Raw genomic sequence first — 212,933 nt, forward strand, 5'->3', positions numbered from 1 at the left:
ACCATGAGGAACAGACGAATAATGAGTAAAAACCCAGCAATTTTAGAAATTGTTCCAAGAAAAGCAGTAACGGGTGTAGCTGCCCCTTCATACACATCAGGCGCCCACATATGAAACGGCACTGTCGCAATTTTGAATGAGAGGCCAACGAGTAATAGTAGAAATGCGAGAGCTAGCAATAACTGAATACCACCAGCCAGTTCCCCGGCAAATACTTTTTGCATATCCACGATATTAGTTGACCCTGTAATGCCGTATAAGTAACTCATTCCAAAGAGTGTAATTGCCGTTCCAATTCCTCCATTAATGACATATTTCATGGCCGCCTCATTTGATGCACGGTTCTGTTTTCGTATTCCTACTAAAATGTAGGAAGAAAGTGAAAGCAATTCTAAACCGACGAAAAGTGTAACGAAATCAACGCTAGAAGCCATAAACATCGCCCCAAGAAGCGCCATTAAAAATAAGTAATAATACTCTCCCTTATCTTCAATTGGATTTTTCTTATCATCGCTCATTGCGGTGCACAAAATGAGGGCCGCCCCGCCTAACAACAACGTTTTAAATCCTTTTGAAAATCCATCTAACACAAAAGATCCATTTAAAATATCTCCCGCTGGTTCACCGTATAGCGTAATTAATGATACGATCGCTAATACGATAGCTGCGATTGCACCAAGCGCTACATACCTATGGTTCAGCTTAAAAAACAAATCACATATGGAAAGAAGGATGGCAGCTCCGAGAATGATGAATTCTGGCACCATGAGATGCCATGATAAGCTAAGTAACGTATTCATATCCACCCTACTTCACCCCCAATGTTTTCAATGTATTTTGAAGCGGATCCCCTAGTATTTCTGGCATTACTCCAATTGCAATAATGCAGAAGATAAGTAGTAAAATCGGGACATACTCCCATCCGTGTATATCAGCTTTCGCTTCCCACTCTTTCTTACCAAATGTTACTTGAAGGGTTGCTCTTAATACGTATACAGCAGTTAAAATGATGCCAAGTACTCCGGCCGTAGCAATAACTGGCTCCCCTTGGAATAAACCGAGAAAGGCAAGAAACTCGCTAACAAATCCAGACATTCCCGGCAATCCAAGCGATGCCATTCCTCCCGCTAAGAAGAAACCGCTAAGTACTGGTACACTTTTTGTAAGTCCGCCAAGCGCTGTAATATTTGATGTTCCAAAACGCTGTTCTATAACACCAAGTAAGAAAAAGAGTAAGGCTGCAATTAAACCGTGCGAAACAACTTGGAATAAAGCGCCTTGTGTACCTGGTGCATTTAACGCCGCAAGGCCCATTAATACAATACCCATATGCGAAATACTAGAGTAAGCAAGCACCTTCCGGAAGTCCGTTTGAATGAGCGCTAAGAAGGCTCCGTACAATAAATTGATAACTCCTAAAATCGCAATGAGCGTTGCAAACTCGCGAAAGTATTCTGGGAATAGCCCCTGTCCGAAGCGGATTATACCGTATGCTCCAATCTTCAATAAAACACCTGCATGAAGCATAACGACAGCCGGATGTGCTTCAATATGTACATTGACCATCCAGCGATGTAACGGGAAAACGGGTAGTTTAATCGCAAAAGCGATCATTATGCTAAGAAACAAGCCGAACTGTAAGCTATTTGGGACAGCCATTCCTCCACCAGCACCTACACTCGTTAATATTTCTTTAAGCTCTGTAATATTTGTTGTACCTGTTTTCGCAAATAAAACCGAGAAAACGATAAGCAAAATAGCGGAGCCAATACCGTTATATATTAAATAACTATAAGCAGCCTTTTCACTCGACAATTTCCCCCACTTCCCAATTAATAAAAACATCGGTGGCAATGTAATTTCAAAGAAGATAAAGAACAACATTAAATTTTGAGCAGCGAAGACACCGAGCATCCCTATTTCTAACATGAGTAACAGCATATAAAATGCTTTCAAATTCCTTTTAATCGTAAATGCCGCAATTGCTGCAAGCATCGCTAGAAGAGCCGTCAGTACCATCATAACGAGCGATAAACCATCAATACCAAGCTCGTAATAAATGGAAAACCACCTTTTATCCACCGCTGCAAAATCCCCAAATGTAATCCATTTCACTTTTTCATCAAATAGAGACAAACTCTTTCCGGAAGCATATGTACAAGCGAGGACGATAGCCATTCCGAATGGAAGCACCGTTCCAAATAAACCGAGCGCTCGCACTGTACGTGATTCTTTTTTCGGTGTTAATGTAAGTAAGAGAATTCCTAAAAGCGGGGAAAAAATGAAGAACGTTAATAACAAATCATTCATCGTAAATCCCCTCCCGTATAGAGCAAAATAATGAAGAGTACTGCAAGTGAAACAGCTGTTACAGTCCCGTACACTTGTACATTTCCGTTTTGAAGTCTAGAGCCAATTGCACTTATCCCTTTCACTAAACTCCCTATTAAAACGGCAATTCCTTCGACTACATACACTTCAAATAGGCGAAGCACATGAGCGATTCCTTTCGTAATAAGGAGCACCGTCATATTGTATAGTTCATCCACATAATATTTTTCTTTCAAAAGTTTATAAAGAGGCGAGTCCTCGCCACCAGCCCAATCTCTAGCAATAGATTTCTTGCCATATATGACATATGCAAGAGCAATCCCTGTCAAAGAAACGAGCGTCGCAACAATCATAATCCAAACTGGTCCGTGTGCCTCTCGCACTTTAAATGCTACATCTTTCGTAAGCCAATCCCCGAGAAACGTTCCAAACCACGGTGTATTTATATAGCCTGCCACGACTGCAAGAACGCCAAGGACAATCATCGGATACGTCATGATGCGGGGCGATTCATGCACATCTTCCTTCGTCTTCGCTTCCCCAGTAAAGACAAGAAAGTATAGGCGGAACATGTAGAACGCTGTTAGGAATGCTGCAATTATCGCTAAGACGAATAAAACATAATTGCCGTTCATCCAAGCTGCCGCTAAAATTTCATCTTTACTAAAGAAACCGGAAAGGAGTGGCACACCACTAATTGCAAGAGTACCGATTAAAAATAAGGCACCTGTTACTTTCATCTTCTTCTGTAAACCGCCCATTTTATTAATGTTTTGCGTATGCACGGCATGAATGACACTTCCTGCCGCCAAAAATAGCAACGCTTTAAAAAAAGCGTGTGTCGTTAAATGGAACACACCAGCTACATAACCGGCAGATCCTAATGCAAGCATCATATACCCGAGCTGGCTAACTGTAGAATAAGCAAGTACTCTCTTTATATCCGTTTGTACAAGACCGATGGAAGCTGCAAAGATTGCAGTAAAGGCGCCAACAATTGCTACCGTCTGCATCGCCACCGCACTTGCTGAAAATAGCGGAAACATCGTTGCCACTAAATATACGCCAGCTGCGACCATTGTCGCCGCATGAATAAGTGCCGAAACAGGCGTCGGCCCTTCCATCGCATCCGGTAACCACGTATGAAGCGGGAACTGACCTGATTTCCCCATCGCCCCGATAAAAATTAATATCGCCGTTATTGTAATCATTGTCGGAGTCAGATCACCCGTATGAATCGCTCTAAAAATTGCGTCATATTCAAAACTACCTGCATGCCAGAAAATTAAGATCATCCCAATAAATAAACCGACATCGCCAATACGTGTCATAATAAAAGCCTTCTTCGCAGCAGCCTTCGCTTCTTCTTTAAAGAAATAAAAACCGATGAGTAAGAACGAACCGAGGCCGACTAACTCCCAAAATATATAAAGCTGTAATAAATTCGGTGATATAACAAGCCCGAGCATCGCAAATGTAAAGAGTCCTAAATAGGCATAAAAGGTTGGTAATCTTTCCTCACCTTTCATATAACCTTTCGAATACACGTGTACAAGTAAACTCACAAGTGTAACGATAAACAACATTAAAGCCCCTAATGCTGTCACTTCAAAGCCAAATGATATATCAATATCTCCAGCTCTAAGCCATACCCACTTATGCTTCACTGGTACTGTCGAAAATCTTTCTATTAATACAAGTACCGCAAATATAAAGGAGAGAAAGACGAAGAAAATACTAAGTACACTGCTTCCTTCTCTAATTTTCTTCCCGAATATAATTAATAACAAAAACGAAACAAGCGGGAAAAGCGGTATGAGCCATGCATAATCGATCATTGTTTCCTTCCCCCTTTTCGGTCACAATGTTATCCTTTAAGCGTATCCATTTCATCTATATGAACTGTCGTACGATTACGATATAAAGCAATTAAAATGGCGAGTCCTACCGCCGCCTCCGCTGCTGCTACAGCCATCGTAAACAGAGAGAAAATTTGCCCTGTTACATTTGGGAACAAACCTAATTTACTAAACGCTACTAAGTTTAAATTGGCTGCGTTCAGCATTAATTCAATACAAACTAATACAATCACTGTATTGCGCTTCGTTAAAGCTCCAAACAAACCGATGCAAAACAAAATAATCGCAAGCGTTAAATACGCAGAAGCAGGCACGCTACTCATTGGAATCCTCCTCTTTCTCATCCTTCTTCGCAAGAATAATTGCACCGACAAGTGCTACAAGTAAAATAACTGAGGTTAGCTCAAATGGAATAATATATTTTGAATAGAGAAGTGTACCGATTTGAAGTGTGTTTTTTTCATGGAGAGGTAAACTTCCTTGTGTGCTTTCATTTGCAAAATCAATATTGTTAACAGCGAAATACATAACGGCCCCAAATGCTACAACCGCAAAGAAGATAATCCATTTTCGAAGAGTAAGACGCGATTCATTTTCTGCGTTATGTTTCGTTAACATAATGCCAAAAATCATAATAATTGTGATCGCACCCGAGTAAAGTAAAATTTGTGCAACCCCGATAAATTCAGCTGATAAAAGAAAGTACAAACCTGCAATGCTGAGAAATGTTAGAACGAGAGCTAGCATCATATGCATGACCTTCGTTAAATTCAACATAAGAACGCCGCCGATAATTGCAGACAAGGATAGTATAAAGAATGCTATAAACTCGCCATTCATGCTTTATTCTCCTTCCTGACGTTTTCGTCGTTTTCATCAAGCCACTGCAAATTTTTAAATAAGTCATCCCGTGAATATTCCGCGAGTTCAAAGTTATTTGTCATAACAATCGCTTCTGTCGGACAAACTTCTGTACATAAATCACAAAGAATACAAATTTCAAAATTAATATCGTACGTGTCAATAATTTTTCCTTTTTTCGTAGGATCCGGATGTTTTTTCCCCGTTAACTGAATACAGTCTGTCGGACAAATGTTGGAGCACTGGTTACAAACGATACACTTTTCTGGATAAAACTTTTGAATTCCTCGAAAACGATCTGGCAATGGCAACGGTTGATTCGGATAATCATACGTCACCTTCTTCTTACTCAAATTGCTTAATGTATATTTTAATCCTTTAAATAGCCCTTTCATCTCTTACTGGCACCCCCTTCATAGATTAGAAGAATAACTCCTTAATCAATGCCGTTAAGAAAATATTTGCAAGTGCAATTGGCAATAATACTTTCCAGCCAAACTCCATTAACTGATCACCTCTTATACGCGGAAACGTAACGCGGAACCAAATTAATAGAAAAACTACACTGCTAAACTTTAAAGCAAACCATACGGCACCTGGGATAAATCCAAGGAACATAACTGGATTCCATCCGCCTAAAAAGAGCACTGTAATTAAAGATGCCATCCCGAAGAAATATACGTACTCTGAAAGCATAAAGAACGCCCAGCGAAACCCTGAGTATTCCGTATGATATCCAGAAACAAGCTCCGACTCAGCTTCTGGTAAATCAAACGGCGTCCTATTTAACTCTGCTACTGCTGCGATTAAAAATACGATGAAACCGATTGGTTGCACGAAAATGTACCAAACATTTTCCTGTGCTGCTACGATTTCATTTAAATTTAAGCTACCAGCTAACAAAACGATCCCAATTACACTCATTACGAGCGGAATTTCATAAGAAATCATTTGCGCCGCTGCACGCATCCCTCCTAAAAGGGAATATTTATTATTCGATGCCCATCCTCCGGTTACGACACCAATCGTCGTAATACCAGAAACAGCAATGTAATACAGTAAGCCTACGCCAATATCCGCGAACTGAAATTTATCAGTAAATGGGATGACTGCAAGCACCATAAATGCTGGTGCGAACGCAATGACAGGTGCTAATATAAACAACGGTTTATCTGCCGCCTTCGGAATACTATCTTCTTTCAATAATAGTTTTAAAACATCGGCTACCGTTTGCAACAGACCAAACCGGCCCCCGACTTGGTTTGGCCCAATCCGCCCTTGCATAAAACCCATCACTTTCCGTTCTGCCAAAATACCATATGTAACGAAGCCAAGGACTGCAAATAATAGGAGCACCGCTAATCCGAAAAAAATGAAGAAATTCGTCCAGCTAGAAGGTGATTGTAAGAGCGTTTCAATCATTAGCCATCAACCTCCCCAAGTACTATATCCACTCCACCTAAAATCGTAATTAAATTGGCGATGTTTTCGCCTTTCAATAACTTCGGTAAAATTTGCAAATTGTAAAAAGACGGCCTGCGAAACTTCAAGCGGTACGGCTCTTTCTTTCCGTCACTAGCAATATAGCAACCAATCTCTCCTCGCGGCGACTCTATACGGACGAATGCTTCCCCTTTAGGAGCCTTAATAATTTTCGGTACTTTCGCAAGTACTGCTCCTTCTTTCGGGAACTGCTGGACTGCTTGCTCGACAATTTTTAACGACTCCTCAATTTCCTTCATGCGGCAAACGTAGCGATCCCAAGCATCCCCCACGCTCCCAACAGGAATATCGAAATCAAAACGGTCGTAAATGGAGTACGGTTCATCCTTGCGAAGATCCCAGTTTACTCCGGTGCACCGCAAATTCGCTCCGCTTAAAGAATACGAAATCGCTTCCTCCGCGCTATATATACCAACGCCTTTTACACGATTTAAGAAAATCTCATTGCCGCTAACAAGATCATGATACCCTGCCAATTGTTCTCTCATATACGGAACAAATTCTTCCACTTTTTCAATCCAACCATCCGGTGCATCCCACTTTACACCGCCGACTCTCATATAGTTAAAAGTAAGCCGGGCACCGCATAATTCGTTTAATAAATTTATAATCATCTCTCGTTCACGAAACGCGTACAAAAACGGGCTAACCGCTCCTATATCAAGAAGATTTGTCCCCCACCAAACGAGGTGGCTCGCAATCCTTCCAAGCTCCATTGCAAGTACTCGCAAGTATTCGGCACGCTCCGGGATTTCAAGCCCCATCATCGTCTCTACAGCATGGCAAATGACGTAATTATTCGTCATAGCCGATAAATAATCCATCCGATCTGTATAAGGGATAATTTGCGTATACTGTAAGCTCTCTGCAATCTTTTCGGTCCCGCGATGCAAATATCCAATAACCGGTGTAGCTTCTTTAATAATTTCCCCGTCAATTTTAATAACGAGCCTGAACACACCGTGCGTACTCGGATGCTGAGGACCTACATTCAAAAGCATTTCTTCCGTACGGATCATTTAGCTACACCTCCACATCATACGGTTCATAATCTTTCCTAAGCGGGTGCCCTACCCAATCATCAGGCATTAAAATACGTGATAAATTCGGATGCCCCTTAAATACGATACCAAGCAAATCATACGCTTCCCGCTCTGGCCAATCTGCCCCTTTCCAAAGCGCTGTCACCGATTCCACTTGCGGTGCTTCCTTATCCAACTTCACCTTCACCGCTACTGACTGCTTCTTTCCATATGAAAATAAATGAACATACACTTCCATATGTGTCATAAAATCCGTCGCATGTAGCTCTGACATATAATCAAATGCAAGTCCCTCATGGAATCGCAGTAACTCCATTACTTCATAATATTTTGAGGGCTCCACTACAAGAGTTGGTACATCTTTGGAAAGTTTATTAATGTAGCAATCTACTAAAGCACCCTCTCCTACTTTTCCCTTAATAACTTCAACATACTGATTTAAATACGGTTGATTCACAGATGGCTCTTCCTGCTTCGCTTCCTCTTCCTTCTTACCTTCAGCACCCTTCATCTTCGCCCTTGCAGCCGCTGCCGCTTTTGCCTTCGCTGCTGCAATTGCCTTCGCCTTTTCATCCCCCGAATCCCCATCACCTTGCGATGCTTTCTGCTTCGCTAGCGCCGCTGCTTTTGCCTTTGCGGCCGCCACAGCCTTCGCTTTCGCCTTGGCCTTTTCTTCTTCCGTCACCTCTTCTGTCCCTTCCCTTTTCTGCTTCGCTAACGCCGCTGCTTTTGCTTTTGCGGCGGCTGCTGCTTTCGCCTTGGCCTTTTCTTCTTCTGTTCCTTCTCTTTTTTGTTTCGCTAACGCCACCGCTTTCGCTTTTGCAGCCGCTGCTGCCTTCGTCTTCGCTTTGGCCTTTTCTTCTTCTGTTCCTTCTTCTGTTCCTTCTCTTTTTTGTTTCGCTAACGCCGCCGCTTTTGCTTTGGCCTTTTCTTCTTCCGTCACTTCTTCTGTTCCTTCTCTTTTTTGTTTCGCTAACGCCGCTGCTTTTGCTTTTGCAGCCGCTGCTGCCTTCGCCTTTGCTTTGGCCTTTTCCTCTTCCGTCACTTCTTCTGTTCCTTCTCTTTTTTGCTTCGCTAACGCCGCTGCTTTCGCTTTTGCGGCTGCTGCCTTCGCCTTTGCTTTGGCCTTTTCTTCTTCCGTTACCTCTTCTGTTCCTTCTCTTTTTTGCTTTGCTAACGCCGCTGCTTTCGCTTTTGCCGCGGCTGCCGCCTTCGTCTTCGCTTTGGCCTTTTCCTCTTCCGTTACTTCTTCTATTCCTTCTCTTTTCTGTTTCGCTAACGCCGCTGCTTTTACTTTTGCCGCCGCGGCTGCACGTCGTTTTGCTTCTTCTATAGTCATATCGTCATTTTTTGGTAGCGCTTTCTCTTTTTCGCGATTTTCTTCCTCAAGTTTACTTATTTCCACACCATGTTTCGCAACAAGGCGCTTTCTCGCCTCTTCTTTCGCACGCCTAGCCGCTTCTCTTTTTAAATCCTCTAAGTCTTTGTTAGGATCACTCATTTATTCGTCACCTGCTTTCCAGTCTTTGCTTCGTAACGAATTTTTTCTTTTAATTTATTAATTCCATAAATTAAAGCTGCAGGATTTGGTGGGCAACCAGGGATATACACGTCAACTGGCACAATTTGATCTACACCTTTCACAACAGCGTACGAATTTACATATGGACCACCTGCTGTCGCACAAGATCCCATTGCAATAACCCATTTCGGTTCAGGCATTTGGTCATATAAGCGCCGAACAATAGGAGCCATCTTCTTCGTTACCGTTCCCGACACAATCATAACGTCCGATTGCCTTGGTGAAGTCCGAAAAAATGACCCAAATCGATCTAAATCATAATGTGATGAACCTACTCCCATCATTTCAATTGCACAGCATGCCAGTCCGAATGTCATCGGCCATAAAGAATTACTTCTCGCCCATCCTTTCAACTGTTCCAATGTAGAAAAAAAGATATTTCGTTCTAATTCCGCTCGCTCATTTGGATGTAATTCCTCAAAATTTATAACCATTGTAACACCTTCTTTTTCCAAGCATACGCTAATCCAACTAGCAACATTACAACAAAGATGAGCATTTCAATCAGTGCAAATAAACCGAGGTTGTCATATGCAACAGCCCATGGATATAAAAATAAAGTTTCTACATCAAAGATGACAAACAATAAAGCAAAAATATAATAACGAGCATGAAACCGAATATTCGCATCATGAAAAGGCTCAATCCCGCTCTCATACGTCGTCGCTTTCGCTGCACTTGGTTTATTTGGGCGCAGCATCCTTCCTAATGTAAGAGCCACTACCGGCAGCAATATGCCTAATAGCAAGAAAATCAAAACGATCATATAACTATTTTCATATACACTTGCCATTGTGAAACCCTCCCCCCTAAATTAAGAACAAGTTCACTTAGTAAACAATATGTCCTAGTTGCAGTAATTATTATTTTTAAATTTTTCTAAATAATGCAACTATTTTAATCATTATAGCAAACTTCAAATTCCTATGTCGATATGTTGGGGACAGAAACGAGAATTATTAAAATCTGTTTTTATAACTTGCTATACTTGCGCAAAATAAGTATATAGGTTATATATGTTTTTTAAGAAACTATAAAAAATACAAAAGAGGAATTTATATGTATATACCGTGGGTGAGATAGATGAAAAAACAAACACATGTAAGTATTCTTATAAGCATTACATTGCTATCTATAGTAATTCATTACGTGGCAATGCCTTTTCTATATGAATACTCATTTCCCTTTCAAATATTAATTGGAATGAGTACTTTATTCATTGATATTATCGCTTGTAGTTATATACTTTATTTTTCAAATATGAAAGAAGGGTTACCTCGTTTATTTTGGACGATATTATGCGTTGGAACTCTCTCTTATTTCATCGGGGATATCGTCGTTGCCTATCAACGTTTAATTTTAAAGGACTACTATACATTCGTTGATCCGTCCGACTTTTTTTATTTACTTTTTTTAATTAGCTTTGCATTCGCCTTTCTATATGAAATCATTTATAACCGAGATTTATTAGAAAAGCTTTTTATGATATGTGATATTTGTATTATTGTTACAGCACAATTCACTTTAAGTTACTACTTACTTATTGAAAGAACCATTCACATTTCTTCAACATCCTATATCGACATATTTGTTCAACTTACTTATCCAATGACCGATTTACTCTTTTTCCTCATAGGAATTAATCTGTTATTCAAGCCTTTATCTTTATTATCCAAAAAGGTTGGCGCACTTCTTGGCAGTGCTTTACTTTTATATGCTACTACAGATGCGATTTATGCTTATATCAAATACTTCATACCCGAGTATTCTATGTTTACAGTTACTCCTCTTTATCAAGTAACTTTAGTACTAGTAGCAATCGCATGTATTATCCATACAAAAGAACCTGAAAAACAAGAACAAGTGCTATTAACACCTAAATTTGGGGAAGCGATCAGATTATCATTACCTTATATTTCTGTCGTAATGCTTATTGTTTTCATATTAGTCGAATATGTTTTCGCGCCTATTGTAGTAATTGGGCTTATGATAACTTTCTCCTTCGTTCTCATACGCCATAGTTTAGTTCGAAAACAAAATAAAATATTATTATTAGCCCAAATGCAATTCAACTCAGAACTCGAAAAACAAATTGAACTGCGTACAGAAGATTTAGTAGAACAAAAAAATGAACTGTATCATAACCAACAAATGTTTAAATCTTTATACGAGCATCATCCAGATCCAATCTTCACATTAGATTTATACGGTAATTTTCTTAACGTGAATAACGCTGGTACGACTTTACTCGGTTATCAAACGAATGAATTATTAAATCAGCCCTACTATTCACTTACGTATGAAGAAGATTTGGAAGAAATCATTAATGCCTTTCATCGCGTAAAAAAGGGGAAATCTATTTCTTTAGAAATACGGGCATATCATCAAAATAGAGATATTTACTACTTGCATGTGACAGCTGTTCCTATCTTTTTAAAGGATCATATTTCCGGAGTTTATTTAATGATTAAAGATATTACGGAAAGCAAACAACAACAAGAACAAATTAATTTTTTAGCATATCATGATACACTAACAGAGCTTGCAAATCGACGTGCATTTCATCAATATGTAGAACAAGCAATTGCGCGATCCAAAATATCAAAAATGCCTTTTGCTGTTATGTTTCTTGACCTAGATCGCTTTAAAGTTATTAACGATACCCTCGGTCATAGGGTAGGAGACCTTCTATTAATTGCAGTAGCAAAAAGACTCGAAAGTATAGCGACACCAAATATGAAGCTTGCCCGATTAGCTGGAGATGAGTTCACAATCCTTATCGAAAATTATAAAAAGAGGCCAGACGTAAAAAAAATAGCTGATACAATTGTAGCAGCCATGTACGAACCATTCGAAATTGAAAATCAACATTTACAAATCTCACCGAGCATCGGGATTGCAATATATCCTGAAGCAGGTGAAGATCCGTTATCAATTTTACAACATGCTGATATGGCCATGTACGAAGCAAAAAATAAAGGAAAAAATGGTAGCTCTCTGTACACGAAAGAATTGTATAAAAAAACGGAACGAAAAGCCCGAATTGAAAAAGATTTACCACTCGCTTTAGTAAACGAAGAATTTTATCTCGTCTATCAACCACAAATTGATATTACGACGAAAAAGATTATTGGTGCTGAAGCATTACTACGCTGGAAACACCCACTCCTAGGTGACATTCCGCCATGTGAGTTCATTCCAATTGTAGAGGAGACTCCTCAAGTCATTCCACTTGGTCATTGGGTATTAAATGAATCTTGTCGTCAGCTAAAAATATGGCATACTTTTGGCTACAAAGATTTAAAAATAAGTGTTAACTTATCAGCTAAAGAGTTCCAGCAAAATAATTTAATCGAGAACATTTTACAAATAATAACAAACGTTAAAGTCGATCCAAAAGATGTAACACTTGAATTAACAGAACGAATTGCAATGATCGATGAAAAGGAAACGTTATCCAAGCTAAAACAATTAAAGGAATATGGTATTCAAACGTCCATTGATGACTTCGGCACCGGCTATTCTTCTCTCGCTTATTTATCTATTTTCCCTATCGATACATTAAAAGTACCGAGAGAATTTACACAACTAGCTGATCATCGACCTGAAGAGAGAGCCATCGTGTCCACTATCCTTTCCCTTGCAAATACGTTAAACCTATCTGTCGTTGCTGAAGGAATTGAAACAGAAAAACAACTTAAGTTTCTACAAAAGAACAACTGTAAATATATGCAAGGTTACTATTTCAGTAAACCACTTACTAGTCATCAATTTATAAAATTTCTACAAAAAACACCTAGTATGAACCAATAACTCATACTAGGTGTTTTTATCATGCTATTTGCGGACTACACAGCTATTCATCGACGCAGAGTGTCCGACTCACTTTATAATGTCGGAATTTTTTTTTCGTAATATTCCTCTGCAATCTCTTCATAAAAAGCTGCTGACGTCGTATAAAAATATGGAATTAGCCATAAGAATCCAATCCCGAGTGTAATACAACTTAATATAAACCAACCAATAAAACTCAAACATAAAATGAAATACTCCATCTTATGTCCATCCATCATACGACGGCTTTCTGTAATCGCTTGATTTATAGAATACTCCGGGTGATCATTTATAATAAAGTACGTCATCGCATAAGAAAATGATTTAATAATGCCTGGGATAATGAACAGTAACGTCCATAAGAAAAGATAAAAATTTACTAATAAATATAATAAAAATGACTTTAAAAATCTCTTTCCCTCTGAAAACCAAATGAACACATTACCGATACTAGCTTGCTTTTCACGAAGGATATTTAAAGCAAGATAATATCCACCTAAAGTTAAAGGCCCAGTAACAAAAAATGTAATGATATTTATTGAAATTGAATTTTTCGTTTCTTTCCAATCAAAAATTGAAGAAAATCCCCACTCAATACTAAAACTAAAAATCATGATTAGAATTGAAATAAGTAATGTCGCCCCGACAGCTAATCCCCATTTCCCTTCTAATGAATCTAATGCTTCTCCTTTTAAATCACCAATCATACGTAACCTCCTATACACAATAACTCTATTAGTATAGCATGTTCCTACTACAATTCATCTTTTGAAATATAGCGGTAAAAATGCGCTGTCGTTGTACTCACGTACGGACTAAGCCATAGAAAACCTATTCCAAGTGTAAAAATCGCTAAAATAGCCCACCCTATAAAGCTTAGCCATAAAAGAAATAGATCTAATTTATGCCCCTTCATCAGATTCTTACTTTCTTTCATTGCTTGCGAAACACTGTATTCCGGTTTTTCAACCATCACATAATATGTCATCGAATATGAAAAATACAAAATAGCCATTACAATAAACGAAATAGCTAATAAAATAAAGAAAACAATTATAAATGATGGATTTGCATTCTCATCAAGAAAACCTAATAGCCCAAATACAATCGTTCCTAACATCGGAACCCATATACCTGTATATAACAAAATTGCAAGCATAGCCCACATTGTTTTCATCATTCTTTTAAAGCCACGAAATCCTTCAAATAAATAATCCACTCTAGCATCTTCTCGTTTGCTTATTTGTAGAAACAAATTCGTATGACCATATGTGGTAATGCCATAAGCCGCATAACTTAAAATTATCATAAGGCAGTAAAAAACCCCAAACGTAATAGCAGCTCCAATTGCCATTGTTTCTTCTTCAATTGAACCAGTTAAAATAGATGCTAAAATAAATATTATAACTCCTGGAATTAATACTATAAGCATTACAGCCATTGAAACGACGTAACTTACAATATGATATAAAATCGTTGATCCAACACCTAGTCCCCATTTTCCTTTTAAAGAGTGCAATGCTTCTCGCTTCATTTCACCGATCATTTATTCATCCCCTTTATAAATTGTTGTACATTCTCTACTTATACGAGCACCAATATAATTATACCATTTTTGTAAAATTATCCATTAACTACATAAAAAAATCCGTAAAGGCTTTGCCTTTACGGATTTTTTTATTTCATATCGGAAACGTTTAAACGGTTCACAGCGCGTTGTAATGCCATTTCTGCACGTTTAAAGTCAACATGTGCTTGTTTATCTTGCAGACGTTGCTCAGCACGACGCTTCGCTTCATTTGCACGATGGATATCGATATGGTTTGCTTCTTCAGCAGATGATGATAATACAGTTACTTTATCTGGACGAACTTCGATAAAGCCACCACTTACCGCTACATAATCAGTGTGTCCACCATTTTTCAGACGAACTGCACTAATTTTTAATGGTGCAACAGTTGGAATGTGACCTGGTAAAATCCCCATTTCCCCACTCTCTGCTTTTACACTTACCATTTCTACTTCTTTTTCGTAAACCGGTCCATCAGGAGTTACAATACTGACTGGAAATGTCTTCATACTTCGTCCCTCCTAAGGCCTTACGCCATCATTTTCTTCGCGTTTTCAATAACTTCTTCAATGCCACCAACTAAGCGGAATGCATCTTCTGGAAGGTCATCATATTTTCCTTCTAGAATTTCTTTGAAACCACGAACTGTGTCTTTTACAGGTACGTAAGAACCTTTTTGACCTGTAAACTGCTCCGCTACGTGGAAGTTTTGAGATAAGAAGAATTGAATACGACGAGCACGATGTACAACTAACTTATCTTCTTCAGATAACTCATCCATACCTAAGATAGCAATGATATCTTGAAGCTCTTTGTAACGTTGTAAAGTTTGCTGTACTTGACGAGCCACTTCATAATGCTCTTCTCCTACGATTTCTGGAGAAAGTGCACGAGATGTAGATGCTAATGGATCTACGGCTGGGTAAATACCCATTTGTGTTAAACGACGCTCTAAGTTTGTTGTTGCATCTAAGTGAGCGAACGTTGTAGCTGGTGCTGGGTCAGTATAGTCATCGGCTGGTACATATACCGCTTGGATAGACGTGATAGACCCTTTATTTGTAGATGTAATACGCTCTTGTAATTGACCCATTTCTGTTGCAAGTGTTGGTTGGTAACCTACCGCAGATGGCATACGGCCAAGAAGGGCAGATACTTCAGAACCTGCTTGCGTGAAACGGAAGATATTATCGATGAACAGAAGTACGTCTTGTCCTTGCTCATCACGGAAATATTCAGCCATTGTTAAGCCTGTTAATGCAACACGTTGACGTGCTCCAGGTGGCTCGTTCATTTGTCCGAATACCATCGCAGTTTTCTTAATTACGCCAGAATCGCTCATTTCGTGGTATAAGTCATTACCCTCACGAGTACGCTCACCTACACCAGCGAATACAGAGATACCACCGTGCTCTTGTGCGATGTTGTTGATTAACTCCTGAATTAATACTGTTTTACCTACACCGGCACCACCGAATAGACCGATCTTACCACCCTTAATGTAAGGAGCAAGTAAGTCTACTACTTTAATACCAGTTTCAAGAATTTCTACTTTAGTAGATAATTCTTCGAATGCAGGTGCTTGACGGTGAATTGGATCACGGCGTACATCCGAAGGAACCTCACCATCTAAGTCAATAGCATCACCTAATACGTTAAATACGCGACCAAGTGTTGCATCACCAACTGGTACAGAGATTGCTTTACCAGTATCTTCTACTTCTGTGCCACGAACAAGTCCATCTGTGGAAGACATCGCAACTGTACGAACTGTATCATCACCTAAATGAAGTGCAACTTCAAATGTTAAGTTAAGTTCACCGTTTTCGTTGCTCTGTTTTACCGTAAGGGCGTTGTAGATTTCTGGTAGCTTTCCGCCATCAAACTTAACGTCTACAACCGGACCCATGATTTGCGTAACGCGCCCTTTATTCATCGGGTTCCCTCCTAGCTTTCTTTTAATTAGCTAACTTTCTACGAGCAGCTAGCTTTTCATTTTTTATTAGTTTATAGCTTACGCGACTCTTTTGACAGAGCCGCCTACGCTTTTTATTGAATCTAGCTCCAGCGGTTAGAATGTTCGGTGGCTTCGCTTTTTCCTGCGAGGCACAAATCGCCTCTACGTCAAAAGCTCCATCCCCCTCTCATTCTGAACGAACCGCCTACGCTTTTTATTACTATTCTAACGCTGCTGCTCCACCAACGATTTCCGTAATTTCTTGCGTAATCGCTGCCTGACGCGCACGGTTGAATGAAAGTGTAAGTGAATCGATAACTTCCATTGCGTTGTCTGTAGCACTCTTCATTGCTGTCATACGCGCTGCGTGCTCACTTGCTTTACCGTCTAGTAATGCACCGTACACTAAGCTTTCTGCGTATTGTGGCAATAGTACTTTTAAAATTTCTTCTTCAGAAGGTTCGAATTCATAAGCTGTCGTCGGTTTATCAGACGCCACATCAGTAAGCGGTAAAATTTTATTTTCCGTTACTTCTTGTGAAATTTTACTTACGTAATGGTTGTAGTAAATATACAGCTCATCATAAGCACCATCTGCGAACATCGCAATTGCTCGAGAAGCAAGGTCTTTAATATCAGTAAATGATGGGTGGTCAGATAATCCAACTACTTCATCAATGATGTTAAAGCCGCGACGTTTTAAATAATCACGTCCTAGTCGTCCAAGCACAATAATTGAATATTGGTTTGAATCCATATTATGACGTTCACGAATTACGTTACTTACTGTACGTAATACGTTACTGTTATAACCACCTGCTAGTCCGCGATCAGATGTAATAACGATGTATCCTGTACGCTTTACAGGACGCGCATTTAGCATTGGATGATTAATTCCTTTACTTCCTTGCGCAATGCTCGCTACTACTTCTTGAATCTTTTCCATATACGGAACGAAAGATTTAGCATTTTGCTCTGCACGGTTTAACTTAGATGCAGATACCATCTCCATCGCTTTCGTAATTTGACTCGTTTTCTTTGTCGAGTTAATCTTCGCTTTTATATCGCGTAAAGATGCCACAGGTTTTCACCACCTTTTTTCCGGAAGTTGGCACGATTAGTAAGAATCCTCTTCCTAATCTACGTTGCAAGATATTCTTGCTCATGATTGAAGGAAAAGAATAGGTGCACCTACTCTTTTCCTTTACATAACCGTCAGCAATCTCAGAAATTGAGATGCCTTTATATATTATCTAGCTCCGCCTCTTAGCCGATGGGGCTAAACAGTCGGCTTCACTTTTTATTATTCAGAAGCTACGAATACTTTTTTAAATCCGTTAATTGCTGCTGCAAATTTGTCGTCATCCGCAAGTTTCTTAGTTGTGCGGATTTCTTCTAATAAGTCAGTCGCATTAGAATCTAACCAAGCATGGAATTCTTCTTCGAAACGAGTGATATCTACTACTGGGATATCATCTAGGAATCCACGTGTTAAAGCGTAAAGAATGATAACTTGTTTCTCTACACGTAACGGTTTGTGTAATCCTTGTTTTAATACCTCAACAGTACGAGCACCACGGTTTAGTTTCGCTTGAGTTGCTTTATCTAGGTCAGAACCGAACTGAGCGAACGCTTCTAACTCACGGTAAGATGCAAGGTCAAGACGAAGTGTACCTGATACTTTACTCATTGCTTTAATCTGAGCAGATCCACCTACACGAGATACAGAAGTACCCGCATCGATCGCTGGACGTACGCCAGAGAAGAATAGGTCAGATTGTAAGAAGATTTGTCCATCCGTAATTGAGATTACGTTTGTTGGGATGTAAGCTGATACGTCCCCTGCTTGTGTTTCGATGAAAGGTAGTGCAGTTAAAGAACCGCCGCCTTTTGCATCACTTAATTTTGCTGCACGCTCTAATAAGCGAGAATGTAAGTAGAATACATCCCCTGGGTAAGCTTCACGACCTGGAGGACGACGTAATAGTAATGACAGCTCACGGTAAGCTGCTGCTTGTTTTGATAAGTCATCATATACTACTAGTACGTGTTTACCATTGTACATGAACTCTTCACCCATTGTTACACCAGCGTAAGGAGCTAGGTATAATAATGGAGCTGGTTGAGAAGCAGATGCAGTTACAACGATTGTGTACTCTAATGCACCATGCTTACGTAGTGTTTCTACTACGTTACGTACAGTTGATTCTTTTTGTCCGATAGCTACGTAAATACAAATCATATCTTCATCTTTTTGGTTAATGATTGTATCTAGTGCAACTGCTGTTTTACCTGTTTGACGGTCACCGATGATTAACTCACGTTGACCACGGCCAATTGGTACAAGAGCGTCAATCGCTTTAATACCTGTTTGAAGTGGCTCATGAACAGATTTACGATCCATTACACCTGGTGCTGGACTTTCGATTGGACGAGTGTTTGTTGTATTGATTGGGCCTAAACCATCAACTGGTTGACCTAATGGGTTTACAACACGACCAATTAGTTCTTTTCCTACTGGTACTTGCATGATGCGACCAGTACGACGAACTTCGTCACCTTCACGGATTTCTGTGTAAGGTCCTAAAATGATAATACCTACGTTGTTTTCCTCTAAATTTTGTGCTAGTCCCATAACGCCGTTAGAGAACTCTACAAGTTCACCAGCCATAACGTTATCAAGACCATGAGCACGCGCGATACCGTCACCAACTTGGATAACTGTACCAACATCACTAACTTCGATTTCAGACTGATAGTTCTCGATTTGTTGCTTTATCAGTGCGCTAATTTCTTCAGCTCTGATGCTCATGTGCTTCACCCCTATCTATTCTTCATTAATTCACGCTGAATACGTGCTAATTTTCCTTGTAAACTTCCGTCATAAATGCGATTTCCAATACGTACTTTAATGCCGCCTAGTAAATCTTCATCTACAACATTTTTTACGCGAATTGCATCTTTTCCTGTTCTCTTTGCAAATGCTTCTGCAATGTTAAGCTTCTCTTCTTCCGATAGAAGACGAGTAGAATATACAGTTGCGTCCGCTACGTTACGTTCTTCATTAGCAAGAACAACATATTCATCTGCAATTTCAGGTAAGATATCAATGCGCTTGTTATCAATTAAAATATATAACGTATTTAAAATAGATTCAGAAACAGACCCGAATACGTTTGCAAGAAACGTTTTCTTTTGTTCCTTTGAAATGTTCGGTTGCGTTAAAAAGCTATGTAGTTCTCCGTTCTTTATATAAACGTTTTGTACAAGGCGTAATTCCTCTTCAAACATTTCTAATACGTGTTTTTCTTTAGCAATTTTAAAAAGAGCGACAGCATAACGTTTTGCTACAATCCCATTGCTCATCGCGCTTCTCCTACTTCTTTAATATAATCGCGAATTAACTTCACTTGATCTTCTTCTTTTAATTCTTTTTCAATTACTTTAGAAGCAATTTGAACAGATAAAGAAGCAACTTGTTCTTGTAAAGCAGCAATCGCTTGCTCTTTTTCGCGTTGAATTTCTTGTACAGCAGATGCTTTAATTGATTCTGCTTCTTCTTTCGCAGCAGCAACAATAGCATCTTTTTGATCTACAGCTTGTTTTTTCGCTCTTTCGATTAACTCTTGTGCTTCAACACGTGATTGTTTTAACATTTCACGTTGTTCTTCTACTAACTTCTTCGCTTCAGCGTTACTTCTTTCTGCAGCGTCGATTTCATTAGTAACATGCTCTTCACGTTCTTTCATAATCCCCATTAAAGGACCCCACGCGAATTTGCGTAGCATTACTAATAGAAGTAAGAAAATGAACAATGTATAAGCAATCGTTCCAAATGGAATGGCAGCCCCTAATAATAAAGTTGGCACAAGGATTCACTCCCTTCAAAATATCTAAATTGATCATATGAAAAAAAAAGACATACGTTTCGTTCATAAAGCAATGGCGAAGAAAGTTCGGAAAAACACTCTTCGCCATCTATGTAAGGGGAGTCTCCCTTATTTGTTCATTACGATGAATGCAATAACTACACCGATGATTGGAAGTGCCTCAACTAAAGCAACCCCGATGAACATAATTGTTTGAAGTGCGCCTTTTAATTCTGGTTGACGAGCAACACCTTCGATTGTACGTGATACGATAAGACCGTTACCAATACCTGCACCTAATGCTGATAAACCAATTGCAATTGCAGCTGCGATTACACCTAAACTCATTTAATTTGTCCTCCTTTGTATTATAAAAAAATAAATTTTTTCTTACTTAAATTATATTAATGGTCATGACTTACTTTATGAGCCATATAAACCATCGTTAACATAACGAAAATAAATGCTTGGATTGATCCAACGAATACACTGAATCCCATCCATGCTAACATCGGCACAAGTGCACCTAATGCTCCAAGGAATGATGCTCCGCCCAGTTTAGCAAGTAATCCTAATAAGATCTCACCTGCATAAATGTTACCAAATAAACGAAGACCTAACGTTAATGTGTTAGCAAACTCCTCAATAACCTTTAATGGGAATAAGAATTTCATAGGTTGGAAATAACCTTTTACGTATTCTTTCGTACCCTTCATCTTAATTCCATAATAATGGGTGAGGGTAACTACCATCACGGCTAATGTTAATGTAACTGCTGGATCAGACGTTGGTGATCTCCACCATGCAATATGTTCGCCAGCTTCAGTTGCTGAATACATGAATGGTAAACCAAGGAAGTTCGATACGATGATAAACATGATAAGCGTAACGCCAAGCGTTAAGAAACGTCCACCTGTTTTCCAGTCCATCGTACTATTGATAATCCCTTTCACGAAGTCAAACACCCATTCCATGAAGTTTTGCATTCCTGTTGGGCGAAGAGCTAAGCTGCGAGTTCCGATAACAGCGATTAAGAAAACAATAACTGCTGCTACAGTAACCATCATAACTGATGACAAATCGAACGTTAAACCTAGAAATTCAACTAATTTACCGTGTTCCACTAGTAATTCACCTCTCTTCCCTGCTCTTATACTCTAAATAAAGAAAATCTATGATCATGACAAGGTATCCTGTCAGCAATCCTACACCTAAGCCCCACATCGCAATTAACTCTTGATATTTGGCTGCAAATAAAATTAATAACCCAATCGTGGCGAATCTTGAATATGTACTTACCGCTGTCGCCTTAAACTTCACGTTTTCTCCATTTGTCACGCGATCCAACAGCTTGTCTGTCCTACGTGCAATGATGCGCAAACTAAGAAAACTGAAAATCGTTCCGATAATCAGTCCAAGAAATACATCCTTGTAAGAGGTGAATCCCCATCCTAGCACTAGAAGCGCAAGCAAGTAGTACATATATTTCTTTTGTCTTTGGACAAGTCCATGTACGTCTATCATCATTGCTCTCCCGAATAGTAATGTCGAATGAGTCGAATCATTGCGTATACCCCTGTTCCTAATCCGAGTAATAACCCTATAATAAGAAACAATGGAAACGTTCCAACCTTATTATCAATCCACTGCCCACCAAAGATCCCAACAAGAATAGAACCGACTAACTGAGCAAGAATACCTGACATTAAAGCATAAGCTTTTATATGGCTGCGATCGTTTTTTTGCAAGGATTCATCCCTCCAATATGTAGCCCTCATTCACGATGTGTTAATAATAACTCATTTTTTTGCATAAATCCTATACAAAATAAAAAGTTTACATTTTCGTCACGGAATAGATGTATTTTTGTCACTGAAAGCCCTACCATCTATCCCCGTTGTTAGCATACAATAGGGTATTAACAGTGTCAACGAGAAATCGTAAAAAATCAAAAAATTTGAGTATTAGTCATTTCCTCCCAAAAATGAAAACGTTCCCCTTCTAAATACTGGTTAGAGATATGAAATTTCTAACAGTTTTCTCTTTATAATAGAAGGAAATGTTCACAAGTTTGTCACTATTATATTTTTACGATATAACGCTTTCCTTCCATAATATAGTGCTCTTTAGACGTAAGACTTCTATATTATATGTGATGTGTATGCAACTTATGTTGTATATACTATGTATATTTATCCTCTCCCCTCCCCTACTTGCTTACATCAAAAAAAGACGAGCTGAGGAATCCCCCTGCTCGTCAGTTGTCTTACTTCGTTCCGAATAAACGGTCACCAGCATCACCAAGACCTGGTACTACATATCCGTGGTCATTTAATTTCTCATCTAATGCTGCTACATAAATATCAACATCAGGATGTTCTTCTTGTACTACTCTTACTCCTTCTGGAGCTGCAACGATACACATTAATTTAATTTGTTTTGCGCCGCGCTTTTTCAGAGAGTTAATTGCTTCAGCTGCAGAACCACCTGTTGCTAGCATCGGATCTAGTACGATAAAGTCACGCTCTTCTACATCCGTTGGAAGTTTCACATAGTATTCTACCGGTTGCAATGTTTTAGGGTCGCGGTATAAGCCAACGTGTCCTACTTTTGCTGCTGGAATTAATTTCAGAATTCCATCAACCATTCCTAAACCTGCACGTAAAATCGGAATTAAACCAAGTTTTTTACCAGCGATCACTTTTGTTGTCGCTTTGCTTACAGGAGTCTCAATTTCAATGTCTTTAAGTGGAAGGTCGCGAGTAATTTCAAAAGCCATTAAGCTTGCTACTTCGTCCACTAATTCACGAAAATCTTTCGTACCTGTATTCTTGTCGCGAATATATGTAATCTTATGTTGAATTAACGGGTGATCAAATACATACAGTTTTCCCATGTGAATCTCTCCTTTAGATGATATTCATGCGTTTGCACGCTTTTTTACACTATTTACGATTGTAAAGAAAACGCTACTAATATTCAAGGGCAAATTTGGAAAAGTCATGATTTCCGATGAATCTATCTAGTATCTTTACCAATTATGGGAGCTGTATCCTTCATTATATCGCCAAAATTTATTCATCATTTGTATACATACTTAAAGAACAATATATGTCCACAAAAAAACTGCCAAAACAATTATGTCTCAGCAGTCTTCTTCAATCTATTATAGATTTGGATACATTGGGAATTTGCTCGTTAACGCTTCTACACGCTTACGCGCTTCTTCTAATGCAGCTTCATTTTCATGATTTTTTAATGTGTAAGCAATAAGTGACGCAATTTCATCCATTTCTTCTAAACCGAAACCACGAGATGTTACAGCTGCTGTACCGATACGTACACCACTTGTTACAAATGGGCTTGCTGTTTCAAATGGAATTGTATTTTTGTTCACTGTAATACCAACTTCGTCTAATACGTGCTCTGCTACTTTACCTGTGATTTCTAGGTTACGAACATCAATTAGGATTAAGTGATTGTCTGTTCCACCAGAAACAAGTGTAAGTCCTTCTTTTTGAAGACCTTCAGCTAAGCGGTTCGCATTGTTAATGATATTTTGTGCATATGTTTTGAAATCATCTTGAAGTGCCTCACCAAACGCAACAGCTTTTGCAGCGATTACGTGCATAAGTGGACCACCTTGAATACCAGGGAAGATTGATTTATCAATTTGTTTTGCAAATTGCTCTTCACATAAAATCATACCACCACGTGGACCACGTAATGTTTTATGTGTTGTTGTTGTAACGAAATGTGCATGTGGCACTGGATTTGGATGTAAACCAGCCGCTACTAAACCAGCGATGTGTGCCATATCAACCATTAAGTATGCGCCCACTTCATCTGCAATCTCACGGAATCGTTTGAAATCGATAACACGAGGGTACGCACTTGCACCTGCAACGATTAATTTTGGTTTATGTTCTTTCGCTTTTGCTAATACATCATCGTAATTAATACGGTGAGATTCAGCATCCACGCCATATTCTACGAAATTATATTGTACTCCACTGAAGTTAACAGGGCTTCCGTGTGTTAAGTGACCACCATGAGATAAATTCATACCAAGTACTGTATCGCCTTGCTCTAAAATCGTGAAGTATACTGCCATGTTCGCTTGTGCACCAGAATGCGGTTGAACATTTACGTGCTCTGCGCCGAAAATTTCTTTTACGCGATCACGTGCGATATCTTCTACTACGTCTACATGTTCACAACCACCATAGTAACGTTTCCCAGGATATCCTTCAGCATACTTATTCGTTAAAACAGAACCTTGCGCCTCCATTACTGCTTCACTTACGAAGTTTTCCGAAGCAATTAACTCAATCTTCGAACGCTGTCTTCCTAGTTCTGCCTCAATTGCAGCAAATACCTTTTCATCTTGACGTTTTAAATGATCCACCAAAATCCCCCTTTTCTGAACGAATTACATCGATTCCCAACAGTTTTTTCTTATTTATTCAGAAAAAACGAAAATTCAGGTTGTAATTCTTTCGAACCTTCATGTTTTCAACTACATTCTAACATGACTTTCTATATCATAAAAGAAAAAAAAGACCGAAAATCGGTCTTTTCTTTCTTCTATAATAAAGTCAGACAACATACCTTATTCATAACTTTAACGGCAAGTGATAGTCTCTTCCTTCGCCGCATAAACAGCACGTGCTCCACCAATTAGCTTTCCACGTGTTGTTGCCATCGTTACATGTGCACTTCCAATTTCCTTCACACTAGTACGAACCGGAACAGCTACGTGCTTTAAATGCATACCGATAAATGTATCACCAATATCCATTCCCGCATCTGCTTTAATAAACTCAATTACTACCGGATCTTTCAAATTGTGATAAGCATATGTTGCTAATGCACCACCTGCTGATCTAACAGGCGTAACTGTTACAATTTCAAATTGATATTTCATCGCCAACTCTTTCTCAACTACTAAAGCACGGTTTAAATGCTCACAACATTGAAACGCCAACTCAATACCTGTTTGTTCTTGAAATTGTTTTAACTCAGAAAAAATCGCCTCTGCTACTTCCATTGTTCCTGATGTCCCAATTCTTTCTCCTAGCACTTCGCTCGTACTACACCCCACTACAAAAATTTGACCACTTTGTAATGAAGCTTGTTCTTGGAAATCAGAAAGCGAAATTTGTAGCTGTTCTCTTACCTTTACGATTTCTGTCATTACGCCTCTTCCTTTCACAGGTTGGTTCACCAAATTATATTTCCTACTGCTTCTAGTTAGAATCTATTACTTTGCTTCGTATGTTTTAATTTTTCCTACGCGGTTTTCGTGACGGCCGCCTTCAAATTCAGTTGTTAACCAAATTTTTGCGATGTCGCGTGCTAGACCAGCACCAATTACACGCTCGCCCATTGCTAACATGTTTGTATCGTTATGCTCTCTCGTTGCTCTCGCACTGAAAGTATCATGAACTAACGCACAACGAATACCATTTACTTTGTTTGCAGCAATTGACATACCGATGCCTGTCCCACAAACTAAGATACCACGATCTACTTCGCCATTTGCTACCATTTCCGCTGCTGGAAACGCAAAATCAGGGTAATCAACAGAACCAGCTTCACATTCACAACCTAAATCAATATATTCAATATTTAACTCTTCTAATAAACTTACAAGTTCTTTACGGATATTCATACCGCCGTGATCAGATGCTACTACTACTTTCATTTTTACCCCTCCAAAGTTTCAATCCATTATCTTCATTCTCACTTAATCCTTTAATGGGACGAAGTGATCTCCAATATCGTATTATACACGAAACATCAACCTTCTGAATGTTTTTTCAGTAAAGTTTGTACAAGTTTTTCCATCTCTTCTAATGTTTCTTTATAAATAGAGAGAGATCCGCCGAACGGATCTGAAATATCCTTACTCATCCCCTCAGTTACTCCATATAATGTATCTACTTTCCCTTCAACACTCGGATAATGCCCAAGGATAAGTTCCTTATGGTTTTCCGTCATTGTTACTACAATATCTGCCCAATCAATTAAGGCTTCGTTTACCTGCTGCGAAGCATGATCGATTGCAATTCCCTTTTCAGCTAAAGCTTCCTTTGCATGTACCGACGCATCACTTCCAGGATAGGCGAAAACACCAGCAGATTGCACTTCAAACTTACCTTCTCCATAATGGCGCAGTAACGCCTCAGCCATCGGACTACGGCATGTATTTCCAGTGCAAACAAATAATACTCGTTTCATCTAAACCCACCCCTTTTCTCTATTTCCTTCCTTTTATCATAGCGTACATTACAATAGAACAAAAGAAATGTGAATATACGAAAGGCGCATTTCTCTTATATTTTTTCTAAGAAAAATGCGCCTTATCCACATATATGTGAAACCCTATTTCCAAGTGCCCAAAGTATTTTACCATATATAAGGAACAGACTACAAAACAAAATAAGGAATCCATTTCATACGAAACGGATTCCTTTCATGTGATAATTATTTCATTGTAACTTTCATTACTTCTGTTGAACCTTTTGTAGCAGTTACACCTACAGTTGTCTTAATAGACTCAGCTGCATCTGTGTTTGTAATAACGATTGGAGTAATTGTGCTTTTCGCTTTTTCACGAATTAATTCTAAGTCGAATGAGATTAATTTATCTCCAGCTTTTACAGCTTGTCCTTCAGAAACGTGAGCTTCAAAACCTTCGCCTTCCATTTTTACAGTTTCTAATCCAACGTGGATTAAAATTTCTGTACCGTTTTTCGCTTTAATTCCAATTGCATGTTTCGTGTGGAATAATTGTACGATTTCGCCATCAACTGGAGATACAACTACACCTTCAGTAGGATCGATTGCAACACCGTCACCCATCATACGACCAGCGAATACTGGATCTGGTACTTCTTCAATATTTTTCACCGCTCCAGTTAATGGAGCTACAATTGTTTCTTCATTTGTTTTTGAACCAAGACCGAATAATTTTTTAAACATAGGATAGTCCTCCTTATAATTTACCTAAAAGTTTATAGGGCAATCTCTATTAAAGATCAGAATAAACGTAAGACTTCATACTTCGAATATTATACTGTAAAAACGCTTTCGAAATAAATTACGTCATTACTACTAGACTCTTATTGTAGCGTCTCACAAAATTCCAGTCAATTCTGATTGTCTGAATAACAATAAGAAGTTAACTTCTACTTATATTTTCTCTTTTTTTACCTAACTTGTCTAGAGGTCTTTACTACATTTTATTTTTTGTTGTTAATTTGTAAAATTTTTTTCAAACTTTTTTCGAAATCCACTTTACTAAAGTAAGTAACTATTTTATTATTACTTACGTAAGGTAAGTTAATAACTTTTAGGAGGTTTTCAAAAATGATGGATTTCGGTCTTCTTATTATTCGTCTTATTATAGGTATTACATTCATGGGTCATGGTGCTCAAAAATTATTTGGTTGGTTCGGCGGTTACGGTTTAAAAGGAACAGGTGGCTGGATGGAATCAATCGGTTTACGCCCTGGTGTATTTATGGCATTTATGGCTGGTGCAACTGAACTATTAGGTGGTTTCTTATTCGCATCAGGTATTTTCACTGCAATCGGTTCATTATTTATTGTTGGAACAATGTTAATGGCGATCTTCACTGTTCATGGAAAAAACGGTTACTGGGTAACTCAAAATGGATATGAATATAACTTAATGTTAATCGCTGTTGCTATCGGTGTAGCTTTAATCGGTCCTGGCGCATACGTTTTACTATAATTTTTATCTTGAATCCGAGATTATTTAGGTGGAACTTACTTCATTGTGGTTGAAGTAAGTTCTTTTTATGTAATAAAAATATTATTTTCAGCAGGAGTTTTCCACTAACATCTTGTAAACAAACAATAAGTCGTCATATTTAGAAAGGGGATTTCAATCATGTTATCCATTAATCCAAATGAACAATCGGAAAAAGAGAATTACAAATTACTTACAGGAAGTATTATTCCACGCCCTGTCGCATTCGTTACTTCTGTAACAAAAGACGGCGTATTAAATGGAGCACCATATAGTTATTTCAATATTGTTGCTGCTAATCCGCCACTTATCTCAGTTTCTGTACAACGAAAAGCTGGAGAAAGAAAAGACACTTCTCGAAACGCAATTGAAAAAGGAGAATTTGTTGTACATATCTCTGATGAATCATATGTAGCGGCAATTAACGAAACAGCAGCAAATCTCCCTCCAAATGAAAGTGAAATTGAATTAGCAAAATTAACACCAATTGAAAGTGATGTCATCTCCGTTCCAGGTGTAAAAGAAGCAAATATTCGAATGGAATGCGTACTAGAACGCGCAATTCCCCTTGGCGGAACAGAAGACTCACCAGCTTGCGATTTACTAATCGGACGCGTCGTTCGCTTCCACGTCGCAGAACACCTATACGAAAAAGGACGCATTCATGCCGAAGGACTAAAACCAGTAAGCCGCCTAGCAGGACACAACTACGCAAAACTAGGAGAACAATTTGAATTAGTGAGGCCAATCTAAAAGCGGAAGCGGCTCGCTCAGAATGGGAGGAGGATGGAGCTTCTGACGTAGAGGCGCTTTTTGCCTCGCAGGAAGACGCGAAGCCACCGACCATTCTAGCCGCTGGAGCTGGATAACAACTAAAAGCGAAAACGGCTCGTTCAGAATAGAAGTAACAATAATATAAAAGGGTGTACCAAATTAATTTGGTACACCCTTTTCATAGAAGAAGAAAAATAATTTTTCATTATTGGTCATCGACCTCTTTTCCCATTATTGGTCATCGGTAAAAAGTAACAGTGTGATTGGTTATTGGATGATTGGTTGTCCTTTGGCCATCACAAATCTCATTTTTACAAAAGTGGTCTTCTTCTATGCCTTGAAGCGGAGTCTCACCACTTCAAGGTTTAAAAGTATTTTTCACCATCAAAGTCTAGTTCAATGGCGTAGTTTTTCGCATTAATTAAGTTAGATAACCTATTAGCTTGTCTCTCTAACTCTAAACCTTTTACACGATATACTTCAGGATCAAACATAGCTACTTTTACAAGCGACGATGTTTCACCGTACGAATATACATGTTCTTCTTTCTTACTCACGCCAAACTCTTTACACTTTCGAGCTTTTGCACGTAACTGCGTTGCAAGTTCTATCGCTTCAACAATCGTTATATTCTCTCCGTTGAAATTCACTTCATTTCGGATATTTGCTTCATACATTAATTTATCTAAAAGACGAAAATCAGCGCGAACTTCATCTAGCTCCTGTTCAACTTGTACCAATGTACGCGTCTGTTTTGGAAGTGTATCACCTTTTTCAATTTCAACAAATCCAATTTGGTTCATCTCTTCTTCTAATTCATGTATTCTTTTCGATAATACACTTTTTAATTTTACAGCTTCTGCCAAAGAAATGTTAGACATAGTATCCCCCTTATATCTCTTCTTTCTGCTCCTCTAAAGTAGGTACTTTCTCTTTTTTCGGTTTCCCAAGCTTAATGACTAAGAAATATAGGGAAAGCAATGTAATAAGAAAAACAATTATAAATGGATACGGAGAATAAAAGGCACGCGCTGCCTCCGTTTTCCCTGCAACAAACTTCAATGACTCAATATCTAAAAACTCAGCAAACATTTGTACACCGAGCATACTAAACCAAAAAACAAAAAAACTAATAATAATACCAAAAACTTGCTTCAATCTCGTCATCCATCTCATCCTTTCTATATGTTTAATTTTTTAGCGCAATCAGTATAGTACAAACAAAACTATGCACAGAAAGGAACTATCTTACCATTCGCGAATTAATTTAATCCAACCTAAAATTGAAATTTGTAAAATAACGCCCTCCCCCTAAAATTATATAGGAAAAAGGAGATATAATCCAAATCCAACCAAAATGATACCACCTACTATCTCACCATATGTACCGAGCATACCTTTCGCATGCCTACCAATGAATAGACCAGTCCACGCTAATAACATACTAATAAATCCAAAGAGTAATATCGTAATAACTGTCTGTGCTCCGTAAATACCAAGACTAAGCCCTACTGAAAAACTATCTATACTAACACCAAATGCAAATACGAATAAACTAATTCCAATAGGGGCTGTTCTAGTCTCTTCATTCTCTAAAATAGAGGAATACACAATATAAAATCCTAGTCCTATTAATAAAATAGCACCTGCAAAATGTGCAATGTCTCCATACTGCTCTGATAAAAAACGACCTAATACCATCCCAATAAATGGCATGATAATATGAAATATCCCTATCGTCACACCGATATACAGGATCTGTCTTATCTTTAAGGCCATCATTCCCATACCAAGACTCACCGAAAATGCATCCATCCCTAAGGCGAATGCCATAATTATTAAAGGTATTAGCTGTTCAAACGTCATTCATGTCCCTCCTCGGACGTGCTACTTCACAATATGCTTATCCGAGGAGAAATATTCTGTTTGCTAATCGTACCTTATCATTCAGTAATAATTTGATGTCCTGCCGCTTTTGTTAAACGATTCATAATGGCATTCCCTATTCCTTCATTCGGGAATGATTCACTAAAAATAACATCCACTTCACTTGCATCAAATGTTCTAAGTACATCATATAATTTAGTCGCAACGCTAGCTAAATCACTTCGAACACCACAAGATAATACAACATCCGCGCTATATACATGCTGATACTCTTCTGTCGTTAATACACCGACTTTGAATCCTTCTTCCTTTTTCTTATCCACAATAAGCTGAATAAATTCACGTGAACCTTCAACAATACTTAGCGGCGCTTTCGGTGCATAATGTGTATATTTCATTCCAGGTGATTTAGGTTTTTCCTTCTCATCCTTTAGAGCCGGATCTAAAGAAACCGTGCCAATCACCGCTTCCAATTGTTCTTTCGTAATTCCACCTGGGCGTAATATCGTTGGAACAGCGCTCGTACAATCAATTACAGTCGATTCAACACCGACCCCTGTTGCACCACCATCTACAATACCTGCGATTTTCTCATTTAAATCTTCATATACGTGAGATGCTAACGTCGGACTTGGACGACCTGAACGATTTGCACTAGGTGCTGCAACAGGTACATTTGCCTCTTCAATAAGAGCAAGAGCTACCGGATGATCAGGCATTCTTACTCCAACCGTATTAAGTCCTGCCGTTACCTTCTCTGAAATCCCTTCTTTTCTAGGTAAAATAATTGTTAAAGGGCCCGGCCAAAAATGCTCCATTAACTGTTCTGCAACTGGCGGAATTTCCTTCACAATACCATCTAACTGCGATTTTGTACCGATGTGGACAATAAGTGGATTATCACTCGGTCTTCCTTTCGCTTCAAAAATTTTCGCAATCGCTTCATCATTCATCGCGTTTGCACCTAGTCCATATACCGTTTCTGTAGGGAAGGCAATCGCCTCATTTTCCCTTAATAATTTTGCTGCTTCTTGTAACTGTGGATAATATTTTTTTCTTTCCACAACATTATCCACAACCCACATATTTGTATGCATTTTTTCCCACGTCCTTTTCTACCCTGAAATACTTGTCTATTTTTAGTTTACTATGAGATTTATCCAAAAGACAAACAAGGTTTATCCACAAAATGTGGATAAACCTAATTAATCCGTGGATAACTTTGTGAATAGCTGACAATTTAGTATTATTGCATTTGGCTCTTTTATATTTTTACAAAAGTGTTCTAACTGTCGAATTCCCTCTGGTACGTTCTCTTTCTCTATCGTAACAAAGTCAAAAAACTGAAAGATCGTTATAGATTGTGGATGATTTGTTAGTAAGTACAATTGTCGAATATTTTTTTCTTTCATATACTGCAAAAACATTTCAAAAAAATATAAGAAAGTCTGTTTATCCACATTAGGTGTGAATAAACAAGAACGAATAAGTGCGTTTTCTTCACTTTGTTCATATCCAATGACTGCCCGTATTTCTTCCGCCTCTTCCAAAATCATAAACTGTGCGTACAACTCATTTATTTTATCATCTTTTTTATTAGCTTGTCCGAAAAAAGAATGCAATCTTTCCACATCTGCCTTTGTCGCAAAATATACCTTCTTCATAATAAATCCCTCCTCTTTTTTATATATGAGAAGGGATTTACGAATAGTACTATTTAGAGAATAAAGATGTAAAAGCTTCTACAATAAATAACTTAACTTCCGGCTTTTCTTCTTCCTCTTCTACTTTTACATACTCATTTCGCTTTTCTTGTTTTTGTTCCACAGGTTTCTCCACTTTTTCCACAGTTTTTGTTTCCTCTTTACTTGCAGGTTGTTCTTCTACTTTCGTTTCATTTTTTACTACTTTTTTTTCAGAAGCTGTTACTTTTTTTGCGACTTCCTGCTTTACAACTTTCTTTTCTTTCACCTCATCCCCTTTTTTCTCTTCTGCATTTACTACTTCTTCATCATCTATTTGTTTCACTTGCTCCTCTTCAGGAGATTCAGCCTTCACAACATGTTCTTCTTTCCTTACAGCTGTACCACTTGAAAAATCTAAGAAACACATTGGTGGAAATAGTACACACCACCAGTTTGCCCCTTCCCCTTCCCCAATTGTAATTAAGACTGCTTCATATTCCCCTGCCGGATAAATAAAATTCCCATATACCTTTGTAGGAAACTTTACATTTTTACTGAATTTCACTTGAAATGAATCTTTACTTCCTTCTTTTTTCAACGTATTTGCTACTGTTTTTTCGATTTCTGGAATATGACTTTGAATGACCTTGCGTGCCTCTTCAAATGAAGTTAAATCAGCTACCCATCCATCAATTTGTGCTTTTACTTCATCACGCACTTTGCGCTTTAACGCCTGGTCTTTATCTGAATCACTATTTGCTAAAATCCGTAATCGAACGGCCTCTTTCGGAATAACTGAAGGCCCTTTCGCATCAGCTTTCATATATCCAAACTGCACAAGTAACTGTGCACCAATTAATAATAGAAGAAGATAAGCAATAACTTGTTTTTTCATTTCCTCCACCGTCCCTTCTACAAACAGTGTGGACAGACTTTCATCTTTCTAAACTATTAAATTCAAAATCTATATGAATTTTTCCACAAAAAAAATAGAGTAAGGTGTAAACCTTACTCCATCTCCGCAAATACCATACGATCTTTTCCATTAATATCAAAAACAACCTCAACATGAGCATGTGGAAATGCTTGTTGTAACAGCCCTTTCACGTCCTCACCTTGCCCTACTCCAATTTCAAATGCGACAATTGCTTTCTTCTGCAACACATTCGGCAACTCTTCCATAAAGCGGCGATAGAAATCTAATCCGTCTTCACCACCAACAAGCGCTCTCTTTGGCTCATGCTCTTTCACCACTGGAGAAAGACCACGCCAATCTTCTTCCGGTATATATGGAGGATTTGAAACAACAACATCTAACTTTTGACCCGTTTCATAAAATGGTGATAATAAATCACCATGATAGAACGTTACTTCTGCGCCCAAAGTTTTCGCATTTTCTTTTGCAACTTCAATCGACTCCTGCGCAATATCTACCGTATACACATGAAGATTTTTATTTTCTAAAGCAAGTGTAATCGAAATTGCTCCGCTACCTGTACCAATATCTGCTACATGTATTTTCTCATCACCAAAATGACGCTCGATTCTTTCTAACACTCCTACTATAAGCTCTTCTGTTTCTGGTCTTGGTATTAATACTTCTTCATTCACAAAGAACGATCTTCCATAAAACATTTCATGACCAATCATATATTGAATAGGAATACCTTCTACATGCTTGTGGATAAACTCTGTAAAACTTTTTTCTTGTTCCGCAGTTATTTCTTCACGCATGTTCATCAATAATCCTGTTCTATTCGTCTTTAATACATGACAAAGGACAATTTCTCCCGCATTTTCATCTCGTCCATTCTCCTGTAAAAAAGAAGAAGCCCATTTCAGGGCTTCATAGACACGCATTACTCAGCTGCCTCCATCCTTTGAGCCTGATCTTCCATTACTAAGGCATTGATGAAATCATCTAACTTACCTTGTAAGATTTGATCTAACTTTTGAATCGTTAAACCGATTCGATGGTCTGTAACACGGTTTTGCGGGAAGTTATACGTACGAATACGCTCTGAACGATCACCCGTACCAACAGCTTGTTTACGGTTTTGATCATACTCAGCTTGTGCTTCTTGTCTAAACTTATCATAAACACGTGCGCGTAATACTTTCATCGCTTTTTCTTTATTCTTAATTTGTGATTTCTCATCCTGACATGATACAACTACACCAGTCGGTAAATGCGTTAAACGTACCGCTGACATCGTTGTATTAACGCTCTGTCCACCAGGTCCACTAGAAGCGAATGTATCAACACGAACATCTTTCTCATGAATATCAATTTCTACTTCTTCTGCCTCTGGTAATACAGCTACAGTTGCTGTAGATGTATGGATACGTCCACCAGATTCCGTTTCAGGAACACGTTGTACACGGTGAGCGCCATTCTCGAATTTCAGCTTCGCGAAAGCACCTTTACCGTTAATCATAAAGATAATCTCTTTATATCCACCTAACTCTGTATAGCTAGCCTCGATAATCTCCGTTTTCCAACCTTGCACCTCAGCATAACGGCTATACATACGATATAAGTCACCAGCAAATAAAGCGGCCTCGTCGCCACCAGCAGCTCCACGAACCTCAACGATAACGTTCTTATCATCGTTAGGGTCTTTTGGTACAAGTAAAATTTTCAGACGCTCTGATAATGTTTTTTCTTGTGATTCTAACTCAGAAACCTCTTCTTTTACCATTTCACGCATTTCTGCGTCTAACTTATCTTCTAACATTGCTTTCGCATCTTTTAATTGCTCACGAACATCCTTATACTCACGATACACCTCTACCGTTTCCTGTATATCAGACTGTTCCTTTGAATATTCACGAAGCTTATTTGAATCACTAATAATTGCTGGGTCGCTTAGCAATTCATTTAACTTCTCATAACGATTTTCTACAGCTTGCAAACGATCTAACACATCATTCACCTCTACATCCTAGTATCTAATACAAATAGTATATGGTACTTACTCAAAAAAACGCAAATTATATTTAAAAGCGTAAGCGGCTTGCTCAGAATCGCAGGCCATTGGAACTCTCGACCTTGAAGTGCTTTTTGCTTCAAGCGAGAGAGTGAAATGGCCGGAGATTCTAGCCGCTGGAGCTAGATATCACAACTTAAAGCGCAAGTGGCTCACACCACTCACACTCTCTATTCTGAAAAAAACCCGCCTTGCGCAGCGAGTTTTACTTATCTTTGTTTGTAGGAACTGCATGACAATGACGACAGCGTGGTTCATACGATTCTGAAGCACCAACTAAAATAATCGGATCATCAAATGCCGCTGGTTCTCCATCAATTAATCGTTGTGTACGACTTGCCGGAGATCCACATGCAGAACATACTGCTTGTAGTTTTGTTACATGTTCAGCAATCGCCATCAGCTGAGGAACTTGTCCAAATGGTAGACCACGGAAATCTTGGTCTAAACCAGCTACAATGACACGATAGCCACGATTTGCCAATACTTGCACCACTTCCACAATGTCCCCATCAAAGAATTGCACCTCATCGATTGCAATTACATCCATTTCTTCAGTGATATGTTCAAATATATCTTTTGAAGCTGAAACAGGAACTGCTTTTACCTTTAATCCGTTATGTGATACAACGTCTTCTTCACTATAGCGATTATCAATACATGGTTTAAATACAATTGCATGTTGTTTCGCAAATTGCGTACGACGCACACGGCGGATAAGCTCTTCTGATTTACCAGAAAACATACTACCGCAAATCACTTCAATCCAACCGTTCTGATTTATTAAGTACATGAAGCTCTCCTTTCATCTACTTTTTAATTAAAAGTAGGGTAAAGGTATAATATTTTCGCAAAAAAAACAGACAAGCGAATAGATACACTTGCCTGTTTTATGTTTTTATTACTTAAGACCGTATTTCTTATTGAAGCGGTCAACGCGTCCGTCTGCAGTAGCAAACTTCTGACGTCCAGTGTAGAATGGGTGAGAATCAGAACTGATCTCAACTTTTAGTAATGGATAAGTGTTACCATCTTCCCACTCAACAGTTTCGTTAGATCCTCTAGTAGATCCGCTTAAGAATTTGAAGCCTGTGTTTGTGTCCATGAATACAACTTTCTTGTAATCTGGGTGAATTCCTGCTTTCATTCTTTTCATCTCCTTCCGCCCTGAATCATTTTCGAAACAGAGTTTTTCATCTTCAGCTGCATACACAACTATATTGATGAAACACATATGATGAAATTATAACAAGGCTAACTTCATTTTGCAACTACCTGTTTTTGTCTTTTTAATTTTAAAAGCAGAAGCGGCTCGTTCAGAATGGGAGGGGGATGGAGCTTCTGACGTAGAGGCGCTTTTTGCCTCGTAGGAAGACGCGAAGCCACCGACCATTCTAGCCGCTGAAGCTGGATATTATCTTAAAATGGAGGCCGCTCATCCAACTAGAACCAACTAATGCCCTTCCACTCATCTCTCTTTAAGATCACCTAAAAAACATAAAAAACTCGCTTACCATAAAATAAGCGAGTCCCAATCTTTTCCCCTTACTTCGTTGTTACATATCTTTTCGAATCTGCAACAATGTTTTGTAAAAATTCTTCATTTGTCTTTGTTTGACGAAGTTTACGTAAGAAACCTTCAACAAAGTCTGGTGTATCACGCATTGTTTTACGAATACCCCATAGTTTGTCTAAATGTTCTTTCGGAATTAATAGATCCTCTTTACGTGTACCAGAACGGCGAATATCAATTGCCGGGAAGATACGACGCTCAGCTAATGAACGATCTAAATGAAGTTCCATATTTCCAGTTCCTTTAAATTCTTCGTAAATTACATCGTCCATACGAGATCCTGTATCAACAAGAGCTGTTGCTAAAATTGTTAAGCTACCGCCTTCTTCGATATTACGTGCAGCTCCAAAGAAACGCTTCGGTCTATGGAAGGCAGCTGGGTCGATACCACCCGATAATGTTCTACCACTTGGCGGAATAACAAGGTTGTAAGCTCGCGCTAAACGGGTAATACTATCCATTAAAATGATAACATCTTTTTTGTGCTCTACAAGACGCATTGCACGTTCTAACACAAGTTCTGCTACTTTAATATGATTTTCTGGTACTTCATCAAAAGTAGAGCTTACAACATCTCCTTTAACAGAACGTTCAATATCTGTTACTTCCTCTGGACGCTCATCAATTAAAAGGACAATTAATTCAGCTTCCGGATGATTTGTTGTAACACTGTGTGCGATTTCTTTTAATAGACTAGTTTTACCAGCCTTTGGAGGCGCGACAATTAAACCACGTTGTCCAAATCCAACTGGTGCAATTAAATCCATGATGCGTGTCGGTAACTTTTTCGGTTCCGTTTCCAATTTCATTTGGCGATCTGGGTATAATGGTGTTAATGCAGGGAAATGCACACGCTCTTTTGCTGACTCTGGATCATCTCCGTTTACAGCTTCAACTTGTAATAATCCAAAGTAGCGTTCATTTTCTTTCGGAGGTCGTACTTTACCAGAAACCTTATCTCCATTACGTAAATCGAAACGACGAATTTGCGAAGCTGAGATATAAATATCTTCTGAGCTTGGAGAGTAGTTGATAGGACGTAGGAATCCAAATCCTTCTGATTGAATAATTTCTAATACGCCTTCCATGAAGAAGAAACCTTCTTTTTCTGCTCGAGCTTTTAAAATGGCGAAGATTAACTCTTTTTTCGTTAATTTGCTATAATACGAAATTTTAAATTCTTTCGCAAGCTCGTATAACTCTTTTAATTTCATGTTTTCTAATGCTGCAATTGACAAATTCATTCAGACACCACACTTTAACGTTATTCTCTTTTCACATGGGTAAAGGGAAAAAATACGGAAGGCAAATAATTAATAATGAAAGGCAATAAGTTCAAGTAGGGTAATATTCACTATTGTAACCCTTTTATCTAGTTTTAATCAATACGTTGAAACACAAATACAAGAAGCGAAGACAAGAAAATTTGTCTTCGCTTTTTATTTAATCCAGCTTCAGCAGCTAGAATGGTCGGTGGCTTCACTTCTTCCTACGAGGCACAAAACGCCTCTTCGTCAGGAGTTCCAATGCCTTCCCCTTCTGAGCAAGCCACCTCCGCTTTTTACTTAATAACCAAGTTCGGTTTTTTATTTAAGCTGTGACGTCCGTCTACGAAGCGTACTGTGCCTGATTTTGCGCGCATAACAAGGGATTGTGTTGTTCCTACGCTGCCTTTAAATTGAACGCCGCGTAGTAGTTCTCCGTCTGTTACGCCTGTTGCTGCGAAGATTGCATCGTCACCTTTTACTAAGTCCTCCATGCGAAGGATGCGGTTGATGTCTTCTATGCCCATCTTTTTGCAACGCGCCAATTCAGCTTCGTTTTGTGGTAATAATTTCCCGTGAATTTCTCCACCTAAACATTTTAATGCAACTGCTGCTAACACACCCTCAGGCGCGCCACCAGAGCCGAATAAAATATCTACACCTGTACGATCAAATGCGGTGTTGATTGCACCAGCTACGTCTCCATCATTAATCAATTTAATGCGAGCACCAGCTTTACGAATTTCTTCAATAATTGCTTGATGACGTGGACGGTTTAAAACTGTCGCTACAACATCTTCAATATCTTTGTTTTTCGCTTTCGCAACTGCACGTAAGTTATCGATAATAGGCGCATCAATATCGACCGCCCCAACTGCTTCTGGGCCAACCGCGATTTTATCCATGTACATGTCAGGAGCATGTAACAAATTACCATGATCTGCAATTGCAATAACAGCAAGAGCATTCCATCCACCAGCTGCTACAATGTTTGTCCCTTCTAAAGGATCAACTGCAACGTCTACACGCGGACCATATCCTGTACCTAATTTTTCTCCGATATATAGCATTGGTGCTTCATCCATTTCACCTTCACCAATTACAACTGTACCTTTCATCGGAATTGTATCAAATACATCACGCATAGCTGATGTTGCTGCACCGTCTGCCTCATCCTTTTTCCCGCGTCCCATCCAACGCGCTGATGATAAAGCTGCAGCCTCTGTTACACGTACTAACTCCATAGATAAACTTCTTTCCACGATAATCCCTCTCCTTTAAGTCTTTATATTTCTGCCGTATTTTGTGAACCGTGTTTTTCTATAAAGTGTACTTCCGCAAGTAGTGATGCTTCGCTTCCCCCTCGCGGAAGTATCACTTATGCGTTCTTCATTTCTTCAATTTCTTGCTTTGTCATTTGTTCTCGCCAAATGTTTGCACCAAGCCCTTTAAGCTTGTCTACTATATTTTCATAGCCACGATCAATATGCTCAAGTCCGGTTACTTCTGTAATTCCATCCGCCATCAATCCTGCAATAACAAGAGCTGCTCCAGCTCGCAAATCACTCGCTTTCACTTTTGCACCTTGTAATAAAACAGGACCAGTTACGATAGCTGACCGACCTTCTACTTTAATTTGCGCATTCATGCGACGTAATTCATCAATATGTTTAAAACGTGCGCCATAAATCGTATCCGTTACAACACCCGTTCCATGCGCCTTTGTTAAAAGTGTTGTAAATGGCTGTTGTAAATCTGTTGGGAAACCTGGATATACAAGCGTTTTTATATCAACTACTTTTAATCTTCTATCACCGTTCACTGTAATCTGGTCATCATTCGTTTCAACTTGGACACCAGCTTCTCTTAATTTTGCAGTAACTGACTCCAAATGCTGAGGAATAACATTATCAACTGTTACTTCTCCTCCTGACGCAGCACCTAAAATCATATACGTACCCGCTTCAATACGATCTGGAATGATCGTATGATGACAACCGTGCAATGAATCCACACCATCAATTCGGATTACATCTGTACCAGCACCTTTAATGCGTGCTCCCATGCTAGTTAACAATGTAGCTACATCAATAATCTCTGGTTCTTTCGCTGCGTTTTCAATAACAGTTCTACCTTTCGCTCGTACAGCTGCTAGCATAATATTAATCGTAGCTCCTACACTAACAACATCTAAATAAATACGTGCCCCTCGTAGTTCATCTGCTCTTAAATAGATAGCACCTTGTTCATTCGTAACATGTGCACCTAACGCTTCAAATCCTTTAATGTGCTGATCAATCGGCCTCGGTCCTAAGTGACATCCACCTGGAAGCCCAATAACAGCTTTTTTAAAACGGCCAAGCATCGCACCCATTAAATAATAAGAAGCACGCAATTTTTTCACTTTTCCATTTGGTAAAGGCATTGCAACCATGTTAGAAGGATCGACTACCATCTCTTCCTCCTGTCCATACGTTACTCTTCCTCCAATTTCCTCTAGTAAGTCTCCTAACATTTTCACGTCCGAAATATTAGGGACACCACCAATAGTTACTGGAGTATCTGCTAAAATTGTCGCTGGAATTAGTGCAACGGCGCTGTTCTTTGCACCACTCACACGAATTGTTCCATTTAAAGCTCTTCCGCCTTCAATTAGCAATTTTTCCATATTGAGCTCCCTTCTTGTGAATGTATTTACTTTCTATATTTTTATAGAAAGCTCCCCCTTAAGAATCTCAATCACTCTTTCCACCCTAACACTCAATAAATAGGAAACCATCATCTTCATTTCTCCTGTAATACAAAAAGATAAAGATTAACTATTTATCGAATTTACTTTATCAATTTAGATACATTATCACATTCATTAATAGGACTATGCACATTATTTTCTATTTCAAAAACAAAATGATAAAATCTTTAGACTTGTTCACGCTTTCATTATACAACGAAAGGAAACCGTCTAAAAGAGTAGACGGTTTCCAAAACGGAATTTTATTCTTACGCTTTACCGTTAGAACCGAATTCGCGAATTTTACCAATAACAGTTGCTTTGATAGCGTCGCGGCCAGGTCCGATAAATTTACGAGGATCGTAAACTTCTTGGTCTTTGTTTAATACTTCACGAACAGCTTTTGTAAACTCAATTTGGTTCTCAGTGTTTACGTTGATTTTTGAAGTACCTAAAGAGATAGCTTTTTCGATATCAGCAGTTGGGATACCAGTACCACCGTGTAATACTAAAGGTACGCCAGTGAAGTCACGAACTTGTTCCATTTCAGCGAATCCTAAGTTAGGCTCACCTTTGTAAGGACCGTGTACAGAACCTAAAGCTGGAGCTAGGCAATCGATACCTGTTGCTTCAACAAGGTGCTTACACTCAGCTGGGTCAGCGTAAATTACGCCTTCAGCGATTACGTCGTCTTCTTGTCCGCCAACTGTTCCAAGCTCAGCTTCAACAGATACGTTACGAGCGTGTGCGTATTCTACTACTTTTTTAGTAGTTTCTACGTTTTCTTCGAATGGGTGGTGAGAAGCGTCGATCATTACAGATGTGAAACCTGCATCGATTGCTTCTTTACATTTTTCGAAGCTTGAACCATGGTCAAGGTGAATCGCTACAGGAACAGTGATGTTCATTTCTTCGATTAAAGCTTTAACCATAGCTACAACTGTTTTGAAACCAGTCATATGACGAGCTGCACCCTCAGATACACCTAGGATTACAGGAGATTTTTCTTCTTCCGCAGCAGCTAAGATAGCTTGAGTCCACTCTAAGTTGTTCATGTTGAATTGACCAACTGCGTATTTTCCTTCTAGTGCTTTGTTTAGCATTTCTTTCATAGAAACTAAAGGCATGGTGAATCCTCCTAAAAAACGTTTTTTGTATCCGATAAGTTCTTATCGCTGGTAGTATGACCAGAATAAGGTAAAATATGTATATCTACATACCGGACTTTTTTCTACACTCAATAGGATAACAACTTGTACTCAAAAACTCAACCGTATTCACCTGCACAATAGTCCATGTAAACGCTTTTTTCCATATTTTTTATAAAAAATTCATTTTTAAGCCTCTACAGCGAGTTCATTTCTCACCGCTTGACGAATTTCATCAATATCAAATGGTTTAGCAAAATGCATTAAAGCACCTAAATCTTTTGCTTCTTGGATCATATCAAGCTCTCCATAAGCAGTCATTAAAATCACTTTAATACTCTCATCAATTTCTTTTACATGCTTTAAAATCTCTATACCATCCATACCTGGAATTTTCATATCTAACACAACTAAATCTGGATTATCTTTTTTCACGATATCTAAAGCTTGAAATCCATTCGCTGCTTGGAATGTCTGATAACCTTCTTTTTGGAACACTTCATGTAATAACACACGAATGCCATATTGATCATCAACGATTAAAATTTTCCCTTCCATAACTCCCAACCTTTCTGTGTAAGTACAAGATTTAAAGCTTCTTATATCTTAACGATTAATTTTCGCTATTCTTTACCAAATTCCTTCCTATTTCTTTCTTATTTTACCGTTTCCTATTTTGTTATGCCACCTTCGATTTCACCTTTCTAAAAAAATAAACTATAATGAAAGCCGGTAAACACGTACGAAGGGAGTAACATTATGTTAAAAATTTTTTCAACCCAATTAAGCGGTTATTTCTCCAGAGTTTCTCAAAAAGAGGAAATGAATATAGAAGATAGCGCCCGTCTACTTGCTCAAGCATTAGTTGGCGAAGGTTTCATTTATTTACATGGTACAAATGAAATGGAGGGCGTTGTTGCTGAAGCACTATTCGGTGCTGAACCAATGAAGCAAGCAAAACGATTTTTTGAAAATGGTAAAGAAGTAGAAGTAACTTCTGCAGATCGTGTGCTTCTTATTAGCCGTTTTTCAACAGATGAAGAAGTTGTAGCAATAGCAAAAAAACTGCAAGCAGATGGACACTCTATTGTCGGCATCTCTGCTATTCAAGAAGGCAATGAATCACTAGAACAATATACAGATGTACATATTGATACAAAACTGTTAAAAGGGCTTATTCCAGACGATGAAGGTAATCGCTACGGATTCCCAAGCTTAATGATAGCTTTATTTGCATATCACGGAATCAAATTTACAATCGATGAAATGTTAAATGAATATTAAAAAAAGCGCCCTATTTCAGGCGCTTTTTTATTACTTGCTCTCTTTATTCGTAATAGAAGCTTTTACGAAGTCATGGAACAATGGCTGTGGACGGTTTGGACGAGAAACAAGTTCTGGGTGGAACTGTGCTGCCACGAACCAAGGGTGATCTTTTAATTCAATGATTTCAACTAGACGGCCATCTGGGCTTGTACCAGAGAATACAAATCCTTCTTTTTCCATATCCGGACGGAATTGATTGTTGAACTCATAACGATGACGATGACGCTCATATACAACCGGCTCATTGTAAGCGTTGTAAGCATTTGTTTCTTCAGCAAGCTTACATGGATATAGACCAAGACGAAGTGTACCACCTAAGTCTTCTACATCTTTTTGTTCTGGTAATAAGTCGATGATTGCGTAAGGTGTGTCAGGATTGATTTCAGAAGAGTTAGCTCCTTCTAATCCTAATACGTTACGTGCGAATTCGATTGATGCAAGTTGCATACCTAAGCAAATTCCTAGGAATGGAACTTTGTTTTCACGAGCATATTGAATTGCAACGATTTTACCTTCTACACCACGATCACCGAAGCCACCTGGTACAAGGATACCATCTGTGTCTCCTACTAATTCTTGTACGTTCTCTGCTGTTACGTGCTCAGCATTTACCCATTTCACTTCTACATCTGTGTCGAAAGAGTAACCCGCATGACGAAGTGCTTCTACAACAGAAATGTATGCATCTTGAAGCTCTACGTATTTACCAACAAGAGCGATTTTTGTTTTCTTAGAAAGGTTACGTACTTTTTCAACTAGCGCAGTCCACTCTGTCATATCTGCAGCTGGATTGTCTAATTTTAAGTGATCGCAAACGATTTGGTCCATATTTTGCTCTTGAAGAGATAATGGAACTGCATATAAAGTATCTGCATCGCGTGCTTCAATAACTGCTTTTGTATCAATGTCACAGAATAATGCAAGCTTGTCTTTCATATCTTGAGAAACAGGCATTTCTGTACGAACAACGATAATATTTGGTTGAATACCTAAACTGCGAAGCTCTTTAACGCTATGTTGCGTTGGTTTTGTTTTCATTTCACCCGCTGCTTTTAAGTACGGGATTAACGTACAGTGAATGTACATTACATTGTCACGACCGATGTCGCTCTTAATTTGACGGATTGCTTCTAAGAATGGTAGAGACTCGATGTCACCAACAGTTCCACCGATTTCTGTAATAACAACGTCCGCGTTTGTTTCGCGACCAGAACGGTATACGCGCTCTTTAATTTCGTTAGTAATGTGAGGAATAACTTGAACTGTTCCTCCTAGGTATTCACCACGACGCTCTTTTTGAAGAACTGAAGAGTAAATTTTACCTGTTGTTACGTTGCTGTATTTGTTTAAGTTGATGTCGATGAAACGCTCATAGTGACCAAGGTCTAAGTCAGTTTCTGCACCATCATCTGTTACGAATACCTCACCGTGTTGGTATGGGCTCATAGTCCCTGGGTCTACGTTAATGTATGGATCAAACTTTTGAATTGTTACGTTTAAACCACGATTTTTTAAAAGTCTTCCAAGAGATGCTGCTGTAATACCTTTACCTAAAGACGATACTACACCGCCTGTTACAAAAATATACTTAGTCATGAAAAAGCTCCCTTCTATTTTGCTGTTATATAATCACCGTTGCAAAGCGCAACGTATGTAGATAACACTGTATCCATCTTATTGTTAGACTCTTTTTATTTTCTAAACAAAAAACAAAAAAGAAAATTGCTCCCCTCATCACATAAAGTAATAAGTAGGGAGCAATTTTCTTTTATATTTACACTTTAAAAGTATTATCGTCCTTTTTTAAAGAGCCCAAAAATGATTCTACATGGACGATAATGAAAAGTCAAGAACTACAGTTCTTCCTCTTCTTCTTCTTCAGTTTCATCATACTCAAGTTCTTCTTCAGCGAAGTCATCTTCATCGTCCTCTAAATCATCAAGATCATCGTCGTCTCCGTCTTCGTCTTCAAGAACCTTGTCCAAATCTTCTACATCATCATCTTCGTCTTCATTTCCGTCTACATCATCAAAGTCATCTTCATCTTCTTCAATGTAGTCGTCAAAACCGTCTTCTTCAACTTTACGTTTCTTCTTCGGTTTTGGTTGAGGCAAGATTTCTTCATCAATTTGCTCATATGGGTACCAGCTACGTAATCCCCAACGATTTTCTCCTAAATTAATGAAACGTCCATCAATGTTTAAGTCTGTATAAAATTGTGCGATCTTCGCATTAACTTGCTCTTGAGATAGTCCCAGCACTTGAGCGATTTCTTGAACCAACTCGTTGAATGTCGTTGCTTGTTTTTTATCCCCTAAAACGCTATGTACAACTTCAATCATTGAACATTCTTTTAGCTCTTCTGGTGAATATTGCTTAAAATCCACTTATGCGGCACTTCCTTTCATCAAATATAACCTTATATATAACGGCCTGCTTAAAAAAATCCATACTATTCATTATAAACAAAAGTCGCACAAATATGCTACAAAAAAAACGGGAAACTTTTATAGGGTAGTAAAATTATAATTTGTGCATTCCTTATTTCGGAAGCATATGGGCCCCTTGTAATACATACCTAATTTGCATGTCTGTATATTCCTCGAGCGTATATAGCTTTTGCAACGCCCAACGTCGAAATCCCCACATCTGTCCTTGTATAAAAATATTATGCGCAAGAAGCTGTATTTCTTTTTTATTTAATGTAAATGTTCCGTTTTCCGTACACTGTTCTAAAATATTCTCAAACATTCCTACCATTTGAAACTCCTTTTCTAATACGTACGGGAGTGATTCTTTCGGTAAAAAGCGTACCTCTTGATACATTATTAATACTTCTTCCTGCAATTCGTCCATCACTTTAAAATAATTCGTTATTGCTATCTTTAAACTTTCTACACTTCCTTTTTCCGTACAAACTACTTCCTCTAATCTTTCTTTTACATGTTCATAAATACTATCACAAACTAAATACAAAACATCATCTTTTGTACGAATGTATTCATAAAGCGTTCCAATACTAAATCCAGCTGCCTTTGCAATCTCTCTCGTTGTTGTACGCGGAAATCCTTTTTGTTTAAACAGTTGTACTGCACCTTTAATCATTTGTTCACGCCTTAACGCAACTAATTTTTCATCTTTCACTGATGCATGCACATTATGTTTAACCATCCCCTTCACCTCTCTATTATTTTTTGGAAGGAAAAAGCGTAGGAAAATACCTACGCCTTTGATCCTACTTCGTTAACATACGAGAAATTACGAGCCTTTGAATCTCTTGTGTTCCTTCATATATCTGTGTAATCTTTGCATCTCGCATGTATCGCTCTACTGGATAATCTTTCGTATAACCGTAACCACCAAATACTTGTACCGCTTCCGTCGTCACCTTCATCGCTGCATCACCTGCAAATACTTTTGACATCGCTGACTCTTTCCCATACGGAAGCCCTTCCGATTCCAGCCAAGCTGCTTGATATGTTAGAAGACGCGCCGCCTCCACATCCGTTGCCATATCTGCAAGTTTAAAACCAATCCCTTGTTGCGCCGCAATCGGCTTCCCAAACTGATGACGCTCTCTTGCATATTCTACGGAAGCATCTAAAGCCCCTTGTGCAATACCGACCGCTTGCGCCGCAATACCGTTACGGCCACCATCTAATGTTTGCATCGCTATCTTAAACCCTTGTCCTTCTTCACCAAGTAAATTCTCTACAGGAATACGGCAATCTTCGAACATAATTTCAGTTGTTGGTGAAGAGCGAATCCCTAATTTACTCTCCTTCTTCCCAACTGAAAATCCTGGTGTATCACTTTCCACTATAAATGCACTCGTGCCACGCTGCTTCGATTCAGGATCAGTTAATGCGAAAACAACATAAATATCAGCAATACCACCATTAGTGATAAATATTTTTGATCCATTTAATACATAATGGTCTCCATCTCTTTTGGCGATCGTCTTCATTCCACCAGCATCCGATCCAGACCCTGGCTCCGTTAAGCCGTACGCACCAATTTTCTTTCCTTCAGCCAGCGGTCGTAAAAATGTTTGCTTTTGCTCTTCTGTTCCAAATTTAAAAATTGGCCAACCAGCAAGCGAAGTATGTGCAGACAATGTTACACCTGTAGAAGCACATACACGCGATAATTCTTCAATAGCAATTACATATGCTAAGTAATCGCTTCCAATTCCGCCGTATTCTTCAGGCCACGGAATACCAGTTAAACCAAGCTCGGCCATTTGATCAAATATTGCACGATCAAATCTCTCTTCTTCATCACGCTCAGCTGCCGTCGGTGCTACTTCATTCTTAGCAAAGTCTCGAACCATTTTTCTTATCATTTCATGTTCTTCTGATAGTTTAAAATGCATGCCCGTCTCCCCCTTGTGCTTTTATAAAGCTCGGCTAATAACAAGTTTCTGTATTTCGCTCGTTCCTTCATATATTTGCGTGATTTTCGCATCACGGAAAAATCTTTCTACTGGATAGTCCTTCGTATAACCGTATCCCCCAAATACTTGCACCGCTTCAATCGCAACTTCAACAGCTGTTTTAGAAGCGAATAATTTCGCAATAGATGCTTCCTTACCACATGGTAATCCTTGCGCTCTTAGCGATGCCGCCCTATATACGAGTAATCGCGCCGCTTCTACACTAGTTGCCATATCTGCAAGTTTGAAGCCAATCCCTTGCTGCGCCGCAATTGGCTTTCCGAATTGCTCACGTTCTTTCGCATAATCAATCGCACATGCAAGCGCCGCTTCAGCAATCCCTAATGCTTGCGCCCCAATCCCAATTCTTCCAACATCTAAATTCGCCATTGCTACCTTAAATCCTTGTCCTTCTTCACCAAGTAAATTCTCAGCCGGTACCTTCATATCCTCGAACGTAAGTTGTACAGTGCGAGAACCGAGCAGTCCCATTTTATGCTCATCTTTACCGATAATTAAGCCTGGTGTATCTTTCTCTACTATGAATGCAGAAATCCCACTCTTTCCTGCCTCTGGATTTGTAGAAGCGAATACAATATATGTACTTGCTTCACCACCATTTGTAATGAACACCTTCGATCCATTAATAATGTAATGATCGCCTTTCTTCACAGCTCTTGATTTCAAACTTCCTGCATCCGATCCTGCATTTGGTTCTGTTAATGCAAATGCACCTAAATATTCACCAGTCGCAAGTTTAGAAACGTATTTCTCTTTCTGTTCTTCTGTTCCGAAATATAAAATCGGGTTCATTCCAACTGACGTATGTACAGCTAAAATTACACCAACCGTTGCGCTTACCTTTGAAATTTCTTCAATTGCTAAAATGTAAGAAATAAAATCCATTTCTGCCCCGCCGTATTTTGCAGGCGCTGGAATTCCCATTAATCCAAGCTCACCCATCTTCTGCAAAATCTCTTTTGGAAACACCCCTTGTTCCATACTAGGAACAAAGGGAGCAATTTCCTTCTGTGCAAAATCTCGAACCATTTTTCTCATCATTTGTTGCTCTTCATTAAAACGAAAGTTCATATACTCCGCCTCCATTTGCTATAAATCCTTTTAATAATTTGGTAAGACCACTATTTTGTAACAAAGGGGGATTTATTCGTAAACGTAGAAACCACGACCTGTTTTACGTCCTAACCATCCTGCATTTACGTACTTACGCAGTAATGGACATGGGCGGTATTTACTATCACCTAAACCTTCATGCAACACTTCCATAATATATAAACACGTGTCTAAACCGATAAAATCAGCGAGCGTTAAAGGACCCATCGGGTGATTCATACCAAGTTTCATTACTTCATCAATCGCTTCTTTCGTCGCTACACCTTCATATAACGTATAAATTGCTTCGTTAATCATCGGCAATAAAATACGATTCGATACAAATCCTGGGAAATCATTTACTTCAACTGGTACTTTGCCAATTTTCTTCGTAATATCTTCAATTGTTTTGTATACCGCATCATCTGTAGCCAAACCACGAATAATTTCAACAAGTTTCATAACCGGAACCGGATTCATAAAGTGCATACCGATTACTTTTTCCGGACGTTTCGTTACCGCGGCAATTTCTGTAATTGGCAAAGATGACGTATTTGTCGCTAAAATTGCGTGTTCTGGAGCAATTTCATCTAAATTCGCAAAGATTTTCTTTTTAATATCCATTTTCTCGACAGCTGCTTCGATAATAAGATCCGCTTCCTTCACACAATCTAAATCAAGCGTTACTGCAAGACGGTTTAATGTCGCTTCCTTTTCTTCTTCCTTCATGCGCCCCTTTTCTACTTGGCGTGCTAAGTTTTTCGTAATAATAGCCAATCCTCTATCTAATTGCTCCTGTTTTAAATCTTGTACCTTCACATCGTATCCTGCCATTGCACATACTTGCGCAATTCCTGATCCCATTTGTCCTGCACCAATTACAACAATTTTTTGTACACCCATTTCTTCTTCCCCCTTAATTTTTAATAAACTATATATCTTCTAATCTTAATTAGTGAACTTCAATCATCACTGCATCGCCTTGACCGCCACCACTACAAATCGAAGCAATTCCAATTCCACCGCCGCGTTGCTTAAGTGCATGGATTAGTGTAACGATAATGCGCGCTCCGCTTGCTCCAATCGGATGTCCCATCGCTACTGCGCCGCCATTTACATTCAATTTTTCTGGGTCAATTCCTGCGATTTCTGTACTTGCAATTGCTACTGCTGCAAATGCTTCATTAATCTCGAATAAATCGATGTCTTCAATTGTCTTGCCTGTTTTTTCAAGCAATGCGTTAATTGCATAACCTGGCGTTCTCGGGAAATCTTTAGACTCCACTGCAATTGCTGTATGTGCCAAAATTGTCGCTAACGGCTTTCTTCCTTCTTGCTTCGCTCTGTCTTCGCTCATTAATACAAGTGCAGCACCACCATCGTTTAAGCCTGGTGCATTACCAGCTGTCACTGTCGCTGTTTTATCAAATACAGGTTTTAATTTTGCTAACTTTTCAATTGTTGTATCCGCGCGTGGCGCCTCATCCTTTGCAACGACAATAGGATCGCCTTTTCTTTGCGGAATCGTTACTGGCACGATTTCCTCTTCAAAACGTCCTTCATTATGTGCTGAAACCGCACGCTGGTGGCTACGATATGCCCATTCATCTTGCGCTTCGCGAGAAATTCCATCTTCCTTCGCAACTTCTCCGCCATAAACACCCATGTGTATACCTGAAAATGCGCATGTTAAACCGTCAGCAACGTTTAAATCAACGACTTCGTTGTTGCCCATTCTATATCCCCATCTTGCTCCTCGTAAAATGTAAGGACTGTTACTCATCGACTCCATACCACCAGCTACAATCAATGATTGATCGCCAGTACGAATAATTTGATCCGCTAACGTAACCGCACGAAGCCCCGATGCACAAACTTTATTCACTGTTTCCGTCTGCACTTCCCAAGGGATTCCAGCAGCCCTCGCCGCTTGGCGCGATGGAATTTGCCCCTGCCCACCTTGAATAACCGTTCCGAATATAACTTCCTCAACATCACTAGCAGAAACATTTGCTCTTTCAAGCGCCGCTTTAATTGCAATCCCTCCAAGTTCTGTTGCTTTTACATCTTTTAAAGATCCTCCAAATTTTCCAACTGGTGTTCTTGCAGCACTTAAAATAACTGTTTTACTCATGTTTCTTTCCCCCATTTCATTTTTTAACACTGAGCGCTCGCTCGGTATCCCTACGTTGAGAAGAGGTGCAATCATTGCACCTCTTTCTAAAGTTGTATGCATTCCTACAAACTAGATTGCTTCTTTCTTCTGTCCAATCACTGAGCGTTCTAAAATCTCTGTTACATCGAGAGTTTGAACTTTCTCTTCAACTTCTTTCGCTTTCGTCCCATCACTAATCATCGTTAAGCAATACGGACATCCTGTACCGATAATGGATGGCTGTACAGCTAATGCTTGTTCTGTACGAGCAACGTTAATGCGTGAACCTGTTGTTTCCTCCATCCACATTAAGCCACCACCTGCTCCACAGCACATTCCCGTTTCACGGTTACGTGCCATTTCTACAAGATTCACACCAGGAATCGCTTTCAAAATGTCACGCGGGGCTTCGTATACTTCGTTGTATCTTCCTAAGTAGCAGGAATCATGGTACGTAACTGTTTCCTCAATAGCGTGAACCGGTTTTAAGCGTCCTTCTTTCACCCACTGAGCTAACAGTTCTGTATGATGATAGACTTCTGCTTGCAAGCCAAAGTCCGGATACTCATTTTTAAATGTGTTATAAGCATGAGGGTCAATCGTAACGATTTTCTTCACTCCTGCTTTTTCAAATTCCTCGATATTTTTTGTCGCCATCTCTTGGAAGACAAATTCATTTCCAAGGCGGCGCGGTGTATCTCCAGAGTTCTTTTCCTTATTACCGAGTATCGCAAATGAAATGCCTGCTTCGTTCATCAACTTCGCAAACGATATCGCAATCTTCTGACTACGATTATCATATGATCCCATTGAACCAACCCAGAATAAATATTCGAACTCCTCACCAGCTTTCGATTTTTCTTTTACAGTTGGAACCGTTACTTCATCATCACCTTGGCGCCAAGTTTCACGCTCTTTACGGTTTAGACCCCACGGATTCCCCTGACGCTCGATATTTGTCATCGCACGCTGTGCTTCCGCATCCATCTTTCCTTCTGTTAAAACGAGATAGCGGCGTAAATCAATAATTTTATCAACGTGCTCATTCATAACCGGACACTGATCCTCACAGTTACGACACGTTGTACAAGCCCAAATCTCTTCTTCTGTAATAACATCTCCGATTAAACTCGGATCGTAAGCGAGTGTTGCAGCCGCTGATTCTTGTTGCCCTTTTCCAGCTGCCATCATCGCTAACTGATTTCCTTGTGTATTATTAAAAGCAACTACTGGAACCCACGGTGCTTTTGATGTCACTGCAGCTCCTTTATCAGTTAAATGATCGCGAAGTTTTAAAATTAAATCCATCGGCGATAACATTTTACCTGTTCCTGTTGCCGGACACATATTTGTACAACGACCACACTCTACGCAAGCGTATAAGTCAATAAGCTGATTTTGTCTAAAATCTTCGATTTTACCAACACCAAATGTTTCTTGTGTTTCATCTTCAAAGTCAATCTTTTCAAGTTTCCCTGGATTTGAAAGACGGCCGAAGAAAACGTTAGCTGGTCCCGCAATTAAATGCGCGTGTTTCGATTGTGGAACATAAACTAAAAATGTTAACAAAATTAGTAAATGCACCCACCAAGAGAAATAGAACACAGAAATGGCTACGGTTTCATTTATCCCTGAGAAAACGTAAGCGATTGCAGAAGCGATTGGCTCACTCCATGAAAGCTCCTCGCCATGCCATATAATTCCCATCCCATTACCGAGTAGCACAGAAATCATTAAGCCACCGATAAAGATAAGAACAAGGCCTGATTTGAAATTACGTTTTAAACGAACTAGCTTCTCAACATAACGTCGATGAAAAGCCCAAAAGACTGCAATTAAAATAACAAGTGTGACAATTTCCTGGAAGAATGTAAATGCAGGGTATAGTGGTCCAAGTGGAAGATGTGATCCTGGTGCGAGTCCTTTCCAAACGAAGTCAATTGCTCCAAATTGGACAAGAATAAATCCGTAAAAGAACATAACGTGAATAATGCCGCTCTTTTTATCTTTCAGCAGCTTTTTCTGACCGAAAACATTGACCTTAAGGAGATCCCAACGCTCTTTAAAACGACGGTCAAATTCAATCTTTTTTCCTAACTGTATGTAGGCCATCCTCGTTCGTATAAGATACACAAACAAATATCCCGCATAAGCAATAACAGCAATGGCAGCCAGCCAATTCATGATCAGTAAGCTATTCATTTTTATGCTACCCCTCTCTTTGTAAGCCCTCTTTCTTTTTTAGAATCTTCAAAAACATATAATTTTCTGAATTTTATCCCCTACCTTCATTATATAATGAGTGAGCATTCAGTCAACAGTTTTTTGTTATACAACAACATATTTTTTAATAAAGCTGTTTATTTCGGTGAAACTATAAAGTGAAACTTTAATCATTAGAAGTTATTTACTCCCTACTAATTATTAGCCCACAAATAACCGAATAAAATGAATGTTTGATTTATAAAAAACAAATGGTGAAAAGACCGTGAAGGAGGGAATTTACTCATGTTCTTCTTATCTCTCTTATTAATAGGTATTGCTCTCTGGATTGTAATTGATCTTTCTTATGGGAGAATTGTTCATTTAAGGCGTGTACGTTCTCGTTCTTTCCCTTTACGTCAAAGTGATTTTCACCTTTATACATACGGAAAAGATTTGTATGACGCTCTATTTACTGATATAAAACAGGCGAAACACCATGTGCACGTTTTGTTTTTCATTGTAAAAAACGATACAATCAGCCGGGAATTTTTAAAGTTACTTATTGATAAGGCAAAGGAAGGAATTGAAGTAAGACTTCTACTCGATCGATTGGGGGGCCATCATTTATCAAACGAGGCCGTTCGCTCCCTACAAAAACATGGTGTCTCTTTTTCATTTTGTCACAAAGTAAAGTTTCCTTTTCCTTTCTTTTCTGCAAATCAAAGAAACCATAGAAAAATTACAGTTATCGACGGGAAAATTGGTTACATTGGGGGATTTAATATTGGTGAAGAGTATTTGGGACATAATGAGCGGTTAGGATTATGGAGGGACTATCATTTACGTCTTACAGGCGAAGGAGTACAAGATTTACAAAAGCAATTTTTACATGACTGGTTTGATGATACAAACCAAAATTTATTGGACGCTTCTCTTTATTTTCCGAAACAGCAACCCGGTACTATCGAACATCAATTTATTCCAACTGATGGTGCCTATTTACAACATACTTTTTTACATTTAATTGAAGGTGCAAAAAAGGAACTCTTTATCGGTACACCCTATTTCATTCCTGGAAGAAAAATTATGAACGCATTATTAGAAGCACGAAAACGCGGGGTTCAAATCACGATTCTCGTTCCAGAAAAAGCGGATCACCCCCTTGTTCGAGAAGCAAAATTCCCATATTGCCGAAAGTTAATACAAGCTGGCTGTAATATTTACGCATTTCAACAAGGTTTTTTTCACGCTAAAGTTATTATAGTTGATGACTATATCTGTGATATCGGAACTGCAAACTTTGATATGAGAAGTTTATATATTAACCATGAAATCAACTGCCTTTTATATGATGAACATTTTATACAAACAGTAAAAAATAAATTCCACGAAGATCTAGAAAATGCGTCATTACTTTCCTTGAAAGATGTTAGTCCGAATTCTCTCATTAATAGAGGCAAAGAATGGATAGGAACAATACTTGCTTTCTTCCTATAGGAAAGATAATGCATAAAGGAGATGTATTCATTATGATTATGCGTTTCGGATATGTCTCACATGCAATGGCACTCTGGGACTGTTCTCCGGCTAAAACGATGACATTTACAAGCTTTCAAAAGCTTAGTAAACAAGAACGAGAAGATAAATTATACGATGTTACGCGGCAGAATCTTGAGCATACAATACGTATTCTTCATTACAATATAGCGCATGAAATTCCATTATATCGCTTATCTTCTTCCATCGTCCCACTTGCAACACATCCCGAAGTCGAGTTTGATTACATCGGATTGTTCACACCGCTTTGGCGTACAATTGGGGCATTAATTAAAGAACATAATTTACGAGTAAGTTTTCATCCGAATCAATTTACACTATTTACAAGCGACAAACCACACATTACGACTAACGCTATTACAGATATGACCTATCATTATAAAGTATTAGATGCAATAGGCATTGCAGATTCTTCTTATATTAACATCCATGTAGGTGGTGCCTACGGAAATAAAGAAAAAGCGGTTGAACGTTTCCATGACAACATAAAAAAACTTCCTGCACATATAAAGAGGCAAATGACACTTGAAAATGATGATAAAACATATACAACTGCTGAAACTTTATCTATTTGCCAAAAAGAAAAGATCCCATTCGTATTTGATTATCACCATCACATGGCAAATCTTTGCGAAGAACCGTTAGAAGAGTTACTTCCTGCAATTTTTGAAACTTGGTCACATACAAATATCGTTCCTAAAGTTCACATTTCCTCTCCTAAATCAAAAAAAGAATTTAGGGCTCACGCGGAATATATTGATTTAGAGTTTATTAAACCTTTCTTACACGTTGCAAAAAAAATCAATCATAATTTCGATATTATGATTGAAAGTAAACAGAAAGATTTAGCGATGCTGCAATTCATACATGAATTATCCTCTATAAGAGGGGTAAAAAGAATAAGTAGCTCAACATTACAATGGTAAATTGTAATGTTGAGCTATTTTTTTCAAAAAAAGTAATTTTTTTAATAAAAAACACCCTATTTTATATGCTATGATTGGAATTAGCATTTTCCACCTGTGATTCAACTTTATTGAAACGGAGTCATAATATGATTAATCAAAAAAAATACGTACACTTTGTCACGATGTACATAATTATATTTTCTCTTTGGATATTTCTTATCCCTAAGGACTTAAATATAAAAGAAATTGGAATTCTCTTCTTATTTTTTTTCGCTACACTCTTTTCTTGCTATTGCCTATATAAAGCAATTAAGAAAATGAAGCGCGGTGACAAATTATTTTGGGTTTTAGTACTATGCACTTGCCTATGTGGATTGACAATGGAGATAACTCTATTTCTTCATTCACTTTCTATATATGACCAAGTCATATTCTCGTATAAGGCATTGCCCTTTTTTATCGTACAATATATTTTGCTCTTTTCTGGCTTTGCTATAAAGTTCATAAAACATTATTCTATTAGAGGACTAGCTCAATTTTCATTCGATAGCATCTTTATCGTTATTATGAATATTTATTTTACCTTAACTTTTATTTTGGACATTTCAAGCTTTCGTATGTTAACAACAGATACCTGGGTTTTAATTGGATATTTTATTGCACAATCATTAGTAATCTACGCCGTAATTAGTCTATATAGAAGAGAAGAATATTCTTCTAGCAGAATTTCATTAATTATTGGCTTTACTATTATACTCGTGTACGGATATATACACCTGTTTCAATTAAACGCAGGGATAAAACCTTCTTCTGAAGTCTCTTACTTAATACATACTGCTTCGATTTTATTAATTGGTTTGTCATCCATACTATATATTTTAGATAAACCAATACAGCATGAAACGAAAACAAAATATTATCGGTTTGATTATGTGCGCTTTATATTACCTTATTTTAGTATAATCATTACTTTTTCTTTTATTATCTTTCAACCTTGGGATGATAAGTTCATGTTGATCGGTCTAGTATTATCTCTTATCTTATTATTCTTACGACAACTTTATATGTGGAAAGATAATCAGGCACTAATCGATACATACGAGCAGTTGACTACACAACTAGAAGATAAAGTAGAAGAAGGTGCATCTGCTTTATCAAAAAGTGAACAACGTTATAAATCTTTATTCGAAGATCACCCGGATGCTGTTTTCTCTTTAAATATGTATGGTATTTTCCAGCAGTCTAATACAGCTTGCGAAAGCTTATTTACTGCCTACTATTGTGAAGTAGAAAGCTATTCCCTTTTACACTTTATTGACTCAAAAGACCATGATTTACTAAAGAAAGCTTTACAACTAACGAAAGAAGGTAGACCACAAACTTTAGAAGTTCGCACAAAGGAAAAAGAAGGTTACTACTATTACCTTCACATTACACTCATCCCTACTTTCATAAACAAGGAAGTTGTCGGGATGTTTGGCATAGCACGTGATATTACAACTTTATATGAAAAACAAAAACAAGTAGAACATTTAGCCTTTCATGATGCACTTACCGGATTACCAAATCGCCGTAAGTTTGAAAAAGATTTAAAAAACATTTTAAATACCGCTCAGGCTAGCGCAAATGATGTTGCCGTCATATTTCTTGATTTAGATCGATTCAAAAAAATTAACGATAGACTCGGTCATGACGTCGGAGACTTGTTATTAATTGAAGTAGCAAAACGATTACGCAGTTGCCTACGTTCAAAAGATGTCGTTGCTCGCCAAGGCGGAGATGAGTTTACAATTCTATTACCAGATATGTACTCAGAAAAAAGTGCGGCCTTTATAGCTGAACAGATTTTAAATATTTTAAACAAGCCATTCTTCATTAAAGATGAAGAACTGTCTATTACACCAAGTATCGGAATTGCAATGTACCCTGATTGTGGAACTGATGTAACAGCATTAATGAAAAATGCTGATATGGCTATGTATCGCGCGAAAGCAAATGGAAAAAACCGATTTGTTTTCTTCTCAAAAGAAATGAGTATCGCTCAAAATGAGAGTAACTTCTTAGAAGGAGAACTTTCAAAAGCATTACAACAAAATGAATTTTTCCTTGAATACCAGCCACAAGTAAGCACAAAAACAAAACAAGTTATTGGTTTTGAAGCATTAATTCGTTGGAAACATCCAAAGCTCGGTATCGTATCCCCAGCCCAATTTATCCCTCTAGCAGAGGAAACTGGATTCATTATTGAACTTGGAAATTGGATTTTACGTACTGCTTGCTTAGAAGCGAAAAGATGGCATAATCAAGGTTTCTCTCACTTAAAAGTCGGTGTAAATTTATCTGTAGTTCAATTTAATCATGCAGATTTAATCCCAACTATTTCAAAAGTTTTAGAAGAAACAGAGTTACAACCAGAAGCACTAGATATCGAAATTACAGAAAGTATCGCCATTAACCAAAATCAATCTGTAGTTGCAAAACTAGAACAACTTCAAAATCTCGGTATTCAAATTTCAATTGATGACTTTGGAACTGGTTATAGTTCTTTAGCTTATTTAACAAAATATCCAATTAACACATTAAAAATTGCTCGAGAATTTATTTGCGGAATTACAACTAGTCCTTTAGAGGAAGCGATTATTTCTTCCATTATTACACTATCAAAAGAACTAAATTTAGAAGTTATCGCAGAAGGTGTAGAAACCGAAGAACAATGGAAGTTTTTATATGAGCAAAACTGTGACCACATTCAAGGATTCTTTATTAGCAAGCCCGTTTCTAGTAAAGACGTTTGGAGGTTACTCCACAAAAAAACAACCGTCTAAGTAAGACGGTTGTTTTTTTAATATTCAAAAGGTAGGTCCGAAGCTAATTGTACCTCTTGATCATTATGAGAAATTACTTGGCTTTTCTCTAAAGCTGTATCTGTTAATGAAATACCCCATGCCATTGCTAACGTTAATAAACTACCAATAAGTAATTTTTTCATATTCCATCACCCACATTTTTTCTTTTAATATATCATGAAAGTTTATCCATGCCGTATGCAATTATGCATATCCATTTTTTAGGGTTATTCATTCATTGATTTTATTTACGATTGCCTCTTTATATGCATGCATTTCTAATATATCAAAAAAGAAACTTGCTTTCTTATATGTATCTTCAATCTCTGCCTCATCATACTCCAACCTTTCTAGACATTCACCTCTTTGATAGTACAGCTGCCCAATTAATGCCATACTATTAATTCGGCAAGATATTTCAATCGCCTTATTCACTTGATATAAGGCTTGTTCATATTGATTATCTAAGTATAGTGCTTTTGCATGATTATATCTTACCTTCACGTCGAATTCTTCATTATCATGCAATGACTCTAATTGTTTCAATATACCTTCAAATAACTCAATACTCTTCTTAAAATAGCCATTTTCAGCATAAATATTTGCGATTGCATTTTCTATATAGAGGTTTTGGTATACATCTATTCCAGCTAGTTGTTGGTTTAACAATTTTTTCAATTCTAAAATACAATATTCGTAATCAATTTTCTTCAACATGTAAGCTGCTACATGATATTGCCATTGAAGAAACTGCTGGAATTCGGGATGATATTCTTCCTTTTTCAGCTCATTCCATACTCTATTATAAATCTCTTTATATTTTTTTTGCTTACATAGCGTAATGACTTGATCTTTAAACTGCTTTTTTCTCTCAATATCTGAATAAATGAGTACCTCATAAAAATGAATAATGGGAACTTGTAACTTTGCTGCAATACCTTGCAATATATCCATACTTGGGTATACTGCGCCTGATTCAATTCGGCTCACTTCCGATTGATGACATATGTTCTCGGATAACTGTTTTTGTGTTAATCCCCGCATTACCCTAATTTTCTTAATTTCACTTCCTAATTTTTCTGCGTGCATACTTACTCACCATCCCATTATAACAATATAATTTGTTAAGTTGTCATACCACTACAATAATGTGAGTTCGACAATTTTTGACATGAAATAATGCATAATATATATAAAATTCGGCAAATTCTTCATACAATTCGTCTCACATATAATAATAGATTAGTAGTTTTATAAATAAATTATAGAAGATTCGTCCGTGCCTTCGTTACATTCGGTCTTCTTTTTCCTTTATTAGCAGTAGCAGAAGTTATTCACACCCAAGAATTAGACAGAAATGAAGTAAAATTTGAAATTACTTAGCCTAATTTAACGCTTAAAAAATTACACAACCTCAAAATGATACGAAAAAAACATACTGAAAAAGTATTTAAAAGGTGAGATAAATGAGGCAGAAGCTCAACAAAAGTGAATGACAACTGAAATGAATATCGATTCCCAACCTACAAATAAAGCAACAAAAGAAAATCAAACCGAAGCTCGCCTTGCACAAACATATAAAAACTATAAAGTATATGGCCAAGATCTCATTGTAAAAGTAGATAAAAATGGAGTAATCACAACTATTAGTGGTAAAGTTGTCCAAAACTTAGATCAACAACCTAATCTTACTATAACAAATTTTTTGTCGAAAAATGAAGTAAAATCTAAATTACACGATATACTTCAAATCCTGAGCGATGCGACTGTGACGAAACTCTCTATTGAAATACTTGTTTATAAGAAAAAAGAAGTTTACCATTCATAGGTAAACTTCTTTTCATATCCATCCCTTTTCTTCCGCAATTGTAATTGCCTCAATTCTATTTTTCGCATCAAGCTTCGTTAATACTTCAGAAATATAATTACGTACTGTACCTGGCGAAAGATAAAGTGCCTTTGCGATTTCATTTGCCGTCTTTCCCTCTTTCGCAAGTAGCAATACTTCTTTTTCACGATCTGATAACGGATTTTGCTCCTGCCATAAGCCGAACATTAAATCTTGAGAAATCTCTCGTTTACCTTTCATTACGTTGCGAATCGATGCAGCTAAATCCTCGCTTGGGCTATCTTTTAATAAATATCCGTGCACACCAGCTTTCATTGCTCGTTCAAAATATCCAGGACGCGCAAATGTCGTTAAAATCATTACCTTGCACGCTGAATTTTCTTTCTTTAACGTTTCCGCAACATCTAATCCACTTTGAATTGGCATTTCAATATCCATAATGCTTACATCAGGCTTTAACGATTCAATTAGTTTTAGCGCCTCTTCCCCGTTTGCAGCCTGCCCAATTACTTCAATATCATCTTCTAGATCGAGTAGGGCTCCTAACGCACCACGAAGCATTCGCTGATCTTCTGCAATAATAATTCGAATCATGCCTTCACCTCATCTTTTCCTGTTCTAATAACAACTGGAACTTTTACTGTTAATAGTGTTCCTGGATTAATCGTACCCAGTTCAACAAATCCATCAATAAGAGCGATTCGCTCCTTCATACCACGAATACCATTCCCATCGTGATTTTGATCCGCTAAACCAATTCCGTTATCTTCTACTGTCAAAATCAATTCACCTTGTAATTCTCGTACAGAAACTATGCACCGCGTCGCCTTACTATGCTTTACAACATTCGTAACAGCTTCACGTAAACACATTCCTAAAATATTTTGTTCAATGGGTGATAGCGAACTTGCACTCGTTTCTTGTTTGATCTCTAATTCAATATTAGCAGCTTGTAAGATCGCTTTTATTTGCTCAAGCTCTTCTTCTACCGTAATCATGCGCATATCAGAAATTAATTCCCTTAGCTGTTTTAAAGCAGTTCGAGATGTTTGTGTAATCTCCTTCGCTTCCGTACTTGCGCGCTCTGGATTTTTGACGATTAGCTTTTCAACAAGCTGACTTTTCAACGTAATAAGAGATAGCGTATGCCCGAGCGTGTCATGAAGATCCCTTGCAATACGCTGCCTCTCTTCACGTTTTACTAAGTCCTTAATTTGCTCATTCGCTTCGTTTAATTGATTTCTTAACATCTTTTTCTGGTTAAAATTGCGCATACCAAATGGTGTAAGAAGCATTAAAATAAACATCGGAACGATATTTACTAAACTTGTCAGTGTTAGTTGATTCATATTTATAAATACAAATACTCCAAGCATTACAACTAACAAACATAGTAATATCCGAAATACTTTCTTACTTGGTGCAAACCCCATTGCACTTGCTGTGAAAAAGCCAAAGAATATCATGAAGGGATTATAAAATAAAGCAAATAAAAGCGTAAGTATCATTTGAATACAAGCCCACAAAATGAACGTCTTCTGAACAAAATAAAGTTGACGGTATGTGATCATGAAAACTATCAACATACCGCTTCCTATTACAAGCTTCCATCCCGATACTTGTGTTAAATTATAAATTGGAAATAACAAATAAACGAGCCACATATACGGAAAGAATCCCATATGTTTCGGAAAAATCTCAATCCTCTTCTTCTCTGTCATTTATACCGCTTCCTGTCTTTTTCTTATATATATTGATACTACAACAAATATAAGGAAATAACCTCCTAGTACCGCGATATTTTCCCATCCAATTGATTTTCCAGCTACAATGTCCCACGCACCACTTCCGAAATGATATGTCGGTGTCCATTCACCAATTGTTCTCAATATTTTTGGAAATACTTCAATCGGCATCCATAGCCCACCAATTACAGCTAAGCTCATATTTAAAATATTCGCTAAGCCAGCAGCTGCATCAGCCTTCTTAATAGAACCTATTACTGTTCCTAATGCTAAAAATGGTGTTACCCCTAACAATAACCATAATCCAGCACCAATCCACTGCCCTACCGTTAACTCCACATGATTAATTAATATCCCTGCAATAAAGATAACTAATATTGAAAAAGCATTTACTACTGTTTGAGCAATGATCTTTGCTGTTAAATATGCACCTTCTGGAAGTGGCGTAATTTTTAAAAGGTGTGTCCATCCCTGCCCTTTTTCTTGAGAAATTCTTACACCGAAACTAAACAACGCAGTCCCTACAATACTGAAAGTTGCCATTGAAATTAAATAATGCGCCTTCCATGCATCACCGTTTTGCGGTACTTGAATAACGTTTGTGAAAATGTAATAAAACATAACTGGCATTAATAATGAGAAAAAGATAAATAATTTATTACGGAATGTACGTAAAATTTCTATTTTGCATTGCATCCATAGTGCTTTCATGCTATTTCTCCCTTCTGATTTGCGACAAACTGTTCAAATGCTTCATCAAGCCTTCCACGTTCAACGGAAACGTCTGTTACAGGTAAATTCTTTTTATAAATTGCTTGTAAAGTTGCATCGGTATCCTCAGTTGTTAAGATGAAACGCCCTTCATTTGACTGTACTTCTGTTACATTCGGCAACTCCTTTAGTACACTCTTAGGAATTTTTTCTTTCGAATAAAACGAAATCGTTTTTCGAGAAATCGTTGCTTTCATCTCATCTGTTGTACCGTCTGCGATAATCTTTCCATTCGCAAACAGTAAAATACGATTTGCCAATACATCTGCTTCTTCTAAATAGTGCGTCGTTAAAATAATTGTTTTCCCTTCACTTGCTAACTTTCGAATCGTTTCCCAAAACGTTCTTCGAGACGTAATATCCATTCCAACTGTCGGCTCATCTAAAAATAACAAGTCTGGATTTCCTGCAAGTGCGAGTGCAAAGTTTAACCTTCTCTTTTGACCTCCTGATAATTTCTCACATCTTTGCTTTCGCTCCGATTCTAAATTTGATAACTGTAGTAACGTTTCTTTCGCTACCGGATTCGTATAATAGCTACGGAATAACTCAATTGCTTCTTCCACTGTAATGCTATCAATGACACTTACTTCTTGTAACATCGCACCGAGGCTATTACGAACATCTCTATGCTTTGGACTCTTTCCGAATATAGAAACCGTTCCTTCCGTTGGATCCTTTAATCCAAGCATCATCGACATCGTCGTCGTTTTCCCTGCACCATTCGGTCCAAGCAATGCTACGATTTCTCCTTTATTCACATGAAATGAAACGTTATTTACTGCTTTTTTATGTTTAAATGTTTTAGAAACACTATTTACTTCAATAATCTTTTCCATCTCTCCACCCCCGCTGTTTCTTATATTTACATTGTATTCCTTGGAAAACTTAGGAAACAGTATGATGCGTCATGACATCGATATGACAATTGTCATGTATTCTTTATGAGAGGAATCAATCCACCATACTGCAAGCGAGTAGCAGGACGAAAATAAACATGATACAATCGGGTAAGATATATATTCGAGGAAGGACAGTGGTTTTCATGATTATTCGTAATGAACAAGATTTAGAAGGCTTACGAAAAATCGGCCGCATCGTTGCGCTTGCACGTGAAGAAATGAAAAAAGAAGCGAAGCCAGGTATGACAACGAAAGAGCTTGATTTGATTGGCAAAAAAGTATTAGATGAGCATGGTGCTATTTCTGCGCCTGAAAAAGAATATGATTTCCCTGGCGTAACTTGCATCAGTGTAAATGAAGAAGTTGCTCACGGTATTCCAGGTGATCGTGTATTAAAAGAAGGCGACCTTGTAAATGTCGACGTATCTGCAGCACTTGATGGTTATTATGCAGATACAGGTATTTCATTTGTACTTGGAGAAGATGAAGCAAAAGAAAAGCTTTGCCAAGCAGCTGTTGATGCCTTTTGGGCAGCAATGAAAAAGGTGAAAGCTGGTTCAAAACAAAACCAAATTGGTCGTGCCGTTTCAAACTTTGCACATAAAAATGGATACAATGTTATTCAAAATTTAACTGGTCACGGTATTGGTCTTAGCTTACATGAAGCACCAAACCACATTTTAAGCTATTTTGATCCAATGGATAATGCGCTTCTAAAAGACGGTCTTGTTATCGCTGTAGAGCCATTCATTTCTATGAAAGCTGATCACATTATCGAACGTGGCGATGATGGTTGGACATTCGTTACACCTGATAAAAGCCTTGTTGCACAATGTGAACATACAGTTGTCGTAACACGTGGCGAACCGATTATTTTAACAGAAGTATAAAAAAGAACCGCTTCTTACTAAGAAGCGGTTCTTTTTACATACTTTTTTGAAAAGAAGCAATACGGTTGAACTCTTTTTCATTTACGTATATAATTTTTAACGAAGGTTTGATGATTATCTCTTATAGAAGATAATCAAGGGAGTACCTTCTTTTTTTATTTAACAGCATCGATTAAAGTAATGCGTTCTATTTATTATAAGACGCTGTCTTCACTTTAATCTACGAATTGTATACTCCTTTAGATAGTACATATTTTCTTCATTCTGACCAAATTCAAGCTACATGTTATCACTACCTCAATACGAAAGAACTTTTTACAATGAGATACATTATTTTGGTTAGTATGTATCGTAAAACTCACCTTTATAACGATTCTTTACACATTGCAAGAATACAAATCCTTATAAAATAGTTTAAGCATTTCACTGCATATTTTTTGTATGTACCTATTTTATAAAGAACCACATAACAACTCGCATTCTATAAAGGTCTGATATCATTCCTTATCAGCACTTCATTCGACATTTTTTGTCGAAATTTGTATATTAACTCCCTATATTATTAAAATATACATTTGTTTTACGTTACAAGACATCAATATGAACACTTTTTCTATAAGGGTATACGTAGTAAAGGAGGCATCACATAAAGCACATTGATCTATGACAAATAATCTCTTCATAAAGCATTGTTATGCAATAGAAAGATTCATAAAGGAGGCACAATGAATAAACTTTTCAATATATGTTTAATTGTATTCGTACTATTTTCGCAACTTGCTAGTTTTCCAGACAATCAAGTAAAAGCGGAAACCTTAGCAGGGAATTCATTATTTGACACTGTTGAAATGAAAGATGCAACAAATCATATTATTGACGAAGCATTAAATCCTAAAAACTTAATAAAAGTAGGATCAACCATTCACCTAGAATATGCTTGGTCAATAAAAGATCAACAAACAGACTCAGCAGTGCTCCAAATACCTAACGCATTAAAAGTAAAAAGTGACCAACAGGGAAATCTGATGGCAGAGCAACAAATTATTGGTCAATATTTTGTTAAAGCAAACGATAACAAAATGAAACTAGTATTTAACGACCAAGTAAAAGATTCCAAAGGTGCTAACGGAAAAATCAGTATTGATGCAGTATTCAATCCAGATTTAAAATCTGGTGCAAAATCTGTTCAACTCTCTTTCCCTTTAGGTGCAACAGCTAAGCCTATTTCAGTTCCTGTTCAAGTAGATAACCCGGCTTCACCTACTACGGATAAGGATACTGCTCAACAACCTGCAAAAGAGCAAAAGAATGGCGATACTCAACAACCTGCGGAAGAGCAAAAGAACGGCGATGCTCAGCAACCTACGGAAAAGCAAAAGAACAGTGATGCTCAGCAACCTACGGAAGAGCAAAAGAACAGTGATGCTCAGCAACCTACGGAAGAGCAAAAAAACAGTGATGCTCAACAACCTACGGAAGAGCAAAAAAACAGTGATGCTCAACAACCTACGGAAGAGCAAAAAAACGATGATGCTCAGCAACCTACAGAAGAGCAAAAAAATGGTGATAATACAACAGAACAGCCTGTTGATAATCCAGACCCATCACCTAAGCAAATTACAGAAAATATTTTAACAGGTGTCACACTAACGGACAAAGACGGTAAGCCATTCAATGATACGGATAATCGTCCAAGTCCAGATTCTATTACTAAAATTGATTTTACATGGGAAATTTTAGAGTCCCTAAACGTCAAAAAAGGTGATTACTACACTTTCCAACTCCCAGAATACTTTATTGTCCACAATACCATTACAGAAGATTTAATAGATGGTGAAGGACATACGATTGGATCATTCGTTGTTACGCCTGATGGCAAAGTAACGATGACTTTTAACGAATATGTTGAAGATCATCCTAATATAGCTGGAGATTTAAATATTCGTACGGAGTTTAATGAAGTAAAAATTACAGGGACTACCGAAAAACAAATTCCATTCCCTATTAAAGAAAAAGACGTTATTATTGAGCTTGATTTCAAGCCTAAAGTAACAAAATCTATAGATAAAAAAGGTGTACCTGATAGACCAATTAATACGAATCAAATTAATTGGAAAGTAGAAATGAACAAGACAAAAGATAAGCTTACAAATGCCGTCTTTGAAGATGACATTCCAAATGGGGCTAGTCTCAACGAAGATTCTATTAAGGTCTACTATTTGGAAGTAGATATTAACGGGAAAACAACTCGTGGTGCAGAAGTTCCTAAAGAAGAATATGAACTTACTTCATCCTCTAATAAATTAAATATCGCTTTCAAAAAAGAAACGAATAAAGCATATGAAATTGAATATGCAACAAAGATTACAGATGAAAGTGTTACTAGTTTCAAAAACAACGCAAAAGTATCCAGTGATAATCAAGGTAGTGTAGCTGCGAATGCCACTGTAACTGTTTCACGCGGTACACATCTTGAGAAAACTAGTAAGTACAATCCAAAAACACAAACAATCGAATGGACAATCACTTATAACGGTGATCAGAGAGATATTAAAAAAGCTGATGCGCTTTTAAAAGATGTTTTGGATAAATCTCATAAAGTTGATAAAAATTCTATCGTGGTAAAAAATGCTTCTTATGATGATGCAGGAAAACTTGTTACAGGTGACAACGCCACAAACTTTACTGTAAAAGAAACTGATGAGGGATTTGATTTACAGTTTAATGAAGATATTAATAGTGCCTATGTGATTACTTATACATCGAAAGCTACGAATGATGTCATAAAAGATGGCGAAATCGAAAATAAAATTATTGCAGATGGTAAATGGAATCAAACAAACAAAGTTACGTTAAAACAACAAAATATCATAAAGAAACATAATAAAAAAGATACAGATTACAATAAGAAAACAACAACATGGACAATTATTGTAAATGATAACAACTACGTGTTAAACAATGCTGTTATCAAGGATACGTTTGACTATGGTGGCTTAATGTTACAAAAAGATAGTTTCAAAATTACAGACGGCTCGAGAACGCTTGATCCAAATTTTGATTACACACTTGATGTAACAGATAAGGGATTTGAAGTGAAACTAACTGGTGATTATAAGTCTAATATGGATAAAACTTTAACTATCACATACACAACAGACTTTAATTATGAAAATTTATCCAAAGAGAATGATAATAAATCATTCAAAAATACAGCAAATTTATCATGGATAGACATAAATAATAAAAAGAACAACAGTTCATCTGATGATACATTTGATCCTGATTACTACACAAAAGGAAACGGATTTAAATACGGTTCTTACAATGCCCAAACGAAAGAAATTAAATGGGACATAGGGTTTAACTATAATAATAGACCGATTAAGGATCCTTCTATCGTTGATATATTAAGAGATAACCAAAAATTAATACCGGAATCTATTGAAGTTCGACATATGAAATTAACTGGTGGTGCACATGGATTTGAAGTAGGCGATCCTGTTCCTCCTAGCGAATATACGATAGAAAATCCAACAAAAGATAACAACAATACATTAACGGTTCATTTTAAAAACGAAATTAATTCTGCATATTATATTAGCTTTAAAACTTCACTTGCAGGTGAACAAATTAATAAGCGCTACGATAATTATGCCGATTTAAAAGATGGATCGAAAACTGTTACTACTATCCATGGTGCATTTGAGATCAAAAACGGTGGTAGCGGTGTTACGAAAACAGCAAAACAAAATGACAAGTATATTGATTGGAGTGTTTCCATTAATCCGAGTCAATCAACTATTGAAAATGCTGTCGTAACAGATAACCCAACAGACAATCAAATTCTTGATGAAAAGTCCTTCCACCTATATCCAACAACAGTAGCCGTGGATGGCACTTTAACAAAAGATACAGCAAATGAATTAAAAGAAGGAACAGACTATAAACTCAAAGTAACAACAGACAACGATACAGGAAAACAACAGTTTAAAGTTGAATTTCTTCATACCATTAATCGAGCTTATATTTTAGAATATCGCTCACTCATTAATGCAGACAATAATGAGACAGTGAGTAATAAAGTGAAGATTACTGGTAATCGTTTAACATTAACTCAGGTTGAAACAACAGAAGAAAAGGTAGTTAAAGTATCTTCTGGATCTGGGGGTGGTTCTGCTAATAAAGGACGCGGAAGTCTTCAAATTATAAAGGTTGATGACAAAGATAGAAAAGTACCATTAGCCGGAGCAGAATTTACTTTATATGATCAGACAGGCACAACCGCTATTCGTTCAATTACAACAGGTGATGACGGCGTCGCCAAGTTTAACAACTTACGACGTGATAAATATTTAATTAAAGAAACAAAAGCACCTCAAGGTTATGTAATTAGTAAAGAATTAAAAGAAGGTATACTTGTCGAGCTAGGTTCTGAAGAAATTACAAAATATACTCTTACAAATAAAAAGTTTGTTGGGAAAGTAGTACTTACAAAAACTGATGCTACGAGTAGAGAGAGACTTGAACATGCTGTTTTCTCTTTACTGGATCAAAACAAACAGGTTATTCCTGAACATAAAGAATTAATAACAAATGATAAAGGACAAATTACTGTAGATCATTTAAAACCAGGAACTTACTACTTACAAGAAACAAAGGCTCCTGAGCATTATAAATTAGATGATCGACTGATTGAGGTTAAAATCGCGGAAGATCAAACAACAGTAATAAACCGCACTGCAACAAACAGCTTGATTCCAGGTTCGGCCATTTTAACAAAAGTCGATAAAGATGGAAAAACTTTAGCAGGTGCGGAGTTCAGTGTACGGGACCGAAAAAACAAAATAATCCCCGGCTATGGAAAATTAACGACAAATGATCAGGGACAAATCGAAGCAACAAATTTACGTCCTGGAGACTATCAATTTGTTGAAGAAAAGGCTCCTAAAGATTACGACATAGATAAAACACCAATTGAGTTTACAATTGTAAAAAGTCAACAGAAGGCAGTTACTGTTACTGCGACAAATCACCTCATTAAAGGTGGCGTCACTTTAACAAAAACTGATGATATCGATGGTACAGCTCTTGCAGGTGCTATATTTAAAATTGTCGATGCTAATGATGAAAAGAAAGTCATTCGCGAAAATGTAACAACTGGTGCGGATGGTAAAGTAACTGTTAAAGACTTAGAGCCTGGTACGTATAAATTTATTGAAACAGAAGCTCCTAAGGATTATGTGTTAAATACAAATCCTATCGAGTTTACAATCGATAAAAGCCAACAGTCTTTTGCTACTGTTACGGCAACTAACAGTTTAAAAACAGGAGAAGTTGAATTATTAAAAGTTGATGAATTCGGTGATAAAAAACCTCTTGCAGGTGCCGTATTTAAAATTGTTGATGTAAATAATAATGATGTTCGTACTGACTTAACTACAGATGCTGATGGAAAAACAAAAGCTGATAAGCTACGTCCTGGTACGTATAAATTTATTGAAACAGCTGCTCCTGAACACTACGTTTTACGAGCAGAACCTATTGAATTTACAATCGATAGAAGTCAGAAAGAAACTCTACTTGTGAAAGCTGAAAATGCTTTAAAACCAGGAGATGTTGAATTAACAAAAGTTGATGATATCGATGGTACAGCTCTTGCAGGTGCTGTATTTAAAATTGTCGATGCTAATGATGAAAAGAAAGTCATTCGCGAAAATATAAAAACTGGTGCGGATGGTAAAGCTATCGCTACTGGCTTACGCCCTGGCGATTATAAATTTATCGAAGTAACAGCACCGAAGTATTACGATAAAAATACAAATCCGATTAAATTTACAATCACAGAAAGTCAAACGACGTCGGCTACTGTTACTGCTAAAAACAGCTTAACAAAAGGCGGTATTGAATTAACAAAAGTGAATGCTGCAGATGAAAAGGAAACACTTGAAGGTGCGGTATTTAAAATTGTTAATAGAGATACAAATGAAGATGTTCGTGCGGAACTTGTTACGAATAGTGAAGGAAAGTTAGTTGTAGACGACTTACGTCCTGGTAACTATAAACTTATCGAAACAAAGGCCCCAACTTATTACGATGTAAATGTAGAACCAATTGAATTTACAATCGAAAAAGGACAACAAAAACTTCTTCCACTTACATTTAAAAATAGTTTAACGAAAGGAAAAGTTAAACTTATTAAAGAAGATGATGTGGAAAGTAGTATCGCTCTTGCTGGAGCAGTGTTCACATTACAAGACGCAACTGGCAAAGAAATTGCGAAAGATTTAAAAACAGATGATTACGGAGTACTAGTTATTCCTGATTTAGCACCAGGAGATTATCAATTTATTGAAACATCAGCTCCTGAACATTATAAATTAGATCAAACACCTATTAAGTTCACAATTAAAAAAGGTAGCAAGGATGATCTTCCAGTCCCTGTCACTGTAACAAATAGTTTACTTACAGGTGGCGTTACTTTAACAAAAGTTGATGACATTGATGGCGTTACTCTTGAAGGCGCAGAATTTATCATTGTTGATGCTCATGATACGAAAAAGGTAGTTCGTAAAGGATTAACTACCGATGAACATGGTAAAGTTTCTGCTTCTGATTTACGTCCAGGTGACTATCAATTTATTGAAGTAAAAGCTCCAAAAGACTATGACTTAAGACAAGATCCTATTCCATTCACTATTGGAAAAAGTCAAAAAGAAAATATTAGCGTTACCGCTACTAACAGCTTAACGAAGGGTGGCGTCATTTTAACCAAAATCGATGACATCGATCGTACAATGCTGAAAGGTGCAATCTTTAAAATTGTTGATATGAATGGTAACGACGTTCGCACAAACCTTGGTACAGATAAAAATGGAAAAATTTCCGTTTCTGATTTACGTCCTGGAGACTATCAGTTCATTGAAACAAAGGCTCCTGAGCACTATGTATTAGACGAAACACCGATTCCATTTACAATTGAAAGAAGTCAAACGAAAAAAATTACTGTTACGGGTAAAAACACGTTGAAAAAAGGTAGCGTGGAATTAACAAAGATTGATGATATCGATACAAACACTAAACTTGCTAATGCTGTATTTGATTTATTAGATGCAGACGGACAGCTAGTTGAAAAAGGTTTAAAAACAAATAATGAAGGGAAAATTGTTGTTGAAAACCTACGTCCTGGCACGTATCAATTCGTTGAGACAATCGCTCCTGAACATTACGATTTAAATAAAAAACCGATCAAATTTACAATTAAGAAAAGCCAAACTGAAACGCTTCATGTTACGGCTAAAAACGCTCTAACAAAAGGTGGCGTTGAACTTTCTAAAGTAGATGACATCGATGATACTAAACTTGAAGGTGCTGTATTTAACATTGTTGATATGAACGGTACTGTAATTCATAAAGATCTTGTTACAAATAATAAAGGAAAAATCGAAATCGATGACCTACGTCCGGGTGATTATCAATTCATCGAAACGAAAGCACCTAAGCATTACGTTTTAGATGAAACGCCAATCCATTTCACTATTGAAAAAGGACAGAAGAAAGCTATTTCTTTAACTGCTAAAAATAGCTTACAACAAGGTAGTATTGAACTACTTAAAGTAGATGATCTAAACGATCAAATGAAACTTTCTGATGCGGTATTTAATTTACTAGACCAAAACGGAAAAGTGCTTAAAACAGATTTAAAAACAAATAATGAAGGAAAGATCGTTGTTGAAAATTTACGTCCTGGTACGTATCAATTTGTCGAAACAACCGCTCCGAAACATTATGATTTAGACAAAAAGCCAATTGTAGTTACAGTTGAAAAAAGCCAAAAAGATATTGCTACTGTTACTATGAAAAATAGTTTAACTAAAGGTGGCGTTGAACTTTCTAAAGTCGATGACGTCGATGGTACTACTCTTGAGGGTGCTGTATTTAACATTGTTGATATGAAGGGTACTGTAATTCGCAAGAGTCTTACTACCAATTCACAAGGTAAAATTAGCGTTCCTGACCTACGTCCGGGTGATTATCAATTCATCGAGACAAAGGCTCCGAAACATTACGATTTAAATAAAGAACCAATTCCTTTCACTATCGAGAAAGGACAAGCCGAACCGATTTCTGTTACTGCTAAAAATAGTTTAACTAAAGGTGCGGTAGAACTTTCTAAAATGGATGATATCGACGGTACGGCTCTTGAAGGTGCGGTATTTAAAATTGTTGATATGAACGGCAATGACGTTCGTACTGGCATTACGACAGATGCGAAAGGGAAAGTTTCTATTCCTGATTTACATCCTGGAGACTATCAATTTATTGAAACAAAAGCTCCTAAGCACTATAAACTAGATGCTACACCAATTAAATTTACAATTGAGAAAAGCCAAGCAGAGAAGTTACAAGTCACTGCTAAGAACAGCTTAATTGAAGGTGCGGTAGAGTTAATTAAAGTGGATGATATAAATCCAGATACAAAACTTTCTGATGCAGTATTTAACATCATTGATGCGAAAGGTAAAATTGTTCGCACAAATTTAACTACTGATAAAGACGGGAAAGTTTCTGCTTCTAATTTAAGACCAGGAGATTATCAATTCGTGGAAACGAAAGCTCCGAAACATTATGATTTAAATAAAACACCTATTCCTTTCACTATCGAGAAAAACCAAACAACTCACGTTTCTGTTACTGCTAAAAATGGCTTAACTAAGGGTGGCGTTGAATTAACGAAAGTTGACTCTTTAGATGCGAAAGAAACGCTAGAAGGTGCGGTATTTAAAATTACTGATATGAACGGTAATGATATTCGTACGAATTTAGTTACCAATAAAGACGGAAAAATCATCGCTAAAGACTTACAACCTGGAGACTATCAATTTATTGAAACGAAAGCTTCTGAAGGCTATCAATTAGATGCATCACCAATAAGCTTTACAATTGAAAAAGCCCAAGCTGCACCACTACAAATTACAGTTTCAAATAAAAAGATTGAATCTTCATCAGGTGGAGATAATGAATCAATTACTCCTCCGAATAAAGAAGAGAAACCAGGTAAGGAAACTTCCGAAGAACTAGAAAAAGAAAATCCTGAAACACCTGGTACAGAAACTTCTGAAGAACTAGAAAAGGGAAATCCTGAAGCACACGGTAAAGGAACTTCCGAAGAACTAGAAAAAGGTAACTCTGAAACACAAATAAACAAACAGCAAGATGACCAAAATAAGCGGAAAGAACTTCCAAATACAGGTCACAAAAAAGCTTCTACTCAAACAGTAGGTATCTTACTTCTACTAGCTGGTTTGTTAAGTATTTTAGCTACAAAACGCAAAAAATATTATTAATAGTTTTTCACACCCAATCAAGTGAACATTTGATTGGGTGTTTTTTTATACAAAAAAGGACGATACATAGAGTATCGTCCTTTTAACGGGGTGAGGCTGTCCAAAAGTACGGAAAACCTTTGAACAGCCTCGTATTTTCATATGGGTGCCTTACATATATCACTGATGATAATTATGAAATGCGGAAACATATTTATCATCACATGATTCAAACACGAGAAAAGAAACCCTACAGTGGATTCTTTTCTCTACATAATCTAAAGTTTGGGTACACTAGATTCATGCAATGTAGGAGCTTTCCAAATAGAAAGCGAACCTTCGTTTAAAATGATAGCATACATATCTCCGTCAAAAATATGCAAATGTGCATATAGCGTTTTTTATTTCTCAATGTCAGAATATTGAAAAATAATAAAGGTAAGGGTAAAATGAAGTCGTTATCCGTCTTCTTTTGTCAGTCAGAGAGAATAGAAGAATAGGAGAGGAAAAAATGAAAAAATCTTTGAAACAAAAAATAGTAAGCTCTTTGCTTGCTGTATCACTCGCTGTTAGCTTAGCTCCGATTGGACAAGCCAAAGCTGATTCCACTTCAGAAATCACACAGACTTCATCTATTACAAAACAAGTTGATGCAAGCCGCGCTATCGAACACATCCGTTTCTTATCCGAAACAATTGGCCCTCGCCCCGGTGGAACAAAATCAGAGGAATGGGCTTCTCGCTACGTTGGTATGCAGCTTAAATCAATGGGCTATGAAGTAGAATATCAACCATTCCAAGTGCCGGATCAATACGTTGGATTTATTGAATCACCATTATCCACAAAGCGTAATTGGCAAGCTGGTGCTGCCCCTAACGCACTAATTTCTACAGAGGCTGTTACAGCTCCTCTTATCTTTGTTCAAGGTGGGACAAAATTAGAGGATATCCCAAATGAAGTAAACGGAAAAATTGTTCTATTTGAAAGAGGAACAACAGTAGCAGACTACAATAAACAAGTTGAAAATGCTGTTAGCAAAGGTGCAAAAGGTGTTCTTTTATACAGTTTAATTGGCGGTCGCGGGAACTACGGCCAAACTTTCAATCCTCGTCTAACGAAAAAGCAATCTATCCCTGTCTTCGGTCTTGCTTATGCGCAAGGAAATGCATTTAAAGAAGAAATCGCTAAAAAAGGGGCGACAATTCTTTCCCTAAAAGCAAGACATGAATCTAATTTAACATCCTTAAACGTCATCGCTAAAAAGAAACCAAAAAATAGTACAGGTAATGAAAAAGCTGTCGTTGTAAGTTCACACTACGATAGTGTCGTTGGGGCACCTGGAGCAAACGATAATGCTTCTGGTACAGGATTAGTATTAGAGTTAGCTCGTGCTTTTCAAAATGTAGAAACTGATAAAGAAATTCGCTTTATTGCTTTTGGTTCTGAGGAAACTGGCTTACTTGGCTCCGATTATTATGTTAATAGTCTGTCCCAAAAAGAACGCGATCGAATTTTAGGTGTCTTTAACGCAGACATGGTTGCAACAAATTACGATAAAGCAAAGAATTTATATGCTATGACGCCTAACGGTTCTCCAAACCTTGTAACAGATGCAGCCTTGCAAGCAGGTAAACAGTTAAATAATGACCTTGTACTGCAAGGAAAATTCGGCTCTAGTGATCACGTACCATTTGCTGAAGTTGGTATTCCTGCCGCTCTATTTATTTGGATGGGTGTCGATAGCTGGAATCCATTAATCTATCATATCGAGAAGGTATATCACACACCTCAAGATAACGTATTTGAGAACATTTCACCTGAACGTATGAAAATGGCATTAGAGGTTATTGGAACAGGAGTTTATAATACACTTCAAAAACCTGTCGCTCAAACTGAACAAAAAGCTGCTTAGTCATTTAAAAGACCACCGATTTTTATCAGTGGTCTTTTATTGAGAAAAAATATATATGCATAAAAGCATATTTTCTCCTACTCATTATCGTATACAATATTAACTGTAACGAAAATGATTACAACAATTAAGGAGGCTTTTCTACTATGAAAAAAATGATTTTAGCCGGTGCATTAACTTTAGCAGGAATTACTGGTGCTACCGCGTTTATTCCTGAAACAAAGGCCGCTGCCGCTACTCAAGAACAAAGCTTTACAAAATTTTATTCTTTGCAAACTGGAAGTAGTTCTGAACAAGAACCTGTTTTCCTTCAAAAGGGACAAGAGTTAACAATTCAACCTAACAGCAAAACCCCTAGTTATAGTGTTTATGACTCAAATCATAACCTTATTGGACGTTATTCTGATGGCTACGGTCGAATTTTCACTGCAAAAGCAGATGGGAATATGTACGTTCAATTTCATGCACCTTATGTTTACTATAGTCCTGTTAGCTTTTCGGTTACGTATACAATCCGATAAAATAAAGGGCCCTTCCCAAGGGCCTTTATTTTGTTTCCCAATTCACTTTTACAAAACCATCTTTCACCATTAAACCACTTATACTAAATACATACTTTTCATTCGCTTTCAATGTAGCTTTAAAAGTACCTTTTTTTGATTCACAGATTTCTTTTAACTCCCTTATACCTTCTCCTTTCCTTTCATACAAGCTAAAGCATAAATTCCCACGTTTTGCATCCGTCTCATAAGAAAATGTTACTTCTGTGTCTTTGGCATACTTAAGTTCAATACCTTTCCCAGCAATATCCCATGATGAGAATTTTGCCTCATAGCTTGTCTCTCCTTGTTGCTCACTCTCTAAATATATATCACCAGCTCTCCACATATCATCTAACGTTTGAAGAAAAGCAAAACCGCTCAGTAATACAAACATTGTACTTGCCAATATCGCAACTAATGTTACCTTCTGTTTTTTAACAAAATTCATCTTATATTCTCCTTCAACTTTCTTTTTACTTCTTCTTACCATATATAATAAAAATCCAATAAAGAATGGCAATATAACCGCTAAAACACTCCACCCTTTACTCATTTGGTGTGCTTTCGCATCTGTATATACCCATGATGCAACACATATTAACAGTGCTATAAAAGCTAAAAGCATTGTCACTCCAGCTACTTCAAATATTACAAACGGGTTAGCGAACTCTATCATGTAATTTATACTCCTTCTTTAAAAACGAATGTATTACAACATATATCGGAATGTATAGGTGCATCATAATAACTATCGTTATAATGACAGATATTTTATGCTCCAAATGACTAACAAACTGCTCTAGGGTGACTGTTAATACAATCATCCAAATAGCATGAATGAAAACAACCCATCTCTTCTCTAATTTCCGAGCATTTCGCATGCCCTGCTTCGTATTATTTATTAGCTCTTCGCTAGGAATCATCTCTTCCGCTAAACTACTTTTTATCTTTTGATCAAATTTGTCTTCCTTCATAAACGAACCCCTCCAAATGTTCTCGCATTTGCTTCTTCGCATAATTAAGGCGGTATTTCACCGTACCAATTGGTATATTTAATATTTCACTCATTTCTTTGTAAGAATATTGTTCATAGTAGTAGAGTACGAGCACTGTTTTATATTTTTCGTTTAATAACTGTATAACTTCTCGTATCATTTCTGCTTCGACTTTTTGAATAAATTCTTCTGATATATTCACATCATCTGCATGCTCAATTTCTCCGCCATCTTCTTTATGAAATAAATCCAATACACGATCTTTCCATCTTTTCTTTTTACGATAAAAATCATAAAACGTACGAATACAAATCGTAGTAATCCACTTTTTATAATTTTCCACGTAAGAAAGTTGGTGCCGCGATGAAAAAACTTTTATCCATGTCTCTTGAAAAATATCTTCCGCATCTTCTTTCGTTTTCGCTAACTTATAGCATAAGGAATATATTTGCTGCTTATATATGTCAATCAATTCTTCTACCTTTTCTTCCATCATAAACCTCCTGTCATTTATATAAGACGACGCAAATTCTCCTTTTGTTTGATAAAATTTTATTTTTTTATTATTTCCATACAAAAAGGCAATCACAACATCTTGTGATTGCCTTTTACTGAAAGCTAAAAATCGGCTCCGCTTTTCTCTATTGTCCAGCTCCAGCGGCTAGAATACTCGGTGGCTTCGCGCCTTCCTCCGAGGCAAAGTACGCCTCTCTGTCAGGAGCTCCATCCCCCTCCTATTCTGAACGAGCCGCTTCCGCTTTTCTTTATGTCTAGCTCTGCCTCCTAGCCCCTTCCGTCTAAGAACCTTCCCCACGAGAAGATAAAATGCATCTTCTGTGGGAAAGAACCTTAGCCTTCGGGACTAAACAGTCGGCTCCGCTTTTCTTAATTACATTTTTTCTGGCGCAGATACTCCTACGATTGCTAATGCGTTTTGAAGTGTAGTGCGTACTGCTTTCATTAACTCGTAGCGAGCTTTACTTAATTCTAAGTTATCTTGGTTTAATACTTTTTCTGCATTGTAGAAGCTGTGTAATGTTGCTGCTAATTCAAATGCATAGTTTGTAATACGGTGTGGTAAACGTTTTTGTGCTGCATCCGCAACTACTGCCGGGAATTCACCAAGTTTTTTCAGTAACTCTACTTCTTTCTCAGAAGTAACAAGTTTGTAGTTCACGTCTCCGCCTGTAGCTAATCCTAATTCTTCACCTTGACGAAGGATACTGCATACGCGAGCGTGAGCGTATTGTGCATAGTATACTGGGTTTTCGTTAGATTTTGATACAGCTAAGTCCATATCGAAGTCTAAATGAGAATCACCGCTACGCATTGCGAAGAAGTAACGCATTGCGTCCACGCCTACTTCTTCCATAAGCTCACGAAGTGTAACTGCTTTACCTGTACGTTTACTCATCTTCATTTTTTCACCGTTTTGGTACAGTTGTACCATTTGGATGATTTCTACTTCAAGTGTTTCTTTATCGTAACCTAGCGCTTGAATAGCAGCTTTCATACGTGGAATGTAACCGTGGTGGTCAGCACCCCAAATGTTGATTAACTTATCGAAACCACGCTCTAATTTATCACGGTGATACGCGATATCTGGCGTTAAGTACGTGTAAGAACCGTCGTTTTTAATTAATACACGGTTTTTATCATCACCGTAAGTCATTGAGCGGAACCAAGTTGCTCCATCTTCTTCAAAAATCTCGTCACGCTCTTTTAATACAGCAAGAGCTTGATCGATTTTTCCGTTTTTGTATAATGATGTTTCTGAGAACCATACATCAAATTTAACACGGAAACTTTCTAAGTCTTTTTGAAGTTTTGCTAACTCATATTTTAAACCGTACTCACGGTAGAACTCATAGCTTTCTTTTTCATCAGCTTTCGCATAACGATCGCCAAACTCTTCTGCTAAACGTTTACCAATTGCAATGATGTCCGCACCATGGTATCCGTCTTCTGGCATTTCTTTCTCTAAACCTAAAGCTTGCATGTAACGAGCTTCAACAGAAAGAGCTAAGTTATGAATTTGGTTACCAGCATCATTAATGTAGTACTCACGAGATACATCATATCCTGCTTTTGCTAATAAGTTACATAACGTGTCACCTACTGCTGCACCACGTGCATGTCCTAAGTGAAGGTCACCTGTTGGATTCGCAGATACGAACTCAACTTGTACTTTTTCACCTTTACCAGTATTCGTTTCACCGTAAGCTTCACCAGCATTAACGATCGTTGGGATTAAGTCTGTTAAGTAGCTATTATCCATGTAGAAGTTAATGAAACCAGGACCTGCGATTTCAATCTTTTCAATAGAAGCTTTTGCTTTATCGAAGTTTGCAACTAATTCTTCTGCAATCATACGAGGTGCTTTTTTCGCAACACGTGCAAGTTGCATTGCCATATTTGTAGAGAAGTCACCATTTGTTTTATCTTTTGGAGATTCTAATACTACATTTGGAATCTGTTCTTCTGTCGCTAATTCTGCCTTTAATACAGCAGCTTGAATTTCTTCTTTAATTAATCCTTTTACTTGTTCTAAAGAATTCATTATTTTGCCTCCTTCAAATTAATCGTAATTGTATATCTGCCAGCTTCTTGTTCACTTAGAAGCAATGCGTACGTTAAGAAGAGTTGTCCTTTTTTCTTTTCATCCGACCATTTAAAAAGAACGTTATCAGTCTTTGTTTGCAATGCAAACGTACCAAGTTCACTCGTGTACGTACCAGTTGTCCATTCACCTTTCACATGCGTTTGACGCATCGAAACAGCACCTGAACGCATAATGAGAACTTGTTCATCTTGAATTTTAATAATTGTTTTCACTTCGCCTTGTTCGTTCGGCTCTTGGAATGTTACATATGTACCTTGACCTTTTACATAGTATTGACCATTTGCTTCAAAAGCAACGGTTTCCTTCCTCGCCGCTTCACGGATTTCTGTTACGAAATGAACGTGTACCGGCAAGCCTGCAAGTTGTTTCTCCACGTCTTGCACACCTTTCAAATGTTATAGATATTAAATACTACTTATAATAAATCACTTTTCCTATCATATCAAAAAAAACCTCTGTCTGTCTGCTGAAAAATCAGGAAAACTCCATTTCAAAACATAATTCACTTTCACTTTATTTCATATGATAAAATATTTCTTAAATCTAAATATTCTTTCTTTTGAAGAGGTGAATGAAGTGCTACCAACAAAATTGAAAAAAGGTGATGAAATTAGAGTGATTTCACCATCTTGTAGTTTAAGTATTGTCTCAACTGAAAACAGGAAGCTTGCTGTAAAAAGGTTAACCGAAATGGGCTTTCACGTTACATTTTCAACATATGCTGATGAGATAGACAGATTTGCTTCCTCTTCTATTTCTTCACGCGTTCAAGACCTTCACGAAGCATTTAGAGACCCGAATGTAAAAGCCATTTTGACGACACTTGGCGGATACAATTCTAATGGCTTATTAAAACATCTCGATTACGATTTAATTCGAGAAAACCCGAAATTTTTCTGTGGCTATTCGGATATCACTGCACTAAATAATGCAATTTACACTAAAACAGGACTTGTTACATATTCAGGCCCCCATTTCTCTTCATTTGGAATGGAGAAAGGGCTCGAGTATACAACAGATTACTTTTTAAAATGCGTAACTTCTAATGAGCCGATTGAAGTCCTACCATCTGAAACATGGAGTGATGATTCTTGGTACATTGATCAGGAAAATCGAGAGTTTATTAAGAATGAAGGATACGTTTCGATTCACGAAGGAGAAGCTACGGGAGATATTATCGGTGGTAATATGAGCACATTGAACTTACTGCAAGGTACACCATATATGCCAGACTTAAAGGATAAAATTTTATTTCTTGAAGAGGATAGTTTAACTGGAAGAGCTACTCTTAAAACTTTTGATCGATATTTACATTCTCTTATGCAGCAGCAAGATTTTGAACATGTAAAAGGCATCGTTATAGGAAAGATGCAAAAAGGCGCAGAATGCACGATAGAAGACATTCAAGAAATGATTGCTTCAAAGCCTGAACTTGCACATATCCCTATCATTGCAAATGCAAGTTTCGGTCATACAACCCCGATTTTCACTTTCCCAATTGGCGGACGTGCAACAATCATTTCTAGCAAAGAAAAGACATCTATCACTATTTTAACGCACTAAAAAAGGAGCGAATGAGTCGCTCCTTTTATCGTTTTTCTATTTTTTCCAACGCTTTTTGTGGAATTGATTCTTTCGGGATTTCAGCCCACCCTTTTCCTTGCATACCTTTTGCATAAATTTTTATAAATGCCCCCGTATGCAATTCACGGTTCATCATTCTTTTAATAACCTGTAACTTTCCGTCTTCTGTATACCCTTTAAAAGTATACAAGTATTCTCCGTCTTTTTTCTCACCTTTATCTATAACCGCATAATAATCTTGTATTTCTTTATTTGAAAAGAAGTTGTCTACAAAAGCATGTACACCTTCTGTTTTTGTGTTCAAATAATACGCTGTTCCACCTAGAATGATGGCGAATACAACTAAAACTTTAATTACCAATTTCATACATGCGCCTCCTGTTTGCACTTCTTTTTCCCTAGTCATATATCTATACTTGTATTATACGAAAAATGGCATACTATACTCTATCTAAAAGTCTTACACTTTCCTTACATTATTGTAAGGCATTTTCACCTTATAGCAATTTCCCAAGAAAAAATTTTTCCGTTTCATACACTTTTATATTATTATTGAATGATACAAATTTTTATTACAAAAATCAAAGGAGACAGTTTTCAAATGGCTATCTTGCAAGGTTTAGCACTATTACTTGTTGTACTTTGTCTATTTACACTTTTTAGTTACCGTGCTCCTTACGGCATGAAAGCAATGGGTGCTTTAGCTAATGCAGCAATCGCAAGTTTTCTTATTGAAGCATTTCATCGTTATATAGGTGGAGAAATGTTTCATAATGACTTTTTACAATCAGTAGGAGAAGCTTCCGGTAGTATGAGCGGTGTCGCAGCAGCGATTTTAGTCGCATTAGCAATCGGTGTTTCCCCCGTATATGCTGTTTTAATCGGTATCGCTACTAGTGGATTTGGTATTTTACCAGGATTTTTCGCTGGATACGTTTGTGCCTTCGTCGTGAAATTTCTCGAAAAGAAATTACCGGCTGGTGTAGAGTTTTTAGCAATTTTATTTATCGCTGCACCAATCTCACGCGGAATGGCAATGCTTATGGATCCGCTCGTTAACGCAACACTTGGTAAAATTGGTTCTATGATTTCAGTTGCAACTACAGAAAGCCCTATTATCATGGGTATTATGCTTGGTGGATTAATAACAGTTATTTCTACCTCTCCACTGAGTTCTATGGCACTCACTGCAATGCTTGGATTAACAGGTTTACCAATGGCAATTGGTAGTCTTGCCGTAGCAGCCTCAGCCCCAATGAACTTTATTTTCTTTAAACGACTAAAGATTTGTTCAAAGAAAGACACAATTGCTGTAGCAATCGAGCCTTTAACACAAGCCGATGTTGTTTCAGCAAATCCAATTCCAATTTATGCGACAAACTTCGTTGGCGGTGCACTTGCTGGTATTATTACATCTCTGTTCCAGCTCGTTAATAATGCACCAGGAACAGCATCACCAATCCCAGGACTTCTTGTTTTATTCGGATTTAATGACGTTGTAAAAGTAACAATTGCTGCTATATTATGTGGAATCGTTACCACGATTGTTGGATACATCGGATCAATTGTGTTCCGTAAATATCCAATTCGCTCTGCTGATGACATTCGCGGCATTACTTCGGAAGAGAAGGTTGCATAAGAAAAAGAGCTATTCCCGTTGTTTGGGAATAGCTCTTTTTTGTGTGTTGCGTGATAGTAAATACAATTATATCAGCGGTTTTTCAATTATATCGGCGCAACTCGAATTATATCGGCGATTTTTTAAATATATCAGCGTAACTCGAATTATATCAGCGGTTTTTTAAATATATCGACTTACCGACACATAACGACAAAATAAGAGCCCCCTAATCATATAGAGGGCTCTTATTTTATCCAGCTACAGCGGATTCCGCTTTTATTTCACCCAACCGAGCAGCATTTCCCGCACGAATTTGCTTGCTGCGACTGGTGTTTGATCACTATGGTCGTAGACAGGAGCTACTTCTACTAAGTCTGCTCCAACTACATTTATATTTGAATTTGCAATTGCTACGATGGAATCTAATAATTCTTTAGATGTGATACCACCAGCTTCTAACGTTCCTGTTCCTGGAGCGTGAGCTGGGTCTAATACATCAATGTCGATTGTGACATAGACTGGGCGTCCTGCAAGTTTCGGTAATACTTCTTTTAACGGTTCTAATACGTCAAATTTATATAAGTTCATACCTACTTCTTTCGCCCATTCAAATTCTTCCTTCATTCCAGAACGAATTCCGAAAGAATATACGTTTTCCGGACCAATTAAATCACACACTTTACGAATTGGTGTAGAGTGGGATAAAGGCTCCCCTTCATACGATTCACGTAAATCAGTATGAGCATCCATATGGATGATTGCTAAATCCGGATATTTTTTTGCCATTGCCTTAAAAATTGGCCAAGACACTAAGTGCTCACCGCCGAGACCTAGTGGAAACTTATCGGCATCTAAAAGTTTTGATACATATTCTTCAATCATGTCTAAGCTGCGCTGTGCATTTCCGAATGGTAATGGGATATCACCCGCATCAAAATATTTTACCTCTTCTAGTTCACGATCTAAATACGGACTATATTCTTCAAGACCGATTGATACTTCACGAATACGTGCAGGGCCAAAACGAGATCCCGGACGGTAACTTACTGTCCAATCCATAGGCATCCCATAAATAACTACCTTCGACTCTTCAAAACTTGGATGACTTTTAATAAATACTTTACCTGAATAAGCTTCATCAAAACGCATATTCTTTTCCTCCTTATGTGGAACTTAAGGTATCCCAACCTTTCATTATTTCTCAAATTTGGAGCGAGTTGCTCCTCTTTCTCGATTTACCGGGTCTTCTATTTCATACAAAGAAGACAATTTTCTTTACAGAAGTGTAAATAGCTAGCATGTTCAAGTCTTCTGGACAAACACCTTAAATGAGCTATTTACACTTTATTTGTTCCGTGCGATTCTCTTACTTAATTAAATCGCCAACAAATTTCGGTAATGCGAATGCTGCATTGTGTAATTCTTTTGTGTAGTATTTCGTTTCGATTTCGTGGAAACGCTCTTCACTTACTTCTAATGGATCATGTTTTTTAGATCCGATTGTGAACGTCCAAAGACCGCTTGGGTAAGTTGGAATGTTCGCTGTGTATAAACGAGTAATTGGGAAAATCTCTTTTACATCTTTAAACACAGTTGTAATTAGTTCTGGCGTAAACCAAGGGTTGTCCGTTTGTGCAACGAAAATACCATCTTCTTTTAACGCTTTTGAAATTCCAGCGTAGAAGCCTTTTGTAAATAGGTTTACTGCTGGTCCTACTGGCTCAGTAGAATCTACCATAATTACGTCATATTCATTTTCGCTTTCTGCGATATGTAGGAAACCGTCTCCTACTTTTACTTCTACACGCTCATTATCTAATGCACCTGCAATTGATGGTAAGTACTGTTTAGAGTACTCAATTACTTTTCCATCGATTTCAACAAGAGTTGCTTTCTTTACGCTTGGGTGTTTTAACACTTCACGAATAACACCGCCATCGCCGCCACCTACAACTAATACGTTTTCAGGGTTTGGATGTGTAAATAAAGGTACGTGCGCTACCATTTCATGATAAACGAACTCATCTTTTTCTGTTGTCATAACCATGCCATCTAAAATAAGCATGTTTCCGAACTCTTCCGTTTCGACCATATCAAGTTTTTGGAATTCTGTTTGCTCCGTATGTAATGTGCGGTTAATACGCGCCGTAATCCCAAAATGTTTTGTTTGTTTTTCAGTGAACCATAGTTCCATCGTACAATCACGCCTTTCAATGCAAATTTATAATAGGGACATCATTAATGTCCCCTAACAAAAATAAAACAAAACATCCAAAATGTATAGTTAAAAGTACAAAAATACCGAAAATATATTTTAGTCAGAGCGTTCTAACATATACATATAAAGAAAACCCTTTCTTAAGAAAGGGCTTTTCTCTCTACTTCTACCTGTTTTCGAATCGGAATTAAAATCATTACACAACCAACTAATACAACAATCCCACCTACTAAAAATGGACTTTGCGGTGAAACAGCGTGGCCGATAATCCCTGATAAAATGGGAGCAATTGCGCCACCTAACCAACGAACGAAGTTATAAACACCAGATGTAACAGATCTTTCATAAGGTGAAATATCCATTACATAACTTGTAAATAATGCATTATTTAATCCTGATGCTAATCCTGATAGAACAATTAATACAATTTGTAACCACATAATTTTCACGAAGAATAGTGCAATTAAGAATAGCGCAAATACGAGTAAACTGCCTTTCAACAATGTTTTCGGCTCATATTTCCCTTCTAGCTTATGTGCTAAAATTGCAGAACCGTAAGCTAACGCGAGTCCCCATCCACAAAATACAAAACCTAATTGAATAGCAGATAAATGCATAATAAGTGGTGAATATGCTAACACAACGAAAAATCCGTAGTAGTATAACATTCCTGAAATGGCGCCTTGCATAAACGGCTTATACTTCACCAGGTTAAGTAATTCTCCTACGCCTGCCGCTTTACGCTTCACTTTTCGCTCTGGTTCTTTCACAAAGAAGAAAACTAAAATAAATGCTAAGAAAATTAAAATACTCGTCGCAAAAAATGGGTAACGCCAAGAATGTCCACCTAATATCCCGCCTAATAATGGTCCACCTGCCATTCCTAAACCGATAGCTGCTTCATATAACCCTACTGCTTCATGAACTTCTTTACTTAATGCAATCAATAAAGTCATCGCCGTTGCGAAGAACATCGCATTCCCTAATCCCCATCCAGCGCGGAAAAGAGATAACTGAGCAATCGTTTGCGATATACCGCATATAAACGCAAATACAGTCACGATGGCAAGACCGATTGTCATCATTCGTTTATCACCAAATCTCGATGCAAATATTCCAGCTGGTAACATCATAATTGCCATCGTTAAAATATATGCTGTAAATAACATCTCTACTTGCCAATGCGATGCACCAATCTTTTCAGCAATAATTGGCAAAATTGGATCGACTACCCCTATACCTGAAAAGGCAAGGAAAGTAGCCAACACTGTAATCAATCTCCCTAGTTTTTGTTTGCTCTCCATTTTGATTACTCTCCTTTTGTATTCTCTAAAAATGTCACTGCACGATGTAAGCTGTCTTCAAGTTCTCCCTTTACACGCTGCATTTGCTCCATTTTCTCGTCTAGCGTTTGCACTTGTTTTTCAAGCATCTCTTTAATTTCTTGAATCACTTCACGATCACGGGGATTCTCACTATTTCTTCTTTGCTCCATTCTTTCTTTTAACGATAAAAAATGTTGCATTTCTTGAAGCGTAATCCCTAACACTTCTTTCGCTTCCACAATTCTTTTAATTCTAGCGATATCTTCGTCTGTATACAGGCGAATGTTCCCCTCACTACGTTCTGGGGGATGAATTAAACCAATTTCCTCATAATAACGAAGTGTACGTTTTGTTAAACCAACTTGCTTTGTAACTTCATCAATCTTATACATGTTTATTCCTCCCTTCACTCGATTATTACATTTTACGTTAACGTTAACTTTTGTGCAACTGTTAGACTTTTGTAAATGTTTGTCATATTAAATTGTATTTTTTCAAAAGCAGTTTCATAATGAAAGAAAAGAAATGATAAGGAGAATTTCACATGAGTAAACCACTTATTTTCGCTCATCGCGGCGTAAAAGGAACACATCCAGAAAATACGATGATTGCCTTCCAAGAAGCTGAACGCATCGGCGCCCATGGAATTGAGCTTGATGTCCACCTATCAAAAGATGGTGAACTTGTCGTAATTCACGATGAAACAGTCGATCGTACAACGAATGATGTAGGTCTTGTCTCTGAAAAAACGGTAAAAGAGTTACAAGCTTTAGATGCCGGCAGCCATAAAGATCCTTCTTTCCATGAAGCAAAAATCCCAACGTTACGCGAAGTATTCATTTGGTTATCTACAACAAAGTTACAGCTCAACATTGAGTTAAAGACAGATGTCATTCACTATCCAAACATTGAAGAAAAAGTTGTTGCTCTCGTTCGAGAATATCATCTTTCTAATCAAATTGTATTCTCTTCATTTAATCACGACTCTGTTTCATTATTAGCAGAAATAGCTCCTGAAATCCCAAGAGCAATTTTATATGACACACCTCTTGCTGATCCTATCGCTGAAGCGAAAACTAGAGAAGCAACTGGTTTACATCCAAACTTTCAACTACTAACAAAGGAATTTGTTCAACTAGCGCAAAAACAAGGGTACGTTTTCCGCCCTTATACAATTAACGAATACAAAGATTTGCAAACTATGATTGATTATGGCGTAGATGTCATTATTACCGATTGGCCAGCACGTGCATTTGAGCTCCTTTCTTAATTGAAGGAGCTCTTTATTTTCGAAATTTCATTGTTTAAAATAATCGAAAACCCTCAATACTAATACAATAATGTTTGTATGAATGAGGGGCTGAAAAAGATGGATCAAACTATGAATCCAAAACTTAAAAAATATAAACGTCTTTTCTTCACCGTAATGTTTTCTTCTGTTCTTTTTTTCGTTTTCTCCTTTTTTGTTATTATTATAGTTGCAAAAATTATGGGACCTCCTCCTGTTGCTGTCCCGCAAACAAGTGTCTTTTACGCTAATGATGACACTGTTATAGGACAAAGTAATCAGGTACAAAAACGCTACAATGTATCTCTCAATGAAATTTCTCCTTATGTAAAAGAGGCAACACTATCTATCGAAGATCAACGATTCTACAAACATCATGGCTTTGATATGAAGCGTATTGCTGGTGCCATTGTTGCTGATTTAAAAGCGATGGCAAAAGTCCAAGGTGCTAGTACGATTACACAACAGTATGCCCGTAACCTATACTTAGATCATGATAAAACGTGGAAACGTAAACTATTAGAAGCAATGTACACAATCCGTCTTGAAGTGAATTATAATAAAAATCATATTTTAGAAGGATATTTAAATACAATTTATTACGGGCATGGTGCTTATGGAATCGAAGCTGCGTCCCGTCTATATTTTGATAAAACAGCAAAAGAATTAACATTAGCGGAAGCTAGTATGCTCGCGGGTATACCAAAAGGACCTAGTGTCTACTCTCCCTTTTTAAAAAAAGATCGTGCGAAAGAACGACAATCTCTTATATTAGATGAAATGGTAGAACAAGGCTATATTACGAAGAAACAAGCAGCTTCAGCAAAGAAAGAATCACTAACTTTCGCTTCATTAGATACGAAAAAAGTCGCAGAGGTTGCGCCTTATTTCCAAGATGCTGTACAAGCTTCTCTTCTTCGCGATGTCGGATTAGATGAGCAAGCCTTACAAAAAGGCGGCTTGCGTATTTATACAACGCTAGACCCAAAATTACAATCAGTTGCAGAACAAGCTGTAAAAGACCACATACCTGACACGACAAACATACAAACTGCGCTCGTCTCTATGAATCCAAAAACAGGTGAAGTAGCTGCCCTTGTTGGTGGAACTGATTATAATACAAGTCAATTTAACAGGGCTACACAGGCCGCTCGCCAGCCTGGATCTACATTTAAGCCATTTCTATATTATGCGGCATTAGAACGAGGATTCACCCCTGCTACGCGCTTAAAAAGCGAATACACCGTGTTCACTTTAGGTGACGGTGTTTCAAAGTATAAACCGAAAAACTATAAAGACTATTATGCAGACGATTTTGTAACAATGGCGCAAGCTCTTGCGGTCTCTGATAACGTATATGCCGTGAAGACTAATTTATTTTTAGGCGAAGACATTCTTACAAAGACAGCGAAGCAATTCGGCATTAAAAGTGCATTAAAAGATGTCCCTTCCCTCGCGCTCGGTACATCTCCTGTAAAACCAATTGAAATGGTTAACGCTTATAGCATGTTCGCAAACGGGGGAAAAGAAGTAAAACCTATTTTCATTCGCCGCATTATGGATCATGAAGGAAATATTTTATACGATGCTCATTTGGAGAGTAAACAAGTTCTTGATAAGAGCAAAGCATTTGTGATGGAAGAAATGATGACAGGCATGTTTAATAAAAAACTAAGCAGTTATGCTGCTGTAACTGGTCAATCAATGTTATCTAAACTATCAAGAACCTATGCCGGAAAATCTGGTTCTACCGAAACAGATAGTTGGATGATTGGGTTTACCCCGCAACTCGTAACTGGCGTATGGGTTGGATATGATCAACCTAAATCAATTTCAAACGTAGCAGAACAAGGCTATGCGAAAAGAATATGGACTGATACGATGGAGAAAGGCTTAGATGGACAGCCTAAAAAAGAGTTTAAACAACCAAGTGACGTCGTTGCAGTCGATATTAACCCTGAAAACGGGAAAATCGCTACAAAAAATTGTCCAATTTCAGTGAAAATGTATTTTGCAAAAGGTACAGAACCAACTGAATATTGTATGGATCACGTTGATGATAAAGAGGAATTTGAAAAGACAACTGAAGAAAAGAAAAAAACAAGTTGGTGGAAAAAATATCTTCCTTGGTAAAAAAAAATAGCTGACGGACATCCGTCAGCTATTTTTTATTCACTTAATAAAGCACGGCGCAATTCTTCGCTAGACTCGTTCCAAATCGCTTCATTATGTTCTTTTAAGAATGTACCAAGTACTTTTTTAGATGATTCGTCCATATGTTCAACCATAATGTGACGCTTCAATGATTTATCCATTTTGTTTACGTGCTCTGGAAGTGACTTATATCCGCGGCGAATTTCACGGTCAACTGTCATTTCACAAGCTGTTACACCTGCGTAATACGCACCTGTTGCTGTTCTTTCAATCGTTACCCATACAAGCCAGTATGGTTTTCCGTTTGGAACTTCATCTTTATTTGTTAAAAACTTAATACCTTTTTCTACTGTACTACGTGCATGCATCGCACCGATATCAACAAATGCTGTTTTCTCTAGTACATCGACAAATACAGGTGAAATGTTTTCTAGACTTAATGCCCCAACGCCAAAACCACCATGTCCATCTGTTGAATCATTTTTCACGATATTAAAACCGATTTTTTTCTTTTTCTCTGTCATATGTAAATTCCTCCTCACTTAATGATTATAAAAGGCCAAAGATAGGCGCAATAATACTGTTTAAAAATGCAAATACGTATGGAATGACAACATTAAAAATAGGTTGGATTGTGTAATTGCTAAGCGGTGTAATAACTAGAATTAATAAAGCAATTGCCCCGTATTTTTCATACTGTGTCATTTTCGCACGAATATTTGTTGGTGCTAAATCCTCCACTACGCGATATCCATCAAGTGGCGGGATTGGTAATAAGTTAAAGACAAGTAAAACGATATTCAACATAATAAAAATCTGGAAAAATTGAGCTAGCGTATCTGCTACTGCAAATGGAATTGAGTCTAATACACCAAATGTTAATAAGCTATACCAAATAATTAAACCGATTGCGCTTAAAATTAAGTTACTAATCGGTCCTGCAATTGAAACTAATATACCTGCAAGACGAGGTCTTTTAAAGTTATATGGGTTAACAGGAACTGGTCTCGCCCAACCAAAACCAAGAATTAATACAGCAATCATCCCGATAGGATCTAAATGTGCCATCGGTGATAAAGTTAAGCGCCCTTGTCTCTTTGCTGTATCGTCTCCAAATTTATATGCTACATATGCATGCGCAAATTCATGCACTGATAATGCGATAATAATGGCCATTGCTACCAAAGGAATTTGGTGCAACGGGTATCTAAATAACTGATCCATACTTCATCTCCTCTTCCATATGTCAAAAAAGAAATTATTTGTTTTTTGATTGTTCTTCCACATAATCCGCTATAATAAGAGTGTAACTTACATAAAAGGAGCGATTATATATGCCATACGTAACAGTGAAAATGCTAGAAGGACGCACAGAGGAACAAAAGAAAGCTCTTGCTGAGAAAGTAACAGCAGCAGTAAGCGAAACAACTGGTGCTCCTGAAGAAAACATCGTTGTTTTCATCGAAGAAATGTCTAAAAACCATTATGCAGTTGGCGGAAAACGCTTAAGCGACAAATAATTTCAAGTTCTTTCATAAGAAGCAGCTTTTAGCTGCTTCTTATTTTTTGCCTTCGAGTAACTCGATGATTCTCTCTTTATATTTTCCTTTTCTTCCATCTTCATAGATTAAATCATGCGGGTAGAATAGCTTTTGATCCCTTCTCTTCTTACCAGTAATCGCCTCAACAATATCCGATTCACGTGAAAGCTCTCTAAGTTCTCCATTTGGCATAAGAAGTAAGATTGGTAGACGTTCTTCTTCTTCACCAGCACGGTAAAAGTCGTACGGTAAGTCTGATGTTGAATCAACTACTAAATAGTATTCTGGATCGAGTCCAATCTTTTTAAATAAGCTACTTAATTCCATCCAATTATCTAAACCGTGCTTATCTGTAAACTCTACATATTTAAATAGGTTTCGATTCATAAAACGACGGCATAGATCACTTAAAATTGGATCCTCTTCGTCTTGCCATACTTGGAAGTAATAATACATAACGTTCTCGTCTAACTTTAAATAATCCTCTACTGTTACTTCTTCTTCAAATAAAGAATAGAAATGAACCGGATGATTCTTAAATGTATAGTACTTCTCGTGCAATGATTTTGCACGGTGTAAAATCTTCGTTAAAATAACTTCAGCACTGCGTGTTACTGGATGGAAATATACTTGCCAGTACATTTGATAACGACTCATAATATAATGTTCAACAGCATGCATACCACTATTTTTAATAACTACTTGATTTCCGTACGGACGCATAACGCGCAGTATACGTTCCATATCAAAGTTTCCATACTTTACGCCAGTGAAATACGCATCTCTTAATAAATAGTCCATGCGATCTGCATCAATTTGACTGGAAATCATGCTAATCGCTAATTTATTAGTAGATGTTTTCGCAATTACATCGGCTACCTTTTGTGGGAAATCTTTATCCACACGACTTAATACACGATTAATTTCTGTATCTCCAACGATAATCTTTTGCGTAAATTTCTCATGGTCTAATGAAAATACTTTTTCAAACGAATGAGAAAACGGACCGTGACCGACATCATGAAGCAATGCCGCACATAAGCATAACAATCTATCTTCAGCATTCCAATTCGGTCTGCCATCAAACACATCATCAATCATACGACGAATAATTTCATATACACCTAACGAATGAGTAAAGCGACTATGCTCTGCACCGTGAAATGTAAAAAATGTCGTTCCAAGCTGCTTAATACGGCGCAAGCGTTGAAATTCTTTCGTTCCGATTAAATCCCAAATAACACGATCGCGCACGTGCACATATTTATGTACCGGGTCTTTAAACACTTTTGTTTCGCTGAGTTTGTCGTTTAAATATACCACTTTCCGACATCCCCCTTTCTTTACTGCATTCTTACTATATATTATAAACGAAATAGGAAACAGAAAGAAATGAAAGACTATATTAATTGCCCTTATATAAAGAAAAAATCACTTTTACCGGGGTAAAAGTGATCTCTTTTTATATATTATTTCCCTAAAACGAACTCAGCAACTTCATCTAAGATCATTTCTTTACCTAGTGGGAAGTAACCTTTGTTTAATTCTTCGTTTTTAATTGTAAATACGTGGTTGTTTTTAACAGCGTTCATATTTTTCCAAATTGATTCTTCTTGGAATTCTTTTAGGCGCTGAGAACCGTCACCAGTCGTAAATATGAATAAGTAATCTGGGTTGTAATCGATTAAAGCTTCTTTTTGTACTTGTACTAACGGTTTATCAGTTGGTGTACCTTTAACTGCTGGTAATTTTAAATCATTAAAGATTACACTACCGTAACCGTAGTCACCGTATACACGGAAAGCATTTGGATATGCAGCCATTTTCATGAATTTAGCATCGCCAGTTTTCGCAACGATTTTGTCATGTAATTTGCTTGCTTTTTCGTCATACTGTTTGAACCATTCTTTTGTTTCTTTCTCTTTACCGAAGATTTGACCTACTTCTTCGAATTTTGGACGCCATTGGTCTAATGGAGTTTTTAACATAACTGTTGGTGCAATTTTAGATAATTGATCATAAATCTTTTCTTGACGATTATTTACAAGAATTAAGTCTGGTTTTGCAGCAGCTACTGCTTCGATGTTAATTTTATCTCCCCAAGCAGAACCAACTGGTTTTACGTCTTTTAATTTCTTTTCAATATGTGCATCAATTTTTTCTTGAGATGTATTAGCAGTAATAATTGGTTTCATACCAAAGATTAATAATTCTTCTGTTGAACCACTAAGGTCAGCAATTTTCTTGGGATTTGCAGGGATTTTAATTTCCCCTTTTGCATGTTGTACAGTGCGCTCTTCAGTCTTCGCATCCTTCGCATCTGCTTTCTTCTCTTCTTTGTTAGAACAAGCTGCAAATAGTACAGAAGTAACGACTAGTACCATTGCTAATAACGCCATTTTAAAATTCTTCATGTTCCCACTCCTTCTAGCTGTATTTCTCTTATAAGTTACAGTGAACTATAAGAAACAAGGTTAACAATTAATAAATATATATTGATTAATTGTTGCTTATGCCCCCGTTCTAACGGGTGTTCAACTTCCTATTTACTAATAAGAAGCTCAACGTCCATTAGAAGCCCCCCCTCTTTACGAGGGGGATTCTACTTATGCTTTTTTACGCAATTGATTACTAATCATCGCTAAATCATACGTTAAACAAATTGGCTTACAGTTTACTGGACATGGAACAATTTGAGCTTCAATCTCAAATACATTACGAAGTGTTTCACTCGTCATCACTTCATCTGGCGTTCCTTGTTTCATTAACTTACCAGCTTTTAATGCAATCATATGATCTGAGAAACGAGAAGCATGGTTTAAGTCATGGATAACCATAACAATCGTTCTACCTTCTTCTTCATTTAACTTTTTCAATAAGTTTAATACTTCTAATTGATGGGCCATATCTAAGTACGTTGTCGGTTCATCTAATACGAGTAATTCTGTCCCTTGTGCAAGAGCCATCGCAATCCATACGCGTTGACGTTGCCCACCTGATAATGCCTCTGCTGGACGATTTGCGAATTCTGTCATTCCCGTCACTTCAAGTGCCCAATGAATGTAGCGATAATCCTCTTCTTTCAACGTTCCAAATCCTTTTTGATGAGGAAAGCGTCCATATGAAACGAGTTCAAATACAGTAAGGCCAGTTGGTACTTCTGCAGTCTGTGGTAAAATTGCCATTTTCTTTGCGATTTCTTTCGTTGGTTGTTTCTCGATTGCTTTTCCGTCAAGATAAACAGTACCTTTTTTTGCTTTCAAAATACGAGAAGCCGTTTTTAATAATGTGGACTTTCCACAACCATTTGGTCCAATAATTGTTGTAATTTTCCCTTCCGGAATTTCAACTGTTAATCCATCAATAATTAACCCTTCATTATAGCCAACAGATACCGCATCAACTGCTAAAGTTGCCATACAAAAAGCCTCCCTTTACTTTGTCCTCATAAGTAAGTATATAAAATACGGTGCACCAATTACAGAAATAACAAGACCGACCGGTATTTCTGAAGTTGGTAACACACTTCTTGAAATTACGTCTGCGAATAAAAGTAAAAACGTTCCTATTAGTGCAGCTGTAGGCAGCATAATTTGATGTTTCCCACCAACAAGGCGCCTCGCTAAATGGGGAGCCATTAAACCGATAAAACCAATTCCTCCGGCAACAGCGACAGATGCACCTGCTAAACAAACTGCAATAAATAATAATTTACGTCTTTCCTTTTCTACGTTTACACCAAGACCAACTGCTGTAGAGTCGCCTAGGTTCATTACATTTAGTATGTGTGCTTTACTAATAGCTAGTGGCAAGAAAATAACCATCCATGGAAGGACACTTAGCACGAACTTCCAATCTGTGCCCCAAAGACTTCCTGCTAACCAAATCGTAGCAAAGCGGAAATCGTTAGATGTCATCTTCATAGAAAAAATTAAACTAACAGCACCAAACCCGGCTGCAACAGCGATACCCACAAGTATCAATCGAGTAGATGAAACGCCGTCTTTCCATGCTAGTAAATAAATAATAACAGCTGCTAATATCGCTCCAACTAGTGCGAAGAACGGAAGAATGAATACAGATAAAAATGTACCAGTTCCTACTTTCCCGAAGAAAAAGTAGACAAAGATAACAACTGTTAATCCCGCTCCAGCGTTAATACCGATAATACCTGGATCAGCAAGTGGATTTCGTGATAACCCTTGCAAGATCGCACCTGACATAGCTAAAGCAGATCCAACTAATATAGCAATGACCATACGCGGCATACGGAATTCAAATAAAATAACAGACTGATCTTCAGCCCCGAGTCCAACCAATGACTTTAATACGTCCATTGGCGGTATTTTAAATGTCCCTGTATTTAAACTCACTAAAAATACAGTAACGATTAATCCTACTAAAATTGTTAAAACCGAAACGTTCTTTTTTGTTAAGACACTTGTCCTCACATTTTTCCTCTCCCTTCGTTACGTGCTAAGTAGAGGAAGAATGGAACCCCAATTAGCGCTGTAATTGCTCCAATTGGCGTTTCAAACGGCGGATTAATAACGCGAGATAACATATCTGCACATTCAATTAACAGCCCGCCTAAGACCGCAGAACATGGAATAACCCATCTATAGTCTGAGCCTACAAGGAAACGAGTCATATGTGGGATGACAAGACCAACAAATCCAACCGATCCTGCCATAGAAACTGCCGAACCTGTTAACACAAGAACAAGTACTGTCCCGATAAATTTAATTAATGTCGTATTTTGACCAAGTCCAATCGCAATTTCTTCACCGAAGCTTAAAATTGTAATATACCTCGACATCATAATTGCAATGAAGAGACAAACTAGACCAATCGGTACTAACATATTAATACTTTCCCATTTCACTCCAGCAACTCCGCCTGCATTCCACATACTTACCTCTTGGGCAAGATTGAAATATAGCGCAATTCCAGATGAAATGGCCCCTAATAAAGCACTAATCGCGGCACCCGCTAAAGCTAATTTCACAGGCGTTAATCCACCTGGTGAAGAAGATCCAATTCCATATACAATGCTCGCTCCAAACGCAGCACCAATAAAAGATGCGATAACGAACATTAAATAAGGTGAATTAGGGAAGAATGCATACATAATTGCAATTCCAAATACAGCCCCATCTGTAATCCCCATTAACGATGGGGATGCAAGTGGATTTCGCGTCATACCTTGCATAATTGCTCCTGATACCGCTAAAAAGGCACCTGCTACTACGCCCCCTATTGCTCTAGGCATGCGAAGTTCTTGAATTACATTATGATGCGTAATAGAACCGTCAAACTGAAATACAGCTTGCCATACAGTCTTTAAACTAATATCTGCAGCACCAAACGAAATAGACAGTGCCATGCTTAAAGCTAACAAAATTGTACCTGCTACTAAAATAATAGAGGCAATGAGCGGCCTGCTCTTAATCTCTTTAACATTCACATCTTGCTGTTCTATACTCCTTGCGCTCGCTTCCATCCCTCAACCATCCTAACCAACAACATATGTTTAATTTAATGAAATGAAATTTATTCTCAAATAGCAATAAAAAAATTAAATAAATCGGCCCTTTTCTGATAATGATTCTCAGAATCAGACACCTTCTATTCTACCTATCGCTTCAAAAGACTGTCAACCATTATTTTGAAATACAAATTCATATAGGCCGAGACCTTAATAAATAGATAATGCCTATCTATCATGAACTATTATCATCACCAGTTAAGCTTTCTCAGAATAGATTCTTCCTCTTATGGGCATAAAAAAAGAAGAGTAATCTGTTCACTCTTCTTTTCCTTACTTATTTAACTTTGCTTCAATTTTTACAATTAATTCGTCTTCTGTTGGCGCTGCAACTGGACGATTATTTACAAATGCGAATGATTTTTTACGGCCAGGGCCACAGTAAGACTGACATCCAACTTCAATCGTTGCACATGAATCTACTTTTTTTAGCTTTGGAATCAGCGTTTTAACGTTCGTTGCCTGACAATCATCACACACACGAAATTCGTTTCCCATTATATAACACTTCCTCTATTTTAAACTTTTCTCAAGTACATTTAAAAATAAACACTAAATGGTATTTTACCGCTCTTTGAAGCTCGTTGCAAGTTTCCTTTCGACGCTCTTTCCACATATAATGCTACATATGTATATGTTTTCCTACAGCAGCTTCCGTCATTCTTGGCAAAATTTATCCCGCTTTAATGGGCAGTAAGATCCCCACCTTAAAATTCAGCGAAAGCAAAGAAGTTAGGTAGGGGATGAAGAACCTCCCACTGATGAAAGTTTCACTTTATACCTCTCATCGAAATCTACCATATTTTTAAAAGCTTTGTATAAAAGCTCATTTTTTTGCCCATTATAAAAATAGGAAGTTCATAAAAAGAAAGGGAGTTGAATCTATGAAAGTAAGACAAGATGCTTGGACGGATGAGGATGATTTATTACTTGCTGAAACTGTACTTCGTCACGTTCGAGAAGGAAGTACCCAATTAAATGCATTTGAAGAAGTAGGAGACAGATTAAATCGTACATCGGCTGCCTGTGGTTTCCGTTGGAATGCTGTTGTTCGCTATAGCTATGAACAAGCTCTTCAACTAGCAAAAAAACATCGTAAAGATAAAATGCGTGCTGCAAGTGGTGAACAAGCGAAAAAACGTTTACTTTATACACCACCAGCTTCAGATTCGATAACTAATTATGAAGAGTTCGTACAAGAGGAATCAATTGTACAATATAAAGAAGCTACTCCATATCAAGAAACTACCGTTCCTACTGCAAAAGGCCCTATGACAATGCAAGATGTTATTTATTTTTTACAAACAGTCGGATCTTCAAATATAAAAGTGACAGCTCTTGAAAACGAGAATACGAGATTGAAACAAGAAATTAAATCACAAATCCTTCGAAATGAAGAACTAGAAAAGAAACTGGAAAAATTAGAAAAACAATCTCATACTGTACAAGAAGATTACGAAACACTTATGAACATTATGAACCGCGCTCGTAAGTTGGCAGTCATGGATGAAGAAGAACGTTCTCAAACATCTTTCCGAATGGATCGAAACGGTAATTTAGAAAAAATTGCAGAGTAAAAAGGATGCATTACATGCATCCTTTTTGTTATTTCACTTCAACCATATGTGCTTCTTCTACTTTAGAATCCCTCTTTATATCTGGAAAAATCTTTTCCTTTGGATTCTCTTTAAAGGATGCTAAACCAATTGTTTTTACCGGTTCACTTATTTTTGCATATTCTGCATCACTAACAACTGCATACATATCTGTATATTTACGCGCATCACCAATTACTACATTGCCTTCGTACTTCATTTTCTTTCCATCAATTACTACATCTTTTTGTTCCTCTTTAGCAAATACAATTCCAGCTTCATCAGAAATAGCCGGCAATGCTTTAATAGGTTCTACATCTTCTTTCACTACTTTTTTCAGCATGTTTTCCTTTACCATCTTCTCAGCCGTTGTTTTATTCATGATTAAAACCTTTTTCTCATTAACAGTACCTAGTTTAGCTTCAAATTTATTTTGAGATTCAATTTTATCTTTATATTGATCCATTGTTTGTTGAACGCCTGTTTCATCTCCGTACATAACAACACCCGTTGCTTGTGGTGCAATCATATCCATAATAGAACAGCCACTAAATACAGCAGCTGACATAATCGCTACGATTCCTAATTTAACATTTTTCATTTGTATGCCTCCTAAAATCAATAATTACATCTCTTAGTTTAGCCATCTTAGATCATTTAACCAATTCACTTTCCTTACAACAACCTTACAATTCAGTAAGGTTTTCTCTTAAAAACTACTTTCATTATTTTTTGCTATAATAGAGATTGTCATTTTAAAGATAAGGGGTTAGTTATATGAGCAATTCCCGTTCCATTTTATCTCAGCCAGAGTGGCGTATTGTAGATCAGTCTAGTTTAGGACCAACATTCCATGCACTTCAATCATTCGCAATGGATGATACATTATGCACAAGCATTGGAAAGGGCGAATCAGCTGCAACAATGCGCTCTTGGGTTCATCACAATACAATTGTTCTTGGCATTCAAGATTCACGCCTACCACACTTAGAAGAAGGTATTTCCTTTTTAAAAGAAAACGACTTCAATGTTATCGTTCGTAATTCTGGCGGGCTTGCAGTCGTACTTGATGAAGGTGTGTTAAACGTATCACTTTTATTCCAAGAGACGGAAAAAGGTATCGATATTGATCTTGGATACGATACAATGTGGCATTTAATTCAGGAAATGTTAAAGGATTACGATGTTACAATTGAGGCAAAAGAAATCGTTGGTTCTTACTGCCCTGGTAGCTACGATTTAAGTATTCGCGACCAAAAATTTGCTGGTATTTCACAGCGCCGTATTCGCGGTGGTGTCGCTGTCCAAATTTATCTCTGTGCTACAGGAAGTGGCTCTGAACGTGCCGCACTTGTTCGTGATTTCTACAACCTAGCCATTCAAGGAGAAGAAACACGCTTTACTTATCCTGAAATTGTACCGAGTACGATGGCTTCACTTTCAGAATTACTTGGCGAAACCATTACAGTACAAGATTTAATGATGCGCCTTTTAAAAACATTGCAGCAATTCGCTCCAAAGTTAACACCATCTCAATTAACAATAGATGAAATACCTTTATATGAGACGAATTTACAACGTATTATTGATCGTAACAATAAAGCACTTGGCTTAGAAAAATAAAGACCGTCGCTATTTTAGCGACGGTCTTTATTTCAATTCGTTATAGAATTAAAGTGCTTGAGCTGCTGTAATTAAAGCTAACTTGTACACTTCTTCTTCGTTACATCCACGAGATAGGTCGTTTACAGGCATGTTTAAACCTTGTAAGATTGGTCCTACTGCTTCGAAGTTACCTAAACGTTGAGCGATTTTGTAGCCGATATTACCAGCTTCTAAGCTTGGGAATACGAATACGTTAGCATCACCTTTAATTGTAGAACCTGGAGCTTTTTTCTCAGCTACAGATGGTACGAATGCAGCATCGAATTGGAATTCTCCATCTAGAGCTAATTCTGGAGCCATTTCTTTTGCAATGCGAGTTGCTTCTACAACTTTTTCTGTTTCTGGAGATTTCGCAGAACCTTTTGTAGAGAAGCTTAACATAGCAACGCGTGGATCAATGCCGAATAGTTCAGCAGTTTTCGCACTTTCGATACCAATTTCAGCTAAATCTTGGCTATTTGGTGCAATGTTAATTGCACAATCAGCGAATACATATTTCTCTTCTTCACGTACCATGATGAATACGCCAGAAGTTTTTGTAACGCCTGGTTTTGTTTTAATGATTTGAAGTGCTGGACGAACTGTATCAGCTGTAGAGTGAGCTGCACCACTTACTAAACCGTGTGCTTTGCCCATGTATACAAGCATTGTACCGAAGTAGTTTTCGTCTTTAAGGATTTTGCGAGCGTCTTCTTCAGTTGCTTTACCTTTACGGCGTTCAACGAAAGATGCTACCATTGCATCCATTTCTTCGTATGTAGCTGGATCGTAAATATCAACGCCTGCTAATGTTAAATTCATGCTAGCAGCTTTTGCGCTAATTTCTTCTTTATTACCAACTAAGATTGGTTTTACTAACTCTTCTTTTGCTAAACGCTCTGCAGCGCCTAAAATTCTTTCATCAGTTCCTTCAGGAAGTACGATAGAAATGCCTTTTCCTTGAACTTTTTCTTTTACTGTTGTAAATAAGTTGCTCACGAATAAACCCTCCTACATATGTTAAAAAACTCTATCTTTAAGAATACTTCTTTTCCTCTATATTTTAAACTTATAGCTCCCAAAAAATAGATAAAATAAAAATGATTATATTTTCATAAAATTCAGCCGTTAAATTCACCTTGCTTAAACACTTAAATGTGACAATTTTATGCGCCAAGGTTTTATATAGATGATTTTAAAACTATATATGCTATAGTTAACGTGTAAAACTATCATTAACTGAGGTGAATAGAATGAGTGAAGCAACAACAACGTTAGATGGCTGGTATTGTTTACATGATTTACGTTCTATTGATTGGGCTGCATGGAAAACATTATCTAGCGACGAACGCGGACAAGCTGTGTCTGAATTTTTAAATGTCGTTGAAAAATGGAACGACGTAGCTGCTGCGAAAAAGGGCAGTCACGCAATGTATACAGTTGTTGGCCAAAAAGCTGATATTATGCTTATGATTTTACGTCCAACAATGGAAGAGTTAAATGAAATTGAAACAGAATTGAATAAAACAACTTTAGCTGAATATATGGTTCCTGCATACTCTTACGTATCTGTTGTTGAACTAAGCAACTACCTTCCAGCTGATGAAGATCCATACCAAAATCCACAAATCTTAGCTCGCTTATATCCTGAGTTACCGAAAGCAAATCATATTTGCTTCTATCCAATGGACAAGCGTCGCCAATGTGATGACAACTGGTACATGCTTCCAATGGAGGAACGTAAGAAAATGATGTACAGTCATAGTAAAATTGGTCGCCAGTATGCAGGTAAAGTACGCCAAGTTATTTCAGGATCTGTTGGATTCGACGATTTTGAGTGGGGCGTAACATTATTCGCTGACGATGTTCTTCAATTTAAAAAGCTTATATATGAAATGCGCTTCGATGAAGTAAGTGCTCGTTATGGTGAATTCGGAACATTTTTCGTCGGAAACATTTTACCAGACGAAAAGGTAGAGAAATTTTTACACATATAAATCGTGAAAAAGGAACGAAATTCGTTCCTTTTTTTATTCCCCTCTATATTTCTCCTCAAAAAACTTCTTTTTTCCGCAAATTTGAACAAAAATCGACAAATCCTTTTAAATACCTTACAAAATTGTAACCTTTCTATATCCAAATTTATGCTAAAATGGTACGAGCTATATGCTAATAACGATGCGAAGGTGATAATGTATATGAAGAAAATCTTTTCTATTTTACTAGTGTTTCTATTGTCAATTTCTTCCTTAGGAGTAACAACATCCCATGCGGAAGAAAAAATACACATTGAGGCATCTGCTGCACTTCTATTTGATGCAGATACAGGAAAAATACTGCATGAACAAAATCCAGATGAATTACTAGCTATCGCTAGTATGTCAAAATTAATTGTTGTTTATGCCGTGTTAGAAGCAATTAAAGAAGGAAAAATCACTTGGGATACAAAGGTAAATATTTCTGATTACGCTTATGAAGTTTCACGTAATAATGAATTCTCTAACGTGCCGTTCGAAAAAGGACGTCAATATACTGTAAGAGAACTATATCATTCTATCGTTATCTTCTCTGCAAACGGATCTAGTATTGCCTTAGCAGAACTTCTTGCAGGAAGTGAGAAAAACTTCTTAAATCTTGCAAATGAACATGCAAAAAAACTAGGGTTAAAGAAATATAAATTTGTAAACGCTACTGGTTTAAATAACGCTGACTTAAAAGGAAAACATCCTGAGGGTACTGATCCAAATGCAGAAAACTCTATGTCAGCTCGCGATATGGGTATACTTTCAAAAGCAATGATTACAAAGTATCCAGAAATGCTAGAGGATACAAAACAAAGATTTAGAAACTTCCCAGATAATCATCCGAAACCAATTCGTATGGAAAACTGGAACTGGATGTTACCAGGAGCTGCTTTCGCTTATGAAGGTGCTGATGGTTTAAAAACCGGAAGTTCTGATACAGCTGGATACGGATTTACTATTACTGCTAAACGCGGTGATGTACGTCTTATTTCGGTTATTATTAAAACAAAATCAATGGACGAGCGCTTCACAGAATCTCGTGAGTTAATCGAATACGGGTTTAATAACTTCGAAAAACAAAAACTAAAGGTCGATAAAAACAATACACTCTCTGTAGTACAAGGGAAAGAGGATCAAGTAACTGTTGCACCGGAAAAAGAAATAACCGTAATTGCAAAAAAAGGTAGCAAAGACCCTTATAAAATTGGAACTGAAGTAGATAAATCTCTTGCTGAAGATGGTCATTTAATTGCTCCTATTAAGAAAGATGCAAAAGTAGGATCGATTACTTTAGAATCAACCGATAAATATGGTTTCTTAGACGGTAGTAAAAGTATGAAAGTTACTGCAAAAACGACAGAAGAAGTTGAAAAAGCAAATTGGTTTGTATTAACAATGCGCTCTATCGGTGATTTCTTCTCAAACTTATGGTCTAAAGTTTTTTAATAAAAAAGCTGGCTCACGCTAGCTTTTTTTATTTTCCACTCTCCATGTAAAACTTTGTTTGGTTGTCATATCTGAGTCCTTTTTCTCATACGTATGAACTAGTAATTGTTACACACTTCATCTAGACATAAACCTCTTTCCACAAGGTATTCCAAAAAGAGAGGTGACACATAATGGGCGTTATCGCGTATAACGAAGAAGATGTAAAGTTATTAGCTAGACTGATGCGTGCTGAAGCTGAAGGTGAAGGACAACAGGGGATGTTAATGGTCGGAAACGTTGGAGTAAATCGTGTCCGCGGGAATTGTTTAGACTTTAAAAATATTCGTAATTTACGTCAAATGGTGTATCAAAATCCTGGTGGTTTTGAGGCAACTCAAAAAGGTTATTTTTATCAACGTGCAAGGGAACAAGATATCGCATTAGCAAGGCGAACGATTCAAGGACAACGTTTTTGGCCTGCAAATTTTGCCTTATGGTTTTTTAGGCCTGAAGGTGCATGTCCACCAACTTGGTATAATCAGCAAAACTCTGGTCGCTTCAAAAAGCACTGCTTCTTCCAGCCAAATGCTGGGGATTGCCCTAGCATATATTAAGGAATGAAAACAAGGAGGGATTTTTGAATGGCACAGCAACAAAATCCGTATTACGGAACAGGTTTCTATCAACCATCTGGAACTTACGTACAACCGCAACAAATGACCCCACAGCAACAGCAACAGCAGCAAGCAATGCAACAACAAGTTGCGCAAGCTCAATATGCTGTTTCTCAAGGCATGTTACCTCTAGAACAGTCATATATTGAAAATATTCTTCGCTTGAACAAGGGCAAGCAAGCCACAGTTGTAATGACTTATGAGCGTGGTAGTTCACTCGGTACACAATCCTATACGGGTATTATCGAAGCGGCTGGTCGTGATCACATCGTAATTAGTGAGCCACAATCAGGGAAACGTTATTTATTATTAATGATTTACTTAGATTATGTAGAATTCCCAGAAGAAATTACGTATTTGCCTAGTCAACAAGCAACTTATGCTCCAAGACCATAAAAAAAGCTGGCGTATGCCAGCTTTTGTTTTTTATAATCCTTTTACAACTGCAGTTCCAACTAAGATCCATGCCACAATAAACGCTACACCACCAAGAGGTGTAATTGGACCAAAGAACTTAATACCTGTTGTACTTAATGCATACAGACTACCCGAGAACATAATGATCCCAGCTACCATAAGCCAACCAGCAGTAGTTAAGAGTGATGATTGAATTTTATCCATCAATAAAGCAACTACAAATAGTCCACCTGCATGAAACATTTGATATGTAACACCTGTTTTCCAAACCTCTAACATTTTTGCAGAAACTTTATTTTCTAAACCGTGTGCTCCGAAAGCCCCTAACGCAACAGATAGCCCCGCTGCAATACAACCTAGTAAAAAGAAAATTTTCATCTTAATTCCCCTTTTTTACTTTTATCATAAGCAATTTTTTCATATAAGCCAAACGATTTATCCTCTAAAAATCAAATAAAGAATTACCGTTTGCATCACTTTCTTTTATATATACTGGCTCATTAGAAACCGGTGCAATTGGTTGCATCGTGATTGGTTGTGATCCAATTATTTGTGATTGAACTTGTGGCTCTCTATACGTAGAAGATTCAACTTGCTCATCTAATAATAAATCACATAAAGCACGCACAACTAATACATGTTCTTTTGATTTTTGTCCTTCACTACTTTTTGCCTTTGCAATTTCATTCGCCATTTTATTTAAAATCTTATCGCTTGATATTTGCATCCCTTATCACCTCGTACTTTGTAGTTCTTTCTCAAATTGTCCCAGCTTCTCTACTGAACCAAATACTATTATCATATCATGTTCTTGCAACTTTTCCTGCCCCGTTGGATTATGTATAACATTCCCATTTCTCAAAATCGCTAAAATTGTTACATCAAATTGATTTCTAACATCACTCTCTAATAATGATTTATTAGCTAAAATAGAGCCCTTACCTACTGCAATTTCTTCAATTACAAATGACTGCTCCACGCCATACAGTACTGTATCAATATAATGAACTGTTAACGGATTCGCAATACCTTTTGCAATATGAATCCCTGCCATACTAGATGGATTAATCACCTTATTTGCACCAGCCCTCTTTAATTTGTCTTCGGTTTCTGGTTTTTCTGCTCTTGCCACAATTTTAATTGCATCGTTTAATCCTCTTGCAGTTAACGTAATAAATACATTTTCAGCGTCATTTGCTACGATAGCAACTAAACCAGCTGCCTTTGAAATCCCAGCATGTTGTAACACTTTGTCTTCTGTTGCATCTCCATGTACATATAAAAGCTTTTCCTTCTCTAATATGCTTTCATCTTTATCCACGACGACAAATGGGATCTTCTTTTCTTGCAATTCATGTACAACTTGTAGCCCTACTCTACCGCAACCACATACGATAATATGATTTTGTAACTGTGCTATTTGTTTATCCATCTTCTTCCTCCGTACTGCATGAAATAAATTCCCTTCAATAATCATAGCTGCCACTACACCAATTGCATACGTAACAATACCGACTCCAACCGGTATGATAAGGAGCGCAAAAACTTTTCCTGCATGTGTTACAGGAATGGCGTCTCCGTATCCCACCGTTAATACGGTAATCATCGTCATCCAAAATGCTTGAAATAAGCTAATCTCTTCAATTGTCATAAATCCTAATGTTCCTAGAATTACAACAAAAGTCATACATATAACTGCTATCCATAATTGCTTACGTGCATTCATATCATGTTTCAACTCTTTTCTCTATCTACAATCTTTGCCAGTGGAAATGAAATACATATATACTAGATACGGAATCTATGAAAGAGGTTGATATAATGAAAACATTTCTTTCCGCCTTACAATGGGCACTATTTATTTTAGCTGGGAGTCTTATTGTACCAATTAGCGTCGCAACTAGTTATGGTCTTGATGGCGCTGAAGCTATCGCATTCGTACAAAGAACATTATTTGTTCTAGGCTTTGCTGGTCTCTTACAAGCTATATTTGGGCATAAACTTCCTATTCAAGAAGGTCCTGCTGGCCTTTGGTGGGGAATTTTCTCCCTATATGCAAGTTTAGGTGTCGTATTATTTGGATCAAACAATGAGACACTTAAAGTTCTTCAATATGCTTTCTTATTAAGCGGTATCATTTGTATTATTCTTAGCGTTTTTGGACTTATTGATAAACTCGTTCGCTATTTTACACCGACAGTCATTGGAACGTACTTATTTCTTCTTGTTGCACAACTTAGTGGTTCCTTCTTAAAAGGAATGTTTGGCCTGGATGGAAAACATACAGAAGTACAACCTAATGTATTTATTCTTTCACTCATTGTTATTTTACTATCCTTTTTCATCATGAAGCTACCTATTATCGGACAATATTCTGTTCTTTTCAGTATCGTTTGCGGCTGGATATTATTCGCATGCTTTGGATTATCCAATCCAATAACACCAGTGACAGACATAATCCGTTTTCCATCCTTATTTGTTTTCGGAATGCCTCGTGTTGAATGGAACATGGTAATTACGGTCATTTTCGTTACACTCTTACTTCTAACAAATATGTTAGCAAGTATTCGCGTTGTACAAAAGGTTGTCTCTAAATATGAAGAAAATGCTGCATCAGATCGTTTTAAACAGGCCGGTATTATAACAGGAATCAATCAATTACTAGGCGGCCTGTTTTCGGCTATCGGACCTGTCGCTATTTCTGGATCAGCAGGTTTTATTGCAACGACTAATATTTATAAACGCCTCCCATTTATATTAGGGTCAAGCTTTATTATTGTCGTTAGTATATTCCCAAAGATCACTTCATTCTTTGCGGCAATCCCAGTTGCAGTTGGTTATGCTGCCATTTATCCTGTATTTGCAAGCATGATCGGTCTCGCCTTTCGAGAATACGAAACAGTACAGGATAAAGAACGATTATTTAAAGTAGCAGGTCTGTCAATCTTCACAGGAATTGGGGTTATGTTCGTTCCAGCAGGAGCATATTCCACGCTTCCACCATTTCTAGCTTCATTCCTAAGTAATGGTCTCGTTCTTGGGGCTGTAATGGCAATCTTACTAGAAATACTATTTTCTCGTTCGACAATAAAACAAGTATCGTAAATTGGAAAACTTCCATTATTGCACTCTACCTTTAGAGTTGTTACGATAAAATAAACATTTAATCATTGGGGTTTTGTCCATCCCCAATGATTATTAATTAATATGATGAGAAAAACACTCATAAAAATGAATCTACTTCTTTTTAAAGAGGTTCGATGTCTTACTATTATTTCTTACATCTCCATGAACATATATTTGATTTAAATAAAGAAGGGAATTTTCAATATGACTTATAAAATGATTGTTTTAGATTTAGATGATACTTTATTACGTGACGACCATACTATTTCACCTCGTACGAAAGAAGCTCTAATGACTGCACAAGAACAAGGTGTAAAAGTTGTACTTGCTTCTGGACGTCCAACGTTTGGTATGCGCAATGTAGCGAAAGAACTTCGTTTAGAAGAATACGGCAGTTTCATTCTATCTTTTAATGGCGCAAAAATTATTAACTGTAAAACAAACGAAGAAATCTTTAGTAGTACGCTTTCTCCTGAAATCGTTCACAACTTATTTGAAATTAGTAAAACTGAAGATGTATGGATTCATACTTATATTGGCGATGATATCGTAACGGAAGAAAATAATCCTTATACTGAAATTGAGGGCGATATTACTGGTATGCCTATCGTTGTAGTAGATGACTTTAAAGCTGCTGTTAAAGAGCCTGTAGTAAAAGTATTAATGAATAAAGAAGCTGAACGCCTTGTTGAAGTAGAAAAGAAATTACAAAAACAACTAGAAGGACAATTAAGCGTTATGCGTTCTAAACCATTCTTCTTAGAATTTACTGAAGCCGGTGTTACAAAAGGAACGAGCTTAAACCAATTAATCCAAAAACTTGGCATTAAGCGCGAAGAAGTTATCGCAATGGGCGATAGCTATAACGATCAGGCGATGATTGAATTCGCCGGTCTTGGTGTCGCAATGGGCAATGCACCTGATGATATTAAGGAAATTGCAAACTATGTAACAGATACAAATATGAATGACGGTGTAGCAAAGGTTGTAGAGAAGTTCGTACTAAAAAAAGAAGCACTTGTTTAATATTTCCACTCATAAAACCTATTTGAAGTCAAACACTTCAAATAGGTTTTTATTTAAATTACCATGCTTTTGTGACTATATTTTGAACTTTGCACTATTCTCGTAGTGTAAACTTTCTTTTTGTATATAATGAAACAAAATAGACTATTTTATTTTAAAAAAGAATACAAATTTACTATAAACAAGCATACGTTAAGGGAGGCTATTTTACATGTTATCTACACCAATCGGACGATTAAGAGCAATTGGACTTATTGAGGGGATTTCTTTCCTACTACTATTATTTGTAGCAATGCCATTAAAATATTTCGCAGGATTTGCAACAGCTGTTAAAATTACAGGCATGGCTCACGGTGTTTTATTTATTTTATTTATCTTCGCAGTAATTCAAGTAACAATCGTACACCGTAAATCAATTTTATGGGCACTTGGGGCATTCGTTTCATCAGTTATCCCATTTGGCACGTTTGTACTAGATGCAAAATTAAAGAACGAGCAACAATAATGAAAAGGTAGTTAACGACTGTTAACTACCTTTTCTATTTATAAATTTGGAATTTCCCAATCAATTTCTCTCTCGCCCATATTAGCTAAAATCGTATTTACTTTAGAGTATGGCTTACTCCCAAAGAAACCTCGTCTTGCTGATAGTGGGCTTGGATGTACAGATTCGATAATATGATGATTTGAATTTGTAATTAACTTCTTCTTCGCCTGTGCATGGCGTCCCCACAATATGAAAATAACTGGCTTTTCACGTTCATTCAACAGCTCAATTACACGATCAGTGAAATGCTCCCATCCTTTTCCCTTATGAGAATTTGCTTCGCCTTGTCGAACTGTTAATACAGTATTTAGTAGTAATACTCCTTGCTCTGCCCATTTCACTAAATAACCGTTATTCGGAATGTCATACCCATATTCATCTCGAAGCTCTTTATACATATTTAACAATGACGGTGGCGTTTTAACACCAGGTTGTACAGAAAAGCTTAAACCATGCGCTTGATTCGGCCCATGATATGGGTCTTGTCCTAAAATAACGACCTTTGTATTTTCATAACTTGTATACTCTAGAGCGTTAAAAATATCTTCTTTCTTTGGGTAAACAACATGTGTACTGTACTCTTCTTTCAAAAAATCAGCTAGCTTACGATAATATTCTTTCTCGAATTCTGGTGCCAATAGTGGTTCCCAATCATTCTTTAAAACATTTTCCATACTGTCACTTCCCGTCCAATTAATTCACCATATCCTGCTTTGTAAATACTACAAATGAAATGATAAGAGACACAACTCCCCAAACAGTTAAGTTCATCAAAGAAAACCCCATCGATAAACCTTGTAATGCAGGTAGTTTCCCTGATAGATAATCTGTTAATGATAAATTCACACTAAAAATATATTTCGCACCTTCCCAAGATGTTGCGAACGAGCTTAAAATACCGCCTGCAATTAATGCAGCTAGCATAACGCCCATACCAGCTGGTGTATTACGAATTAAAACAGAGACCATAAATGATATAGTTCCGACAACGATAGCAACAAACCAAGCTAATCCATACGCCATCAAGATATATTGCCATTGCGGAATAAGATGTACAAAATTCGTATTTAACGTTTCCTTATCAATAACAAATCCAGTTAACACAGGTAAATTCCATCCCGAGTATCCAAATACAAGCCCTGATAATATGTATGCAAACATACCTACAAGGAGCAGTATGAGCGAAATGAAAAATAACATCGTTACGTATTTACTAAGGAGTATTTTCCAGCGCCTAATCGGCCGCGTAAGTAACATCTTCATCGTTCCATCACTTCGTTCTCCTGAAACAATATCAATGGCGACAATCATTACGAGAAGTGGAATAAATAATGTAATTCCTTGCTCAATAAACGCCCTTACAAAAGTTGGTGCGCCCGGTGCCATCGGGTTAATATCATGATCTAAATAATATTGTTGCTGCTCAACTCTTACCTTTAACCAATCACGCCATTCTTCTGGCAACCTAGAATTGTTCAACCGGTTCTGGGAATCAACAATTTGCTGTTGCAATGAAACCTTCCAATCAGTTGTACCGAGTCTTTTTTGTGTCGTTTCTATCTCACGATACTGCGCATACACAAAAAGCGGGATCAAGATTGCTAAAATAAGCATAACAACAAAAATACGCTTCTTACGATAAATCTTCTCCGATTCGTTTAAAACTAGATTCGCAAATTCACGCATGCTGCTCACCCCTTGTGAGTTCAATAAATAAATCTTCTAGCGTAAATACAAGTTCCTTAACACTATGTACATCTATCCCGTTTTCTACAAAATGTTTATTCCAATTACTTATAGATGCGATATTCATGCGGCATAGTAATCGATCACCTTCTATACTCACTTCTCTTACTTCCTCAGCATCTTCTAGCATATCTTTTGCCTTCCCAATCGGCGTAACAATCCATTCTACACGATCACTTGCTGTTTTAATTAACTCTTCAACCTTGGCAACTGTTATCATCTTTCCTTTATGAATAATGGCAACGCGATCGCATATCATTTGCACTTCACTTAGCAAATGACTTGAAATAAACACACTCATATTTTCTTCTTTTACAAGCTTATGTATAAATTCCCTAAGTTCTCTAATCCCTGCTGGATCTAAACCATTCGTTGGCTCATCTAATATGAGCAATTTTGGATTCCCGAGGAGCGCCTGCGCAATTCCAAGTCGTTGTTTCATACCAAGTGAGTACGTTTTTACCTTGTCATGAATTCTTTCATCTAAATGAACCATTTCAGCAATTTCAATAATACGTTCATCTGATATACCACCTAACATACGGGCAAATTGTTTTAAATTTTCCCATCCTGTTAAATATGTATACAACTCTGGGTTTTCAACGATACTCCCAATTTGACGCATCGCTTCTCTAAAATTTTCCTTAATCGAATAACCACCGATAGAAATCGTACCTTCTGTCGCCTTAATCAATCCAACTAACATTCGAATGGTAGTCGTCTTTCCAGCACCATTTGGTCCTAAGAACCCGAACACTTCTCCTTGCTTTACATCAAAGGAAATATTCTCTACAAGAGTCTTCTTTCCAATTACCTTCTTCAAGTCTCGTACGGAAAGTATCGTCGTCATTTTACCCCTCCTTGTTCTAGTTTTAATTTACTTACAACATTTTGAACTAAACGTTCTGCCATATACGTATAACCTACTTCGTTCGGATGAAAATGATCAGAGTATAATAAATCTTTCCCACGGTTTTGGAATAAATCAAATGTCGGTGTAATATACACATTTTTATCGTTTAGCGCTAACTTCTCTAAAGATGCATTCCAGTCCACAACAATGTTTGAAGACCCTTTTAAATCTTCTACATCTTCAAAAGGATTGTATAAGCCAAGCCAAAAAATCGGACTATCTGTATTTAATTTACGAATTTCTTCTATAATTTTCTTTGCTTCATTTTGAAATGTTTCTGTGTCAGGACGATACGTCTCTAAATCTATTTTCCCAAGCGATTCCCAGCCTGGGAACAAATCATTCCCACCAATGGTTAACACGATTACATCTGCTTGTTTAATTGAATATTGAGCGCCATTACTTTCAATTTGTTTTAATAAATCGGGCATTTTTGCACCACTAACTGCTAAATTTGTTAATGCAATTTTTTGCTTATAATCTTTTTGTAAATCCTCTTTCATTCGCCCAACATAGCCAATTCCTTCTTTATCACCAACGCCACGCGTTAATGAATCACCTAAACTGACGATTTGTAACGTTCCCGTTTTCTTTTTCTCTTTTGCCACTACATCGGTCTTTTTAATTAAATTTGAAGCTTTCGGATTTAATACATCATTTACACCTGAAACAAAGCCATATGCAAATAAACAGAAAGATGCAATTGTAATGAGTAGAATTACTTTTACCACTTTTGATCTCATATCAAAACCCCTTTTAGCCCTCATAGATTGTCCATAATTATACCAAACGCAATTTTGAAAAGCGATTTTCATACCTTATCTATTATGTTGTTTCCCTTTGTACGAATTCTGGCAATAACTCTACGTGCTTTACATCTATTTGCTCATCATTAATCTTTTCATATAATAATTCAAATGCCTTCACACCAACATTTTTACTAGAATATGAAATCGTCGTAATGCCTAAAATGTCTGCTACATCTTGATCATCACAACCGATAATCGTAATATCTTCTGGAATACGAATTCTTTGTTTTTTCGCCTCCGTTACCATTCCCGCTGCAATATGGTTACAAGATACAAGAAACGCAGTTGGCTTTACTGACATAGAGGCCCACTCCCTAATTACATTACGCCCATCTTCCACCGTAAAACAGCCTTCAAACTTCCAAGTTCCTATCGGTTTTTCAGCAATCTGTTGAAGTGAATCCGCATATGCTTGTTTTCTTCTCTGGCTATTAATGCTATTACTTCTTCCAATGCAATACCCAATACGTGTATGACCAGCATCTATTAAGTTTTTCATCCCTTGTGAAAACACTTTATAGTAATCAACATGTACACTTGAAATGCATTTTGAATCTATTTCTTCACACATAACAATCGGGCCGAATTTCGTATATTCTTCGAGCTTCTCCTTACTATTTGCCCGAGAACATATAATAACCCCATCAAGCTTTTTCATTTTTAACATATTCAAAATTTCTAATTCTCTTTCCTCGCTATAATTCGTCTGACAAAGCATCATATTATAATTATTTTTTGCTGTTTCCTTTGATATTCCCTCAATAATGGCACTATAATATTGATCATTAACGTGCGGTAATAAAACGCCAATTACATTCGTTTTTCCTTTCACTAAATGAATTGCATTCACATTTTGCGTATAATTTAACTCTTCTATAATTGCTAAAATTTCTTTTCGCTTCTGTTCATTCACATATGGATGATTATTTAGTACACGTGAAACAGTTGAAACAGATACCCCAGCAAGTTCAGCAATCTTTCTTATATTCGTCATCTCATTTTCCCCTTCCCTGCAAAAATTCTCCCTTGACCTGGTAAGCTTTCCACAATATATCCTTTCCTAGCAAATACATTTTGAAAGGATATACAACTATGCTTCGATTCAAATTAGAATATATATTTTTCATTGGTGGTCTACTCATTCTCGCCATCGGTATTAATATGATGACGACCATTACTTCCTTTGGACTTAGCCCTTATGATTCCTTCTTTATTGCACTATATCAAAATTTCGGGATAAGTATCGGTTTTTGGATTTTCATGATTAATTTTGCCTTTACCCTTATCGTCCTCTTTTGGAATAAAAGACAAATTACAATCGGTACAATCGGTACAATGGTTCTTATCTCTCTTTTTGTTGATTGGATTGGTTCCATTACAACTATTATGGACACTGTCCGTTCTCTTCCAAAATATATAACACTTATTTGCGGAAATCTATTCGTTGGAGCCGGAATTGGTCTTTATGTCTCTACAAACCTTTGTTCAGCACCGCAAGAAGCTTTCGTTTTAACAGTTGCTGAGAAAAAGAAATGGACATTTAGAAGAACAGAAATTTCGTTAGCGTTTTTATTTTTAACATTAAGCTTTTTATTAGATGGACCTATCTATTTTGGAACAATCATCTTATCTTTTACAACAGGCTGGATTATCCAAGCATTTATTCAAGTTGGTACGAAGATTTTAAATAGAAAAAAACCTATTAAGCAAGCCGCTTAATAGGTTTTTTCTTAGAGGAGATACTACTTTGCATCCCCTTCAATTCGATAGTTTGCTTTCAAACAATCTATTTCTTCATACCCTTGCAACGTATGTAGAATATAATCATAATCAGCAAGAGAAGCACGATGCGTTACAATTACAATTTCAGCTTTTCCTTTCTCTTCAAGTGGCATTTGAATAATTTTTTCAAAGCTAACGCCACGCTCAGAGAATAACGAAGTAATTTTTGCAAATACACCAATTTCATCTTTCACATGAAGTCTTAAAAATTTCTTCACAACAATTTCGTCCGGCTCTTTTAATACTTTTTGATATTGCGGGACTACAGCACTATTTCCTGTTACCCCTAATCTAATATTTTGCATTACAGCTACTAAATCGGAAACAACAGCTGTTGCTGTCGGTAAACTTCCTGCACCTGGTCCATAAAACATCGTTTCTCCAACTGCTTCACCATACACATATACAGCGTTATATTCATTTTGCACGGCCGCAAGAGGATGTGTATTTGGAAGTAAAGTCGGTTCAACTGTAACCTCTAATTTTTCACCATCTCGCTTCGCAAGACCGATTAGTTTAATCGTGTAACCTAAACTCTTACTGTATTCGATATCTTCCTCTGTAATAGAAGTAATCCCTTTTACCTTCACATCTCCAAGCTCTACATTTGTAGAGAAACCAAGGGTAGCCAAAATTGTCATTTTTCTTGCTGCATCTAAACCTTCTACATCTGATGTTGGATCCGCTTCTGCAAATCCAAGTTGCTGGGCTTCTTTTAACACGTCGTTATATGCTCTCCCTTCATCTGACATTTTCGTCAAAATAAAATTTGTCGTTCCATTTACAATTCCCATTACTTTCGTAATAAGATCTGAAGAAAGTCCCTCTACAATACTTCGTAAAATCGGAATCCCTCCGGCTACACTTGCTTCATAAAACAAATCTGCTTTATTATCTTTTGCTACCGCTAATAGTTCCGCCCCATGTAACGCCATTAAATCTTTATTGGCAGTCACAACATGCTTCCCGCTTTGTAAAGCTTGCAAAATATATGCTTTTGCATCATCAATGCCACCCATTACTTCGATGACAACGTCGATGTTTGGATTGTCTAAAATTTCATGTGCATCTTGTGTTAATAGAGTAGAAGGTACCTCTACTTCTCTCTCTTTTTCAATATTTTGTACTAGTACTTTCGTTACTTTTACAGGACAACCTACTTGGTGTATAAGTCGCTCTTGGTGATCTGTAATGATACGAACTACTCCGCTACCAACTGTCCCAAGACCTAATAAGCCAACTTGAATTTCTTTCATAATACTGTCCACCCCTCAAAAATTGTGTTTAGATGAAATTATATGAATAAAAAATCTGAAAAACAATGTTTTTTGAACATTCGGAAAAATATAGATTAATCTTTACAAAGAAAACGTTGCCACGTGTGACACAATCTTTTTTTATAATACATAAGGGGTTTCTTGATACACGTAATAATTCAGCCAATTAGAGAATAATAGGTTCCCATGGCTTCTCCACCTTACAAGCGGCTTCTCATTTGGATTATTATGCTTAAAATAGTTTTTCGGCACATCAATATTTAACCCTTTTTGGCGGTCCCGTTCGTATTCTTGCTTTAACGTATCACAACTATATTCACTATGCCCGAGCGCAAACACTTGTCTTCCTTCTTGCCCAATAACAAGGTGAACACCTGCTTCCTCAGAGTTTGCTAATAATGTTAATTCTTTCACCTCTCTAATATCACTCTCTCGTACTTCTGTATGACGCGAATGCGGGGCGAAAAACAATTCATCAAAACCTTGTAACAGTTTCACATGTTGCTCACGGACTTCATGTTCAAATACACCAAACATTTTTTCCTTAAGAGGATACTTTGGAACGCCATAATGATGATACAAACCAGCCTGTGCCCCCCAGCAAATATGAAGCGTAGATGTTACATTCGTTTTTGAATACTCCATAATACGTTTAAGCTCTTCCCAATAATCTACCTCTTCAAAAGAAAGGGTTTCAACTGGTGCTCCTGTAATAATGAGTCCATCAAATTTCTCATTCTCAATATCACGGAATGTTTTATAGAAACTCGTTAAATGTTCCTGTGCAACATTACGAGACAAATGCGATTCCATATGAAGTAAATGAACATCTAATTGCAACGGTGTATTTCCAATTAAACGAAGTAATTGCGCTTCTGTTTCTTGCTTTGTAGGCATTAAATTTAATATAGCAATTTTCAATGCCCGAATATCTTGTGTTTCTGCTCGCTCTTTTGTCATTACAAAAATATTTTCCTCCTGCAACACTTTGCGAGCTGGCAAATCTTTATCAATTATGATCGGCATGTTGTTTGCCTCCGACTAGCGCTGCTTCTAAATCTGCAATAATATCCGAAACATCTTCTATACCAACTGATAAACGAATTAAATCTGATGTGACGCCAGCTAAGCGCTGATCTTCGGCACTTAATTGTCTATGCGTTGTACTAGCAGGATGTATAACGCAAGTTCGTGCATCAGCTACATGCGTTACGAGAGTTGCTAGTTTTACATTTGCGATAAATTCTTTTGCTGCTTCTAATCCTCCCTTAATGCCGAATGTTAAAACACCACTCGCACCTTTTTTCAAATACTTTTGTGCTAACGAATAATTTTCATTACTATTTAATCCCGGATAATTCACCCATTCAATACGTTCATGATCAGCAAGCCATTTAGCAACTGCAAGAGCATTTTCACTATGACGCTCCATTCGTAAATGCAATGTTTCTAAGCCAATATTGCTAATATACGCATTAAATGGGCTCATACAGTTTCCGTAGTCTCTTAATAATTGAACACGTGCCTTCACAATATAAGCTGCTGCACCAAAATTTTGAACGTAACTTACGCCGTGATAACTTGGATCCGGTTCAACTAGTTCAGGATATTTCCCGTTTGTCCAATCGAAGTTCCCTCCGTCAATTACAATGCCACCTAACGAACTTGCATGACCATCAATATATTTCGTCGTAGAATGAACGATAATATTTGCTCCATGTTCAAATGCTTGGCATAAATAAGGAGTTGCCAATGTATTATCCACGATAAAAGGTACTTCCAACTCTTTCGCTGCATCTGAAAGTTCTTTGAAATTTAAAACGTTCATCGCCGGATTTCCTAGCGATTCTGCATAAACAAGTTTCGTCTTATCATTAGCAAGGGCCACAATTTCATCAGCAGTTAAATTCGGATTAAAGAATGTAACATCGATACCAAGTTTACGCAAACTCACTCCAAATAAATTAAACGTCCCGCCATAAACTGTGGAAGAACAAAGCAAGTGGTCTCCGCTACTACAAATATTTAAAACAGCAAGCATAATAGCAGCTTGCCCAGAAGCCGTTGCAACAGCACCTACACCACCCTCTAAATCCGCTAACTTTTGCTCAAATGCAGCTAAAGTAGGATTTCCAATACGCGTGTAGATATATCCTTCTGCCTCTAAATTAAATAGCGCTGCTAAATCATCTGAAGTATCGTATTTATACGTTGTACTTTGATAAAGCGGTAAAACACGCGGTTCACCATTCTTTGGCGTATAGCCACCTTGCACACAAATCGTTCCTTTCCCCCATGATTCTCCCATTTCTTATTCTCCTTTCTTTTATACAAAATAAAAAACTGCCCCTTTCCTGAAAACAAGAAAGGAGCAGTTTGAAAACACGCTCTAAAGGCTCTTTCTTATCTCTCAGGATTATTACCTGCAGGATTTGGCACAATTCCGTTATACGGCTGTTGCCAAGGTTTCATCGGGCCTGTCCCTCCACCTTTTCTTGATAAGACTATGCAATTACCGTTGATTTTATAGCAATAATTTCCTCATGTCAATTAGTTTTTCTGAATGTTCTAAATTAAATACAAAGAACTTAATGTACATAACAAAAGAAATATATTCTATATCCATTTGAAAAAGACCTTTTAAAACCTCCGCTTAATTTACTATTACCAATGCTTGGGGCAGCTACTATCGGAAATGCATTTCCACTTCCAAAACATAACGAAACTACAAATAAAAAAATAGGCAGTGTGGACAAAAGTTCCACTGCCTATTCTCATTACACATGTTGCTTCAATAATGCATATAACTCCTCAAAATTATGCACTTCATATGTCGGTATAATCCCACTATCATTTAATTTCCTTTCTGGATTAAACCAACAAGTATCAATTCCCGCTACATATCCACCTTTCATATCAGCGCTTAACGAATCCCCAATAATGAGCCCTTCTTCAGGCACAAAGTTAGGAATCCTTTCAAAAACATAATCAAAATACTCTTTCATCGGCTTTTGATAACCTGTATCTTCAGAAACGAAAATATCTTGAAACAAGGCATGTAACCCTGCATTACGTAATCGTTTATCTTGCGTCTTAGAAATACCGTTTGTCACTATATATAAATCGTACTCACTTTGAATTTGATTTATAAATTGTAAGGCACCTTCCATGAGCTGATTTCCTTCTTCTAAGTAACTGCGATAATTATTTTCGAATAATATCCCATCTACTTCTTCCCCGTATTCTTTAAACAAAATTGAAAATCGTGTATTTACAACTTCATCACGATTTATTTCACCTTCTTCAAAAGCAGTCCAAAGACTTTTATTAATTTTTTTATATTGCGCTTCAATCTCGCTAGTGAGAGACATCCCTTTCTCTTCAAAAAGCATACGTAATGCCGATTTTTCTGCCTTTTGAAAATCCAACAATGTATCATCTACATCGAATAATAATGTTTTATATTTTTTCATAAGCCCTTCACACTCTCTTTTCTACAAAAACAAATTTACGTAAATCGTATCATTCTTTCTTGTAAAAATAATAGGAGATATCTCATACTAAACATGAGGTGAAAACATGAAAGTCAGCAGAAATAGCGAAGAAATCTCTCATTACATACAAACTTACAATTTCCATACTCTTTTTTCTTTTGATATCTTACCGTATGCTGAACTACATTCCTTTCAGAAGAGAGAAAAGATATGTAATGAAGGGGTCGATGTTCCTTATCTTTATTACTTAATTTCTGGGAAAGCAAAAATATATATGAGTCACAAAAACGGAAAGGTCTCCTTGATTAACTTTATTCAGGCACCTTCGTTCATTGGGGAATTAGGATTAATTGGCGTAGAATCTGTTACGAAAACGGTGGAAGTAATGGAAGATTGTATATGCTTAGCGCTTCCTCTTAAAGATTGTCAGCATCTTTTGTTACAAGATGCTACCTTTCTACAGAAACTATGCAAATTTATCGGTGAGAAAACCATTACCCGAACAGAAAGTTATGCTAAAAATAATAGTTATCCGTTCGAAAATCGATTAGCGGCGTTTATTCTATTAACAGAACAAAATAACAGTTATATAGAAAAACATACTGAGGTTTCGGAATACTTAAATGTTAGCTACCGTCACCTTTTATATGTATTAAACCAATTTTGCCAACAAAATTACTTAAAGAAAGATGGAAGAACCTATTACATACAAGATCGAATTCAGTTAGAAAAACTAGCTGACGAACTTAAAATATAAAAAAGTAGCATTAACGTTTATCTGTTAATGCTACTTTTTTGAGTGACGATTCTATTTTCAATTAAAATTTACTTGCTACTTTAGCTGCTTCTTCAAGACCAGCTGTAATGATTTCTTCTGCTTTATCTGGGAATTGGTTATGTCCTTCAATAACTACTGTTTCCATGTTTGTTGCGCCGAAGAAGCCCATCATGCTTGCTACATATTTAACAGCCATTTCTACTTCTGCTGCGGGACCTTCAGAGTATACACCGCCGCGCGCGTTTAATAATGCAATCTTCTTATCTCCAATTAGACCAACTGGACCTTCTGGCGTATATTTAAACGTTTTACCAGCACGGTTTAAATAATCAATATATGTGTGTAACACTGCTGGAATCGTTAAGTTCCATAATGGGAAACCGAAAACGACTTTATCAGCTTCTAGGAATTGATTTAAATACTTATCAGCAACTGCTACTGCTTTTGCTTCCTCTTCAGTTAAATCAAACCCTTTACCAGCTTTGAATGTACCATTAATCATATCTACGCCTACATATGGTAATTCTTCTTTATATAAATCAAGTTCTACTACTGTATCGTTTGGATGCGCTTCTTTGTAACTTGCTAAAAACGCTTCATATAATTTTACACTAACTGCTTGTTCCGCTGGACGGTTGTTTGCTTTTACGAATAAAACTTTTGTCATTATGTTTTCCTCCTAGTACTAACTCTTCTGTTGTTATATGCTTTCAAAAAAGGTATCCCTTGTAATTGTTGTTTTGTTGCTTACAAACATATTTTATCTTTATATCAAGACAATTTCGTCCTCACATAGACGTATTTTTCCATAAAAAAAGTCCACCTTCTAAAGGCGAACTAGGTCTTACGACTTTCGTCTTATACAATTCCATTTTTTACTGCATATAATGCTGCTTGCGTACGATCAGATAAATTCAACTTACTCAAAATACTACTTACATGAGCTTTTACCGTTTTTTCCGTAATAACTAAAACAGAAGCGATTTCTTTATTACTCATCCCTTTCGCTAATAGCTGCAATACTTCATTTTCTCTCGCTGTTAACACATCCACTTGAATAGAAGGCTCTTCTTCCTTTTCTTCTACAGGTAATGTTTGAGAGAGAAGAGCATTTGCTATATCAGGATGTAATTGAATATTACCTTTATATGCACTTCGAATAGCCTCAACAAGCTGATCCGGTTCTACATCTTTTAAAATATACCCGCTTGCTCCAGCCCTTAATGCTGGTAACACATGCGCCTGATCAGAAAAGCTAGTTAATACAATTACTTTCACATCCGGATATTCTTTTTTAATACACGCTGTCGCCTCAACACCATCCATTTCGGGCATATATAAATCCATTAGTACAACATCAGGATTCGTCTCCCCTACTTTCATTAGTGCCTCTTTCCCATTACTTGCTTCTCCAACTAACTCTATATCTTCCTGTGTACTTAAGAAAAATGCTAATCCTTTTAAAACGACTGTATGATCATCAACTAACAATACTTTTATTTTCACAAACTTCCCTCATTTTCACATCATAATGGTACGTTTATTTTTACACTTGTCCTTTTCTTATCACTTACAATTTTAATTGTTCCACCGACTAATTCTACTCTTTCTCGCATCGTAGTCATGCCAAGTGATTTCTTCTCTTTTATATCCTTTTCTACGAAGCCGGTTCCTTGATCGACTATTTCTAATGATACATTCTTCTCCGTCACTTTGAAATAAATCGTCGCTTCTCTAACATTTGCATGCTTACTTACATTATTTAAAGCTTCTTGTCCAATTCTCCATAGCGCTTCCTCTACTACGCGTGGCAAATCACGGACACCTGTAACTTGTTCTCGAATTTTCAATCCCAAACTTTCACCATATTGCTTTAAAGCTGGTAATAATCCTTTCTCCAAACCCGCTGGACGTAATTGCCAAATTAACGTCCTCATTTCTTTTAAAGCTCCTTGCGCTAGTTCACGCATATCATGCAAAGATCGATCCACTTTTTCGTTTTGACCTTTTAAAACCGCCTCAGCGCCTTTTGTCATAAAGGTTAACGAAAATAGCTTTTGTGAAACAGAGTCATGTAAGTCCCTTGCTAATCGATTTCTTTCTTCCATTCGTACGAGTTCACGTCGTTGCTCATTTAACCTTAAATTTTCTATCACGAAAGAAATATGAGTTGTTATTGCTTGAAGTACATCTAACGTATTTACATCAAATTCACCATTATTTGAACTAACACATAAAACACCAAATATGTGAGTTTGAATCTGTATTGGGGTGGCGATAACCGTCCTCTTAGAGGCAATCTTATGACTGATTTGATCGTTTAATAAAATAGGTTCACCTTTTTCTAACGCTTCTTTCGCTGCTTCTTTTATATCCTCCTGCCATTCTTCCTGGCAATAAGATGCCCGCAAGGATAATTCTTTCTCTTCCCTAATAAAGAATGCGACTTGATTCCACTGAAACACTTCACCTAATTGACCTACAACTTTTTCAGGCAATATATTAAATTGATGAATCGTTCTTAAAACTTGAATGAACCGTTCTAATTTCACATAATAATGTGCTCTTCGCTTTTCATTTTCATATAACTTTGCTCGTTTTAAAGCCGTTCCAATTTGGAAAGCAACTGATTGAAGCAATACTAATTCTTCTTCTGAAAAATGTGTTTTACCTGGGCTTGCCACATTTAACAAACCAAATTTTTCTCCTCCAGCCTTTAAAGGAACCGTAGCATGATGAAGAATTCCTTCTGTATCTCCCCAATTATATTCAATTGCATTATTAATTCTTTTACATTCAATAATATTAACAGCTCGTTCTAATTTTCCATCCACAAAGCCACGTAAACACCAACATTCTCCTTCACACATCGGACGTTTGTTTTCATATGTAAGTGCCTCTGGTAATTGATAATCAATTAATTTTGTATACCTACCATTTTCATCCGCAAGAAATATCCATCCTGTCGTTAAACCTGTTACACTCAGCAATTTTTCTAGTACTGCTTGCAATACATGATATGTATCATTTGATGTATTTAGTGTTTCTGCAATCTCTTTTAATATAACTAATTCATTTGTACGATTCTCTTGAAACATAATTCGTCTCCTACATACAAGATTTTACATAGTTCCTAACATAAATCATCTACTTTTCACTTTGTACTTATTCGTAACATTGATATAATGGTGAAAACATAGTTTTCATTATATCACCTGAGGGGGCTTTTCATAATGACATTAAATAAAGCACTTACTATCGCTGGTTCTGACACAAGTGGCGGTGCTGGTATACAAGCAGATTTAAAAACATTCCAAGAACTTGGTGTGTACGGAATGACATCTCTTACGACAATCGTAACGATGGATCCACATAACGGTTGGGCACATAACGTATTCCCAATCCCAGCTTCTACATTAAAACCACAATTAGAAACGACAATTGAGGGCGTTGGCGTAGATGCTTTAAAAACAGGTATGCTTGGATCGGTAGAAATTATTGAAATGGTTGCTGAAACAATCGAAAAACATAATTTCAAAAATGTAGTAGTTGACCCTGTTATGGTATGTAAAGGTGCTGATGAAGCATTACATCCTGAAACGAATGATTGCTTACGTGACGTTCTTGTTCCAAAGGCATTAGTTGTCACACCAAACTTATTTGAAGCTTACCAATTAAGTGGCGTAAAGATTAATTCTCTTGAAGACATGAAAGAAGCAGCGAAAAAAATCCATGCTTTAGGTGCGAAATATGTCCTAATTAAAGGCGGTAGCAAGCTTGGTACCGAAACTGCAATCGACGTCCTATATGATGGAGAGACATTCGACATTCTAGAATCAGAAAAAATTGATACGACAAATACACACGGCGCAGGTTGCACATATTCTGCTGCAATTACAGCAGAACTTGCAAAAGGAAAACCTGTGAAAGAAGCAGTAAAAACTGCTAAAGAATTTATCACAGCTGCTATCCGTTATTCATTCAAGATCAACGAATACGTAGGCCCAACACATCACGGTGCATATCGTAAATTCGTTGTATCAAAAGAGCTTGTCTAACCTATAAATAAAAACACCCACAGAGTGTGTATTTTCCCTCTCTGTGGGTGTTTTTATTTATAAGCTCTTCTGGTCATCTTATCTTTAAGATGCAGAACTGACCTGATTTCTACCATTTCTTTTGGAGTAATATAATGCATCATCAGCAGCTTGAATAAATTGCTCTGGTGATTGTTCATATACTGAAATTCCTACTGAAACTGTAATTTTTATTTTTGTTCCATCTAACAATTGGAATGAATGTTTTTCAACAGCTGCGCGAACTTGTTCCCCCTTACGCATTCCGTAAGCTAATCCCTTCTGTGGTATAAGAAGCGCGAACTCCTCTCCGCCCTTTCGAAAAACCAAATCTGGAAACGTTGAAACTTCTCGTAAAATACGCCCTATTTGTTTTAATACTTCATCTCCTGCAGGATGCCCGTACGTATCGTTTACAGACTTAAAATGATCAATATCTATAAGTAGTAAACAAAGTGAATCATTTTTCATGCGCTTATTACCAATATGATGATTCATTTCTAAATCAAACTGCCTTACGTTTCCTAACCCTGTCAATGCATCTATCGTTGCATATTGCTTCATCTTTTGAAATAACTCATTGGATTGCAATACATAATTCGCGCTTATAAATGTGATATATGCTGCAACACTACTACAAGCTAAATATAATGCTACTATAGACATATCCTTAAACAGCATAGAAAGTGGCACCGCTAAAATAAATAAACTATATACATTAAACCAGATCCATCTTGTAAACATAGAAACTTTCATCCGCCAAATGAAAGTAACCCCAATACCTATCAATACAATAGTATAACAAGCCAATTCAGAGGCTAAAGAGTACTCGGTTAAAAATAATCGGGTAATTAAAATAATCGTAACTGTTATACTACTAGCTATCGGACCTCCAATTATAATTGCCAAAATAACAGCTAAATAGCGTAGATCTAACATAATATCCCCAATATGTACGCCAAAGTACATCAACAGTACACTTAATATTCCAGTAAAAATACCTACTACACATTTCTGCCAAAAAGAGAACTCTTCTTTTAACGGTTTATCTCTTAAAAGCTGACCTCCAATAAAAATAAAGGAAAGAATAATGGTTGTGTTTACAAATAAGTCCCTTAACATAAAATAATCTCCCTACTTTTCTATCTATCCCTTTCCTTATTTTATTGTATACGAAATCCCTATAATTCCCAAAGATTTTTATTTATTTTTTGCTGTTCCACGTGAAACAGCAAAAAATAAAAAGGACGAAAATTCGTCCTTTTCACTAACAACAGCGCGAGATTTTTCCGCCCTTTGCATTAAATCTTGCTTCTTGCACTTCTGCAAAAAATTGTTTTTGACATACAACTTCTTTTTCTGGATGATGCTTTTTCATATGCTCTACATATGTTTCATAGCTTGGTACCCCAACAAGTAAGCTAATAAAGTGTTTCCTTTGTCCCCATACTTGCCGTAGTCTTTTAAGCATAGTTCCTCGACTCACTTTCATCTTTAGGGATATATGGTGCCTCTTTTAGCGGCATCGGCTTATTTCTTAATACTTGAATCCAAATTCGAATTGCAGAAATTAATACAGCGATTACAACTATCATAAAAATTCCACAAAGTGCCGCATCAATATAATCATTGAAAATAATTTGCTTCATTTGAGCCACATTTTTAGCTGGCGCTAACACTTTCCCCTCATCTAATGCTCCTTGAAACACCTTTGCGTGGGATAGAAATCCTATTTTAGGGTTTTCATGAAATAGCTTTTGATAACCCGCCGTCATCGTTACAATAAGCAATCCGACAGTTGGAATAAGCGTCACCCAAACATATGCCTTTTTTCCCATTTTGAACAAAATTGTCGTTCCAAGTAATAACGCAATACCTGCTAACATTTGATTTGCAATACCGAAAAGTGGCCATAATGTATTAATTCCACCAAGTGGATCAACTACCCCTTGATATAAGAAATAGCCCCATCCTAACACACATAACGTTGTAGCTATTACATTCGCTAATGTAGAATCCGTTTTCCCAAATGGCTTATATACATGCCCTAAAATATCTTGAATCATAAATCGACCTACGCGCGTTCCAGCATCAATCGTTGTTAAAATGAATAACGCTTCAAAGAGAATCGCAAAATGATACCAAAATGCCATCATGGCCGTTCCACCTATTACTTTTGAGAAAATATATGCCATACCTATCGCTAACGTTGGTGCACCACCTGTACGTGATAAAATCGTTTGCTCTCCAACGTTTACAGCGAGATCTTTTAGTTCATTTGGTGTAATAGCAAATCCCCATGAGGAAATAACTTGAGCTGCCTGCGAGACATCTGTACCGATAAGTGCTGCAGGACTATTAATTGCAAAGTACGTTCCCGGTGTTAATACACAAGCTGCAATCATCGCCATGGCTGCTACAAACGACTCCATTAACATTGCTCCATAACCGATTGGCTGTGCGTGTCCCTCTTGCTCAATCATCTTCGGCGTCGTACCTGATGAAACAAGAGCATGGAATCCAGACACTGCACCACAGGCAATAGTAATAAATAAGAACGGGAATAAATTTCCAGAGAACACAGGACCAGTTCCATCAATAAATTTCGAAACTGCTGGCATTTGTAAATCTGGTGCTACAATTAAAATACCGATTGCTAATCCTACAATTGTTCCGACTTTTAAAAATGTACTTAAATAATCACGTGGTGCTAAAAGCATCCAAACTGGTAATGCCGATGCGATAAATCCATATACAATAAGCATTATAGCAATTGTTTCTCCGCTAAACGTGAACATGCTTGCAAGCGCTGGATTTTCCGCTACATACTGCCCTCCAATAAGAGAAAGTATAAGTAGGATAATTCCAATTACTGACCCTTCACCAACCCGTCCAGGCCTAATGTAGCGCATATATACTCCCATTAAAATAGCAATAGGAATCGTTGCTGCTATCGTAAACATTCCCCAAGGGCTTCCGACAAGCGCCTTTACTACTACTAATGCTAATACTGCTAATAAAATAATCATAATGCCTAAAATACCAATCATTGCAATAAGTCCTGTAACAGGACCAATCTCATCTTTAATCATTTCACCGAGAGATTTACCATTACGTCTCATCGAAGCAAATAAAATGACAAAATCCTGCACAGCTCCAGCGACAACTACCCCTACAATAATCCATATTGTCCCTGGCAAATATCCCATTTGTGCTGCCAAAATCGGTCCTACTAAAGGACCAGCCCCAGCGATTGCTGCAAAATGATGCCCAAATAATACCCATTTATTTGTCGGAACATAATCTTTTCCATCATTTAATGTATGAGCTGGCGTTTGTCGATTATTATCTAAACCGAATACCTTTCTCGCTATAAATCTACTATAAAAGCGATAAGCAACTGCATACACACATACCGCAGCTACTAAGAGCCATACAGCATTAATAGTTTCACCTTGTGATAAAGCTATTACACCAAAAGCCCCGGCTCCTACTGCTGCAATAACTCCCCAAAGTAAAATCGACTTCAATGTTCTCACATACAATCCCCCCAATACTATTTCTTAGTGGGATTGTACTAAATTTTCTGAATATTTAACTTGAATCCTCCCTATCATGAAGGATTTTTAGTTTATCATGTTAAAAAATTCGCATTATCTGCTATAATTCAATTTTATTTCGAAGTCGTTTCACATAATTACGACTTACTGGAATCGGTTGCTCATCATATTTATCTAAATACAGATTATATGTGCCATTATAGTAAGGCTTTAACTCTTGTACATATGACATATTAATTAAATAACTTTTATGCACACGTAAAAAATCATATGCATTTAGCTTATTTTCTAGCTCCTGGAGTGTATATGTTGAAATATACTGATTATTTGTTGTATAAATTGAAACTGTTTTGTTTTCCTTATTTTTGCTTACATATACAATATCTTCAGGGAAAATATACCGAATCCCCTCTTGACCTTCTATCGGTAGTTTACGCAAATAGCTCTTTGCTTTCTCACCTTGCTCTTTAGCCATTCTATATAAAAGGAATTGCAAATCTTCCTCGCGAAATGGGCGTAGTAAATAATAAACTGCTTGAAAACGAAATGCTGTAATGGACTCTTCTATATCTTCACCCATAAAAATAAATTTCGTATAACAATTTACTTCCCGTAATAAACTTGCATATTCAAAACCCGTTCCATCTAGTAATTTTGAATTTAAAAAAACAAAATCTGGTGTATGCTTCTTCATCATAAATAATGATTCTGTTCCTGTATTTGCTTCAAAACATTCTACATTCCTTATATTTTCAGTAAATTTTTCAACTAAACTTCTTCGCTCTTCTGCATCTTCCATGATCAGTAAAATTTTCATTTCTTCAACCACCTAATTCTTTTGTCCGTATGTCCTGTTGTATACATTCGCTTTTATAAGGAACATTCCCTTTTTCTTACTATACCATTATTTATCTAAAAAAACAGAAAAAAGGGAACCATCATGGTTCCCCCTGCCCTTTTTTCCGTTATTTGTAGGCAGTAAAACCCACTGAATGAGAAAACATGGGCTCTTAGTTTTACTACTCTAAAACATAATTGGTACGGACTAATAATTGAGATCACTTACCGATTAAAGTTTTACCTTATACTAATTCTCGTTGTTTCGTTTCTTGCCCAAGTATAATTACAGCAAATACGCCTATTAAAATTGATCCACAGAAAATCGTAAATATTAGTGATAGTGAAGCCTGTAAAGCAACTAAATATCCTACTAATAACGGTCCAAGAATACCACCAATACGACCGAATGCTGCCGCCATCCCTGCACCTGTACCACGAATAACTGTTGGGTATTGTTCAGGTGTATAAGCATATAATGCACCCCAAGCACCTAAATTAAAGAATGATAGTAACATGCCTGCTACGATTAATACCGTTAATGACTCTGCCACTCCAAATAAGTAAGCACTGCAAGCTGTACCAATTAAATACGTAACTAAAACAAACTTACGACCAAGACGTTCAATAAACCAAGCAGCTGTGAAATAACCTGGTAATTGAGCTAACGTCATAATAAGTACGTATTGGAAACTTTTTATTAAACTAAATCCTTTTAATACCATTACACTAGGTAACCAAAGGAACATGCCATAATAGGAGAAGACAACAGAAAACCATAAAATCCATAACATAATTGTTGCCTTACGATATTCTCCAGACCAAACTGACTTTATATTTTCGATAACGGATGGCCTTTTTTCAACCTTTTGGAATCTTGGAGAATCCGGTAAATTCCACCTTAAATATAAAGCATATAGTGCCGGAACCGCACTCAATATCATCGCAACTTCCCAACCATATTTCGGTATAACAAAATACGAGATAAGAGCTGCGATTAGCCATCCACCTGCCCAAAAACTTTCTAATAGCACAACTATTTTGCCACGTTCATGTGCTTCAACACTCTCCGATACTAATGTAGAAGCAACTGGAAGTTCTCCACCAAGCCCCATACCAATTAAAAATCGTAAAACAAGGAACATAGCAAGTGTCGTCGTTAAAGCCGTTAAACCACTACCGATAGAAAATAATAATAATGTAATAATAAAGACTGATTTCCGCCCTATTTTATCTGATAGTATTCCAAAAACGAGCGCCCCGACCGCCATACCAATTGAATTAATACTGCCTATCCAGCCCATTTCTTGGGTACTTAATCCCCAATCTTTTTGCAGCGCTACCATTACAAATGAAAGCATTCCAACATCCATTGCATCAAATAACCATCCAAGCCCCGCTATACCAAGTAGCTTTCGCTTCGAAATTTCTTTCACCTTGCCCACAAGAAGTCCTCCTTACACAGCTGTCTTTACACATCATTTTACATGTGTGAATTGTATAAGTAAAATACTTTCGGTAAAAAATTCTCCTTCATCATTCCCAAAAAGTAAAATACTTATCCGACTATTTGAGGGCAGTAAGACCCCTCACCTCAAAATTCAGCTGAAGCAAAGAGAGATAGATAAAAAAACCATGGCCATTAAACACCCGATTAGTGAGTGTCCGCAATCGGTAGTAGATGAATAAAAACGCACTTTATTAAAAATGGACAAATAAAAAAGTAGCGATAGAACGCTACTTTTTTGAACGCATGACTTCTTTTAAAAATTCCACTAATACTAACTGACGACGCCAACGCGTTGGATTGCTACACAATCTATAAAACCACTCTAAATGGATCGCTTGAATCCATTTTGGTGCACGTTTTACCTCTCCAGCCCATACATCTAAACTTCCGCCTACTCCAACGGCCATTTTCGTTTCTAAACGATGTTTATTCGTTTGGATAAAGTTCTCTTGTCTCGGGAAGCCAAGTGCAACAAGCAATAAGTCTGGTTTTGCCTTTTGAATACGAGAAACAATATTCTCTTCTTCTTCTTGTTTAAAATACCCATCTTGTATACCCACAATAGATACAGCTGAATACGTCTTCGTTAAATGATCTGCTGCAGCTTGTACAACATGCGGTTTTGCACCTAATAAGAAAACTGATACTGGTTTATTGTCTTCTGATAACGCCGCAAGTAAATTACACATTAAATCAAAACCTGCTACACGTTCCTTTACAGGTGTACCTAACATACCACTTGCTTTTACGACTCCAATACCATCAGGTGTAATTAAATCTGCATTTAATAATGTTTGATGGAATGCTTCATCCTTTTTTGCACACATAACAATTTCAGGATTTGCTGTTACTACCTGAAAAGTATGTGTTCGCTCCACTTCTAGTTGTTCTTTTAAATATTGGATCGTTTCATCCATTGTCATTGTAGAAAAAGGAACGCCTAGAATATCAACTGTTTGTACTGCCATAGTTAACTATCCTCTCTATCATTACAAGTTTTTCGCTATTAATTGCTTATATGTTTCCTTTGTATCTTCATATAGTTTTTGAAGTGAGAAGTTCATAATAGCATGCTCATAAATATGTTTCCCCATTGCTGCTAATTCTTCAGTTTTCCACTTATCATACGCTTCTTCTAAAGCTAATGCTAATGCCCTTCCATCATCTGTTGGCACAATCCATCCATACGTTTCATCTACAATTAATGGTTCAATTTCTCCAGCCCTAGTCACAATTGATGGTACGCGTTGATTTGCCGCTTCTAATAAAACTAGTGGAAATCCTTCACTATGGGAGGTTAATAAATTCACATGTGACGACGCAAATAATTGTTTTACATCTTGACGATGCCCTAAAAACTCGACTTTATTATTAATCCCTTTTTCAGTAGCCAATGACTTTAGATTTTCTTCTAACGGGCCATCGCCAACTAACAATACTTTAATTTTCTCTAATTTTGTTCGTTGTAACGCATCGAATAGAACTTCATGTCCTTTCACAGGATGCAATCGTGCTACTTGGATTGCCGTAAATACATCTTCATCAATATTGAACATTTCTTTTTTATTATAACCTTCTGCTTTTTCCTTATCGTATTCAATTCCATTATAAATAACATGCATCTTTTCATTAGAAATACCTAAAGCAGCTAAACTTTTCTTTAATCTATTTGTTACAACAAAAAATAAATCTATATTTTTTAAGGCTTTCAAATTCAATTTCGTAAAAATCCAACCTTTTAAGCCTTGTTTAGTAAAGTCTTCAAATGGATCACTATGAATAGTCGTTACCCATTTTGCCGTTATTCTCTTTTTCATTAAAGAAACATAGAAATTAGCCCTAGGACCATGCGTATGAACTATATCAAATTTTTCATTATTAATGAATTCGCTTATATTCTTTAAAATAGATAAATCATAGCGGGATTTTTGTGAAAACACATGGACTTTTATCCCTAACTCTCTTGCTTCTTTCGCAACAATTCCATCTTCAAATACCGCTAATTCTACTTCACCAGTTGGAAACTGATCGAGAAGTGAAATAATATGTGTTTTCCCTCCCCCATCTTCTGCTCCTGCATTCATATGCAATATTCTCATATTTTTTCCTCCTTTAAATCCTCGCCACATTTCCATCTATCTTTATTTTACTGTACTAAAAAATAAAAGCTAACAAAAGTTAGCTTTTATTTTAATCATTCAATTTCTAAGTCTACAATTAGATAAGCTAACACCACTACAAAGTAGATCCCAACTCCTGGTGCTGTTAAAATATGTCCTGCAATATAAGCAATACCTAATGCTAACAATAAGCTTGCTGCAATCATTCCATATTTTATATTAAATATCTCTTTAAACCTTGTAATAAATACTAGTAGGATTCTTAAGCCGTAATAAATAAATGGAATCATTAGTAATGCAAAACCAATAATCCCAAAGTCATAAAACCAATCATGGAAGTCCATTTCAATTAGCTTTGGATCTGGCTGCTTTTGTTCATTATATTTAAAATTACCTGCATAACCCATTCCTAATAACTTTTGTGACGTTGGCGCTTCTTTAAAGAACTGCTTATGTCTTTCTTCATATACTTGACGTCCGCTGAAAATAAGATTTTCTTGATTTTCTTTCTTTTGCTCTTTCTCAAGCTCTTTCTTAACTTCCTCTTCTATCTTTGCCTTTTCTTCTGGCTTTTCAACTTTATGATGGTTTTCTTCTTTTGCTTTAAGTTCTTGCTCTTTTTTCAGCTTCTCTTTAATTTCTTTTTCTTTTTGACCTTGCTGTGCCACATTTTGCTCTGATAAATAGTTATTGTGAATGCCCATATTTTGTGCTAATGGCGTTTGTTTAAACGTTCCAACTACACCAGCTAATAGGACAATAGCAATTACTGCATTAAACGCAAGGGATTTTTTGTTCGGATTTTTTCTATCAAATAATAATTGTAGTACAATGATCCCGATTGCTGCCGCTAACGTAGCACCAATTGAGCCCATTCCTACTTTCGTACCGACCTGAATTAATGAGTAAATCATTAAAAGCGATGGAATCCAATATAAAACGTGTTTCCAGCTCTTTGTTTTTTGAATAGAATATAGTACCACAATAGGGAAAATAATAGCTAAGATTGAACCTAGTTCATTCCCTGCATAGAACCAACCTCGAGAACCTACCTTCATCCATTCATAACTACCAAAGTCAGTAGATGTTGAAATAGAAATAACCATAATTGCGTTAATGATTAATGTAGAATATACAATACTATTTCGAACCTTATCACTAATATTAACTTTCTTTTTCAATGATTTTAAAGCTAAAATGTATGACCCCAGCATGATATATATATATAATGCTTTCGCAACGAATTTAACTTCTTCACCAAGTACAATAGGATCCTTAACTAGTTTGTTATTAATAAATCCTACCCCTAAAACTCCGGCTAATAATATCAGATAAATTAAAAACTTTCTATTTCCCTTCTCTTTTGCCTGAATTAAAATATAAATGCTACCAACAGCCATAATAAGGAATCTTACTAAAATTCCAACGGTAGCACTTGACTTTAATAAAGTGATGCTAAGAGACGTTAATAAATCTAAAACAGGCTGTAAAATAATAAAAAAGAGCAAAAAACGCTCAAATCTAACCCTAGCTTGATTTGCTAACATTCCAAGACCTCCATACAAAATCTTAACATTATCTTTTAATCATAATTTTTTATCATTCAAACACACCTAGCAATTATAACATAACTCATATTCAAATCGAGAACTATTTTTCCAGCTAAAACTAGCCAGGACAAGTATTAATCAGTAATAGAAATTACTGTTCTTTCGCTATACTCCTTATTTTTACAAAAGCTATCTAACAACCATCCCCTTATTTTTGTCAGTATATACATATTTTCTTATCATTTTATACAGATGTAAACAACATACCTACCATTGTAACATTTTACCAAGTAGGTAACACCAAAAAATGTAAAATTAATCTTTTCATATCTTTTTCAAATTACTTTATAGCTATTTTCCAAACATTTTCAAACGCTTTCTTTATGTATTTTATCCATTTTTCTACATGTAGCGAAAAGTAATTGTTATTTCCAATACTTTAGTGTATATTTTTTCTCTGGAACATCTTTAAGAGGAAGGGATTAAGGCCATGTTATTAATCGATATATTTACGTTTCTTGGCATTATCGCCGCTGCCATTTCTGGTACATTAGTTGGTTTAAAAAAAGATTTAGATTTATTCGGTGTCCTTTGTTTAGCTGTAGCTACTGCGCTCGGCGGCGGTATTATTCGTGATATTATGATCGGTAACCTGCCTCCCGTCGCATTTGTTAAACCCATTTACTTTTTCGTAAGCGTATTATCAGCATTATTTACTTGTATGTTTTTTGAGCGTATCAATAAACTTCAAGTTGTTATTATGCTTTCTGACGCTGTTGGCTTAGGCGTTTTTACAGCTATTGGTGCAAATGCGGCAATGTCACATCATGTTGACGCCTCATTTTTAGTTGTTTCAATGGGAGTTATTACAGGTATTGGAGGCGGTATTTTGCGTGACATTTGCGCTCAAGATATCCCCTACGTCTTCCGAAAAGAAATTTACGCCATCGCTTCTATTTTAGGGGCAATTAGTTTCCTAATCACATATGCAATGGGGGCACACGTATTGGCTTTCTATGTTTGTTTATTAGTAACATTCATTATTCGTGTTGTCACTGTCATATATAATGTACATTTCCCAGTTTTCTTTAAAACACATGCTAAAATTAATAAAGGTCATTAAGAGAATTCTATATGGAATTCTCTTAATTTATATACTATTCTACACACTAATATAGAGTAATTGTATATAAAAATATATAATTATATTAGAACCAAAAATGAAAACGCTTTACAAACAGGGGGAAGAACGATGCTTGGGGTTTTTAAAAAACATAACAATAAAACAAACGTAAGTATACTTGAATTAAGTAAGAATCAACAAATCACTTTTAACGTTCCTACTAATTCTGAACTGAAAATTCAGATGGATATGCTACATATTTCAAAAGAAGATTTACAAATCGTAAAGGTACTACAGCCTTTTATTTATGAAGAAATTGATTGGATTACTGAAAAATTCTATTCCAATATTACAAAACAGCCTAATTTAATTACGATTATCGAACGTTATAGCTCTATTCCAAAACTAAAGCAAACTTTAAAAACACATATAAAAGAATTATTTAGTGGAGATATGCATGAAGACTTTATTGAACAACGTGTTAGAATTGCAAAAAGACATGTACAAATTGGGTTACATAGAAAATGGTATACTGCCGCTTATCAAGAATTATTCCGCTCTATCATGAAGATTTTAAAAACGAAAATTACAACAATTGACGATTTTTCTTATTCTATAAACGTAATAAACAAATTACTTACTCTTGAACAAGAACTCGTTATTGCGTCTTATGAATCTGAATATGAAAGAATGCAAAAAGAACTTGAAAAAGAAAAAGAAATAACAGCTATGACCATTACGCACATTGCAACAGAACTAGCATCTGTATCTGAAAAAACAAGCGCTTCTATTCAGCAGTTAACCGCTAAATCTGAAACGATTGTAGAAATTGCTAAAACAGGTACGTCATTAGCTACAACATCAGAAGAAAAAGCAAATAAAGGTAAAGAACAATTAAATGAGCAAAATAAACGAATGGAATACATTCAAACGAACATGGAAACGATTATTACAGATACACATGAACTTCTCGATATTTCTAACAAAATTAACGAAATTATAGATATTGTAAAATCAATTGCCGAGCAAACAAATTTACTCGCACTAAACGCTGCAATTGAATCTGCGCGTGCTGGGGAATTTGGCAAAGGCTTTTCTGTTGTAGCTGGAGAAATTAGAAAGTTATCAGAGCAAACGAAAGAATCTATATTTAATGTTACAAAGCTCGTTGAAAAAACAAATGAACAGATTGTTCGTGTCTCTTCTTCCGTGAAACAAATTAGCTCTCTCGTATCTGAAGGAACTGATAGTATGTCTGCAACGGATCAATACTTCCAAGAAATCGTAAAAGACATGTCTAACTCGAAAGAACAGAATAAAAAAATTGAGAATGAGTTAGAAACCATTTCACAAGTAATGAAAGGAATTCAAGACGATTCCTCAAAAATGGCTCTAACAGCCGATAGTTTACAACTGGAATTAAATCGATAGAGTGAAGTTTATGTCAGTAGAGATATTTTATCCCTGCTGACTCTTAGCTTTCATCTTCTATCCATAAAAAAAGAATCCAAACTGGATTCTTTTTATTTTCTGAAAAATATTTTTTGACAATACACATAACTCATATAAACACCAAAGCTTTGCAAAATAAACAATGCTGGCACAATAAGATTATAATATGCCATATCGACTTGGAAGAGCTTTAACAATACGTATCCGCTAATTAACAATAAGAACAACATATATCCCTCATTTTGTTGTTTCTTAATAAGAAAGTGTAATAGAGCTATAGTCATAAACAATGTTACCGCTATATATATCAGTTTTTCACATTTGAAAAGAGTAGAATTTATCCCCTCATCTGAAAACTGATTTATCACCGGTTCTAAAAGTTTAAATCTTTCTCCCTCAATCTCTTTTAACTTCTGATCAATATGCTCTGTTACACTTTGATTTTTCGATACTTTTTCCTCACGTTGCGCTTTTCCAATTAAGACAGATTGAACATACGTCTCATTCGAAATCGTATATTGTGACAGTCCCATTGTCTTAATTCCATAATTCACACTAAAATGAGCACTATAAAACAGAATAAGTATCCCTATCGTCTTTAGTAACACTTTTTGTTTCGTTGCTGATTGAAGCGCTTCAATTAATAATACATATATCGTGATAAAAATAGGAAGAAATAATCCCATTGGGAAAATCATATTACTACATGCAAATAAAATCGCTGAAAACACCCACATATAAGGATGATCTAATCCTTTATATAAAAGTATGTAACAAGCAAAATAAAATAAAAATATTGCAAGTGACTCAGGAGTTAATACGGAACTCATGAATATATTTGGAATATACAGAGCATAAAATGTGGAAGCAATACGACCGCATTCTTCTCCAAAAACCATTGCCGCAATACGATAAATAAAAAATGCAGTTCCTGCGCAAAATAACACATTAAATAGTTGTAAAGCAAATAATGTATCACCAAATATACGAATAATTACTGACTCATATATAATAAACGGCAAATGAGTTATAGTCCCTATATTATTACCAATTGCAATCTCCTTTGCAGACTCATACATCATTTTCATATCACCAATTATTGGAGCGTCTACAAATAACAGCATACTAAGCCTCACAACTATAGATATACTTATAAGAAAAATAAGAAATTGTTTGTCTGTAAAACGATATTGTAGAATTGTTGCCACTAACAAAATGAGTATGACGAAAATTGCCAATATGATTGTTACACTTGTTGTACTTCCTCCAAAAAATTGCTTACTTGTCTCAAATGCTGTCCAACAACTATAAACAAAAAATGCGAGCATCGCACCAATCGTAATTTTATTGAAGAAAGATGAAAAATTTGTTTGTATATGATTCATATGTCCATTGCACCTCTATTTCCATTCATAACAAAACGATTCTATCATGAATGGGTACACGGCTGATAGGGAATTTCTACGACAAATACATAGTCATTACTTTTTACTTGCAATGTAAGCGAATCCTCTTTTACACTACATTTTAGATAAAATAAATTTTCTTTCAGTTACATGAATACAAATACAGAAGTTTAAATAATCCTCTTTTGGAATACGCTTTACTTTATTAAATATCTAATATGAGTAATCCACTTACACATATTATTCTGATTGAAAACAGACTATAGGGGCTGAATATATGGAAAAGAAATTCATGCGAGAATCAAAAGCAATTAAAACAACACGTGTTTTTCCTAACGATTTAAATAATCACCAAACACTTTTTGGAGGGAAATTATTAGCAGAAATTGATAGTATTGCTTCAATTGCGGCTGCAAGACATAGTCGTAAACATTGCGTAACAGCATCTATTGATTCAGTTGATTTTTTAACTCCAATTCACCAAGCTGATTCTGTTTGTTATGAAGCATTTGTATGTTATACAGGGAAATCTTCAATGGAAGTTTTCGTAAAGGTAATCGCAGAAAATTTATTAGCAGGCGAGCGTAGAATTGCTGCCACTTGCTTCATTACATTTGTGGCAATAAAAGATGGAAAACCTTCGTCCGTACCACAAGTACTTCCTGAAACTGAAGAAGAACATTGGTTACACACAACCGGTTCAGAACGCGCGGAAAATAGAAAAAAAGGACGTTTAAAAAGTAAAGAAATGGCTGAGGTTTTAACTTTAAATAAACCTTGGAATATTTAATACGATACTCTTCCATATACATGCATAGGTTCTTTCTTCCTTGCATGTATTTTTTATGCAAAATATTCCCCCTTATCCTTTTATTCTCAATCTGTCCTCTTAAATCATGCACCAGCTTTTCCTTTATTTTGTTATACTGTTAATGGTATATTAAAGAAAGTTCGTTTAAAAATAACCATAATATGATTAAGTATATAAGGGATGGTGCGGTAATGACTATTGAAGTACCAATTTCAATACCAAAAACGTTAATTATTATTCCAGCGTATAACGAGGAAGAGGCAATTGCAGATACATTAACAAGATTATTAAAACTAAAACAGCATTTTACTGGATTAAGCATTTGCGTTATTAATGATGGATCACACGATAAAACAGCTCAAATCGTAAAAGAATTTCCTGTTCACCTTGTGAATTTACCATATAATCTAGGTATTGGCTCAGCTGTACAAACTGGATATAAATACGCATATGAGAATGGATATGATATTGCGATTCAGTTCGATGCTGATGGACAACATAACCCAGATGATTTATATAAAATTATAAAGCCTATCGCTGAAGATGAATGCGATATGGTACTAGGGTCACGTTTTACAGAAAAAACAGCATATAAAGGTAGTATTTCCAGAAGAATCGGTATTTTTTATTTTACTGCCCTATTGAAAGTACTAACAAAACAAACATTTATGGATCCAACTTCTGGATATCGTGCTATCAATCGAGAAGTAATTACAATTTTTGCACACAATTATCCAAAAGATTATCCAGAACCAGAAGTTCTTATTCATTTAAAAAAGAAAAAACTTCGCATTAATGAAATATCTGTAAATATGCAAGAGCGACAAGGTGGACAATCTTCTATCACACCTTTTAAATCTGCATATTACATGATTAAGGTAAGTCTTGCTATATTGATGCAAAAAATCGTGAAAGGTTGATAATAAATGCCTATAATTACCTTTTCATTCATCTTTATTTTATTATTATTATTATTAATTATTAATTCTATTCGTCGCGGAACTTTAGAAACGAAATATGCTGTTTTGTGGATTTTTGTTTGTATTGCAATGGCTATTTTAAGTTCTACCGATAAAATTATAAACTGGATTGGAAAACTACTAAAAGTAGAATATCCCCCTTCCATTTTATTTTTATTTGGATTATTATTCTGTTTCATCTTAATTTTTGATCTAACAAGAAAAATTTCTAAACAACATCATCAACTTGTAACATTAACGCAAGATTATGCGTTACTAAAGCAAAAACTACATGCAACTGAGCCAGACAAAGATTAACCTATCATTTCAATTCTTAATACAAAAGCCTCTTACTTTCATATTAAGAGTTGAAGGGCACTCCACTTGTTAGACATATTCTAACAAGTGGAGTGCATTTTTTATGGCTCAATTTTCTTCAACAGAAAAAATCCAAGTAGTGAAACAATATTTGGATGATACAGAAAGCGAAAAAATAATTGTTAAATCTATAGGAGTTACTCCATATAGCGATATAAATAATCAATAATTATATTTCTTAATCAAAACCTCCCATAATAGACTACCTATTATTCCAAGTATACAGCTCCAAACAGAATAACTATCTTTTATACACATTATAAATAATATAAAAAGTTGATTTACAAAGTTTATATGCGGTAAACTTATACAGATGTTCTTGTTCTTACTTTTAAAATTTTAGAATAAATATTTTGGTGCATTACAAAATTAAAAATATATTTAGAAGGGTTCTATTATGCAAAAATCAATTGCTAAAAATATTATATACAAAATTTTATTAAACATTTTCAATGTCATACTTCCAATTCTTGTTGGCCCCTATGCTTATCGTACACTAGGTGCCTCTTCGATGGGGAAAGTGAACTTCTCTGAAACAATTTTTACTTACTTCTTCATTTTTGCTGTATTTGGCATCCATCAATATGGATTAAGAGAAATTAGTGCCATTAAGGATAATAAAAAGAAATCTGAACAATTATTTACTAGTTTATTTATATTAAGTATCTTCACGAATTTATTAACATTTGGAGCATATTTACTATTTAGTTACTTCGGATATGCGGAAAAAGGTTTATTTTATATCCTCCTCATATTTGGATTTAACTTTATTGCAAATATTTTTTATGTAGAGTGGCTAAATGAAGCCTACGAAAATTTCGACTTTATTACATTAAAGACCATCATTGTAAAATTAATTTATGTCGTAATGCTTTTTATCTTTGTACAAACTGCTCAAGATTTTTATCAATTTACAGGACTATTAGTACTTTCTAATTTCTTAAATAATATTATTAGTTATATATATATAAGACGCACTGTAAAATTCGATTTTTCAAATATTACTATCAAAAAACATTTAAAACCATTATTATTAATCGCCATCTTCTCAAATGCGCATATACTTTATACTCACTTGGATCGCTTCTTCCTTGGAGAATACGTAGGCGAAAAATATGTTTCTTTCTATGTAATGGCTTTTCAAATTATGTCTATTATTAACTTACTCATGTTAAGCGTTATACAAGTAACCTTACCAAGGCTTTCTTACTTATCCGAAGGTGATGATGAAACAGCATATGATAAATTATTAAATACAATATCTCAACTTTATTTCATCACCTTATTCCCAGCAGCTATAGGAATTATCATTGTCTCGAATTTAATTGTTGTAATCTATGGCGGCGCACAATATGCTGCTGCTGGACCTACATTGGCTATTTTTTCTGTTTACATGGTTATATTAGGTATCCAATCCATTCTTGGAAATCAAATTATGTACATTAAACGTAAAGAACATATATTGGTACGTGCGCTATTAGTATTTGGGGTTATAAATATTATACTTAAAGTAATACTGCTAAAGATCAATTTATTTACACCAACGACAGCAACTTTGACAACAACAATTGCAACGCTATTACTTGTTGTGTATATATATTTTTATATCAAAAAATCTTTAAAGGTAAACTATCACCTATTTACGATGGCCAACTTTAAATATTTATTCTATTCCCTTACATTCTTTCCAATTTCTTATGTAGTTCAACTATACGTGTCAGGAACAATTCCTTTATTTCTAGCATTAGTTGTCACAAATGGACTTGCATATACTCTATTGCTATTCCTGACAAAAGATGAAATCTTATTCATGGCTCTTTCTAAGTTAACATCTAAATTTAAAAAATCTTAAAGACGTAATAAAAAGAGACGTACCATTCACTTTTGAATAGCACGTCTCTTTTCTTATTTTTAAACTTATAAAAACTGTTCTCATTATAATATTTCAACATTGAGTTGATTCCAATTACTTCTTCAGTAAACTCTTCGCAATTATACGTGTCAGGAGACCTTTATCCATCAATAAAATAGAACAAAATTTAGGGGAAAATAACATTTTTATATTCCATAAACCATGCTTCGTTCCTTTAAGAATCATATCAAGCCATAGAAATTGGAATATTTGCTTAATATTTTCATCCTCTTTGTTAGCCTTATGATATTGTTCTTCTAATTGGCGTTTTACTTCTAATAATTCTTCTTTCGTTAATGTACCCCTTGCAAATGGTACGCGATTAAATTCAATTCCAATACGAGATAAAGCCTCTGTAGAAATCTTTGCGGCCATAACCTCTTGATCGGAGGCATTAAGACTACTTACACTTGTTTCTGACCAACGATAATTCAATAGTGGCTCCTCTAAGTTAATTACTTTATACTTCTCACTTAATCTCTGGAACAACTCATAATCTTCAGCATGTAAGTAATTCAAATCATAATAAATATTGTGTTCTTTTAAAAATTCCGTGCGCATCATCACAGATGGATGAATCATACAGCTTCGAACATATAAACAATTTCTAATTAATTCCGAAGAACCTGAAATTTGCCACGGTTTTCGATTCTGACCTATAACTTTAACACCCGTTCCACAAACTGCAACATCAGGATGCTTCTCCATATACTGCAATTGAATTTCTAAACGTTTTGGATCTGCTATATCATCACAATCCATCCTAGCAATATATTCCCCTGTTGCTAAATCAATTCCCTTATTTAATGTCTTAATCAACCTTAAATTCACTTCATTTGTCACTATTCTTATTCGTGAATCACTATAGGAATTCAAAATCTCCATACTACTATCTGTTGATCCATCGTTTATAATTAATAATTCAAAATCTGTAAAAGTTTGGTTCAAAATACTATCAACAGACTCTCTTAAATATTTTTCACCATTATATACAGGCATTAGTACCGTAATTTTTGGCATTGTTGACCTCCATAAAAAAGAATTTAAAATTGTTTCATATTATATAATATATACTTTAGACTCACCTTTCCATTTAAACCAGATATGTCTATTTTCCACATATATAACGATATCCGGTAAAGCACTAATATAATTTTTTATTTTTTCTAGTGTATATTTCATATTTCTCTTCACTTAGTATAGCAGGTTCCCCTATTAAATATAGTACCTCTACAAATTATACAGTAACCTAATTAACTTCAACATATTTATACCTTAATTATCATTTGTTCATTTAAATTAAAAAATACCCAATAATATACATATAAAAACATAATAATCCATCCGATTTTCTGTATTTCATCTATAAAAATCCGGAAAATGAATAATGTACCTTTTTGAAATAATAGCATTATATCACAGAATTTAGTATCATGATTCAAGGTACTATTTCAAGTTGGACGGAGGATACTATGAGCTTATTAACAGTTGAAAAATTAGGACATACATTTGGCGATCGTACATTATTTAAAGATGTATCTATGCGATTACTAGCAGGTGAGCACGTTGGATTAGTTGGTGCAAACGGTGTTGGTAAATCAACATTCATGAATATCATTACTGGTCAGCTTATTCATGACCAAGGTCGTGTAGAATGGACACCGGGCACACATTACGGTTACTTAGATCAGCATACTGTTTTAACGCCTGGACGTACAATTCGTGACGTACTAGCGGATGCATTTTTACCGTTATTCGAAAAGGAAAAAGCTTTAAATGAAGTTACAGAAAAAATGGGAACTGCTACACCAGAAGAGCTAGAAGAACTTCTTGAGCAAATGGCAGAAATACAAGATGCACTTGAAGCAGGTGGTTTCTATTTACTAGATATGAAAATTGAAGAGGCTGCACGTGGTCTTGGAATTGATGCAATTGGTTTAGATCGTGATGTTTCAGCACTAAGCGGTGGACAACGTACAAAAGTATTGCTTGCAAAGCTATTACTTGAACAACCAGAAGTGTTATTACTTGATGAACCTACTAACTATTTAGACGTTGAACATATTCATTGGTTAACAAATTATTTAAAAGAATACCCACATGCATTCTTATTAATTTCTCATGATACGGAATTTATGAACAAATGTGTTGATGTTATTTTCCATCTAGAATTCACAAAAATGACACGCTATACAGCGACATATGAAAAATTCCTAGAACTAGCAGAAATCAATAAAAATCAACATATAAACGCTTATGAAAAACAGCGCGAGTTTATCAAAAAGCAAGAAGATTTCATTGCAAAGAACAAAGCCCGTTATTCAACAACAGGTCGTGCAAAGAGTCGTCAAAAACAACTTGATCGCATGGAACTTATTGATCGCCCAGAAACAGCAATTAAACCTGAATTCTCATTTAAAGAAAGTCGTGCAAGTAGTCGCTTCGTCTTTGAAGGTGAAAATGTAGAAATTGGATATACACATCCACTACTACCAAAGCTATCAATGACAATTGAACGCGGTGAAAAAATTGCTATCGTTGGATGTAATGGTGTTGGTAAATCAACGTTACTAAAAACAATCTTAGGTAAAATTAAACCTCTAAGCGGTAAAACAAGCCTTGGGGACTTCTTAGAGCCTGCATACTTTGAGCAAGAGGTTAAAGCTGACAATATAACACCAATTGATGATGTATGGAATACATTCCCTGGCTTAGACCAGCATCAAATTCGTGCGATGTTAGCAAAATGCGGATTAAAAAATGAACATATTTCTCGCCCGTTAAGTCAATTAAGTGGTGGAGAACAAGCAAAAGTTCGTTTATGTAAACTAATGGGTGAAGAAAGTAACTGGCTACTATTTGATGAGCCGACAAACCATCTTGATGTGACAGCAAAAGCAGAACTTAAGAAGGCTATGAAAGCATATAAAGGAACAATCCTCCTTGTATGTCACGAACCAGACTTCTATGAAGATTGGATTACAAAAGTTTGGAATGTAGAAGAATGGTCTCAAAATAAAAATTAATAGATATAAGATTTTCATCCATATTTTATGCTATACTATACTTTGCGTGACAACATCTTGCTCTGTTGTCACGTTTTTTATAGAGTAAGATTTTATTAATGCTGGGGGCTATATTATGCTTTTTAATTCTTTTGAATTTATGCTTTTATTCTTGCCTATAGCAGTAATTGGATATTTCCTATTGCAAAAAGTTAACAAAAATTTCGCGAAACTTTTTTTAGTAGGTATGTCCCTTTACTTTTATGCATATTTTGAGGTGAAATACCTATTGCTAATAGGAGTTTCATTATTTACAAACGCATTTATAGGCCAACAAATTATACAAAAAATCAATCAAAAAACCCGAAAAGTATTTTTAATAGTTGGTTTAGTATTTAACATCTCATTACTGGGATACTTTAAATACTCTGATTTCTTCTTAGATAATATAAATACCCTATTTGGAACTGATGTACCTTTATTAAAGTTATTACTGCCTTTAGGCATTAGTTTTATTACCTTCCAAAAGATAGGTTTTTTAGTAGATTGTTATAAGAGGGAATTAACAAAGTTTAATTTTATTGATTTTTGCTTGTTCGTAACGTTTTTCCCGCAACTTATTGCAGGACCCATTGTCCATCATAGTAAGGTCCTCCCTCAATTTCAAGATGAATCTAAAAGAAGGCCGAATATTGAAAACATTACAAAAGGACTTTACATATTCGGAATTGGTCTTACTAAAAAAGTAGTAATTGCTGATTCACTAGCACAATGGGCTGATTTTGGCTTTAGCAATGTAAATCAACTATCTACGACCGATGCATGGGTTTCATCACTTGCGTATACATTACAACTGTATTTTGATTTTAGTGGATATTGTGATATGGCAATAGGTGCAGCGTTGTTATTCAACATTATACTACCAATTAACTTCTTCTCTCCTTATAAATCTTTAAGTATTCAAGATTTTTGGAGACGTTGGCATATGACATTAGGACGATTTTTCACCCAATATGTATATATTCCATTGGGTGGGAGTCGAAAAGGGCAAATTCGTACTTATTTAAATTTATTTACAATTTTTCTTATAAGTGGAATTTGGCATGGCGCTGGATGGACGTTTGTCATTTGGGGCGTTTTACACGGATTAGCTATTGTAATACATCGATTATTTAAAAACTTAGGTGGAAAAATGCCTAAATTTATTGCTTGGATTTTAACAATGGGATTTGTACATGTAACATGGGTGTTCTTCAGAGCTACTTCTGTAGAAGATGCATTAACTATGTTAAATCGCATGTTCAACGTAAATTACTTACACATCCAAACAGCACTTATTCAATTCCGTCCAGAAACATTAACTGGTGTGTCTATAATGGATAATTTAATTTATTCAATTTGTAATTTATTCCCGTTCCAAGTGACTGGTGATCATTTTAACTTCCAAACTATTTTATACCTAGCAATTGGAATCGCTATTGTATTATTTACAAAAAATTCTATAGAAAAATTAGAATCTTTCCGTCCAAAACCGATTTATGCTCTTGCATTAGCTAGCATGTTTATACTTTCTTTGATGTATTTAAATCGTGTAAGTTCATTCTTATACTTTAATTTCTAATAACCGTAGGTGAAAAATATGTATAAACGTTTTATATGTTGGTTTATTATATTCCTTTTCATTTTATCTGGAATAGTTTGCTCTATTGTTTATAAGCTTGACCCATTGTATGTATATAAATTTAAGAAGAACGATTATTTTTATGCTACTGAACGCTATCAAATGCCTGGACTTATTAAACATATGGATTATGATACCTTATTTGTAGGAACTTCTATGGGAAGAAACTTCCTTGAACCTGACGCTAATAAATTACTTCATACTACCAGCTTTAATGGCTCTCTTCCAGGTTCAACAGCTAGGGAACAAAATATGACAGCCCAGTTAGCTACGCATTCAAAAACTGTTAAAAATATTATTTGGGAGCTTAATTTATATTCATTCTCTGGAAAACCTGAATGGGTATCAGAAGGTGCTTCACCATTTCCAACTTACATGTATGATACAAATAAGTTGAATGATATCCAATATTTAATTAGCCCGTATTCTCGAAAAATAGCATTGCAGAATATGAAGTTAAAACTAGATCCAACAAAGTCTCCACAGGATCCCCACTGGCTATACAAATTTGGAGATGACGAGCCAAATTTCTCAGTAGATATAGCTAAAAGGGTTGTTGACGGAACACCTCATCAATCAATCAGCGATGGTTGGTATCATGAACAAATGCTTAAATCTTTTGATTCTAATATTATTGAATTTGTAAAACAAAACCCGGAAGTACAGTTTACATTTTTCTATGCGCCATATCCAGTAACATATCACGTAGTTATGGATAAAAACGACTCAAAGCATACAAAGGAAAATATGTTATTTAAAAAAGAAGTATACACTAAATTAGCACAACTAAAAAATGTAAAACTCTATGATTTCCAAGATCAAAAAGAAGTTACGTATAATCTTTCTAATTATATGTCTGACCAAACGCATTATTACAGATATATAAATGATTGGATTGTAAAACAATTAGCTACAACTGAACCGATTACTAATAAACGAGATTACGAACAAAGATTAACTAACTTCTCTAATGAAATACGGAATTTCGATACTTCTAAGCTAGTGAATTCAGATGAAAGACCTAAATAATAAAAAGGTAACAATGAAAACTATCATTGTTACCTTTTTATATTGTAATAGCCCATAAGCCTCAAACGGAATTCTTTTAAAGTTGGATATGCCTCTAAATTGAACAACATCCCTTGGATAACCGGAATTCTTGGATTTTGCATCCTCATTTCTGCCTCCAAAACATCTAATGTAACAAGCAATTCCTCATCTTCTAATTGATCCGCTAAAGTACGTTTAAACACAATAATTTCTTTTAGAAAATGTTCCTTAACCTGTTCCTTAATAAGCTCTGATTTACAAAGAAATTCTCCAAGCTTTTCTTCATGTAATACAGGTTCTTCTGAAGATTCTACCAATCCATCTACTAAATGATCCACTCTTTTCAAAATAAAAGCAGAGACGTAAGATAAGTCTATTTCTGGTGCTTGTAAAATAATTAGTTCTAAATATCCACGGCATATGCCTTCTACCATAATGACTAAATCTAATAAATATGGCATAACCTTATCACCATAAATAGACAGTAAACTATTCCGATAAAATGCGTGAGACTCTAACTTCATCCGCATCATAAATTCTTCTACTTCTTTATTAAAAGGAATCGCATTTTCCCTTGCATGCATAATAATAAATTCTTTATGCTTTTGTATATCATTAAACTGGCAATGCAATTGTTTTGCAAATTTTTCACGTGGCAATAACGACTCTTTTTCAATATCCATCATTTTGTTTTGAATCTTGTCATAGTAATATCGAAGTGTCGCTAATAAAAGTTCCTCTTTTGATTTAAAGTATAAATAAAAGGCTCCCTTAGATATGCCACAAGCTGTCACAATTTCCTGCACTGATGTCGCATTTACACCCTTAGTCGCAAATAACTTCATAGCCATCTCTATAATTAAGCGCTCTTTTTCTTTCATATCATGTCTCTCCTAAATTTAATCTCGCATCTTATTATGAATGTATTATACCATCCCTTTTCATTGACGGCTGACCAATCAGTCAGTTATATTATGTATTAGACTGACCAGTTGGTCAATATAATACAAAGGGAGCGCAAACATGAACAAAATTATTAATTTTTCGTTAAAAAATAAGTTCGCAGTTTGGCTACTAACCATTATCGTTACCATTGCAGGTATTTATTCTGGGCTGAATATGAAGCTGGAAACAATTCCTGATATTACAACACCTGTTGTAACAGTAACCACGGTTTATCCTGGTGCTACACCAGAAGAAGTAGCTGATAAAGTTTCAAAACCGATGGAAGAGCAACTGCAAAATTTAAGTGGTGTAAACGTTGTTAGTTCATCATCTTTTCAAAATGCATCTTCCATTCAGGTAGAATATGATTTTGATAAAAATATGGAAAAGGCTGAAACAGAAATAAAAGAAGCTCTCGCAAATGTGAAACTGCCAGAAGGCGTAAAGGACCCGAAAGTTTCACGTGTGAACTTCAATGCCTTTCCTGTAATTTCATTAAGCGTAGCAAGTAAAAATGAATCTTTAGCTACCTTAACTGAAAATGTAGAAAAAAATGTTGTTCCAGGATTAAAAGGACTTGATGGGGTCGCATCTGTTCAAATTTCAGGTCAACAAGTAGATGAAGTACAACTTGTCTTCAAAAAAGATAAGATGAAAGAATTAGGTTTAAGTGAAGATACTGTAAAAAATGTAATTAAAGGATCGGACGTATCTTTACCACTTGGTTTATATACATTTAAAGACACAGAAAAGTCAGTTGTTGTAGATGGAAATATTACAACAATGAAAGCATTAAAAGAATTAAAAATCCCTGCTGTTCCTTCATCAGCAAGCGGTCAAGGTAGTCAAAATGCCGGAGCTGGTACACAAGTGCCGCAAATGAATCCAGCCGCTATGAACAACGGGATTCCGACAGTTACATTAGACGAAATTGCTGATATTAAAGAAGTCGGAAAAGCGGAATCTATTTCTCGAACAAATGGAAAAGAAGCAATTGGAATTCAAATTGTCAAAGCTGCTGACGCGAACACAGTTGATGTTGTAAATGCTGTTAAAGATAAAGTAAAAGAACTTGAGAAAAAATATAAAGACTTAGAGATTATTTCAACATTCGACCAAGGTGCACCTATTGAGAAATCAGTAGAAACAATGCTGAGCAAAGCCATTTTTGGTGCTATTTTTGCGATTGTTATTATTATGCTGTTCCTACGAAATATCCGAACAACATTAATCTCTGTCGTTTCCATACCACTTTCTTTATTAATTGCTGTATTAGTCATAAAGCAAATGGATATTACACTTAACATTATGACGCTTGGAGCAATGACAGTCGCTATCGGGCGCGTTGTGGATGACTCCATTGTTGTTATCGAAAATATTTACCGACGTATGTCGTTATCAGGAGAGAAACTACGCGGGAAAGATTTAATTCGTGAAGCTACAAAAGAAATGTTTATTCCGATTATGTCTTCTACCATTGTAACAATTGCTGTATTTTTACCGCTTGGACTAGTAAAAGGTATGATTGGTGAAATGTTCTTACCATTCGCTTTAACTATCGTCTTCGCTTTATTAGCATCGTTGCTAGTAGCAGTTACAATCGTACCGATGCTAGCTCACTCTTTATTTAAGAAAGAGAGCATGAGAGAAAAAGAAGTACATCATGAAGAAAAACCAAGTAAATTAGCAAATATTTATAAACGCATACTTACATGGGCTTTAAATCACAAAATTATTACATCAAGTATCGCTATCCTTCTATTAGTTGGTAGTCTTGCACTTGTTCCAATTATCGGTGTAAGTTTCTTACCATCTGAAGAAGAAAAAATGATTATTACAACGTACAACCCTGAACCAGGTCAAACGTTAGAAGACGTTGAAAAAATTGCAACGAAAGCTGAGAAGCACTTCCAAGATAATAAAGACGTCAAAACAATTCAATTCTCATTAGGTGGCGAAAACCCAATGAGTCCTGGTCAATCAAATCAGGCAATGTTCTTCGTACAATATGATAACGACACGAAAAACTTCGAAAAAGAGAAAGAACAAGTCGTTAAAGATTTACAGAAAATGTCTGGAAAAGGCGAATGGAAAAACCAAGACTTCGGAGCAAGTGGCGGTAGTAACGAAATCAAGTTATACGTTTACGGAGATAGCTCAGAAGACATTAAGCCTGTCGTAAAAGATATTCAAAACATAATGAAGAAAAACAAAGACTTAAAAGATATAGACTCTAGTATTGCAAAAACATACGCAGAATACACTTTAGTCGCAGATCAAGAAAAGCTAAGTAAAATGGGTCTAACGGCTGCACAAATTGGAATGGGACTTTCTAATCAACATGATCGCCCTGTTCTGACAACAATTAAAAAAGACGGTAAAGATATCAATGTATATGTAGAAGCTGAAAAACAAAATTATGAAACAATCGATGACTTAACAAATCGTAAAATTACAACGCCGCTTGGTAGTGAAGTGGCTGTAAAAGATGTGATGACTGTAAAAGAAGGAGAAACTTCGAATACAGTGAAACACCGCGATGGCCGTGTTTATGCGGAAGTAAGTGCAAAACTAACATCTGATGACGTTTCAAAAGCATCCGCCGCGGTTCAAAAAGAAGTAGATAAAATGGATCTTCCTTCTGGCGTAGATGTTTCTATGGGAGGCGTTACAAAAGATATTGAAGAATCATTCAAGCAACTTGGCTTAGCGATGTTAGCTGCGATTGCTATTGTATACTTCGTTCTTGTCGTGACATTTGGCGGTGCTCTTGCACCATTCGCAATTTTATTCTCGCTACCATTTACAATCATTGGAGCCCTTGTTGCCTTATTAATCTCTGGTGAAACGTTAAGTGTCTCTGCAATGATCGGTGCCCTTATGTTAATCGGTATCGTTGTAACAAACGCAATCGTGCTTATCGACCGCGTTATTCATAAAGAAAATGAAGGTCTATCAACACGTGAAGCTTTATTAGAAGCTGGTGCAACACGCCTTCGCCCGATTTTAATGACTGCAATTGCAACAATCGGTGCTCTTATCCCGCTCGCATTAGGATTTGAAGGTAGCGGCTTAATTTCTAAAGGACTTGGTGTAACAGTAATTGGTGGATTAACAAGTTCAACATTATTAACACTTCTTATTGTTCCAATCGTTTATGAAGTATTAAGCAAGTTTAAAAAGAAAAAAGTAAAGTAACAAAAAAATAACCTCGCTAACTGCGAGGTTATTTTTTATTTCCAAACAAGATTAGGAAATCACCATAGCCTTCTTTTTCTAATTCCTCTGTTGGAATAAATCGAAGAGCTGCTGAATTTATACAATAGCGAAGTCCATTTGGTCCTGGACCATCTGGAAATACGTGGCCGAGATGTGAATCTCCTTCCTTACTTCTCACTTCTGTACGCGTCATATTATGACTCACATCCATTTTTTCCTTCACACTAGCTGACATAACTGGCTTCGTAAAACTAGGCCATCCACATCCACTATCAAATTTATCTAGAGAAGTAAACAAAGGTTCACCTGAAACGATATCTACATAAAGACCTTCTTCTTTATGATTCCAATACTCATTTCGAAATGGTGGTTCTGTACCATTTTCCTGTGTTACATAAAATTGCATCTCACTGAGTTTTTCCTTTAAATGAGCATTATCCTTTGGCCAATGTTGCTTAATAAACGCATCTCGCCCTGAGCCCTTACGGTATAACTCGTAGCGGAATTCATTTTTCTTATGATATCCTTGGTGATATTCCTCTGCGGGATAAAACGTAGCAGCTGGCAATATTTTTGTCGCAATCGGCTTTGAAAAGCGCCCACTCCTTGCAAGCTCTTCTTTTGAAGCCTCTGCTTTTTTATGTTGTTCTTCATTATGATAAAAAATCACTGTTTCGTAAGACTGTCCACGGTCATGGAATTGCCCGCCTACATCAGTCGGATCAATTTGTCTCCAATATATATTTAATAACTCCTCATACGGCATTTTATTTGCATCAAATGTAATTTGTACTGCCTCATAATGTCCCGTCGTTTCTGAACATACTTCTTTATATGTTGGATTCTCTTTATGACCACCTGTATAGCCAGAAATAACCTTTATAATTCCTTCCATCTCTTCAAATGGCGAAACCATACACCAGAAGCACCCTCCAGCAAATGTAGCTAATTCTACCTTTTCATTTACAACCATTCTTTCACCCCTATTCTATCTTCTCCTTACAGTATGGCATAAGAAACATCATGTTATAAAAGAAAAAGCATCGAACATCGATGCTTTTTTAATCTGTCTCCTTTGTAACGGACAGTAAAACCTCCAATGATTAAAGTTTGACTTTATTTACGAGGTTTTAAGGAATCTTGAAAATGAAAAGTATTATTTATTAGTAGCAAAATAAATATTTATATATTTGCCTTAAAATCTAATTCTAATAATATGGAATTACAAATACATTTATTGAAAATAAAATCATAAAGTGTATTAATTTACTTTAAAAGGAGAATTTGTGAAATGAAAAAGTTACTAGTATTACCAGCAATCGCTTTATCTTTAATTGGAACAGGGACAGCTGCAGCATCAGTACCAGAAACGCACATGAATAAAACTCCTGAAGTAACAGAAATTCAGCTAGGAAATGGCGATGATTCAATCATCATGTATTCATCATCAATATTACTAGGGAGTCAAACAGTCTCCTTTGATCATGGCTCTGGGTCCGGTTATTTTTGGAATAAATCTGACGATGACCTTACATTTTGGATTCAAAACACAGGGCCAAGTACTTTACGCTATAAACTTATAAATTCAGCAGGCCATACGCTTTATCAAGAAAGTATAAGTCCAGGGGCACAAAAAACTCTTTACTTTAGTACTAGTTGGTCAGATTGGGTATCAAGTGGAAAATATACCATCTCTGCATATACTGATCATGGCGGTGTTGATTCATTTAAATTTGCGGCAAGGGCATTTCCAGAAGGGTTTTAAGATCACAAAATATATTTATTTAATTATATATAAATATATATAATTATTAATTAAATTGTCTTTACGTTAATAATAAATAAACCCCCAAATCATGGACACTAAAAAAGTCTATGATTTGGGGGTTTGGTGCATTTTCACGCTCATTCCTCATTAATAATGGAAACGATGATAAAAGTGAGATACAGGAAATGAGCAAAATTATTTTTAATGAAATACAAAGGAGAATTCTTTTGTTAAATTATCCACTTTATAGGGTACAGTTCATTTCTTACTTCACTTTATTTTTTCCCAGCGTCCTTCTCCATTTCATCACTTGTCACATCTAAGACATCTAATAAGAAAATGAAGATTGGAATACCGATAATTAATCCCCATACACCTAAGAAGTGTTCCGAGAAGATTAATACCATAAACGTATAGAAAATTGGTAAGTTTGTTTTTTGTGACATAAACTTCGGATTTAACACGTAACTTTCAAGCGCATGAATGACTGTTACGATAACTAAAATATAAACAACGTACATAATACCGCCGATATTGTAAGCAATCATACAAAGCGGGAATAACGAAATGATAACCCCAGCTACTGGAATTAAACCAAGTAAGAAGATCATTAACGCTAAACCTAATAATTGTGGGAATCCTAATATCCATAATGCAATAACGGATAAAACGCAGTTAACAACTGCAATTAAAAATTGTGCCTCAATTACTTTTCCGAATGAACGTGCAAATTTCTTACCGAAGTACTCGATTTCAGTATAGAAAATTGCAAGTCTGCTCTCTTTAAATTTTGCAGTAAAAGCAACGATACGAGCTTTCTCCAATAAGAAAAATAAACTTAAAATTAAAGAAAGTAACACTTGAAGGCCAAATTTCCCAACATTCGTAATCGATTTATACAAAATGTCAACGCCTTGTCCTACATACTTCGAAAGTTCCATATGATTAACAGCATTAACTGCATACTTAATTAATTCACTGTCCGGTGGGTTTCTTAAAAATACGTTAAATTGATAAATCAATTGTGAAATTTGTATCGTTAATACTGGTAAATATTTAAATAGCGTAATAGCAATTCCACCAATTAACATGACATATAGAAATGCTATAATGAGTTTTCGATTAATGGGCATGAAATGATCTAATTTGCGGGAAATAAACTTTTGGAATCGATCCATTAAATACGTAAGAATAAACGTAATTAAAATTAAATTCAACATACTTTGCAGCCCGTATAACACGAGGGCAAGTATTACTAATACGAGTAACCTCTGAAATCCTTTGCTTTGAAACAGGTTTTTTATTTGCATAATCGACGAGTACTCTCTCCTGTCCTATAAAGTAAAACGTTAATAAGTAGATTTTTCTCTCTTTTCTACTTTTAATTATTCATTCATATTAAGATTTTTATAAGCTCATTATACGCCTACCTTAGCAGATCTATAGTAGCTTACTTCTTATTTTACAATACAATGACCTAATTCAAAACGTATTCTACACAGTATTAATGAAGATTTAAGGAAACTTACATTTTGTCACAATAGGTCTTACCACTACTGTAACATAAAAAGCAAGCTATCAGTAGAAATCTGTCCTACAAATAGCTTGCTTTTCTCATTTTTCAAGTAAGTTTTACTATCCAATGAATGGCATGAACATCGGTATGACAACTACCGTTACAACTCCAACTACTGTTACAGCAATACTTGCCATAGCTGCCTCTACTTCACCCATTTCAATTCCTACTGCCACTCCTAATGCATGACCTGCTGTTCCAAGTGCTAAACCTTTTGCAATTGGATGTTTCACTCTAAATGTTTTTAAGAATAACGCTCCTAATGCGTATACGATGACTGCGTTAAAGATTACTGCAAATGATGTAATTGCTGGTATACCACCAATACTTTCAGAGATTGGTAATGCAATTGCTGTTGTTGCCGCTTGTGGTAACATTGAATTCATTACTGCTGTATCTAGGCCAATTGCTTTTGCAACAATGAACACGACAATTACTGAACAAATAGATCCAACCACGATAGCTGATAAAATTTGCCACCAATATTTTTTCAACTTATCCACTTGTTTATATAATGGAATTGCAAACGCGATTGTTGCTGGCTCTAAGAAAAAGCTAATCATTTTTCCACCAGTATTATATTCTTCGAAAGTAAAGTTACCTACTTTTAAAAAGACAATCCCTAATACCATCGCTACGAATAATGGTGTGAATAAGAAGAACCCTTTTGAATGCTTGAATAATAATGTTCCGATTCCGTATGCGATTAATGAAACGACGATTCCGAAATATGGAGTCATTGTGCTTGCCATGTTCATTCCCTCCTAACAATATATACTAAAATGGTTACGCAACTTTTCCGTGCTTGCGTCCTTTATTTACTACTTTCAATTCTTTTGTATCTTCTGTTTCTTTTTTATCTTTTCCTAAAATAAATTGTGCAAATAATCCTGTTACAGCGAGTAAAATAACTGTTGCAACAACAATTACAGTTAAAATTTGTACAAAATATTGTCCCATTACACCAAGAGAATTAATAACCGAAATACCTGATGGGACGAAAAGGAATCCGATAATACCTGTTAAAGCTGTTCCAAGTGATTCAACTTGTTCCAATTTAATAACCTTTAAACATAATAGACTAAATAAAATGACTAACCCGATTACCGATGAAGGCATCGGAATTGGTAAATGTGTTGCAATAATATTAGAAATTAACATAATAGCTGAGAATATGAAGGCTTGTGATAAGAAACTATATACTTTTTTCGTACTCATTTTTGCCACCTCTTTCGATTTGGTACCTTTATTGTATAGGATATAACCGCCTTAGTAAGCGTTTACATAACAGAACGTCAAATATACAGAATCAGTTACAAATATAAAAGGATGAAATACAAAAGCTGCTTCTTAAATACGAAGCAGCTTCTTGAGTTCTTTTGCATATGTACGACTAACAGGTACTTTTGATCCTTCTTTCATAATTAAATTATAAGTAGAATTGAACCATGGCTGAATTTCAGTAATGTGATTAATATTTGCAATAAAACTACGATGAACACGCATAAAACTTGCTTGTGGCAACTTCTTTTCCAAAATCACAAGTGTATCGTGTGTTATATATGTGTCCCTCATTGTTTTTACTGTTACTTTTCCATCCACAAGTCCTACATATATAATATCTTCAATATTCACAAGTACGATTGATTCTTCAATTGGTAATGCTAATTTATGCATATCTGCCGTTACATCTGCCCCTTTTATTTCTTGCTTCGTTTCTATTTGCGACTGCTTTTGTTTTTTATACTTCTTTAATGTTTGTACAATACGTTCTTCATCAAATGGCTTTAAAATATAGTCTAACGCATCTACTTCAAATGCTTGCAACGCGTATTGATCATAGGCAGTCGCAAATACAATGGCAGGTGGATTTTTCATCTTCTTTAATATATTCGCGATTTCAAATCCGTTATCATCAGATAACTGAATGTCTAGGAAAACAATATCTGGTTTGTTTTTCATTAACTCTTCTAATGCGTCCTCTACACAATCAGCCTCACCAATTATCTCAACTTCCTTCGTTCTCTCTAATAAATACTTTAGTTCATCACGTGCTAACATTTCATCATCAACTACTAGTACTTTTAACAATCTGCTCTTCCTCCCCTACTTTTTTCGGAATAACAAAAGTAACCTCTGTCCCCTCATTTAATTCACTTTCAATATGAAGCATCGTTTCTTTCCCAAATAACCCAATAAGACGTTCATTAATATTATATAAAGCTGTTCCAGTCCCTTTCTTTGACGAAACTACCATCTTTCCTAATTGTTCTAAACGTTCTTCCTCAATTCCCTGCCCATTATCTTTTACTTCAAAATGAACCATACCCTCTTTTTCAAAAACATGCACTTCCACTTCGCATACTGGTTGCTTCTTCGGAAAGGCGTGTCGCAACGCATTTTCAACCAATAGTTGAAGAACAAATGGTGGTACTAAAGTTGTCTTTAGCTCATCCTCAATATACACCTTTACTTCATACTTATTTGGAAACCTTGCTTGTTCTAGCGATAAGTATGCTTGTACATGGTTTAATTCTTGTTCTAGTGGAATCAATAACTGACGTGCCCCTTGTAAATTACAACGGAAATACACACTAAGCTGTAATAATAACTTCCTTGCTTTTTCTACATCTGTTCGGCATAAAGCTGATACTGTATTAATCGCATTAAATAAAAAGTGTGGGTTAATTTGTGCTTGTAATGCCTTTATTTCCGCATCTTGCAATAATTTACTTTGCAACTCAGCTTCCCCTAATTCAAGTTGTGTAGAGAATATTTTTGCTAACCCTTCTGCTAATTCCTCTTCCACACGACTTAACTGGTTAGGGTTTTTGAAATACAGTTTTAATGTCCCTATCGTATTTCCATGTGAAGTTAGTGGAATAACAATCGCCGCTTGCAAAGGGCATCCTTCATGTTGACAATTAATGACCTCACGTGATTTTGCTTTCATTATTTTTCCTGTGTGTAACACTTCTTTCGACAAACCAGTTATTAAACTATGTGAAGGAATATGGTGATCTGATGCTAATCCAACATGAGCTAATATTTTCTCTGTATCTGTTAAGGATACCGCATCAGTTCCTGTAAAGCGGTGAATAATTTGTGCCACATGCTTACACGATTCTTCTGTTAAGCCTTGGCGAAAATACGGTAACGTTTTATCTGCAATACGTAATACCTTATGAGTCTGAAGTGCCTTTGCATTCTCTTCCTGGCGCAAAATAGCTTGTATCATAGAAAGTAAAATAAAACTTCCAAAGCTATTTACAAGGATCATTGGTATCGCAATTGTTTTCACAATACTCATTCCATCCTCTACAATTAATAAGATCATAATCATTTCTAAAGAAACGATAAACACACTTAAAACTGCTGAAAATTTAGGCGTAATTGTACGATTATACTTTTTGAAAATGTATCCAATATAACCTGTTATAACCCCCGCTAAAATTGAAGAGATTGCACAACTTAGTGCAGTCGTCCCGCCAAGCATATAACGGTGAATACCAGCAATCGATCCTACTCCAATTCCAACGATAGGTCCGCCAAGCAATCCACTAATTCCAACACCCATAATACGTGTATTCGCGATTGTGCTCGATGAAGAAACACCCTGTAGCCAATTTTCATTCATAATCGTATTACCCGCTATTTCAATCCCAGTGTAATTGCTTACAATTGTAAACACCGAAAAAATACAAATAAGCTTAAGCTTATCTACATAACCATCTTGCTTATGAAGGAGGCGCCTAAATGTTTTAATATGCGAAAGTAAAAATCCTAAAATAACAATAAGTCCGACGCGTTCAATCATCATAAGTACTAAATTTAGCATCTGTGATTCATTCCTTTTTATAGTAGTTAGTTTTATTATCGGAAAATAGTGAAGTGGGCGTCAAGAAGAATGAAATACCTTTTGCAATATTTTACACATAACAATTCCCTCTTTATTTGACAATCTAATAGAAGAGTGCTAAAAATAAAGTAATATAATACAGTCCTTTAACCCAACCCCGTGAGGTTGAGAAGGAAGTCGGAATACAATATACGTATGTTCTTTTCTAGGAATACGTATGCTTTTTTGGCCTTCTCATCATATCAGGTGAGAAGGCCTTTTGTTATTCTTCCATAGCGACTGTAGAAGAAAATAAGGAGGAATAATGATGAACGTCACTACTGATGTACAATCAACAACAGAGGAGACGAAAGAGAAAAGATATAAAACATTATTTGGGTCTGCGCTAGGATATGCAGCAGAAGGCTTAGATATGTTGCTCTTATCTTTCGTACTCGTCTACATTTTAAAAGAATTTCATTTAAGCCCTGTTGAAGGTGGGAACTTAACTTTAGCTACTACAATAGGAATGCTAATTGGGTCTTATTTATTTGGATTTATTGCTGATTTATTGGGGCGTATCCGTACGATGGCCTTCACAATCTTACTATTTTCACTCGCGACAGCACTTATTTATTTCGCAACAGATTATTGGCAATTATTAATTCTTCGCTTTTTAGTAGGAATGGGAGTTGGTGGTGAATTCGGAATTGGGATGGCCATCGTAACTGAAACATGGTCGAAAGAAATGCGCGCAAAGGCAACATCCGTTGTGGCACTTGGATGGCAATTCGGCGTACTAGTCGCTTCACTCCTACCAGCATTTATCGTTCCACACTTTGGATGGAGAGCCGTTTTCTTATTTGGACTCATTCCCGCACTACTAGCTGTCTATGTCCGAAAAAGTTTAAGTGAACCGAAAATATGGGAACAAAAACAACGATACAAAAAAGAATTGTTACAAAAAGAAGCTGAAGGTAATTTAACAACTACTGAGGCAGAGCAATTAAAACAAATGAAAAAGTTCCCACTTCGAAAGCTATTTGCAAATAAAAAAGTAACGCTAACAACAATTGGTCTTATTATTATGTCATTCATCCAGAACTTCGGATACTATGGAATCTTTACATGGATGCCAACTATTTTGGCGAATAAATATAACTACACATTAGCAAAAGCGAGCGGTTGGATGTTCATCTCTACGATTGGCATGCTCATTGGAATTGCAACTTTTGGTATTCTAGCCGATAAAATTGGTCGCCGTAAAACTTTTACAATCTATTATGTTGGTGGTACTATATACTGTCTCATTTACTTCTTCTTATTCACAGATTCAACATTATTGCTATGGGGAAGTGCATTGCTTGGATTCTTTGCAAATGGCATGATGGGAGGATTCGGAGCAATTTTAGCTGAAAACTATCCCGCTGAAGCTCGTTCTACAGCAGAAAACTTTATTTTCGGTACTGGACGTGGTTTAGCTGGCTTTGGACCTGTTATTATCGGATTACTTGCTGCAGGTGGTAATGTAATGGGAGCATTATCTCTTATCTTCATTATCTATCCAATCGGTTTAGTTACAATGCTATTATTTGTCCCAGAGACGAAGGATAAAGTATTAGAATAGATTGAAACTACACAGTGTACGATCTTCCTTCAAGAAAGATAGTTATATAAATAGCAAAGAGGAAGCATCTCTAATGAAATGCTTCCTCTTTTGATATAAAATATACAATTATTTATTTTGATCTACTAGCTTTTTGGAACAAGAAAGAAGTTTGCTCTTCTTCTTTTACAATACCTTGTTTTAATGCTAGTTCCCCTGCCACTTTAGGGGCTAGCCATAGCATTGGGAACAACAGAACAGATACTGGGACAGCTGTTACTACGATGAATGATTGCAATGCATTAATACTTCCCTCACCCATGTATAAAAGAATTGCCGCAACTGCTCCCATAATAAGCGACCAAAAAATTCGTAAGCTAATTCTAGGATCCCCGTCTCCAGTCACTGCCATCGAAATCGAATAAGCCATTGAATCTCCTGTTGTCACTACAAATAAAATTGTTAATAAAAGAAATGCCGGTCCAATAATATGAGAGAGCGGCAGTTGCTCTGTAATTGCAATCATAGCAGCTGGCATACCAGATGCACTTAATGCGGTCGATATAGAACCAGGATTCATTAACTCATAAAACACACCTGATCCCCCTAGTATAGTAAACCAAAACGTTGTAATAATAGGTGCAATAATTCCAATTGCAACGATGATTTCTCGAATTGTTCTTCCTCTTGAAATGCGGCTCACTAAAATTGCCATCATCGGTCCATATCCAATAAACCATCCCCAGAAAAAGATTGTCCACGATCCTAACCAACCTGTATCACCGCGGTATGTGCTCATTGGAATAAATTCATTTATATAAAATCCAAACGAAGATACAAACGAATCAATAATAAATCCACCTGGTCCACATAATAATACAAATACCATTAATAAAATCGCTAATTTAACATTTAAATCGCTTATAATTTGAATCCCTTTATTAATTCCTGTTACTGCAGATATAGTAGAAACCGCAACTACACAAATAATAATTGCTAATTGAGTAGTAAAAACATCAGGAATATTAAACAATGCTTGTAGGCCATAACTTGCTTGTAAGCCTAAAAATCCGATTGGTCCAATCGTCCCTGCAGCTACCGCAATAATGGCAAATGCATCAATCATTGTTCCAAGCAAACTCTTTCGCAATTTCTCACCAAAAATAGGATATAAAAGCGTTCGAGGTTTTAACGGCATACCTTTATGATAATGCCCATACATCATAACTACCGCACTGATTGTACCTAAAATCGTCCACGCCAGGAAACCCCAGTGCATATAACTTTGTGCTAAAGCAGGCATTACTGCTTCTTTCGTTCCAGCAGATATACCTTCATGTATCGGCGGCACCGTCATCAAGTGGTACATTGGCTCTGCAGCTGCCCAAAAAACGCCACCTCCGGCAAGTAATGTCGACATAATAATAGCAAGCCACTTTGCCGTACTAATCTCAGGTTTTTCTAATCCCCCAAGTTTAACTCTTCCATATTTCGAGAACGCCATACACATTGCAACAATAAATGTACCAATTAATAAAACTTGCCAGAAGGCACCAAAATATTTAATTGAAGCTGCAAAACTGCTATTAATGACTCCCTCTACATAATTTTTATTTAAGAAAACCGCAATTACAAATAATAAAAGCGAACCACCACTAATAAGAAATACAGGCCAATCCGTTTTTCGACTCTTCATCCTCATTTACACTTCCTCCTTCCTCAGCAATCTAAAAAAACAACTTTATTATGTTTTATTGTTTACACCCAAAACACAATGATTATATAAGCATAATAATTTATCTATTTACTACACACTTATGTTGTCCCTAAAAATATGCTAAATCCCTTATTTAAAAGAAAATTTCTATTCCTCTTACATAAAAAAGCAAAATAAAAGACCTTATATTTCTATAAGGTCTTCGAAACAGAAATTTGATTATAACATAAGGAACTCCTTGGTTCAAAAAGCTCCTTCCAAAAATAACCGAGGGTAAAGGCTTCCATTTGCTACGTAACAGTAGTTAAAAAAAATTATATTTTTACAGAAAATGCCCTATACTACAAACTATTTATGAAAAAAATTCGGCTTCAAAATTTCATTCGGATACGGTTTATGATAAATATGAGTGGTAGCTGGAGATAATGGCGGAATGAGCCACACCCAATTGCCCGTTACAACACGACCGGAAGCAGCTTCTTGCTTCTCAAATTGCTGAAATTGTTGCGCCGCAGTATGATGGTCAACAATACTGACTCCTTGTTTTTTAAAGGAATGTAAAACAGCCACGTTTAATTCAACTAATGCCTTATCTTTCCATAACGTACCGTTTCTTGATGTATCCAAATCCATCATTTCCGCAACTGCTGGAAGTAAATTATAGCGATCATGATCCGCTAAGTTACGTGCCCCAATCTCTGTTCCCATATACCATCCATTAAACGGAGCTGCTGTATAGGAAATACCGCCAATTTCTAAGCGCATATCTGAAATCATTGGAACCCCGTACCATTTTACTCCAAGTAACGAAATTGGGTATTCTGGGTGTTCAATTGGCACCTCTTTTACTTCTTCTTTCGGAATTTCTTTATATATCGGCGCTTTTCCATCTATAGAAAACACAAGTGGCAATACATCGAAATTCGTACCTTCTCCTTGCCAGCCAAGTTCTTGACAAAAATCTGTAAACACAGCGGAATGAGAGTCACCAATCACTCCCATTTCTGTTTTATATCCTGCATACCGAATCAATTGGTGATTATAAATTCGTATATTATTTTCTTCACCTTGATATTGCTTAAAAATTGTAATGGTCGGTTTCACTTTTCCGTCGTTCGTTGCATATTGAATATGATGAATTAATGCATTATATACACCTTCCTCATCATTTACTTCACGTGCATCTAATATGTGCATCTTACTCCAAAATAGTCTTCCGATACATCGATTACTATTGCGCCATGCCATTCGCGATCCGTGAACAAGTTCTTCAAATGTATGTTCATACGTCCCCGTCTTCTCTATTTCAACTCGAATTTCTTTCATGCGTTCTTCTATGAATTGTTCTTTATTAAGCTCTTTATAGCAAATCGTAATAAAATGACTCGCTTCCTCTATTAATTGCTTCGTTTTACTCATAAGCGATCTCCTTCTATTTCAACAAAACGTTATTACTTTACAGTATAAGCAAAAAGAATAAGAGTCACAAACGAAAGTCGAAGTGTTACTTTTATTGTACTATCTTTCAGAAAATTAAGAGATTACTATTGACTTTCATGAAAAATAGGTGTATTTTTTACTCAGGTAAATTATTTTTACCTAGACCAACTTTTAGAGAGAAAGGAGGAAATGTCATGTCTTCATTTCAATTGCCAAAGCTTTCATATGACTATGATGAACTAGAGCCATATATCGATAGCAATACACTTTCTATTCATCATGGAAAGCACCATGCGACATACGTAAATAATTTGAATGCCGCATTAGAAAACTATTCGGAATTACATAATAAATCTTTAGAAGAGTTACTATGTAATTTAGAAGCTTTACCAAAGGAAATTGTTACAGCTGTCAGAAATAACGGTGGTGGACATTATTGTCATAGTCTTTTTTGGGAAGTAATGAGCCCACGGGGTGGCGGCGAGCCTAATGGAGACGTTGCAAAAGTAATTGATTATTATTTCAATACCTTTGACAACTTAAAAGATCAACTGTCTAAAGCAGCAATTAGTCGTTTTGGAAGTGGTTATGGATGGCTTGTCCTTGATGGTGAAGAACTTACTGTAATGAGTACACCTAATCAAGATACACCTTTGCAAGAAGGCAAAATTCCATTACTTGTCATTGATGTATGGGAACATGCCTATTATTTAAAGTACCAAAATCGTCGCCCAGAATTTGTTACCAACTGGTGGCATACAGTGAACTGGGACCGGGTAAATGAAAAATATTTACAAGCAATTCAATCACAAAAACATTAGTCGTGCGTATAAGGTAAGTTTGGTAATGTAAAATTAGTATTGTCGAAATCCTCCAGAATCCCCCGGATTGCCACCGGGGGATTTATGATCATTTCATTGCATGTATGTAATAACGTAATACTTTTTCTATTTCTATTTTCAACCCTCGGAACGGGAATCCTAATTCATTAGCTTTTCCATTATGTAATGTACAATTAGTCAATTCATTATAAGGTGCTACATGATCTCCTCCTTCTTGAATGAGTGATTTTATTCCCGTATTTTCTTCTATAAAATGAATAATTTCCCGAGTAGAAACTACCCCGTTGCTACAAGCATTAATTGGCCCTTCTATATCTTTCATCCCACACCAAGCTAAAAATTCCCCGGCTTCTTCTTCATGTATAAACGACAATTTTCCATCTAGATCATTCACTGCGACAGGTTCTTCTCTCACAATATGTTCAACGTAAAATTGTAACCTTTTCGTATAATCGTTTTCTCCAATAACAACTGGAAAACGAACTGCAACAACTGGAAATGTTGCTTGTTGAAATACAACTGCTTCGGCTAATCTCTTTCCTTCACCATAATTGAAGTCATTCCTATCTCCATACGCAATTGCATACTCGTACGGATTGAAGTTCTCTTCTGATAAACTTAGTGTTGGTTCATAGACAGCCATTGAAGATGTCATAACGTATTTCTTCGTTTTCCCTCGTAACACTTCACATATTATCTTCGCTGCATTCGAGCTATAGCATAAATTATCGTATACAATATCATAACTTTTATCTGTTAGACGCTCTGTTAGTTGTTTTTCATCTTCTCTATCTACAATAAGTCTTTTTACTCTACTCCCAAAAAAATCTTCCGTAATTCCTCTCGTCGCAATCGTTACATCGTGCCCATCTTGCAAAAGTGTTTCTACTAAATGTTTACCAAAAAATCTAGTTCCCCCTAGCACCAATACTTTTTTCAACTTTATCATCCCCATTTTAGAAAATTGTAAAATACTACCTCTCTATTATAAATGCTAACATATAAAAAGCATGGAATTCGTTTAACGATTCCATGCTTTTCTACAAATAATATATTAACGTACTCGATATTTATAAATACAATAACAGAAGTATAAAATAGAAATTACAGATACATAAACCCATAATTCATATACGAATCCCTCTCCCCATACTCCCATAAAATAAAAGAGTGAAGGTAACGTCAATGTTACCCATGATTGTACGAAGGCAATCCTTCCAAGATATTGATTGATGTTCTTTTTTTGTGTATTTAATACAAAGAATAAATACCAAAGTAATGCCCACATAAACCACGTTAATGCATTCACAACATCGTGGAATTGAACAAATGAAACAACCATATAGAATAAAGCAATAATTGCTACCCAAATGCAGAACCAACCTAAACCGCTACTATCCATTCCTTTTATAAAAGTAACACCTACATATAAATAGGTTAATCCGAATAAGAAAGTAGCTGCATATGAATATACCGTCCAATTACTTTGATCAGAAATCATGATTAAATAGAACGGAATAATAATTTGTAGTGCACCCACAAATAAATTAAAAACACCTGCACTTTTCATCTCTGCTTTTCCTAATATAACGAGACTATTTAAAAATAAAGCTGCACCCGAAAGTAATAATCCTACGTAACCCATATGTATTCGTGTGAAAGTCTTTCCCTTTCACACTTTTAACCTCCCCACAATATAAAGTAATTCTTTATTATTTTTCTTCCTATTTAAAACTACATACATAATTTTTAATCCAAATAGGTCAGACTTCATACCTTAAAGAACGCCAAATTTAAAACGCTTTCAATCATAAATAACCCTATCAGAACATTAATAGGATTCCTTGATTATAAACGTACTCTAACCATGACACAAGTATTGATGTTATTTTAAATATTACGTTTTTTATTTCTATAAAAATTAATAGGATAATGCACTTTTTCTATCTTATTCTACTAATTTCTAACATGGAATATTATAAAATGAGCTAGTCAGTAATACATTCATCTTTATAAGATAATCGTATACTGACCTAAACTTTCATATTCAATATTGATAGTTTCTCATCCCTAATAATTGCTATTTATCATAAATATCATTCGGATTAATTGTAGGAATAAATCCATTTATAGAACTATATTTTTTAGATACGGTATTTGGAGTAACGGTAAACGTTACAATCTTATTACTTTGTTGTTTAAAATAGTGCATCCAATTTTGACTCCATTCATCTTTCGTAATAACTTGTTTATTGAAGTCCTCCCACAATACACCATGTATAAAATTCAAGGATGTATTTTTGATTGTGTCAAATCCCCAATTCTGTATAAGAAGCAAATCAGAATCAACACCTTTTATTTCTTTTAATAAATTTACATATGCTTCGCGAAATTTCCCTTGTGTAACTGGCTGATCATAAAAATAGTCGTCAATATCACCAGCGGTATCTAAAAACACACCGTCTATTCCTTTTCCAATAACTTGCTGTTTCACTTTATTTACAACAATCCGTCGGTAATGTTCATCAGCTAAATTCATAATATATGTATCCCACTGCTCAATCTTCATTTTCTTACCGTCTCGATAATAATAGTCTGATTCAACTACTTGCGATTTATGCCACGATTCTAATTCTAAAACACTAACATACCCAAGGACTACTGTTCCTGATTTTTTTAATTGCTGAACTTGCTCTTTCGAAAATGCATATGGCTCTATAATGACCATGTCATACTTTGAAAGTCCCTCAATTACTTGCTCATTTGCTTCACCATAATAAATTTTATAACTTCGTACATTTTTTAAAACTGGTTCCACGACATTTGCTTGGGTGGATGTACTTGAGGAAAAAACAAAAGAAAATATAGCTAAAAAGCATATGGAACGTTTCCACTCCATAATAATATTCCCCCCTATAAAACTGTAATTTTTTATCATTTTAAATATTAATACAAGTATAGTAATACAATAACATTTTACATTTTTTCAAGCTCGATATTTAATAAAAATCCCAATAAATACAATACATTAACAAAAATTAGAATTTATTTCACTTGAATTTACTACATCTCTGTTGATAAAATGATTTGGGCTTTATATATTTTAAAATAATTCTTTTAAATTATGTATTTTATTTCAGTGTACTATTCCTCAAAATTAAATTTGCAAACGAAAGAAGGGATTTTTTATGCACTATAGACAATCTAATTTATTACAAAAAATGATTGAACCTACGATTCTCTTTATTGCTCTATTTTTTCTCTCAATACTAACTGATTTTCTAACACCAACGTATGAATACTTCTTACTCTTATTTATTACATTAATTATTTCTAGCCGGTATGGCATATCTATCGCCCTTTTCACCTTTCTAGAAGCAATGATTTATATTTTTGTAAGCGGTATATATAAGGAAGATGATATATTACTGTACTTTTATTCATTAGATTACTGGATTAATTGGATTTTCTTACTTGTTATTAGTTTATGTTGTGGACTAATGAGTACTGCACAAAAGGAACGGTATGAAGATGTACATATGATAAATAATGAGCCAAAAGCCGAAAATAAAGAATTAAAATATGTTGTGAAACAATTGGATGAAACACGTATTACACTACGTTCTCGTGTACTTGAATCAAATAATCACTTATCTAAAATGTATCATATGTTTAAAGCTTTAAATCATACACATCCTGAAATTGTACTCGATGAGGGGATAAATGTATTAAAAATGTATTTCGGAGCAAAAAAAATTGGTATCTATCACGTCGATAACAATAAACAATCACTTCGTATTAAATTAAGAGCAGAAACTGGTAAAAATACCTTACCTCAATCCATTTTTGTTAAAAATGCTTCGCTAGTCATCAAAAATGCTCTAGCACATAATCGACCTTTTTTCCGTACAGAAGAGGATTTTCAAGACGCTCCACTTTTAGTTGGTCCCGTCCTATTCCAAGATGATGTACAATATGTCATTATATTAGACGAAATTGAATTTTCAAAAGTAACTTCTGAGCAATTCGAACTTTTCACATGGTATTTACGCTGGATGGGTGATCGTTTACAAAACGCTTCTAATCTTTGGCTATCAAGTCAAGAGGATCGTACATTCCCTAAAACGAGCATTTATTATGAAGATGAATTTGAACATTTACTAAAAATAGAAAAGAAACGTTACGAAACATTATCTTATCCATATTCCTATTTTGAATTTACTGTTCCACAAGATTCCTTAGAAATGATAAATTCTATTTTAAAAGATCATTTGCGTGATATTGATATATTCGGTTATAGTACGACCGAACAAAAAGTTATGATTCTATTACCTGGCACTGAAGAAAAATTTTTATTACCAGTCAAAACTCGTATACAAAACGCTCTTTCTTCTAAAGGAGTGGTATTCTAATGATTTTACTCCTTCTTTACTTTATTTATGCTATTTTGGTTTTTCTTTTATTTCGATTTACGAAAGGTTTGATTACTGAAGATAAGAAAGGAATTATTGAGTTTTGCTTGATTATCTCTCTCCTTTTCCCGCTTGTCGGACTTATTGTATCAGCAATCATGTTATTACTGAATATAAGACGCTCCAAGACCGAGTGGTTACAGCAATACTCTGAGTATGTTTCCTTTCAAGTTGATCATTATGAAGATATTTTGGCATCAGCAAAACAAGATATGGACCTAATTTCATTTTCTTCTGGATTAGAACTAGATAAGCCTGAATTACATAAACAACTCATTGTACAGTTAAGCTCCTCCCCTATTTCCAATGAAGGAGGCTTATTGAAAGAAGCCATTCACCATAAAGATCCTGAAACTGTACATTACGCAGCAACTACTATTAATTTACTAAATGAACGGTACGAAAAACAGATCGAATACTTAAATAAGCAATTCCTACAAAATCCACAAAATGAAATTGCAAAAGAATTGGTTTCTAACTATTTAAGATATGTAGACAGTGGTCTTCTTTCTAATCAGCAAAAGGAAAAAATAATCGCCGAATTTATGAATTTTATTACACAAAGTGTAGAACTATTCCCTACCGAACCTCTTTATCCTTTCCACCTTGGAAATCTGTTTCTACATACAAAACAATATGCAAAGTCTGAAGAACAATTTTTAAATCTTATTCATTTCTATCCTGAATCATATTACGGTTACGTTGGGTTACTTGAAATATATTATGAGCAAAAGTTATGGGACGAGCTCTATAACTTAATCAATAATCTAGCAGCTGCAAAAAGAGTTCATATACTACCGCGTAAATATCAATTATTTGTAAGGCAGTTTGGAGGCGCACACATTGAAAAAGGGGATTAATATATATATCGGAATTGTTAGTATCATTTTATTTCTCTTAATTATATCCATCCTTATATATCGAACAGAAAATTTCTATCAAAAGTTTTCTGTTCCTAAAACTAAAGAAACAGATACTGTTAAAACACTCAAAGCAAAAGATGTAGCCCAAAATGGACAAAAAATGCAATTATACGTTTTAAAAACGGATAATACATTAGGGCAACAAGTCGAATTTAATACGAAAAAGGCAATGGATTACGCACACCTACACTATAAAAATATTACAGCTAATGAAATTAAGGGACTTACTCCCTCTCCCTATACAGGAATTATTATTACAGGTGAAATAATGGCGCAACTTCCACAAGCCGATATTCAAAATTTTGTACAAATGGGCGGAAGAATTATTATCGCAAACCGACTTGATTCAGATTCTTCCTGGAACACATTATTTGGTATTACAAAAAAAGAAGGCTTCAAAGATGTGAAGGGATTAACCTTTGAAGAAGTTTTATTCCCTGGTTATCCTGATCTCTCAAGTTCTTCTCCATTGTTCACTCATAGCTCAATGAATATTACGCTAGATGAGAATACAACTAATACTTGGATTACTGCAGAAGATACTCCCATCCTTTGGACCAATGACTACGGTGAAGGAAAAGTCTTATATTGGAATACAACAGCATTGAACGATAAATTAGGTAGAGGTATGTTCGTTCAATCACTGGGTACTATTTTCCCGACTTTCGCTACAGTACAACTTGGAGCGGAGATTATGTATATCGATGACTTCCCATCTCCAATTCCAAGTGGAGAACTAAAAAACTTAACAACAGAAAAAATTTCTGTTGAAGAATTTTATAAAAAACATTGGTGGAAAAATATGAAGGATATCTCTGAAGAGCTTGATATTAAATATACAGGGGTTGCAATTGGGACATATCAAAATAAAGTAACGCCACCCTTTGAAAATTTTACAGGTAAAAATAGAAATACCTATTTATTATTTGGGAGAGAATTATTAAGTCACGGTGGAGAAATCGGTATTCATGGCTATAACCATCAACCTTTATTATTACCACCAGACCCAGTAGATAAAGCGCTTGAATATGTTCCATGGAATTCAAAAGAGGATATGGAGAGATCCTTAGATACTTTACAAAAACTCGTGTATAACTTCTTTCCAAACGAAAAACTAAAAACCTATGTACCACCATCCAATATTATAAATACAACTGGATTAAGTGCATTAAACGACGCGGTCCCAACTATGGAAACAGTTGCTTCTCTATATGTGGGAAGTAAAAGTAACGGCAGTTTAATTCAAGAATTTGGACCAGACGAGCACAACAAAAATATTTATCACTTCCCACGTATTACGAGTGGCTATGCTATTTCAGATGAAGAACAATTTATTTTAGCTGATGTTACTGCAAATTTAGGGGTTATCTCACATTTCGTCCATCCAGATGATATCCTTGATGAAAAACGTTCGGGTAATTTAACGTGGGAAGAATTATTTAAAGCTTATAAAACGACAATTAAAGAAATACGAGAAAGATATCCTTATATAAAAAGTATGACACAAAGTGAAGCAACTGCTTCCATGAAAATTTATCAAACCGGTGATTTAGCTGTTTCTTATGAAGATGATGCTGTTCACATTGCATATAAAGGATTACCAAACCACACTGCAACGATTATACGTGTGGAAGAAGGGAAAAAATTGAAAACCGGTTCATTCCCATACGGCACAGTTACAAAGCTAGATTCACAAATTTATAGCGTTATATTAAAACAAGCTAACGCTACAATTCCAATTAAAGGGGTATAGCAGATGAGAATAGGTTTAGTCGTTGAAGGAAGTTATCCTTTTGTCAGTGGCGGAGTAGCAAGTTGGGTACAAATGATTATCCAACAATTTAAAGAACATGAATTCACCATTTTTGCGATCGTACCGCAAATAAAAACAAAAGAGGAATATCAATATGAAATTCCTAAAAATGTAAAAGATATCATTATGATTCCCTTACAATCAGAAAGTGACTCAAACCATATAAAAACCAATTTAACGACTGATGAAGTACAAACACTTCAAAAATGGTTTACATTCCAAGCTAACGACACAGAAGCATTACAAATATTAGGGAACAAGCAAAAGCTAGGAACACTACATTCCTTCTTCGAAAGTCGTGAATTTTATGAAATAGTGAAAGAAAGCTATTTGTATGAAGAAAGTAGTGGTTCTTTCTTAAATTACTTTTGGATGTGGAGATCTATGTTCACACCAATCATTCAAATTTTACAAATTGATTTTCCTGAATTAGATCTTATCCATTCTGTATCTACAGGCTATGGTGGGCTTCTTGGAGCTGCAATCAGTGCCAAATCTGACATACCATTTATTCTAACAGAGCATGGTATTTATTCTCGGGAACGTGAAGAGGAAATACTCCAATCAACTTGGATACCAATCGAATACAAAAAAAGATGGGTTTCTTTCTTCCATCATTTATCTCACCAAGCATATGAACAAGCTGCTGATGTGATTACGTTATTCGGACGGAATAGTGCATATCAAAAAGAACTAGGAGCTCCGGCCCATAAACTAAAAATTGTTCCAAATGGTGTTACTTTATCTGACTATAAAGGGCTACGTAAGCCAAAACATAATTCAGATAAACTCATTATTTCTGCTATTATACGAGTTGTGCCAATTAAAGACGTAAAAACAATGATTTATGCAGCTAAATTATTATTAGAAAAAGATATTCCGTTTATCTTCTACTTATTAGGTCCTGATACAGAAGAACCAGAGTATGCCCAAGAATGTCGTGATTTAATTCAGCAACTTGGATTAAAAGAATATGTAATAATGACTGGCAGAGTAAACATTAAAGATTACTTAAAACAAACGGATATTCTCGTATTAACTAGCATATCTGAAGGGCAACCACTAGCTATGTTAGAAGGAATGGCATCGGGATTACCATGGGTTGTTACAGACGTTGGTTCTTGTAAGGAGTTAATTTATGGACAAGATGAAGATCCTTATGGCCAATGTGGCTTTGTTGTACCACCTGTATCTCCTGAACAAGTTGCCACCCACTTAGAATGGTATTATCGCCACCCTGAATCCATTCAACAATTCGGAAACAATGGGCGTAATCGTATTGAAGCATATTATCAATTATCAGGTGTTGTTGATAGTTATCGTAAGCTTTATTTAGAAAGGGGTGCGAAAACATGGCAGGTATAGGATTTCGATTACAAAAATTATTTCAGGAAGACTACTATTCTTCAAGGGTAAAAGCTTATGGATTTTCGTTATTTGTTACAGCTGGTCCTTGGTTAGTCGTTATTTTAGCAGTAACAACTATTAGATTCATTTTGAGTTTATTTCATTCTATTTCAATTGAAGAACAGCGTCTTTTCACTATTTCAATTTCATATTGCTTTATTTTTTCTCAAATTATTTACGGAGCATTGCAGCTCATTGTAACTAGATATGTAGCTGACCTTTTATACGAACAAAAAGCTGATAAAGTATTTTCTTCATTTTTAGGAATGACGAAGATCACACTTTTTTTAGCTATTATGTTATGGCTTTTGTTTGCATTTTTCACACCGTTAGCTTTATATTATAAAATCGTGATGCTATTTTTATTTTTAGCTTTAAATATCATTTGGATTCAGTCCATTTATTTAACAGCAGCTAAAGATTATCAATCAATTGCACTGGCATTTTTAATCGGATCCATTTTTTCCCTATTAGGAATTATCCTAATAGCTTACTGGCACCCTACACTTGGGTTAGAACACGGATCTGCCCTATTGCTTTTAATTTCTTTTACAATTGGTACTTTCATTACACTAGTATGGTTAAGTATCGTTATTGTACGAATGTTTCCAAATAGCGATGCTACTGAACAATTTACCTTTCTTTCTTATTTAGATAAATATCCAGAGTTATTTTGGTCAAGCCTATTTTACAATGTGGGTATTTGGGTATGTAATTTTGTTATTTGGTTTGGAGACGGTCGGGGAAATATTGAAAACACATTTATTTATCATCAAATTTATGATACTGCTGTTTTCTGGGCGTATTTAAGTATTATCCCAACCTATATTTTCTTTGTAGTATCCATTGAAACCAGGTTTTATGAAAGATATAAAAAGTTCTTCGGTTCGATAAACAATGGCGGAACATTACATACGCTTTTACAATTAAAAGATTCCATGAACTTTGTCTTAAAGCAGGAAATGGAACGTATACTTCGTAATCAAGGTATTTTTTCCTTACTTATTATTTTTATAATATGGATGTTTAGTTCGCAATCTGGAAACACAACACTTAATTACTCTATTCTGCAACTAACTATAGTTGGTGCTTATGCAAATGGAATGGTGCTCGTTATTACATTACTACTCCTATACTTTGAGGATCGTAAAGGGGCATTTCGAACATCAGCTATTTTCTTTTTTGCAAACTTGTTATTAAGCCTTATCCTGCTTCCATTTGGATTCAATGGTTACGGCATTAGTTTCGCAGTTGGATCTTCTATTACATTCCTATATGCTATTTCTAGACTCTTTACTTACATTAAAGATATTGATTATTATACATTTTGCCAGTCAAATATTCCTATAAAACAGCGGACCTTTTTTACCAAATTAGCTAATAAACTTAACGGGAAATAAATACAAAAATGACCTTTGCTCATGCAAAGGTCATTTTTTGTATCTACATATTAAACTTCCAAATAGCCATTTTTATTATTTGATTGCCATCTCCAAGAATCTGCACACATTTCTTCTAATCCACGTTTTGCTTCCCATCCTAGTTCACGTTTTGCCTTTGATGCATCTGCAAAACATATTGCCACATCGCCAGGACGACGCTCTGTAATTTTATAAGGAACCTTTTTTCCTGAAACCCTTTCAAATGCTTCAACCATCTCAAGTACACTATACCCTGTACCTGTGCCCAAATTATAAGCATCTACTCCTGTTGTATTCAGTACTTTCTCTAGCGCTTTTACGTGACCTTTTGCTAAGTCTACAACATGTATGTAGTCACGGATGCCTGTTCCATCTTTCGTTGGGTAGTCATTTCCAAATACACTTAATTCTTTTAGCTTACCTACTGCCACTTGTGTGACATATGGCATTAAGTTATTTGGAATTCCATTTGGATCCTCTCCAATACGTCCACTTTCATGTGCACCAAATGGGTTGAAATAGCGAAGTAATGCGATACTCCATTCTCTATCTGCAAATGCTACATCACGCATAATTTGCTCAATCATTAATTTCGTTTGACCATATGGATTTGTTGCACTTAATGGAAACTCCTCTGTAATCGGTGACGTTTCCGGGATACCATATACAGTTGCGGATGAACTAAAAATCATCTTCTTTACATTATGTTTCTGCATTACTTCACATAGCACTAAAGTGCTCGTAATGTTGTTATGATAATATGTTAATGGAATTGCTACTGATTCCCCTACAGCTTTAAATCCTGCAAAGTGAATAACTGCTTCGATTGCATTTTCTTCAAAAATTGCGTCAAGTGCTTCTTGATTTAAAACATCTTCTTTATAAAACTTAAATTGTTTTCCTGTTATTTCTTTCACTCGATTTATAGATTCTATCGAGCTATTCGAAAGATTATCAACTACTATAATTTCGTAACCGCTATTTAGTAATTCTACACATGTATGACTACCAATATACCCTGCTCCACCTGTTACAAGTATTGCCATAATTATAGTCCTCCATATTTCATTCATTATAAACTTCTCAAAGTATATCACATATTTCTTATCCTATGTTTAATATGCGAACACAGAAACTTACATTTTATCCCATAATAATTTTATAACATATACGATTCCAATCAAGTAATAAGAAAAACGCCACATAATTTTTGTTATGTGGCGTTTTTCTTATTAAATTACGTAACAATATACACTTAGAAAATGTGCAAGACTACCTAATAATACAAAAACGTGAAAAATTTCATGATGTCCCATATATTTAAACTCTAGCCATTTTGGCTTTGTTCCATAAATAAATCCACCAATTGTATAAAAAATGCCCCCAAGTACTAAGAAAACAATGCCCCCTGTACTTAAATTCTCAGCTAACGGTGCAAAGAATAAAACAATTAACCAACCCATCGTAATATAAATTGCTGTCGATAACCATCTTGGACAATTAAACCAAAACATTTTAAACACAATACCACAAATCGCAGTTGCATAGACTAAACAAAATAATAGCAAACCACTTGCTGAATTTAATGTAATTAAGCAAAAGGGTGCATATGTACCTGCAATTAATATAAAAATCATAGAATGATCTAGCTTCCTAAAGAAGTAAATAACACGTTCATTGGCCACAACACTATGATATACAGCTGATGCCGTATAAAGGACCATCATTCCAATCCCAAACAAAATAACAGCTGTAATTGCAGCAAATGATGGCATCTTGATAGAAACTTTCACAAGCATAGCTAATAAGGCAATAAATGATAATATCGCTCCACCTAAGTGAGTAAATGCATTAACTGGTTCCCTTACGTAAGCATTCATAATAACACCCCTCATATAATTACATGTAGTTTTAATAACTACGTGTAATTATATACACATTTCTTTTTAAGGTCAACATTTACAATTTATTTGTTTCGTAATACCATATTTAAGGATGTATTAGACATTAAGTTCCACTAAGTTATAAAAGTGAGGGATTCTACGTGGAAAATATAAATGAATTACTTGAGACATTGCATTTAGAAAAAAATATTAAACTTGAGGATATTCCAAATGTCGACTTATATGTAGATCAAGTTGTCCAACTATTTGAGAATACTTATGCAGATACAACGAGAACGGATGATGAAAAAGTATTAACAAAAACGATGATTAATAATTACGCAAAAGGGAAACTATTCATCCCTATCAAAAATAAAAAGTATTCAAAAGAGCATATGATTTTAATTAGCTTAATTTATCAATTAAAAGGTGCTCTTTCCATTAACGACATAAAAAGTTCATTAGAAACTATAAATGACTCCTTATTAAATGATGATTCATTCGAATTAAATACGTTATACAAAAATTATCTTGCTCTTACTGAAAGCAATGTCGAAAGCTTTAAACAAGACGTAAATAACCGTGTTACAGAAGTAAATGAGATTTCTTCCTTAGAAGACACAAAGCTAGAAAAATTTCTACTACTAACATCCTTCGTGACTATGAGTAATATGTATAGACGTTTAGCGGAGCAACTAGTGGATGATTTAAAAGAATCATAAATAAAAACTATCCACCTATTAAAGTGGATAGTTTTTATTTACTTAATTGCTTCATGAACTTTTAGTTGTTTCCCTTTAATCGTTGTAGTCTTCATGACTTTCAAGACAAGTGGTCCTTTTCCATTTAATATTTCAACGTAAGAAACATTATCTTGTATCGTAATAATGCCTATATCTTCTGCTGTAATACCTTTAATTTTAGCGATTGTACCGACGAAATCTACCGCCCTAATTTTCTTTTTCTTCCCGCCATTAAAGTAAAGCTTCATAATGCCTTTGTTGATGTCTGCATTTTTATCTTTCTTTATAATTGGTTTAGCATGTATCTTTTCTTCAAATGCAGCTTTCCCTTTCATAACTTCTTCTTTTGAAGGTCCAATTGCCTTTGGAATTTCAAAGCCAATATACTCCTCAATCTCTTCTAAAAATCTATTTTCATATGGTGTTATAAATGTAATAGCTTTTCCACTATTTCCAGCTCGTCCCGTTCTTCCAGTACGATGTACATAGCTTTCTTTTTCAAGTGGAATATCATAATTAATAACATGTGTAATATTATCAATATCAATTCCCCTCGCAGCCACGTCTGTTGCTACTAAATAACGAAATTTTCCTTTTCTAAAATCATCCATGACTTCAAAACGATCTTCTTGTACCATACCACCATGTATTTTGTCACAAGGATAGTTAGCTCGTTTTAATTGTCTATATACATGATCTACATTTTCTTGTGTACGGCAGAAAATAATACAGCTATCAGGATTCTCAATCGTTGTTACATCTTTAAGTAGTGAAAGCTTCTCGTCTTCTATCGCCTCAAAAAGAGTATGTTCAATTTTATCCGTCGTAATCCCAGCCGCTTTAATTTCAATATGAGTTGGTGCATTCATATATGTACGTGATAATCTTTCAACATCTTCCGGTAAAGTTGCTGAAAATAGCATTGTCATTCTATTTGTAGGTAATTCATCAATAATTGCCTCTACTTGATCGATAAAGCCCATGTTTAGCATTTCATCCGCTTCATCAATCACTAAATATTTTAATCGCTCTAAAGAAAGGGTCCCTTTTTCAATATGATCCAATACACGCCCTGGAGTCCCTACTACAATATGCGTCTTTTGCTTTAACTCTAATTTTTGACGTGCAAATGGGGATTTACCATAAATTGCGGCGGCTTTAATTCTTTTGAATCGCCCTATATTTGTAATATCTTCTTTCACCTGTACCGCAAGCTCTCTCGTTGGTGTTAAAACTAACGCTTGTGGTTTATTCTCTGCCCACTCCACCATTTCACAAAGTGGAATACCAAATGAAGCTGTTTTTCCACTTCCCGTCTGGGACTTCACAACAAGATCCTTCTTTTGTAATGCGACTGGAATAACCTTACCTTGTACTTCTGTTGGATGATCATACCCTAACCCAGTAAGTGCCCTTACAATTTCTTTACTTAATTTATACTCAAAAAACCCTTTTTCACTCATATATTAACCTCATTTTATTCTGTATTATTTTCTTTTTTATCTTTTGTATACGTTACTATCGCCCTACTTATTATACTTGAAACCTCACATAAAAAGATGGATTATGCCAGATTCATCTTTTTACATAGAAATAAACCTTATCATTTCATATATTGTTCAACTACTTGATAACATCTTTTGCTCGTATTGTTAGCATTAACCTTTTCATAGAATCCTACATCCACTCAAAAAAAATAAAAAGAATACATACATCCTTGTATAATTATCTTAATTTTTCAACCTTTTTATAGACGAACAATATAAAACAAAAAACATTTTAAATTCGTTTTTAACGTTGTTTTTTACATATAAAATCTACTTTTTAAAAAAACGTTAAGAAATCCTTTGACTTTTTAATGAAAACAATGTAAATTATCATATGGACGAACATTTTTAATTAATAAAAATAAAATATTCGTATTTTAGGGGTGTAAATGATGGAAAACGTATTCGACTATGAAGATATTCAATTAATTCCTGCAAAATGCATTGTAAATAGCCGCTCTGAATGTGATACAACTGTCACTTTAGGAAAACATAAATTTAAATTACCTGTCGTACCTGCAAATATGCAAACGATTATTGATGAAAGAATTGCAACGTATTTAGCTGAAAATAATTACTTCTATATCATGCATCGTTTCCAACCAGAGAAACGAATCTCATTCATCAGAGATATGCAATCACGTGGATTAATCGCTTCTATTAGCGTTGGTGTAAAAGAAGACGAGTATGAATTCGTACAACAATTAGCTGCTGAGCACCTTACGCCTGAATACATCACGATTGATATTGCGCATGGACATTCTAATGCTGTAATCAACATGATTCAACATATTAAAAAGCATTTACCAGAAAGCTTCGTTATCGCTGGAAACGTTGGAACTCCAGAAGCGGTAAGAGAATTAGAGAACGCTGGTGCTGACGCAACAAAAGTTGGTATTGGACCTGGTAAAGTTTGTATTACTAAAATTAAAACAGGCTTTGGAACTGGTGGTTGGCAACTAGCTGCACTTCGCTGGTGTGCAAAAGCTGCAAGTAAACCAATTATCGCTGACGGTGGTATTCGTACACATGGCGACGTAGCTAAATCTATTCGATTTGGGGCGACTATGGTTATGATCGGTTCTCTATTCGCTGGTCATGAAGAGTCTCCAGGGGAAACAATCGAAAAAGACGGCAAACTTTATAAAGAGTACTTCGGTTCAGCTTCTGAATTCCAAAAAGGTGAGAAGAAAAACGTTGAAGGTAAGAAAATGTTCGTTGAGCATAAAGGTTCTTTAGAAGACACTTTAATCGAAATGGAACAAGATCTTCAATCTTCTATCTCTTACGCTGGTGGAACAAAATTAGACTCCATTCGTACTGTAGATTATGTAGTCGTAAAAAACTCTATTTTCAACGGTGATAAAGTATATTAATTTTTAAACTTAACTCGAAGGACAAGCAGTTTTATGCTTGTCCTTTTTCATATATAGAAATGTAAAATATTTTCATTTTACTGAATTTTCTATTATTATATTTTTAGATACTTATAATAAGGGGGATATAATATATGAAAGATGTAATTGAGAAACGCTATATTCGTGCAGAAGTTCCTACTGAATTAACATGGGACCTCTCTGATTTATACGAATCTGATAAAGAGTGGGAAACTGCATTACGTGTATTAACAGATGATATAAAAAAACTTGATGCGTTTAAAGGACAATTACACAATAGCCCTACCACCTTATTACATTGCCTACTTTTAGAAGAAGAGCTTTTAATGAAGTTAACAAAACTATATTCATATGCAAATTTAAGAGAATCTACTGATCGTACAAATCCAGTTATTCAAGCGAACTCTTCCAAAATTGCCGCTTTATGGACGAAAGTACATACGGCGCTATCCTTTATTCATAATGAAATTCTCTCATTAGAAGAAGGCACAATTGAAAAATATTTAACGGAAGAAACAAAACTTGAACCTTTCCGTAAATCATTACTAGACATATTACAAAAAAGGCCGCACACGCTCTCTCCTGAAACTGAAGAAGCACTTGCTGCACTTGGCGAAGTACATAGTTCTCCATACAAAATTTACGGTATGACTAAATTAGCCGATATGGATTTTAACTCCATACAAGATGAACAAGGAAATGAACTCCCTGTGTCGTTTGCATTATTTGAAAGCAAATATGAGTTTTCTCCAAGCGCAGACATACGTAGGAAAGCATACTCATCATTTGTTTCCACCTTGAAACGATATAAGAATACAGTGGCAACAACATATGCGACTGAAGTAAAAAAACAAGTAACACTCTCTCGCTTACGCAAATTTGAATCTGTTACTCATATGCTTTTGGAACCTCAAAAAGTTCCACTTGAAATGTATAACAATCAACTCGATATTATTTATAAAGAATTGGCGCCTCATATGCGCCGTTTTGCAGATTTAAAAAAGAAAGTATTAGGACTCGATGAAATGCTGTTCTGCGACTTACACGCACCTTTAGATCCCGAATTTAATCCGACAATTACTTACGAAGAAGCTGGAAAACTTATTCAAGACTCTTTACAAGTACTCGGGGATGAATATAGTTCCATTATCGAAAAAGGATTCAAAGAAAGATGGGTCGACCTTGCAGATAACGTAGGCAAGTCAACTGGAGCATTTTGTTCAAGTCCATATGGTTCTCATCCGTACATTTTAATTACATGGCAAAATACGATGCGCGGCTGTTTCACATTGGCTCATGAATTTGGGCATGCTGGTCATTTTTATTTAGCAAATAAAAACCAGCGTATTATGAATGTACGTCCATCTATGTACTTCGTTGAAGCACCATCTACAATGAATGAATTACTATTAGCCCAGCATTTATTAGCGACGAATGACGATAAGAGAATGCGTAGATGGGTGATCCTGCAACTACTCGGCACATATTATCATAACTTTGTTACTCACTTACTTGAGGGAGAATATCAAAGAAGAGTATACAGCCTAGCAGAAGAAGGTGGAGCACTTACAGCTACAACTTTAACTGAAATAAAAGCAAATGTACTTTCAACATTCTGGGGAGATTCCGTAAAAATTGATGAAGGTGCTGGATTAACTTGGATGCGTCAACCTCATTATTATATGGGCTTATATTCTTACACGTATTCCGCAGGCCTCACTGCATCTACTGCGGTGGCTCAAATGATTAAAGAAGAAGGACAACCTGCTGTTGATCGCTGGTTAGATGTACTTCGCGCTGGTGGTACGATGAAACCACTGGAATTAATGAAACATGCTGGAGTCGATATGTCAAAACCAGATACAATCCGCAGAGCTGTTTCTTACGTTGGTTCCTTAATTGATGAATTAGAGCGCTCTTATCAAGAATAAAGTGAAACTTTAATCAGTGGGGGCCATCCCCCACTGATTATTAGCCCTCACCAATCGGGCTTTTACGGACAGTTGATTCCCTACCTAACTTCTTTGCTTCCGCTGAATTTTGAGGTAGGAATCTTACTGCCCGGCAAATAGCGGGATAAAAAATAAGCCCTCGCTTTATGAGGGCTTATTTCATGTTTACTTTCCAAATCTTTTACGGTATCCACATTTTCTACATAGCTCTTCAACTGCAACTCTTCTGGAAAATCCATCAACAATGTTTGTTGCTCTTTCGCCTTCTATAATGTTAGAGAATGAATCATTATTAATATTTCCAAGGTTAATAATCCCTTCACCATCTAAACAACAAGGAATAACCGTTCCGTTCGCTAAAATACCAGCTTGATTTCGAAGCCCATGACAGAATCCTTTTCCATCATCCTCTTCTTCATGCAATGCTGGCCACTGGAATTCATAGTCTTGATTAATAAAGACACGTTCCGCAATTTTTATACCTTTTCCTGGTGTAAGCTTCTCTTCAATTTGATAAGATAAATTAAACTCATTTTCAATGATAGATAATAACTCTCTATTCTTCTGGATTTCAGCATTTGTTTTATTATCCTGCGTTAAGTTCCATAATCTAAGTGAAACGATTAAATCCGATTGACTTGTCGCCTCTCTAATGAAGGAAAGTATACTTCTTACATACCCCTCTTTGTCTTGTGAACCTGGGTGCCCATCAAAACTATGCAGTGAAAAATTCATTTGTCTTAAAGCAGGCTTATTTAACAATCTATGCCTTCTCTTATTAATTAACGTTCCGTTCGTTGTAATATTAACTTTAAACCCTTTTTCATGGCTTAAATCTAACAATTGATCTATTTTTGGATGCAGCAACGGCTCACCCTTCACGTGCAAATAAATGTAGTCTGTGTGTGGTTTAATTTGGTCTAACCTTTTCTCAAAATCCTCCACAGAAATGAATTGCTTCTGTCTTTCCGTCGGCGGACAAAAGCTGCACGCAAGATTACATACACTCGTAATCTCCAAGTAAAATTTCTTAAACTTCTTCACCTTTAACTCCTCACTTCTATGACTACTTATACTTTTTCCTCTTCATATTACAGCATACTTTTTTAGAAATAGAAACATACTTATTTTAGGAAATATAGAAAACGGCCACATCTGTAGCCGTTTGAATGTACTATTACTATTTATGATACGGTTCTCCACGATTAATCCGAAACGCCCTATACACTTGCTCAAGCAATACTAATCGCATTAATTGATGTGGTAACGTCATCTTTGAAAAAGAAAGAGATTCATTTGAACGCTTCATTACTTCTGAACTTAGTCCAAGTGATCCGCCAATTACAAAGGCAACTTTACTCTTCCCATATGTAGCAAGACGATCTAAGCTTACTGCAAATTCTTCTGATGATTTTTGCTTTCCTTCTATCGCTAACGCAATGACATGCGTATCATCAGAAATTTTATCTAGTATACGTATACCTTCTTTTTCTTTTACAATTAACATTTCTGCTTCACTTAAATTTTCTGGTGCCTTTTCATCTGGCAATTCAATTACTTCTACTTTTGCGTATGCAGATAATCGTTTTAAGTATTCTGCTATACCTTGTTTTAAATATTTTTCTTTTAATTTCCCAATTGAAATAATCGAGATATTCACACGTATTCCCCACCTTACAAACATGTTATCCACATGACTTATCCACATATCCACAATTGTTACCCACATATTGTGTGAGAATCTGTGTTCGATACAACATATGTCGCCTCATTTTGACAAAATTCACATGTTTTTTTCTCTTTTTCTGAGTTATCCACATTGTTAATAACTGGCGCGACTTCACACTCATCCACAATAATATCTAAAGCTAATTCAACATGTTCTAAACAACAAGGTAAGTTCATATTCTTCACCTCACTTTTCTACAATAGAAAACAGGAGGTAGGCCCTCCTGTTTTTAATACTTTTGAATGCCTAGTTTAACCGTTGTTGTTGCTCGTTTTGTACCACGATAAAACGTAAGAGTCATTTTATCATTAATTTTTTTATCATATAAGGCCGTACGGAATCCGATAATATCGCGAACTGGTTTCCCATCTACTGCTACAATCACATCGTGTTCTCGCAAACCAGCATCTGTACCTGGCGAAGGGCTTTTCACATCTAAAATGCAAACTCCCTCTGTTACATTGCCTGGTAAATGCAATGTTTTTGACCAATAGTAGTTTGGAATTTCATTTAATGATCTCAGTTCAATTCCAACATACGGTCTTCTTACTTTTCCGTACTTCTCTAATTCATTCATAATTGGAACAGCTCTAGTAACAGGAATAGCTAGCCCAATTCCTTCTACTTCTTTTGCCGCAATTTTCATTGAGTTAATACCAATTAATTGGCCTGCTGCGTTTACAAGCGCACCACCACTATTACCCGGATTAATTGCTGCGTCTGTTTGCAATACTTCTACTTGCCAATCATAATGTCCATCTTGATCTAAATCTACAGGGACAATACGCTCATTAGCCGAGATAATACCTTGTGTGACGGTTCCAGAAAATTGAAGCCCGAGCGGGTTTCCAATCGCAATGACTGGTTCTCCTCTACGAACAGTATTAGAATCGCCAATCTCAATTACTTTTTTCACATGCTTTGCATCTATTTCTAGTACAGCCAAATCTGTGACCACATCGGTTCCTAATACCTTTCCAGGAACCTTCTTACCATCACTTAAACTTACTTCAATACGATTTGCTCCAGCAACAACATGATTATTCGTTACAATGTAAGCTTGACCATCTGTCTTCTTATAAATTACACCTGATCCCGTACCTGCTTCTGAATCTGCCTCTGAAAAATTATCTCGTTGAATATTAATAACTCCAACAACAGCTTCAGACGCACGATCAACAGCATCCACAAAGCTAATCTGTTTAATGCCTTGAGCTTCCGCCATATTACTTCCACTTGCTTCAGCTTGCGGAAACGCGTCCGTATCATTTGAAAATAAAGGAGCTCCAAATGCAAATAACGAAGCTCCTACAATTGTTCCTGCTATGCTAGAAATAACAATACCTTTATGCTTCTTTTTTCTTGCACGTTTCATACGATAATTTTCTTCATCAATAAAGGACATATTTGTTCACCTATCTTCCTGAAAACAACTATATTCACCTTTATTGTTTACTAAAATGAAGAATTATACGTATTGAATTTTTGTCGGCATTTTTGGATCTGTATCGTGAATTTCAAAGGCTTCGCCCACTCCAAATCCCTTTTCCTCTAATACTTGTGATACTGACATACGCGCTAGTTCTTTCATGTTATTATCTAAACTTAAATGGGCTAAATAAATATGTTTTGTCTCATCTGTAATTACATCCGCCATTGCTAATGCAGCATCTTCATTACAAACGTGCCCCACATCACTTAAAATACGTCGTTTAATACTCCATGGATAACGTCCCATACGAAGCATTTCTACGTCATGATTACTTTCAAATACGAAAGCATTAGCTCCCTTAATAACACCTTTCATACGGTCACTCACGTACCCTGTATCTGTAATAAGGGCTAATTTTCTATTATTGTTATGAAAAGCATAGAACATCGGCTCTGCCGCATCATGAGACACCCCAAATGACTCGACCTCAATATCACCAAATGTTTTCACATCCCCAACTGAGAAAATAAACTTTTGCTCAGTTGGGATATTTCCTATTAAGTGTTCCATTGCATTCCATGTTTTCTCATTTGCATAAACAGGTAAATCATATTTACGTGCCAATACACCTAAGCCTTTAATATGGTCACTATGTTCATGTGTTACAAGAATACCCGATACATCATTTATATTTAATTCTGCCTGTTTAAATAAAGCCTCTGTTGCTTTACCACTTAAACCTGCATCGACAAGTAACTTCTTTTCATCTGTTCCTACATATAGCATATTCCCTGTACTTCCACTTGCAAGTACGCTAAAATGCAAACCCATTCTTTCTCACTCCAGTATGTTCATCAACCACTTGATTTTCCTTTTCCCCTAATTCCATAACTTGTCCTTCAATTGCATTTACAAAGAAGTCCTGCTTCTGCTCCGTCTTTAAGTTCCACGTTGGAGCAAGTACTTGGTTATTAGAAGTAGATGCGGTAAGGTTGGCATAACCAATTTGCGCTTCTTTTACATGTGTATTCCCATGAATTTTATTTTTTAAATACAGATTTTCTAAAGCGGTTTGGGCAGTAATAATTTCTTGCTGTTTCGTTTTTTCACTTTCGCCCATTTCTTTTAAATCTGTTAACATCGTCTGCGTGTACGACACAAGTTCATTTTTTTCATTTAATTCCACAACAATCATCGCCTGATCGTTATAGAAAATAGGCTTATCTTTATATTTTTGGAAGAAGTAAATTTTAGAATCTTTCATCGCTCCAAACTCATACTTTTGTCCATCCAATACATAGTTCTTCAAAAAATCATTATACTTATCTTTTGATAACGATTTTGTATTTAAAAAGGGCTCTTTTAGCTTACTTTCTATCTTGTACATATTTTGTATATGCGCCGTTTGATTTTTTAAAGACTGTATGTCTTCTTCTTTAAATGCCTTGTTTTCAGCCCTAATAAATGACTCTTTTTTCGGTTCTTTAGGGAAATTACCCATAGTAATTTTGTTTGCTTTTAATTCTTGATCTATCTTTGTTTCTGCAATAAGCTCCAATTGATTACTATCTTGCTTTTGAATGAATTGAAAAATGAGAAAGAGGTCCAAAACAAAAAAGGTCACAATAAATATGGTTTTAATCCGATCCCAATCCATTTAGTCCCCCCTCATTCCACTCATATATTTTTTGTTTGCCAGCTTCATCTTCAACAAACTTTACATACCAAATTGGCTGTAGTCGCGCTACTTGCCCATCTAGTGATAATTTGTATCCAATCCCAATGTCTTTAATGGATCTTTTATCTACCGCGGCATTATTTTCTAAGGATGCTATTACAACATGACCTGACGGAAGAGTAACCTTCTGCTCTATACCTTTCGTATTTAAAGAAAGCAACGGTCTTTCATATTCCATTACTTCTTCTGATCCCCATACTTGTCTCAATTCAGCTAATCCATCAGTATTGAATACGGGATATCCATCTTCCTGTAAGCGGAATACTGTCTGTCCTTTATTCATATAGTCCAAACGATATGAATCCAAACTCCCACTGTGACCATTTACAAAATCAAAACTTTTTTGTAAAAGCATTAAATTATCTGGCTTTTTCTCACTTAAAACAGAAGAATTTTTATACTTTAGCATATGCTGATCATTTTCAATCTCCATAGACCTAATACCATCTGTAAATATTTCTTTCGATCCCTCGATAATAGGGCTTAAATAACGTGGGTCACTAAAAAGAGCATTCTTAAATGTATCAACCGCCAAATTAGATGAAATATATGTTATATTACTTAATTCTGTCGTTCCATCTGGTAAAAATAGCTTTTTCATATCATTAATTTGATAGTCAAAATAAGGTTTCGCTGATACTATAAATTGATTTTGTGCATTTACAATATCTTTTAAATACACACCACTTAATTTTGCTTCATATATTCTAGAGTTATCACCATCGGAAACAAAATTAATTTTAATTTCTTGATCCCTACTTCTAGAAGGGTCAAGAATAATTCGATTAAAGTGTTTAGGCTTATCTATACTCTTTTCTTTCATACTAAACATAGATTTAACTGCATCAAATGGGATGTTGGTAGGGAAAATAAGTTCAATTTTCCCTTCACCATGCACATAAGAAAGAAAGTCAGCCTTAGCAATCGATATCTCTTTGAACTCATGTAATTCCCCTGCTTCCAAAGTTCTATAGATTGATTCTATATCTCCCTCTCTTTTGCTCCCGTAATGATTTTTATCTTTATGCACAATGATAGAAGTAGGGCGGACAACATCAGCGATTTTCGTTTGAGTATTTCCCTCATTCCCCTGTACAAATTTTGCGTTTTGCATAGATGTGGAATCTGGCACATACGTCCATAAGTTAAAAGTAAGAAATAGACTAATTACAACTAAATTAATTAAAACTATCGTTTTAACATTCTCCATACTCATTCCCATTCGTCCTCTTCATCTGCTGCCATAGGCAATGTGAAATAAATCGTTGTCCCTTTTCCTTCCTCACTCTTTGCCCAAATCGAGCCACCATGTGCCTCAATCATTTCTTTCGCAATTGCTAATCCAAGTCCTGTACCGCCCATTTGTCTTGAACGTGCTTTATCTACGCGATAAAAACGTTCAAAGATTTTATCGACGTTTTCTTTCGGAATACCCATTCCTTGATCACTTACACTAATCTCCAATAATTCTCCGCGATCACGTAAACGATATGTTACTGTTCCACCTTCTGGTGAATACTTTAATGCATTCGAAATAATGTTATACAATACTTGCGTAATTTTATCCGTATCCATATCAATAAATCGAGATTTTTTAGAGAAAGATCGTTTGAAGCTTACGTTTTGCTCTTTAGACATTTCAAAACGATCAATAATGTTATTAAAGAAGTCAGTAAAGTCGACCCATTCTTTCATTAAACGATGTTCTGTACTATCGAGTTTAGATAGTTGCAATAACGCATTTACAAGCCTAATCATTCTTTCTGTTTCTTCTTGTGTAACTGTTAAAAACTGTGGTGCAATATTTGGATCTTGCCACGCACCGTCTGTAAGTGCCTCTAAGTAACTGCGCATTGTCGTTAATGGCGTTCTTAATTCATGAGAGACGTTTGCTACAAACTCGCGGCGTTCTCTTTCTATACGCTCCTGCTCAGTCACATCATATAATACGGCAATTAAACCATTTGCTTTCCCTGTCTCTTTTTGAATAACAGAGAAACTAGCGCGTAAAATATATGGCTCATTTCTCGTACTAAAATCTAATAAAACAGAATCCGGCTCTTCGTATAAATGATCGAGCGTAAATTCTTCTTGTATTCCCAATACTTCTAAAACAGATTGATCGAGCGCCGTTTCACGCGAAACATTTAGCATCTTTTCCGCAGGATCATTTAATAAAATAATGTCCCCTTTTCGGTCAGTAGCAATTACTCCATCTGTCATATGTGATAATACGGATGACAATTTACGTCTTTCACTTTCTGTTGAAGAACGAGCTTGTTGTAATTTTTTTGATAAATTATTGAAAGATAATGCTAATTGTCCAATTTCATCATGGCTATGCACTTTTACTTTTCTTGAATAGTTTCCTTTTGCCATTTCAATTGCTTGTCTTCGCATATCAGAGATTGGTCTCGTAATCGTTTGAGCTAACAAAATTCCAAGTACAGCTGTTACGAGTAATGCAATAACGGTTCCGGTCGCAAAGATTTGATTAATATCCTTCATCTGCTTATAAACATCTTCCATGGATGCAACAACGTAAATAGCACCAAGTGCATCTTTGTTATTATCATCCATAATAGGAGTAATCATAACTTGTACACGATGACCTGTACGACCATCCTTCTCAATTTTTACTTCTGGTTTTTTTTGTACCAATACCCGCTGAACAGCTATATCAGTTGACGTTCTATTTACCTTGTTTTGCTTTGACTCATCTGAAATAGCGAGCAGCTTTCTATTCGCATCAAATACACTTACCTCTTGAATATCCTTCTTTCGATCAGAGGCAAATTTTCGAATGGAAGTTTTAATCGTTTCACCTGTTGATTCTGTCTCTGCTTTTGTATAACTTTTTTTAAACTCTTGTTTCAAGTTATACGATAATAAGTTCGTTTGTTGCGTTAAAGAATCTCTAAAACCTTGTACAAGACTCTTTTCTAACTCTCTTACGAAATATACCCCAATAACTTGCATAGCTATCAATATTAATAGCATATATATGAGTACAAATTTTAAATGAATAGATTGAAAAAAACCGACTTTCTTCATATACTATTCCTGCTCTGGGTCACGCAAGTAATACCCTACTCCACGTCTAGTGACAATTAATGTAGGATGACTTGGATTATCTTCAATTTTTTCACGCAGACGACGTACTGTTACATCCACTGTACGTACATCTCCAAAATAGTCATAACCCCAAACTGTTTGCAATAAATGTTCGCGTGTCATAACTTGTCCTAAATGTTTTGCTAAATAATGTAATAGCTCAAATTCACGGTGTGTAAGCTCAATATTTTCCTCACGTTTCGTTACACTATACGCATTTGGATTGATAACAATTGGTCCAATAACCATTTCCGTATTTTCTTCTTTTTCTGCCGCACCACCTTGCTGATGACGACGTAAATTCGCCTTCACGCGAGCAAGTAATTCCCTCGTACTAAATGGCTTCGTTACATAATCATCTGCGCCAAGCTCAAGTCCTAATACTTTATCAATTTCAGAATCCTTCGCTGTAAGCATAATAATCGGCATTTCTGAGCTTTTACGTATTTCACGGCAAACCTCTAAGCCATCCTTACCTGGTAGCATAATATCTAATAAAACCATATCTGGCTGTTCTTCAGTCGCTTTTTCAATTGCCTCATCACCATCGTGCGCCATTACAATTTCAAAACCTTCTTTTTCTAGGTTGAACTTCAAAATATCTGCAATCGGCTTTTCATCATCAACTACTAAAATTTTCTTTCCCATCATCGTCTATTTCCTCCTTATAAAGTGAAACTTTAATCAGCCCTCACCAATCGGGCTTTTACGGGCAGCTCGCTTCCCACCTAACTTCTTTGCTTTCGCTGAATTTTAAGGTGGGGGTCTTACTGCCCGGTAAATAGCGGGGTAAAAATATGGTCAATATCCCTAAACACATTGATGTCTACATAGTATGTCCCTATATGACCGCATCTTTTGCTTAAGTACTTTCTCCTCTATTCTCACAGACTCATGTATGATCCACTTTTACACGGAATCCTATACGATCTATAGAAAAACCTCTAGCTTCAACTGCTAGAGGCTCCTCATTCTATTTTAAAATAACTACTCAATTTTGTAAAATTACACAAATAAAAAGGATATTAAGTGGGCCCACTTAATATCCTGAGAGTGGCTCGGGACGGAATCGAACCGCCGACACGAGGATTTTCAGTCCTCTGCTCTACCGACTGAGCTACCGAGCCAAAACTATATATAAAACCACTAATGGTGGTATAAACAAAAGTGGCGGTCCCGACCGGGGTCGAACCGGCGATCTCCTGCGTGACAGGCAGGCATGTTAACCACTACACCACGGGACCAAAAATGAACATAAAAAAACATGACCCGTACGGGATTCGAACCCGTGTTACCGCCGTGAAAGGGCGGTGTCTTAACCACTTGACCAACGGGCCACGAAAAATAAAATGGTGAGCCATGAAGGACTCGAACCTTCGACCCTCTGATTAAAAGTCAGATGCTCTACCAACTGAGCTAATGGCTCATACTCACCAACGTCATATTTTCGTGACGACAAGATGTATCATAACATGTTTTATTTATTTTTTGCAATACCTTTTTTTATTTTTTATAAAAAACAAGAAAAAACTCATGCGGACATGAGTTTTTCCTTAAAAATATCAATTAAGCTTCGTATACGTTACGAACGATATTCGTTTGATTACGATCTGGTCCAACTGAGAACATAGATAATTGAATTCCTGTTAACTCAGAAACACATTCTACGTATTTTCTTGCATTCTCAGGAAGTTCGTCTAATGATCTTACACCAGTAATATCTTCTGTCCAACCTGGAAGCTCTTCGTATACAGGCTCACATTTCGCTAAAATGTTTAAGTTTGCTGGAACTTCATCGATAACTTCGCCATTGTATTTGTAAGCAACACAAATTTTAAGAGTTGGAATACCAGTTAGAACGTCGATAGAGTTTAATGATAAATCTGTTAAACCACTAACACGACGCGCATGTCTTACAACAACGCTATCAAACCAACCTACGCGGCGTGGACGACCAGTTGTCGTTCCATACTCACGACCAACTTCACGAATTTGATGACCAATTTCATCATGAAGCTCAGTAGGGAATGGACCATCACCTACGCGGCTTGTATATGCTTTACATACACCTACAACGCGAGTAACTTTTGCAGGGCCAACTCCAGTTCCAACTGTTACACCACCAGCAATTGGGTTAGAAGATGTAACGAACGGATACGTACCGTGGTCGATATCAAGCATAACACCTTGTGCACCTTCAAATAATACACGGTGATTATTATCTAATGCATCATTTAATACAACAGACGTATCACACACATATTGCGCGATTTGTTGTCCGTACTCGAAGTACTCTTCGAAGATTTCTTCTACACTGAAACCTTCTGTATCGTACATTTTTTCAAACAAACGATTTTTTTGTGCTAAATTGCGCTCAAGCTTCTCTTTAAATGCTTCACGGTCTAAAAGATCAGCCATACGAATACCAATACGAGCAGCTTTGTCCATGTATGCAGGACCGATACCTTTTTTCGTTGTACCGATTTTGTTATCACCTTTACTTGCTTCTTCTAACTCATCTTGTTTTAAGTGATAAGGCAAAATAACGTGCGCACGGTTACTTACGCGTAAATTATCAGTACTTACACCACGATCGTGTAAGTATTTTAACTCTTCAAGTAACGCTTTCGGATCTACTACTAAGCCGTTTCCGATTACACAAATTTTCTCTTTATAGAAAATACCAGATGGAATTAAGTGTAATTTATATTTAACTCCGCCAAAAACAATTGTATGTCCTGCGTTATTTCCACCTTGATATCTTGCAACTACTTCCGCATGCTCAGAAAGAAAATCAGTGATTTTACCTTTTCCTTCGTCGCCCCATTGTGTTCCTACAACTACTACTGAAGACATTATTAAAGCACCTCCGCAATTTTCAAACGATCTATTCAAACAATATAATTGTACCAAAACCGAAAAAGAAGTCAACCAAAAAGCGAACATTTTTTTATCAAAAAACTTTTTCGTTCGTAAGAATTATATTTTCACACTATGAAAGCCTTATCTTTTCTATAAAAAAAAAGAAACACATCTTATTATAAGAAATGCGTTTCTTTTTTATACTATCGTTATGCCGGCGGCGCATGTCCATCTTCGAAACGACGTTCTAAGTTAACGAACTTATTGAACTCTTTAACGAATGCGAGCTCTACTGAGCCTACTGGACCATTACGCTGCTTTGCAATAATAATTTCAATCGTATTTTTATTTTCCGTTTCTCGGTCATAGTAATCTTCACGATATAGGAAGGCTACGATATCGGCATCCTGCTCGATACTTCCCGATTCACGAATATCAGACATCATCGGACGTTTATCTTGACGAGATTCTACACCACGAGATAACTGTGACAAGGCAATAACAGGAACTTGTAATTCACGCGCAATCCCTTTTAGTGTACGAGAAATCTCAGATACTTCCTGCTGACGGTTCTCCCCTGATTTCCCACTTCCTTGAATAAGCTGTAAGTAGTCAATCAAGATCATACCAAGACCCTGTTCTTGTTTTAATCTACGACATTTTGCTCGAATCTCATTTACTTTAATCCCCGGCGTATCATCAATATAAATACCAGCATTAGAAAGGCTACCCATTGCCATCGTTAATTTCGCCCAATCATCAGAAGTTAACGATCCGGTACGAAGTCTTTGTGCATCAATATTCCCTTCTGCACAAAGCATACGCATAACAAGCTGATCAGCACCCATCTCTAGACTAAAAATCGCTACATTTTCATCCGTTTTCGTTGCTACGTTTTGTGCGATATTTAATGAAAATGCCGTTTTACCTACCGACGGACGTGCCGCCACGATGATTAAATCATTTCGCTGGAATCCTGCCGTCATCTTATCTAATTCAGTAAATCCAGTCGGTATCCCGGTCACTTCACCTTTTTGATTATGCAAAAGTTCGATTTTATCGTAAGCATCTACAAGAACGTCTTTAATATTTTGGAATGCTTTCGCATTCGTCTGATGAGATACTTCTAATATTTTTTTCTCAGCCTCATTTAAAAGACCATCCACATCATCTTCTCTCTCATATCCATCAGACACAATATGAGTCGCCGTTCGAATTAAACGACGTAACAGTGCTTTTTCAGCGATGATTCTTGCATAATACTCTACGTTAGCAGCAGTTGGAACAACTTCTGCTAATTCTGCTAAGTAAGAAACCCCACCAACTTCTTCTAGTAATCCTTGATCAGCCATTGCTGACGTCATCATTACTAAGTCAATTGGCTCCCCCTTATCAGATAGCCCAAGCATGACTTCAAAAATCTTTTGATGTTTCGTTCGATAAAATGAGTCAGGTACTAATAGTTCCGATGCCGATGTTAACGCATCCTGATCAATCAATATAGCACCTAAGACTGCCTGCTCAGCTTCTATATTATGCGGAGGGGTACGATCAGCCATTACATCACTCATACGCAATCCTCCTTGCTTAACTTAGTTTTATTGTTCACTAACATGAACTTTTACTGTTGCTGTTACTTGCGGATGCAATTTCACAGTAACGTTTGTATAGCCTAATGCACGAATTGCATCATCCATTTCAAATTTACGCTTATCAAGTTTAATATTGTGAGATTTTTGCATTGCATCTACGATTTGTTTACTTGTGATTGAACCGAATAGACGGCCACCTTCTCCAGATTTAGCCTTTAATTCTACAGTTAATTTCTCTAACGTTTCTTTTAATTGTTTTGCATTTTCAAGCTCTGCTGCTGCATCTTTTTCTTCTTTGCGCTTTTGAGCTTCTAAAGTTTTCATACTGCTATTCGTCGCTTCAGCAGCTAATCCTTGTTTTAGTAAGAAGTTATTTGCATAACCATCTGGTACGTTTTTTACTTCCCCTTTTTTCCCTTTACCTTTTACGTCTTTTAGAAAAATTACTTTCATGATTGTGTGCCTCCCTGTAAATAGTCATCAATAACAAATCGAAGCTTCTCCTCAGCTTCGTCTACTGTAATATTTTTCATTTGTGTGGCTGCATTCGTTAAATGCCCGCCACCACCTAAGTTTTCCATAATTAGCTGCACATTCACTTCACCTAAAGACCTGCCGCTAATTCCAATGAAATTCTCGCCACGTTTTGCAATAACAAATGATGCAATAATTCCTGTCATTGTTAATAATGTGTCCGCTGATTGCGCAATAAGCACTTGATCGTAGTAATCATCGCTATCAACTTTTGCAATCGCAATTCCATTTTTATAAATGTACGCATTTTTAATAGCTTTTGCAACCCGTAAATACTGATCCATATCTTCTTTTAAAAGCTCTTGTACAAGTACAGTATCTGCACCGTGTGAGCGTAAATAAGAAGCAGCATCAAACGTACGAGCACCTGTCCGGAATGTAAAGCTTTTCGTATCAACAATAATACCTGCTAATAATGCTGTTGCTTCTAACATTGTCATTTTTAAATTTTTCGGTTGGTATTCAAGTAATTCCGTAACAAGTTCCGCCGTGGAAGAAGCGTATGGCTCCATGTAAACAAGCAATGGATCTTCAATAAAATCTTCTCCTCGGCGATGATGGTCAATAACAACTACATTTTCAATTTTGCGTAACAGCTTTTCTTCCATCACCATTGAAGGCTTATGCGTATCAACAACAACAAGTAATGAATCATCATTTGCAAATTCCATCGCTTGTTCTGGTGTAATAAAGTGAGACCATAACTCTTCATTTTGTTTCACTTTATCCATTAAACGCTTAATTCCCTTATCAGAATCATTTTCATCGAGCACAATATATCCTTTGCGCTCATTTAATTGCGCTACCTTTAAAATACCAATCGCAGCACCAATTGCGTCCATATCAGGAGCCCTATGCCCCATTATAATGACATTGCTACTTTCTAATACTAAATCCTTTAATGCATGCGAAATCACTCTGGCACGTACACGAGTACGTTTTTCCACCGGATTTGTCTTACCACCATAAAACTTAACTTTACCTGTCGCTTGTTTAATAGCTACTTGATCTCCACCACGCCCAAGCGCAAGGTCTAGACCTGATTGAGCCATCGCCCCAAGCTCGGATAAAGGTAAATCACCTGATCCAACACCTACACTTAATGTAAGTGGTATATTCCTTTTGGATGTTTCTTCACGTACTTGGTCTAGAATACTAAATTTCCCTTTCTCCATCTGCGCTAAAATACTTTCATTTAGTACAACGAAGAATCTTTCCGAAGATGCACGTTTTAAATATGCCCCATACTTAACGGCCCATTCATTTAGACGGGATGTCACAAGACTTGTTATATTCGTACGTAATTGATCATCTAATCCTTGTGTAACTTCATCATAATTATCTAAATAAATGACAGCTAAAACAGTACGTTGATCCTCGTACATCTTTTCAATCTCTGTTTGTTCTGTTACATCAAAGAAATAAATTAACTTTTCTTCTTTCCTTACAAAGACACGAAACTTTCGATTATTTAAAGAGACTATATCATCGGATGTTTCTCCCTTAATAAAAAGAAGTAACGTTTCTGATACATCATAAAGGTGCCATCCAGCTAATGCATGCTGCCCCAGACATGAAGATAAATAAGGATTTGCCCAATCAATCCCATAATCCTTATTGTATAACAAAATACCAATCGGCATCTGGTTAAATGCCTCATTACTCACTTTCTTTACCCTTGTAATCATATCTGTCGTATGTTTTTCAAAATTCTTTTGGAAAGTAAGTTCAAATCGTACAACAACAAAAAGGACGATACAAAAAATAAAGAAGGAGACTATCCCCATTAGTAAATGAAAATAACAGAGGATTGAAATGAGCACAAACACAAAAAATGCCAATACGTAAACAGGATATAAAAACCACTGTTTCTTATAAAATTCAGGCATGTATACAACTCCTATAAAGTAAAACTAACTTATCTTCCAGTTAGTAATACAGATTAAAATAGTATAAGGAATATTATTTTATCCTCCTATTTTAGAACGCAATGAAATCCCTAAATCAATTATACCTAAGATTGTCACAAGAGGAAACAGCATCGGGATAAACATGCAGGCGATAAAACTAATAATAGGAACCCCTTTCGTAAAACCTTTGCTATGCGCCAGAAAAGCGATAAACGTCAAACCTTGCAGCACGAGTAGTAAAGCAAATATGACATATAGGTTAGAAAATACCATATGTAAATATGATGTCGGTTCTACTTTTATAAAAGTTGATAGCAAAATAAATACAACGTAATACCAAACAATACTCTTTGGTAATTGTATATCCTTAAATTTAGGCCAAGGTATGACATCGTGTTTTAACTTTCTCAAAACACTACCTGATATCATAACTGTAATCCAAGAAAAACATACTGAGACCATGACAAGTAAACTTGGGAATAACGTTTGTAACACATCATTAAATTGTGCAAATAGCTCTTTTTGCTCTTTACTAATAGGCATGCCCGCAGCTGTAACTATCTTTTCGCTTTGCGCCATACTTTCATTAAACATATTTTGCATTTGCTTCATTAAATCTATGTTAAAAAACTTTATACTCGCAACATAAATGAGCATAATACCAATTAAGTAAGCAAGCGTCCCTGCCATCAAAATTTCTACTGGCTTCTTTTGTTTTTTATACATATGTCCTAAAACGATACCTATTAATCCAAACATAGTTGTCTTTACTAGGTTCATCGGTTGACTAACAATAACAGTAATAAAAAGCGCTGCCGTAAAAATTACAAAAGCATTAGATATTTTATATCTTATCGTTAGCAATATAAATGGCAACGGCAACGCAAACGTTACAACTGTGCCTAAAATTGGAACATACATAGATATAAGCAATAACATTGCATATATTGCTAACAACGCCGCACCTTCAGTAATAAATTTCGTATTCCTCATCATCTAACCTCTCTTTCAAAAAAGAAAAGCATAGCAAAATGCACAGTAGAGTCCGACTCTACTGTGCATTTCATACGCTATTATTCACCAACATATGGTAAAAGTGCCATTTGACGAGCACGTTTAATTGCAACTGTAAGTTTGCGTTGGTATTTTGCGCTTGTTCCTGTTACACGACGAGGTAAAATTTTACCACGCTCAGAAACGAAACGTTTTAATAAATCAACATCTTTATAATCGATGCGAGTGATGCCGTTAGCTGTGAAGAAACACACCTTACGACGTTTCGCACGTCCACCTTTGCGTCCTGCCATGTCTATTTCCCTCCATTCTTTGTTAAAACTAACAAATTTACTGTATTAGAACGGTAAATCGTCGTCGGAAATGTCGATCGGTTGACCTACATTTGAAAATGGATCGTCATTCTTCGTAAATCCAGAGTTTCCTTGGTTACCTTGGTTGCCTGAATTACTAGATTGACCAAATGGGTTAGAGCTTTGGTTACCGAAACCAGCTCCTGATGGTTGCTGATTAAATGAACCACGTTGCTCCCCACCGCCATTACGCGGCTCTAAAAATTGTACGCTTTCCGCAAGAACTTCTGTTACATATACACGTTTACCATCTTGTCCCTCGTAATTACGAGTTTGAAGACGCCCATCTACGCCTGCTAAGCTACCTTTTTTCAAATAATTTGCTACGTTTTCTGCTTGTTTACGCCATATTACACAATTAATAAAGTCAGCTTCACGCTCACCTTGTTGATTCGCAAATGCGCGATTCACAGCTAACGTAAAAGTAGCTACTGCAACACCATTGGGCGTGTAACGTAAGTCAGGGTCCTTAGTTAAACGACCAACGAGGATAACACGATTCATCAATCGAACCACTCTCCCTTATATATCAATTATTTTTCTTCTTCTTTAACAACGATATGACGAAGGATATCTTCGTTGATCTTAGCTAAACGATCGAATTCGTTAATCGCTTCTGCGTTAGCATTCACGTTTAAGATCATGTAGAAACCTTCACGTAAGTCGTTGATTTCGTAAGCTAAACGACGCTTACCCCACTCTTTCGTGTTAATGATTTCTGCACCATTGTTTGTTAAAACACCTGCAAAACGTTCAACTAAAGCTTTTTGAGCTTCTTCTTCAACGCCAGGACGAATGATGTACATAATTTCGTACTTTCTCATTACACTTTCACCTCCTTTTGGTCTAAACGGCCCGTAATGGGCAAGGAGCAATTAATTTATAGTAATTACTCACGAGTTTAGATTATATCATAGTAAGTTAGATGAATCAACTCACCCATACATAAAAAACTTGGCAAACACATAATATATTTGCCAAGTTCATATCTTTATTTTTCCTAGGAAATATTAAATTAAACGTTGAAACGGAAATGCATAACGTCTCCGTCTTTTACGATATACTCTTTTCCTTCTAAACGAACTTTACCAGCTTCTTTTGCAGCTGTCATAGAACCGTTTGTCATTAAGTCTTCGTAAGAAACTGTTTCTGCACGAATAAATCCACGCTCAAAGTCTGTATGAATTACGCCGGCACATTGTGGTGCTTTCATACCTTGTTTGAACGTCCATGCACGTACTTCTTGCACACCTGCTGTGAAGTAAGTAGCAAGTCCTAATAAATCATATGCAGCACGAATTAATTGATCTAAACCAGATTCCTCAATGCCCAGTTCTTCAAGGAAGACTTTTTTCTCTTCCTCGTCTAGCTCAGCAATTTCTGATTCGATTTTTGCACATACAACGATTACTTGAGAATTTTCATTTGCAGCAAATTCTTTTACCATTTGTACGTATTTGTTTTCAGAAGGATCGATAACATCGTCCTCGCTTACGTTTGCTACGTATAACATTTCTTTCGTTGTCAGTAAATGAAGACCTTTAACAATCTTCATTTGCTCTTCTGTAAATTCAACAGTACGAGCTGGTTTACCCTCTTCAAAAGCTTCTTTTAAACGTACTAAAATTTCATGCTCATATACTGCTTCTTTATCCTTTTGTCTTGCTAATTTCGCAACACGTTCGATACGTTTATCAACAGATTCTAAGTCTGCTAAGATTAGCTCTAAGTTGATTGTTTCAATATCATCAATTGGGTCTACTTTACCTGAAACATGCGTAATATTTTCGTCTTCAAAACAACGAACAACTTGGCAAATTGCATCTACTTGGCGAATGTGAGATAAGAATTTATTTCCTAAACCTTCACCTTTACTCGCACCTTTTACGATACCTGCAATATCAGTAAACTCAAATACAGTCGGAACAGTTTTTTTCGGTTCTACTAATTCCGTTAATTTATTTAAACGCTCATCTGGTACTTCTACAATTCCTACGTTTGGATCAATTGTACAGAATGGATAGTTTGCAGATTCTGCTCCTGCTTGTGTAATTGCATTAAATAAAGTGGACTTCCCTACGTTAGGTAATCCAACAATCCCAGCCGTTAATCCCATATTTTTCACTCCTATGTCTCAATCTTTCATCATTATAGATAGTAACGAAAAAAATGACAAGTTTCCTCCAAACGAAAAAAAGTAACAGCTACCCACTGTAACTGTTACTTTCTCTCTATTCTTCGTGCTTCACAAGTATTTTTTTCACCTTACGATCAAACTCTCTTCGAGGAATCATTACTGAATGGTCACATCCCTCGCACTTAATGCGGATATCCATTCCCATACGAATAATCTTCCAACGATTCTCCCCACATGGGTGGGCTTTCTTCATTTCCACAACATCGTACAAGTTATACTGCTTTTGCTCCATTCTCCAAACCCCTCTCCATATTAAATTGCTTTTCCACTCACTAACTCTTCACGATTATATAAAACCATACGTGGATATGGAATTTCAATACCATGTAAATCTAGACGATTTTTAATTTCTTTACGAAGTGCCCTTGCAATAACTGCATGTTGCATCGGCTCTACTTCTGCAATAACACGTAATATAACTTCTGATGCAGCTAATGTTTGCACGCCTAATAACTGAGGCGTTGTTACCATTTGCTCATATTGTGCAGGTAATTCTTCTAATAATTCTTCAATGACTTGCTCTGCTTTTGCTATATCAGCCTCATACGAAATAGATACGTCAACAAATGCTACACTATTACTAACTGAATAGTTGGTAACCTGAACAATACTTCCGTTTGGTAAAGTATGAATTTCACCTGTCCAACTTTTCACTTTCGTTGTACGAAGTCCAATTTCTAAAACGACACCTTCAAACTGACCAATTTTCACATAGTCACCAACTGAAAATTGATCTTCTAACAAGATAAATAACCCTGTAATAACATCTTTCACTAAACTTTGAGCACCAAATCCGACTGCTAAACCAATTACCCCAGCACCGGCTAATAAACCTGATGCATTAATATTAAACACACCTAAAATCGCAATTAACATAATGAACATAACAACGTATGCCACAATATTTTCAAGTAACTTCGCTACTGTAACTGTACGACGTTCTGAAATTTGAATTGGAGAACGACTTCCCATACGAAACGCATTTCGTACAACCGCTCTTGCAATTCGCACTACAATTGCACCAATTGTTAAAATGATACATATTTTTAATGTCGCAATTCCAATATGAGCCCAACGATCAGCATCTAATAAATACTGTTTCGTAGCATTAAACCACTTCGTTAATACATCCATGTACCTCTACCTCTCCAGCCAAAATTTCTTTTTAGTTATCCTTCTTATTGTATCAGAAGTCTCCTAATTGCTGAAAAAATTTTATGTCTTTAATTCCATTTGTTAACCGCCATGCAGGTATAAAATGGAACGAATATATATATACTAGTACTATTATTTCCGTTCTCACTTAAGTTTTACAGCAAGTACGCACTTATAGTTTTCCATTTTACTCACCATATAACATATTTTGAAAATTTATTAAAAGGATGGGTGCTTCATGAATATTGGAAGTTTTCGCTTACCTTTTTTCGAAAAAGAAACTCAAAATGTTATGCACCAAGATTTAGAAGCCTCCGAGACAATTAGTAATTTCTTACTTTCCCATATCCCTATTAAAACTCATATACCAATCATTCTCGTTTGTATCGGAACAGATCGTTCCACAGGAGATGCACTCGGTCCGTTAGTCGGTACGAAACTAGAACAAGTAGAAATTACAAACTTCCAAGTGTTCGGCACACTAGATGATCCAGTACATGCGCTAAACTTAGAGGAAAAGATTCAGAATATACAGAAAAATAATCCTACTTCATTTATAATTGCGGTTGATGCCTGTTTAGGAAAGTCTCAAAGTATCGGTTCCATCACTACCGGAATGGGACCTAGTAAACCCGGAGCTGCTATGAACAAGAAATTACCAGCAGTTGGTGATTTACATATTCATGGCATCGTAAATCTAAATGGTTTTATGGAGTTTTTCGTCCTGCAAAATACAAGATTAAGTTTAGTTATGAAAATGGCTGATGTAATTGCACAAAGCATAAAAGAAACAGACCAAAAATTATCTGTATTAAAAAAAGCAAACCATCTATAAATAATAAGATGGTTTGCTTTTTAGTTTTGCTGCGCTAATAATTCTAAAATACGATTTAAATCTTCTTTATTGAAAAATTCAATTTCGATTTTACCTTTTTCCTTTTTTGTTTCTTTAATTTTTACCTCTGTGCCAAACTTTTCTCTTAAGAACGTTTCGCGTTCTACGAAAAATATGTTTCTCTCTTTTTTTACTTGTTTTGTTTCACGTGAAACGCGTTGATTAATCTCCTGAACAATTTTCTCTAATTGACGAACATTTAATCCTTCTTTTTCAATTCGTTTCAGTAAAGATTTCAACTGCTCTTCATTTTTTATCGTAAGTAAAGTTCTCCCATGAGCCATTGAAAGTTGACCGTTTGCAATCATATCTTGCACAAAAGAAGGGAGGCTTAATAATCGCGTATAGTTTGCAATGTAAGGTCTACTCTTACCAAGACGTTTTGCTAATTGTTCTTGCGTCACATTTAGCTCATTCATTAACATTTGATATGCCATTGCTTCTTCCATTGGATTTAAATCTTCTCGTTGTAAGTTTTCAAGCAATGCAAACTCCATCATTTGCTGCTCATTTAATTGTCTTACAACGGCAGGTACTTTTTCGAGTCCCGCTTCTTTAGCAGCACGATATCTTCTTTCACCTGCAACAATTTCATATCCTTTAATACTCTTTCTAGCAATTAATGGTTGTAATATGCCGTGCTCTTTAATAGAGGCCGATAATTCCTGAATCGCCTCTTTATTAAAGTGTTTACGTGGTTGATATGGATTCGGTCTTAATTCAGTTATCGTAATCTCCTGAATTGTCTCTTCTTCTTTCACATCTAAATCAGGAAAAAACACATTGATTCCTCTTCCTAATCCTTTAGCCACCTGCAATCACTTCCTCTGCTAAATCTATATATACTTCTGCCCCTCTTGATTTAGCGTCATACTGCATAATTGGTTTCCCATGACTTGGTGCTTCACTCAAACGAACATTACGAGGGATAATCGAACGGTATACTTTATCTCTAAAGTATTTTTTCACTTCATCTATAACCTGAATCCCTAAATTTGTACGGGCATCTAACATTGTTAGCAATACGCCTTGAATTGCTAGATTTTTATTTAAGTGCTTTTGCACAAGTCGAACTGTATTTAATAGCTGACTTAACCCTTCTAGTGCGTAATATTCGCATTGAACAGGAATAATAACAGAATCTGCTGCAGTTAATGCATTAATCGTTAATAACCCTAAGGACGGGGGACAGTCAATAATAATATAATCATATTCATCACGAACTGGCTGTAATGCCCTTTGCAAACGTACTTCCCGGGAAATAGTCGGTACCAATTCAATTTCAGCACCTGCTAATTGAATTGTAGCGGGTAGAACATCTAAGTTTTCAGTTGCGGTTTTCTGTATAACCCCTTGAACATCTGCATCTTCCACAAGAACATTGTAAATACATTGATCTAATTCGGATTTTTCAATTCCCACACCCGTCGTTGCATTTCCTTGAGCATCAATATCTACAAGAAGGACCTTTTTACCTACTTGTGCCAATCCAGCCCCTAAATTAACAGATGTTGTTGTTTTTCCAACGCCACCCTTTTGATTGGCTATAGCAATGATTTTTCCCATGATGTCACCTACTTTCAACCTTTCTATCTTATTCTAGTAACAATTATGTTTATTGTAACATGAAATAAAAGTTTTTCTTTTACGTCCTTATTAAACTTCAAAATTTATTTGTAAACTCCTTCTTCATCTAACAAGAAAATATAGTAAAAGAGACCTATCCAATAGGATCAGGTCTCTAACACACCGTTATTATTTTTTCTTCGGAATTTGAATTGTAATTTGATAGTACTCGTCAAACTCTTCTTCCTCAGAATTAACATTTAAACCACTGTCAGCAACCATTTGTAATGACTGCCTAATTGTATTCATGGCAATTCTCGTATCTCGACTTACTGCTTTTTGCTTTGCCTTACGCTTCGGTTTTGCTTCCTCTAGTAATTTCGCAATTCGTTCCTCTGTTTGCTTTACATTCAGTTGTTTCTCCACAATTTCCTGTAAAACCTTCAGTTGTAATTCCTCATTCTTTAAAGGGATGAGCGCACGGGCATGGCGTTCTGTAATACTTTTTTCTAATAACGCATTTTTTATTTCTTCAGGCAACTTTAACAATCGCAACTTATTTGCGATTGTGGATTGTCCTTTTCCGAGTCTTTGTGCCAATGCTTCTTGCGTTAAATTATGTAACTCAATTAGCTTTTGATATGCCACAGCTTCCTCGATTGCTGTTAGTTCCTCACGTTGCAAGTTTTCAATTAAAGCCACAGAAGCTGTTTCTGTATCATTTAAGTTTTTTATAATTGCAGGAACCTTTTCCCACCCTAACTTTGTTGCTGCACGGAAACGCCTTTCTCCAGCAATAATCTCGTACTTCTCATCCTCATATTGCCTCACAACAATTGGCTGAATAAGTCCGTGTGTACGAATCGTTAATGCTAGTTCCTCAATACGCGCGTCATCAAAAACTGTTCGTGGTTGATAACGGTTAGGGGTAATATTTACTATCGGAATTTCTTGTATTTCTTCATATACCTTTTTATCTATTTCTTCATGGCTTTCGTCTTGTAATTCGAATTCGCTCTCTTTATCTCCAAAGCCAAATAAACGAGAAAACGTATTTTTCATACATATTCCACCACCTTTAGGCCTATTGACTATTCTCCATAAAATGTTTCCTATGAAACATTTACGTTTTCATTTATATAATTTAATCTTACGTCTAATAAGATTTATTTTTCAATAGGTAATTTATTGGGTGTTCCCGGTTTGCGTGGATATTTCTTTGGTGTCTTGCGCTTTTTCTCGATTAATAAAATATTACGTTCACTTTCTTCAAACGGTAATTGGAACGTAGACATTTCTTTTAAATCCCCGCCTAGCACCTCTAAAGCATACTTGCCATTTTCAATTTCTTCGTTTGCTGCAGCACCTTTCATTGCAATGAATGTTCCCCCAACTTTTACAAGTGGTAAACACAGCTCACTTAATACTGAAAGACGTGCGACTGCACGTGCCATTACAATGTCGTACGCTTCACGTACACCTTCTTTTTTTCCAAATGTTTCAGCACGATCATGACAAAACGCGACGTCACTCAATTCCAACTTTTGTGCTAAATGATTTAAGAAATTAATACGTTTTTGTAATGAGTCTACAATCGTCACTTTTAAATGCGGGAAACAGATTTTTAAAGGAATACTTGGGAATCCAGCTCCTGCGCCAACATCACAAATTGAGAATGGTTTAGAAAAATCGTAATAAAAAGCAGCTGTAATGGAATCAAAAAAGTGTTTTAAATATACTTCCTCTTTTTCCGTAATAGCCGTTAAATTCATTTTTTCATTCCATTCTACTAATGTTTCGAAGTAGATTTCGAACTGCTCTAACTGTCTAGAAGAGAGGGTGATACCCTTCTCTTCTAGCATAGATTGAAATTGTTCTATGTTCATCTAACAATATCTCCTTACTATTTATTGGTTCGATACTCGCGCAATTTTTCCTTGTTCAATATACACAAGTAAAATGGAAATGTCTGCTGGATTTACGCCCGATATACGTGAAGCCTGCCCCACTGAAAGTGGACGAACATCTTTCAATTTCTGTCTAGCTTCTGATGCAAGGCTAGAAATCGCATCATAATCAATATCGACAGGAATTTTTTTACTTTCCATCTTCTTCATACGCTCTACTTGCTGTAAAGATTTTTCGATATATCCTTCGTACTTAATCTGAATTTCAACTTGTTCTGTAACTTCATCACTTAATTCTACTTCACTTGGTACTAAAAGATGGATATGCTCATATGTCATCTCTGGACGACGTAATAAGTCACTTGCACGTATTCCATCTTTCAATTCACTTCCACCAATATTGCGAATTAATTCTTGAACTTCAGGACGTGGTTTAATAATAATGCTACTTAAACGTTCCTTTTCCTGTTCAATTTGTAATTTTTTATTTGTAAATCGCTCATAGCGTTCTTCTTTAATTAATCCAATTTCATGACCAATTTCAGTTAAACGAAGATCCGCATTATCATGGCGTAATAATAGACGATACTCTGCACGAGACGTTAATAAACGATATGGTTCATTCGTCCCTTTCGTTACAAGATCATCAATTAAGACACCAATATAAGCATCCTCACGACCTAAAATAACTTCTTTTTTACCTAAAGAACGACATGCTGCATTAATTCCGGCCATAAGCCCTTGTCCTGCTGCCTCTTCGTAACCAGAAGTTCCGTTAATTTGTCCTGCTGTATATAAATTTTTAATTTTTTTCGTTTCAAGTGTTGGCCATAGTTGCGTTGGCACAATTGCATCATATTCAATTGCATAACCTGTACGCATCATTTCAACATTTTCTAGACCAGGGATTGTTCTAAGCATATCACGCTGTACGTCTTCTGGTAAGCTTGTGGATAAACCTTGTACGTACACTTCTTGTGTGTTACGTCCCTCTGGCTCTAAGAAAATTTGATGACGTGGTTTATCATTAAACCTTACTACTTTGTCTTCAATTGAAGGACAATATCTAGGACCTGTTCCCTTAATCATACCAGAATACATAGCTGAGCGATGTAGGTTTTCATCTATTAAACGATGTGTTTCCGTACTTGTATACGTTAACCAACATGGAATTTGATCCATAATAAACTTTGTCGTTTCAAAAGAGAAAGCGCGTGGCTTATCGTCACCTGGCTGAATTTCTGTTTTACTGTAATCAATCGTATTACTATTTACGCGCGGAGGTGTACCTGTTTTAAATCTAACAAGATCAAATCCAAGCTCCTCTAAATGTTCCGATAAAGTAATAGATGGTTGTTGATTATTTGGACCACTCGAATATTTTAAATCTCCCATAATAATCTCACCACGTAAAAACGTACCAGTCGTAATTACGACTGTTTTTGCTGTATATTCAGCACCAGCTTGCGTAATTACCCCTTTACATTCGCCATCTTCAACGATTAAACGCTCTACCATTCCTTGGAACAACGTTAAGTTTGGTGTTTCTTCAATTGTTTTCTTTAATTCATGCTGGTAAGAGAACTTATCTGCTTGTGCTCGAAGTGCACGTACAGCTGGCCCTTTACCTGTATTTAACATACGCATTTGAATATGCGTTTTATCAATGTTGCGTCCCATTTCTCCGCCTAATGCATCAATTTCACGAACAACAATCCCTTTTGCTGGTCCACCAACAGAAGGGTTACATGGCATAAACGCTACCATATCTAAGTTAATTGTTAACATTAATGTTTTGGAGCCCATTCGTGCTGCCGCAAGACCAGCTTCACATCCTGCATGACCTGCACCGATTACTATGACATCGTATGAACCGGCATTGTATCCCATTGTTTATTCCTCCTAATAATCTCTATCTTTCTGAAACATCACTATATTATTTTCCTAAACAAAATTGAGAGAACAACTGGTCAATTAAGCTCTCATGAACGGTGTCACCAGTAATTTCACCAAGTATTTCCCACGTTCTTGTTAAATCAATCTGCACCATATCAATTGGAACACCATTTTCTATCGCCTCAATTGCATCTCCAATTGTTTTTCCTGCTTGTGTTAATAATTCAATATGTCTCGCGTTAGAAACATATGTTACATCTGCAGAATCAATTGTTCCTTCAAAGAATAAATCAGCGATTGCCGTTTCAAGCTCATCTATTCCCTGTTCCTCAATTAACGACGTTGTAATAACACGATTCCCCGCTGCTAATTCTATAACACGTTCCATATCAATTGCTTGCGGTAAATCTGTCTTATTTACAATAACAATGAAATCTTTTCCTTGTACGGCACGGAATAGATCTTCATCCTCATTCGTTAAAGCTTCGCTATAATTAACTACAACTAACACTAAATCAGCTTGACTCATCATTTCTTTTGAACGCTCTACACCAATTCGTTCAACAACATCTTCTGTTTCACGAATTCCGGCCGTATCTATAAGTTTAAGTGGTACACCACGCACATTAACGTACTCTTCAATAACATCACGAGTTGTTCCTGCAATATCAGTTACAATTGCCTTTTTCTCCTGAACGAGACTATTTAATAGCGATGATTTCCCAACATTAGGTCTACCGATGATTGCAGTAGCAATACCTTCACGTAAAATCTTTCCTTGCTTTGATGTTTCTAATATTTTTGCAATTTCAGCACGAACATGTGTAGCTTTCTCAATTAAAATATTATGTGTCATTTCTTCCACATCATCATATTCCGGGTAATCTATGTTTACCTCAACATGAGCTAACGTTTCTAATATATCCTGACGCAGACGGCCGATTAATTTAGATAATCGTCCCTCCATTTGATTAATCGCTACGTTCATTGCACGATCTGTTTTTGCACGGATTAAGTCCATAACAGCTTCTGCTTGTGATAAATCAATACGGCCATTTAAAAAAGCACGTTTTGTAAATTCACCAGGCTCCGCTAATCTTACCCCTTGCGCTAAAATAAGCTGTAATACTTTGTTTACCGAAACAAGTCCACCATGACAGTTAATTTCTACTATATTTTCACGTGTAAAAGTCCTTGGTGCACGCATAATGGACACCATTACTTCTTCAATAACCTGATTTGTATCTAAATCAACAATATGACCATAATGAATTGTATGAGAAGGAACCTCTGTTAAATCCTTCCCTTTAAAAATACGATTAACTTTTTCAACCGCATCATCCCCACTTACTCGAACAATGGCAATTGCACCCTCTCCAAGCGCTGTGGAAATCGCGGCAATTGTATCAAATTCCATGTCCTTTCACCTCACTTGCTTATTTATCTCTATTTCAACATGATTATTTTCTTCACTAAATTATTAGAATACCATAACGAACCTATCTACAAAAGAATAATAACTCATTTTATTATGTCCTCATGTAAAAAACACTAAACTTATTCACAGTGGATAAGTTTAGTGTTTTTAGTTATCCACACCTATTTTCCCCTCAAAAAAACCGGCACTCAATTGAGTAACCGGTCACTTGGAAGATATTACAACATGTCGATGTGGTTCTTTTCCTTCAGAAGTTGTAATGATATTTTGATGATTAGATAATGCTTGGTGGATAATCTTTCGTTCAAAAGATGGCATAGGCTCCAATACAACTCTTTTTTTCGTACTTACCACTTGTTTTGCTAATCGATAAGAAAGTGCTTCTAACGTAGCTTTTCTTTTACTACGATAATTTTCAGCATCTAATGTGATACCAATGTACTGCTTCGTATTACGATTCGCCACAAGTTTTGTTAAATACTGTAAAGAATTCAAGGTGTTTCCTCTTTTCCCAATTAAAACACCTACATTTTCGCCGTAAATTGTAAATTCAACTTCTCTTCCTTTTACAATTTTACTAATCTCAGCTTCCACACCCATATCGTGAATAACATTTTTTAAATATTCTTCACATTCTTGAATTGGATCTTTCTTCAATACAACTTCTACTACTGCAGGTCGGTTCCCAAATAAACCTAAGAACCCTCTCTTACCCTCATCGATAATATTTATATCTACTCGGTCTTTTGAAACATTTAATTGCCTTAAAGCATCCTGTACTGCCAGCTCGACTGTTTGTCCTTTAGCAGTAATTATACTCACTTGCTTGATCCTCCTGCCTTACTAGCCTTAATTTCCGGCCCTTTGATCAAGTACATTTGAGCGATACCAAAGATATTACCAACAACCCAGTAAAGTGATAATGCAGCTGGGAAGTTAATTGCAAAGATTAAAATCATGATTGGCATTAACCAAATCATCATTGCCATTTGCGGATTTTGACCAGCAGTTCCTGCCATAGCAAGTTTTTGCTGAATAAATGTCGTAATTGCTGCAACAACCGGTAAAATATATAACGGATCTGCTTGTCCTAAGTCGAACCATAAGAATGTATGCTTACTAATTTCTGATGTTCTCATAATCGCATGGTAAAACGCGAATAAAATAGGCATCTGAACAAAGATTGGTAAACATCCTGCTAATGGATTTACACCATTTTTTTGATACAACTGCATCATTTCTTGTTGTAGTTTTTGCTGCGTTGCTTGATCTTTAGAACTATATTTCTCTTTTAACTTCACCATTTCTGGTTGTAACGCTTGCATTGCTTTTGTACTCTTCGTTTGTTTAATCATTAATGGTAATAATGCAAAACGAATAATAAGAGTTGTAACAACAATCGCTAAACCGTAATTACTACCAAATAAGTTGGCAAAATACGTAATTAACTGAGAAAGCGGGTATACGAAGTATTCATTCCAAATTCCAGTGCTTTTTGGTGTAATTGGCTGATTTACTTCACTACAGCCAGCAGTAATCGCCATTAATGCAACAACCATGGCTAGTAAACCTAATTTCTTTTTCAAAGCCTACTCCTCCTTGTATCGGTATGTATATAGTGTAATTCATTTCCTTACGCTACTTTTTTATTCTTTTCATACCAGAGCGTTTAAAGACATGAATTAAGCTTTTCTTCAATTCTTCATATGTCATCTCTGCACAAGGCTTCCTTGCTATTATAACAAAATCTTTTCCAGAATCTATCTCATCTTTTAATTCTGTGATCGACTGGCGAATCATACGTTTAATTCGGTTACGCACTACTGCATTTCCTATTTTCTTGCTGACAGAAAGGCCAATACGAAAGTTTGGCTGCTCTTCTTTATCTAGTTGATACACAACAAATTGACGATTCGCAGTCGATTTTCCTTTTTGAAAAACCGTCTGGAATTCATCATTCTTTTTTATACGATGTTTTTTCTTCATATCAATTGACACTCCTGTAGTTCATCAGCGGAAATTCACTATTATTAGAAAAAAAGACCACTGAACGATCAGTGGTCTACGCAGATAATACTTTTCTTCCTTTACGACGACGAGCTGCTAGCACTTTACGTCCGTTCGCTGTGCTCATACGGCTGCGGAAACCATGTACTTTGCTGCGCTTACGTTTATTTGGTTGGTAAGTTCTTTTCATTATATGACACCTCCCTGAGGAATATCTGTTAAAGACAGTCTTATAAATTATAGTTAATCAACTAGGAAAATGTCAATGGTTCTAGAAATTTTCATCAAATATTCATTTTGAACCTATTCACATACTTTTTCACAGACGCTATATTTCCTTGTGGATAAATGTTTTTTTCTGTTTTTTATATCCACAAACTCTTTTCGTACTTTTACACAGTATATCGTGTTGTGGACAAGTTTATTCCACAAGGTATTGATTTTGTGGATAACTTTCTTAATTTCATTGCTATAGCTACTTTTTTTTGATATTATAGTTGTGTTTTCACTTTGAATAAGTTTTCCACATCATTATCTTATCCACAATTTGTGTATAACATGTGGACAGTTTTAATCACATGTGGGTAAATGATTATCCACATTTGCTTTTTTTGTCGAAAACCCTATCTCATATACAAACGACGTTTTTAGGTTTTAAAATACGTTTCGTATAAATATACATTTTATATTTATTTAGGTTGTACATTTGTTGCGCAACCTTATTCTTTTACCATCTTAGTAAAGGAGGGACACCT

Annotated in this window: 202 protein-coding genes, 4 tRNA genes, 2 pseudogenes and 1 riboswitch (1 of these 209 cut by a window edge); of the genes and pseudogenes, 55 read left to right on the forward strand and 153 right to left on the reverse strand. The window is 36.1% G+C overall.

All coding sequences use genetic code 11. The annotated features are described in order from the left end of the window. The 11 genes in view from nuoN to nuoA are tightly spaced (at most 29 nt apart) and all read right to left on the reverse strand, a layout consistent with a single transcriptional unit that may run on beyond the window. Nucleotides 1-800, reverse strand: the 5' portion of a protein-coding gene (gene nuoN, locus PSR14_RS28420) for an NADH-quinone oxidoreductase subunit NuoN (protein WP_142328634.1). Its footprint begins 715 nt before the window's first position; only the first 800 of its 1,515 coding nucleotides appear in the window; the start codon lies at nt 798-800; its stop codon lies off the left edge, out of view. 7 nt (nt 801-807) lie between these two features. After that, complete coding sequence (locus tag PSR14_RS28425; protein ID WP_098486904.1) at nt 808-2,310, reverse strand: NADH-quinone oxidoreductase subunit M; 1,503 nt, start codon at nt 2,308-2,310, stop codon at nt 808-810. After that, on the reverse strand, nt 2,307-4,169 hold the full coding sequence (nuoL, locus tag PSR14_RS28430) for an NADH-quinone oxidoreductase subunit L (protein WP_098486903.1): 1,863 nt from the start codon (nt 4,167-4,169) through the stop codon (nt 2,307-2,309). Before nuoL ends, PSR14_RS28425 begins: the two co-directional genes overlap by 4 nt. 29 nt (nt 4,170-4,198) lie before the next feature. Further along, nucleotides 4,199-4,513, reverse strand: a complete 315-nt coding sequence (nuoK, locus tag PSR14_RS28435) for an NADH-quinone oxidoreductase subunit NuoK (RefSeq protein WP_071742081.1) — start codon at nt 4,511-4,513, stop codon at nt 4,199-4,201. Then, entirely contained in the window at nt 4,506-5,030 is a 525-nt protein-coding gene (locus tag PSR14_RS28440) for an NADH-quinone oxidoreductase subunit J (RefSeq protein WP_001012803.1), read from the reverse strand. The genes nuoK and PSR14_RS28440 overlap by 8 nt, the downstream gene beginning before the upstream one ends. Then, a complete protein-coding gene (gene nuoI, locus PSR14_RS28445; RefSeq protein ID WP_000677191.1) occupies nt 5,027-5,446 on the reverse strand; it encodes an NADH-quinone oxidoreductase subunit NuoI in 420 nt (139 codons plus the stop codon). The genes PSR14_RS28440 and nuoI overlap by 4 nt, the downstream gene beginning before the upstream one ends. Nucleotides 5,447-5,471: 25 nt before the next feature. Next, nucleotides 5,472-6,473, reverse strand: a complete 1,002-nt coding sequence (nuoH, locus tag PSR14_RS28450) for an NADH-quinone oxidoreductase subunit NuoH (protein ID WP_000573429.1) — start codon at nt 6,471-6,473, stop codon at nt 5,472-5,474. Next, on the reverse strand, nt 6,473-7,573 hold the full coding sequence (gene nuoD, locus PSR14_RS28455) for an NADH-quinone oxidoreductase subunit NuoD (protein ID WP_000621432.1): 1,101 nt from the start codon (nt 7,571-7,573) through the stop codon (nt 6,473-6,475). The genes nuoH and nuoD overlap by 1 nt, the downstream gene beginning before the upstream one ends. 4 nt (nt 7,574-7,577) lie before the next feature. Next, entirely contained in the window at nt 7,578-9,098 is a 1,521-nt protein-coding gene (locus PSR14_RS28460) for an NADH-quinone oxidoreductase subunit C (protein WP_098486902.1), read from the reverse strand. Beyond that, the gene (gene nuoB / locus PSR14_RS28465; RefSeq protein WP_000236331.1) at nt 9,095-9,613 is read right to left on the reverse strand and encodes an NADH-quinone oxidoreductase subunit NuoB; all 519 of its coding nucleotides are present in this window, start codon (nt 9,611-9,613) and stop codon (nt 9,095-9,097) included. Before nuoB ends, PSR14_RS28460 begins: the two co-directional genes overlap by 4 nt. After that, a complete protein-coding gene (nuoA, locus tag PSR14_RS28470) occupies nt 9,604-9,972 on the reverse strand; it encodes an NADH-quinone oxidoreductase subunit NuoA (RefSeq protein ID WP_000179275.1) in 369 nt (122 codons plus the stop codon). Before nuoA ends, nuoB begins: the two co-directional genes overlap by 10 nt. Before the next feature lie 290 nt (nt 9,973-10,262). On the opposite strand from nuoA, the gene PSR14_RS28475 reads away from it, so the two are divergent. Further along, on the forward strand, nt 10,263-12,992 hold the full coding sequence (locus tag PSR14_RS28475; protein WP_098486901.1) for a bifunctional diguanylate cyclase/phosphodiesterase: 2,730 nt from the start codon (nt 10,263-10,265) through the stop codon (nt 12,990-12,992). Nucleotides 12,993-13,066: 74 nt separating this feature from the next. Here the strand turns inward: PSR14_RS28475 and PSR14_RS28480 are convergent, their stop codons facing one another. The 19 genes from PSR14_RS28480 to PSR14_RS28570 form a co-directional block, all read right to left on the reverse strand. Next, a complete protein-coding gene (locus PSR14_RS28480; protein ID WP_048557346.1) occupies nt 13,067-13,720 on the reverse strand; it encodes a DUF975 family protein in 654 nt (217 codons plus the stop codon). A gap of 47 nt (nt 13,721-13,767) precedes the next feature. Next, on the reverse strand, nt 13,768-14,559 hold the full coding sequence (locus tag PSR14_RS28485; RefSeq protein WP_000578798.1) for a DUF975 family protein: 792 nt from the start codon (nt 14,557-14,559) through the stop codon (nt 13,768-13,770). A 131-nt stretch (nt 14,560-14,690) separates the two neighbouring features. Then, nucleotides 14,691-15,092 (reverse strand): F0F1 ATP synthase subunit epsilon, encoded by a 402-nt coding sequence (atpC, locus tag PSR14_RS28490; protein WP_000847211.1) that lies wholly within the window; start codon nt 15,090-15,092, stop codon nt 14,691-14,693. Nucleotides 15,093-15,112: 20 nt separating this feature from the next. Continuing rightward, the gene (gene atpD / locus PSR14_RS28495; RefSeq protein WP_001032592.1) at nt 15,113-16,519 is read right to left on the reverse strand and encodes a F0F1 ATP synthase subunit beta; all 1,407 of its coding nucleotides are present in this window, start codon (nt 16,517-16,519) and stop codon (nt 15,113-15,115) included. Between the two features lie 241 nt (nt 16,520-16,760). Further along, nucleotides 16,761-17,621 (reverse strand): F0F1 ATP synthase subunit gamma, encoded by an 861-nt coding sequence (gene atpG / locus PSR14_RS28500; protein ID WP_000157696.1) that lies wholly within the window; start codon nt 17,619-17,621, stop codon nt 16,761-16,763. Between the two features lie 222 nt (nt 17,622-17,843). After that, nucleotides 17,844-19,352: a F0F1 ATP synthase subunit alpha gene (gene atpA / locus PSR14_RS28505; protein WP_000027518.1), complete on the reverse strand. Its 1,509-nt coding sequence runs from the start codon at nt 19,350-19,352 to the stop codon at nt 17,844-17,846. Nucleotides 19,353-19,363: 11 nt separating this feature from the next. After that, nucleotides 19,364-19,906 (reverse strand): F0F1 ATP synthase subunit delta, encoded by a 543-nt coding sequence (gene atpH / locus PSR14_RS28510; protein ID WP_061131872.1) that lies wholly within the window; start codon nt 19,904-19,906, stop codon nt 19,364-19,366. Further along, complete coding sequence (atpF, locus tag PSR14_RS28515) at nt 19,903-20,409, reverse strand: F0F1 ATP synthase subunit B (RefSeq protein WP_001142617.1); 507 nt, start codon at nt 20,407-20,409, stop codon at nt 19,903-19,905. Before atpF ends, atpH begins: the two co-directional genes overlap by 4 nt. Nucleotides 20,410-20,538: 129 nt before the next feature. Beyond that, the gene (gene atpE, locus PSR14_RS28520; protein WP_000052064.1) at nt 20,539-20,757 is read right to left on the reverse strand and encodes a F0F1 ATP synthase subunit C; all 219 of its coding nucleotides are present in this window, start codon (nt 20,755-20,757) and stop codon (nt 20,539-20,541) included. A 56-nt stretch (nt 20,758-20,813) separates the two neighbouring features. After that, the gene (atpB, locus tag PSR14_RS28525; RefSeq protein ID WP_000399870.1) at nt 20,814-21,533 is read right to left on the reverse strand and encodes a F0F1 ATP synthase subunit A; all 720 of its coding nucleotides are present in this window, start codon (nt 21,531-21,533) and stop codon (nt 20,814-20,816) included. 7 nt (nt 21,534-21,540) lie between these two features. Next, entirely contained in the window at nt 21,541-21,933 is a 393-nt protein-coding gene (locus PSR14_RS28530; protein ID WP_000567600.1) for an ATP synthase subunit I, read from the reverse strand. Beyond that, nucleotides 21,933-22,157: an AtpZ/AtpI family protein gene (locus tag PSR14_RS28535; protein ID WP_001171223.1), complete on the reverse strand. Its 225-nt coding sequence runs from the start codon at nt 22,155-22,157 to the stop codon at nt 21,933-21,935. Before PSR14_RS28535 ends, PSR14_RS28530 begins: the two co-directional genes overlap by 1 nt. A 26-nt stretch (nt 22,158-22,183) precedes the next feature. Then, on the reverse strand, nt 22,184-22,297 hold the full coding sequence (locus tag PSR14_RS28540; RefSeq protein WP_000232961.1) for a DUF4024 domain-containing protein: 114 nt from the start codon (nt 22,295-22,297) through the stop codon (nt 22,184-22,186). A 378-nt stretch (nt 22,298-22,675) separates the two neighbouring features. After that, nucleotides 22,676-23,305 carry a uracil phosphoribosyltransferase gene (gene upp, locus PSR14_RS28545; protein ID WP_074532646.1) on the reverse strand — a complete coding sequence of 210 codons (630 nt, stop codon included), beginning with the start codon at nt 23,303-23,305 and terminating at the stop codon, nt 22,676-22,678. 270 nt (nt 23,306-23,575) lie between these two features. Next, nucleotides 23,576-24,817: a serine hydroxymethyltransferase gene (gene glyA / locus PSR14_RS28550; protein WP_000349817.1), complete on the reverse strand. Its 1,242-nt coding sequence runs from the start codon at nt 24,815-24,817 to the stop codon at nt 23,576-23,578. A gap of 216 nt (nt 24,818-25,033) precedes the next feature. Next, complete coding sequence (locus PSR14_RS28555; RefSeq protein ID WP_000136362.1) at nt 25,034-25,606, reverse strand: TIGR01440 family protein; 573 nt, start codon at nt 25,604-25,606, stop codon at nt 25,034-25,036. 66 nt (nt 25,607-25,672) lie between these two features. Next, nucleotides 25,673-26,116, reverse strand: a complete 444-nt coding sequence (gene rpiB, locus PSR14_RS28560; RefSeq protein ID WP_000869919.1) for a ribose 5-phosphate isomerase B — start codon at nt 26,114-26,116, stop codon at nt 25,673-25,675. A gap of 95 nt (nt 26,117-26,211) precedes the next feature. Beyond that, complete coding sequence (locus tag PSR14_RS28565; protein WP_000832385.1) at nt 26,212-26,652, reverse strand: low molecular weight protein arginine phosphatase; 441 nt, start codon at nt 26,650-26,652, stop codon at nt 26,212-26,214. Nucleotides 26,653-26,898: 246 nt separating this feature from the next. Next, on the reverse strand, nt 26,899-27,396 hold the full coding sequence (locus PSR14_RS28570) for a PTS glucose transporter subunit IIA (RefSeq protein WP_000473666.1): 498 nt from the start codon (nt 27,394-27,396) through the stop codon (nt 26,899-26,901). Between the two features lie 387 nt (nt 27,397-27,783). On the opposite strand from PSR14_RS28570, the gene PSR14_RS28575 reads away from it, so the two are divergent. Further along, the gene (locus PSR14_RS28575; protein ID WP_000968618.1) at nt 27,784-28,170 is read left to right on the forward strand and encodes a DoxX family protein; all 387 of its coding nucleotides are present in this window, start codon (nt 27,784-27,786) and stop codon (nt 28,168-28,170) included. Nucleotides 28,171-28,329: 159 nt separating this feature from the next. Beyond that, a complete protein-coding gene (locus tag PSR14_RS28580) occupies nt 28,330-28,941 on the forward strand; it encodes a flavin reductase family protein (RefSeq protein WP_000949039.1) in 612 nt (203 codons plus the stop codon). 386 nt (nt 28,942-29,327) lie between these two features. Here the strand turns inward: PSR14_RS28580 and PSR14_RS28585 are convergent, their stop codons facing one another. The 15 genes from PSR14_RS28585 to spo0F form a co-directional block, all read right to left on the reverse strand. After that, a complete protein-coding gene (locus PSR14_RS28585; RefSeq protein ID WP_000065590.1) occupies nt 29,328-29,843 on the reverse strand; it encodes a hypothetical protein in 516 nt (171 codons plus the stop codon). A gap of 10 nt (nt 29,844-29,853) precedes the next feature. Next, nucleotides 29,854-30,129, reverse strand: a complete 276-nt coding sequence (locus PSR14_RS28590) for a DUF3935 domain-containing protein (RefSeq protein ID WP_000197468.1) — start codon at nt 30,127-30,129, stop codon at nt 29,854-29,856. 150 nt (nt 30,130-30,279) lie between these two features. After that, nucleotides 30,280-30,828: a manganese efflux pump MntP family protein gene (locus PSR14_RS28595; protein WP_000142468.1), complete on the reverse strand. Its 549-nt coding sequence runs from the start codon at nt 30,826-30,828 to the stop codon at nt 30,280-30,282. A 77-nt stretch (nt 30,829-30,905) separates the two neighbouring features. Continuing rightward, complete coding sequence (locus PSR14_RS28600) at nt 30,906-31,946, reverse strand: L-threonylcarbamoyladenylate synthase (protein ID WP_000557347.1); 1,041 nt, start codon at nt 31,944-31,946, stop codon at nt 30,906-30,908. 108 nt (nt 31,947-32,054) lie between these two features. Beyond that, nucleotides 32,055-32,513: a mechanosensitive ion channel protein gene (locus PSR14_RS28605; protein ID WP_000758435.1), complete on the reverse strand. Its 459-nt coding sequence runs from the start codon at nt 32,511-32,513 to the stop codon at nt 32,055-32,057. A 49-nt stretch (nt 32,514-32,562) separates the two neighbouring features. Beyond that, nucleotides 32,563-33,429 (reverse strand): stage II sporulation protein R, encoded by an 867-nt coding sequence (gene spoIIR / locus PSR14_RS28610; RefSeq protein ID WP_002163457.1) that lies wholly within the window; start codon nt 33,427-33,429, stop codon nt 32,563-32,565. A gap of 113 nt (nt 33,430-33,542) precedes the next feature. After that, on the reverse strand, nt 33,543-34,394 hold the full coding sequence (gene prmC, locus PSR14_RS28615; protein WP_001267033.1) for a peptide chain release factor N(5)-glutamine methyltransferase: 852 nt from the start codon (nt 34,392-34,394) through the stop codon (nt 33,543-33,545). Next, nucleotides 34,394-35,461: a peptide chain release factor 1 gene (gene prfA, locus PSR14_RS28620; RefSeq protein ID WP_000887065.1), complete on the reverse strand. Its 1,068-nt coding sequence runs from the start codon at nt 35,459-35,461 to the stop codon at nt 34,394-34,396. The genes prmC and prfA overlap by 1 nt, the downstream gene beginning before the upstream one ends. A gap of 268 nt (nt 35,462-35,729) precedes the next feature. Next, nucleotides 35,730-36,317: a thymidine kinase gene (locus PSR14_RS28625; protein ID WP_000280862.1), complete on the reverse strand. Its 588-nt coding sequence runs from the start codon at nt 36,315-36,317 to the stop codon at nt 35,730-35,732. A gap of 108 nt (nt 36,318-36,425) precedes the next feature. Continuing rightward, a complete protein-coding gene (locus tag PSR14_RS28630) occupies nt 36,426-36,671 on the reverse strand; it encodes a type B 50S ribosomal protein L31 (protein WP_000643437.1) in 246 nt (81 codons plus the stop codon). A gap of 398 nt (nt 36,672-37,069) precedes the next feature. After that, a complete protein-coding gene (gene rho, locus PSR14_RS28635; RefSeq protein WP_001053898.1) occupies nt 37,070-38,341 on the reverse strand; it encodes a transcription termination factor Rho in 1,272 nt (423 codons plus the stop codon). A 317-nt stretch (nt 38,342-38,658) separates the two neighbouring features. Further along, the gene (gene glpX, locus PSR14_RS28640) at nt 38,659-39,624 is read right to left on the reverse strand and encodes a class II fructose-bisphosphatase (RefSeq protein WP_000442336.1); all 966 of its coding nucleotides are present in this window, start codon (nt 39,622-39,624) and stop codon (nt 38,659-38,661) included. Nucleotides 39,625-39,740: 116 nt separating this feature from the next. Next, complete coding sequence (murA, locus tag PSR14_RS28645) at nt 39,741-41,030, reverse strand: UDP-N-acetylglucosamine 1-carboxyvinyltransferase (RefSeq protein WP_000413260.1); 1,290 nt, start codon at nt 41,028-41,030, stop codon at nt 39,741-39,743. Between the two features lie 332 nt (nt 41,031-41,362). Further along, nucleotides 41,363-42,220: a class II fructose-bisphosphate aldolase gene (locus PSR14_RS28650; protein WP_001131850.1), complete on the reverse strand. Its 858-nt coding sequence runs from the start codon at nt 42,218-42,220 to the stop codon at nt 41,363-41,365. Between the two features lie 210 nt (nt 42,221-42,430). Continuing rightward, nucleotides 42,431-42,799, reverse strand: coding sequence for a sporulation initiation phosphotransferase Spo0F (spo0F, locus tag PSR14_RS28655; RefSeq protein ID WP_000398594.1), 369 nt, complete (start codon nt 42,797-42,799; stop codon nt 42,431-42,433). 201 nt (nt 42,800-43,000) lie between these two features. Here spo0F and PSR14_RS28660 point away from each other — a divergent pair, with 201 nt between their 5' ends. Beyond that, nucleotides 43,001-43,525 carry a DUF2529 domain-containing protein gene (locus tag PSR14_RS28660; RefSeq protein WP_000912421.1) on the forward strand — a complete coding sequence of 175 codons (525 nt, stop codon included), beginning with the start codon at nt 43,001-43,003 and terminating at the stop codon, nt 43,523-43,525. 30 nt (nt 43,526-43,555) lie between these two features. On the opposite strand, the gene pyrG is transcribed toward PSR14_RS28660, so the two are convergent. The 8 genes from pyrG to PSR14_RS28700 all read right to left on the reverse strand — a co-directional run bounded on the left by pyrG (nt 43,556) and on the right by PSR14_RS28700 (nt 53,472). Then, nucleotides 43,556-45,163, reverse strand: a complete 1,608-nt coding sequence (gene pyrG / locus PSR14_RS28665; protein ID WP_000170454.1) for a CTP synthase — start codon at nt 45,161-45,163, stop codon at nt 43,556-43,558. A 257-nt stretch (nt 45,164-45,420) separates the two neighbouring features. Then, complete coding sequence (gene rpoE / locus PSR14_RS28670; protein WP_000346283.1) at nt 45,421-45,954, reverse strand: DNA-directed RNA polymerase subunit delta; 534 nt, start codon at nt 45,952-45,954, stop codon at nt 45,421-45,423. A gap of 154 nt (nt 45,955-46,108) precedes the next feature. Beyond that, nucleotides 46,109-46,738, reverse strand: a complete 630-nt coding sequence (locus PSR14_RS28675; protein WP_000238604.1) for a TetR/AcrR family transcriptional regulator — start codon at nt 46,736-46,738, stop codon at nt 46,109-46,111. A gap of 64 nt (nt 46,739-46,802) precedes the next feature. Continuing rightward, complete coding sequence (gene acdA, locus PSR14_RS28680) at nt 46,803-47,942, reverse strand: acyl-CoA dehydrogenase AcdA (RefSeq protein WP_098486900.1); 1,140 nt, start codon at nt 47,940-47,942, stop codon at nt 46,803-46,805. A gap of 21 nt (nt 47,943-47,963) precedes the next feature. Then, nucleotides 47,964-49,094: an acyl-CoA dehydrogenase gene (locus PSR14_RS28685; protein ID WP_001011168.1), complete on the reverse strand. Its 1,131-nt coding sequence runs from the start codon at nt 49,092-49,094 to the stop codon at nt 47,964-47,966. Nucleotides 49,095-49,166: 72 nt separating this feature from the next. Beyond that, complete coding sequence (locus tag PSR14_RS28690; protein ID WP_000538858.1) at nt 49,167-50,018, reverse strand: 3-hydroxybutyryl-CoA dehydrogenase; 852 nt, start codon at nt 50,016-50,018, stop codon at nt 49,167-49,169. Between the two features lie 49 nt (nt 50,019-50,067). Continuing rightward, complete coding sequence (locus PSR14_RS28695) at nt 50,068-51,351, reverse strand: acetyl-CoA C-acetyltransferase (protein ID WP_001998670.1); 1,284 nt, start codon at nt 51,349-51,351, stop codon at nt 50,068-50,070. Between the two features lie 9 nt (nt 51,352-51,360). Next, complete coding sequence (locus PSR14_RS28700; RefSeq protein ID WP_001086790.1) at nt 51,361-53,472, reverse strand: (Fe-S)-binding protein; 2,112 nt, start codon at nt 53,470-53,472, stop codon at nt 51,361-51,363. Nucleotides 53,473-53,778: 306 nt separating this feature from the next. On the opposite strand from PSR14_RS28700, the gene cls reads away from it, so the two are divergent. The 3 genes from cls (at nt 53,779) to PSR14_RS28715 (ending at nt 58,765) form a co-directional block, all read left to right on the forward strand. Further along, nucleotides 53,779-54,972: a cardiolipin synthase gene (gene cls, locus PSR14_RS28705; protein ID WP_000465816.1), complete on the forward strand. Its 1,194-nt coding sequence runs from the start codon at nt 53,779-53,781 to the stop codon at nt 54,970-54,972. A gap of 32 nt (nt 54,973-55,004) precedes the next feature. Beyond that, nucleotides 55,005-55,958 (forward strand): UV DNA damage repair endonuclease UvsE, encoded by a 954-nt coding sequence (gene uvsE, locus PSR14_RS28710; protein WP_000605890.1) that lies wholly within the window; start codon nt 55,005-55,007, stop codon nt 55,956-55,958. Between the two features lie 128 nt (nt 55,959-56,086). Beyond that, entirely contained in the window at nt 56,087-58,765 is a 2,679-nt protein-coding gene (locus PSR14_RS28715; RefSeq protein WP_002163455.1) for a DUF4084 domain-containing protein, read from the forward strand. Nucleotides 58,766-58,782: 17 nt separating this feature from the next. Here the strand turns inward: PSR14_RS28715 and papR are convergent, their stop codons facing one another. After that, entirely contained in the window at nt 58,783-58,929 is a 147-nt protein-coding gene (gene papR / locus PSR14_RS28720) for a quorum-sensing peptide PapR (RefSeq protein ID WP_000734741.1), read from the reverse strand. 88 nt (nt 58,930-59,017) lie between these two features. Continuing rightward, nucleotides 59,018-59,875, reverse strand: a complete 858-nt coding sequence (gene plcR, locus PSR14_RS28725) for a transcriptional regulator PlcR (protein WP_000542921.1) — start codon at nt 59,873-59,875, stop codon at nt 59,018-59,020. Between the two features lie 415 nt (nt 59,876-60,290). Between plcR and PSR14_RS28730 the strand changes: the two genes are divergently transcribed. Further along, nucleotides 60,291-60,614 carry a bacillolysin gene (locus PSR14_RS28730; RefSeq protein WP_033671088.1) on the forward strand — a complete coding sequence of 108 codons (324 nt, stop codon included), beginning with the start codon at nt 60,291-60,293 and terminating at the stop codon, nt 60,612-60,614. Nucleotides 60,615-60,626: 12 nt separating this feature from the next. Here PSR14_RS28730 and PSR14_RS28735 read toward each other — a convergent pair whose 3' ends face one another. From PSR14_RS28735 to PSR14_RS28750, 4 genes are read right to left on the reverse strand one after another with little or no spacing between them, the layout of a single operon-like run. Then, on the reverse strand, nt 60,627-61,229 hold the full coding sequence (locus tag PSR14_RS28735; protein WP_000619261.1) for a response regulator transcription factor: 603 nt from the start codon (nt 61,227-61,229) through the stop codon (nt 60,627-60,629). Beyond that, a complete protein-coding gene (locus tag PSR14_RS28740; RefSeq protein WP_098486898.1) occupies nt 61,226-62,356 on the reverse strand; it encodes a sensor histidine kinase in 1,131 nt (376 codons plus the stop codon). The genes PSR14_RS28735 and PSR14_RS28740 overlap by 4 nt, the downstream gene beginning before the upstream one ends. Beyond that, nucleotides 62,357-63,091, reverse strand: a complete 735-nt coding sequence (locus PSR14_RS28745; RefSeq protein ID WP_000646285.1) for an ABC transporter permease — start codon at nt 63,089-63,091, stop codon at nt 62,357-62,359. Further along, nucleotides 63,088-63,990, reverse strand: coding sequence for an ABC transporter ATP-binding protein (locus tag PSR14_RS28750; protein WP_098486897.1), 903 nt, complete (start codon nt 63,988-63,990; stop codon nt 63,088-63,090). Before PSR14_RS28750 ends, PSR14_RS28745 begins: the two co-directional genes overlap by 4 nt. Nucleotides 63,991-64,148: 158 nt before the next feature. Here PSR14_RS28750 and map point away from each other — a divergent pair, with 158 nt between their 5' ends. The 6 genes and pseudogenes from map to PSR14_RS28780 all read left to right on the forward strand — a co-directional run bounded on the left by map (nt 64,149) and on the right by PSR14_RS28780 (nt 76,702). After that, entirely contained in the window at nt 64,149-64,943 is a 795-nt protein-coding gene (map, locus tag PSR14_RS28755) for a type I methionyl aminopeptidase (protein ID WP_002081265.1), read from the forward strand. Between the two features lie 848 nt (nt 64,944-65,791). Further along, a pseudogene (locus PSR14_RS28760) lies at nt 65,792-66,046 on the forward strand (hypothetical protein); the annotation flags it as partial. A 205-nt stretch (nt 66,047-66,251) separates the two neighbouring features. After that, a complete protein-coding gene (locus PSR14_RS28765; protein WP_392387637.1) occupies nt 66,252-66,578 on the forward strand; it encodes a magnesium transporter MgtE N-terminal domain-containing protein in 327 nt (108 codons plus the stop codon). 80 nt (nt 66,579-66,658) lie between these two features. Then, nucleotides 66,659-74,290, forward strand: a complete 7,632-nt coding sequence (locus PSR14_RS28770; protein ID WP_369008969.1) for a SpaA isopeptide-forming pilin-related protein — start codon at nt 66,659-66,661, stop codon at nt 74,288-74,290. A gap of 490 nt (nt 74,291-74,780) precedes the next feature. Beyond that, nucleotides 74,781-76,181 carry a M28 family metallopeptidase gene (locus PSR14_RS28775; RefSeq protein WP_098486896.1) on the forward strand — a complete coding sequence of 467 codons (1,401 nt, stop codon included), beginning with the start codon at nt 74,781-74,783 and terminating at the stop codon, nt 76,179-76,181. Nucleotides 76,182-76,327: 146 nt separating this feature from the next. After that, a complete protein-coding gene (locus tag PSR14_RS28780) occupies nt 76,328-76,702 on the forward strand; it encodes a hypothetical protein (RefSeq protein ID WP_042876132.1) in 375 nt (124 codons plus the stop codon). A gap of 25 nt (nt 76,703-76,727) precedes the next feature. Here the strand turns inward: PSR14_RS28780 and PSR14_RS28785 are convergent, their stop codons facing one another. The 5 genes from PSR14_RS28785 to PSR14_RS28805 form a co-directional block, all read right to left on the reverse strand. Then, nucleotides 76,728-77,399, reverse strand: a complete 672-nt coding sequence (locus PSR14_RS28785; RefSeq protein WP_098486895.1) for an anti-sigma factor — start codon at nt 77,397-77,399, stop codon at nt 76,728-76,730. Further along, nucleotides 77,383-77,697 (reverse strand): hypothetical protein, encoded by a 315-nt coding sequence (locus PSR14_RS28790; RefSeq protein ID WP_061131887.1) that lies wholly within the window; start codon nt 77,695-77,697, stop codon nt 77,383-77,385. Before PSR14_RS28790 ends, PSR14_RS28785 begins: the two co-directional genes overlap by 17 nt. Next, nucleotides 77,678-78,211, reverse strand: a complete 534-nt coding sequence (locus PSR14_RS28795; protein WP_000391651.1) for an RNA polymerase sigma factor — start codon at nt 78,209-78,211, stop codon at nt 77,678-77,680. The genes PSR14_RS28790 and PSR14_RS28795 overlap by 20 nt, the downstream gene beginning before the upstream one ends. Before the next feature lie 396 nt (nt 78,212-78,607). Continuing rightward, nucleotides 78,608-80,278 (reverse strand): arginine--tRNA ligase, encoded by a 1,671-nt coding sequence (gene argS, locus PSR14_RS28800; protein WP_001086449.1) that lies wholly within the window; start codon nt 80,276-80,278, stop codon nt 78,608-78,610. Continuing rightward, complete coding sequence (locus PSR14_RS28805; protein ID WP_098486894.1) at nt 80,278-80,715, reverse strand: DUF1934 domain-containing protein; 438 nt, start codon at nt 80,713-80,715, stop codon at nt 80,278-80,280. Before PSR14_RS28805 ends, argS begins: the two co-directional genes overlap by 1 nt. A gap of 202 nt (nt 80,716-80,917) precedes the next feature. On the opposite strand from PSR14_RS28805, the gene PSR14_RS28810 reads away from it, so the two are divergent. Beyond that, nucleotides 80,918-81,904: a S66 peptidase family protein gene (locus PSR14_RS28810; protein WP_000938067.1), complete on the forward strand. Its 987-nt coding sequence runs from the start codon at nt 80,918-80,920 to the stop codon at nt 81,902-81,904. A gap of 25 nt (nt 81,905-81,929) precedes the next feature. On the opposite strand, the gene PSR14_RS28815 is transcribed toward PSR14_RS28810, so the two are convergent. Next, the gene (locus PSR14_RS28815) at nt 81,930-82,292 is read right to left on the reverse strand and encodes a YxeA family protein (protein ID WP_000779936.1); all 363 of its coding nucleotides are present in this window, start codon (nt 82,290-82,292) and stop codon (nt 81,930-81,932) included. Between the two features lie 234 nt (nt 82,293-82,526). Between PSR14_RS28815 and PSR14_RS28820 the strand changes: the two genes are divergently transcribed. Then, nucleotides 82,527-83,564, forward strand: coding sequence for a PTS sugar transporter subunit IIC (locus PSR14_RS28820; protein ID WP_000996317.1), 1,038 nt, complete (start codon nt 82,527-82,529; stop codon nt 83,562-83,564). Between the two features lie 258 nt (nt 83,565-83,822). On the opposite strand, the gene speB is transcribed toward PSR14_RS28820, so the two are convergent. From speB to PSR14_RS28840, 4 genes are all read right to left on the reverse strand, one after another. Continuing rightward, on the reverse strand, nt 83,823-84,695 hold the full coding sequence (gene speB / locus PSR14_RS28825; protein WP_001209831.1) for an agmatinase: 873 nt from the start codon (nt 84,693-84,695) through the stop codon (nt 83,823-83,825). A gap of 217 nt (nt 84,696-84,912) precedes the next feature. Then, nucleotides 84,913-85,740 carry a polyamine aminopropyltransferase gene (gene speE / locus PSR14_RS28830; RefSeq protein WP_000424696.1) on the reverse strand — a complete coding sequence of 276 codons (828 nt, stop codon included), beginning with the start codon at nt 85,738-85,740 and terminating at the stop codon, nt 84,913-84,915. 164 nt (nt 85,741-85,904) lie between these two features. Next, the gene (locus PSR14_RS28835; protein WP_000444218.1) at nt 85,905-87,068 is read right to left on the reverse strand and encodes an MFS transporter; all 1,164 of its coding nucleotides are present in this window, start codon (nt 87,066-87,068) and stop codon (nt 85,905-85,907) included. Nucleotides 87,069-87,073: 5 nt separating this feature from the next. Next, nucleotides 87,074-87,481 carry a MerR family transcriptional regulator gene (locus PSR14_RS28840; protein ID WP_000276568.1) on the reverse strand — a complete coding sequence of 136 codons (408 nt, stop codon included), beginning with the start codon at nt 87,479-87,481 and terminating at the stop codon, nt 87,074-87,076. A gap of 152 nt (nt 87,482-87,633) precedes the next feature. Here PSR14_RS28840 and PSR14_RS28845 point away from each other — a divergent pair, with 152 nt between their 5' ends. Then, nucleotides 87,634-88,359: a glycerophosphodiester phosphodiesterase gene (locus tag PSR14_RS28845; protein WP_000042763.1), complete on the forward strand. Its 726-nt coding sequence runs from the start codon at nt 87,634-87,636 to the stop codon at nt 88,357-88,359. A 99-nt stretch (nt 88,360-88,458) separates the two neighbouring features. After that, on the forward strand, nt 88,459-90,510 hold the full coding sequence (locus tag PSR14_RS28850) for a transglycosylase domain-containing protein (protein WP_000372994.1): 2,052 nt from the start codon (nt 88,459-88,461) through the stop codon (nt 90,508-90,510). Nucleotides 90,511-90,545: 35 nt separating this feature from the next. Here PSR14_RS28850 and PSR14_RS28855 read toward each other — a convergent pair whose 3' ends face one another. Together PSR14_RS28855 and PSR14_RS28860 are read right to left on the reverse strand one after the other, a co-directional pair. Continuing rightward, on the reverse strand, nt 90,546-91,055 hold the full coding sequence (locus PSR14_RS28855; protein ID WP_000136688.1) for a YwhD family protein: 510 nt from the start codon (nt 91,053-91,055) through the stop codon (nt 90,546-90,548). A gap of 25 nt (nt 91,056-91,080) precedes the next feature. Next, the gene (locus PSR14_RS28860) at nt 91,081-91,755 is read right to left on the reverse strand and encodes a site-2 protease family protein (protein WP_000372461.1); all 675 of its coding nucleotides are present in this window, start codon (nt 91,753-91,755) and stop codon (nt 91,081-91,083) included. Between the two features lie 110 nt (nt 91,756-91,865). On the opposite strand from PSR14_RS28860, the gene PSR14_RS28865 reads away from it, so the two are divergent. Continuing rightward, nucleotides 91,866-92,051 carry a 2-hydroxymuconate tautomerase gene (locus PSR14_RS28865; protein WP_001147171.1) on the forward strand — a complete coding sequence of 62 codons (186 nt, stop codon included), beginning with the start codon at nt 91,866-91,868 and terminating at the stop codon, nt 92,049-92,051. 39 nt (nt 92,052-92,090) lie between these two features. On the opposite strand, the gene PSR14_RS28870 is transcribed toward PSR14_RS28865, so the two are convergent. The 6 genes from PSR14_RS28870 to PSR14_RS28895 form a co-directional block, all read right to left on the reverse strand. Then, nucleotides 92,091-93,395, reverse strand: a complete 1,305-nt coding sequence (locus tag PSR14_RS28870) for an HD domain-containing protein (RefSeq protein ID WP_000262739.1) — start codon at nt 93,393-93,395, stop codon at nt 92,091-92,093. Between the two features lie 146 nt (nt 93,396-93,541). Beyond that, the gene (locus tag PSR14_RS28875; protein ID WP_098486893.1) at nt 93,542-94,486 is read right to left on the reverse strand and encodes an ABC transporter substrate-binding protein; all 945 of its coding nucleotides are present in this window, start codon (nt 94,484-94,486) and stop codon (nt 93,542-93,544) included. A 192-nt stretch (nt 94,487-94,678) separates the two neighbouring features. Continuing rightward, entirely contained in the window at nt 94,679-95,491 is an 813-nt protein-coding gene (locus tag PSR14_RS28880) for an ABC transporter ATP-binding protein (protein WP_000212060.1), read from the reverse strand. Between the two features lie 15 nt (nt 95,492-95,506). Then, nucleotides 95,507-96,523, reverse strand: a complete 1,017-nt coding sequence (locus PSR14_RS28885; RefSeq protein WP_001260776.1) for an iron ABC transporter permease — start codon at nt 96,521-96,523, stop codon at nt 95,507-95,509. Beyond that, on the reverse strand, nt 96,520-97,575 hold the full coding sequence (locus PSR14_RS28890; protein ID WP_000388276.1) for an iron ABC transporter permease: 1,056 nt from the start codon (nt 97,573-97,575) through the stop codon (nt 96,520-96,522). The genes PSR14_RS28885 and PSR14_RS28890 overlap by 4 nt, the downstream gene beginning before the upstream one ends. A gap of 318 nt (nt 97,576-97,893) precedes the next feature. After that, nucleotides 97,894-98,118: a DUF1450 domain-containing protein gene (locus PSR14_RS28895; RefSeq protein WP_000526077.1), complete on the reverse strand. Its 225-nt coding sequence runs from the start codon at nt 98,116-98,118 to the stop codon at nt 97,894-97,896. Nucleotides 98,119-98,504: 386 nt separating this feature from the next. Between PSR14_RS28895 and PSR14_RS28900 the strand changes: the two genes are divergently transcribed. Beyond that, nucleotides 98,505-99,197 (forward strand): RsfA family transcriptional regulator, encoded by a 693-nt coding sequence (locus PSR14_RS28900; protein WP_000868374.1) that lies wholly within the window; start codon nt 98,505-98,507, stop codon nt 99,195-99,197. A 28-nt stretch (nt 99,198-99,225) separates the two neighbouring features. On the opposite strand, the gene PSR14_RS28905 is transcribed toward PSR14_RS28900, so the two are convergent. Next, nucleotides 99,226-99,816 carry a lipoprotein BA_5634 family protein gene (locus PSR14_RS28905; RefSeq protein WP_000800129.1) on the reverse strand — a complete coding sequence of 197 codons (591 nt, stop codon included), beginning with the start codon at nt 99,814-99,816 and terminating at the stop codon, nt 99,226-99,228. A 176-nt stretch (nt 99,817-99,992) separates the two neighbouring features. Here PSR14_RS28905 and PSR14_RS28910 point away from each other — a divergent pair, with 176 nt between their 5' ends. Then, nucleotides 99,993-100,838 (forward strand): biotin/lipoate A/B protein ligase family protein, encoded by an 846-nt coding sequence (locus tag PSR14_RS28910; protein WP_000071927.1) that lies wholly within the window; start codon nt 99,993-99,995, stop codon nt 100,836-100,838. Nucleotides 100,839-100,886: 48 nt separating this feature from the next. Here PSR14_RS28910 and pta read toward each other — a convergent pair whose 3' ends face one another. Further along, nucleotides 100,887-101,858 carry a phosphate acetyltransferase gene (gene pta, locus PSR14_RS28915; protein WP_000067214.1) on the reverse strand — a complete coding sequence of 324 codons (972 nt, stop codon included), beginning with the start codon at nt 101,856-101,858 and terminating at the stop codon, nt 100,887-100,889. Nucleotides 101,859-102,112: 254 nt separating this feature from the next. On the opposite strand from pta, the gene hemQ reads away from it, so the two are divergent. From hemQ to gerQ, 4 genes are all read left to right on the forward strand, one after another. Further along, entirely contained in the window at nt 102,113-102,856 is a 744-nt protein-coding gene (gene hemQ, locus PSR14_RS28920) for a hydrogen peroxide-dependent heme synthase (RefSeq protein ID WP_406644100.1), read from the forward strand. A 195-nt stretch (nt 102,857-103,051) separates the two neighbouring features. Further along, the gene (locus PSR14_RS28925; RefSeq protein WP_169509297.1) at nt 103,052-104,329 is read left to right on the forward strand and encodes a serine hydrolase; all 1,278 of its coding nucleotides are present in this window, start codon (nt 103,052-103,054) and stop codon (nt 104,327-104,329) included. 173 nt (nt 104,330-104,502) lie between these two features. Beyond that, complete coding sequence (gene cwlJ, locus PSR14_RS28930; protein WP_000538165.1) at nt 104,503-104,925, forward strand: cell wall hydrolase CwlJ; 423 nt, start codon at nt 104,503-104,505, stop codon at nt 104,923-104,925. Nucleotides 104,926-104,952: 27 nt separating this feature from the next. Then, nucleotides 104,953-105,381 (forward strand): spore coat protein GerQ, encoded by a 429-nt coding sequence (gene gerQ / locus PSR14_RS28935; protein WP_000068649.1) that lies wholly within the window; start codon nt 104,953-104,955, stop codon nt 105,379-105,381. 30 nt (nt 105,382-105,411) lie between these two features. Here the strand turns inward: gerQ and PSR14_RS28940 are convergent, their stop codons facing one another. From PSR14_RS28940 to PSR14_RS28950, 3 genes are all read right to left on the reverse strand, one after another. After that, the gene (locus PSR14_RS28940) at nt 105,412-105,780 is read right to left on the reverse strand and encodes a DUF423 domain-containing protein (protein ID WP_000688322.1); all 369 of its coding nucleotides are present in this window, start codon (nt 105,778-105,780) and stop codon (nt 105,412-105,414) included. Nucleotides 105,781-105,844: 64 nt separating this feature from the next. Continuing rightward, on the reverse strand, nt 105,845-106,129 hold the full coding sequence (locus PSR14_RS28945; protein ID WP_001167357.1) for a YwdI family protein: 285 nt from the start codon (nt 106,127-106,129) through the stop codon (nt 105,845-105,847). A 6-nt stretch (nt 106,130-106,135) separates the two neighbouring features. Next, complete coding sequence (locus tag PSR14_RS28950) at nt 106,136-107,128, reverse strand: TrkA family potassium uptake protein (RefSeq protein WP_000993997.1); 993 nt, start codon at nt 107,126-107,128, stop codon at nt 106,136-106,138. Between the two features lie 95 nt (nt 107,129-107,223). Here PSR14_RS28950 and PSR14_RS28955 point away from each other — a divergent pair, with 95 nt between their 5' ends. The 3 genes from PSR14_RS28955 (at nt 107,224) to PSR14_RS28965 (ending at nt 110,059) form a co-directional block, all read left to right on the forward strand. Then, a complete protein-coding gene (locus PSR14_RS28955) occupies nt 107,224-108,507 on the forward strand; it encodes a purine/pyrimidine permease (protein ID WP_000847023.1) in 1,284 nt (427 codons plus the stop codon). 225 nt (nt 108,508-108,732) lie between these two features. Then, nucleotides 108,733-109,554: a Cof-type HAD-IIB family hydrolase gene (locus PSR14_RS28960; protein ID WP_000221376.1), complete on the forward strand. Its 822-nt coding sequence runs from the start codon at nt 108,733-108,735 to the stop codon at nt 109,552-109,554. Between the two features lie 211 nt (nt 109,555-109,765). Continuing rightward, a complete protein-coding gene (locus tag PSR14_RS28965) occupies nt 109,766-110,059 on the forward strand; it encodes a DUF3817 domain-containing protein (RefSeq protein ID WP_000953390.1) in 294 nt (97 codons plus the stop codon). Nucleotides 110,060-110,097: 38 nt separating this feature from the next. On the opposite strand, the gene PSR14_RS28970 is transcribed toward PSR14_RS28965, so the two are convergent. From PSR14_RS28970 to PSR14_RS28990, 5 genes are read right to left on the reverse strand one after another with little or no spacing between them, the layout of a single operon-like run. Further along, entirely contained in the window at nt 110,098-110,775 is a 678-nt protein-coding gene (locus PSR14_RS28970) for a uracil-DNA glycosylase (RefSeq protein ID WP_000432522.1), read from the reverse strand. Nucleotides 110,776-110,794: 19 nt separating this feature from the next. Further along, nucleotides 110,795-111,787, reverse strand: coding sequence for an ABC transporter permease subunit (locus tag PSR14_RS28975; RefSeq protein ID WP_098486891.1), 993 nt, complete (start codon nt 111,785-111,787; stop codon nt 110,795-110,797). Beyond that, nucleotides 111,780-112,697 (reverse strand): ABC transporter ATP-binding protein, encoded by a 918-nt coding sequence (locus PSR14_RS28980; protein WP_098486890.1) that lies wholly within the window; start codon nt 112,695-112,697, stop codon nt 111,780-111,782. The genes PSR14_RS28975 and PSR14_RS28980 overlap by 8 nt, the downstream gene beginning before the upstream one ends. Continuing rightward, the gene (locus tag PSR14_RS28985; protein ID WP_113623472.1) at nt 112,694-113,575 is read right to left on the reverse strand and encodes an SGNH/GDSL hydrolase family protein; all 882 of its coding nucleotides are present in this window, start codon (nt 113,573-113,575) and stop codon (nt 112,694-112,696) included. The genes PSR14_RS28980 and PSR14_RS28985 overlap by 4 nt, the downstream gene beginning before the upstream one ends. A gap of 10 nt (nt 113,576-113,585) precedes the next feature. Then, nucleotides 113,586-114,563, reverse strand: a complete 978-nt coding sequence (locus tag PSR14_RS28990) for a LacI family DNA-binding transcriptional regulator (protein WP_000181965.1) — start codon at nt 114,561-114,563, stop codon at nt 113,586-113,588. A 98-nt stretch (nt 114,564-114,661) separates the two neighbouring features. Here PSR14_RS28990 and PSR14_RS28995 point away from each other — a divergent pair, with 98 nt between their 5' ends. Then, nucleotides 114,662-115,288 (forward strand): YitT family protein, encoded by a 627-nt coding sequence (locus PSR14_RS28995; RefSeq protein WP_098486889.1) that lies wholly within the window; start codon nt 114,662-114,664, stop codon nt 115,286-115,288. A gap of 23 nt (nt 115,289-115,311) precedes the next feature. Here the strand turns inward: PSR14_RS28995 and PSR14_RS29000 are convergent, their stop codons facing one another. The 4 genes from PSR14_RS29000 to PSR14_RS29015 all read right to left on the reverse strand — a co-directional run bounded on the left by PSR14_RS29000 (nt 115,312) and on the right by PSR14_RS29015 (nt 120,101). Beyond that, the gene (locus PSR14_RS29000) at nt 115,312-116,607 is read right to left on the reverse strand and encodes a homoserine dehydrogenase (protein ID WP_000659098.1); all 1,296 of its coding nucleotides are present in this window, start codon (nt 116,605-116,607) and stop codon (nt 115,312-115,314) included. 141 nt (nt 116,608-116,748) lie between these two features. After that, a complete protein-coding gene (gene metA / locus PSR14_RS29005) occupies nt 116,749-117,654 on the reverse strand; it encodes a homoserine O-succinyltransferase (RefSeq protein ID WP_001121520.1) in 906 nt (301 codons plus the stop codon). Next, nucleotides 117,638-118,936: a bifunctional O-acetylhomoserine aminocarboxypropyltransferase/cysteine synthase gene (locus PSR14_RS29010; protein ID WP_000504756.1), complete on the reverse strand. Its 1,299-nt coding sequence runs from the start codon at nt 118,934-118,936 to the stop codon at nt 117,638-117,640. Before PSR14_RS29010 ends, metA begins: the two co-directional genes overlap by 17 nt. Nucleotides 118,937-119,028: 92 nt before the next feature. Then, nucleotides 119,029-119,133, reverse strand: a riboswitch (SAM riboswitch). Nucleotides 119,134-119,405: 272 nt separating this feature from the next. After that, the gene (locus PSR14_RS29015) at nt 119,406-120,101 is read right to left on the reverse strand and encodes a YjjG family noncanonical pyrimidine nucleotidase (protein ID WP_000760172.1); all 696 of its coding nucleotides are present in this window, start codon (nt 120,099-120,101) and stop codon (nt 119,406-119,408) included. Nucleotides 120,102-120,207: 106 nt separating this feature from the next. On the opposite strand from PSR14_RS29015, the gene PSR14_RS29020 reads away from it, so the two are divergent. After that, entirely contained in the window at nt 120,208-120,879 is a 672-nt protein-coding gene (locus PSR14_RS29020) for a transcriptional regulator YeiL (RefSeq protein WP_000868836.1), read from the forward strand. Nucleotides 120,880-120,940: 61 nt separating this feature from the next. Here PSR14_RS29020 and PSR14_RS29025 read toward each other — a convergent pair whose 3' ends face one another. The 3 genes from PSR14_RS29025 to PSR14_RS29035 all read right to left on the reverse strand — a co-directional run bounded on the left by PSR14_RS29025 (nt 120,941) and on the right by PSR14_RS29035 (nt 123,998). Further along, on the reverse strand, nt 120,941-121,567 hold the full coding sequence (locus PSR14_RS29025) for an FMN-dependent NADH-azoreductase (protein ID WP_000170050.1): 627 nt from the start codon (nt 121,565-121,567) through the stop codon (nt 120,941-120,943). 191 nt (nt 121,568-121,758) lie between these two features. Continuing rightward, nucleotides 121,759-122,406, reverse strand: a complete 648-nt coding sequence (locus PSR14_RS29030; RefSeq protein WP_000695784.1) for a response regulator transcription factor — start codon at nt 122,404-122,406, stop codon at nt 121,759-121,761. A gap of 20 nt (nt 122,407-122,426) precedes the next feature. After that, nucleotides 122,427-123,998, reverse strand: a complete 1,572-nt coding sequence (locus PSR14_RS29035) for a GAF domain-containing sensor histidine kinase (protein WP_098486888.1) — start codon at nt 123,996-123,998, stop codon at nt 122,427-122,429. A 135-nt stretch (nt 123,999-124,133) separates the two neighbouring features. Between PSR14_RS29035 and pdxK the strand changes: the two genes are divergently transcribed. Beyond that, nucleotides 124,134-124,958, forward strand: a complete 825-nt coding sequence (pdxK, locus tag PSR14_RS29040; protein WP_000174249.1) for a pyridoxine/pyridoxal/pyridoxamine kinase — start codon at nt 124,134-124,136, stop codon at nt 124,956-124,958. Nucleotides 124,959-125,042: 84 nt separating this feature from the next. Here pdxK and PSR14_RS29045 read toward each other — a convergent pair whose 3' ends face one another. The 8 genes from PSR14_RS29045 to PSR14_RS29080 form a co-directional block, all read right to left on the reverse strand. Beyond that, nucleotides 125,043-126,098 (reverse strand): diguanylate cyclase, encoded by a 1,056-nt coding sequence (locus PSR14_RS29045; protein WP_000942885.1) that lies wholly within the window; start codon nt 126,096-126,098, stop codon nt 125,043-125,045. Between the two features lie 145 nt (nt 126,099-126,243). Further along, on the reverse strand, nt 126,244-126,447 hold the full coding sequence (locus PSR14_RS29050) for a YbdD/YjiX family protein (RefSeq protein ID WP_113732485.1): 204 nt from the start codon (nt 126,445-126,447) through the stop codon (nt 126,244-126,246). Beyond that, entirely contained in the window at nt 126,440-128,515 is a 2,076-nt protein-coding gene (cstA, locus tag PSR14_RS29055) for a carbon starvation protein CstA (RefSeq protein WP_001259567.1), read from the reverse strand. The genes PSR14_RS29050 and cstA overlap by 8 nt, the downstream gene beginning before the upstream one ends. A gap of 121 nt (nt 128,516-128,636) precedes the next feature. Then, nucleotides 128,637-129,353 carry a LytTR family DNA-binding domain-containing protein gene (locus PSR14_RS29060; RefSeq protein WP_000698252.1) on the reverse strand — a complete coding sequence of 239 codons (717 nt, stop codon included), beginning with the start codon at nt 129,351-129,353 and terminating at the stop codon, nt 128,637-128,639. 265 nt (nt 129,354-129,618) lie between these two features. Further along, on the reverse strand, nt 129,619-130,818 hold the full coding sequence (locus tag PSR14_RS29065; RefSeq protein ID WP_000521096.1) for an MFS transporter: 1,200 nt from the start codon (nt 130,816-130,818) through the stop codon (nt 129,619-129,621). Nucleotides 130,819-131,110: 292 nt separating this feature from the next. Continuing rightward, complete coding sequence (locus PSR14_RS29070) at nt 131,111-131,851, reverse strand: WecB/TagA/CpsF family glycosyltransferase (RefSeq protein ID WP_098486886.1); 741 nt, start codon at nt 131,849-131,851, stop codon at nt 131,111-131,113. Between the two features lie 21 nt (nt 131,852-131,872). Then, nucleotides 131,873-132,982: a glycosyltransferase family 4 protein gene (locus PSR14_RS29075; protein WP_098486885.1), complete on the reverse strand. Its 1,110-nt coding sequence runs from the start codon at nt 132,980-132,982 to the stop codon at nt 131,873-131,875. A 95-nt stretch (nt 132,983-133,077) separates the two neighbouring features. After that, nucleotides 133,078-134,550 (reverse strand): O-antigen ligase family protein, encoded by a 1,473-nt coding sequence (locus PSR14_RS29080; RefSeq protein ID WP_000880772.1) that lies wholly within the window; start codon nt 134,548-134,550, stop codon nt 133,078-133,080. 493 nt (nt 134,551-135,043) lie between these two features. Here PSR14_RS29080 and PSR14_RS29085 point away from each other — a divergent pair, with 493 nt between their 5' ends. From PSR14_RS29085 to PSR14_RS29095, 3 genes and pseudogenes are all read left to right on the forward strand, one after another. Next, nucleotides 135,044-135,676: a trimeric intracellular cation channel family protein gene (locus PSR14_RS29085; RefSeq protein WP_000924376.1), complete on the forward strand. Its 633-nt coding sequence runs from the start codon at nt 135,044-135,046 to the stop codon at nt 135,674-135,676. Nucleotides 135,677-135,925: 249 nt separating this feature from the next. Further along, a pseudogene (locus tag PSR14_RS29090) lies at nt 135,926-136,303 on the forward strand (protoglobin family protein); the annotation flags it as partial. Further along, nucleotides 136,301-137,107 (forward strand): methyl-accepting chemotaxis protein, encoded by an 807-nt coding sequence (locus tag PSR14_RS29095; protein ID WP_369805093.1) that lies wholly within the window; start codon nt 136,301-136,303, stop codon nt 137,105-137,107. The pseudogene PSR14_RS29090 and the gene PSR14_RS29095, both read left to right, overlap by 3 nt. Before the next feature lie 92 nt (nt 137,108-137,199). Here the strand turns inward: PSR14_RS29095 and PSR14_RS29100 are convergent, their stop codons facing one another. Next, on the reverse strand, nt 137,200-138,513 hold the full coding sequence (locus PSR14_RS29100; protein WP_001015645.1) for a glycosyltransferase family 39 protein: 1,314 nt from the start codon (nt 138,511-138,513) through the stop codon (nt 137,200-137,202). 298 nt (nt 138,514-138,811) lie between these two features. Between PSR14_RS29100 and PSR14_RS29105 the strand changes: the two genes are divergently transcribed. The 5 genes from PSR14_RS29105 (at nt 138,812) to PSR14_RS29125 (ending at nt 142,534) form a co-directional block, all read left to right on the forward strand. Next, nucleotides 138,812-139,324: an acyl-CoA thioesterase gene (locus tag PSR14_RS29105; protein ID WP_000412121.1), complete on the forward strand. Its 513-nt coding sequence runs from the start codon at nt 138,812-138,814 to the stop codon at nt 139,322-139,324. Between the two features lie 212 nt (nt 139,325-139,536). Next, nucleotides 139,537-140,265: a glycosyltransferase family 2 protein gene (locus tag PSR14_RS29110; protein ID WP_000151538.1), complete on the forward strand. Its 729-nt coding sequence runs from the start codon at nt 139,537-139,539 to the stop codon at nt 140,263-140,265. Nucleotides 140,266-140,271: 6 nt separating this feature from the next. After that, complete coding sequence (locus PSR14_RS29115; protein ID WP_001121772.1) at nt 140,272-140,622, forward strand: DUF2304 domain-containing protein; 351 nt, start codon at nt 140,272-140,274, stop codon at nt 140,620-140,622. A 103-nt stretch (nt 140,623-140,725) separates the two neighbouring features. Further along, a complete protein-coding gene (locus tag PSR14_RS29120) occupies nt 140,726-140,851 on the forward strand; it encodes a hypothetical protein (protein ID WP_000046732.1) in 126 nt (41 codons plus the stop codon). 228 nt (nt 140,852-141,079) lie between these two features. Continuing rightward, nucleotides 141,080-142,534 (forward strand): oligosaccharide flippase family protein, encoded by a 1,455-nt coding sequence (locus PSR14_RS29125; protein ID WP_001172390.1) that lies wholly within the window; start codon nt 141,080-141,082, stop codon nt 142,532-142,534. A gap of 114 nt (nt 142,535-142,648) precedes the next feature. Here PSR14_RS29125 and PSR14_RS29130 read toward each other — a convergent pair whose 3' ends face one another. Continuing rightward, nucleotides 142,649-143,614, reverse strand: coding sequence for a glycosyltransferase family 2 protein (locus tag PSR14_RS29130; protein ID WP_001124449.1), 966 nt, complete (start codon nt 143,612-143,614; stop codon nt 142,649-142,651). A gap of 452 nt (nt 143,615-144,066) precedes the next feature. Here PSR14_RS29130 and PSR14_RS29135 point away from each other — a divergent pair, with 452 nt between their 5' ends. The 3 genes from PSR14_RS29135 (at nt 144,067) to PSR14_RS29145 (ending at nt 148,309) form a co-directional block, all read left to right on the forward strand. After that, nucleotides 144,067-145,620, forward strand: coding sequence for an ABC-F family ATP-binding cassette domain-containing protein (locus tag PSR14_RS29135; protein ID WP_000055411.1), 1,554 nt, complete (start codon nt 144,067-144,069; stop codon nt 145,618-145,620). 115 nt (nt 145,621-145,735) lie between these two features. After that, nucleotides 145,736-147,220, forward strand: coding sequence for an MBOAT family protein (locus PSR14_RS29140; protein WP_000898525.1), 1,485 nt, complete (start codon nt 145,736-145,738; stop codon nt 147,218-147,220). Nucleotides 147,221-147,238: 18 nt separating this feature from the next. Further along, nucleotides 147,239-148,309 carry a hypothetical protein gene (locus PSR14_RS29145; RefSeq protein WP_000278073.1) on the forward strand — a complete coding sequence of 357 codons (1,071 nt, stop codon included), beginning with the start codon at nt 147,239-147,241 and terminating at the stop codon, nt 148,307-148,309. A gap of 29 nt (nt 148,310-148,338) precedes the next feature. Here the strand turns inward: PSR14_RS29145 and PSR14_RS29150 are convergent, their stop codons facing one another. Further along, nucleotides 148,339-149,211 (reverse strand): TetR/AcrR family transcriptional regulator, encoded by an 873-nt coding sequence (locus PSR14_RS29150; RefSeq protein ID WP_044791879.1) that lies wholly within the window; start codon nt 149,209-149,211, stop codon nt 148,339-148,341. A gap of 142 nt (nt 149,212-149,353) precedes the next feature. On the opposite strand from PSR14_RS29150, the gene PSR14_RS29155 reads away from it, so the two are divergent. Continuing rightward, on the forward strand, nt 149,354-152,473 hold the full coding sequence (locus PSR14_RS29155; protein ID WP_098486884.1) for an efflux RND transporter permease subunit: 3,120 nt from the start codon (nt 149,354-149,356) through the stop codon (nt 152,471-152,473). Nucleotides 152,474-152,501: 28 nt separating this feature from the next. Here the strand turns inward: PSR14_RS29155 and msrB are convergent, their stop codons facing one another. Continuing rightward, entirely contained in the window at nt 152,502-153,467 is a 966-nt protein-coding gene (gene msrB / locus PSR14_RS29160; protein WP_000261258.1) for a peptide-methionine (R)-S-oxide reductase MsrB, read from the reverse strand. A gap of 318 nt (nt 153,468-153,785) precedes the next feature. Here msrB and PSR14_RS29165 point away from each other — a divergent pair, with 318 nt between their 5' ends. Beyond that, nucleotides 153,786-154,259: a hypothetical protein gene (locus tag PSR14_RS29165; protein ID WP_000735636.1), complete on the forward strand. Its 474-nt coding sequence runs from the start codon at nt 153,786-153,788 to the stop codon at nt 154,257-154,259. 278 nt (nt 154,260-154,537) lie between these two features. Here PSR14_RS29165 and PSR14_RS29170 read toward each other — a convergent pair whose 3' ends face one another. From PSR14_RS29170 to lytS, 5 genes are all read right to left on the reverse strand, one after another. Next, a complete protein-coding gene (locus PSR14_RS29170; RefSeq protein ID WP_001166015.1) occupies nt 154,538-155,572 on the reverse strand; it encodes an AI-2E family transporter in 1,035 nt (344 codons plus the stop codon). Nucleotides 155,573-155,897: 325 nt separating this feature from the next. Then, nucleotides 155,898-156,590, reverse strand: coding sequence for an antiholin-like protein LrgB (lrgB, locus tag PSR14_RS29175; protein ID WP_000168869.1), 693 nt, complete (start codon nt 156,588-156,590; stop codon nt 155,898-155,900). Between the two features lie 34 nt (nt 156,591-156,624). Then, nucleotides 156,625-157,056: an antiholin-like murein hydrolase modulator LrgA gene (lrgA, locus tag PSR14_RS29180; RefSeq protein ID WP_000104902.1), complete on the reverse strand. Its 432-nt coding sequence runs from the start codon at nt 157,054-157,056 to the stop codon at nt 156,625-156,627. A 132-nt stretch (nt 157,057-157,188) separates the two neighbouring features. After that, a complete protein-coding gene (locus PSR14_RS29185) occupies nt 157,189-157,929 on the reverse strand; it encodes a LytTR family DNA-binding domain-containing protein (protein WP_000921833.1) in 741 nt (246 codons plus the stop codon). Next, entirely contained in the window at nt 157,907-159,676 is a 1,770-nt protein-coding gene (lytS, locus tag PSR14_RS29190; RefSeq protein WP_000933576.1) for a two-component system sensor histidine kinase LytS, read from the reverse strand. Before lytS ends, PSR14_RS29185 begins: the two co-directional genes overlap by 23 nt. A 328-nt stretch (nt 159,677-160,004) precedes the next feature. Between lytS and PSR14_RS29195 the strand changes: the two genes are divergently transcribed. Next, complete coding sequence (locus tag PSR14_RS29195; RefSeq protein WP_098486883.1) at nt 160,005-161,303, forward strand: MFS transporter; 1,299 nt, start codon at nt 160,005-160,007, stop codon at nt 161,301-161,303. A 112-nt stretch (nt 161,304-161,415) separates the two neighbouring features. Here the strand turns inward: PSR14_RS29195 and PSR14_RS29200 are convergent, their stop codons facing one another. Both PSR14_RS29200 and PSR14_RS29205 read right to left on the reverse strand, forming a co-directional pair. Further along, on the reverse strand, nt 161,416-162,984 hold the full coding sequence (locus PSR14_RS29200; protein WP_001242460.1) for a BCCT family transporter: 1,569 nt from the start codon (nt 162,982-162,984) through the stop codon (nt 161,416-161,418). A 363-nt stretch (nt 162,985-163,347) separates the two neighbouring features. Further along, nucleotides 163,348-164,418 carry a nitric oxide synthase oxygenase gene (locus PSR14_RS29205; RefSeq protein WP_098486882.1) on the reverse strand — a complete coding sequence of 357 codons (1,071 nt, stop codon included), beginning with the start codon at nt 164,416-164,418 and terminating at the stop codon, nt 163,348-163,350. Nucleotides 164,419-164,633: 215 nt separating this feature from the next. Here PSR14_RS29205 and sodA point away from each other — a divergent pair, with 215 nt between their 5' ends. Then, nucleotides 164,634-165,260 carry a superoxide dismutase [Mn] gene (sodA, locus tag PSR14_RS29210; RefSeq protein WP_000094046.1) on the forward strand — a complete coding sequence of 209 codons (627 nt, stop codon included), beginning with the start codon at nt 164,634-164,636 and terminating at the stop codon, nt 165,258-165,260. Nucleotides 165,261-165,348: 88 nt separating this feature from the next. On the opposite strand, the gene PSR14_RS29215 is transcribed toward sodA, so the two are convergent. The 3 genes from PSR14_RS29215 to PSR14_RS29225 form a co-directional block, all read right to left on the reverse strand. Further along, nucleotides 165,349-166,230 carry an NAD-dependent epimerase/dehydratase family protein gene (locus PSR14_RS29215; protein WP_033671957.1) on the reverse strand — a complete coding sequence of 294 codons (882 nt, stop codon included), beginning with the start codon at nt 166,228-166,230 and terminating at the stop codon, nt 165,349-165,351. 105 nt (nt 166,231-166,335) lie between these two features. After that, complete coding sequence (locus PSR14_RS29220; protein WP_000542569.1) at nt 166,336-166,926, reverse strand: AmiS/UreI family transporter; 591 nt, start codon at nt 166,924-166,926, stop codon at nt 166,336-166,338. A 435-nt stretch (nt 166,927-167,361) separates the two neighbouring features. Then, the gene (locus tag PSR14_RS29225) at nt 167,362-168,180 is read right to left on the reverse strand and encodes an endo alpha-1,4 polygalactosaminidase (protein ID WP_061184984.1); all 819 of its coding nucleotides are present in this window, start codon (nt 168,178-168,180) and stop codon (nt 167,362-167,364) included. 289 nt (nt 168,181-168,469) lie between these two features. Between PSR14_RS29225 and PSR14_RS29230 the strand changes: the two genes are divergently transcribed. The 5 genes from PSR14_RS29230 to pelG are packed head-to-tail and all read left to right on the forward strand — an operon-like array spanning nt 168,470 to nt 175,296. Then, nucleotides 168,470-169,693, forward strand: coding sequence for a nucleoside-diphosphate sugar epimerase (locus tag PSR14_RS29230; RefSeq protein ID WP_098486881.1), 1,224 nt, complete (start codon nt 168,470-168,472; stop codon nt 169,691-169,693). After that, nucleotides 169,693-170,613, forward strand: a complete 921-nt coding sequence (locus PSR14_RS29235) for a lipopolysaccharide assembly protein LapB (RefSeq protein ID WP_000601986.1) — start codon at nt 169,693-169,695, stop codon at nt 170,611-170,613. The genes PSR14_RS29230 and PSR14_RS29235 overlap by 1 nt, the downstream gene beginning before the upstream one ends. Further along, complete coding sequence (locus PSR14_RS29240) at nt 170,597-172,429, forward strand: DUF2194 domain-containing protein (protein WP_000715315.1); 1,833 nt, start codon at nt 170,597-170,599, stop codon at nt 172,427-172,429. The genes PSR14_RS29235 and PSR14_RS29240 overlap by 17 nt, the downstream gene beginning before the upstream one ends. A 3-nt stretch (nt 172,430-172,432) precedes the next feature. Then, nucleotides 172,433-173,854 (forward strand): GT4 family glycosyltransferase PelF, encoded by a 1,422-nt coding sequence (gene pelF / locus PSR14_RS29245; RefSeq protein WP_098486880.1) that lies wholly within the window; start codon nt 172,433-172,435, stop codon nt 173,852-173,854. Next, nucleotides 173,842-175,296 carry an exopolysaccharide Pel transporter PelG gene (pelG, locus tag PSR14_RS29250; protein ID WP_098486879.1) on the forward strand — a complete coding sequence of 485 codons (1,455 nt, stop codon included), beginning with the start codon at nt 173,842-173,844 and terminating at the stop codon, nt 175,294-175,296. Before pelF ends, pelG begins: the two co-directional genes overlap by 13 nt. Before the next feature lie 50 nt (nt 175,297-175,346). Here pelG and galE read toward each other — a convergent pair whose 3' ends face one another. Both galE and PSR14_RS29260 read right to left on the reverse strand, forming a co-directional pair. Next, nucleotides 175,347-176,363: a UDP-glucose 4-epimerase GalE gene (gene galE, locus PSR14_RS29255; RefSeq protein ID WP_048557324.1), complete on the reverse strand. Its 1,017-nt coding sequence runs from the start codon at nt 176,361-176,363 to the stop codon at nt 175,347-175,349. A 186-nt stretch (nt 176,364-176,549) separates the two neighbouring features. Next, on the reverse strand, nt 176,550-177,197 hold the full coding sequence (locus tag PSR14_RS29260) for a hemolysin III family protein (RefSeq protein WP_000995364.1): 648 nt from the start codon (nt 177,195-177,197) through the stop codon (nt 176,550-176,552). A gap of 164 nt (nt 177,198-177,361) precedes the next feature. On the opposite strand from PSR14_RS29260, the gene PSR14_RS29265 reads away from it, so the two are divergent. Beyond that, nucleotides 177,362-177,922 (forward strand): DUF1836 domain-containing protein, encoded by a 561-nt coding sequence (locus PSR14_RS29265; RefSeq protein ID WP_000427879.1) that lies wholly within the window; start codon nt 177,362-177,364, stop codon nt 177,920-177,922. Between the two features lie 38 nt (nt 177,923-177,960). Here the strand turns inward: PSR14_RS29265 and PSR14_RS29270 are convergent, their stop codons facing one another. Continuing rightward, nucleotides 177,961-179,406 carry a DEAD/DEAH box helicase gene (locus PSR14_RS29270; protein ID WP_001290603.1) on the reverse strand — a complete coding sequence of 482 codons (1,446 nt, stop codon included), beginning with the start codon at nt 179,404-179,406 and terminating at the stop codon, nt 177,961-177,963. Nucleotides 179,407-179,882: 476 nt separating this feature from the next. Here PSR14_RS29270 and guaC point away from each other — a divergent pair, with 476 nt between their 5' ends. Together guaC and pepF are read left to right on the forward strand one after the other, a co-directional pair. Beyond that, entirely contained in the window at nt 179,883-180,866 is a 984-nt protein-coding gene (gene guaC, locus PSR14_RS29275; protein ID WP_000432434.1) for a GMP reductase, read from the forward strand. 134 nt (nt 180,867-181,000) lie between these two features. Further along, nucleotides 181,001-182,818 (forward strand): oligoendopeptidase F, encoded by a 1,818-nt coding sequence (gene pepF, locus PSR14_RS29280; protein WP_098486878.1) that lies wholly within the window; start codon nt 181,001-181,003, stop codon nt 182,816-182,818. A gap of 186 nt (nt 182,819-183,004) precedes the next feature. Here the strand turns inward: pepF and PSR14_RS29285 are convergent, their stop codons facing one another. From PSR14_RS29285 to PSR14_RS29400, 24 genes are all read right to left on the reverse strand, one after another. Further along, nucleotides 183,005-183,883, reverse strand: a complete 879-nt coding sequence (locus PSR14_RS29285) for a radical SAM/SPASM domain-containing protein (protein WP_098486877.1) — start codon at nt 183,881-183,883, stop codon at nt 183,005-183,007. A 136-nt stretch (nt 183,884-184,019) separates the two neighbouring features. Continuing rightward, nucleotides 184,020-184,499: a 23S rRNA (pseudouridine(1915)-N(3))-methyltransferase RlmH gene (gene rlmH, locus PSR14_RS29290; protein WP_001027003.1), complete on the reverse strand. Its 480-nt coding sequence runs from the start codon at nt 184,497-184,499 to the stop codon at nt 184,020-184,022. 59 nt (nt 184,500-184,558) lie between these two features. Then, complete coding sequence (locus PSR14_RS29295; RefSeq protein ID WP_001052827.1) at nt 184,559-184,744, reverse strand: CxxH/CxxC protein; 186 nt, start codon at nt 184,742-184,744, stop codon at nt 184,559-184,561. A gap of 53 nt (nt 184,745-184,797) precedes the next feature. Beyond that, the gene (locus PSR14_RS29300) at nt 184,798-185,973 is read right to left on the reverse strand and encodes a S1C family serine protease (RefSeq protein WP_000008039.1); all 1,176 of its coding nucleotides are present in this window, start codon (nt 185,971-185,973) and stop codon (nt 184,798-184,800) included. Between the two features lie 63 nt (nt 185,974-186,036). Then, nucleotides 186,037-186,831, reverse strand: a complete 795-nt coding sequence (locus tag PSR14_RS29305) for an MBL fold metallo-hydrolase (protein ID WP_000522836.1) — start codon at nt 186,829-186,831, stop codon at nt 186,037-186,039. Next, the gene (locus PSR14_RS29310) at nt 186,815-187,657 is read right to left on the reverse strand and encodes a two-component system regulatory protein YycI (RefSeq protein WP_000383723.1); all 843 of its coding nucleotides are present in this window, start codon (nt 187,655-187,657) and stop codon (nt 186,815-186,817) included. The genes PSR14_RS29305 and PSR14_RS29310 overlap by 17 nt, the downstream gene beginning before the upstream one ends. After that, the gene (locus tag PSR14_RS29315) at nt 187,638-188,954 is read right to left on the reverse strand and encodes a YycH family regulatory protein (RefSeq protein WP_000061586.1); all 1,317 of its coding nucleotides are present in this window, start codon (nt 188,952-188,954) and stop codon (nt 187,638-187,640) included. Before PSR14_RS29315 ends, PSR14_RS29310 begins: the two co-directional genes overlap by 20 nt. Next, nucleotides 188,951-190,792 carry a cell wall metabolism sensor histidine kinase WalK gene (walK, locus tag PSR14_RS29320; protein ID WP_000755380.1) on the reverse strand — a complete coding sequence of 614 codons (1,842 nt, stop codon included), beginning with the start codon at nt 190,790-190,792 and terminating at the stop codon, nt 188,951-188,953. Before walK ends, PSR14_RS29315 begins: the two co-directional genes overlap by 4 nt. Before the next feature lie 3 nt (nt 190,793-190,795). Further along, complete coding sequence (gene walR, locus PSR14_RS29325) at nt 190,796-191,503, reverse strand: cell wall metabolism DNA-binding response regulator WalR (protein WP_000971872.1); 708 nt, start codon at nt 191,501-191,503, stop codon at nt 190,796-190,798. 403 nt (nt 191,504-191,906) lie between these two features. Then, a tRNA-Phe gene (locus tag PSR14_RS29330) sits at nt 191,907-191,979 on the reverse strand. A 41-nt stretch (nt 191,980-192,020) separates the two neighbouring features. Beyond that, nucleotides 192,021-192,096 (reverse strand) — tRNA-Asp (locus tag PSR14_RS29335). Nucleotides 192,097-192,117: 21 nt separating this feature from the next. After that, nucleotides 192,118-192,189, reverse strand: a tRNA-Glu gene (locus tag PSR14_RS29340). Nucleotides 192,190-192,202: 13 nt separating this feature from the next. After that, nucleotides 192,203-192,278: transfer RNA gene (locus PSR14_RS29345), tRNA-Lys, on the reverse strand. A gap of 140 nt (nt 192,279-192,418) precedes the next feature. Beyond that, entirely contained in the window at nt 192,419-193,708 is a 1,290-nt protein-coding gene (locus tag PSR14_RS29350) for an adenylosuccinate synthase (RefSeq protein ID WP_098486876.1), read from the reverse strand. Between the two features lie 215 nt (nt 193,709-193,923). Further along, nucleotides 193,924-195,285: a replicative DNA helicase gene (gene dnaB, locus PSR14_RS29355; protein WP_001286244.1), complete on the reverse strand. Its 1,362-nt coding sequence runs from the start codon at nt 195,283-195,285 to the stop codon at nt 193,924-193,926. A 27-nt stretch (nt 195,286-195,312) separates the two neighbouring features. Next, nucleotides 195,313-195,759, reverse strand: coding sequence for a 50S ribosomal protein L9 (gene rplI / locus PSR14_RS29360; protein ID WP_000864231.1), 447 nt, complete (start codon nt 195,757-195,759; stop codon nt 195,313-195,315). After that, on the reverse strand, nt 195,756-197,729 hold the full coding sequence (locus PSR14_RS29365) for a DHH family phosphoesterase (RefSeq protein WP_001113896.1): 1,974 nt from the start codon (nt 197,727-197,729) through the stop codon (nt 195,756-195,758). Before PSR14_RS29365 ends, rplI begins: the two co-directional genes overlap by 4 nt. A gap of 78 nt (nt 197,730-197,807) precedes the next feature. Further along, complete coding sequence (locus PSR14_RS29370; RefSeq protein ID WP_001246427.1) at nt 197,808-198,743, reverse strand: YybS family protein; 936 nt, start codon at nt 198,741-198,743, stop codon at nt 197,808-197,810. Nucleotides 198,744-198,823: 80 nt separating this feature from the next. Then, nucleotides 198,824-199,057, reverse strand: coding sequence for a 30S ribosomal protein S18 (gene rpsR / locus PSR14_RS29375; protein WP_000918873.1), 234 nt, complete (start codon nt 199,055-199,057; stop codon nt 198,824-198,826). Nucleotides 199,058-199,102: 45 nt separating this feature from the next. After that, nucleotides 199,103-199,624, reverse strand: a complete 522-nt coding sequence (ssb, locus tag PSR14_RS29380; protein ID WP_000981967.1) for a single-stranded DNA-binding protein — start codon at nt 199,622-199,624, stop codon at nt 199,103-199,105. Nucleotides 199,625-199,650: 26 nt separating this feature from the next. Continuing rightward, on the reverse strand, nt 199,651-199,941 hold the full coding sequence (rpsF, locus tag PSR14_RS29385) for a 30S ribosomal protein S6 (RefSeq protein ID WP_001233779.1): 291 nt from the start codon (nt 199,939-199,941) through the stop codon (nt 199,651-199,653). Nucleotides 199,942-200,132: 191 nt separating this feature from the next. After that, nucleotides 200,133-201,233, reverse strand: a complete 1,101-nt coding sequence (ychF, locus tag PSR14_RS29390) for a redox-regulated ATPase YchF (protein WP_000524669.1) — start codon at nt 201,231-201,233, stop codon at nt 200,133-200,135. A 115-nt stretch (nt 201,234-201,348) separates the two neighbouring features. Next, nucleotides 201,349-201,546, reverse strand: coding sequence for a DUF951 domain-containing protein (locus PSR14_RS29395; RefSeq protein WP_000436051.1), 198 nt, complete (start codon nt 201,544-201,546; stop codon nt 201,349-201,351). 20 nt (nt 201,547-201,566) lie between these two features. Further along, complete coding sequence (locus PSR14_RS29400; protein WP_000382911.1) at nt 201,567-202,448, reverse strand: mechanosensitive ion channel family protein; 882 nt, start codon at nt 202,446-202,448, stop codon at nt 201,567-201,569. A gap of 259 nt (nt 202,449-202,707) precedes the next feature. On the opposite strand from PSR14_RS29400, the gene yyaC reads away from it, so the two are divergent. Next, the gene (yyaC, locus tag PSR14_RS29405) at nt 202,708-203,304 is read left to right on the forward strand and encodes a spore protease YyaC (RefSeq protein WP_073536073.1); all 597 of its coding nucleotides are present in this window, start codon (nt 202,708-202,710) and stop codon (nt 203,302-203,304) included. Nucleotides 203,305-203,324: 20 nt separating this feature from the next. Here yyaC and spo0J read toward each other — a convergent pair whose 3' ends face one another. The 10 genes from spo0J to rpmH form a co-directional block, all read right to left on the reverse strand. Next, complete coding sequence (spo0J, locus tag PSR14_RS29410; RefSeq protein ID WP_098486875.1) at nt 203,325-204,176, reverse strand: stage 0 sporulation protein Spo0J; 852 nt, start codon at nt 204,174-204,176, stop codon at nt 203,325-203,327. Beyond that, on the reverse strand, nt 204,169-204,930 hold the full coding sequence (soj, locus tag PSR14_RS29415) for a sporulation initiation inhibitor protein Soj (protein WP_000516114.1): 762 nt from the start codon (nt 204,928-204,930) through the stop codon (nt 204,169-204,171). The genes spo0J and soj overlap by 8 nt, the downstream gene beginning before the upstream one ends. Before the next feature lie 189 nt (nt 204,931-205,119). Beyond that, the gene (noc, locus tag PSR14_RS29420) at nt 205,120-205,992 is read right to left on the reverse strand and encodes a nucleoid occlusion protein (protein WP_000799029.1); all 873 of its coding nucleotides are present in this window, start codon (nt 205,990-205,992) and stop codon (nt 205,120-205,122) included. A gap of 104 nt (nt 205,993-206,096) precedes the next feature. Then, nucleotides 206,097-206,816, reverse strand: a complete 720-nt coding sequence (rsmG, locus tag PSR14_RS29425; RefSeq protein ID WP_001019621.1) for a 16S rRNA (guanine(527)-N(7))-methyltransferase RsmG — start codon at nt 206,814-206,816, stop codon at nt 206,097-206,099. Between the two features lie 21 nt (nt 206,817-206,837). Further along, entirely contained in the window at nt 206,838-208,727 is a 1,890-nt protein-coding gene (mnmG, locus tag PSR14_RS29430) for a tRNA uridine-5-carboxymethylaminomethyl(34) synthesis enzyme MnmG (RefSeq protein WP_000541033.1), read from the reverse strand. A 46-nt stretch (nt 208,728-208,773) separates the two neighbouring features. Beyond that, nucleotides 208,774-210,150 (reverse strand): tRNA uridine-5-carboxymethylaminomethyl(34) synthesis GTPase MnmE, encoded by a 1,377-nt coding sequence (gene mnmE / locus PSR14_RS29435; RefSeq protein WP_098486874.1) that lies wholly within the window; start codon nt 210,148-210,150, stop codon nt 208,774-208,776. Between the two features lie 225 nt (nt 210,151-210,375). Beyond that, nucleotides 210,376-210,993 carry an RNA-binding cell elongation regulator Jag/EloR gene (gene jag / locus PSR14_RS29440; protein WP_000022804.1) on the reverse strand — a complete coding sequence of 206 codons (618 nt, stop codon included), beginning with the start codon at nt 210,991-210,993 and terminating at the stop codon, nt 210,376-210,378. After that, a complete protein-coding gene (gene spoIIIJ, locus PSR14_RS29445; RefSeq protein ID WP_000727745.1) occupies nt 210,990-211,757 on the reverse strand; it encodes a YidC family membrane integrase SpoIIIJ in 768 nt (255 codons plus the stop codon). The genes jag and spoIIIJ overlap by 4 nt, the downstream gene beginning before the upstream one ends. Nucleotides 211,758-211,809: 52 nt before the next feature. Then, nucleotides 211,810-212,157 carry a ribonuclease P protein component gene (gene rnpA / locus PSR14_RS29450; RefSeq protein ID WP_000726629.1) on the reverse strand — a complete coding sequence of 116 codons (348 nt, stop codon included), beginning with the start codon at nt 212,155-212,157 and terminating at the stop codon, nt 211,810-211,812. 76 nt (nt 212,158-212,233) lie between these two features. Beyond that, a complete protein-coding gene (gene rpmH, locus PSR14_RS29455) occupies nt 212,234-212,368 on the reverse strand; it encodes a 50S ribosomal protein L34 (protein ID WP_000831901.1) in 135 nt (44 codons plus the stop codon). Nucleotides 212,369-212,933 lie beyond the last annotated feature (565 nt).

This window comes from Bacillus sp. A01H, assembly GCF_045277205.1.
Classification (GTDB): domain Bacteria; phylum Bacillota; class Bacilli; order Bacillales; family Bacillaceae_G; genus Bacillus_A; species Bacillus_A paranthracis.

What these genes read in the sequence shown, in the direction of transcription:
- PSR14_RS28425 (WP_098486904.1), bottom strand. Translation starts at nt 2,310, where the DNA reads ATGAATGATTTGTTATTAACGTTCTTCATTTTTTCCCCGCTTTTAGGA.
- nuoL (WP_098486903.1), bottom strand. Translation starts at nt 4,169, where the DNA reads ATGATCGATTATGCATGGCTCATACCGCTTTTCCCGCTTGTTTCGTTT.
- nuoK (WP_071742081.1), bottom strand. Translation starts at nt 4,513, where the DNA reads ATGAGTAGCGTGCCTGCTTCTGCGTATTTAACGCTTGCGATTATTTTG.
- PSR14_RS28440 (WP_001012803.1), bottom strand. Translation starts at nt 5,030, where the DNA reads ATGAATGGCGAGTTTATAGCATTCTTTATACTATCCTTGTCTGCAATT.
- nuoI (WP_000677191.1), bottom strand. Translation starts at nt 5,446, where the DNA reads ATGAAAGGGCTATTTAAAGGATTAAAATATACATTAAGCAATTTGAGT.
- nuoH (WP_000573429.1), bottom strand. Translation starts at nt 6,473, where the DNA reads ATGATTGAAACGCTCTTACAATCACCTTCTAGCTGGACGAATTTCTTC.
- nuoD (WP_000621432.1), bottom strand. Translation starts at nt 7,573, where the DNA reads ATGATCCGTACGGAAGAAATGCTTTTGAATGTAGGTCCTCAGCATCCG.
- PSR14_RS28460 (WP_098486902.1), bottom strand. Translation starts at nt 9,098, where the DNA reads ATGAGTGATCCTAACAAAGACTTAGAGGATTTAAAAAGAGAAGCGGCT.
- nuoB (WP_000236331.1), bottom strand. Translation starts at nt 9,613, where the DNA reads ATGGTTATAAATTTTGAGGAATTACATCCAAATGAGCGAGCGGAATTA.
- nuoA (WP_000179275.1), bottom strand. Translation starts at nt 9,972, where the DNA reads ATGGCAAGTGTATATGAAAATAGTTATATGATCGTTTTGATTTTCTTG.
- PSR14_RS28475 (WP_098486901.1), top strand. Translation starts at nt 10,263, where the DNA reads ATGAAAAAACAAACACATGTAAGTATTCTTATAAGCATTACATTGCTA.
- PSR14_RS28480 (WP_048557346.1), bottom strand. Translation starts at nt 13,720, where the DNA reads ATGATTGGTGATTTAAAAGGAGAAGCATTAGATTCATTAGAAGGGAAA.
- PSR14_RS28485 (WP_000578798.1), bottom strand. Translation starts at nt 14,559, where the DNA reads ATGATCGGTGAAATGAAGCGAGAAGCATTGCACTCTTTAAAAGGAAAA.
- atpC (WP_000847211.1), bottom strand. Translation starts at nt 15,092, where the DNA reads ATGAAGACATTTCCAGTCAGTATTGTAACTCCTGATGGACCGGTTTAC.
- atpD (WP_001032592.1), bottom strand. Translation starts at nt 16,519, where the DNA reads ATGAATAAAGGGCGCGTTACGCAAATCATGGGTCCGGTTGTAGACGTT.
- atpA (WP_000027518.1), bottom strand. Translation starts at nt 19,352, where the DNA reads ATGAGCATCAGAGCTGAAGAAATTAGCGCACTGATAAAGCAACAAATC.
- atpH (WP_061131872.1), bottom strand. Translation starts at nt 19,906, where the DNA reads ATGAGCAATGGGATTGTAGCAAAACGTTATGCTGTCGCTCTTTTTAAA.
- atpE (WP_000052064.1), bottom strand. Translation starts at nt 20,757, where the DNA reads ATGAGTTTAGGTGTAATCGCAGCTGCAATTGCAATTGGTTTATCAGCA.
- PSR14_RS28530 (WP_000567600.1), bottom strand. Translation starts at nt 21,933, where the DNA reads ATGATAGACGTACATGGACTTGTCCAAAGACAAAAGAAATATATGTAC.
- PSR14_RS28540 (WP_000232961.1), bottom strand. Translation starts at nt 22,297, where the DNA reads ATGGTAGGGCTTTCAGTGACAAAAATACATCTATTCCGTGACGAAAAT.
- upp (WP_074532646.1), bottom strand. Translation starts at nt 23,305, where the DNA reads ATGGGAAAACTGTATGTATTTGATCACCCGTTAATTCAACATAAGATT.
- PSR14_RS28555 (WP_000136362.1), bottom strand. Translation starts at nt 25,606, where the DNA reads ATGACAGAAATCGTAAAGGTAAGAGAACAGCTACAAATTTCGCTTTCT.
- rpiB (WP_000869919.1), bottom strand. Translation starts at nt 26,116, where the DNA reads ATGAAAGTAGTAGTAGCATCTGATCACGGCGGTATGAATATCCGTAAA.
- PSR14_RS28565 (WP_000832385.1), bottom strand. Translation starts at nt 26,652, where the DNA reads ATGAAACGAGTATTATTTGTTTGCACTGGAAATACATGCCGTAGTCCG.
- PSR14_RS28570 (WP_000473666.1), bottom strand. Translation starts at nt 27,396, where the DNA reads ATGTTTAAAAAATTATTCGGTCTTGGTTCAAAAACAAATGAAGAAACA.
- PSR14_RS28575 (WP_000968618.1), top strand. Translation starts at nt 27,784, where the DNA reads ATGATGGATTTCGGTCTTCTTATTATTCGTCTTATTATAGGTATTACA.
- PSR14_RS28580 (WP_000949039.1), top strand. Translation starts at nt 28,330, where the DNA reads ATGTTATCCATTAATCCAAATGAACAATCGGAAAAAGAGAATTACAAA.
- PSR14_RS28585 (WP_000065590.1), bottom strand. Translation starts at nt 29,843, where the DNA reads ATGTCTAACATTTCTTTGGCAGAAGCTGTAAAATTAAAAAGTGTATTA.
- PSR14_RS28590 (WP_000197468.1), bottom strand. Translation starts at nt 30,129, where the DNA reads ATGACGAGATTGAAGCAAGTTTTTGGTATTATTATTAGTTTTTTTGTT.
- PSR14_RS28595 (WP_000142468.1), bottom strand. Translation starts at nt 30,828, where the DNA reads ATGACGTTTGAACAGCTAATACCTTTAATAATTATGGCATTCGCCTTA.
- PSR14_RS28600 (WP_000557347.1), bottom strand. Translation starts at nt 31,946, where the DNA reads ATGCATACAAATATGTGGGTTGTGGATAATGTTGTGGAAAGAAAAAAA.
- PSR14_RS28605 (WP_000758435.1), bottom strand. Translation starts at nt 32,513, where the DNA reads ATGAAGAAGGTATATTTTGCGACAAAGGCAGATGTGGAAAGATTGCAT.
- spoIIR (WP_002163457.1), bottom strand. Translation starts at nt 33,429, where the DNA reads ATGAAAAAACAAGTTATTGCTTATCTTCTTCTATTATTAATTGGTGCA.
- prmC (WP_001267033.1), bottom strand. Translation starts at nt 34,394, where the DNA reads ATGCGTGTCTATGAAGCCCTGAAATGGGCTTCTTCTTTTTTACAGGAG.
- PSR14_RS28625 (WP_000280862.1), bottom strand. Translation starts at nt 36,317, where the DNA reads ATGTACTTAATAAATCAGAACGGTTGGATTGAAGTGATTTGCGGTAGT.
- PSR14_RS28630 (WP_000643437.1), bottom strand. Translation starts at nt 36,671, where the DNA reads ATGAAAGCAGGAATTCACCCAGATTACAAGAAAGTTGTATTCATGGAC.
- rho (WP_001053898.1), bottom strand. Translation starts at nt 38,341, where the DNA reads ATGAATTTGTCAATTGCAGCATTAGAAAACATGAAATTAAAAGAGTTA.
- murA (WP_000413260.1), bottom strand. Translation starts at nt 41,030, where the DNA reads ATGGAAAAATTGCTAATTGAAGGCGGAAGAGCTTTAAATGGAACAATT.
- PSR14_RS28650 (WP_001131850.1), bottom strand. Translation starts at nt 42,220, where the DNA reads ATGCCTTTAGTTTCTATGAAAGAAATGCTAAACAAAGCACTAGAAGGA.
- spo0F (WP_000398594.1), bottom strand. Translation starts at nt 42,799, where the DNA reads ATGGAAGGGAAAATTTTAATCGTTGATGATCAATATGGCATTCGTGTG.
- PSR14_RS28660 (WP_000912421.1), top strand. Translation starts at nt 43,001, where the DNA reads ATGTTAAAAATTTTTTCAACCCAATTAAGCGGTTATTTCTCCAGAGTT.
- pyrG (WP_000170454.1), bottom strand. Translation starts at nt 45,163, where the DNA reads ATGACTAAGTATATTTTTGTAACAGGCGGTGTAGTATCGTCTTTAGGT.
- PSR14_RS28675 (WP_000238604.1), bottom strand. Translation starts at nt 46,738, where the DNA reads ATGGTTAAACATAATGTGCATGCATCAGTGAAAGATGAAAAATTAGTT.
- acdA (WP_098486900.1), bottom strand. Translation starts at nt 47,942, where the DNA reads ATGCATTTTAAACTATCAGAAGAACATGAAATGATAAGAAAAATGGTT.
- PSR14_RS28685 (WP_001011168.1), bottom strand. Translation starts at nt 49,094, where the DNA reads ATGAACTTTCGTTTTAATGAAGAGCAACAAATGATGAGAAAAATGGTT.
- PSR14_RS28690 (WP_000538858.1), bottom strand. Translation starts at nt 50,018, where the DNA reads ATGGGTGTACAAAAAATTGTTGTAATTGGTGCAGGACAAATGGGATCA.
- PSR14_RS28695 (WP_001998670.1), bottom strand. Translation starts at nt 51,351, where the DNA reads ATGCATACAACTTTAGAAAGAGGTGCAATGATTGCACCTCTTCTCAAC.
- PSR14_RS28700 (WP_001086790.1), bottom strand. Translation starts at nt 53,472, where the DNA reads ATGAATAGCTTACTGATCATGAATTGGCTGGCTGCCATTGCTGTTATT.
- cls (WP_000465816.1), top strand. Translation starts at nt 53,779, where the DNA reads ATGTTCTTCTTATCTCTCTTATTAATAGGTATTGCTCTCTGGATTGTA.
- uvsE (WP_000605890.1), top strand. Translation starts at nt 55,005, where the DNA reads ATGATTATGCGTTTCGGATATGTCTCACATGCAATGGCACTCTGGGAC.
- PSR14_RS28715 (WP_002163455.1), top strand. Translation starts at nt 56,087, where the DNA reads ATGATTAATCAAAAAAAATACGTACACTTTGTCACGATGTACATAATT.
- papR (WP_000734741.1), bottom strand. Translation starts at nt 58,929, where the DNA reads ATGAAAAAATTACTTATTGGTAGTTTATTAACGTTAGCAATGGCATGG.
- plcR (WP_000542921.1), bottom strand. Translation starts at nt 59,875, where the DNA reads ATGCACGCAGAAAAATTAGGAAGTGAAATTAAGAAAATTAGGGTAATG.
- PSR14_RS28730 (WP_033671088.1), top strand. Translation starts at nt 60,291, where the DNA reads ATGAATATCGATTCCCAACCTACAAATAAAGCAACAAAAGAAAATCAA.
- PSR14_RS28735 (WP_000619261.1), bottom strand. Translation starts at nt 61,229, where the DNA reads ATGATTCGAATTATTATTGCAGAAGATCAGCGAATGCTTCGTGGTGCG.
- PSR14_RS28740 (WP_098486898.1), bottom strand. Translation starts at nt 62,356, where the DNA reads ATGACAGAGAAGAAGAGGATTGAGATTTTTCCGAAACATATGGGATTC.
- PSR14_RS28745 (WP_000646285.1), bottom strand. Translation starts at nt 63,091, where the DNA reads ATGAAAGCACTATGGATGCAATGCAAAATAGAAATTTTACGTACATTC.
- PSR14_RS28750 (WP_098486897.1), bottom strand. Translation starts at nt 63,990, where the DNA reads ATGGAAAAGATTATTGAAGTAAATAGTGTTTCTAAAACATTTAAACAT.
- map (WP_002081265.1), top strand. Translation starts at nt 64,149, where the DNA reads ATGATACAATCGGGTAAGATATATATTCGAGGAAGGACAGTGGTTTTC.
- PSR14_RS28765 (WP_392387637.1), top strand. Translation starts at nt 66,252, where the DNA reads ATGGCGATACTCAACAACCTGCGGAAGAGCAAAAGAACGGCGATGCTC.
- PSR14_RS28775 (WP_098486896.1), top strand. Translation starts at nt 74,781, where the DNA reads ATGAAAAAATCTTTGAAACAAAAAATAGTAAGCTCTTTGCTTGCTGTA.
- PSR14_RS28780 (WP_042876132.1), top strand. Translation starts at nt 76,328, where the DNA reads ATGAAAAAAATGATTTTAGCCGGTGCATTAACTTTAGCAGGAATTACT.
- PSR14_RS28785 (WP_098486895.1), bottom strand. Translation starts at nt 77,399, where the DNA reads ATGATAGAGTTCGCTAACCCGTTTGTAATATTTGAAGTAGCTGGAGTG.
- PSR14_RS28790 (WP_061131887.1), bottom strand. Translation starts at nt 77,697, where the DNA reads ATGAAGGAAGACAAATTTGATCAAAAGATAAAAAGTAGTTTAGCGGAA.
- PSR14_RS28795 (WP_000391651.1), bottom strand. Translation starts at nt 78,211, where the DNA reads ATGGAAGAAAAGGTAGAAGAATTGATTGACATATATAAGCAGCAAATA.
- argS (WP_001086449.1), bottom strand. Translation starts at nt 80,278, where the DNA reads ATGAATTCTTTAGAACAAGTAAAAGGATTAATTAAAGAAGAAATTCAA.
- PSR14_RS28815 (WP_000779936.1), bottom strand. Translation starts at nt 82,292, where the DNA reads ATGAAATTGGTAATTAAAGTTTTAGTTGTATTCGCCATCATTCTAGGT.
- PSR14_RS28820 (WP_000996317.1), top strand. Translation starts at nt 82,527, where the DNA reads ATGGCTATCTTGCAAGGTTTAGCACTATTACTTGTTGTACTTTGTCTA.
- speB (WP_001209831.1), bottom strand. Translation starts at nt 84,695, where the DNA reads ATGCGTTTTGATGAAGCTTATTCAGGTAAAGTATTTATTAAAAGTCAT.
- speE (WP_000424696.1), bottom strand. Translation starts at nt 85,740, where the DNA reads ATGGAACTATGGTTCACTGAAAAACAAACAAAACATTTTGGGATTACG.
- PSR14_RS28835 (WP_000444218.1), bottom strand. Translation starts at nt 87,068, where the DNA reads ATGGAGAGCAAACAAAAACTAGGGAGATTGATTACAGTGTTGGCTACT.
- PSR14_RS28840 (WP_000276568.1), bottom strand. Translation starts at nt 87,481, where the DNA reads ATGTATAAGATTGATGAAGTTACAAAGCAAGTTGGTTTAACAAAACGT.
- PSR14_RS28845 (WP_000042763.1), top strand. Translation starts at nt 87,634, where the DNA reads ATGAGTAAACCACTTATTTTCGCTCATCGCGGCGTAAAAGGAACACAT.
- PSR14_RS28850 (WP_000372994.1), top strand. Translation starts at nt 88,459, where the DNA reads ATGGATCAAACTATGAATCCAAAACTTAAAAAATATAAACGTCTTTTC.
- PSR14_RS28855 (WP_000136688.1), bottom strand. Translation starts at nt 91,055, where the DNA reads ATGACAGAGAAAAAGAAAAAAATCGGTTTTAATATCGTGAAAAATGAT.
- PSR14_RS28860 (WP_000372461.1), bottom strand. Translation starts at nt 91,755, where the DNA reads ATGGATCAGTTATTTAGATACCCGTTGCACCAAATTCCTTTGGTAGCA.
- PSR14_RS28865 (WP_001147171.1), top strand. Translation starts at nt 91,866, where the DNA reads ATGCCATACGTAACAGTGAAAATGCTAGAAGGACGCACAGAGGAACAA.
- PSR14_RS28875 (WP_098486893.1), bottom strand. Translation starts at nt 94,486, where the DNA reads ATGAAGAATTTTAAAATGGCGTTATTAGCAATGGTACTAGTCGTTACT.
- PSR14_RS28880 (WP_000212060.1), bottom strand. Translation starts at nt 95,491, where the DNA reads ATGGCAACTTTAGCAGTTGATGCGGTATCTGTTGGCTATAATGAAGGG.
- PSR14_RS28890 (WP_000388276.1), bottom strand. Translation starts at nt 97,575, where the DNA reads ATGGAAGCGAGCGCAAGGAGTATAGAACAGCAAGATGTGAATGTTAAA.
- PSR14_RS28895 (WP_000526077.1), bottom strand. Translation starts at nt 98,118, where the DNA reads ATGGGAAACGAATTTCGTGTGTGTGATGATTGTCAGGCAACGAACGTT.
- PSR14_RS28900 (WP_000868374.1), top strand. Translation starts at nt 98,505, where the DNA reads ATGAAAGTAAGACAAGATGCTTGGACGGATGAGGATGATTTATTACTT.
- PSR14_RS28905 (WP_000800129.1), bottom strand. Translation starts at nt 99,816, where the DNA reads ATGAAAAATGTTAAATTAGGAATCGTAGCGATTATGTCAGCTGCTGTA.
- PSR14_RS28910 (WP_000071927.1), top strand. Translation starts at nt 99,993, where the DNA reads ATGAGCAATTCCCGTTCCATTTTATCTCAGCCAGAGTGGCGTATTGTA.
- hemQ (WP_406644100.1), top strand. Translation starts at nt 102,113, where the DNA reads ATGAGTGAAGCAACAACAACGTTAGATGGCTGGTATTGTTTACATGAT.
- PSR14_RS28925 (WP_169509297.1), top strand. Translation starts at nt 103,052, where the DNA reads ATGTATATGAAGAAAATCTTTTCTATTTTACTAGTGTTTCTATTGTCA.
- cwlJ (WP_000538165.1), top strand. Translation starts at nt 104,503, where the DNA reads ATGGGCGTTATCGCGTATAACGAAGAAGATGTAAAGTTATTAGCTAGA.
- gerQ (WP_000068649.1), top strand. Translation starts at nt 104,953, where the DNA reads ATGGCACAGCAACAAAATCCGTATTACGGAACAGGTTTCTATCAACCA.
- PSR14_RS28940 (WP_000688322.1), bottom strand. Translation starts at nt 105,780, where the DNA reads ATGAAAATTTTCTTTTTACTAGGTTGTATTGCAGCGGGGCTATCTGTT.
- PSR14_RS28945 (WP_001167357.1), bottom strand. Translation starts at nt 106,129, where the DNA reads ATGCAAATATCAAGCGATAAGATTTTAAATAAAATGGCGAATGAAATT.
- PSR14_RS28950 (WP_000993997.1), bottom strand. Translation starts at nt 107,128, where the DNA reads ATGAATGCACGTAAGCAATTATGGATAGCAGTTATATGTATGACTTTT.
- PSR14_RS28955 (WP_000847023.1), top strand. Translation starts at nt 107,224, where the DNA reads ATGAAAACATTTCTTTCCGCCTTACAATGGGCACTATTTATTTTAGCT.
- PSR14_RS28960 (WP_000221376.1), top strand. Translation starts at nt 108,733, where the DNA reads ATGACTTATAAAATGATTGTTTTAGATTTAGATGATACTTTATTACGT.
- PSR14_RS28965 (WP_000953390.1), top strand. Translation starts at nt 109,766, where the DNA reads ATGTTATCTACACCAATCGGACGATTAAGAGCAATTGGACTTATTGAG.
- PSR14_RS28970 (WP_000432522.1), bottom strand. Translation starts at nt 110,775, where the DNA reads ATGGAAAATGTTTTAAAGAATGATTGGGAACCACTATTGGCACCAGAA.
- PSR14_RS28975 (WP_098486891.1), bottom strand. Translation starts at nt 111,787, where the DNA reads ATGCGTGAATTTGCGAATCTAGTTTTAAACGAATCGGAGAAGATTTAT.
- PSR14_RS28980 (WP_098486890.1), bottom strand. Translation starts at nt 112,697, where the DNA reads ATGACGACGATACTTTCCGTACGAGACTTGAAGAAGGTAATTGGAAAG.
- PSR14_RS28985 (WP_113623472.1), bottom strand. Translation starts at nt 113,575, where the DNA reads ATGAAAATCGCTTTTCAAAATTGCGTTTGGTATAATTATGGACAATCT.
- PSR14_RS28990 (WP_000181965.1), bottom strand. Translation starts at nt 114,563, where the DNA reads ATGACGAATATAAGAAAGATTGCTGAACTTGCTGGGGTATCTGTTTCA.
- PSR14_RS28995 (WP_098486889.1), top strand. Translation starts at nt 114,662, where the DNA reads ATGCTTCGATTCAAATTAGAATATATATTTTTCATTGGTGGTCTACTC.
- PSR14_RS29000 (WP_000659098.1), bottom strand. Translation starts at nt 116,607, where the DNA reads ATGAAAGAAATTCAAGTTGGCTTATTAGGTCTTGGGACAGTTGGTAGC.
- metA (WP_001121520.1), bottom strand. Translation starts at nt 117,654, where the DNA reads ATGCCGATCATAATTGATAAAGATTTGCCAGCTCGCAAAGTGTTGCAG.
- PSR14_RS29010 (WP_000504756.1), bottom strand. Translation starts at nt 118,936, where the DNA reads ATGGGAGAATCATGGGGGAAAGGAACGATTTGTGTGCAAGGTGGCTAT.
- PSR14_RS29015 (WP_000760172.1), bottom strand. Translation starts at nt 120,101, where the DNA reads ATGAAAAAATATAAAACATTATTATTCGATGTAGATGATACATTGTTG.
- PSR14_RS29020 (WP_000868836.1), top strand. Translation starts at nt 120,208, where the DNA reads ATGAAAGTCAGCAGAAATAGCGAAGAAATCTCTCATTACATACAAACT.
- PSR14_RS29025 (WP_000170050.1), bottom strand. Translation starts at nt 121,567, where the DNA reads ATGACAAAAGTTTTATTCGTAAAAGCAAACAACCGTCCAGCGGAACAA.
- PSR14_RS29035 (WP_098486888.1), bottom strand. Translation starts at nt 123,998, where the DNA reads ATGTTTCAAGAGAATCGTACAAATGAATTAGTTATATTAAAAGAGATT.
- pdxK (WP_000174249.1), top strand. Translation starts at nt 124,134, where the DNA reads ATGACATTAAATAAAGCACTTACTATCGCTGGTTCTGACACAAGTGGC.
- PSR14_RS29045 (WP_000942885.1), bottom strand. Translation starts at nt 126,098, where the DNA reads ATGTTAAGGGACTTATTTGTAAACACAACCATTATTCTTTCCTTTATT.
- PSR14_RS29050 (WP_113732485.1), bottom strand. Translation starts at nt 126,447, where the DNA reads ATGCTTAAAAGACTACGGCAAGTATGGGGACAAAGGAAACACTTTATT.
- PSR14_RS29060 (WP_000698252.1), bottom strand. Translation starts at nt 129,353, where the DNA reads ATGAAAATTTTACTGATCATGGAAGATGCAGAAGAGCGAAGAAGTTTA.
- PSR14_RS29070 (WP_098486886.1), bottom strand. Translation starts at nt 131,851, where the DNA reads ATGGCAGTACAAACAGTTGATATTCTAGGCGTTCCTTTTTCTACAATG.
- PSR14_RS29075 (WP_098486885.1), bottom strand. Translation starts at nt 132,982, where the DNA reads ATGAGAATATTGCATATGAATGCAGGAGCAGAAGATGGGGGAGGGAAA.
- PSR14_RS29080 (WP_000880772.1), bottom strand. Translation starts at nt 134,550, where the DNA reads ATGTTAGCAAATCAAGCTAGGGTTAGATTTGAGCGTTTTTTGCTCTTT.
- PSR14_RS29085 (WP_000924376.1), top strand. Translation starts at nt 135,044, where the DNA reads ATGTTATTAATCGATATATTTACGTTTCTTGGCATTATCGCCGCTGCC.
- PSR14_RS29100 (WP_001015645.1), bottom strand. Translation starts at nt 138,513, where the DNA reads ATGAATCATATACAAACAAATTTTTCATCTTTCTTCAATAAAATTACG.
- PSR14_RS29105 (WP_000412121.1), top strand. Translation starts at nt 138,812, where the DNA reads ATGGAAAAGAAATTCATGCGAGAATCAAAAGCAATTAAAACAACACGT.
- PSR14_RS29110 (WP_000151538.1), top strand. Translation starts at nt 139,537, where the DNA reads ATGACTATTGAAGTACCAATTTCAATACCAAAAACGTTAATTATTATT.
- PSR14_RS29115 (WP_001121772.1), top strand. Translation starts at nt 140,272, where the DNA reads ATGCCTATAATTACCTTTTCATTCATCTTTATTTTATTATTATTATTA.
- PSR14_RS29120 (WP_000046732.1), top strand. Translation starts at nt 140,726, where the DNA reads ATGGCTCAATTTTCTTCAACAGAAAAAATCCAAGTAGTGAAACAATAT.
- PSR14_RS29125 (WP_001172390.1), top strand. Translation starts at nt 141,080, where the DNA reads ATGCAAAAATCAATTGCTAAAAATATTATATACAAAATTTTATTAAAC.
- PSR14_RS29130 (WP_001124449.1), bottom strand. Translation starts at nt 143,614, where the DNA reads ATGCCAAAAATTACGGTACTAATGCCTGTATATAATGGTGAAAAATAT.
- PSR14_RS29135 (WP_000055411.1), top strand. Translation starts at nt 144,067, where the DNA reads ATGAGCTTATTAACAGTTGAAAAATTAGGACATACATTTGGCGATCGT.
- PSR14_RS29140 (WP_000898525.1), top strand. Translation starts at nt 145,736, where the DNA reads ATGCTTTTTAATTCTTTTGAATTTATGCTTTTATTCTTGCCTATAGCA.
- PSR14_RS29145 (WP_000278073.1), top strand. Translation starts at nt 147,239, where the DNA reads ATGTATAAACGTTTTATATGTTGGTTTATTATATTCCTTTTCATTTTA.
- PSR14_RS29150 (WP_044791879.1), bottom strand. Translation starts at nt 149,211, where the DNA reads ATGAAAGAAAAAGAGCGCTTAATTATAGAGATGGCTATGAAGTTATTT.
- PSR14_RS29155 (WP_098486884.1), top strand. Translation starts at nt 149,354, where the DNA reads ATGAACAAAATTATTAATTTTTCGTTAAAAAATAAGTTCGCAGTTTGG.
- msrB (WP_000261258.1), bottom strand. Translation starts at nt 153,467, where the DNA reads ATGGTTGTAAATGAAAAGGTAGAATTAGCTACATTTGCTGGAGGGTGC.
- PSR14_RS29165 (WP_000735636.1), top strand. Translation starts at nt 153,786, where the DNA reads ATGAAAAAGTTACTAGTATTACCAGCAATCGCTTTATCTTTAATTGGA.
- PSR14_RS29170 (WP_001166015.1), bottom strand. Translation starts at nt 155,572, where the DNA reads ATGCAAATAAAAAACCTGTTTCAAAGCAAAGGATTTCAGAGGTTACTC.
- lrgB (WP_000168869.1), bottom strand. Translation starts at nt 156,590, where the DNA reads ATGGCAAGCACAATGACTCCATATTTCGGAATCGTCGTTTCATTAATC.
- lrgA (WP_000104902.1), bottom strand. Translation starts at nt 157,056, where the DNA reads ATGAGTACGAAAAAAGTATATAGTTTCTTATCACAAGCCTTCATATTC.
- lytS (WP_000933576.1), bottom strand. Translation starts at nt 159,676, where the DNA reads ATGCTAAATTTAGTACTTATGATGATTGAACGCGTCGGACTTATTGTT.
- PSR14_RS29195 (WP_098486883.1), top strand. Translation starts at nt 160,005, where the DNA reads ATGAACGTCACTACTGATGTACAATCAACAACAGAGGAGACGAAAGAG.
- PSR14_RS29200 (WP_001242460.1), bottom strand. Translation starts at nt 162,984, where the DNA reads ATGAGGATGAAGAGTCGAAAAACGGATTGGCCTGTATTTCTTATTAGT.
- PSR14_RS29205 (WP_098486882.1), bottom strand. Translation starts at nt 164,418, where the DNA reads ATGAGTAAAACGAAGCAATTAATAGAGGAAGCGAGTCATTTTATTACG.
- sodA (WP_000094046.1), top strand. Translation starts at nt 164,634, where the DNA reads ATGTCTTCATTTCAATTGCCAAAGCTTTCATATGACTATGATGAACTA.
- PSR14_RS29215 (WP_033671957.1), bottom strand. Translation starts at nt 166,230, where the DNA reads ATGATAAAGTTGAAAAAAGTATTGGTGCTAGGGGGAACTAGATTTTTT.
- PSR14_RS29220 (WP_000542569.1), bottom strand. Translation starts at nt 166,926, where the DNA reads ATGGGTTACGTAGGATTATTACTTTCGGGTGCAGCTTTATTTTTAAAT.
- PSR14_RS29225 (WP_061184984.1), bottom strand. Translation starts at nt 168,180, where the DNA reads ATGGAGTGGAAACGTTCCATATGCTTTTTAGCTATATTTTCTTTTGTT.
- PSR14_RS29230 (WP_098486881.1), top strand. Translation starts at nt 168,470, where the DNA reads ATGCACTATAGACAATCTAATTTATTACAAAAAATGATTGAACCTACG.
- PSR14_RS29235 (WP_000601986.1), top strand. Translation starts at nt 169,693, where the DNA reads ATGATTTTACTCCTTCTTTACTTTATTTATGCTATTTTGGTTTTTCTT.
- pelF (WP_098486880.1), top strand. Translation starts at nt 172,433, where the DNA reads ATGAGAATAGGTTTAGTCGTTGAAGGAAGTTATCCTTTTGTCAGTGGC.
- pelG (WP_098486879.1), top strand. Translation starts at nt 173,842, where the DNA reads ATGGCAGGTATAGGATTTCGATTACAAAAATTATTTCAGGAAGACTAC.
- galE (WP_048557324.1), bottom strand. Translation starts at nt 176,363, where the DNA reads ATGGCAATACTTGTAACAGGTGGAGCAGGGTATATTGGTAGTCATACA.
- PSR14_RS29260 (WP_000995364.1), bottom strand. Translation starts at nt 177,197, where the DNA reads ATGAATGCTTACGTAAGGGAACCAGTTAATGCATTTACTCACTTAGGT.
- PSR14_RS29270 (WP_001290603.1), bottom strand. Translation starts at nt 179,406, where the DNA reads ATGAGTGAAAAAGGGTTTTTTGAGTATAAATTAAGTAAAGAAATTGTA.
- guaC (WP_000432434.1), top strand. Translation starts at nt 179,883, where the DNA reads ATGGAAAACGTATTCGACTATGAAGATATTCAATTAATTCCTGCAAAA.
- pepF (WP_098486878.1), top strand. Translation starts at nt 181,001, where the DNA reads ATGAAAGATGTAATTGAGAAACGCTATATTCGTGCAGAAGTTCCTACT.
- PSR14_RS29295 (WP_001052827.1), bottom strand. Translation starts at nt 184,744, where the DNA reads ATGAACTTACCTTGTTGTTTAGAACATGTTGAATTAGCTTTAGATATT.
- PSR14_RS29300 (WP_000008039.1), bottom strand. Translation starts at nt 185,973, where the DNA reads ATGTCCTTTATTGATGAAGAAAATTATCGTATGAAACGTGCAAGAAAA.
- PSR14_RS29305 (WP_000522836.1), bottom strand. Translation starts at nt 186,831, where the DNA reads ATGGGTTTGCATTTTAGCGTACTTGCAAGTGGAAGTACAGGGAATATG.
- PSR14_RS29310 (WP_000383723.1), bottom strand. Translation starts at nt 187,657, where the DNA reads ATGGATTGGGATCGGATTAAAACCATATTTATTGTGACCTTTTTTGTT.
- PSR14_RS29315 (WP_000061586.1), bottom strand. Translation starts at nt 188,954, where the DNA reads ATGAGTATGGAGAATGTTAAAACGATAGTTTTAATTAATTTAGTTGTA.
- walK (WP_000755380.1), bottom strand. Translation starts at nt 190,792, where the DNA reads ATGAAGAAAGTCGGTTTTTTTCAATCTATTCATTTAAAATTTGTACTC.
- walR (WP_000971872.1), bottom strand. Translation starts at nt 191,503, where the DNA reads ATGATGGGAAAGAAAATTTTAGTAGTTGATGATGAAAAGCCGATTGCA.
- PSR14_RS29350 (WP_098486876.1), bottom strand. Translation starts at nt 193,708, where the DNA reads ATGTCTTCAGTAGTAGTTGTAGGAACACAATGGGGCGACGAAGGAAAA.
- dnaB (WP_001286244.1), bottom strand. Translation starts at nt 195,285, where the DNA reads ATGAGTGATGTAATGGCTGATCGTACCCCTCCGCATAATATAGAAGCT.
- rplI (WP_000864231.1), bottom strand. Translation starts at nt 195,759, where the DNA reads ATGAAAGTAATTTTTCTAAAAGACGTAAAAGGTAAAGGGAAAAAAGGG.
- PSR14_RS29365 (WP_001113896.1), bottom strand. Translation starts at nt 197,729, where the DNA reads ATGCCTGAATTTTATAAGAAACAGTGGTTTTTATATCCTGTTTACGTA.
- PSR14_RS29370 (WP_001246427.1), bottom strand. Translation starts at nt 198,743, where the DNA reads ATGAGGAATACGAAATTTATTACTGAAGGTGCGGCGTTGTTAGCAATA.
- rpsR (WP_000918873.1), bottom strand. Translation starts at nt 199,057, where the DNA reads ATGGCAGGACGCAAAGGTGGACGTGCGAAACGTCGTAAGGTGTGTTTC.
- rpsF (WP_001233779.1), bottom strand. Translation starts at nt 199,941, where the DNA reads ATGAGAAAGTACGAAATTATGTACATCATTCGTCCTGGCGTTGAAGAA.
- ychF (WP_000524669.1), bottom strand. Translation starts at nt 201,233, where the DNA reads ATGGGATTAACGGCTGGGATTGTTGGATTACCTAACGTAGGGAAGTCC.
- PSR14_RS29395 (WP_000436051.1), bottom strand. Translation starts at nt 201,546, where the DNA reads ATGGAGCAAAAGCAGTATAACTTGTACGATGTTGTGGAAATGAAGAAA.
- PSR14_RS29400 (WP_000382911.1), bottom strand. Translation starts at nt 202,448, where the DNA reads ATGGATGTATTAACGAAGTGGTTTAATGCTACGAAACAGTATTTATTA.
- yyaC (WP_073536073.1), top strand. Translation starts at nt 202,708, where the DNA reads ATGAATATTGGAAGTTTTCGCTTACCTTTTTTCGAAAAAGAAACTCAA.
- soj (WP_000516114.1), bottom strand. Translation starts at nt 204,930, where the DNA reads ATGGGAAAAATCATTGCTATAGCCAATCAAAAGGGTGGCGTTGGAAAA.
- noc (WP_000799029.1), bottom strand. Translation starts at nt 205,992, where the DNA reads ATGAAAAATACGTTTTCTCGTTTATTTGGCTTTGGAGATAAAGAGAGC.
- rsmG (WP_001019621.1), bottom strand. Translation starts at nt 206,816, where the DNA reads ATGAACATAGAACAATTTCAATCTATGCTAGAAGAGAAGGGTATCACC.
- mnmG (WP_000541033.1), bottom strand. Translation starts at nt 208,727, where the DNA reads ATGGGATACAATGCCGGTTCATACGATGTCATAGTAATCGGTGCAGGT.
- mnmE (WP_098486874.1), bottom strand. Translation starts at nt 210,150, where the DNA reads ATGGAATTTGATACAATTGCCGCGATTTCCACAGCGCTTGGAGAGGGT.
- rnpA (WP_000726629.1), bottom strand. Translation starts at nt 212,157, where the DNA reads ATGAAGAAAAAACATCGTATAAAAAAGAATGATGAATTCCAGACGGTT.
- rpmH (WP_000831901.1), bottom strand. Translation starts at nt 212,368, where the DNA reads ATGAAAAGAACTTACCAACCAAATAAACGTAAGCGCAGCAAAGTACAT.